135 protein-coding genes, 2 tRNA genes and 1 pseudogene (1 of these 138 cut by a window edge) are annotated in these 183,943 nt (G+C 71.0%); 61 read left to right on the top strand and 77 right to left on the bottom strand.

What is annotated here, in order from left to right:
* Positions 1-798 precede the first annotated feature (798 nt).
* From NDW01_RS11885 to NDW01_RS11860, 6 genes are all read left to right on the top strand, one after another.
* On the top strand, positions 799-37,029 hold the full coding sequence (locus tag NDW01_RS11885; protein ID WP_252819829.1) for a winged helix-turn-helix domain-containing protein: 36,231 nt from the start codon (positions 799-801) through the stop codon (positions 37,027-37,029).
* A 23-nt stretch (positions 37,030-37,052) separates the two neighbouring features.
* Positions 37,053-37,970, top strand: a complete 918-nt coding sequence (locus NDW01_RS11880; RefSeq protein ID WP_252819828.1) for an RICIN domain-containing protein — start codon at positions 37,053-37,055, stop codon at positions 37,968-37,970.
* A gap of 65 nt (positions 37,971-38,035) precedes the next feature.
* Positions 38,036-39,178 carry a carbohydrate-binding protein gene (locus NDW01_RS11875; RefSeq protein WP_252819826.1) on the top strand — a complete coding sequence of 381 codons (1,143 nt, stop codon included), beginning with the start codon at positions 38,036-38,038 and terminating at the stop codon, positions 39,176-39,178.
* 367 nt (positions 39,179-39,545) lie between these two features.
* Positions 39,546-39,749 (top strand): cold-shock protein, encoded by a 204-nt coding sequence (locus NDW01_RS11870; protein WP_252819824.1) that lies wholly within the window; start codon positions 39,546-39,548, stop codon positions 39,747-39,749.
* 340 nt (positions 39,750-40,089) lie between these two features.
* Entirely contained in the window at positions 40,090-41,502 is a 1,413-nt protein-coding gene (locus NDW01_RS11865) for a DEAD/DEAH box helicase (protein WP_252819822.1), read from the top strand.
* 86 nt (positions 41,503-41,588) lie between these two features.
* Positions 41,589-41,822 (top strand): hypothetical protein, encoded by a 234-nt coding sequence (locus NDW01_RS11860; protein WP_252819820.1) that lies wholly within the window; start codon positions 41,589-41,591, stop codon positions 41,820-41,822.
* A 160-nt stretch (positions 41,823-41,982) separates the two neighbouring features.
* Here NDW01_RS11860 and NDW01_RS11855 read toward each other — a convergent pair whose 3' ends face one another.
* The 10 genes from NDW01_RS11855 to NDW01_RS11810 all read right to left on the bottom strand — a co-directional run bounded on the left by NDW01_RS11855 (position 41,983) and on the right by NDW01_RS11810 (position 52,334).
* Positions 41,983-42,930, bottom strand: coding sequence for a sugar kinase (locus tag NDW01_RS11855; RefSeq protein ID WP_252819818.1), 948 nt, complete (start codon positions 42,928-42,930; stop codon positions 41,983-41,985).
* Positions 42,927-43,565, bottom strand: coding sequence for a bifunctional 4-hydroxy-2-oxoglutarate aldolase/2-dehydro-3-deoxy-phosphogluconate aldolase (locus NDW01_RS11850; protein WP_252819815.1), 639 nt, complete (start codon positions 43,563-43,565; stop codon positions 42,927-42,929). The genes NDW01_RS11855 and NDW01_RS11850 overlap by 4 nt, the downstream gene beginning before the upstream one ends.
* Positions 43,559-44,704 (bottom strand): galactonate dehydratase, encoded by a 1,146-nt coding sequence (gene dgoD / locus NDW01_RS11845; protein ID WP_252819813.1) that lies wholly within the window; start codon positions 44,702-44,704, stop codon positions 43,559-43,561. The genes NDW01_RS11850 and dgoD overlap by 7 nt, the downstream gene beginning before the upstream one ends.
* The gene (locus tag NDW01_RS11840) at positions 44,694-45,473 is read right to left on the bottom strand and encodes a FadR/GntR family transcriptional regulator (protein ID WP_252819812.1); all 780 of its coding nucleotides are present in this window, start codon (positions 45,471-45,473) and stop codon (positions 44,694-44,696) included. The genes dgoD and NDW01_RS11840 overlap by 11 nt, the downstream gene beginning before the upstream one ends.
* A 64-nt stretch (positions 45,474-45,537) precedes the next feature.
* On the bottom strand, positions 45,538-46,293 hold the full coding sequence (locus NDW01_RS11835) for an SDR family NAD(P)-dependent oxidoreductase (RefSeq protein ID WP_252819810.1): 756 nt from the start codon (positions 46,291-46,293) through the stop codon (positions 45,538-45,540).
* The gene (locus NDW01_RS11830; protein ID WP_252819806.1) at positions 46,290-47,588 is read right to left on the bottom strand and encodes a DUF4380 domain-containing protein; all 1,299 of its coding nucleotides are present in this window, start codon (positions 47,586-47,588) and stop codon (positions 46,290-46,292) included. Before NDW01_RS11830 ends, NDW01_RS11835 begins: the two co-directional genes overlap by 4 nt.
* A complete protein-coding gene (locus NDW01_RS11825) occupies positions 47,581-48,660 on the bottom strand; it encodes a zinc-dependent alcohol dehydrogenase family protein (RefSeq protein WP_252819805.1) in 1,080 nt (359 codons plus the stop codon). The genes NDW01_RS11830 and NDW01_RS11825 overlap by 8 nt, the downstream gene beginning before the upstream one ends.
* 37 nt (positions 48,661-48,697) lie before the next feature.
* Positions 48,698-49,705, bottom strand: coding sequence for an ABC transporter permease (locus tag NDW01_RS11820; protein WP_252819804.1), 1,008 nt, complete (start codon positions 49,703-49,705; stop codon positions 48,698-48,700).
* Positions 49,702-51,297 carry a sugar ABC transporter ATP-binding protein gene (locus tag NDW01_RS11815; RefSeq protein ID WP_252819801.1) on the bottom strand — a complete coding sequence of 532 codons (1,596 nt, stop codon included), beginning with the start codon at positions 51,295-51,297 and terminating at the stop codon, positions 49,702-49,704. The genes NDW01_RS11820 and NDW01_RS11815 overlap by 4 nt, the downstream gene beginning before the upstream one ends.
* Before the next feature lie 2 nt (positions 51,298-51,299).
* Positions 51,300-52,334, bottom strand: a complete 1,035-nt coding sequence (locus NDW01_RS11810; RefSeq protein ID WP_252819798.1) for a substrate-binding domain-containing protein — start codon at positions 52,332-52,334, stop codon at positions 51,300-51,302.
* A gap of 118 nt (positions 52,335-52,452) precedes the next feature.
* Here NDW01_RS11810 and NDW01_RS11805 point away from each other — a divergent pair, with 118 nt between their 5' ends.
* On the top strand, positions 52,453-53,307 hold the full coding sequence (locus tag NDW01_RS11805) for an SMP-30/gluconolactonase/LRE family protein (RefSeq protein WP_252819795.1): 855 nt from the start codon (positions 52,453-52,455) through the stop codon (positions 53,305-53,307).
* Positions 53,308-53,387: 80 nt separating this feature from the next.
* On the opposite strand, the gene NDW01_RS11800 is transcribed toward NDW01_RS11805, so the two are convergent.
* Positions 53,388-54,257: a COG4705 family protein gene (locus tag NDW01_RS11800; RefSeq protein WP_252819793.1), complete on the bottom strand. Its 870-nt coding sequence runs from the start codon at positions 54,255-54,257 to the stop codon at positions 53,388-53,390.
* A gap of 393 nt (positions 54,258-54,650) precedes the next feature.
* On the opposite strand from NDW01_RS11800, the gene NDW01_RS11795 reads away from it, so the two are divergent.
* Together NDW01_RS11795 and NDW01_RS43760 are read left to right on the top strand one after the other, a co-directional pair.
* The gene (locus NDW01_RS11795; RefSeq protein WP_252819791.1) at positions 54,651-56,090 is read left to right on the top strand and encodes a non-reducing end alpha-L-arabinofuranosidase family hydrolase; all 1,440 of its coding nucleotides are present in this window, start codon (positions 54,651-54,653) and stop codon (positions 56,088-56,090) included.
* A gap of 2 nt (positions 56,091-56,092) precedes the next feature.
* Complete coding sequence (locus NDW01_RS43760; protein WP_252819789.1) at positions 56,093-58,228, top strand: cellulose binding domain-containing protein; 2,136 nt, start codon at positions 56,093-56,095, stop codon at positions 58,226-58,228.
* Between the two features lie 57 nt (positions 58,229-58,285).
* On the opposite strand, the gene sigJ is transcribed toward NDW01_RS43760, so the two are convergent.
* Entirely contained in the window at positions 58,286-59,230 is a 945-nt protein-coding gene (sigJ, locus tag NDW01_RS11785; protein ID WP_252819786.1) for an RNA polymerase sigma factor SigJ, read from the bottom strand.
* A gap of 219 nt (positions 59,231-59,449) precedes the next feature.
* On the opposite strand from sigJ, the gene NDW01_RS11780 reads away from it, so the two are divergent.
* From NDW01_RS11780 to queD, 4 genes are all read left to right on the top strand, one after another.
* A complete protein-coding gene (locus NDW01_RS11780; RefSeq protein WP_252819779.1) occupies positions 59,450-61,009 on the top strand; it encodes an MFS transporter in 1,560 nt (519 codons plus the stop codon).
* A 236-nt stretch (positions 61,010-61,245) separates the two neighbouring features.
* Positions 61,246-61,986: a 7-cyano-7-deazaguanine synthase QueC gene (gene queC / locus NDW01_RS11775; RefSeq protein ID WP_252819778.1), complete on the top strand. Its 741-nt coding sequence runs from the start codon at positions 61,246-61,248 to the stop codon at positions 61,984-61,986.
* 6 nt (positions 61,987-61,992) lie between these two features.
* The gene (gene queE / locus NDW01_RS11770) at positions 61,993-62,631 is read left to right on the top strand and encodes a 7-carboxy-7-deazaguanine synthase (RefSeq protein ID WP_252786310.1); all 639 of its coding nucleotides are present in this window, start codon (positions 61,993-61,995) and stop codon (positions 62,629-62,631) included.
* A gap of 1 nt (position 62,632) precedes the next feature.
* Positions 62,633-62,986, top strand: a complete 354-nt coding sequence (queD, locus tag NDW01_RS11765; RefSeq protein WP_252819776.1) for a 6-carboxytetrahydropterin synthase QueD — start codon at positions 62,633-62,635, stop codon at positions 62,984-62,986.
* A gap of 16 nt (positions 62,987-63,002) precedes the next feature.
* Here queD and rsmI read toward each other — a convergent pair whose 3' ends face one another.
* The 4 genes from rsmI to queF all read right to left on the bottom strand — a co-directional run bounded on the left by rsmI (position 63,003) and on the right by queF (position 67,217).
* Positions 63,003-64,847 carry a 16S rRNA (cytidine(1402)-2'-O)-methyltransferase gene (gene rsmI / locus NDW01_RS11760; RefSeq protein ID WP_252819773.1) on the bottom strand — a complete coding sequence of 615 codons (1,845 nt, stop codon included), beginning with the start codon at positions 64,845-64,847 and terminating at the stop codon, positions 63,003-63,005.
* Positions 64,834-65,628 carry a class I SAM-dependent methyltransferase gene (locus NDW01_RS11755; protein ID WP_252819771.1) on the bottom strand — a complete coding sequence of 265 codons (795 nt, stop codon included), beginning with the start codon at positions 65,626-65,628 and terminating at the stop codon, positions 64,834-64,836. Before NDW01_RS11755 ends, rsmI begins: the two co-directional genes overlap by 14 nt.
* A gap of 65 nt (positions 65,629-65,693) precedes the next feature.
* Positions 65,694-66,827: a tRNA-ribosyltransferase family protein gene (locus NDW01_RS11750; RefSeq protein ID WP_252819768.1), complete on the bottom strand. Its 1,134-nt coding sequence runs from the start codon at positions 66,825-66,827 to the stop codon at positions 65,694-65,696.
* Between the two features lie 9 nt (positions 66,828-66,836).
* Complete coding sequence (gene queF, locus NDW01_RS11745) at positions 66,837-67,217, bottom strand: preQ(1) synthase (protein WP_252786302.1); 381 nt, start codon at positions 67,215-67,217, stop codon at positions 66,837-66,839.
* A 67-nt stretch (positions 67,218-67,284) separates the two neighbouring features.
* On the opposite strand from queF, the pseudogene NDW01_RS44320 reads away from it, so the two are divergent.
* Positions 67,285-67,920: pseudogene (locus NDW01_RS44320) on the top strand (radical SAM protein); the annotation flags it as partial.
* Positions 67,921-68,045: 125 nt separating this feature from the next.
* On the opposite strand, the gene NDW01_RS11740 reads toward NDW01_RS44320, so the two are convergent.
* The 4 genes from NDW01_RS11740 to NDW01_RS11725 all read right to left on the bottom strand — a co-directional run bounded on the left by NDW01_RS11740 (position 68,046) and on the right by NDW01_RS11725 (position 71,234).
* Positions 68,046-68,222: a hypothetical protein gene (locus tag NDW01_RS11740; protein ID WP_252819766.1), complete on the bottom strand. Its 177-nt coding sequence runs from the start codon at positions 68,220-68,222 to the stop codon at positions 68,046-68,048.
* Positions 68,223-68,646: 424 nt separating this feature from the next.
* On the bottom strand, positions 68,647-69,645 hold the full coding sequence (locus NDW01_RS11735; protein ID WP_252819765.1) for a class I SAM-dependent methyltransferase: 999 nt from the start codon (positions 69,643-69,645) through the stop codon (positions 68,647-68,649).
* Positions 69,642-70,706 (bottom strand): Gfo/Idh/MocA family oxidoreductase, encoded by a 1,065-nt coding sequence (locus tag NDW01_RS11730; protein WP_252819861.1) that lies wholly within the window; start codon positions 70,704-70,706, stop codon positions 69,642-69,644. Before NDW01_RS11730 ends, NDW01_RS11735 begins: the two co-directional genes overlap by 4 nt.
* Positions 70,707-70,766: 60 nt before the next feature.
* A complete protein-coding gene (locus tag NDW01_RS11725) occupies positions 70,767-71,234 on the bottom strand; it encodes a carboxymuconolactone decarboxylase family protein (RefSeq protein ID WP_252819763.1) in 468 nt (155 codons plus the stop codon).
* Positions 71,235-72,320: 1,086 nt separating this feature from the next.
* Here NDW01_RS11725 and NDW01_RS11720 point away from each other — a divergent pair.
* The 12 genes from NDW01_RS11720 (at position 72,321) to NDW01_RS11665 (ending at position 87,326) form a co-directional block, all read left to right on the top strand.
* Entirely contained in the window at positions 72,321-73,769 is a 1,449-nt protein-coding gene (locus NDW01_RS11720) for an NAD(P)/FAD-dependent oxidoreductase (protein WP_252819761.1), read from the top strand.
* A gap of 26 nt (positions 73,770-73,795) precedes the next feature.
* Positions 73,796-75,652, top strand: coding sequence for a B12-binding domain-containing radical SAM protein (locus tag NDW01_RS11715; protein WP_252819758.1), 1,857 nt, complete (start codon positions 73,796-73,798; stop codon positions 75,650-75,652).
* Entirely contained in the window at positions 75,649-77,004 is a 1,356-nt protein-coding gene (locus NDW01_RS11710; protein WP_252819757.1) for an aminotransferase class III-fold pyridoxal phosphate-dependent enzyme, read from the top strand. The genes NDW01_RS11715 and NDW01_RS11710 overlap by 4 nt, the downstream gene beginning before the upstream one ends.
* A gap of 1 nt (position 77,005) precedes the next feature.
* Positions 77,006-77,818 (top strand): APH(3') family aminoglycoside O-phosphotransferase, encoded by an 813-nt coding sequence (locus NDW01_RS11705; protein ID WP_252819755.1) that lies wholly within the window; start codon positions 77,006-77,008, stop codon positions 77,816-77,818.
* Positions 77,818-78,657, top strand: a complete 840-nt coding sequence (locus NDW01_RS11700) for a PIG-L deacetylase family protein (protein WP_252819753.1) — start codon at positions 77,818-77,820, stop codon at positions 78,655-78,657. Before NDW01_RS11705 ends, NDW01_RS11700 begins: the two co-directional genes overlap by 1 nt.
* Positions 78,651-79,790 (top strand): radical SAM protein, encoded by a 1,140-nt coding sequence (locus NDW01_RS11695; RefSeq protein WP_252819751.1) that lies wholly within the window; start codon positions 78,651-78,653, stop codon positions 79,788-79,790. Before NDW01_RS11700 ends, NDW01_RS11695 begins: the two co-directional genes overlap by 7 nt.
* A gap of 7 nt (positions 79,791-79,797) precedes the next feature.
* Positions 79,798-80,580, top strand: coding sequence for a TylF/MycF/NovP-related O-methyltransferase (locus tag NDW01_RS11690; protein WP_308211680.1), 783 nt, complete (start codon positions 79,798-79,800; stop codon positions 80,578-80,580).
* Positions 80,577-81,590, top strand: a complete 1,014-nt coding sequence (locus tag NDW01_RS11685) for a zinc-dependent alcohol dehydrogenase (protein WP_252819749.1) — start codon at positions 80,577-80,579, stop codon at positions 81,588-81,590. The genes NDW01_RS11690 and NDW01_RS11685 overlap by 4 nt, the downstream gene beginning before the upstream one ends.
* Positions 81,587-82,858, top strand: coding sequence for a DegT/DnrJ/EryC1/StrS family aminotransferase (locus NDW01_RS11680; RefSeq protein WP_252819746.1), 1,272 nt, complete (start codon positions 81,587-81,589; stop codon positions 82,856-82,858). The genes NDW01_RS11685 and NDW01_RS11680 overlap by 4 nt, the downstream gene beginning before the upstream one ends.
* On the top strand, positions 82,845-84,284 hold the full coding sequence (locus NDW01_RS11675) for a glycosyltransferase family 4 protein (protein WP_252819744.1): 1,440 nt from the start codon (positions 82,845-82,847) through the stop codon (positions 84,282-84,284). The genes NDW01_RS11680 and NDW01_RS11675 overlap by 14 nt, the downstream gene beginning before the upstream one ends.
* A 304-nt stretch (positions 84,285-84,588) precedes the next feature.
* Positions 84,589-86,184 (top strand): hypothetical protein, encoded by a 1,596-nt coding sequence (locus NDW01_RS11670; RefSeq protein WP_252819742.1) that lies wholly within the window; start codon positions 84,589-84,591, stop codon positions 86,182-86,184.
* On the top strand, positions 86,181-87,326 hold the full coding sequence (locus NDW01_RS11665; protein ID WP_252819739.1) for a hypothetical protein: 1,146 nt from the start codon (positions 86,181-86,183) through the stop codon (positions 87,324-87,326). The genes NDW01_RS11670 and NDW01_RS11665 overlap by 4 nt, the downstream gene beginning before the upstream one ends.
* Here the strand turns inward: NDW01_RS11665 and NDW01_RS11660 are convergent.
* The 3 genes from NDW01_RS11660 to NDW01_RS11650 all read right to left on the bottom strand — a co-directional run bounded on the left by NDW01_RS11660 (position 87,244) and on the right by NDW01_RS11650 (position 94,380).
* Entirely contained in the window at positions 87,244-88,920 is a 1,677-nt protein-coding gene (locus NDW01_RS11660) for a GMC oxidoreductase (RefSeq protein ID WP_252819737.1), read from the bottom strand. The two genes, NDW01_RS11665 and NDW01_RS11660, sit on opposite strands and share 83 nt — an antisense overlap.
* A 91-nt stretch (positions 88,921-89,011) precedes the next feature.
* On the bottom strand, positions 89,012-92,368 hold the full coding sequence (locus NDW01_RS11655) for an MFS transporter (RefSeq protein WP_252819735.1): 3,357 nt from the start codon (positions 92,366-92,368) through the stop codon (positions 89,012-89,014).
* Positions 92,365-94,380 (bottom strand): hypothetical protein, encoded by a 2,016-nt coding sequence (locus NDW01_RS11650; protein ID WP_252819732.1) that lies wholly within the window; start codon positions 94,378-94,380, stop codon positions 92,365-92,367. The genes NDW01_RS11655 and NDW01_RS11650 overlap by 4 nt, the downstream gene beginning before the upstream one ends.
* Positions 94,381-94,779: 399 nt before the next feature.
* Here NDW01_RS11650 and NDW01_RS11645 point away from each other — a divergent pair, with 399 nt between their 5' ends.
* Entirely contained in the window at positions 94,780-95,241 is a 462-nt protein-coding gene (locus NDW01_RS11645; protein ID WP_252819730.1) for a nitroreductase family deazaflavin-dependent oxidoreductase, read from the top strand.
* A gap of 51 nt (positions 95,242-95,292) precedes the next feature.
* Here NDW01_RS11645 and NDW01_RS11640 read toward each other — a convergent pair whose 3' ends face one another.
* A complete protein-coding gene (locus NDW01_RS11640) occupies positions 95,293-95,904 on the bottom strand; it encodes a TetR/AcrR family transcriptional regulator (RefSeq protein ID WP_252819728.1) in 612 nt (203 codons plus the stop codon).
* Between the two features lie 83 nt (positions 95,905-95,987).
* On the opposite strand from NDW01_RS11640, the gene NDW01_RS11635 reads away from it, so the two are divergent.
* A complete protein-coding gene (locus NDW01_RS11635; RefSeq protein WP_252819726.1) occupies positions 95,988-96,446 on the top strand; it encodes a cupin domain-containing protein in 459 nt (152 codons plus the stop codon).
* 19 nt (positions 96,447-96,465) lie between these two features.
* Here the strand turns inward: NDW01_RS11635 and NDW01_RS11630 are convergent, their stop codons facing one another.
* The 3 genes from NDW01_RS11630 to NDW01_RS11620 form a co-directional block, all read right to left on the bottom strand.
* The gene (locus NDW01_RS11630; protein ID WP_252819724.1) at positions 96,466-97,287 is read right to left on the bottom strand and encodes an alpha/beta fold hydrolase; all 822 of its coding nucleotides are present in this window, start codon (positions 97,285-97,287) and stop codon (positions 96,466-96,468) included.
* Positions 97,288-97,383: 96 nt separating this feature from the next.
* Entirely contained in the window at positions 97,384-98,049 is a 666-nt protein-coding gene (locus NDW01_RS43755; RefSeq protein ID WP_308211679.1) for a DUF4189 domain-containing protein, read from the bottom strand.
* 143 nt (positions 98,050-98,192) lie between these two features.
* Positions 98,193-99,041 carry a LysR family transcriptional regulator gene (locus NDW01_RS11620; protein WP_252819722.1) on the bottom strand — a complete coding sequence of 283 codons (849 nt, stop codon included), beginning with the start codon at positions 99,039-99,041 and terminating at the stop codon, positions 98,193-98,195.
* Between the two features lie 179 nt (positions 99,042-99,220).
* Between NDW01_RS11620 and NDW01_RS11615 the strand changes: the two genes are divergently transcribed.
* Entirely contained in the window at positions 99,221-99,952 is a 732-nt protein-coding gene (locus NDW01_RS11615; RefSeq protein WP_252819720.1) for an SDR family oxidoreductase, read from the top strand.
* A 48-nt stretch (positions 99,953-100,000) separates the two neighbouring features.
* Here NDW01_RS11615 and NDW01_RS11610 read toward each other — a convergent pair whose 3' ends face one another.
* Positions 100,001-100,465 carry a MarR family winged helix-turn-helix transcriptional regulator gene (locus NDW01_RS11610; RefSeq protein WP_406567713.1) on the bottom strand — a complete coding sequence of 155 codons (465 nt, stop codon included), beginning with the start codon at positions 100,463-100,465 and terminating at the stop codon, positions 100,001-100,003.
* 187 nt (positions 100,466-100,652) lie between these two features.
* Between NDW01_RS11610 and NDW01_RS11605 the strand changes: the two genes are divergently transcribed.
* The 3 genes from NDW01_RS11605 to katG all read left to right on the top strand — a co-directional run bounded on the left by NDW01_RS11605 (position 100,653) and on the right by katG (position 104,415).
* Positions 100,653-101,618, top strand: coding sequence for an alpha/beta hydrolase (locus NDW01_RS11605; RefSeq protein ID WP_252819718.1), 966 nt, complete (start codon positions 100,653-100,655; stop codon positions 101,616-101,618).
* Positions 101,619-101,714: 96 nt separating this feature from the next.
* Positions 101,715-102,152 (top strand): Fur family transcriptional regulator, encoded by a 438-nt coding sequence (locus NDW01_RS11600; protein WP_252819716.1) that lies wholly within the window; start codon positions 101,715-101,717, stop codon positions 102,150-102,152.
* A 28-nt stretch (positions 102,153-102,180) separates the two neighbouring features.
* Positions 102,181-104,415 (top strand): catalase/peroxidase HPI, encoded by a 2,235-nt coding sequence (gene katG / locus NDW01_RS11595; RefSeq protein WP_252819715.1) that lies wholly within the window; start codon positions 102,181-102,183, stop codon positions 104,413-104,415.
* Between the two features lie 104 nt (positions 104,416-104,519).
* Here the strand turns inward: katG and NDW01_RS11590 are convergent, their stop codons facing one another.
* Both NDW01_RS11590 and NDW01_RS11585 read right to left on the bottom strand, forming a co-directional pair.
* The gene (locus tag NDW01_RS11590; RefSeq protein WP_252819713.1) at positions 104,520-104,777 is read right to left on the bottom strand and encodes a DUF4235 domain-containing protein; all 258 of its coding nucleotides are present in this window, start codon (positions 104,775-104,777) and stop codon (positions 104,520-104,522) included.
* Between the two features lie 49 nt (positions 104,778-104,826).
* Positions 104,827-105,600: a phosphotransferase gene (locus NDW01_RS11585; protein WP_252819711.1), complete on the bottom strand. Its 774-nt coding sequence runs from the start codon at positions 105,598-105,600 to the stop codon at positions 104,827-104,829.
* A gap of 244 nt (positions 105,601-105,844) precedes the next feature.
* Here NDW01_RS11585 and NDW01_RS11580 point away from each other — a divergent pair, with 244 nt between their 5' ends.
* The 4 genes from NDW01_RS11580 to NDW01_RS11565 all read left to right on the top strand — a co-directional run bounded on the left by NDW01_RS11580 (position 105,845) and on the right by NDW01_RS11565 (position 110,265).
* Positions 105,845-107,221, top strand: coding sequence for a ricin-type beta-trefoil lectin domain protein (locus NDW01_RS11580; protein ID WP_252819709.1), 1,377 nt, complete (start codon positions 105,845-105,847; stop codon positions 107,219-107,221).
* Between the two features lie 113 nt (positions 107,222-107,334).
* Entirely contained in the window at positions 107,335-108,738 is a 1,404-nt protein-coding gene (locus NDW01_RS11575; RefSeq protein WP_252819707.1) for a DHA2 family efflux MFS transporter permease subunit, read from the top strand.
* Between the two features lie 85 nt (positions 108,739-108,823).
* The gene (locus NDW01_RS11570; RefSeq protein WP_252819705.1) at positions 108,824-109,198 is read left to right on the top strand and encodes a VOC family protein; all 375 of its coding nucleotides are present in this window, start codon (positions 108,824-108,826) and stop codon (positions 109,196-109,198) included.
* A complete protein-coding gene (locus NDW01_RS11565) occupies positions 109,195-110,265 on the top strand; it encodes a sigma-70 family RNA polymerase sigma factor (RefSeq protein WP_252819702.1) in 1,071 nt (356 codons plus the stop codon). The genes NDW01_RS11570 and NDW01_RS11565 overlap by 4 nt, the downstream gene beginning before the upstream one ends.
* Positions 110,266-110,292: 27 nt before the next feature.
* Here the strand turns inward: NDW01_RS11565 and NDW01_RS11560 are convergent, their stop codons facing one another.
* On the bottom strand, positions 110,293-111,084 hold the full coding sequence (locus NDW01_RS11560; RefSeq protein WP_252819700.1) for an SAM-dependent methyltransferase: 792 nt from the start codon (positions 111,082-111,084) through the stop codon (positions 110,293-110,295).
* 269 nt (positions 111,085-111,353) lie between these two features.
* Here NDW01_RS11560 and NDW01_RS11555 point away from each other — a divergent pair, with 269 nt between their 5' ends.
* The 5 genes from NDW01_RS11555 to NDW01_RS11535 all read left to right on the top strand — a co-directional run bounded on the left by NDW01_RS11555 (position 111,354) and on the right by NDW01_RS11535 (position 118,432).
* Positions 111,354-112,283, top strand: a complete 930-nt coding sequence (locus tag NDW01_RS11555) for a helix-turn-helix domain-containing protein (RefSeq protein WP_252819698.1) — start codon at positions 111,354-111,356, stop codon at positions 112,281-112,283.
* A 9-nt stretch (positions 112,284-112,292) separates the two neighbouring features.
* A complete protein-coding gene (locus tag NDW01_RS11550) occupies positions 112,293-112,730 on the top strand; it encodes an SRPBCC family protein (protein ID WP_252819696.1) in 438 nt (145 codons plus the stop codon).
* A gap of 131 nt (positions 112,731-112,861) precedes the next feature.
* On the top strand, positions 112,862-113,110 hold the full coding sequence (locus tag NDW01_RS11545) for a hypothetical protein (RefSeq protein ID WP_252819694.1): 249 nt from the start codon (positions 112,862-112,864) through the stop codon (positions 113,108-113,110).
* A 370-nt stretch (positions 113,111-113,480) separates the two neighbouring features.
* The gene (locus NDW01_RS11540) at positions 113,481-116,561 is read left to right on the top strand and encodes a discoidin domain-containing protein (RefSeq protein WP_252819692.1); all 3,081 of its coding nucleotides are present in this window, start codon (positions 113,481-113,483) and stop codon (positions 116,559-116,561) included.
* 128 nt (positions 116,562-116,689) lie between these two features.
* Complete coding sequence (locus tag NDW01_RS11535; RefSeq protein WP_252819690.1) at positions 116,690-118,432, top strand: pyruvate dehydrogenase; 1,743 nt, start codon at positions 116,690-116,692, stop codon at positions 118,430-118,432.
* A 4-nt stretch (positions 118,433-118,436) separates the two neighbouring features.
* Here NDW01_RS11535 and NDW01_RS11530 read toward each other — a convergent pair whose 3' ends face one another.
* The gene (locus NDW01_RS11530) at positions 118,437-119,078 is read right to left on the bottom strand and encodes an HAD family hydrolase (RefSeq protein WP_252819688.1); all 642 of its coding nucleotides are present in this window, start codon (positions 119,076-119,078) and stop codon (positions 118,437-118,439) included.
* A gap of 80 nt (positions 119,079-119,158) precedes the next feature.
* Between NDW01_RS11530 and NDW01_RS11525 the strand changes: the two genes are divergently transcribed.
* From NDW01_RS11525 to NDW01_RS11505, 5 genes are all read left to right on the top strand, one after another.
* On the top strand, positions 119,159-119,743 hold the full coding sequence (locus NDW01_RS11525; protein ID WP_252819686.1) for a nucleoside/nucleotide kinase family protein: 585 nt from the start codon (positions 119,159-119,161) through the stop codon (positions 119,741-119,743).
* 148 nt (positions 119,744-119,891) lie between these two features.
* Positions 119,892-120,860, top strand: a complete 969-nt coding sequence (locus NDW01_RS11520) for a DUF5954 family protein (protein WP_252819684.1) — start codon at positions 119,892-119,894, stop codon at positions 120,858-120,860.
* 81 nt (positions 120,861-120,941) lie between these two features.
* Positions 120,942-122,237: a VWA domain-containing protein gene (locus NDW01_RS11515; protein WP_252819683.1), complete on the top strand. Its 1,296-nt coding sequence runs from the start codon at positions 120,942-120,944 to the stop codon at positions 122,235-122,237.
* 2 nt (positions 122,238-122,239) lie between these two features.
* Positions 122,240-123,049, top strand: a complete 810-nt coding sequence (locus tag NDW01_RS11510) for a hypothetical protein (protein WP_252819681.1) — start codon at positions 122,240-122,242, stop codon at positions 123,047-123,049.
* 107 nt (positions 123,050-123,156) lie between these two features.
* Entirely contained in the window at positions 123,157-124,593 is a 1,437-nt protein-coding gene (locus tag NDW01_RS11505; RefSeq protein ID WP_252819678.1) for a serine hydrolase, read from the top strand.
* Between the two features lie 130 nt (positions 124,594-124,723).
* On the opposite strand, the gene NDW01_RS11500 is transcribed toward NDW01_RS11505, so the two are convergent.
* Positions 124,724-125,299 (bottom strand): DUF3618 domain-containing protein, encoded by a 576-nt coding sequence (locus tag NDW01_RS11500; RefSeq protein WP_252819675.1) that lies wholly within the window; start codon positions 125,297-125,299, stop codon positions 124,724-124,726.
* Complete coding sequence (locus NDW01_RS11495; protein WP_252819673.1) at positions 125,299-125,745, bottom strand: phage holin family protein; 447 nt, start codon at positions 125,743-125,745, stop codon at positions 125,299-125,301. Before NDW01_RS11495 ends, NDW01_RS11500 begins: the two co-directional genes overlap by 1 nt.
* A gap of 606 nt (positions 125,746-126,351) precedes the next feature.
* On the opposite strand from NDW01_RS11495, the gene NDW01_RS11490 reads away from it, so the two are divergent.
* Positions 126,352-126,882 carry a hypothetical protein gene (locus NDW01_RS11490; RefSeq protein WP_252819671.1) on the top strand — a complete coding sequence of 177 codons (531 nt, stop codon included), beginning with the start codon at positions 126,352-126,354 and terminating at the stop codon, positions 126,880-126,882.
* A gap of 73 nt (positions 126,883-126,955) precedes the next feature.
* Here the strand turns inward: NDW01_RS11490 and NDW01_RS11485 are convergent, their stop codons facing one another.
* The 3 genes from NDW01_RS11485 to NDW01_RS11475 form a co-directional block, all read right to left on the bottom strand.
* Positions 126,956-127,729, bottom strand: coding sequence for a L,D-transpeptidase (locus NDW01_RS11485; protein ID WP_252819668.1), 774 nt, complete (start codon positions 127,727-127,729; stop codon positions 126,956-126,958).
* 185 nt (positions 127,730-127,914) lie between these two features.
* Positions 127,915-128,451, bottom strand: coding sequence for a hypothetical protein (locus NDW01_RS11480; RefSeq protein ID WP_252819665.1), 537 nt, complete (start codon positions 128,449-128,451; stop codon positions 127,915-127,917).
* 328 nt (positions 128,452-128,779) lie between these two features.
* Positions 128,780-129,628, bottom strand: coding sequence for an oxidoreductase (locus tag NDW01_RS11475; RefSeq protein ID WP_252819663.1), 849 nt, complete (start codon positions 129,626-129,628; stop codon positions 128,780-128,782).
* Positions 129,629-129,708: 80 nt separating this feature from the next.
* Here NDW01_RS11475 and NDW01_RS11470 point away from each other — a divergent pair, with 80 nt between their 5' ends.
* Positions 129,709-130,323 carry a TetR/AcrR family transcriptional regulator gene (locus tag NDW01_RS11470; protein WP_252819660.1) on the top strand — a complete coding sequence of 205 codons (615 nt, stop codon included), beginning with the start codon at positions 129,709-129,711 and terminating at the stop codon, positions 130,321-130,323.
* A 57-nt stretch (positions 130,324-130,380) separates the two neighbouring features.
* Here NDW01_RS11470 and tgmC read toward each other — a convergent pair whose 3' ends face one another.
* The 4 genes from tgmC to NDW01_RS11450 all read right to left on the bottom strand — a co-directional run bounded on the left by tgmC (position 130,381) and on the right by NDW01_RS11450 (position 133,580).
* A complete protein-coding gene (tgmC, locus tag NDW01_RS11465) occupies positions 130,381-131,610 on the bottom strand; it encodes an ATP-grasp peptide maturase system methyltransferase (RefSeq protein WP_252819659.1) in 1,230 nt (409 codons plus the stop codon).
* Positions 131,585-132,583, bottom strand: coding sequence for an ATP-grasp ribosomal peptide maturase (gene tgmB, locus NDW01_RS11460; protein WP_308211677.1), 999 nt, complete (start codon positions 132,581-132,583; stop codon positions 131,585-131,587). The genes tgmC and tgmB overlap by 26 nt, the downstream gene beginning before the upstream one ends.
* A gap of 7 nt (positions 132,584-132,590) precedes the next feature.
* The gene (locus NDW01_RS11455) at positions 132,591-132,824 is read right to left on the bottom strand and encodes a putative ATP-grasp-modified RiPP (protein ID WP_252819655.1); all 234 of its coding nucleotides are present in this window, start codon (positions 132,822-132,824) and stop codon (positions 132,591-132,593) included.
* Positions 132,825-133,094: 270 nt separating this feature from the next.
* A complete protein-coding gene (locus NDW01_RS11450; protein WP_252819652.1) occupies positions 133,095-133,580 on the bottom strand; it encodes an ATP-binding protein in 486 nt (161 codons plus the stop codon).
* 103 nt (positions 133,581-133,683) lie between these two features.
* Between NDW01_RS11450 and NDW01_RS11445 the strand changes: the two genes are divergently transcribed.
* Positions 133,684-134,469: a helix-turn-helix domain-containing protein gene (locus NDW01_RS11445; protein WP_252819650.1), complete on the top strand. Its 786-nt coding sequence runs from the start codon at positions 133,684-133,686 to the stop codon at positions 134,467-134,469.
* A complete protein-coding gene (locus NDW01_RS11440) occupies positions 134,466-134,564 on the top strand; it encodes a DUF397 domain-containing protein (RefSeq protein WP_252819647.1) in 99 nt (32 codons plus the stop codon). The genes NDW01_RS11445 and NDW01_RS11440 overlap by 4 nt, the downstream gene beginning before the upstream one ends.
* A 22-nt stretch (positions 134,565-134,586) precedes the next feature.
* Here the strand turns inward: NDW01_RS11440 and NDW01_RS11435 are convergent, their stop codons facing one another.
* Entirely contained in the window at positions 134,587-135,966 is a 1,380-nt protein-coding gene (locus tag NDW01_RS11435) for an EsaB/YukD family protein (protein ID WP_252819645.1), read from the bottom strand.
* A 153-nt stretch (positions 135,967-136,119) separates the two neighbouring features.
* On the opposite strand from NDW01_RS11435, the gene eccCa reads away from it, so the two are divergent.
* Both eccCa and NDW01_RS11425 read left to right on the top strand, forming a co-directional pair.
* A complete protein-coding gene (gene eccCa, locus NDW01_RS43750) occupies positions 136,120-140,136 on the top strand; it encodes a type VII secretion protein EccCa (protein WP_252819643.1) in 4,017 nt (1,338 codons plus the stop codon).
* A 25-nt stretch (positions 140,137-140,161) separates the two neighbouring features.
* Positions 140,162-143,293 carry an NACHT domain-containing protein gene (locus tag NDW01_RS11425; RefSeq protein WP_252819642.1) on the top strand — a complete coding sequence of 1,044 codons (3,132 nt, stop codon included), beginning with the start codon at positions 140,162-140,164 and terminating at the stop codon, positions 143,291-143,293.
* A 69-nt stretch (positions 143,294-143,362) separates the two neighbouring features.
* Here NDW01_RS11425 and NDW01_RS11420 read toward each other — a convergent pair whose 3' ends face one another.
* From NDW01_RS11420 to NDW01_RS11380, 9 genes are all read right to left on the bottom strand, one after another.
* Entirely contained in the window at positions 143,363-143,806 is a 444-nt protein-coding gene (locus tag NDW01_RS11420; protein WP_252819639.1) for a MarR family winged helix-turn-helix transcriptional regulator, read from the bottom strand.
* Positions 143,803-144,222 (bottom strand): SRPBCC family protein, encoded by a 420-nt coding sequence (locus tag NDW01_RS11415; RefSeq protein ID WP_252819637.1) that lies wholly within the window; start codon positions 144,220-144,222, stop codon positions 143,803-143,805. The genes NDW01_RS11420 and NDW01_RS11415 overlap by 4 nt, the downstream gene beginning before the upstream one ends.
* A 66-nt stretch (positions 144,223-144,288) precedes the next feature.
* A complete protein-coding gene (locus tag NDW01_RS11410) occupies positions 144,289-146,508 on the bottom strand; it encodes a transcriptional regulator (protein ID WP_252819635.1) in 2,220 nt (739 codons plus the stop codon).
* Between the two features lies 1 nt (position 146,509).
* Positions 146,510-146,583: transfer RNA gene (locus NDW01_RS11405), tRNA-Pro, on the bottom strand.
* Positions 146,584-146,627: 44 nt separating this feature from the next.
* Positions 146,628-146,700 (bottom strand) — tRNA-Glu (locus tag NDW01_RS11400).
* Between the two features lie 45 nt (positions 146,701-146,745).
* Entirely contained in the window at positions 146,746-148,143 is a 1,398-nt protein-coding gene (locus NDW01_RS11395) for an aldehyde dehydrogenase (NADP(+)) (RefSeq protein WP_252819633.1), read from the bottom strand.
* The gene (locus NDW01_RS11390; RefSeq protein WP_252819630.1) at positions 148,140-149,099 is read right to left on the bottom strand and encodes a PH domain-containing protein; all 960 of its coding nucleotides are present in this window, start codon (positions 149,097-149,099) and stop codon (positions 148,140-148,142) included. Before NDW01_RS11390 ends, NDW01_RS11395 begins: the two co-directional genes overlap by 4 nt.
* A 12-nt stretch (positions 149,100-149,111) precedes the next feature.
* Complete coding sequence (locus NDW01_RS11385) at positions 149,112-150,116, bottom strand: zinc-dependent alcohol dehydrogenase (protein ID WP_252819628.1); 1,005 nt, start codon at positions 150,114-150,116, stop codon at positions 149,112-149,114.
* Complete coding sequence (locus NDW01_RS11380) at positions 150,113-151,270, bottom strand: mandelate racemase/muconate lactonizing enzyme family protein (protein WP_252782646.1); 1,158 nt, start codon at positions 151,268-151,270, stop codon at positions 150,113-150,115. Before NDW01_RS11380 ends, NDW01_RS11385 begins: the two co-directional genes overlap by 4 nt.
* 226 nt (positions 151,271-151,496) lie before the next feature.
* Between NDW01_RS11380 and chvE the strand changes: the two genes are divergently transcribed.
* From chvE to NDW01_RS11350, 6 genes are all read left to right on the top strand, one after another.
* Positions 151,497-152,630, top strand: coding sequence for a multiple monosaccharide ABC transporter substrate-binding protein (gene chvE / locus NDW01_RS11375; RefSeq protein ID WP_305883767.1), 1,134 nt, complete (start codon positions 151,497-151,499; stop codon positions 152,628-152,630).
* Positions 152,631-152,759: 129 nt separating this feature from the next.
* A complete protein-coding gene (gene mmsA, locus NDW01_RS11370) occupies positions 152,760-154,307 on the top strand; it encodes a multiple monosaccharide ABC transporter ATP-binding protein (protein ID WP_252819625.1) in 1,548 nt (515 codons plus the stop codon).
* Positions 154,304-155,548 carry a multiple monosaccharide ABC transporter permease gene (mmsB, locus tag NDW01_RS11365; RefSeq protein WP_252782644.1) on the top strand — a complete coding sequence of 415 codons (1,245 nt, stop codon included), beginning with the start codon at positions 154,304-154,306 and terminating at the stop codon, positions 155,546-155,548. The genes mmsA and mmsB overlap by 4 nt, the downstream gene beginning before the upstream one ends.
* 35 nt (positions 155,549-155,583) lie before the next feature.
* Positions 155,584-156,621, top strand: a complete 1,038-nt coding sequence (locus NDW01_RS11360; protein ID WP_252819623.1) for a LacI family DNA-binding transcriptional regulator — start codon at positions 155,584-155,586, stop codon at positions 156,619-156,621.
* A gap of 32 nt (positions 156,622-156,653) precedes the next feature.
* Positions 156,654-157,703 carry a galactose-1-phosphate uridylyltransferase gene (galT, locus tag NDW01_RS11355; RefSeq protein ID WP_252819621.1) on the top strand — a complete coding sequence of 350 codons (1,050 nt, stop codon included), beginning with the start codon at positions 156,654-156,656 and terminating at the stop codon, positions 157,701-157,703.
* Positions 157,704-157,737: 34 nt separating this feature from the next.
* Complete coding sequence (locus NDW01_RS11350; RefSeq protein ID WP_252819619.1) at positions 157,738-158,868, top strand: hypothetical protein; 1,131 nt, start codon at positions 157,738-157,740, stop codon at positions 158,866-158,868.
* On the opposite strand, the gene NDW01_RS11345 is transcribed toward NDW01_RS11350, so the two are convergent.
* The 15 genes from NDW01_RS11345 to NDW01_RS11280 all read right to left on the bottom strand — a co-directional run bounded on the left by NDW01_RS11345 (position 158,822) and on the right by NDW01_RS11280 (position 170,956).
* Positions 158,822-159,403: a hypothetical protein gene (locus tag NDW01_RS11345; protein WP_252819617.1), complete on the bottom strand. Its 582-nt coding sequence runs from the start codon at positions 159,401-159,403 to the stop codon at positions 158,822-158,824. The genes NDW01_RS11350 and NDW01_RS11345 overlap by 47 nt on opposite strands.
* Complete coding sequence (locus NDW01_RS11340) at positions 159,400-160,020, bottom strand: DUF4352 domain-containing protein (RefSeq protein WP_252819615.1); 621 nt, start codon at positions 160,018-160,020, stop codon at positions 159,400-159,402. Before NDW01_RS11340 ends, NDW01_RS11345 begins: the two co-directional genes overlap by 4 nt.
* Positions 160,017-160,592, bottom strand: coding sequence for a hypothetical protein (locus NDW01_RS11335; protein ID WP_252819613.1), 576 nt, complete (start codon positions 160,590-160,592; stop codon positions 160,017-160,019). Before NDW01_RS11335 ends, NDW01_RS11340 begins: the two co-directional genes overlap by 4 nt.
* Before the next feature lie 31 nt (positions 160,593-160,623).
* Positions 160,624-162,024, bottom strand: coding sequence for a S41 family peptidase (locus NDW01_RS11330; RefSeq protein ID WP_252819611.1), 1,401 nt, complete (start codon positions 162,022-162,024; stop codon positions 160,624-160,626).
* 268 nt (positions 162,025-162,292) lie between these two features.
* Positions 162,293-162,520: a hypothetical protein gene (locus NDW01_RS11325; protein WP_252819608.1), complete on the bottom strand. Its 228-nt coding sequence runs from the start codon at positions 162,518-162,520 to the stop codon at positions 162,293-162,295.
* 99 nt (positions 162,521-162,619) lie between these two features.
* Positions 162,620-163,114: a hypothetical protein gene (locus NDW01_RS11320; protein ID WP_252819606.1), complete on the bottom strand. Its 495-nt coding sequence runs from the start codon at positions 163,112-163,114 to the stop codon at positions 162,620-162,622.
* A 398-nt stretch (positions 163,115-163,512) separates the two neighbouring features.
* Positions 163,513-163,635, bottom strand: coding sequence for a hypothetical protein (locus tag NDW01_RS42820; protein WP_256511338.1), 123 nt, complete (start codon positions 163,633-163,635; stop codon positions 163,513-163,515).
* A 118-nt stretch (positions 163,636-163,753) separates the two neighbouring features.
* The gene (locus NDW01_RS11315; protein WP_252819604.1) at positions 163,754-164,542 is read right to left on the bottom strand and encodes an SDR family NAD(P)-dependent oxidoreductase; all 789 of its coding nucleotides are present in this window, start codon (positions 164,540-164,542) and stop codon (positions 163,754-163,756) included.
* Positions 164,543-164,556: 14 nt separating this feature from the next.
* Complete coding sequence (locus NDW01_RS11310; RefSeq protein WP_252819602.1) at positions 164,557-165,039, bottom strand: SRPBCC family protein; 483 nt, start codon at positions 165,037-165,039, stop codon at positions 164,557-164,559.
* Positions 165,014-165,409: an ArsR/SmtB family transcription factor gene (locus NDW01_RS11305; RefSeq protein ID WP_252819600.1), complete on the bottom strand. Its 396-nt coding sequence runs from the start codon at positions 165,407-165,409 to the stop codon at positions 165,014-165,016. Before NDW01_RS11305 ends, NDW01_RS11310 begins: the two co-directional genes overlap by 26 nt.
* Before the next feature lie 80 nt (positions 165,410-165,489).
* Complete coding sequence (locus NDW01_RS11300) at positions 165,490-166,425, bottom strand: J domain-containing protein (RefSeq protein WP_252819598.1); 936 nt, start codon at positions 166,423-166,425, stop codon at positions 165,490-165,492.
* Positions 166,425-167,171, bottom strand: a complete 747-nt coding sequence (locus NDW01_RS11295; protein ID WP_252819596.1) for a hypothetical protein — start codon at positions 167,169-167,171, stop codon at positions 166,425-166,427. Before NDW01_RS11295 ends, NDW01_RS11300 begins: the two co-directional genes overlap by 1 nt.
* Positions 167,172-167,258: 87 nt before the next feature.
* The gene (locus tag NDW01_RS11290; RefSeq protein ID WP_252819594.1) at positions 167,259-168,314 is read right to left on the bottom strand and encodes a hypothetical protein; all 1,056 of its coding nucleotides are present in this window, start codon (positions 168,312-168,314) and stop codon (positions 167,259-167,261) included.
* A 147-nt stretch (positions 168,315-168,461) separates the two neighbouring features.
* Positions 168,462-169,274 (bottom strand): SAM-dependent methyltransferase, encoded by an 813-nt coding sequence (locus tag NDW01_RS11285; protein WP_252819592.1) that lies wholly within the window; start codon positions 169,272-169,274, stop codon positions 168,462-168,464.
* A 215-nt stretch (positions 169,275-169,489) separates the two neighbouring features.
* Positions 169,490-170,956 (bottom strand): FG-GAP-like repeat-containing protein, encoded by a 1,467-nt coding sequence (locus tag NDW01_RS11280; protein ID WP_252819590.1) that lies wholly within the window; start codon positions 170,954-170,956, stop codon positions 169,490-169,492.
* 395 nt (positions 170,957-171,351) lie between these two features.
* On the opposite strand from NDW01_RS11280, the gene NDW01_RS11275 reads away from it, so the two are divergent.
* A complete protein-coding gene (locus tag NDW01_RS11275; protein WP_252819588.1) occupies positions 171,352-174,741 on the top strand; it encodes a phosphodiester glycosidase family protein in 3,390 nt (1,129 codons plus the stop codon).
* 25 nt (positions 174,742-174,766) lie between these two features.
* Here NDW01_RS11275 and NDW01_RS11270 read toward each other — a convergent pair whose 3' ends face one another.
* The 5 genes from NDW01_RS11270 to NDW01_RS11250 all read right to left on the bottom strand — a co-directional run bounded on the left by NDW01_RS11270 (position 174,767) and on the right by NDW01_RS11250 (position 178,374).
* The gene (locus tag NDW01_RS11270) at positions 174,767-175,729 is read right to left on the bottom strand and encodes a hypothetical protein (RefSeq protein ID WP_252819586.1); all 963 of its coding nucleotides are present in this window, start codon (positions 175,727-175,729) and stop codon (positions 174,767-174,769) included.
* Between the two features lie 38 nt (positions 175,730-175,767).
* Complete coding sequence (locus NDW01_RS11265) at positions 175,768-176,187, bottom strand: hypothetical protein (RefSeq protein ID WP_252819584.1); 420 nt, start codon at positions 176,185-176,187, stop codon at positions 175,768-175,770.
* Between the two features lie 60 nt (positions 176,188-176,247).
* Positions 176,248-177,150 carry a hypothetical protein gene (locus NDW01_RS11260; protein ID WP_252819583.1) on the bottom strand — a complete coding sequence of 301 codons (903 nt, stop codon included), beginning with the start codon at positions 177,148-177,150 and terminating at the stop codon, positions 176,248-176,250.
* 82 nt (positions 177,151-177,232) lie between these two features.
* Positions 177,233-177,742: a hypothetical protein gene (locus tag NDW01_RS11255; RefSeq protein WP_252819581.1), complete on the bottom strand. Its 510-nt coding sequence runs from the start codon at positions 177,740-177,742 to the stop codon at positions 177,233-177,235.
* 197 nt (positions 177,743-177,939) lie between these two features.
* Entirely contained in the window at positions 177,940-178,374 is a 435-nt protein-coding gene (locus NDW01_RS11250; protein ID WP_252819579.1) for a winged helix-turn-helix transcriptional regulator, read from the bottom strand.
* A gap of 97 nt (positions 178,375-178,471) precedes the next feature.
* Here NDW01_RS11250 and NDW01_RS11245 point away from each other — a divergent pair, with 97 nt between their 5' ends.
* Positions 178,472-179,350, top strand: a complete 879-nt coding sequence (locus tag NDW01_RS11245) for an alpha/beta fold hydrolase (RefSeq protein ID WP_252819577.1) — start codon at positions 178,472-178,474, stop codon at positions 179,348-179,350.
* Positions 179,351-179,406: 56 nt separating this feature from the next.
* On the opposite strand, the gene NDW01_RS11240 is transcribed toward NDW01_RS11245, so the two are convergent.
* From NDW01_RS11240 to NDW01_RS11220, 5 genes are all read right to left on the bottom strand, one after another.
* A complete protein-coding gene (locus NDW01_RS11240; protein WP_252819574.1) occupies positions 179,407-179,862 on the bottom strand; it encodes a phosphatase domain-containing protein in 456 nt (151 codons plus the stop codon).
* Positions 179,859-180,431, bottom strand: coding sequence for a CGNR zinc finger domain-containing protein (locus tag NDW01_RS11235; RefSeq protein WP_252819572.1), 573 nt, complete (start codon positions 180,429-180,431; stop codon positions 179,859-179,861). Before NDW01_RS11235 ends, NDW01_RS11240 begins: the two co-directional genes overlap by 4 nt.
* Before the next feature lie 394 nt (positions 180,432-180,825).
* Positions 180,826-181,185: a DUF6086 family protein gene (locus NDW01_RS11230; protein ID WP_252819570.1), complete on the bottom strand. Its 360-nt coding sequence runs from the start codon at positions 181,183-181,185 to the stop codon at positions 180,826-180,828.
* Positions 181,186-181,343: 158 nt separating this feature from the next.
* Positions 181,344-182,312, bottom strand: coding sequence for a hypothetical protein (locus NDW01_RS11225; protein ID WP_252819568.1), 969 nt, complete (start codon positions 182,310-182,312; stop codon positions 181,344-181,346).
* Positions 182,313-182,329: 17 nt separating this feature from the next.
* A complete protein-coding gene (locus tag NDW01_RS11220; RefSeq protein WP_252819565.1) occupies positions 182,330-182,692 on the bottom strand; it encodes a DUF6317 family protein in 363 nt (120 codons plus the stop codon).
* A gap of 281 nt (positions 182,693-182,973) precedes the next feature.
* Here NDW01_RS11220 and NDW01_RS11215 point away from each other — a divergent pair, with 281 nt between their 5' ends.
* Positions 182,974-183,675 carry a hypothetical protein gene (locus NDW01_RS11215; protein WP_252819563.1) on the top strand — a complete coding sequence of 234 codons (702 nt, stop codon included), beginning with the start codon at positions 182,974-182,976 and terminating at the stop codon, positions 183,673-183,675.
* A gap of 54 nt (positions 183,676-183,729) precedes the next feature.
* Here the strand turns inward: NDW01_RS11215 and NDW01_RS11210 are convergent, their stop codons facing one another.
* On the bottom strand, positions 183,730-183,943 hold the 3' portion of the coding sequence (locus NDW01_RS11210) for an SAV_915 family protein (protein WP_252819561.1). Its footprint extends 143 nt past the window's final position; 214 of the gene's 357 nt are visible here — the last part of the coding sequence; the start codon falls outside the window, past its right edge — the gene reads right to left on this strand; the stop codon is at positions 183,730-183,732.

Genomic DNA, 183,943 nt, shown 5'->3' with positions numbered 1-183,943 from the left:
ACCGGCACCGGCGGCAAGGCACCGGTCGGCTCGCCGGACGAGCACTCCGCGCCGGCGTCGTCTGATCCTGCCGCGACGGGGGCACACGGCGACAACCCACAGGTCACCGTCCCCGGCGGAGACCACCAGACGTCTTTGGGTGGGGAGGGTGTTGCTCCGCCGGTGGCGTCACGTGCGGGTGGCCCGCAGAGTGGTGCCGGGAATGGCAGGGGCGACTCCTTCTCGTCCGATCCGGCCGCGTCCCCCGGTCCCAGGGTGCCGGGAAAGGCCGAGCCGGGGACCGGCACCGGCGGCAAGGCACCGGTCGGCTCGCCGGACGAGCACTCCGCGCCGGCGTCGTCTGATCCTGCCGCGACGGGGGCACACGGCGACAACCCACAGGTCACCGTCCCCGGCGGAGACCACCCCACTCCGTCGCAGTCGGATGGCGAGTCCGCGAACACACCCGTTACAAGGGGACCGTCGAGCGGCCGGGAGGAGTCCGGTCCGGCGCCGAACACCGGTGGCGACACGAACTCGGCACCGCGGGCAGGGAACCAGACCTCTTCGGATCCGAGGTCTGCAGCGACGAATGCCGGGCGGGCGGCGATCCAGAGGTATGCGGCTTCCAAGCCTGGGCGGGACGCTGGTCAGGAGGCTTCGTCTTCGGGTGGTTCGCAGGGTGAGGGCGGTGTCGGTGGTGGCGGGCGCGGCGGTCCGGTGCCGGATCAGGCGGCTCAGGGAGCCGGGCCCTCTCGTACGGGGCAGCCGACGCCTGTCGCGCGGCGGGGGCCGGGTACCGGCGAGCCGTCTGTTCCTGTGGACCGGCAGCTGTTCCGCGAGGACTCGTGGACGGGCCGTACAGAGCTGGTCGACATCGCGTCTGGTCATCGGCTGGGTGGTCCGCCTGCGGGTGAGAAGCCGCTTTCGGCGCGGCCCGCCGAACCTACGGGTGGTCGTCGGCTGGGTGATCCCCCTGCGGGTAGTGGCACTGATGGGGCCGGTCGTTATCGCTATTACGAGGTCGATCCGGCGACCGGCGCCGCCAAGGAAACACACCTGGGTCCGAACGACCAGGTCGTGAACGTCAAGCCCGTGGGCGGCAAGTTCACTCCGGGTAGCGGCTTCGCTGTGGAGAAGGGCATCGGTTTCAAACCTGCCGGCAATTCGTACGAACGTATGGTCGCCCACGACGCAGCCGGCAAGAAGTGGGACGTCGTCGATGTTCCCTCCAAGCCGGCCGACTTCACGACGGGGCACGTCACCGCTCATTCCAAGCCGGCGACCGCATCGCCCCGGGACAGGTCGTACCAAGTCCTTCGCCGGGACGGCGACGACAACATCGACCTGTTGACCTATCCGCGTCGTCCGAAGGACGTACCGCCGCCAGATGGGGCGAAGGGCGACGGCACCCAGTACCACGAGCTGGGCGACGGCGGCCAGGACGGTTGGCATCAGGCGCATCCGTTCGGGGCCGGTGCTCCGAAGGTCGAGCGCATCATCACCGGACCGGGGAAACGGCTGGACGGCAAGCCGGTGGAGAGTTCGGCTCCGGATGCCGTGCTGGTCCGTGACCCGAGAACCGGTTTGTACGAGAGGATCAGGCCATTCGCCTCCGGAGGCGAAGCCGGGGGCCCGGAGGGACGGAGCTACTACCGCATCGGTCCCGATGGCAGACCACAGCCGGTGAAGGTCGACGGGAAGACCGACGTCGTCAGGATCTCCCCGAATGACGGCAAGGTCACGCGTACGGGGCTCTCAGTCTCCGGCGGCGACCGCACGGACACGCCCTACGTCGACGAGGACGGTACGCTCACCTCGTCCGGGTCGAGCAATATTTCCCCCGGTGAACTGCGCTTCGACACGGACACCGGCCGGATTACCCATGGGGAGCAAGGTTCGTCCAAATCCGATGGCGGCGGCTCCGGCAGCGGTTCCGACGCCCCGGGCGGTGGGGGTAAAGGCACCGCCACACGGCCGAAGACGGATGGTTCCCGGACGCAGACCCAGAGCGGCGCCCGGACGTTCACCGACGATGGTGCGACGCGCCACGGTGCCACATCCTCCAAGTCGCCCGAAGGCTCCGGTGCGGGCAAGCCCGCGGTGAAGAAGGATCCGTTCTCGGGTGAGGGCCGGAGGGTCGGTTCTTCGTCGGATGGCCCGGGCGGCAAGGGAGGCGCCGAGGCGTTCGACCGGAGTAACCCGGAGTCTGCGGACGGGAGCGGGGCTGGGGAACAGGGCTCCGTCACTCGGCCGGGGACCGACGGCTCCCGGACGCAGACCCGAAGCGGTGTCTCGTCGCCCGAGTCGTCCGAAGACCCTGGTGGGGCCAGGCCCGCGGTGAAGAAGGATCCGTTCTCGGGTGAGGGCCGGGCGGTCGGTTCTTCGTCGGATGGCCCGGGCGGCAAGGGAGGCGCCGACGCGTTCGACCGGAGTAACCCGGAGCCTGCAGATGGGAGCGGGGCTGGGGAACAGGGCTCCGTCACTCGGCCGGGGACCGACGGCTCCCGGACGCAGACCCGAAGCGGTGTCTCGTCGCCCAAATCGTCCGAAGACCCTGGTGCGGGCAAACCCACGGTCGGGCAGGATCAGCCGGCCGGACAGCCGAAGGTCGGGGAGCCGACGCGGCCGGAAACCGATGCCGGGCGGGAGCCCGCACCACGAACGGGAGGGAACTCGCCGTCCTCGACCAGCGAGGCGCCTTCGCTCCCGCCATCTGGTCAGCACGCATTGGTGGTCGGCGGGCGGGTCAGGCCGACCGACAACGTGATCGTTGTCGAGGGTGATTCCCGGCCCATGAACCCGGCCGAATTCGCGGATTGGCTTCGGGCCCAGCAGGGCTATGAGCCGGGCATGCATGTCGTCCTGCTGGCCGGGGACGCTCGGAACTTCGCTCCGGAGGTCGCATCCATCCTCGGCGCGCCCGTGACCGCGCCGTGGGGCGACTTCGTGGTCGCGCCGTCCGGTGCCTTGACCGCCGGCCGGATCGTACGTGCTCCGGACGGCACACGACAGCTGATCAGGGAAAATTACGACGGCTGGCACAGCTACGGGCCGGACGGTCAGCGGGTCGAGTTCGGGCGGGTCCTGCCGAACTCCAGATCGGTCTGGGATCGTGTCGTGACGGCACTGGCGGACACCGGTCGCCCGGTCGTCACCTGGGGCTCGCCGGTCAAGGTCGAGGCCGGGAGCCCGGTGGCGCGGCAGGTGTTCCGCACGGACTCGGTGACCGGCAATACGGATCTGGTCGACATCGCGCCCGGCCGTCGGCTGGGTGGTCCGCCTACGGGTAAGCCGCCGCGTCACCTACGGGCCTCTGCTGACGCGAGCACCGGTGCGGGTGGCGGTGGCGTCGATGCGATCGACCGTTATCGCTACTACGAGGTCGATCCGGCGACCGGCGCCGCCAAGGAAACATACCTGCATCCGAACGACCAGGTCGTAAAGGTCAGGTCCGTGGGCGGGAAGGTCACTCCGGGTAGCGGGTCTCGCTCGGGGAAGGGCAGCGTTTCCAGACCTACCGGTGAATCGTCTGAACGTGTGGCCGTGCATGATTCGGCCAAGGGGACGTGGGATGTCGTCGATGTTCCGCTGAAGGCGGCCAAGTCCAAGACGGGGCAGGTAACTGCTCATTCCAAGCCGGCGGCCACATCGCCTCGGGACGGGTCGTACCAGGTTCTTCGTCGGGACGGCAACGGCAACATCGATCTGTTGACCTATCCGCGCCGTCCGGCAGATGTGCCGCCGCCGGATGGGGCGAAGGGTGATGGGAATCAGTATCACGAGCTGGACCGCGACGGCGCCCAGATCGGTTGGCATCTGGCGAATCCGTTCGGGGCCGGTGCTCCGAAGGTCGAGCGCATCCTCACCGCGCCGGGGAAGCGGCTGGACGGGAGGCCGACGGGCAGTTCGGATCCGGATGCCGTGCTGGTCCGCGATCAGAAAACCGGCTTGTACGAGAAGATCAAGTCGTTCGCCTCCGGAGGTGTAGCCGGTCATCCGGGGGGACGGACCCACTACCGCATCGGCCCCGACGGCACACCGAAGCCGATCGAGGTCAGTGGCGGAAAGGTCGACGTCGTCAGGGTCTCCCCGAATGACGGCAAGGTCACGCGTACGACGTTCTCAGTTTCCGGCGGCGACGGTAAGGCCAAGCCGTACGTCGCCAGGGACGGTTCGCTCACCTGGTCCGGGCCGAGCGAGTTCTCCGCGGGCGAGCTGCGCTTCGACACCGACACCGGTCGGATCACCCAAGGGGAACAGGGGGCGGCCGGCTTTCGCGACGGCGGCTTCGGTGGTGGTTCCGACGGTCCGGGTGGTAAGGGCAAAGGCACCGCCACCCGGCCGAAGACGGATGGTTCCCGGACGCAGACCCTGGGTGGCGTCCGGACGTTCACCGACGATGGTGCGACACGCCACGGTGCCACATCGTCCAAGTCGCCCGAAGGCTCCGGTGCGGGCAAGCCTGCGGTCAAGAAGGATCCGTTGTCGGGCAAGGGCCGGGCGGTCGGTTCTTCGTCGGATCATCCGGACGGCAAGGAAGGCGCCGACGCGTTCGACCGGAGTAACCCGGAGCCTGCGGACGGGAGCGGGGCCGGGGAACAGAGCTCCGTCACTCGGCCGGGGACCGACGGCTCCCGGACACAGACCCGGAGCGGTACCGGGACGTCCATCGACGACGGGGCGACGCGCCACGGTGCCATATCGCCCACGTCATCCAAAGGCTCCGCTGCGGTCAAGAAGGGTCCGTTCTCGGGCGAAGGCCAGGCGGTCGGTTCTTCGTCGGCGCGCCCGGACAGCGCGGAACGCGCCAAGGCGTTCGAGCGGCTGCTCGGCTTGGGGAATTCGAAATCCTCCTCCGCGAGCGGAGCCAAGGGACTAGGCGCCGTACGTCCGAAGGCCGGGGAGCCGGCGGCTGGGGAGTCGAAGGTCGGGGAGCCGGCGGCCGGTAACGGTACGACAGAGCCACCGGCGGTTTCGAAGCGGCGTCCGGCTGATCGGATGGATCCTTCGCGTCGTGAGCCTGGCCGTCGTGCCGGTGGCCAGGAGATCGAGGACGCGTATAACGCTGCGGACCGAATGATCGCCAGGTTGACGCGTGGGTGGCAGTCGCACGAGCGGCCGACGGTCGGTCATGTTCGTGCGCAGATCGCCGATGAGATTCGGGTGAATGGTGAGGCGGCGGGAGCCGCCCTCGCCGCGCGGATCATTCCTCCTCTACGCCTACCGCGCATGTCGGATTCGGATGCGTCGCAGCGGGTTTCAGGGGAGCCGGCCCAGTCTCGCCCGGCCGAGCCCTCGCCAGGGGACGGGCGGGAGCCCGCACCACGAACGGGAGTAAATCCGCCGTCCTCGACGGGCGAGGCACCAACGCTCCTGTCACCTGGTCAGGACGCGCTGGTGGTAGCCGGACGGGTTCTGTCCATCGACAACGTGATCGTTGTCAGGGGTGTACCCCGGCCCATGAACCCGGCCGAATTCGCGGATTGGGTTCGGGCCCAGCAGGGCTATGAGCCGGGCATGCATGTCGTCCTGCTGGCCGGGGACGCTCGGAACTTCGCTCCGGAGGTCGTATCCATCCTCGGCGCGCCCGTGACCGCGCCGTGGGGCGACTTCGTGGTCGCGCCGTCCGGTGACCTGATCGCCGGCAGGGTCGAACTCGGGCCAGGCGGCGCACCGCAACTGATCGACGAAAACTACGACGGCTGGCACACCTACAGGCCGGACGGCCAGGACACCGAGTACGGGCGGATCCTGCCGAGCTCCGAGTCCGTGATGGACCGCCTCCTGACGGCCATGGAGGAGACCGGGCGCTTGGTCGCCGTCTGGCGATCCAGCGAACCCGCCACGTCCCAGCCCACTCACCGAACCGACGGTTTCCGCGGCATCGTGTCGGGCGCGGTGCGGATCGACGGTGAAAACAGTTCCCGTGATGTGTCGGGCGGGGTGTGGATCGATGGTGAGTTCGACCCGAGTTCGTCCACGGTCTCCATGGGCGGTCACGCCCGGGATCTGGACCAGTTCGTACGGTGGATCGGTAAGAACACGCCGTACGAGCCGAGCGGCATGCTGCTGCTGAACGTGCCGGGCGCTGGGGCTCGTGGGCCCGACGGCGCGCCGTCGTTGGCCGAACGCCTCGTCGGGCGTCTCGGCGGCCGTGTCCTGACTCCTTCTGAAGGTCCGTCCGGTACCCGCAGCTGGGTGGAGCACCGGCCACCGGCACCTGCGGAGGACGGCAGGCCACGCACCTGGCAACCGCCGGCCGACTCGACCAGCGTGAGCGACGGCTCCGCCGTCGAGCAGATCGGGGTTGTGGCGGATCACGGCGATGGTTCGGCCGTCGATCCGTCCGGAACGGACGGCGGTGACATCCCGCGTACTGACGCCGTGCTGCCGATGCATCCTTCGGTGCCGACCGCCCCCGCCGACACTCCACCGGCTGCCGGAACGACGAGCGTCGACGACGGCTCCGCCGCAGAGGAAACCGGCGCCGCGGTGTCCGCGGACGGTACCGAGGCGATCGACCCCTCCGTGTCCGACGTGCGCTCCGCGCCCGGGACGGACGAGAACGGCATCGAGGCCCCCGGCACGACCGGCGCTGCTCCGGCCGAAGCCGAAGCAGCGCACCCGGTGACGCCGTCCGTCCGACCCGACCCCGTGGCCTTCGACGGGCCGGCGGCGGTATGGGACGCCATTCCGATTCAGGCGGCCGGGGCGGCAGATGAGGCACCCCCCGGGACCGGCGGCACTGCGGCTCCCCCCAGCGCCCACTCGGCCCACGCGCCGGATGTGTCCTTGCGCGGTGGAGGACTCGATCGCGGTCTCTCGATGCCCTCGCCGCTGCGCGACGGGTGGAGGCGCGTGAGGACGAGACTCCAAGGTTTCGGCTCGGCGTCTCGTGTTCAGGTGCCGCCGGAAGGCCCTGTGGTGCCGCCGGAAGGGCCGAGGGATCTCACGCCCGAGCAGCCGAAGCCGAAACGGGTGCGCTGGGCCGACCTGCAAGCGGACGGCCTCGGAGAGGCTTCCGCGGCACGATCCGGTGACCGGGGACAGGCCTCCACGGCGCGACCCGGCGATCAGGGTGAGGCTCCCGCGGCACGAGTCGGTGACCAGGGAGAAACCTCTACGGCGCAGGTCGGCGACCAGGCGAGCTCCGGCCCGCTGTTCGAGGACGTACTCGACCAGGCACAGTGGGACTTCGCGGCGGACGGCCGTCTGGTGCTGCTCTCGCTGCCCGGGTCCGCCGACGACGGACTCGTGCTCGACGAGCGGGCCGTCGAGCTGCTCGAGAGGCTGGTGCCGCCGCAGACGGTGTTCGTCACGGGACGGGTGCCCGATCCGGCAACGCTCAGCGCGCTGATCGACGCCCGGGTGCCCCGGGCACCCCAGGAGCCCCGCCTCCAGCCGTTCCTGCTCATGCCGGGGTCGGCGAAGATCGCCGGTGCGATCGCGGACGCGACCGACGGCCCCGTGCTCGCCGCTCCGTACGGCGTGATCTTCGACTTCCGCGAGGGCAAGCTGAAGGCGGCCGAGAGCGGCAACGCTCCGGTGCGCACGGACGGGCAGCCGGGCCTCGGCCGATTCCAGCTGTATCTGCCACGAGAGCAGGGGCAGCCGGTCGAAGAGCGGGTGGTGCAGCCGGTCGGCTCGGTGCTGTCCGTGCCCGCCGATGAGGCGGTGGCGACGAAGCTGTCCGCGCCCGCCGATGGCGCGGTGGCGACGGACACGGTGAGCGCCGGCGGGCCGTCGGCGTCGTCCGGCCAGGGCGGCATGATGCCGCTGACGGTCGACCCGATGGCGCGGTCGATCGGGGTGCCGCGGGCCGGATTGCCCTACATCCCGCAACTGATCAGGATGGTTCGGCGAGAGCTGGCCGCGCAGGGTGTCACGGTGCCTGAGGACCGGATCACCGCGCTGACGCAGCGGTTGGTCAGCAACTACCCGTACCTGCTCGAGGACGGCGAGGACGACGCGGAGACCAGCGGCCTGCTGATTCCGCTGGGCAAGGCCGAGCTGCTGGTGGCGTTCGACCCGACGGACCCGCACACCGTCGGCAACGGCGGCAAGGAGACGATCAACGGCGCGTACGCCACCGGCGCGCACGCCCAGACGCACTCCGGCCAGATGGGGGCGACACGGGTCGCCTTCTCGGCGTCGTTCAACGTGATGAACATCGTCCGGATCGGCGGTTCCTTCTCCGCCGTCAGGAACCAGATGAACCGCAGCTCCACCTACATCACGGACGCTGAGACCGGGCACGTCGAGGACAACCGGAACGACCACACGCTGGTGGCGTACCGTCCCAACATCTCCTTCAGACTGCGTACCGAGCAGAAGGACGGACGGACGCCGCGCTGGGCAGAGATCGAGCCGATCCGGGTCCCGGACCCGGGCACGGAGAAGCTCCTGCTGTGGCTGCCCGAGCCGTACATGAAGGAGCCGTCGGCCGACCGGGTCACGGCGACCGGGGACGGTGTCGAAGGCGACAAGCTCCCGCCGCACTTCTACGCGTCGGGACTGACCAACCTGCCCGTGCTGTTCGACGAGGTCATCGACACACTGGCGTCGCAGGGCCTGAAACTGAATCCGGGTGACGTCGAGCGCGACACGTTGCTGCAGAAGCTGTGGAACCTGAACACGCACTTGGACAAGGCGGCCGACAACCAGAACGACCAGGACGACCAGGAGAAGGGCTACCGGTTCACCCTGTACGACAAGGACGGTGATCCGATCGCGGTGGTGCAGGTGCACTCCGAGCAGCTGCGGCAGGGCGTTCGGCCGGTCGGAGCGACCAGCGACAAGGCGCACCTGGAGAACGTTTCCACCAGGATCGAAGGCAGCAGCGGCGGCCACTCCGTCACCGACTCCATGACGGTCACCGCGAACATCGATTCGACTATCGAGGTGCCTGCCATCCCGGGCCTGAAGGTCGGGCCCAGCTTCTCTCTCGGCTACACCTCCACCGACACCGAAACGCTGTCGGCGGGCCGGGTCGGTCTCTGGGTGATGGTTCCCCGCTACTCAGGACACACCGTCGCGTACAAGATGGAGTTCGTCCACCGGGCGAAGGCGTGGGCACGGCATCCGAAGAAGAAGGCCGGCTTCCGGACGGAGACGGCGCCGGTGCGTGGCCGTGCGCTGGTACGGGTGACCGAGCCACAGGCGTTCAAATACGGGCTTCCGATCGACCGCGACGCGCTGAAGAAGGAGGAACGTCCCGCCACCGGTAGCACCGTCACGTACAAGCCCGACGCACTCACCACCGGTCCCCGAGGGAAGGATTCGGACACCGGCCAGGCGGCACCGAAGGACGCGAAGGCCGAGCAGGGGACCGAGTCGAAGGATGCGAAGGCCGGGAAACTGCCGGAGTACCTGTACGAGGGCAAGGGCATCGGGTTCGGCTTGGTGGAGGTCGAGCAGTCGACCGTCGACCGGATTCACACGATGCTGACCTCGGTGCTGCGGCCGATGGGCTTCCTACCGGAGGCAGGCGACCCGTTCGCCGGCGAGCACTGGTACACCCACGGCCGCAAGGTCATCAGCAGGCTGGACAACGAAGAGCTGCTGGACAAGATGGTCTCCCAGCGGGGCTTCGACAGCGGCTACGACCAGATGCTCCAGGACGGCATGACCTTTACGCTCCGCAAGAGCCGGGGCACCCTGCGCGTCGACCTGGACGTCGATTCCGTCGAGGTGGAGATCAAGGCGCGGCAGCGCAACGCGAAGTACCTGGGGACCACGGAGGACCATGGCATCGTCAACCTGCTGATGGGCATGGACACCGCCGGGACGTCCACGGCCCATTCCCGCAGCCTCGCCTTCGCCGTCAAGTTCAAGGCGCTGTTCGCCTACATCAAGACCGCCCTCGGGGGTGTCGAGGTACAGCGGACCGTCGGCGCGAGCGATGCGGTGACCTTCATCAACAACCAGCCCGACCTGCTCGAATACCCCAGTAAGGCGATCGAGGCCGAGCTGACGAACGACTACCAGGTCACCCTGCGCTTCCAGCACTCCGGGCCGACCGGTGAGATCGCCGCGGGACGCCGCGACCAGGTGCTGCCCACGCTCGAAGGGCAGAAGGCGATCGCGCGGGTGCTGCCGATCGACGAGGCCGAAGAGCCGTCGCCGCGCGAGATGTCGATTCGCGAGCTGCGGAAGTCCGAGGTGTGGACACCGGCACAGGTGCTGGACCAGGGTGCCGTCTTCCACGTCGACACCACCGGGCTGACGAAGGCCGCCGCCTCGATGCTCAAGGATCTGGTAGGCCCGGCCGGCGCCGCGAACCAGGACCTGAAGGCGTTCGCCGGGCTGGCCGAGGTGAAGGCGCACCTGAAGGAGATCCTGAACAAGGAGTACACGACCGATCAACCGTTCGATGCGGGCTTCTTCCTCAACTCGTTCGGGCTGCTGGACGTCTCCGCCGACCTGGGACCGTCCCAGCTCGTCGGCACGACCTCCGACCCGTTCGTGCTGGGCATCATCAAGCTGTTGCTCATGGAGAGCAGGCTGACCGCCTCCTCGTCGAAGGGCGTCACCGTGGGGCTGGACCTCGCGGCCGGTGACGTCGCCGGCGAGGCGTCCCTGACGGGTGAGGCCGCCGCGAACAAGCACTGGGGATGGAACAGTTCGCGGACCGCCTCACGCACCGGTGGCAAGGAGTACATCCAGATTGACGTCAAGCGGGCGTTCATCTACCGCGCTCCGGCGTCGTTCAGGGTCAAGGGCCGGCAGGAGAAGCACGCCAAACTGCTCCCCTCTTCGGTGACGACGCACAAGCCGCAGGGGCTGGACGACCGCACGGTCATGTACGTGCTGACCGAGCCCGAGGCGCTCAAGTGGTACGCGAACGGAACGCTGCCGGTGTCCGACGCCGAGCTCACCAAGTCGCTGACCGAGTGGCGCGACGGTGACCTGCGGCTGACCGGCGACGTCGTCGCCGGCATCCTCACCCGCTGGCACGAGGACCTGACCGAGCGGCCGAACCCCAAGCGGGAGGACGTGGAGTTCGTCACCGGGTTGGCGCGCGACCTGGCGAAGATGCACGGCAGGGGCGCCCTGCGGGTGATCGACCCCGCCGTCCGGACGCGGTTCGGCGCGGCGTTCGGCCGGCCGCTGGCCGAGCCGCCCGGCACCGACCGGCTCGTCGACCTGCCACAGGACCTGGTCGAGTACGCCCGCGGTGAGCAGAACCTGCCGGACCCGCGGCTGGCGGAGGCGATGACCGCCTGGCAGGCCGGGGAGCTGGCGCTGACCGGCGACATCGCGGCCGGCGTCCTGCGCCGGTGGGTCACCGAGGTGCCGACCCTTCCGGCCGACGCGCCGCCGGTCGACCGCGCGGCGCTGGCCACGACCCTAGCCGGGTGGCACACCCAGGAGGTCTCCCCGATCCGGGACGAGGCGGTCCGGGAGGCGTTCAACACGACGTTCGGCAAGAAACTGCCTGAACCGCCGCTTCCGTTCGATGAGCTCCGCCTGCCGGAGTACCTGACGCGCAAGGACCCGGGCGGGCGGTTCCTCGGTCTCAGCGGCATCCGTACGTTCACACACGAGAACGGCGAGTCCACCTACCAGATCCTCAAGGGACTGATCGACAAGGTCGCGCCGGGGCTGCTCTCGGCGGGCGCGGAGATCTGGGACCGCGAGGGCCGGGTTCTCGGCCGCATGCAGGGCGGCGTAAACGCCTTGCAGGGCATGTTCGCCAAACGCCGCGACCAGCCCTGGATCGACGAGTTCCTCGCAGAGAACGGCTACTCCTTCTACCTGGCCAACCCGCTGGGATGGCTGCTGTCGGACGTCGTCGAGGTGAACGTGGCCCTGGCCCTGGGCGACCCGGAGGTACGCGACTTCGCGCCGGGCACCGCCAACGAGGTCTACGTGCACGGGTACCAGGGCACGGCCAAGGCGAACTCGCGTGACGGATCGCAGGACGTGACCTTCGCCAAGTTCTCGCCCGGCGGAGGACAGGGTGTGAGCGGCAGCGGTTCCGGCGACCTGAAGGCCTCCGTGGGGCACCATCGGGGGACCACTCGCGCCGAGAGCGGAGTCGTCGAGCAGACGGCCTTCACCTCCGACCAGTACATCGTCGGCTTCGGCACCACGCTGACAGCGACGGTACGGCACCTGCGCAGGGCCCACGCCCCGCTGAACAACTGGCTGACCGAGAAGTTCGACCGGTGGACGCACCACAGTGCCACGAGCACCGTGACACAGGACGGCGAGCTGGAGATCCAGCTGCCGCGTGCGCTCGCCGAGTCGGGCTCGGCGGACACGGCGCACCCGCGGCCGGACTTCACCCCGCTCCCCAAGGTGCCGGGCAACTCCTTCATCGGCGGCGTGGTCTTCGGCGACACCCTCCAGATCGGCCGGGCACTGCTGGCCCGGATGTTCTCCCCGGGCGTGGTCGACCGGCTGTTCGGCGTCACGGCCGGAGACCCGGACACCACGTCCAGCCTGTCCCTGCCGACTCTGCTGAGCCGGATGCACCTGGCGGGCCACCTGCGGGACGCGACCGGCGGTGACGTCTACACACTGCCCAAGAACATCTTCGACCCCGGTGATGACAGCGAGCGGGCCGCCCTGTCGCTCACGGGCGACTTCACCGGGCTGGAGGTGCTCGCGCCGCTGGAGAAGGGCGCCGGCGTCGGCCGTTACAACAAGCACCAGAGCGGCACCACGGTCAGCGCGAGCACCGATCACATGCGGATCGCGGGGGATGTCTCGGCCGGCATGAGCAACCCGATCCACCATCCCATCGACTCCTGGAGCCCCGGGACCAACAGCGGTCGCAGCACCGCCGCGAACGACGCCTCCGCCGGCACCGAGAATTACCGCCGCGAACAGCACGGCAAGGAGATGGGCCCGCTCTACCTGGTCCGGGTGCGCTTCCAGGGCCGTCTGGTCGGCGAGCTGTTCAGCCAGGGCCTGTTCGGCGCGGAGAAGACGAAGGGCCGGTTCTCCAGTGAGCCGATCACGGGTGAGGCGCAGCTGAAGCTGTACCAGTCCGACATCGACGATATGCGCGCCGTGATGGCCGAGAAGAACGCGAAGATCCGGCCGACGCTGGAGTCCTGGCCCGCGATGGACACGGCACCGCGTTTCGACCTGGGATCGCTGCTGGCCCAGGCGGCGCGGGACGGGCGCGAGGGGGGCCGCGCGTACTTGGGCGTCGTCCGGCACATCCGCCGGCAGACCGGCGGCGACCGGCCGGTGGTGCTGACCGTCGACGACAGGGCGCTCGCCGCGCAGACCTACAAGGCCGTGCTCGCATGGGGCCTGCGCACGATGCGGGCCGACCTGACGGCGGCGCGTGAGCTCGACCCCGACCTGGGCACGCCGGCCGCGCTGCGGCGGTACGAACTGGCGCCCCAGGTTCCCGGCGGCTCGGCCGAGGCCGTGGACGACGCCACGACCGAGATCATCAATGCCGTCAACGAGGTGCACGCTCTACGGCCGGACAACCCGACCGGCGCTCCCGCGGCGCTGCCGCCGGAGGCGACCATCTGGGGGCTGAGCCCCGCCGACGTAGGCCGCGAGGTCGCGCACGCGCTCAGCGCGCACGTGCGGGTGGACGTCACCCGATCCGATGGCACCTTGCGGCAGACCTGGATCTCGCCTGACGGCAAGACGTACTTCTTCGACCCGGCCACGGCGCGGTGGGAGCCGGGAACGCGCGGTGGTGCGCTGCGGGTCGTCGACGCGATCACCTCCCGTAAGCGGTACTTCGACTCGGCCATGGCCGAAGAGCACGGACTCGTGCCGCCGGAGCTGCGCACGCGGCTGGACCTCTACGGCCTCGACCACCAGGAGATGGGACGGCTCTACCTGGACGCACAGGTCCGGCAGCAGACGTTCGAACAGGCCGTACGCGCCGAACTCGGCGACCGCGAGCTACGGCTGCTCGAACAGCACCCCCTGCTGCCGGACCTGCTGCCCCGCGTCGCGGCTCTGCAAGCCCACTGGCGGGATGAGACGGAAGGGCTGCAGCGGCGGCAGATCGACGCGGCGGACCCCTTCGCCGTGGACGGGGACCTTGACGCGCGGCTTCACGAGACGCGGTGGAACGCCGAGGCCCTGGGCCGGCTGCTGGACCTCCTGTGGGCCACGGCGCGCGGCGGCCCCGACGCCCGGACCTGGAGCGCGCAGGACGTACGGACGGTCGCGGTCCGCATCGACCGGCTCGACGGCCTCGGCGTGCCCGATCGGCTCGACGAGGCGGACCCGGAGACATCGGCCGGCCGGGAGGCGCCGTCTCTCGCCGAAGAACCCGGAATGGCGTGGTGGACGATCCCGGACCAGAGCACCCCGACCGCAGGTGTCGCGGCGCACACCGGCGATGCCGGATCCACCGCCATCTCCGAAGATGCCGAGTCCGTCGCCGAGCCACCACCGGCCTACGGCGGTCTGTGGGTCTTCGACAAGGCCGCCTCCGAGCACCGGGTGTTCACCTCGGCCATGGCCGAAGAGCGGGGGCTGTTGTCGCCGGAGCTGCGCGCCGAGGCGGACCGCCACGGTCTCGGCTACCAGGACATGGGCCGCCTCTACCTGAACGCGCAGGCCCGGCACCAGACGTTCGAGCAGGCCGTACGCGCCGAACTCGGCGACCGCGCGCGACGGCTGTCCGAACAGCAGTCCGCACTGCCGGCGTCGCCGTCCGCGCAGGTGGCCGAGGATGAGCAGCGGCAGACCGGGACGTCATCGGACGCGCACGTCCAAGCGGCGGACGCGGGAGCCTCCGGGACGCAGCCGACGCCCGGCGGCGCGGGCAACACGACAGCGTCCGCACCGGCCGCACTGTCGGTCACCATGCCGAGCGTGCACACCGCTCCTCCGGTGTCCGGGGACGTCCGCTACCAGCCGAGCGGCGAGGGCGCGGCCGCCACGTCCGCCACCGGATCGACCGGGCGCGCCGGCGATGCGAACGTCGCACGGCCGCCGGCCGGACCTGTGCCCACGTCCGGCCGTCCCGTCACGGACGGTACTGGAACGGCCGACCGCTCCATGGTCGATCCGCGCTTCGCGGCCATGGTGGCGCAACGGATCATCGAGGTGCCGCCCGGCGTCGAGCGACCCGCGCCGAGCCGGCAGGTCCTTCAGCAGGTCGGGACGCGGATGCTCACCTACAACCGGCCTCTCGCGGCGCGGGTCGACGCGGACGTTAGCGTGGTGATCATTCCACGCGGCACCGCTTTCACGTCTCTGCCCCGCTTCCGCCACTACGAGGGGCGGACCACCGCGGACGGCAGACCGTGGGCCGAGGTCCGCGGGTACCACGGTGACGGTGTCGTCGCGATCGCGGAGGAGAACCTCCTCGGCGAGCCAGGCCCGGGGGGTGCCACCTACAGCGACGGATACTCGGCCGCAGTGCATGAGTACGCGCACGTCGTTTACGAATACCTCGAAGCCGCGGACCGCGACATCATCGAGCGGCGCTTCACGGAGAAGACCCAGGCCGGAACGGCCGCGCAGTGGCCGGACGGTCCGCTCACCAATCCGGAGCGGCCCGGCAGCAGGAACTTCTCCGCGTTCAACGTACCGGAGTACTGGGCCCAGCTGACCAACGTCTACCTGGGAACGAACGCCGGCCTGGACCATTCCACGGGTCTTCCGCGCAACAACACGTATCAGTACCTCAGCGACCACGAAGGGCCGATGCTCGAGCTCCTCGAGCGGATCTACGGCCCGCCCGGAGGCATCGAGAACGCCAACCCCGTCCGTCAGACCCACGCGGAGGAGTCGCTCTACCAGGGCTACCGGATGTTCATGACGAACGTCCGAGCCCTCGAACCGGACGCCCTCACCGGGCGGACCGGGGACGACCGGCAGCCCGTCGAGACCGACCCGTCGGCCGGCGAGGAGGCCGGGCGGACGCCTCCGCACACCGATGTCCCGGTCCTGGCCGGCGAGTACGATCCCGCAACGCGAACGTTCTCCATCCCCAGGCGTCCTCATGATCGCGATTCGGACGCGTATCCGCACGACGTGGAGCAGGTCGAGAAGTGGCTCACCCGTCACTACACCCTGACGGGGGACGTTCCGGTCAGGGTGGTGCTGACGCGGAAGGATCCGGGTCCGCTGTCCGCCGGGCCGGGAACACCCGGCCCGGCGGACGGGGCCCCCTTCTTCGGCGAGCTCGCGGCGCGCCTCGGCGTCACCTTCCTGGTGAGCGACCCGTTCACCGGAGCGCAGACCGAGTACGGGCCTCCCGCCAAAGCCGCCACGGCGGGCGGCGATGGGACGAGCCGGAGCGGCATCGAGGCCCCCGGCGCGGCTCCGGCCGAGACGACCGCGGCCGATGCCACGCCGACCGTCGGAGGAGCACCCCCGGAACGCCATGCGAACGGGGGGCTTTCAGGGCTGTATCCGGTGGTCGGTGACCGGGACGAGGAGCCGTTGTTCGCCGCGCCGTCCGCGCCGCCGTTCAGGCGTTCGACTGCCGCACAGGGCTCGGGCGGTTCCGCCGCCGAGGCGGTTTCAGCGGTGTCTTCGGCGGCTACGGCGTCCTCTTCGGCAACCTCGGATCTCTTTAAACGGGTTGGTCGGCGGGGTGTTGTGTTCGGTGGGGTGGAGTTCTTCTTGCAGCCGGTGGCGGGGGCTGTAGGTGACGGATTCGACGAGGCGTTGGCGGAGTCGTTGAGTGCTGTTGCCTTGCGTGCTCCCCACACGGTCGATGGATTGCGGGAGTTGGTGAGAAATCGCATCACGGCAGCGGAGTTGCCGACCGGGGTGTCGTCGGTGGAGGAGTTCCGTGCGCACGTGGCGGGTGGTGTTCGTGGTGGTGACTTCAATGATGCGATGGCGAAGGTGGTGGGGCGCCTGGGTGTTCCGGTGACGGTTGTGCGCGCGGATGGGGCGGTCCGCCGGCACGGGCCTGACTCGCCGGTGGGTGTGCTGGTGGTGGAGGGAGAGGAGGGGAGGTTCCTCGCCGCGGTCCGGTTGCTGCGGGTCGGGGATCTCGAGATCGATCTGGCCGCCGGTGGCGTCGTCCGCAGGAACGGGAAACAGATCAAGCTGTCCCCTCTCGACCGCGAACTGTTGATGTTCTTCGCCAATAATCACGGTCATCCCGTGTCGCGATCCGAGATGAACCAGGCAATCCGGGGCGATCAGCCTGACGTCAATGATCGCAATACCCGCCGCGCTACTAGCGATGGGCTCCGGAAGCTTCGAAAGAAGCTCGGAGATGTACCGGGTGAATCTCAGCTGATCATTCCAGTTAACACGGATGTGGGCCCGGTATTGCGTTTTGGACCGCGTGAACTGCGTGCGTCGGAGGTCGCGGTCGAGTGGGTGCGGGTCGAAGATCTCGCGATCGATGTGATCGGTGGCGAGGTCCGTAAGGACAAAAAGGCGATCGAGCTGTCCGACCTCCAGTGGAAGCTGTTGAAGTACTTCGCCGGCAGTCGCGGGAACTTGGTGACGAAGGACGACCTGATCCGAGATGTTTGGGGTAGGGACGTTACTCAAGCCGCGATCTCGGATCTCATTCATAATCTCCGTAGGAACATTGGGGACGATCCGGGCAATCCTCGGCTGATCGTTACAGAGCGGGATTCTGGCTATCGTTTCGGGTCGGCCGAGCCGGACGCCATGCGAACCCGCAACCCCATTCTCGGCTCGGCCGAGCCGGACGCCATGCGAACCCGCAACCCGGGAACCCGCAACTTGGGAACCCGCAACGCCATTGCAGAAGCCCGTGCGATGATTAAGGAAAATCTGCCGGCGCTTGGGCAAGGCGCAATGCGGGTGGAAGACCTGTTCCAGGAAGCTCGTGAAAAGGGCTACAACGGTTCGTTGAGAAGTTTTCAGGAATGGGTCACAGCCGAGAAGTGGAAGGTGAAGTACGCGAACGGTGATGCGTGGGCTCTTTGGCGTGATAGGTGGTCGTCGAACGGAGTAAGTGACGCGCTTCTGACACTGCTACAGAGGAGAGCCAAAGACCTGGCGGATGGGAAGGTCGTCGTTACGGGTCTGTACAAGACGGCGCAGGAGAAGCACGGTTACGGCAACTCACTGCCGAGGTTCCAGCTCCTGGTCAAGGATTTGATCGAGGTTTGGAAGGTCGCCCCGTATCCGGCCGCGGGTGGTGTGTCGGCGTCGGGTTGGCCTGAGACCGAAGATCTCGAGGCGGGCCCGGGGCGTTCGGAATCGGTGGCCGGTTCGGAGGCGGCACCGGTTGAATCTTCATCGGTGGCTACGAAGGTTCTTGAGCGGGTTGGTCGGCGGGGTGTTGTGTTCTGGGGAGCGGAGTCTTTCTTGCAGCCGGTGGTGGGGGCTGCGGGTGATGGATTCGACGAGGCGTTGGTGGAGTCGTTGCGCGCTGCTGGGGTGGAGCGTGCGCCTGGCATTGTGCGTGATTTGAATCAGTTCGTGATCGAGAAGGTGACGCCGAAAGATGTGCCGGCTGAGCTGTCGTCGGTGGCGGACTTCCAGGAGCTGTTGGAGAACGGTGTTCGTGGCGGCTGGGTCAATCATGGAAAGGCGATGGTGGTCGGGTGGCATCTGACGCCGGTCACCGTGGTGGGTGCGGATGGTGTGGTCCGCCGGTACGGGCCTGACTCGCCGGTGGGCGTGCTGGTGGTGGAGGGAGAGGAGGGGAGGTTCCTCGCCGCGGTGCGGTTGCTGCGGGTCGGGGATCTCGAGATCGATCTGGCCGCCGGTGGCGTCGTCCGCAAGAACGGGGAACAGATTACGCCGCTCGCTTACCAGCGCAAGATGTTGATGCTCTACGCCAACAATCACGGTCATCCCGTGCCGCGAACCGAGATCATCAAGGTAATTCGCGGCGATCAGTCTCACATCGGGAGTTTCGAGGCACACCGAGGGTTCCGTAGAAGAATCAAGGATGTTCCGGGTGAATCTCAGCTGATCATCCCGGTTAACACGGATGTGGGTCCGGGCTTGCGTTTTGGACCGCGTGAACTGCGTGCGTCAGAGGTCGCAGTCGAGTGGGTGCGGGTTGAAGATCTCGCGATCGATCTGGTCGGTGGCGAGGTCCGTAAGGACAAAAAGCCGATCGTGCTGTCCGGCGTCGAATGGAGGATGTTGAAGTTCTTCGTCGACAAACGCGGGGACTTCGTGGCGAAGACCGACCTGATTCAAGAGGTCTGGGGTAAGGACATCGCTAGTGAGCCGTTCTGGCGGACTCTCCTCCAACTCCAGAAAAAGATCGGGAAAGACCTGATCGCTATAGTTCGCAATGGTCGCCAGGATCCGACCTTTCGTTTTGGGTCCGCCGGATCGGCTGAGGGGCTCATACCGGAGGGGCTGGACGGCCGGGCCGGCGTAGGAGTCGGGTCCGGTAGTGCCGTGGATGGTGGGCCTGCGGAAGAGTCTGATGATGCTCGGTCTTCCGCCGCTGTGCGACAGGATTCATCGGGCGCTGGATCCGTTGTTCCGGACTTTGATGGCGTTGATTTCGTGGGAGCGGAGGAATGGCTGGAGCTCGGAGATCCTTGGTGGGACAACTTCTATGACGACGTGAACCTCTCTACTCCGAATCCGGATGCTGTGTGGCCGGCGATGGATTGGGAGCCTGCGGAGGGTTCGGGGTCTCCGGGCTCGGGCGCGGAGATCGGCGAGCGGGCCGGTGAGTCGTCGGGCGGTCTCCGCGAAGGGGCACCGGATTCCGGTAGCGGATTCGCGGATGGGTTCGGGGGCGAAGATGTGGCGGCGGGCCGAGGGCGTTCGGAACCGGGGGCCGGTTCGGGCGCCGAGGAACCGCTGAGGATCGGAAATCTTGAAATCTACCGGCAGGAGGTCTTCAAGGGCGGGGAGCGGATCAATCTGGTCGGACCCGTACGGCGGATGTTCGAGTACTTCGTCGAGCATCGCGGGGAAGTCCTGCAGCGAGACAAGGTGGAGCGGGCGGTCTGGGGGGGAAGGAAAGTCAGTGATTGGACGTACGAGAAGACCGTTAATCGCCTTCGTGAAAAGATTGGGAAAAACCTGATCGTTGCGGATCGCGATGGCAAAATCAAGGGCTTGCGCTTCGGGCCTGCCACATTGGCGGAAGGGCCCAGGCCTGAGGTATCCGAGGTGGCCACGGCGTCTTCTTCGGTGGCTTCGGGTGTCTTTTTGCGGGTGGGCCGGCGGGGTGTTGTGTTTGGCGGTGTGGAGTTCTTGTTGCAGCCAGTGGGGGCTGTGGGTGATGGATTCGCTGAGGCGTTGGTGATGTCGTTGGGCGCTGTCGCGCAAGGTGCCCCTGGCACGGTGGACGCATTGCGTGAGTGGGTGGGGAATCGCATAACGGCGGCGGAGTTGCCGACCGAGGTGTCGTCGGTGGAGGAGTTCCGTGCGCGTGTGGCCGAGGGGGTTCGTGGTGGTGAGTTCAACGATGCGATGGCGAAGGTCCTGGGACGCGAGCGTGGTGTGCCGGTCACTGTGGTGGATGCGGGGGGTGTGGTTCACCGGTATGGGCCTAACTTGCCGGGGGGCGCGCTGCTCGTGGAGGAGGAGGGGAGGTTCCTCGCCGGGGTGCGGTTGCTGCGGGTCGGGGATCTGGAGATCGATCTGGCCGCCGGTGGCGAAGTCCGCAAGAGCGGGGAACAGATCACGCTGCTTGGTTACCAGCGCAAGATGTTGATGTACTTCGCCAACAATCACGGTCATCCCGTGCCGCGAACCGAGATGATCCAGGCAGTCTGGAGGGGCGAGCCGCCTCACAGTAACTCTTACTACAAGACTCGCAAAGGCCTCCGTGCGAATATCAAGGATGTTCCGGGGGAAACTCAGCTGATCATCCCGGTTAACACGGATGAAGGTCCGGTCTGGCGTTTTGGGCCGCGTGAACTGGGTGCGTCGGAGCTCGCGGTCGAGTGGGTGCGGGTCGAAGATCTCGCGATCGATGTGGTCGGTGGTGAGGTCCGTAAGGACAAAATGCCGATTGAATTGTCCGGCAATCAGTGGAAGATGTTGCGGCATCTCGCCATCAATCACGGGAATATCGTGACGAGGGCCGACCTAATGCAAAAGGTCTGGGATAGGGAGGTCCATTACACTACGTTCGCGAGCGCTCTCCGCGATCTCCTCCAGAGGATTGGGGATGACCCGCGTAACCCTCGGCTGATCGTTGCAAGACCGGTAGACGGGGATCCGGCCTTTCGTTTGGGGCCGGCCAGGTCGGCTGAAGGGCCTAGGCCGGAGGAGCCGGAAGGCCTGGCTGACGAAGGGGCCCGGTCTGGTAATGCCGTGGACGGTGGGCCGGCGGGGGAGTCTGGCGATGATCGGTCTTCCGCCGTTGTGCGACAGGATTCGCCAGGTGCTGGGTCGACCGTTCCGGATTTTGGTGGCGCTGCTTTCCTGGAGGCGGAGGGAACGCTGGAGTTCGATCCTGGGTGGGACCCCTATGCCGGCTATGAGGCGGACCCTTCTGCTCCCGATTTGATGGATTGGGTGCCGGGTTCGGGTGAGGTGAACTCGGCCATCGACGTGGACCCGGTCGGTGGTCTGGTGGCCCAGCCGTGGGAGGAACCGGACTGGACGTTCCCGGCGCCGAGTGCGCCGCCGCGCCGGCGGTCGGCCGACGCCTCACCTGCGTACGCGTTCGATTCGGTGACGCTGCGGACGTGGGCTCATCGGCGGGTCGGGCCGGTGAAGCCGGTGAAGGAGCCCGCGAAGAAGGTGGCCAGGCAAGCGCGCCCGGCCGACTGGCGGAAGGAATTGCCCAAGGCGCCGGTGGTGCCGGTTGAGACGGAACGCCTGGATCCGAAGTTCAGCTTCGCCACCTCTGGCGTGAACTCGCGCGAGGAGTTCGAGGAGCAGGGGGTGGCCGTTCAGGTCCGGGCGAATGTGCAGCGGATCCAGGCGGCGAACGGCACGTGGGTGCGGCACCACGTCATCACCCTCGCGGTCGCTCCGAAGCCCGGTGTCAGCGAGAGCGACGTGAAGAAGCTCGAGAAGGTACTGAACGACCTCCTCGATGAGCACGTCAACGACCGGGGGTATGAGCTTCCGAAGTCGAAGGATCAGCTCAGCATCCAGGCGATTCTGCGAATCGACCCGGGGCATCGGCAGGCCGTTCAGATCGGGACCGGTAAGACGGTCCGGAAGCGGACCGCCGAGGCGAAGGAGGAGGAGTGGAGACCCGACGCCCGTCAATGGGGGCTGGGGGATTCGCTGCGCGCCCTGCTGCATGAGGTGCTGCACTACCTCGGCCTGCCGGACGAGTACGAGGACGAGAGGTTCGTCTTCCGCAAGAGAAGCGGCTCGTCCGTCTCCGACGAGGCGGTGAGCACGGTCCGGTCGGACGGGATCATGTCGGCGGCGGCCTGGGACCCCTCCCAGGAGATGCCGGCGCGCTATGCGCGGATCATCGAGAACGTCGTCGACGCCACTGCCGTCCTGCGCGACCACCCGCTGAGCACATCGAGCGGCGCGGCTTCCGGCCCGGAAGCGGGGAGCACGTCCAGGACCTCTTCACCGGACTATCCGGTGGTGGGATCGCCGAACGACACACCGCTGTTCCCCGCACCGTCGGCGGGAACGACCGCTCAGAACACGTACGCCCCGGACCATACAGTCCTCGTACCGCCCGCAGTGGGTCACTTGTTCCTGCGGCGGTTCCTCGAGCACCTTCCGCCTGGTGAAGGCTATAGAGACCTGCTCAGAACCCATCTCGCCGAAGCCGTGCGATTCGGCGACAGGATCGCCGCGTCCTTCCTCAGTCATGAACAGACCGAGGTCGTCGCCGACGACATCGGGTTCCACCTGCTACTCGACCTGCCCGATCGCGCGGTGCAGGAGGTCCGGTTCCACGCGGCGATGCTCTACCTGCGCGGCGCCATGTCCTACAGTGCGCACTTCGGTGCCGAGGTCGGGATGGACAACTCCGCGGCCGCCTGGTCGTACGACGAGGTCAAGGGCCTGTGGAGCCTTACGGGACGGGCACGAGACTTCTTGGAGGAGTTCCGCGAGGAGTTCTGGATCGAGACCAGGCGGGCGCTCGTGTTCGGGAGCTTCAGCGAGCGGAGACGTCAGGTCTTCGAGCTGGGTGACCGGCTGCCCGTCGGGAATGATCTGCTCCTTCGCAACTACCTGCTCAACGGGCTCGTCGAGGACGCCCTTCCCGATCTGAGCAGGGCATCCCGCCCGTCCGCCCGTGAAAGGCTCCTCGGTGGCGATGACGGCATGCCGAAGGTCGAGCTGAGGATCCCCTACCTCGGAAACGGGGGGACGCCGACAGCGGAGGAGCGGCAGGAATACCACGCGACCCTCGCGGCCATGATGGAGGAGCTCCATTCCCAGGCCGAGCGGCTGTATGAGCCCTCCGACGAGGATCTCGCGCAGATCGCGGCGGAGCGGGACCGGCTGCAGGAGATGAAGGTGATCGGGGAACCGATCCCGTTCAGCCCGCCCGTACGTCTCGGTCCCCTGTACGCCGACGAGAGCTGGCCCGCCGCGCGGGATCGGTTCGAGACGAACGTCGCCGCGTCGCTGGCTCCGTACGCGCTGGACGCCGCGAATGCCGCCGTGGACCTGCTGGGCCTGGAGCCCTCGCCGAATCTGAGCGACGCCATGCACGCCTTCGACGCCGGAGTCCGGGAGCGGTATCCCCTCGACGGCTTCAGGAGCCTGATCGGATCGCGCAGCGCGGTCTGGATCCAGCGGATGGGAGAGCGCGGCCATCGGGTCGCCGACGAGCCGCTCGATCACGTCGAGGCGTTGTTCTCCGCCTACCGCGATCTGGCCCCGGACACCGATGACGGCAGGGGCATCCTCGCGGCGACGATCGCCTGGCGGGTGCCTCAGGGCGACCCGTTGTTCGACATCGTGCTGGCGTGGCGGCGGGCCGGGTACACCTCGGAGGCGGTGCGCTCCGCTCTGCGCGGCGAGGCCGCAGACCTGCACGAGTGGCTCGAGCAGACCTACCCGGAGACGGCGCTCACCCTGCCGCATCTCGGTCTCTACGAAGAGCTTTTCGGCCCCTATGTCTCCTCGGATGTCGCGGAGGCAGCCGGCGAGATGGGCCTGACAGCGGTGGAGGCCGCGGCCTTGCAGGACATCGGGGAGCTGACGGATCAGGAGACCGGCGACCCGATCGACGTGCTCCGGGCGGACATCGCCCGGCAGGCGGCCCTGAAGCTGGAGCAGGGCCGACACGAGGTGTGGGCCGCGACCTGGCGATCGGGCGATCCGGCGACCTTCCCTGACCGTGAACGGAGCCGGTCGGACTGGCAGCGGGTTCGGATCTGGAAGGTCTTCGGCTCGGCCGAGAAGGCATTGGCCTCTGTCACGCGGGGTGCCGAGCCCGGCTGGGTCGAGTTGCGGCACTTCGTGGGCAACGTGCGGCTCGCGGGCCCGCTCGGCGAGGTGTCCGACGACGGCGAGCTGGGCTACACCCTGGACGCCGGGTCCGTCAGACTCGTCGAGACCCGTTGGGGCTTCGACCGATCGACGCGCCGAACCATCGCTCACTGGGAGCTGGAGGATCCGTCCGCGCGGGAATCCGGCGAGCCCGTGCGCATGGGTGCGATCTATCGCAACGCGCTCTGGCCCGCCGCGCGGCGTGACTATGAGCGGACCGTGGCCACGGTCCTGGGGCGGCGGCCGCAGACGCTCCGGACGGCGGAGGAGGCCCTCGACCTGCTGCCACGCATCCCCGGCCCGGGGGCGAGGGTGGCCGACAAGCTGCGCGCATTCGCCAGCGAGGTGATCGGACAGCTGCCCGCCCAGGACAGGGAGATCATGCGGCGACGGACGCGTGACAGGGGCTGGCGGGCGCGGATGGAACAGCGCGGTTATGACCCGGCCTCCCTGCCGACCGGGATGAACCCGATGTTCTCCGCCTACCGCGCCCTCGCGCCGAAATCCGATGACGGCAAGGGGATCCTCGCGGCGGTGATCGCCTGGCGCGTACCCGACGGGGAGTCGTTGTTCGAGATCGTCCTGGCCTGGTGGCGCGCGGGGTACGGCGGCGAGACGGTGCGCCGGGTGCTGGACGGCGAGGCCGGGGAGTTCTACGAGTGGCTCGACCGGGAGCTCGCCCTCCGGACGGCGCTGAACGACCCACGTACGGTGCAGGCGCTGACACCGCCCCATCTGCAGGTCTACGACCGATTGATCCCCAGGAGCATCAGCCCGGGCGTCGAGGCCGCGGCCCGCGAGGCCGGTCTGGAGCCGCGGGACGCCGTCGCGCTGTTGCGATTCGGCGGCCTGCCCAAGAAGGGGACCAACGAGCTGGCCGACCTGGTCCGGGAGACGGCTCGGCGGGCCGTGGTGCGTCTTCCGCAGGAGCGGCGGCCGGTCTGGGCGGCGTGGCGGTGGACGCACGAACCGCAGCCGGGCCTGCGGGTGCCCGTGCCCGCGATCTGGAAGGTGTGGGGCTCGCCGGAGGCGGCCTTGGAGGCCCTCGCGCGGCAGAACCCGCAGGAGCCCGGCCGGCTGGTCTTGGCCCGGGTGAACGAAACCGTGCACGCCGCCGGTGCGTTCGGTGTGGGGACGGGTCAGCGGGACCTCTACTACGTGCTGGACAACGATGAGTTCGACGTCACCGATGTCCGGGCGGGCACTCACCCGGTGACGGGTGAGCCGATCGTCGAGCTCAGGCTCACATCTCCGCACGCGGAGGCCGAGGTCTCTGGTGACGAACCGGCCGGGGACGCGATGTCGGTCGACGGGCCCGCTCCGGCGGGTGGCGAAGTGGGGCTCGGTCCCCAGAGCGCGAACTCCGGCCCGTTCGGTGCGGTGGTGGGTATCCGCGGGGGAGCGCACCCCTTCGGGGCGGATCGCTGGTTCCACGTGCCGGGCATCCGCGCCTTGACACATTGGCGGATCCCTCAGGCGCGGAGTACTTCGCCTGCTCCGGCGACGTCTGGTGGGGACAGGCCGTGGACCCGTGGCCTCCTCCGCCGGGCTTCGGAGCTGTTCAGGTCTCGTCCCGGCACTGAAGCGGTTGAGCTGTCCGATCGCCGGTGGGAGATGGCGTCGTCGGCGGAGGCGTCGACGACGATCCAGGCCGGGAAGTCGGCCCTGACGGCCCTGACGGCCCCGACGGCCCCGACGGCCATGACGCAGCCGACCGTCCGACGGCCGTTGTCACCGATACCCGAGGAGCCGGAGGAGGTCCCGGGTCCGTCCACCCGCGCACCGGAACCGCTCGTGCCGTGGTACGTGGCGAATGGCGGGCTCGGTGACGGTTCCGTGTCGTCGGTCGCCGACGTGGTGGACGGGTCGCTGCCAGGCGGCAAGCTCGACGCGTCGGTCGCCCGCTGGATCGACGCCGTCACCGCCGGCCTGTCATCGTCCGCGGCGCGTGCGGTCCGAAAGAAGATTCTCGCGTTGCTGGCCGAGAAGGACCCGGCCAAGTGGGAGCGGCTGCTGCTCCACGGCAAGTTGATCGTCGAGGGGAGCACACGGGTCAGGCTGTCCTTCTCGGTGGAGCAGACGGAGTTCGCGCCGCCGGAGGACACCGGGGCCGATCCGGGCCACCAGACGTACTTCAGCAAGTACGGCGACACCACGTACGCCGAGCAGGTCTCGCGCGCACGCCGAAGCGGGAAGAACGTGTCGGTCGAGCCGCTCCTGTTCCTCGGGGTGGCGGGGCAGGCGGTTCTGTCGCACGTGTCGCCGGTCTTCAAGGTGGGGGCGGAGCGCGGCTACGGCTCCTGGCAGACCGTCCTGATGGAGATCCAGTCCGGGAACCGGGTCATCGCCAACGCCGCGCACGGTCACGCGGCGCGGATCCGGGTGCGGGCCACCGTGAACCGCGTCGAGCGGCCGGAACTCCTTCTCCCCGGGGAGGCGCGGCTGGCGTTCCCCAAGGTCTACTCGTCCGCCGCCGAGGCCGCCGTCCTCGCGGCGCCGCCCGGAAACGGCGGGCACCCGGTCGTGCCGGTCGTGAACCCGGCCGTGCTGCACGGTCTCGACCATGCGGTCACCGCGATCGTGCCCGAATCGTTGCTGGCGGGGCTGCGTAGCGTCCTCGATTTCCTCGGCTTCCCGGCGAAGGGCGTCGATGAGATCGTGCAGGAGATCGCCGAGGAGTACGTCAACGAGAAGACGTTCAAGGACCGCAGCCAGTGGTGGCTGACCGACAGCTGGGTCACGGGCCTGATCGACAAGAAGGTGTCCGCCTTCTCTACGTTCGAGGGGCATCTGGAGTTCGGCGGGCAGCCGCGCACCGTGCGGTACGTGGCGACCACCGACGAGGAGGTCCTGCTCCGTAACGACATCGCGGACACGGTGCGGATCGGCGACGGCCAGAAGCACAGCACCGGGGCGAGCGGCACCCCGGGCGTCGCCTTCGGGGTCGAGCTCGGCTCCCATCTGGCCACGCCCAGTGTCGATCTGCCGAAGCTGGGGTCCTCGCGCGAGTACGGGCGCTCCCTGACCTCCGGAGGCCAGCTCAAGAACGCCACGATGCGCAAGGACCGTCTGGTCCGCTACCAGACCGAGTTCGTGATGACGGTCTCGGTCAAGTCCGACCACGGCGACGTCCGATTCACCCTTCCGGTCACCGGCGAGCTGGGGATCGGCCTCGCGCATGCCAAGGAGTTCGAGCGCAGCGCTCTCGGTGGAGCGCTCACCGGCTCAGGGCTCATCCCCGCGGAACCGAAGGTGCCAGGAGCGCCGGAGGATTCCGAAGCGCCGACCGGGTCCACGGCGTCCGAGAAGGGGCTGCCGGCGGGGCCGGAGGTGATCGGGGAGAGTGCGCCGGTCCCGGGCGAGACGAACGGTGATGCGGCGGCGGCCCGGCCGGAGGCGCCTGCCGGTCCGGAACCTCAGGAGCCGACGGCGGCCGCCGCCGGGACGTCCACCGCGCCGGAGCCCGTGGCGACGCGTTCGGAGCCGTTCTGGGCCGACTTCGCGCGGCGGCTGAGGGCGCGGTTCACGGATGGACGCCCGCCCGAGCCCTTCCTCGATGGCGGCGTACGGGACACCGGCGACCTCATCGCGCTGGCCGACCGAGGGCCGATCGAGATCGTTCTTCCGCCCGCGCTGCACGACGCGTACGTCCCCCACTGGCTCGACGCGCAGGGCGGCTGGCAGGCGCTGTACGCGCATCCCGGCGTCAGCTGGGTCCTGCCGACGGACGAGCACGCGATCCTGGTCTCGCGTGAGGACTCCGGTGGCCCCGGCCCGGTGTGGCGGTACGTGCTGGACGAGGACACCCGGGTGGTCGGCGCGCTGCTCATGGACGACCTGGAGGGCGAGCGGCAGCCGCGCTGGTACGCCCCCAATCCGGCGGCCGACAGGCCCATGACGGCCGAGGCGCCGCGCCGGTGGCATGAGGATCTGCTGCCGCCCCTGCGCGCGGCGGGACTGACGGCCGTCACCGATTTCCTGGCCTCAGGGAGGACACCGCAGGTCCAGTTGACCGATGCGCTGCGGAGACGGCTGCAGGAGCCGGGCGAGGATCGCACTCTGAACGAGGCCGTCGACGCGCTGCTGGCGGAGCCGCGGATCCAGGTGCTGGCCGCCGACGGCAGGCGTGTGCAGGAGCAAGAGGGCGGAGAGCGGGCCGGCGTACGACGATTCGTTCTCGACGAGCGCGGCCAGGTCCACGGTCCGCTACAGGCCTGGCACCATGTGGTGCACCCCCGCGAGCCGCTCGCGCTGGCCGCCCGTGCCGGCCTGGGCGGGGGCATCGTGCGGGAGATGCCGGGCCGGGAGAAGGCCTACCAGGAGATCGTCGACGAGCTCGCCCGGCAGATGCGTGCGGTCGGCGTCGAGGGCACGATGTCCGCCGGAATGCGTCAGCACGTGGCGCGGGCGCTGGCCATGAAGTTCGGAGTGCCCGGCGGCCGCGGCACGTTCCAGGACGGCATCGATGGCGGCATCAGCCACGAGGTGACGATCGGCGGATACACGTTCAGGGCGGTGCTCTACCCCGAACTGCGGGCACTGCGCCGGGACCCGGTGGCCGAGGTCAACGTCAGCCTGGACACCCAGCGCAAGAACGTCGCGGGGTGGGACACCGAGGACAAGAAGGGCCGAACCGTCGGCGCAGGTTTCAAGCTGAGCGGCCGGCTCAGACTCAAGTACCTGTTCAGCCTGGACGTGCACCTGCTCGATGGGAAGGCTCAGCGTGCCCGGCACCACAAGGTCGGTACCGGTACCGGGGCCAAGGAGTACCGCCGCAAACGGACGAACGGAGACGTCACCCGCTTCGAGTACGAGACCGTGTACAGGTCAGCGGTCACAACGATCGGTAAGTCCGGAGACCTGGTCGCGGCCCGGGTATGGGAGCAGTCCGGCGACGAGTACTGGACCGCCGTCACCGTCTCCGACGCCTACCTGCCCGCCGAGCCGCTCCCCGCCGACGAGATCCTGACCTACGGCGAGGTCACGGTGAAGACCGGGCCGATGGACGAGGAGGGCTTCCGGCGGCTGGCCGCCCCGCTCGGGGAGGACCAGGGCGAGGAGTTCGACCTCACCAAGGAGGGCCTGACCGGCATCCACGTCGATCTGATCGGCGTCGGCGAGATCTCTGCGCACATGGCCGAGCTGGTGGCCGCGCACAACAGGGTGCCCAGGGCCACGCCGCAGGCCGACGCGTTCAAGCAGGTGCTGGCCGCGCTCGTGCCGGCCGGCCGCCGGTACGGCACCGCGGAGGGCATTGCGCGCACCGGGACGCACACGTTCCTGGAGTCCAATGCCCGGCGCCTGGAGAGCGGCCGTGGTCTGCGGATTCCGCTGCCCCCGACCGCCGATGGCTGGCGGCAGGAGATCAGGATCCGGAAGCGGACCTTCAACGTCCGCTATGAGCAGACGGTCAAGGGCGCCACCCTGGAGCAGTACACCGAGGCCGATCTGCGATTCGGTGAAGAGAACGCCGCCGATCACGCTCTCGGCGCCTCCACTGGCCCGGCTGCCGTGTTCCAGTTGGTTCCCCGTGGGGAAGGCGAAGCCGAAGCCCAGCAGAGTCAGAAGGCGGCCAGCCAGATCTCAGGCGGCGTCATCGGCGGCGGTGAGGTGGCGCGTGGCCGCAGCGTGAGCGACATGGGCGGTGCGCTGGCCCTGAACCTGGGCACTTACTCGGGCGACAGCGAACGGGTCAGCGCCGATGCCGTCTACACCATCGAGTACCGGCGCTGGCGCAACGTGAAGGGGACGGGCAGGTTCCGTCGCGCCATCGCTCAGGGGGCGGAGAAGCGCGCTCGCGCCGCTCTCGGGAAGGCGGGGAAGCGGGTCTCCTACCGCGTCGAACGGCACATCAAGATCGCCCGGGGCGTCGAGCTCCTCGTCCCGTACGTCCTCGCCGCCGACCACGGCCTGCCCGTGCCGCCCCGCGCGGATCTGCCGTCCGCGAAGGGCGAACGTCACTACCTCCACGACGACCTGGCCGTGGCCGCCGCGCACGTCGAGGACGTCGACGCGGCCGGCGTCGTCGACACGATCGAGGCCCTGCTCGGCGGCAACGTGGATCCGGACGTGCTCGCTGCGATCGAGACGGCCTATGACGAGGAGGCGATCCGCGACGAGTACAGCAACGGCACCGCACGCCGACGCGGAATCCACCGCATCCTCACCACCCCCGCCGAGACGTGGGGGGAGGGCCGTGTCTGGGACTACCTGAAGATGCCCGCCCGCAAGGACGGCACGCTGCACACCGGAATCCGCGTGACCGCCATCGATGACTCGGTCACCTACCGGCGGCCAAGGCCCGACGTGAAGGTGACGACCGGCGGACAGGCGTTCGTCCAGACCGGCGAGGACCGGAGCAGCGATCATGCCTGGCACGCCGGAGGCTTCCTCCACGGCCGGTGGGCGACCGCGCCGTTCGGTCTGCGGCCGGCCGGCGGTGGGAGCGCGAAGTACGAGCGCAGACACGGGCTGAAGGCCGGCCTCGGATCGACCGCGCGCGATGTCCGACGCGCCACGGCCAAGGACACCTCGCAGGAGTTCCGGCACGGCGTCCGGTTCCGCGTCGAGGTGTTCCACCGGTACTCGCCGAGCGAGTTCGCCCGGCGGACCGCGCAGGTGGCGGGGCTCGTGCCCGCGCTCGTGGACGTCCTCTCCGGAGGCGAGGCCCACCGGGTGTGGCGGCGCCTGTTCCCCGCCTCCACTCCGGCGGCCGCCACCGCGGAGGTACGCGGCCGGGCCAAGGTCCTCGTGCCCACTCACCTGACCGCCGCCGGTCCGAGACCGGGCTCGATGGCGGCCGGTGAGGCATCGGCTGTGGCGGCGGCGCCGGTCGAGGTGTCGCCGACGGTGACGCGCACACCGCCGCCGGCTCCCACGGCACTGGCCACCGCGCTCGCCGAGCACGTGCACGCCATGACGATGCCCGGGATCGAGCACCTGGCGGATTGGGCACCGGCCGCCGCGATGCCCCGGCGCCGGATCGACGATACGGCGGTGGCGCGCGGTGACGCACCGACGGCCGGAAGGTTCGACCCGACGCAGCAGGACGGCCTGACCGCTGACATCGCCCTCGCCGACCGCGACGCCACCGCCAACATCGACAAGCTGCTGCGCGGCACGTACCGCATCCCCTTGGTCGGCGGCGACCACCTCACCGTACAGATGGTGCCCACCCGAGGACGCTGGATGACCCGGGGCGGTTTCACTGCTCTCAACTTCCCCGAGCACTCCCAGGAACCGGCGCGGGAACACGAGACCGAACGGGGATGGACCTTCGATGGCGAGTTCGACCTCGGCCACAAGTTCGCCCAGCCGGTTGAGGAGGGTGCGGACCAGCCCCTGATCGACGGCGGGTGGTCCTCCGGCAGGGACAACCGGACCGCTCGTCTGCACAAGAACTCGGCCGGCGACTACGTCGAGTCCAACCGGCAGCGCGACGGCGACTACGACTACTACGTCTTCGACGCCCGGTTCCACGTCAGCGGCCCGCATAGGCACCACGTCGTCCTGGACGTCCCCGACGGCTTCGTCGGCATGGTCCCGGCCACGGTGGTCCGGCGGCTGATCAACGACCTCGGCCTGGACCTGGAACGGCCGCCCCTGGACGACGCCGAGCTACCGGCGTCGTGGGCCGAGAGCGGCACCCTGCCTCCCGAGGCCACCGCCGAGGTCATCGACCGGGCGGGCGGCATGGCGGCGCTCCGCGGCCGGCCTCTGCGGCTGTGGACCCACGCCGACCACCTGACGTCGGCCGCCGCGGCGGCGAAGCGGCTTACCGCCCAGACCGGCGTACCGGTCGAACTGCTCACCCGCGACGCCGACGGAACGATCAGCCGGTACCCGCAGAGCGCGCCGGCGACCACCTCGCCCGACGACTCGGCCGAGCCCGTCAAGCAGGCCGAGCCCGTCAAGCCGGAGAGCCGGCCGGACGGGGCGGCGACCGGCTCGACGTCAGGTCCCCCGGTTCTGCCGGAGCTGCCGGAGGGGCTGGGCGACTTCGAGGTCGAGTGGCCGTACGAGCAGGCGGCCGCCTTCGGCGGCACGCCGGCCGGTGACTCGGCCGGAGCCGAGGCGCCGGTCGAGTCGTCGGCCGGGAGGTCGGGCGGCTCGGGGGCCGCAGCGGATACCGGCGGCGTCGACGGCAACGGGCTCACGCGGCCGCAGGCGGCGGCGCTCGAGCGGATGGGGCTACGCCCGGTGCAGGTCCTCGCGGCCGGCGACGATGTCGTGCACGCCCTGCACGCGGTGGCGCCCGCCGAGGCGGCCGTGGCCGCCGGCGGACGGCCGGCGTCCCCGGTGGAGCTGCGGCGTTACTTGGCGGACACGCTCATCGCCGACCTGGACAGCGGCGCGCAGCGGTTCTGGCCCGCCGTGCGCATGCCCGACGGTGCCACGAACTACCAGGGGCGTGCCCTCATCGTCGCGCTGACCTCGCCGCATGGCCGGGCCGACGCGGACGAGGCGTTCCTGGCCGCGGCCGCCGCCATCCTGGGGCTGCGCATCGCCGTCCTGCGACCCGACGGCAGCACCGTCGAGTTCGGATCGCCGGCCGGCCGGCCGGTCGTGCTGGTGCGGCTGCTGGCGCCGGGCCCGTACACCGGCGTCTGGGCCGGCACCGAGCCGATCGCGGACGGCGGATCGCCGGCGACCCCGCCCGCGTCTCCAGCGCCGCGACCCCCGGTACGGCCCGCGCCGCCCACCGGCGGCGGCATCGGCGCCGTACCACCGCCGGCGCGGAACGCCGCTGCCACGGAGGCCGCGGCCCGCACGCCGGTCGCGAATCTCGACGCCGACCCGTTCCAGGAGAACGCGGGCGACGGCGGCGTACGGCGGCCAGCGCGGGCCGTTCAGACCGGTGACGACCCGGCGCGCACGACAAGCGGCACGACCGCCCCCCGGGCCGCCCTGGACGGGCCATCGTCCAGCCCCGGCCGATCACCGGGCGCCCCGCGTCGGGCGGACTCCCCGGCCGAGAGGCTGGAGCGTCGGCTCACCGCGATGCTGCCGGAATGGGACGGGTCGGCCCGGGACTGCGTGCCGCGGCTGGCGTCGGTCTGGCAGGGACTGTACGGCCGGCCGGTGGTGGCCGGGGATGCCGCGACGGTCGGTTCGGTGCGGCCGGAGGCGCGTTTGGCGGCGGCGCTGGGCGGTGACTGGCGTCCGCTGGGCGCACGGCCGGAGGACCTCGTGCCCGTGGTGGAGTCACTGGGAGACGGCGCCATGGCGTTCATCCTCGTCTCAGCACCGGACGGGCCGGGCCGTGCGTTCGCGTTGCGCAATGAGGGCGGGTCCCTGTTCTGGCTGGAGACGCAGGCGAGGGCAGGGGAACGGGTCCGTGTCATCGGTGTGCGCACGCCGGTGCCGGAGGGCGACGTTCGGGTGATCGTCACGGGTCCGACCGGCCGCGCGGTGCCGCTGGACTCCCGGCCGGAGACGCGCAACCTCGTGGACGCCCTGACCTTGGCGCGGACCGACGGCACGTATGGCATGAAGAGACATGAGCCGACCGTCGGCCACGCCGGGAAGCAGGGCACGAGCGAGGCGGCGGCCGAGCAGGCCGCCCGACCGGGCGGCGAGCCGTCGGCGATCGCCGAGGAGTTCGGAATCGAGATGGACTCCGGTACCGCGGTGACCGCGGTCAAAGAGAGCAACCCCCGAGCCCGTGCGGAGGTGCTCGCGAAGGTCCGGGAACGCCGGTGGACACCGGACGAGATGAGTGCCCTCCATGCCGCCCTCAAGCACTACGCGCCGATTCTCGGCAAGCGGCGAGAACGGTCGAGCCGTGCCGCGATCGCCCAGGAGGTCACCCACATCGGTGCCGTGGCCTTCGGCATCACCGATCGCGAGATCGACATGGGAATGGCCGGGCAGTACATCGACTCTCACAAGACGGTGAGCCTTTACGCCCCCGTTCTCTTCAAGAAGGACCTCGGCGGCGGTCGCAGGGAGATCGAGGGCACCATCACCCACGAACTGGCGCACGGGCTCCTCAAATACGCCCTGCCCGAATTCACCGAGGCGTTCGGAAGCTGGGGGCCGGATGGACGGCCGAAGCTGCGCGACGGCGTCGAACCGCCCTACAACGGGGCCAAGACCGTGGCGGAGGACCTCGAGACCTCGATCAGGGCGTCGTTCCTGGTGCCGGACACGCTCGCCGCCGAAGCGCCGAAACATGCCGCGGCCATTGCGGCATTGAGGCAGCGTGATCCGGAGTTGTTCGAGCGCGAGCCCGATGAGCGCGCGTGGCGGGCCGCCAAGCGCATCGCCGGAGAGCTGAAAGATCGGTTGCCGGAGTTCGCCAGGATGGTGGGCAGCTGGACCGAGGACGGTTGGCCTGATTTCGCCGGTGAACGGCCCATCACCCGCTATGGCGCGACCAACGCCAGCGAAGATCTGTCCGAAACGGCGAAATACTATTTCCTGGAGCCCGACACCTTGCGGGCGAAGGCGCCGCAGCGCGCAGCCTTCTTCGACCGGCTGATCGCCGAATGGGCCGTCCCGACGCCCGAGGCCCCTCGACCGGGTGAGCCGACGACCGCCGATCGGTCCGTCCGCCTGTACACACTGCTGGCCGGGTTCCTGGAGCGACGCCTCCAGCACGCGGAGGCCGACTACCGCACCCTGCGGGAGCGCCTCGATCCGGACGCCAGGGCCGCGATCGACGCGCAGACGCGCGCGATGACCGACCGCTTCTGGAGCGCCCACATGGCGGGCGGCCTCGCCGACGTGCCGGCAGATCGTCGCGCGCCGGCCCGGCTCGACGCCATGCGGCGCGCGACGGCCGACCTCGAAGGCCTGATCCGGGACCTCCACGAGCAGCTCGGCGTCCGGCCGGAACCGCCGGGCCAGGGCGTACGGGCACGCACCCACGTGTCGGACTACCTCGTAAGCGAGGTCAACTCCCGGCTGACCAGTTTCGGCGTCACAGAACTCTACGGCCGGGTCGGCCGCGGAGAGGTCGAACAGGCGCTGCGCGAGATCCCGCAGGGCGGACCCGCCGATCCCCGGGGACTGGCCACCGACCTCGCATATCAGATCGCCTTGGATGTGGTACCCCGGATGCTCGGGGGCGGACAGGGCACCGAGCATGAGTGGCCCTTCATCGTCCACGTTCACGAGGGTGATCCGTTCAAGAGCGAGAGGGAGGTCCTCGTCTTCAACCGCAGGACCGGCGTCAAGGTCGAGACCGACACGGGCCATATCGTCATGGCCGGTGGGCGCTACTTCGCTTCGCGGCAGTCGGCGCGGGCGTCGAAGCGGGGACGGGTCAAGGACAAGTCGGTCACGATCACCGAGGCGGTCACCCTCGTCGAGCGGGTGCTGCCGTTCGGCGAGGAGAACCGTTACGACCCCGGGGTCGTGGACGACGGCCTTAGCGACGTGAGGCGGCGGCTGAACAACGCGAAGCGCCTCCGGGACGGCGCGAGCGGGAAGGATGCGCGCGGCAGCACCCTGAGGGAGCTGTTCGGCGACGACCCCGACTACGAGTACGGGCCCCGGGCGGACGACGTGACCATCCTGCGGCCACCCGGGTCCGTGAGCACGGCCCGCATGCACCTCACCGAGGGAATACCGGTCGCGTTCATCCCCGCCTTCCTGGCCGAGGCCCAGGCGTTCATCACCAAGAATGACCTGCGGCAGGCGTTCCGCGCCGGGTCACGGTTCGGTGCGGACGTGACCCGGGATTACCTCAGCAGACGGCTGGGGCCGCGCGTGGGCCGGTTCGCCGTTCCGGCGATGGAGTACGTGCCGGGTGTCGCCGAGGTGCGGATGGCGGCGACGCTGCTGAACACCCACACCTTCGCCGCGGCCGATTCGTTCGTACGCGAGCTCGCCCTACCGAAGAACCACGTGCACGGGCCGTTGCGCACCTCCTTCGCCGGCATCCGTGAAACCCTCCCGGGCGACGTCCGGGAGTTCCTCGAGAACGGCCGTGACCGGCTGCGGAACAAGCTGGAGACGGACCTCCGGGAACGGCTCGGCCCGGCCATCCGCCGCTACGAGCAGCGCACGCGAAAGAAGAAGCAGCAGCCGCTCCCCCTGTTCGCCTACAAGATGAACCACGAGACGATCACCCTCGGCGACTACGCCGACAACATGCTGCTGCCGCTGAGCGAAGACCTCGACTTCGTCGAGCAGTACGACGCGTTGAACATCCGCACGGACCTCGAGGATACGGACGACAACGACGGCGCCCTCGCGATCGACCTGGCCGTGATGGAGATGCGCGATGTCGGTCCGCCCGGGCAGAGCCTCGAGGAGGACAGGCGCATCGCCCGCACGTTCGCCGTTATGGCACGGCGCTACTACGCGTGGGCGGAGCGGGTGCGGGCCAACCGCCAGACCGCCGAGGGCCGGGCCTTCGACGAGGGCCTGGCCGAGGCGGTGCGGGTGATCAGCGCTTACGCTCCCTCCGGCGGGGATCTGATCACCGCCGTTCGCGACTTCCTCGACTCGGTCGCGCGGCGGGCACCCGATGTCGTCCGTGCTCCGATCTTCCGCGACAACGTGACCAGCAACCCGCAGGCCGACGCGGTCATGGCGCTGCACTACCTCCTCCAGTACGGCAACGCCGCGGGCGCCCGCACCGTACGGCTCGCGGTCACCTTGATCCGAACCGCTCTCGTCGACGAGCGGAACGCGGGCTCGGTGCGCGCCCCCCGCCGCGACCTCGACCACTTGATCCGGATCGCCGACGAGGTCATCGCCCGTCTGCGCGCGTACGAACGCCAGCACCGCCCGACCTGAATTAACAAGTCAAGGAAGCACACATGGACGACCAGAACACGCCCGAACGGCAGCGCCGGCAACGCGCCGACCTTGTCAAGGCCTTCAGCCGCCGCGCCTGGCAGCCCAGCGAACGGCCCAATGCAGTCCCGCGGATCCTGGCGGGCGGGGTCGCGCTGATCGCCGTCGCCGGCGGGGCGTTCGCCATCGGAGCGGTGACCTCGCACCACTCCAAGACGGCGGCCGAGCAGCGGACGCGGATGGCGGCGATGACCGGTCCCGGCGCGACGCAGTCCCCCGTGGTCACGCAGGTCCCGACGCTGACCCCGACCCCGTTGCCGACCCCGGCCGCGCACAAGCCGCCGACGGCCGAACAGCCCGGCTCGGCACCTGTCGGCACCACCGCGGCCCGGCACAAGAGCTCTCGCGGAAGGGTCTCGGCCGCGGGCCGGTCGTCGCGGTCCGGGCTGCCGCAGGGCCCCCGGTTCTCGTCGGTCGCCCACGTGCTGATCCACAACGTCATGACCGGGATGTGCGCCGACCTGCCCGGGTCCGGTTACGGGTCGCTGAACGGCTCGGTGAATCAGTTCCCCTGCGTCGAGCCCGACGTCGACAACCAGCGCTGGGATCTGGTGGTGGGTCAGAAGGGCCTCGGACCGAACGGCGCCGACCTGTTCACCATTCGCAACTCCAAGGACGGCCTTTGCATGGACCTGCCCGGTGAGGGCTCCGTGTCCGTGGCCGGCGTCGTGGAGTACTACTGCAAGCCGGGCGGCGTCGACAACCAGATGTGGTACCTCGACAAGAAGGCGCCCGGGAAGTTCTGGATCCGTTCCTTCTCCTCTCCGGGCCACCGATGCCTCGACGTCTCCGGCCTGCACGGATCCGGAGGCCCGAACGCCAATCTCACGATCTACCCGTGCAGCCTCCAGGACGACCACCTCTGGACCTTCATGAGGTGACGCCACGCCCGCTGCGGCGATGCGCCGGAAACGAATCCGCTCCAGCACATTGAGGAGTACAGCAGTTGAGCGACCTGAACGAGAACGAACGTCGGCGCCAGGAGCGCGCGGACCTCGTCAACGCCTTCACCCGGACCGCGTGGCAGCCGAAGTCGCAGCCGCAGGTCGGTTCGCGAGTCCTGGCGGGCGGGGCCGCGTTGGTCCTGGTCGCCGGGGCGGCCTTCGGCATCGGCGCGATGGTCTCGTACCGTCACAAGCAGGCTGCCTCCGAGCACACGCGTCAGCTGGCCCTGGCCGCACAGAACGGCCGTGCGAACCCGGCTGTGCAACCGTCGGGGTCGACCGTCGGCGTGACGATGAACCCGGTGGCGCCCGGCCCGGGACCGTCGGCTCCGGGCAACGCCGGCCGGCAGCCCGTCGCCCCGGGCACGAAGGGATCGAAGAACAAGACGACACCGCCCGCGTCCACCCAGCCCCTGGTGACCGGCCGGCAGCCCCCGGCCTCGCCGCGCGCCGACGCCGGCATCAACGCGGCCGACGTCGGCGGCAGGGTCCATGCCGCCAAGAGGACGGGCGCGACGCGATCGTCGTCTCCGAAACGGATGACTCTCGCCGAGGTGGCCGCGCAGCAGGGCGGCGAGACGGCGCCCTACATCGTCCTGCCGCCGACGCCGGAGGCATCGCCGACCGCGTCACTACCGCCGGCGGCGACACCCTCGCCGACCCGTCGCTTCGTCCGGAGCGTGCGTCCGGCCAAGAGCCCCAGGTCCGGTGGGAATGCGCCCGCGCGGAGCGGACGCGACGCCTACCGCACGATCCAGGCCGAGTCGTTCGCCCGGAAGTCGAAGCACCTGAGCACCGAGACCTCGACCGACGTCGGCGGCGGCAAGGACACCGCTTCAGCCGCCAGCGGTGACTGGGCGCTGTACAAGAACATCGATTTCGGATCCACGCCCGCGACGCAGCTCTACGCCCGCGTCGCGAGCGCTCAGGACGACGGATACGGCCGGGTCGAGGTGCGGCTGGACGATCCGGGGAACGCGCCCGTCGCCACCCTCTACAACGTCAAGACCGGGTGGTGGCAGAACTGGTCGACGATCTCGGTCGGTGTGAGCGGGGTCACGGGAGTGCACGACGTGTACTTCTCGTACGTGAGCAACCAGCTCTGGGACTTCATCAACATCAACTGGTTCCGCTTCGGCCACTGACGTCGGGCCGGTGGTGAGGAAACGAGTCGTTGAGGGGCGGGCACGTCGCCTTTTGTCCTGAACGCATGGTGGTCCCCGGATCGTCGTCCGGGGACCACCGACCGTGCCCAGGACCACGATGCCGTGCACGTCCTCGATAGGACAGGAGGACGGCCGGAGGCACGGAGGTGGCCGGCCAGGTTGCTCGCTTCATCTATCGGTGGTACGGTAGCGGTGTTGCAGTTGTGGTTCCCATAAACTTATGTGCGCCTGCTGGTTCTAACCTCAGGCGCATTTTTGTTTCACCGGAGTCATCCGGGTGGGGTCATTACGGCGACGCGAGGCTCGCAAGGTGCGGGCTCCGTCAAGACCCCGGAAGGAAACGGCTATGGCTACCGGCACCGTGAAGTGGTTCAACGCAGAAAAGGGCTTCGGCTTCATCGAGCAGGACGGCGGCGGCGCCGACGTCTTCGCCCACTACTCCAACATCGCGGCTCAGGGCTTCCGTGAGCTGCAGGAGGGCCAGAAGGTCCAGTTCGACATCACGCAGGGCCAGAAGGGCCTCCAGGCGGAGAACATCGTTCCCGCCTGAGGTAACGCGGTGTGTCGCAGGGCCCGTACGTGAAGTTCGGGCCCTGCTCACCGGTCTTGATTTCTTCGTTTCCCACGGTAACGACGGTTGCCGTTCCAGGGTGCGGCCCTTGGCGGAGATCCGCCGCACGGCCCCCTGTCCCCGGCCGCCGGCCGGTGTGCAGCTCGATCTGAGTTCGGCCCTCAGCCGCCCTTCCGCGAGGGGCATCGGCCGTCTTGACGCCCGCGCCTCTTCGGCTTCGGCGCTGCATCGCGGCTCACTTTGGTTCGTTCTTGCGATTGCTTCAGGCCAGGGGCTGAGGAGCCTTCCTCGAAACGTGCCGCTTTCAGGAAGGTTCAGCATGACCCATTACACCCGCCCGTCCCACAGTCGCTCCCCGCACTCCCGTACCGGGGCTCCGCGTCGACCGGCCGCCCGGCAGAGCGACTTCGCGCGCACCGTGAGCTCGACGCCGCCCCTCCCTCCGGCCGCGTCGTTCGCCGAGCTGGAGATGCCGGCGGCCCTGCTGTCCACATTGACCCGGCAAGGCGTGACGGAACCGTTCCCCATCCAGGCCGCGACCCTTCCGGACGCCCTGAACGGCCGCGATGTCCTCGGCCGCGGCCGTACCGGCTCCGGAAAGACCCTCGCGTTCGGGCTGGCGATGCTCGCTCGAAGCGCCGGTCGGCGCGCTGAGCCGCGTAGGCCGCTGGCCTTGGTGCTCGTCCCCACCCGGGAACTGGCCCAGCAGGTCACCGAAGCCCTCACCCCCTACGCCAGGTCCGTCGACCTTCGATCGGCCACCGTCGTCGGGGGCGTATCGATCTCACGGCAGGCCGCCGCTCTCAACCGGGGAGCGGAGATCCTGGTCGCCACTCCGGGTCGGCTCGCGGATCTGATCAACCGAGGCGCCTGCCGCCTGGACCACGTACGCATCACCGTCTTGGACGAGGCGGATCAAATGGCCGACATGGGTTTCCTGCCGCAGGTCACCGCGCTGCTGGAACAGGTGGCCCCGGGAGGTCAGCGGATGTTGTTCTCCGCGACCCTTGACCGCAACGTCGACCGTCTGGTCCGCCGCTTCCTCACCGATCCGGTGACCCACTCGGTCGACCCGTCGGCGGGGGCGGTGACCACCATGGAGCACCACCTGCTGCACGTCACGGAGGCGGACAAGCACGACACGACCGCACACATCGCCGCCCGCGATGGCCGCGTCATCATGTTCGTCGACATGAAGCACGCCGCGGACCGGCTGACCCGCAAGCTCCTCAGCGGAGGTGTACGCGCCGCGGCGCTGCACGGCGGTAAGTCCCAGCCGCAGCGTAATCGCACGCTGGAGCAGTTCCGCACCGGAGACGTCACCGTACTCGTCGCCACCAACGTCGCCGCGCGCGGCATCCACATCGACGGACTGGATCTGGTCGTCAACGTCGATCCGCCCAACGACCACAAGGACTACCTGCACCGGGGCGGCCGCACCGCCCGCGCCGGCGAATCCGGCACCGTGGTCACGTTGGTCCTGCCCGGCCAGCGCCGCGACATGGACCGGCTGATGGCCACCGCGGGCATCACGCCGCAATCGACGCGCGTGCGGTCCGGCGATGCCGAACTCAGTCGCATCACCGGTGCCCGCACGCCCTCCGGCATCCCCGTGACCCTGCCCTCTCCGGCCACCGCAGGCTCCCGAGACGGCGGCTCGGTGCCGGGGCGTCGCCGCCCGCGGAACCGCCGCTCCCCGCGCCCCGCGGTGACTCGCACCGCCGGCGCCTAAGACGTTCACGGGACAGGCCGCCGCGCCCCAGGTCATAGACTGTTCTCAGCGGCGACTGCGGGGTTGAGATGCCTGTTTCCAAGCCCATGACCGAGCTCCATCTGCGGGTGGTGGGACAGACCACGGATTGGAAGCTGCTCCTCCACGACGAGCCCCCTACGGAAGATCAGCTGGTGGGCTGGATGCAGGATGGGGCGGTGGCGCGGCTGTTGGTCGCCGAGCAGGGGAGCAATCAGCCGCACGTGCTGCTCGTCAACTTCTCCCTCGTCGTCTCCGCCCGCGTCGTCGCCACGGTCCGAGGAAGAGGCGTCACTTTCTGACTCGAGGTCGTGGTCGCTCTCAACCGCTGCCGTGGCCATGACACGGTGCAGGGGGAAGGCGGCCTCGGGGCGGGTCTTCGAGTTGGAAGGTCTGGACGCCGACGGCGACACGTCACGCCGGGAACCGCCGGAGTTCCGGGAACGGCTGACGATGTGCTCGTCATCGCTGGGCGGTGCCGGCCTCGAGGTCGAGCAGGGCCAGGTCGGCGCGGGTCGGCAGGCCCTCCCAGTCGCCGGTGGATGCCACGGCGAACGCCCCGCAGGCGACCGCCCGCTCGAGCCGGGCGGGCACGTCGAGGTCGTCGAGCGTCCCGGACAGCAGCCCCGCGACGAACGCGTCACCCGCGCCGATCGTGTCGGCCACCCGCACCGTACGAGCCGGGCGGTCGACCCGGCCGTCGGCGCCGTACAGTGACGCGCCGCGCGCTCCGCGCTTGATGACGACCTCGTCGACGCCGGCGTCGAGCAATGCGGCGACCCGGTCCTCCTCGGTACGGGCGGCCGCCGGCGCGGCCAGGTGCAGCTCGTCCTCGGAGGCGATCAGCAGGCGCGTCCGGGGCGCCAGCCGGCGCAGGCACTCCGCGGCCGCGCTCTCCGTCCACAGCCGGCGCCGGAAGTTCACATCGAGACTGACCGGTACGCCGGTGTCGCGCGCCCGGGCGACGGCGGCGTCGACGGCTCCCCGTGCCCGCTCGCCGAGCGCCGGCGTGATCCCGGTCAGGTGCACCCAGGACGGCGGTACGCGGAAGCCGGCCGCGACGTCCTCGGCGGACACGGTCGAGCCGGCGGACCCGGAGCGGTGGTAGATGACGCTGCTGAGGTCGCCGATGCGGCGTTCGACCACCATCACCCCCGTAGGGCGGTCCGGATCGACCCGGGCCGCCTCCAGCGTGACGCCCTCGGCGCGCAGCGTCCGGAGTACCAGCGTGCCGAGCTCGTCGGCGCCGACGACGCCCACCCAGCCGACGCCGTGGCCGAGCCGGGCGAGGCCGATGGCGACGTTGCTCTCCGCGCCCGCGACCGACAGCGACATCGGCCCGCCGAGCCGCAGGGGCGCGCCCGCGCGCATCGAGGCCATGGTCTCGCCGACGGTGAGGACGTCGGTCATGGCCGGCGCGCCTTGTCGACCGCGGTGCGGAAGCGCGCCGCCCGCGCGGCGAGCGCCGTCAGGTCTCCGCCGTGCGGCGCGTCGCCGAGCAGGGGTGACGCGGCGCCCACGGCGATCGCCCCGCAGGACAGGTACTCCCGTGCGGTGTCCACATCGACCCCGCCGACCGGTACGACGTCGGTGTGCGGCAGCGGGTCGCGCAGCGCGCGCAGGTACGACGGGCCGTACGTCGACGCGGGGAACAGCTTGACGATGTGGCCGGCCTGGTCCGCCGCGATCACCTCGCTCGGGGTGAGGCATCCCGCGAGGACCGGCAGGCCGAGCCGGGCCGCCTCGGCGACGCCGGGGGAGGCGCCGGGCGTGACGACGAACGCGGCGCCGGCGTCCTGGACCCGGCGGGCGTCGGCCGCGGTGAGCACGGTTCCGGCGCCGAGGGTGATCCCGAGCCCGGCGGCCGCCAGCCGCTCGATGACCTTCACGGCGTCGGTGCCGGTGAGGGACACCTCGACCAGCCGGACGCCCGCATCGGCAAGGACCTGGACCGAGGCGACGCACGCCTCGGGGTCGGTGCCGCGGACGATCGCCAGCAGCCCGTCGCGCCGGAGCAGCGATCGGAATTCGTCGGTGGCTACCATGCGGTGAACGCTCCGTCCTTGTCGCGCCAGATCGGGTTGCGCCAGGCGTGGCCGTTCTCGTCGGCACGCCGGACGCTGGCCTCGTCGATCTCGACGCCGAGGCCGGGACCGGTGGGCAGCGACGCGTAACCGCCCGTGAAGTCGAACGGACGGCGGTCGGTGATGTAGTCGAGCAGGTCTGCGCCCTGGTTGTAGTGGATGCCGGCGCTCTGCTCCTGGATCAGGAAGTTCGGCGTCGTGAACGCCACCTGCAGGCTCGCCGCCAGCGCGATCGGCCCGAGCGGGCAGTGCGGGGCGAGCAGCACGTCGAACGTCTCGGCCAGCGCCGCGATCCGGCGGACCTCGGTGATGCCGCCGGCGTGCGACAGGTCCGGCTGCGCCACCGCGATGCCCGCCTGGAGCGGCCCCAGGAACTCCGACCGCGAGTAGAGCCGCTCCCCGCACGCGACCGGCACACTGCTGCTCGCGACGACCTCGGCGAGCCGCCCGCCGTGCTCGGGCAGCACGGGCTCCTCGACGAACAGCGGATGCAGCGGCTCCAGCGCGACGAGCAGTCGCTTGGCGTCGGCGACGCTGACCCGGCCGTGGAAGTCCAGGGCCATGTCGCGCTCCGGCCCGAGGACCGAGCGGACCGTCTCCGCGCGCTCGATCACCGCCCGGGTGTCGGCCGGCGAGGCCGCGGAGGGGAACCGGCCGGAGGCGTTCATCTTCACCGCGGTGAAGCCGTGCTCGATCTGTTCCTGGACCGCGTCACGGAGCTCCGCGGGCTCGTCGCCGCCGACCCAGGAGTACATCCGGACCCGGTCGCGGACATGGCCGCCGAGCAGGGCGTGCACCGGCAGGCCGAGCGACTTCCCGGCGATGTCCCACAGGGCCTGGTCCAGCCCGGCCACGGCGCTGGAGAGCTCCGGGCCGCCGTGGTAGAAGCCGCCCTTGGTCATCACCTGCCAGTGGTCCTGGATGCGCATGGGATCGCGGCCGACCAGGTACTCGGCGAAGAGTTCCACCGTGGTGCGGACGACCTCCGCGCGCCCCTCGACGACGGGCTCGCCCCAGCCGACGAGGCCGTCGTCGGTCTCGACGCGGCAGAACAGCCATCGTGGTGGGACGAGGAAGGTCTCGATCCGGTCAATCTTCACGCGGCACCCTCCCGTGCTGTCGCGATGCCGCGGCCCGTTGCGAGTCGACCTGCGCCTTGGTCAGCAGGTCCCGTACGGCCCGCTCGGCCGCGCCGGGGTCACCGTCGCGAACCGCCTCCAGCACCGCCGAGTGGCTGGGGATCGCGTCGTCGATGTGACCGGCCGCATGCACGATCTGGTCACGTCGGGCGAGGCCGACCTCCAGCACGATCTCCATCTGTTCCAGTAGTTCGTTCTGCGCCGCGACCAGCAGTGCCCGGTGGAAGGCCAGGTCCGCGGAGACCGCCTGCTCGGGGCCGTCGGCGGCCACCATCGCGTTCAGCGCGCGCTCCAGCCGTTCGAGGTCGGCGTCGGTGCGGCGTTGGGCCGCGAGCCGCGCCGCCGCCGGCTCGATGATCTCGCGCACCTCGTCGAGCTGGGCCAGGAACCGGTGGTCGACGCCGTCGGCGAACCGCCACCGGATGACGTCCGCGTCCAGCAGGTGCCAGTTGGCGCGCGGCTGGACGAACGTGCCCCGCTTCTGCCGTGCGTACACCAGTCCCTTCGCGCCCAGCACTTTCAACGCCTCCCGCACCGCCGTCAGGCTGATGTCGAGCTCTTCCTCGAGCGCGTTGACGTTGATGGTGGCGCCTTCGGGCAGCTCGCCGCTCACGATGCGATGGCCGATGATCTCGACGACCTCGGCGTGCACCCCGCGACGACGGCTCATCGAGGCGCGGGTCGATGACCCGTCGTCCGGCTCGGATGCCGGCTCGACCCGGGCGGTCATGCGCCCTCCTTCGTCGGAGGAGTGACCAGAGGCGCCGTGCTCACGATTCGCTCGCTCCGCTCACTCATGCCGAGTCCTTCACGATGCTCCACCCGCCGTCGACGGTCAGGGTGGTGCCGGTGACGAAGGCGGCCCGGGTGGACGCCAGGAACCCGATCGCCTCGGCGACCTCCTCGGGCCGCCCGAACCGGCGCAGGACGGTGGCCTCGATGCTCGCCTGACGGTCCGGTTCGGAGACCCGGTCCCACGCCTGGGTCAGGATCGGGCCGGGCAGTACGCAGTTGACCCGCACCTCGGGTCCGTACTCGACCGCGAGCTGCCGGGTGAGCGCGGTGAGCCCGCCCTTGGCCGCCGCGTAGGCGGGGTGGCCGGGCAGGCCGACGACGGCGTGCACCGACGAGACGACGACGGCGTTGCCGCGCCTCTCCCGCAGGTACGGCAGGCAGGCCCGGACGCCGAGGAAGGTGCCGGTCAGGTTCACGGCGAGCTGCCGGTCCCACGACGCCAGGCTCATCCGGTCGGCGGGCGCCACCTCGACGGTGGCCGCGTTGCTGACCAGGACGTCGAGACCGCCGAACCGGTCGGCCGCGAGGTCGGCGACCCGCTGCCAGTCGGTCTCCGAGGCGGCGTCGGCGGCGATGTGGGCGGCGGTGCCGCCGGCGGCGGCGATCTCGGCGACGACCTGTTCACCGCGCGGATCGATGTCGCACACCAGCACGGCCGCGCCCTGCGCGGCGACGTGCCGGGCGGTCGCCGCTCCGATGCCGGCGGCCGCGCCGGTCACGGCGACGACGCGCCGGTCGAAATCCGAAGCTGTCACGATGAGGTACTCCCAGAGTCTCGCAGCGTCGGCTTGATCATCGCAGTATCGAGTGCCGACGCGGGGCCGTCCGGACGCGCCACCCGGAGCTCGACGGCGTGCGCTCCGGCCGCGCCCGCGAGGCGCACGTCGAGCGACAGCTCCGCACCGGCACGGGCGGTCGCGACGGGACGCTCGGCGAGCGGCCGGCCGTCGGCGCCGAGGATCCGGCAGACCACGTCGCCGTCGGCGAACGCGGCGAAGTCACCGGTGAGCCGCAGGCCGCCGGCGGTGTGCTCCGCGGTGAGCTCGCGCAGCACGACGCCGGCCGGGCGGACGCGGCGCGGCGTACCGGTGCCGCGGCACACCGACAGCCGTACGGTCAGCTCGGTGTGCTCGCCGGGCGCGAGGTCCGCGAGCCGGCCCACCACCTCGCTCTCCAGGATCCGGGCGGTGGGCCGCAGGCCGCCGAGCGACTCGATGCCCCGCTCCTGCGGGCACTCCAGCCACACCTCGGCGCGCGCCCCCTCGTCGGGGTACCGCCCCGCCGGGTCGACGGCGAAGTGCTGGGTGACGGTGTGCCCGCCACGGACCGTGGCGAGCCAGCCGGACGCCCCGGGCAGCGCCAGCTTCCCGACGACGTCCTGACCGGCGACGCGGGCGACGCCCGCGTCGACCGTCCACGCCGGCAGGCCGGTGCCGGCGAGCAGCCCGCGCACCGGTACCGCGCCGTCGTCCACCCCGGCGAACCAGCCGTCGCCGGTACCGGCCTCCGGCCCCGGGAGCTGGAGCACGTTCCACGGCGCCCAGCGCACCGGGCGGTCACCGGTGTTGACCAGCCGGTGGGTGACCGTGACCGTGCTGGTGCCGGTCTCGACGTCGACCTCCCGTACGACGGTCAGCCCGCTGCGCGGATCGGCGCCGCTGGTCATGGTCAGCCGTGCGCGCTCGCCGTACTCGGCGACCGTCCAGGCGTAGGGGCCCGAGTCCAGTACGGGGTCGGGCGGGCCGGCCCACTGCCCGGGACCGTCCCAGCCCTGCGGGGCCGGCCAGGTCTTGTCGCCTCCGTAGTTCCGCCAGGTCGCCATCGTGCCGTCGGGCTCCGGGCCGTGGTCGGCGCGGCGGTGGAGCCGTTCGTCGAGCAGCGCGTCGTTGCGGTACAGCGTCTCGTGGCCGGCGAGGCGGAGCGCGAGGATGCGCCCGCCCAGCGCGGGCACCGCGCCGACCTCGATCGCGCCGGCGCGCAGCCAGACGACCTCGTCGGGCCCGGACCTGTCGACGGTGACCTCGACGGACCCGGATGGGACGTCAGTCATGAGCCCGGTACCCCGGGATCAGCACGACCTTGCCCCGGCTCTCCCCGGCCGCGAGCCGGTACGCGTCGTCGGCCCGGTCGAGGTCGAAGCGGTCGCTGACGACCGCCTCCGGGCGCAGGCCCCAGCGCACCAGGTCGGCGGTGATCCGCTCCATCCCCTGCACCGAGGTGACCCACGACGCGTACAGCGTGAGCTGCTTGTGCAGCAGGGCGTCGGACACCTCGGTCTCCAGGGTCCCGCCCTCACCGACCAGCGACACCCGGCCCCACTCGGCCGCCGACTCGATCGCGGTGCTGCGACCGGCCCGGCTGCCCGAACAGTCGATGACGGCCTGGGCGCCGACTCCGGAGGTCGCCTGGGCGACCGCCTCGGTGGCGTCGTCCGGATGGGCGGTCGCGTCGAACAGGTCCAGGCCGTCGGCCCAGCCGCGCCGTACGGCGCTGGGCTCGATGCCGATGACGCGGCGCGCGCCCATGCCCCGGGCGATCATCGCCGCCGCCAGGCCGACCGGGCCGAGACCCACCACGACCACGTCGTCGGCACCGGTGACGCCCAGCCGGTGCAGCCCCTCGTACGCGGTGCCGAAGCCACAGGCGATCAGCGCGCCGTCGACGAACGACAGCTCGTCCGGAAGCGCGATCGCGGTGCGCTCGTCCACCAGGATGTAGTCGGCGTGGCCGCCGTCGCGCTGCCAGCCGTAGGCCGCGCGGGTCGCCCCGGTGCAGCTGATCATCCAGCCGCCCCGGCAGTTGTGGCACACCCCGCACCCGACGATGTGGTACGCCAGGACCCGGTCGCCGGCGCCGAAGCGCCGCGTCTGCGGGCCGGCGGCGACGACGGTCCCCGCCGGCTCGTGCCCGGCCACCACGCCGCGGTACGCCGCGCCCTCTTCACCGCGATGGCCCTTGTAGCCGCGGTAGATGTAGCCGATGTCGCTGCCGCAGATGCCGGACGCGCCGACACGGACCAGCAGCTCGCCCGGGCCCGGCTCGGGGACCTCGACGTCGCGGACGACCGCGGTGGAGTCGCCGGGCAGGTACACGCCGCGCATGCGCTGCGGAATATCGGACACGATCACACCTTCATGTCAGTGTCGATGGTGGTTGTCATCAGGAGGTCAATCGGTTGCGGCGGCCGAGCAGGACGTTGACGAGCACGGCGAGCACGATGATCACGCCGCGTACGACGTCCTGGAGGAACTGGTTGACGCCCAGCAGGACCAGGCCGTTGCCGATCAGCGTGATGAAGATGACGCCCAGAGCGGTGGCCAGGATCGATCCCGAACCACCGGCCAGCGCCGTGCCGCCGATGACGACCGCCGCGATGACGTCGAACTCCAGGCCCATCGCCGACCCGCCGTTGCCCGAGCCGAGGCGCGCGGCGAGCAGCACACCGGTGATGGCGGCGAGCAGACCGTTCACGGCGAACAGCGAGATCCGGATCCGTTTGACCGGGATGCCGGCCAGTTCCGCGGCGCGGGGGTTGCCTCCCAGCGCGTAGACCGCCCGGCCGTACGGCGTCTTCAACGCGATGACGAGGAAGACGACCAGAAGCAGGATCATCACCACGGCCGGAGTCGGCACGCCGGCGATCGATCCGGCCAGGAAGTCGAAGAACCCCGAGTTCGGCAGCGGGACCGGTAGCGCGTTGCTGATGAACTGGGCGAGGCCGCGCAGGGCGCTGTACACGCCCAGCGTGGCGATGAAGGACGGCACGTTGAACCGCGCCCGCAGGAAGCCGGCGAACGCGCCGATCGCGGTGCCGATCAGCAGCGTCACCACGACGGCCAGCGGCACCCCGAGCCCCCAGCTCGTGGCGCCCTTGGCGACCATGACCGACCCGAACGCCACCGCCGGGCCGATCGAGATGTCGATGTCACCGGCGATGATGACCAGGGTCATGCCCCAGGCGGCGATCCCGATCTGTGCGGCGTCGCGCAGGATGCCCAGCTGGTTGCCGCTGGTGAGGAAGCCACCCGCCTTCGCGCCCAGCACGATGTACAGCAGGATGATGGCGGCGAGCAGGCCGAGCTCATTGACGCCTCGGCTGAGGCTCAGCCGGCGTACCTGCCGCTCCGCCTCGGCGGGCGCCGTCTGCGTCTGCGCGGTCGAACTCACATTGACTCCCCGGTGGTGGACGCGGCCGCGCTCCCGGTTCCGTCGGCCAGGGTGGCGGCGAAGATTGCCGATTCGGTGATGTCGGCGCCGGTCAGCTCCGCGGCGATCGCACCGTCGCGCAGCACGACGACGCGGCTGCAGACCAGCGGCAGTTCCTCGAGCTCGTTCGAGACGAACACGATGCTGACGCCGTCGTCGGCCAGTTCGCGCACCAGGTCGTAGATCTGGGCCTTGGCCTGCACGTCGACGCCGCGGGTCGGCTCGTCGAGCAGCAGGACGCGACTGCCGCGGTGCAGCCACCGGGCGATCACGGCCTTCTGCTGGTTGCCGCCCGACAGCGCGCCGATCGGCACGCCGACGTCCGGGGTGCGGACCGACAGCGCGGAGACCAGCTTCGCGGCGGCCGCCCGCTGACGCCTGCCGGACAGCAGCGGCCCCCGGCGCACCGAGCGGCGATCGGCGAGGACGATGTTCTCGTCGACGCCGAGCAGCGGGACGATGCCGTCGGTCTTGCGCTCCTCCGGGGTGAACCCGACTCCGCGACGGATCATGTCCCGGACCGACCAGCGGCGAAGCTCCTCACCGAAGACCGTGAGGGTGCCGGACGCGGGCGGCTGGAGACCGGCGATCGACCGGAGCAGCTCGCTGCGGCCCGCGCCCAGCACGCCGGCGATGCCGAGGATCTCGCCCTCATGCAGGTCGAAGGTGGCCGCGCGCACCTTGGGCGGCACCGCGAGGTCGCGCACCGACAGCACGACGGGCCGGTCCGTCGCCGGCGCGGAGGTGTGGCGGGCCGGCGCCTCGGTGGCACTCGCGGCGTCGCCGAGCATCAGCGACACGATGTCGTCGCTGCTGGCGCCCTTCGTGCCGACGGTCTCGACGAGACGGCCGTCGCGCATGACCGAGGCGGAGTCCGCGATCTGCCTGATCTCGTTCAGCCGGTGGCTGACGTAGATGATGGCCACGCCCGACGCGGCGATCCGGGTCACCGCCTGCAGCACCACGTCGACCGCGGCGGCGGCCAGCGAGCTGGTCGGCTCGTCGAGGATCAGCAGCTTCGGCGATCCGCGCAGAGCGCGGGCGATCTCCACCATCTGCTGCTCGGCCACCGGGAGCGCGCCCACGGGCATGCCCGGGTCGACCCGCACACCGAGTTCGGCCAGCGCGGCGTCCGCGGCGTCCTTCATGTGCGCGGTCCGCACGAGGCCGCCCCGGCCGGTCGGCAGCGCGCCGAGGTGGTAGTTCTCGGCCACGCTGAGCTGCGGGATGAGGCTGAGCTCCTGGTACACGGTGGCGACGCCGAGCTGGCTCGCCTCGCGGCTGCCGCCGCCGGTGAGGACCGTGCCGGCGATCTCGACCGTGCCCTCGTCGGCCTTCTCGACCCCGGACAGCAGCCGGATCAGCGTCGACTTGCCGGCGCCGTTCTTGCCGAGCAGCGCGCGCACCTCTCCGGGGCGCACCTCGAAGTCGACGTGGTCGAGCGCGAGGACGCCGGGGTACCGGCGGACCGCCCCCCGGGTCCGGGCCACCGGGCCGGAGCCGCGCTCCGACCCGGCGCCCCGGGCCTCAGGTCGATCGTTGATGGGCGCCATGGTTACGGCAGCCCGTCCGCGTGCGCCGTCAGCCACTGCTGCACGGCCGGCTTGTCGTCCGCGGTGTACCCGGTGATCGGGTCGTCCACGGTCTTGCCCAGCGATTTGTCGCCCTGGAGGACCCGCTGGACCTGCTCCCAGGCCAGCTTGCCGGTGACCTTGCCGGAGATGTCGGTGATGCTCTTGATCACCTTGCCGTCCGCGAGCGCCTTGGCGATGTCGGTGGTCATGTCGCTGCCGAACACGACGACCTTCCCGGCCTTGTTCGCCGACTGGATCGCCTTGTAGGCGCCGTAGGTGGCCCCGCCGGACTCGCCGTAGAACGCGTCGAGGTCCGGGTGGGCCTGCATCTGGTTGGTCGCCACGCTGACGGACTTGTCCTCGGTGGTACCGGCCTGGTTCGACACGAGCTGGTAGCCGGGCACCTTGGCCTTCAGCGCCTCTTCGAAGCCCTGCCGGCGCTGCGTGCACACCTGGACGAACTCGCAGTTGACGACCGCGATCTTGGGGTGCGTGATGCCGGCCTTAAGGAAGTACCGGGCCGCCGCTTCGCCGGTGTTCCTGCCGAACGCGACCGGGTCGCCCTGGACGTAGGCCGACACGTACTTGCCGAGGTCGGCCTGGTCGATGCAGGTGTTGTAGCAGATGACCGGGATGCCGGCCTTGGCCGCGGACCGGATGGCCGGCACCGAGCCGGTCTGGGAACTGGCCGAGATGATCAGGGCGTCCACGCGGGAGCTGACCAGCGTGGAGACGAACGACGCCTCCTTGGACGCGTCGTCGCCGGGGTTGCTCTCGATCAGCTTGAGCTTGGCGCCGGAGGCCGAGGCGGCGGACTTGAAACCGGCCTTGACCCCGCCGTAGAAGCCCTGCGAGTCGAGGAACACCGCGCCGACGCGCAGCGACTTGCCCTTCACCGACCCGCCGGAACCGGAGGAACCGCCGCCCGGCGTGCCACTGCTGCACGCCGAGACGCCGAGTACAAGTGCGGCGGCGGCCGCGACAAGCGCGGCCCAGCGCCGGGGACGTCTATCCAACCCAACCTCCAACACACACCGGAGCCCATCGGCCTGCCGACCACCTCGATCGAGGTGGTCATCAGTGTTAACCTGCGCGATACGGCTCGTCAACATAAATTATGAAAATATCCGGGAGGTGCTGCTGGTGGAGGCCCTGACCGTGACCGCACCCGTCGCTCGGCACGGCGAGGGACCGGTCTGGTGGCCCGACGGCCGCCTGCGGTGGGTGGACATGCTGGCCGGCGACGTGCTGAGCCTGGAGCCGGACGGACGGGTCGATCGCCACCACGTCGGCGACGTCGCCGCCGCGCTGCGGCCGCGGATCGGCGGCGGCGCGGTCATCGGGGTCGAGCGCGGCTTCGCGCTGTGCGACCCGGACGGGTCGGTACGGCCGCTCGAACCGGTCTGGGCCGACCCGGGCGTCCGCATGAACGAGGGCGGGTGCGCCCCGGACGGCAGCTTCTGGTGCGGGTCGATGGCCTACGACGCCGGTCCCGGGCGGGGCGCGCTGTACCGGCTGGCCCCCGACCTGTCGGTGACCCGTGAGCTGACCGAGGTGACGATCTCCAACGGACTGGACTGGCACCCCGACGGCACCACCGCCTACCACGTGGACACCCCGACGGGACGCGTCGACCTGTTCGACTGGTCGCCCGAGGAGGGGCTGACCGGCCGGCGGACCTTCGCGGAGATCGCGCCGGCCGATGGCACCCCGGACGGGCTGACCGTCGACGGTGAGGGCGGCGTCTGGGTCGCGCTGTGGGGTGGCTCGGCCGTACGCCGCTACGCCCCCGACGGCCGGCTCGACGAGGTCGTCACCGTCGCGGCACGGCAGGTCACCGCCTGCGCCCTGGGCGGCCCGTACGGTGACGAGCTGTTCATCACCACCTCCCGCGAGGGACTGGCGCCCGGTGACGACCCGCTCGCCGGCTGCGTCTTCCACGCGACGGTCGGCGTCCGCGGGCAGGCCGTACGGCGGTTCGCCGGGTGACGCGCGCGCCGATATGAGACAGCCCTGGCCGCTCGGCATCGAGCGGCCAGACGCCTTGGCCGTCGGCTGTGACCGGCGGGTCAGGAGATGCGGGTGGTCGCCGTGAGCGGTCGCCGGTTGTTCCGGATGTGGGCCCAGCCGATGAGCGCGAACAGGACGGCGAGCAGGACGGTGGACGAGCCTGCGGTGCCGAGGGCGAGGCCGCCTTTCGCGGTCGGCTTGGTGAGGAGGTCGCCGGCGGTGGCGCCGAACGGGCGGGTCAGGACGAAGGCGATCCAGAACAGCAGCACGTTCGGCACCGCGGGCACGTATCTGAGCGCGAGGAGTGCGGCGAGCAGCCCGGTGATGAGCAGGACACCGCCGCCGTAGCCGAGGCCTGAACTGTCCGACAGGAAGTCGCCCATCGAGGTGCCGAGCGTGTTGGAGACGAGGATCGCCGACCAGAACAGCGTTTCGCCGCGGAAGGTGTCGATGTCGCGGATCGCGAAGGTCAGCCCCGTGAACTTCCAGATGATGAAGACGGCGATCAGGATCGAGACCAGGATCGCGGCGCCGGTCGGGTAGTCCAGGCCGAGACCCTGTGGCCCCCAGCCGAGCGATTTCGCCCCTTCGGGGAGGTACTTGGTGCTCGCATCGCGGTTGATGAAGTCCGACGTCGTGGTGCCGACCGTGCTCGTGGACAGGATGACCGTCCAGTAGAACACCGGGTTGTACCGCTTCGAGGAGAGCTGGATCACCAGCGTGACGAGGAAGATGAGGAACAGGGCGATCGTCGTGAGGAAGTAGCCCAGCTTCAGCGTCTGGGCGAACAGGTCGCCCGCGGTCTCGCCGAGCGTCGTCGCGGCGATCTTCATTATCCAGAAGGCCAGAGTGACCTCTGGCAGCTTCTTCACCGTGTAGCGGCCGGCGCCGGCGATGTCGGCTTCGGTGAAGGCTTCCGGCTTCGTCATCCATTCTCCAGGTTTCGGCTGGTCGGCATGGAGGCGATCGCGCCTCTCCGCAGTCGATCGCCTACTCTCGGATAAACTACTACGCGGATAGTAGTGGATACGGGAGAACCGCCGACCACTACGTCGTGACGCAGGCGGCCGGTGAAAGCCGGTGAAAGGCCGCAGGATGCCCGGTTGCCGCGAATGGCCCTCCGACCAGGGCGAACTCGGCCTGCGCGGCGCGGCCGTCGGTGGCATGCGGGCGGACGTTGACCCCCTCGAACCCCGGTCATAGCATCCCGGCGAACCCTTTCGAAGCGGTTCGACATTCGCTTGCACCGTCCGCACCGTCCGCACCGGACGGCTGGCGGTGCCGCCATCGGCGACGAGCGAGACGACGAAGTGGGAGAGGCGATGCGACGATCGCGGATCCGTTCGTTCCTTTCGGCGGCCGTACCGCTGGCCGTCGCCGTGTCCGCCGGCGCCGTGGCGCTCACGCCCGCGCGGGCGGCCTCCGGTTGTGCGGTGACGTACTCGGTCAGCAGTCAGTGGGCGGGCGGCTTCGGGGCGAACGTGGCGCTGACCAACCTGGGAGATCCGGTCTCGAACTGGACGGTGACGTGGTCGTTCGCCGCCGGCCAGCAGGTCACGCAGGCGTGGAACGCCGCCGTGACCCAGAGCGGGCCGAACGTCACCGCCGAGAACGTCTCCTACAACGGCTCGCTGGCCACCGGGAGCAGCACGAGCTTCGGCTTCAACGGGTCGTGGACCGGCGGCAACCCGGTGCCGGCGAGTTTCGCCATGAACGGCGTCACCTGCACCGGCGGCACGACGACCTCGCCGACGCCGACGCCGACGCCGACTCCCACGCCGACGCCGACGCCTCGGCCCGGCGGGGGACTGCCGTCGAGCCTGCACTGGACGGACCAGGGCCCGCTGATGAGCGCGAAGCCCGTGTCGGGGCACGACATCGTGTCGGTGAAGGACCCGAGCATCGTGCGCTACAACGGGCAGTGGCTGGTGTACGCGACGACCGCCGACACCTCCGGCGCCTGGAGCGTGGAGTACACGCACTTCTCCGACTTCTCCCAGGCGGCGTCGGCACCCCAGTACCACCTGAGCGACAACTCCAGCATCGGCACCCGCTACATGGCCGCACCCCAGCTGTTCTACTTCGCGCCGAAGAACACGTGGTTCCTGGTGTTCCAGCAGGGCCCGCCCGCGTACTCGACCACGAACGATCCGACCCGGCCACAGACGTGGAGCACGCCGACGAACTTCTTCGCCGGTGACCCGCCGGTGGTGACCCAGCGCGGGAAGGGCTGGCTGGACTTCTTCGTCATCTGCGACACGGCGAACTGCTACCTGTTCGGCGCCGACGACGCGGGCGACATCTTCCGGTCCCAGACCACGCTCGCGAACTTCCCCAACGGGTTCGGCAACACGACGGTGGTGCTGCACGACGACAACGCGGGCAACGTGTTCGAGGGCACCGCGGTGTACAAGGTCAAGGGATCGAACACCTACCTGATGCTGGTGGAGGGGTTCGACTCCGGCGGCCACCGGGTCTACCGGGCCTGGACGTCGGACAGTCTGGCCGGCTCGTGGACGCCGTACCCGGCATCGAGCACGAGCCCGTTCGCCGGCGCCGTCAACACCACCTTCCCCGGCGGCCAGTGGACCGATGACATCAGCCACGGGGAGCTGATCCGCACCGGATACGACCAGAACCTCCAGATCGACCCCTGCCACCTGCAGTTCTTCTACCAGGGCGTCGACCCGGGGAGCACCAACGTGCCCTACTCGCAGATCCCGTGGAGGCTCGGCCTGCTCACCCAGACCGACCCCTGCTGACCGTGGACGTAGAAAGCGAGACCCCCGTGAACCTGCCCATTCCGCGTGGCGGCGTACGGCCGCGGCGGCTCGCCGCGAGCATGGCCCTGACCGTGGCCGCGGCCCTCACCTGCGGCGCGACGGCCGGTACGACGGCGCGGGCCGCGACCCCGGCCGTGAACGTCACGGTCAACGCCCGCGAGGGCCTGGGCACCGTGCCCGACACGGCCTACGGCGCGAACCAGGCGGTCTGGGACGGGCAGATGAACTCCCCGGCGACGGCGAAGCTCCTCGGACAGGCCGGCGTGCGGATGATGCGTTATCCCGGCGGCTCGTACGGCGACGGCTACCACTGGCAGACCAACACCGTCTCCGGCGGCGGATACGTGGCGCCGGGAACGGACTTCGACTCCTTCATGGGCACGGTCAAGGCGATGGACGCGCAGGCCATCCTCATCGCCAACTACGGCACCGGAACGCCGCAGGAGGCGGCCGGGTGGGTCAGGTACGCCAACGTCACCAAGGGCTACGGCGTGAAGTACTGGGAGATCGGCAACGAGCTCTACGGCAACGGCCACTACGGTGCCGACTGGGAACTGGACGACCACGCCGACAAGAGCCCGGCCGCGTACGCGCACAACCTCGTGGAGTACGCCAAGGCGATGAAGGCGGTCGACCCCACGATCAAGATCGGTGCGGTGCTCACGCTGCCGGGCGGCTGGCCGGACGGCAGCGTGGCCTCCGGAGACGGCGGCGACTGGAACCAGACGGTCCTGCCGATCGTCGGCTCGTACGCCGACTTCGTGATCGTGCACTACTACCCGAACGGCCCCACCTCGGCCGCCGACTCCCTGCGGCAGACGCAGCTGCTGCCCGCCCAGCTCGCGCAGGTACGGCAGGAGATCGACCAGTACGCCGGGCCGAACGGGCGGCACCTCGGCATCGCGGTGACCGAGACGGAGAACACCTATCAGGCCGACACCCAGCCCGGCGCGCTCTACAACGCCGACGTCTACTTCACCGCGCTCGAGAACGGCGCCTTCACCGTGGACTACTGGGACACCCGGAACGGCATGGGCAACGTCACCACCGCACCCGACGGGGCCACGGACTACGGAGACGGGGGCCTGCTGTCCAGCGGCCAGTGCAACGGCGACGGAGTCTGCGAACCCCCGCTGAACACGCCGTTCCCCGCGTACTACGGCATCCAGATGCTGAGCAGGGTCGCCCGACCCGGCGACACGCTGATCAGGGCCGGTACGGACGACCCGCTGGTCTCCGCGCACGCGGCCCGCAACGCCGACGGCGGCCTCAGCGTCGAACTCGTCAACAAGGACCCCGACCACGCCCGCACCGTCGACCTCGACTACGCCGGCTGGACCCCCGGCGGCGACACCCCGACCGTCTACACCTACGGCGCCGAGGCCACCTCCATCACCACCGCGCGCGAGGGCACCGCGACCACGCAGGTGATCCCGCCGTACTCGATCGTGACGCTCAAGCTGACCCCCTCACCGGACAACCCGATCGGCACCACGTCGGCCGCGCCCGGCGACCCGGTGGCGACCGACGTCACGGCGGACGGCGCGACGATCTCCTGGCAGCCGGTCGCCGGCGGTGACGTCACCCGCTATGAGGTCTACCGGCAGTTCGGCACCGACAGTGAGCTGCTCGGGGAGTCGACCTCCACCTCGTTCACCGTGCGGAACCTGCGACCCGGCACCTCGTACACGCTCAACGTGCTGGCCGTGGACCAGAAGGGCCACCTGTCGATGCCCTCACCGCCGGTCAGGTTCATCACCGGCACGCCCGGCACGAGCACCTGTGCCGTGACCTACGACGTCGCCACGAGCTGGGGCAGCGGCTTCGTGGCGAACATCAGCATCACGAACACCGGGCCCGACCCCATCACCGGGTGGACGCTGGCGTTCACCTTCCCCACCGACACCGAGTCGGTCTCGGGCAGCACCTGGAACGGTGACTATTCGCAAGACGGCCGGCACGTCATCGTCACCCCGGCCGGCTCCGACGCCTACCTCGCGGCGGGCGCCGGCAACACCGTGACCACCGGATTCGTGGGAGACCAGTCCGGTCCGGACCCGTCACCGGCCTCCTTCACGCTCAACGGCACCGTCTGCACGACCACCTACTCCTCCTGACGCGTGATCCACGGGACCGTCTGACGCGAAGAGCCCTGAGCGCAGCGTCGGCGCGCGTCAGTCCGTGATCCAGGGCCGGAGTTTGTCGGGGTTGCGCACCGCCCAGATGTGCTTGATCCGCCCCTCCGCGACCTCGAACGCGTACACCGTGACGATGACGCCGTTCTGCTGGGCGACCAGGCCGGGCTGGCCGTTGACGGTGCGTTCCACGAGCGTCAGGCCGGTCGCCCGGCTCGCGATGGTGGCGCAGGCGTGCGCGATCTGCTCGCCGCCCTCGATCGGCTCGAGCACGGTCAGGACCTGGCCGCCGCCGTCCGCGGTGAAGGTGGCACTGGGGTCGAGGAGGCCGACGAGGGCGTCGATGTCCCGGGCCTCCCACGCCTGCTTGAAGTCCCTGACCAGGCCGGCCTGGTGGGTGGCCGGAGCCGCGGGCCGCCCGGAGGCACGGACGCGGCGGCGGGCCGAGGAGGCCAGTTCACGGCAGGCCGCCGGGGTGCGGCCGGTGATGTCGGCGATCTCGGCGAAGGAGTAGCCGAAGACGTCGTGCAGGATGAGCGCGACGCGCTGGGCCGGGGTCATCGCCTCGAGCGCGACGAGGAAGGCCATGCTGACCGACTCGTCCAGGGTGACCCGGTCGGCAGGGTCGGCCGGGTCGGCGGTCGCGGTGCCCGGCCGTACGCTGATCCATTCGGTTCGGCCGGGCAGCGGCTCGGGGATCCACTCACCCACGTAGCGCTCGCGCCGGGCCCGCGCCGAGCCGAGCAGGTCCAGGCAGATGCGGCTGGCGACCCTCGTCAGCCAGGCGCCGGGCGAGGCGATGGCGTCCTGCTGCTGCCGGGACATGGCGTACCAGCGGGCGTAGGTCTCCTGGACGGCGTCCTCCGCCTCGGCCAGGGAGCCGAGGAGCCGGTAGGCGAGATTGATCAGTTGACGCCGCTCGCTGATGATCCCGCTCAGGCCCGCGTCGGACCGGTCGTGCCCGGTCTCTGAGTGGTCGGTCATGGTTCCGGATGCTCCTTGGGTCGATCTGCCCTCACCGGTCCGACGAGATAGCGCGTCGAATCGTCAGGCCGCCGCGCCTCCTGACATTCCGGCGGGCCGTGTCGTCGGACTTGCAGAGACGCACCGCCATCCCGCGAGCGAGGAGGCCCGGCGAGGTCATCACCGGCGTGGTGACCGCACCGGGCACCTCGATGCGCTCGACGTGACAAGGAGATGATCGTGGCAGCACGCAGTGCGGTCCCGGCACCCGGGCCGGGTCCCGAGGCGGCCGGGACGACGGCCGCAGATCCGAGACGGTGGCTGATCCTGGCCGTCATCGCCGCCGCTCAGCTCATGGTCGTCCTCGACCTGACCGTGATGAACCTCGCGCTGCCGTCGGCGCAGCGCGCGCTGAAGTTCACGGCCGCCGACCGGCAGTGGGTCGTGACCGCGTACGCATTGTCGTTCGGCGGCCTGCTGCTGTTCTGCGGGCGGCTGGCCGACCTGATCGGCCGCAAGGTGACCTTCCTGACCGGACTCGTCGGCTTCGCGGCCGCCTCCGCCGTCGGCGGTGCCTCGGTCGACTTCTCGATGCTGGTGACGGCGCGCGCCTGCCAGGGGGTCTTCGGCGCCCTGCTGGCGCCGTCCGCCCTGTCGCTGCTGGCCACGACCTTCAAGGACCCGAAGGAGCGGGCCAAGGCGTTCGGCGTGTACGGCGCGGTCGCGGCCGCCGGCGGGGGCCTGGGACTGCTGCTCGGCGGCGCGCTGACCTCCTACCTGTCCTGGCGGTGGTGCATGTACGTCAACCTGGTCTTCGCGGCGATCGCGATCACCGGAGGCGTGCTGCTGGTGGGCCGGCAGCAGCGGACGCCGGGCGGCCGGCTGGACGTCCCGGGCGTGGTGGCGGTGTCCGGCGGGATGTTCTGCCTGGTCTACGGCTTCTCCAACGCCGCCTCGCACGGCTGGCACACGCCCTCGGCCTGGGGCTTCCTCGTGGCCGGCATCGCGCTGCTGATCGTCTTCGCCGCCTGGCAGTCGCGCGCCGCGCAGCCGCTGCTGCCACCCCGCGTCGTGCTCGACCGCAACCGCGCCGGCGCGTACCTCACCGTCCTGATCAGCGGGGCCGGTACGTTCGGCGTCTTCCTGTTCCTCGTGTACTACATGCAGGTGACCCTCGGGTACTCGGCGGTCACCTCGGGCCTTGCCATGCTGCCGATGGTGGCGCTCAGCGGCCTCATGGCCAACCTGGGCAACACCCGGCTGATGCCGCGGATCGGGCCCAAGCCGATGGTCATCGCCGGCATGCTGCTCAACGCGGCCGGCATGGTCTGGCTCACGAGGATCGGCGCGCACTCGGGCTACGCGTCCGCGCTGCTCGGGCCGCTCATGGTCACCGGTGCCGGCATGGGTCTCATCTTCGGCATGGTGGCCGCCACGGGCACCTTCGGCGTGGCACCGCGCGACGCCGGGGTGGCCTCGGCGAGCATCAACACCGGGCAGCAGCTCGGCGGCTCGATCGGCACCGCGCTGCTCAACACCATCGCGGCCGGCGCCACCACCGGCTACCTGGCCGACCACCTGCACGGGCGGCCGACCCCGCAGGTGCTCCGGCTCGCGGCGATCCACGGCTACACCACGGTGTTCTGGTGGTGCGCCGGCATCTTCGCCGCCGGCGCCGTCATCTGCGGCGCGCTGCTGCGCTCCGGCCCGCTGACCCGCCCCGCGGACACCCCCGCCCGGGAGCCCCGGCAGGCCACTCCCGGCCGGGAGCCGTCCCCGCAGATCACGCCGGCCCGGTAGCGGCCCATCGTCGAACCCTGGGAATCCCGGCGCCGCACCGGCGCCGGGACCCCACCACGTCGGCTGCCGATGATCGCGCTCACCGGTCGAGACCGGCGCGGGCCCGTGTACCGGCAGGCGGCTTCTCCCCCCGGATGGTCACGGCGGCCCCGGGGGCCGGTGTGTCCGGTCACCCCGGGTTTCGGTGGGGCCGCAAACCGGCCGGGTGGTAAAAGGGGCGGTGTAAGATTGGAATAGTGAATTCGCCAAGGACCCTGGACACAACGACGGGCGACGGGGCTGCGAAGCCGAAGGCCGTCATCCTGCTCAGCGGGGGCTTGGACTCCGCGACAGTGCTCGCGATCGCGGTCGCCGAGGGCTACGAGCCCTACGCTCTGAGCTTCCGCTACGGACAGCGGCACAGCGTCGAACTCGAGGCGGCACGGGCGGTCGCCGAGTCCCTGGGCGCCCGCCGGCACGTCATCGCCGACATCGATCTGCGGACGTTCGGCGGCTCGGCGCTCACCGACGACACGATCGGCGTGCCGCACCACGACAGCACCGAGGATCTGAGCGAGGAGATCCCGGTCACGTACGTGCCGGCCCGCAACACCATCTTCCTGTCCTTCGCGCTCGCCTGGGCCGAGACGCTCGGCGCGCAGGACGTCTTCCTCGGCGTCAGCGCCGTGGACTACAGCGGCTACCCCGACTGCCGGCCCGAGTACATCGAGGCGTTCGAGCGGATGGCCAACCTCGCCACCAAGGCCGGCGTGGAGGGCCGCCAGCGGCTGCGCATCCACACCCCGCTGATCGACCTCAGCAAGGCCCAGACGATCGCGCGGGGCCTGGAGCTCGGCGTCGACTACTCCCTCAGCCACAGCTGCTACGACCCGGTCGACGGCCGGCCGTGCGGCACGTGCGACTCCTGCCTGCTGCGCAACCGCGGGTTCGCGGAGCTGGGCATGACCGATCCGTCACTCACCGCGAAAGTCGGCTAGACGACGGTGTACCGGATCAAGGAGATCTTCTACACCCTGCAGGGCGAAGGGATGCAGGCCGGGCGGGCGGCGGTGTTCTGCCGGTTCACCAGCTGCAACCTGTGGACGGGCCGAGAGAAGGACCGGCACCGCGCGATCTGCCAGTTCTGCGACACCGACTTCGTCGGCACCGACGGGCCCGGGGGCGGGCGGTTCCGTACCGCCGCCGAGCTGGCCGCCGCCGTCGCCAAGATGTGGCGCGGGGCGGCGCACCCGCTCAGCCGGCCGTACGTCGTGTGCACCGGCGGTGAGCCGCTGCTGCAACTGGACCGGGAGGCCGTCGACGCCCTGCACGCCGAGGGGTTCGAGGTCGCGGTCGAGACCAACGGCACCCGGCCGGCGCCCGAGGGGCTCGACTGGATCTGCGTGAGCCCGAAGGCGAACACCGAGCTGGTCCTCACCAGCGGCAACGAGCTCAAGCTGGTGTACCCCCAGGAGACCGCGCCGCCGGAGCGCTTCGAGCGGCTGGCCTTCGACCACTTCCTCATCCAGCCGATGGACGGCCCGGACCGCGACGCCAACACCAGCGCGGCCGTCGAGTACTGCCTGCGGCATCCGCAGTGGCGGTTGAGCCTGCAGACGCACAAGTACATTGGGATCGCCTGACATGGAAATCTTCCGCGAGTTCACGTTCGAGGCTGCCCACCGGCTGCCGAACGTGCCGCCCGGCCACAAGTGCAGCCGCCTGCACGGCCACTCCTACCGCGTCACCGTTCACGTGCGCGGCGACGTCGATCCCGTCACCGGGTGGGTGATGGACTTCGGCGACGTGAAGAAGGCGTTCCAGCCGCTGCTCGATCGGCTCGACCACTACTACCTCAACGAGGTGCCGGGGCTGGAGAACCCGACCAGCGAGGTGCTGGCCCGCTGGATCTGGGACCGGCTCGGCGACACCCTGCCGCTGTCGGCGGTCGCGGTGCACGAGACGTGCACGTCCGGCTGCGTCTACCGGGGCGAGTGAGCCACCCCGCCGCCGGCTATCCCGCCGCCGTCACCGCGGACCGCTCCGGCGCGCCGCCGAGAACGATGACGAACTCGCCGCGCGGCTCCTGCTCGGCGACCGCGTCGCGGACCTGACCCAGGCTGCCGCGCCAGGCCCGCTCGTACAGCTTGGTGAGGTCGTTCAGCACCGCGGCGGGACGCTCCCCGCCGGCGGCGGAGACGAGGTCGCCGAGCGTGCGCAGCAGCCGGTGCGGCGCCTCGAACAGCACCGTCGTACGCCGCTCGGCGGCCACCGCCGCGAGCCGCCGGGTCCGCTCGCCGCCCTTGGCGGGCAGGAATCCCTCGAAGCACCACCGCGCGGCGGGCAGCCCGGACAGCATCAGCGCGGTGGTCGCCGCGTCCGGGCCCGGCGCCACGCGCAGCTCACCCCCGGCGTCGAGAACGTGCCGGGCCAGCCGCTCGCCCGGGTCGGACAGCATCGGCATGCCCGCGTCGCTGACCATCGCCACCTGCCGGCCCTCGCGCAGCCGGGCCATCACCCAGGCGCCGGAGCGCTCCTCGTTGTGCTTGCGCACCGAGACCAGCTGCGCCGGGTGCAGGTCATAGGCGCTCAGCAGCTTGCGCGTACGGCGGGTGTCCTCGGCGCAGACCACGTCGGCGCGGCGCAGCGCCGCCAGCGCCCCGTCGGTCAGGTCCCCGAGGTTTCCGATGGGTGTCCCCACGAGGGTGAGCACACCACCCGCGGGATCCGTCTCGCCCGCCGTCCGGGCCGAGCCCGTCTCGCCCGCCGGTTGCGTCCGGTCCGTCTCGCCGGTCGGCCCCGCCGGGGCCGTTTCGGCGGCCGGTCCCGCCCGGCGGATCTCGTCCGCCGGCCGGGCGGGGTCCGTCCGGTCCGCCGCCTGCGCCGTGTTCGTCGCGTCCGCCGATCGGGCCGGGGCCGTACGGTTCGGCGGCTGCGTCGCGTCGGTTCCGTCCGCCGGCGGTGTCGGCGGCCCGCCCGGCGAGGTCTCCTCACCCGCCGTGTTCGCGGCGCCCTCGGCCGCGCCTGCGGGCGCGGCGCCGCCGGCCACCGGCACGAGGTGGTACAGCGCCTCGTCGCCGAACGCGGCCTCGTCCACGACCTCGTATCCGGTGCCCTCGACCGCCCGGCGGACGATCGCGTCGGCGTCGTCGGCGTAGTTGCGCTTCCCGGACAGGCTGCGCCGGGGCAGGCTCACCACGATGTGACGGCAGTCGAGCGCGGCGATGAGCCGCTGCGCGGCACCGGTGCGCTGCTGCTCGACGGTGGTGAGGGTCTTCAGGACGAGCGCGACGTCGGCCTGGGCCGACAGCGGGGCCCCCACCAGGTCGGCGGCACCGGCGCTGACCCGGACCGGGAACACGGTGCCGAGCCCGGGCAGCGCCTCGGCCAGCGTACGGTCGACGTCGTAGCAGGCGTAGCCGGCGTCGGGGGCGAGCGCCATCCACGGCATGGCCAGCGGGTTGAGCCCGCAGGCGAGGTCGATCACGGAGGAGGGCGTACCGCACCACTCGGCGACCCGCTCGTAGAACGGCTCCAGCCAGTCGACCCGCTCGGCCGAGGAGGCGTGCGCGCGCATCGCCTCCCGGCCCGCCTCCCGCGGATCGGCCCCAGCCGCGATCTTCGCGACGCAGTCGGCGACCGCCCGCGCCGGCGTGCCCGTCACGAACGCTCCGAACGCCTGGTGCAGCTTGCGCTTGGCGTACTTGACCGCCTGGTTGCGGTCGCGGAAGCGCTGCGCCGCCTCTTGCGCCAGGCGATCGACGAACGCCGGGTCCAGATTGCGGTACTTCGCCGCGGCGAGCACCTGCCGGGCGACCTCGGCGGCCAGGTCGGCCTGTGTTCCACTACTGCGCGCCATCGTGCTCCTTGTCGATGACCACGAGCTCCTCGGTGCTCAGCCGGGCCCGGCGCACCGCCCAGCCCCGCTCGTCGGCGAGGCGTGACAACGCGTCGATGTGCGGGCGGGTGAACACCGCGGCCCGGCCGTTCATCGCGCGCAACGGGAAGGAGACGACCACCTGATCGGCCGCGACCTCGGCCACGAGGCGCAGCCCCGCGCCGGACAGCCGGTCCTCCACGCAGTGGTACGTCTTGAGCAGCAGCGCCACGTCGGCCTTGATCGGCTCCGGCGAGAGCAGCACGTCGCAGTGGCGTACCTCGGCCGCCCGGTCGACCCGCTCGGCGAACGCGCCGGTCGCCGCGACGAGTGCCCGGTTGAAGTCGTAGCCGACGTACGGCGCGTCGGTGACGTCGCGCAGCCACGGCAACGTGAAGGGGTTCAGCGCGCAGGCCAGGTCGGCCACGCTCGCCGGCGGGCCGGTCAGCGAGACGATCGCCGGATAGAACTCGTCGAGGTCGGGCAGCCGCTCGGCCGTGGAGAAGTGCCGGGTCAGGACGTCGCGGCACCAGGCCCGTACGGCGTCCGGCCCGTCCGCGACGGCCTCGTCCAGCCCGCGCAGCAGCCGCGCCGGGCGGGCGCTGAGCAGGTAGTCGGCGACGACCTTGTGCAGGCGCAGCCTCGCCCGCCGTTCCAGGTCGGCGTCGTTCGCCGCGTGCTCCGCCTCGTGCCGCACGACGTCCGCGATCGTGTCCGGGTGGACGGCGGAGTACTTCGCGGCGGCGCTGAGCCGTCGCACCATGAGGTCGGCGTCAGGGCGGGACGGCCGGCCGCGCGAAGGCCGCCCGCCCACCCTGGTGCCGTCGCTCATGCCTCGGCGCCCAGCCGGTGCAGCGCCTCGGTCAGCCGCGTGTAGAAGCGCAGGTTGTGCAGTGACGCGAGGGTCCCGGCCAGCGCGTCCTCGATGCGGAACAGGTGCGCCACGGTGCCGCCCGGCAGCGTCGTGCACATCGGGCAGTCGCAGTCCGGGTCGATGGGGCCCTTCTCCCGCACCCAGCGCTCGTCGTTCAGCCGCGCGATGCGGTACGGCCGGCCACTGCCGATGGCGTCGACGTCGAGGCGGGTGTAGAGCACGCCGCGGCGGGCGTTGCGGGTCGGCAGCGTGCAGTCGAAGATGCCGTACCCCGACTGCCACGACTCGATGAGGTTCTCCGGGGTGCCGATGCCGAGCCCGTGCAGCGGCGTACCCGCCGGCAGCAGCTCGCCGACCAGGCGGACCTCGTCGACCAGGCGGCCGTCCGCGATCGGGTACCCGCCGAAGCCGTACCCGTCGAAGCCGATGTCGACCAGCGCCTCCGCGCACCGGGCGCGGAGCTCCTCGTCGGGCCCGCCCTGGACGACGGCGAAGAGCAGCGGGCGGTCCTCCACCGGGCGGTCGGCGACCAGCCGGTCGAACGCCTCGCGGCACTCGGCCGCCCACCGCAGCGTCAGCTCGACGCTGCGCCGCTGCTCCTCGGCCGGCGCGGACGGGCTGGTGCAGTAGTCCAGGCAGTAGACGATGTCCGCGCCGAGACGCAGCTGCGTCTGGATGCAGCTCTGCGGGGTGAGCTGGCGGTACTTCTGCTTCGTGGAGAACCGGTAGGTCAGGCCCGCGTCGGTCACCTCCGCCAGCCCCTGCTGGCTCGAGAGCAGCGAGAACGCCTGGAAGCCGCCGGAGTCGGAGATCATCGGGCCGGACCAGCCCATGAACCGGTGCACCCCGCCGAGCGCGCCGACGACCGAGGCGCCCGGCTGCGTCGCCAGGTGCGCGGTGCTCACCAGCAGCGCGGAGACGTGCGCGTCGGACAGCCGGTCGGTGGGCACCCCGCGCACCACGGCGCGCGTCGCGTCGGGTACGAACACCGGCAGGGTCAGCTCACCCCGCCGGGTCCGCAGGCTCGTCGGGGCGTCGATCGGCACCCGCAGGGTGTTGGCCGCGGGCGCGCCGCGGGCACGTGCCACGGGCGCCGCCTACAGCTCGGCGGTGGCTTCGGTCACGATGCCGCCCCGCGCGTGCTGGGTGATCACGACACGAACGGACACCGGGTCGGTCGCCCGCTTCACCTCCGTGGCGATCTCCACGGCGAGCGCCTCGGCGAACACCGCCCGGTCCCGGAAGGACCACAGGTAGAGCTTGAGCGACTTGGACTCGATGCAGCGCTCACGCGGCACGTACTCGATCTCGACGCTGGAGAGGTCGGGCTGGCCGGTCACGGGGCACAGCGAGGCCACCTCGTCCGTGGTGAACCGCACCTTCGTGCAGTGCTGTGGCGCCGGGAAGGACTCCACGTGCTCGACGGGGCCCCGTACCTGCGAGCCGAGCAGCGTCAAACCGGACAGATTCTCAGACACACCGTCGAGCATAGCGCAGCGATAACGTGCCTCTGCCGGGCGGCAATCGCATACGCCCGCGCCATCGATGAGCGCTCCGGGAATCACTTTTCCCCGGCTCGGGCGGGCGGACACTCTGGACACCGACTCCTCCTCGCGAGACCATGCAATAAGCCGCCCCATTAATGGGGCGAGCCGGGGCCGTGGTCGGCAAAACTTCGCGCCGGACGGGGGACGCGGGTTTCCGGCCACCGGAGTACTGCCGGAGAACGGCCCGCCAGACCCGGTGAATCCCCGCGAAGGAGACGCTGTGACCGCCGAGGGCGTGCCAATCTGGGATCGTTTCCCGAGCCACCAACGTCTGTGCATCAACTTCACGCTGACCTGCAACATCGCCTGCGACCACTGCATCGTGGAGTCGAGCCCGCACCGGCGGGAACGACTCGATACGGAGGAGGTGCGGGCGGCTCTTTCCGAGGCATGGGAGAACGGTCGCCGGCACGTCACGTTCAGTGGCGGTGAAGTGTTCTTGTACCCCCGCGAAATGTGCGAGGTGATCACCTGGGCGCGGCAGCTGGGTTACGTCGTCGACGTCGAGTCGAACGCATTCTGGGCGCGGTCGGACCAATTGGCGAGAGAAAAGCTCGCGCCATTCGTGGAGGCCGGCATCTCGGGTCTCGCTTTGAGCGCCGACATCTACCACATGAAGTACTTCCCGGTGGAGCGGCCGATCACCGCGGCGCGCACCGCGCGCTCCTTCGGGCTGGCGACGGAGATCCAGTTCTGCCGCTCCCACTACCGGGAGCGGGACGACGAGATCATCGCCGCGCTCGCCGCGGCCGGTGAGCCCTACGTCGTGCTGGAGCTGCTGGACCGGGGGCGCGCGCGGGAGATGCTGCAGGTCTGGCGGGGCCACCGGGTCGAGGAGCTCTCCGAGTGCGACGACCTCACGACCACGCTCCACGCCACCGGCGACGTGTACGCCTGCTGCCAGCTCGACATCGGCGCCGACCAGATGAAGCGCACGCCGGTCTTCCTCGGCTCGATCCGCTCCGCCGCCTCCGACGCGGCGGAGCGCGACCGGCGGGAGCAGCTGGTCCGCGCGTTCTACGACCCGGAATCGCCGATCTACTTCCGCACGATGGTCCGGGAGCACCCGCTGTTCCAGCCGCTGAACGAGGAGAGGTTCTCCAACATCTGCACCTTCTGCATGCACGCCCTGGGCGATCCGGCCCGGGTCGCGGCGCTGGAGGAGCGGCTGCGCCCGGCCGTGTCCGGTCAGGACCACCGCCCGGCCGTGTCCGGTCAGGACTACCGCCCGGCCGTGTCCGGTCGGGACCACCGCCCGGCCGTGTCCGGTCGGGACCACCGCCCGGCCGCGGGCCGTCAGGATGAGCGCCTGACCGCGCACGGCCGGGAACGCGCGGCTTTCGTGGAGCGAGCGCACCGCTTATTCGGCGGGCCGGCGGAGCACCAGCAGGACGTCCCGGGCCCCGACCCGGGTGGGCCGGCCGCGCCGGGCGGTCCAGCCGGCCGCCAGCTCGGCCGGCGTCACGTGGCGCAGGTGTCCCGGGTCGAACGCGGGCAGCCGCAGCTCGTAGTCGAGATGGTGCGAGGCGCGCAGCTCCACCAGGTCGAGTCCGCTGTGGAGGGCGGCCTCGACGTAGTCCTCGAAGAACAGCCGGTTCACCGTGGGGCTGTCGTACACATGCCACACCAGCAGGTCGGCGAGGTCGTCCGGCAGCGCGGTGCCCAGCAGCCGCCGCAGCTGCGTCCGGTCGTAGGCCAGGTGCGCCCACGGCGGCAACAGCGTGTCCTTCCAGAAGACCAGGTCGCGGCCCTCGTACGAGACGTACTCGAGCTGGTGGCCGTCGACGGCGCTCCAGATCGGGCCGAAGTGCCCGTAGAGGATGCCGCCCGGCCGGAGCACCCGGCGCACCTGGGCCAACGTCGCGGTGACGTCGATGAACTGGAAGGCGTTGCTGGAGAACACGGCGTCGGCGCACGCGTCGGGCAGCGGCATGTCCTCCGCCCGTGCCCGTACCACCTCGGTGCGGCCGGACGGGCCGGTCCCGGCGGGGCGGTTCGGGTCCACCGACGTCCACCGCGCGACACCGTGCGACTCCGCGTGGGCCTCCGACAGCGAGCCCCCGATCTCCACGACGTGCGCGCCGGCGAGCCGTACCCGCGTGGCGAAGTCGGCGAAGACCGCGTCCTCGGACAGCGCCAGGCCACCGGCCGGGTCACCGCCCGCCGGCGTCGTGCCGGCAAGCGTGGTGTCGGCGGGCGCCGAGCCGGTGGACGTGGTGCCGCCGGGTGTCGCGCCGGTGGGTGTGGTCTCGGTGGACGCCGAGCCGGGGGACGCGGTCGCGGCGGGCGGCGTGCCGACGGGTGCCGTCTCGGCGGGTGTCGTGCCGGTGGGCTCGGCCGCCGGGTTCGCCGCGCTCATCGGGTCACCGTACCGGCCGGCACCGTGTCGGCGCCGACCTCCGCCAGGCGGACCGGGCGACGTTCGCGGCGGGACAGCGAGGCCGCCTCGGCGATGAGCAGCGCCTGCAACGCGTCGTCGACGGTGGCGTGTCCGGCGAGGCCACCGGACGTCCCCGAGGGACCGCCGGCGTCCGGCGCCGCGACCAGGCCGAGGAAGGCGGCCACCTCCGCCCGGTAGGCGGCGGCGAACCGGTCCAGGAATCCCGGCCAGGCCGCCTCGGCGAGCGGCGGCGCGTCCGGCTCGGCCGAGCGCAGCGGCACCCGGGTGTCGAGCCCGACCGCCACGGTCGCGCGGCTGCCGGCCAGCTCCATCCGTACGTCGTAGCCCGCCCCGTTGTAGCGCGACGCCTGCATCGTGGCCAGCGTGCCGTCGTCGAGGGTGAGCACGGCGGCGGCCTCGTCGACGTCCCCCGCGGCGGCGATGTAGTCGGCGCCGCGGTTGGCGCCGGTCGCGTAGACCTCGACGACCTCGCGACCGGTGACCCAGCGCAGCACGTCGAAGTCGTGGATCTGGCAGTCGCGGTGGATGCCGCCGGAGACGGCGACGTAGGCCGCCGGCGGCGGCTCCGGGTCGGCGGTCAGCAGATGCACGCGGCACAGCCGTCCGATGGCGCCGGAGCGCACGGCGTCGTGACCGCGCAGGTAGCCGGGGTCGAAGCGGCGCTGGAACCCGACACAGACCGGTGTGGTGGTCTCGCGGACCTGCGCGGCGACCCGGCGCGCGGTCGCCGGATCGGTGAAGACGGGCTTCTCGCACAGCACCGGGACGCCCCGGGCGGCGCAGTGCACGACCAGGTCGGCGTGCGTGCGCGTCGGGGTGGCGACGACGACCGCGTCCGGTGCCGTGTCCAGGAGTGTGTCGACGCCGTCGGCGACCTGGCCGCCGATCGACTCCGCCACCTGACGGGCGCGGTCCGGGTCGGTGTCGACCACGTGGATCCGGCCGACGCGCGGATCCTCGGCCAGCGACCGGGCGTGCACCGCGCCGATCCGGCCGGCGCCGATCAGACCGACCCGCATGTCAGGCGTACCCATCGGCCAGGTGCTCGCTGTCCGGGCTCATCGCGGTGCTCGCGCTGCTCATGCCACGGGCCACGGGTGCGCGGTGCCGGCGATGCGGTTCCACACGTTGATGACGGCGATCGACCACAGCAGCTCCGCCTGCTCCGTCTCGGTGAAGTGCGCGCCGACCTCGGCCCACACCTCGTCGGTGACGGCCGCCTGGCTCATGAGGGTGACCGCCTCGGTCAGCAGCAGCGCGGCGCGCTCGCGTTCGGAGAAGAACGGCGCCTCCCGCCACGTCGTGAGCGTCGCCAGCTGCTTGGGCGTCGCGCCCGCCTCGGCGGCGGCCTGGGTGTGCGCGTTGACGCAGAACGCGCACGCGTTGATCTGCGACGCGCGCGTACGGACCAGTTCGAGCAGTCGCTGGTCGAGGCTCACCTTGTCGGCGGCCGCGTCGAAGGCCTCCATCGCCTGCATGATGTGCGGGGCGAGACGGTCCACCGGCAACCGGAAGTTGGACATACCCGATGGATTGGCAGCGGTCATCGTCGCTCCTGTCTACACGCCCGCAGCGTGTCGAGTCTGCGATTACGTTCTGGGTCCACAGGGCAACGACGTGCGCACTGCTGCGCGCGCACGAGTGGTTGAGATTTCACGTCTGGATCCCCGTTCCCCCGATATGCCCCTTCCTACTCGAAGAACGGCGCCCGACGCAACGGGCACCGGCCACGGCGCAATCATCCGGACATTAACCGGTGCCCGTACGGAACGCATTCCTGTCGTTACATCCGTAGTGCGGAGCGACATCTGACGAGCCGTTCTGAGCTGCCAATACGCACGTGCCGAAGGCCTCCGGCCGCCGGCCGACGGAGGACCGATTCCGGTGTCCGCTCAGCGGCCGATCGGATGCCGAATCAACTGCGGACAACGGCCGTACATCGCTCATTCGGTCGATTCGACAGGATTGACCTGCCCAGATCGCGGTCGATCCGCGGACGGTCGCGTCGATCTCGCTTCGAGGGCGGCCGGTGGCGTGGAGCGGAGCGGGGCCGGCCGATCGGGGGCCTGACCTCTGCGTCATCTGACGCAGACGGCGTGCCGGAGCGGGCGGCGGGGTCGGACGCATGCGTGCGCGAAACCGCCTCCGGGCACGGCCGGAACCCCTCGGTCCCGCCCCGGCCTCCGGACCGCAGCCGGACATCGATGTCCGCTTTTTGCCAGGTAATTGGGTATTCCCTTCAAAAACTTCCGGCGCTATGGTGATCATCATTCGGCCCCCCGCCCACGGGAAAGGGGACCCCGGCGGCGGCATCGCAGAGTAGGGTCGAACAGGTCGAGACATCATGGGGGAGCGCCATGGGGGAGAAGATCGGCCGGGGAGCACTCCGCGATCTCATTCCGCTTATTCCAGACTGATTCCGGAAGAGCATTTCTCTTGACGCTCGGCACCTGCGGGTGCTGATCGAGTCAGAGTTTCAACGACTTCATCACGAAGTATTCGAGCCCATCCCTGAGGACAGGTTCACCATGCCCACGCGCGCCATCGCGCTGTGGGTTGGCCTCGGCAAGGCCTGACTCCCACTGCCACCGGAGCCGGGCCACACGGAATCGTGCGATCGAGATGGTGTTTACGTGGTTGATGCTGCCCTGAATTACGACGTCGTCGTCGCCGGCAACGGCGCACTCGGATTGTCTCTCGGGCTCGTCCTGGCCCGACGAGGCCTGCGGGTGGCGGTGGTCGGCCGGGCCGACCGGCCGTACGCCGCGTCCGCCGCCGCCGGCGCGATGAACGGATGCTTCGGCGAGGTGACCCCGCACCTGCTGCGCAGCCCGCACGGCCGGCTGAAGCTGGCCATGGACGTCCAGGCCACCGGTCTCTGGGACGCCTGGCAGGAGGGTCTGCTGGAGGAGTCCGACGAGACCGCGATCCGTACCGCCGACGGCACCGTGGTCATCCTGAACACCGTCGGCATCCACGAGATCGACACCGAGGGCTTCCGGGCCATCCGCTCGGCGCTCGACGAGTACAAGGAGCCCTACGAGGACCTCGACCCGGCCGAGGTGCCGTGGCTGCACCCGGCGCCGACCGCCCGGCCGCTGCAGGCCATGTTCATCCCGGGCGAGCACGCGGTCGACGCGCCGGCGCTGCTGCGGGCGCTGTCCACGGCGTTCACCCGCAACGGCGGCACGCTCGTCGACGACCTCGTCGCGGAGGTGCGGCTGACCGACGGCCGGGCCGACGGAGTACGGTTCGAATCCGGGACGACCCTGTCGGCCGGGCACGTCGCGCTCGCCACCGGCGCGGCCACCACGAAGCTGCTGGAGTGCCTGCCGGAGGAGATCCGCCACCGGATCCCGGCGATCGTCGCGGGCCGGGGCGTGGCCCTCATGGTCCGCACGATGGACGGCACCATCCCCCGCACCGTGATCCGTACCCCCAACCGGGCGTTCGCCTGCGGCCTGCACGTGGTGCCGCGCCAGGACGGGGTGCTCTATCTGGGCGCCACCAACGAGGTGGAGTCCCAGGTCGGGACGACCGCCGCCATCGGCGAGCTGAACCTGCTGCTCAGCGGGGCCAGCCAGATGCACGACGACCTGGTCAACGGCTGGGTCGAGCGGATCATGGTCGGCAACCGGCCGGTACCGCTGGACGGCTTCCCGCTGCTGGGCGAGGTCGGGGTCGACGGCCTGTGGCTCATGACGGGGACGTACCGCGACGGCCTGCACCAGTCGCCGCTGCTGGCCGCCGAGATGGCCGCGCGGATCCTCGGCGAGCCGCACGACAAGGAGCTGGACGTCTTCGCGCCGGTGCGCCCGCCGATCCAGTCGATGACGCGCGAGGAGTGCCTGGAGATGGCGGTACGGCACACCCTCGGCAGCGGATACGAGCACGAGTGGCGGTTGCCGGACGACTGGCCGCCGATGATCGAGCAGCACTTCCGGAGCGCGTTCGGCCGGTCGCTGGAGGAGGTCGACCCCGAGTTCGTTCCGCCGCCGGAGATGTTCATCTTCGCCGACGACCACATCCACGCCGCGCTGCGCACGTACTACGCGGCGCACCGCGGCGCGTCCGGACGGTAGAGCCGATGTCGGAAGGGGCCGCAGGTGTGTCGACCAGGACGGACACCGGCGTGACGCGGGTACTGCTGATCAAACCGCCGATCCGCGCGTGCATGATCGAGATCGGCCGGCACATGCCGATCGGGCTCGCCTACCTCGCCTCCCAGCTGCGGGAGAGCGGTATGGAGGTCGACATCTTCGACTCTCTGGCGTTCAGCGACGACAACCACGTCGTACCGCCGGAGCAGTACACGGACGCCGACCGGGCGAAGGTGGCGGCGCACCCGCGCTGGGACCACCTGGTGCACTGGGGCGCCGACTGGGAGCGCATCGAGCGGCAGCTGCGGCGCGGCTACGACGTGGTCGGGGTGTCGTGCATGTTCACCCCCTACTACGAGCCCGCGTACGAGCTGGGCCGGCTCGCCAAGCGGCTCCTGCCGGAGGCGAAGGTGATCCTCGGCGGGCAGCATCCGACGGTCGCGCACCCGCACGCGCTGGCCGAGGAGGCGTTCGACGCGCTGGTCCTCGGCGAGGCGGAGGCCAACGTGGTGGAGGTCGTCGAGGCGCTCGCCGCCGGACGGAGCCTGGAGGGCGTCCCCGGCCTCGCGTTCCGCTGCGGCACGGGGCTGTGCGACTGCGAGCGTCCCAAGGGCGTGCACCTGCAGCCGCGCGCCGAGTTCCTCCAGGACCTCGACGGCCTGGCACTGCCGGCCGTCGACCTGCTCGACATGACGAGCTACGACGCGACGGCGACGCTCATCACCAGCCGCGGCTGCCCGTTCTCCTGTTCGTTCTGCACCGTGCACGCCACGGTCGGCAAGAAGTTCCGCGCCCGCACGCCGGAGAACGTGGTCGACGAGATCGAGCACTACGTGACCCGGCACGGCATCCGCCGGTTCTTCATCGAGGACGACAACTTCACCTTCGACATCCCGCGGGTCCACGAGATCTGCCAGGCCATCACGCGCCGGGGCCTCGACGTGGAGTTGCACCTGCCCAACGGCATGACGGTGGTGAAGCTGGACAAGCCGCTCGTCGACGACATGGCCGCCGCCGGCTTCTCCAGTCTCTTCCTGGGGCTGGAGACCACGGACGTCAAGCGGCTGCGGCAGATCCGCAAGGGCTTCACCTCGCTGGAGAAGGTGAACGCCGGCGCCGGGCTGTTCACCGACCACGGCATCGACGTCGGCGCGTCGCTCATCGTGGGGCTGCTCGGGCAGACCACGGCCGAGGTCGCGCGGGACTCGATCAACCTGATGCTCGCCGGCATCAGCTTCTGGACCAACCCGTTCTATCCGATCCCGGGCTCGCCGGACTTCCAGCAGTGCCTCGCGAGCGGGCTCATCACGCCGCAGACCGAGCTGGCCCTGTACGACCAGTTCAACTTCGCGATCGGCTCCGACAACCTGTCTCCCGCCGAGCTGTACTGGTCGGTCGTCATCACGCAGGCCATGGCGCACTGGCCGGACTACGTGGTGGAGGGCGCGCGCGTGCGCCGCGAACGCGGAGCGGCCGGCCTCGACGAGGCGTTGCGGCGGCTGGTCGCCCACAGCGGCGACCTGTTCGGGCCGAACGGCGAGCTGGAGGTCCCCGCCGTGCCGGCGGCGATCGACGGCAACGTCGTGCACGCGCACCCGGACGGCTGCTTCCACGCGGCGCAGCGCATCGACCCGCGGCGGCTCCCCGGCGAGGTGTGCACCTTCACCGGCGACGTCTTCGCCGCCGCGGTGAGCCTCTACACCGGCGTGGCGTACCGCTCCGACCAGCTGCCGCGCGGCCTCGGTGACGGCTGTGCCTTCGCCCTCGACAACACCCACGTGGACGGCGTCTTCGACGACGTCCGCAAGACCGTGCTCGACGAGCTTGACGACGCCATGACCGCGACCGAGAGGGAGGCCGTATGAACAGCCGGGCCACGCAGACCATGGTGAACAACCTGGAGACCATCGACCGGGCGCGGCGGGTCACCGCCGCCGAGCAGTACGACATCGGCACCCGGTTCCCCTCGGTCATCGTGAAGGCCCAGGGATCCTGGATGGAGGACGTCGAGGGGCGGCGCATCCTGGACGTCACCGCCGCCAGCGGCGCCCTGCTCCTGGGCAACCGGCACCCGGCCGTGGTGGAGGCGATCACCCGCTGCATCGCCGAGCACGGCACGGTGTTCGCCAGCACGATCTCGCTGCCGCGCATCGAGCTGGCCGAGCGGCTGTGCGAGCGCTACCCGGCCGGCGAGAAGGCGGTGTTCAACAAGAGCGGTTCCGAGGCGACCACGGCCGCCATCCGGATGGCGCGCGCCGCCAGCGGCCGGGACATCATCGTGACCTCCGGCTACCACGGCTGGTACGACTGGCACCTCAACTACCTCAGCATCGGGTTCGACCCGGGCACGCGCATCGCCTGCTACGGCTACAACGAGACGGCGCTGCGGCGGCTGCTGCACGAGTTCGCCGGCGAGATCGCCGCGGTGATCGTGACGCCCGAGCCGGCGTGGTTCGACGAGGAGTACTACCGCCGCGTCTCGCAGCTGTGCGCCGAGTACGGCGTGTACTTCATCATCGACGAGGTGATCACCGGGTTCCGGTGGGGCCACCGTGGCCTCAACGGCACCGGTCAGGTGCCGGCCGACGCGATCACGCTGAGCAAGGGCCTGGGGAACGGCCACTCCATCTCCTCCGTTGTCGGGCGCCGCGAGATCCTCGACGCCTACGACAAGGCCGGGGTCGCCGGCACCTACACCCGCGAGGTGCCGCCGATGGCGGCCGCCCTGGCGGTGCTCGACGTCACCGAGGACGGCTCGGTGCACGAGCACACCCAGCGGATGGGTACGGCGCTGCGCGACGGGATGCGCGGCATCCTCGCGGACGTGGGCATCCCGGCCTTCGTCAGCGGGCCGCCGATGATGTTCGACGTCGTCGTGCCGTCCGAGCAGCTGTCGTGGGACATCTACCGGGCCGCCTTCGACCACGGCGCCTACTTCGAGGACAGCGGCACGCACATGGTGACCGCGGCGTACGGGCAGGCCGAGGTCGACCACGCGCTGGAGGCGTTCGAGAAGGGCGCCCGCGAGGTGGCCAAGACCACGTCGTTCGACTTCGACGCGCTGCCGGAGTGGCGGATGCGCCAGTTCGCCGCCGAGGCGTTCGGCGGGGCGCTGGAGGACGACGAGGCGGCGCTGCGCCGCATCGACGAGACCGTCCACGCGATCGCGAACCGCGACCGGTCGCTGGCGCGCGCCCTCGACCCGTCCTGCGGCTGAGATGCCCCGGTCATCCCCGGAGCCGGCCGCGCTCGCCGGCCGGCTCGGGCTCCAGGGTGCGTGGACGCACGTGGCGAGCCGCTCGTACGGCACGGTGATCCATCGGGTCGACGGCCGGCGCCACGCGCTCTACGTCAAGACGACGCCGCCCCGGCGCGACGACGACCTGCGGTTCCACCCCGGCGGCGAGGCCGAGCGCCTGCAGTGGCTCGCCGCCCGGGGGTTCCCGGTGGCCGAGGTGGTCGACGTCGGTGGTGACGACGACCTGATGTGGCTGGTCACCACGGCCGTCGAGGGCCGCTCGGCGGCCGGGCGGTGGGAGGCGCACGAGCGGCAGGCGGTGCTCGACGTCGTCGCCGACGCCCTCCGCGCCCTGCACGAGCTGCCGGTCGCCGACTGCCCGTTCGACGGGACGCTGGCGGTGACCCTGCCGCTGGCCCGGCTGGCGACCGAGATGGGCTGGATCGACCTCGACGACCTCGACCCGCGGCACCACGGGTGGTCGGCGCGACGGCTGCTCGACGAGCTGACCGCCACGCCGCCGCCCGCGACCGAGGACCTGGTCGTGTGCCACGGGGACCCCTGCCTGGACAACTTCCTCGTCGCGCCGGACACGCTGACGCTCACCGGCATCCTCGACGTGGGACGGCTCGGCGTGGCCGACCGCTGGAAGGACCTGGCCATCGCCTCCCGCGACGTGGCCGAGCAGCCGCCCGGCGACGGGGCGGCCGTGGCGCGCCTCCTGGCGCGGTACGGCGCCCGCCACGACGCCGGCAAGGACCACTTCTACCGACTCCTGGACGAGTTCGTCTGATGAACGTACTCCTGCTGTCCCCCCACCCCGACGACATCGCCTGGTCACTGGGCGGCACCGTGGCGCGGCTCGCCGACGCCGGGGCGTCCCTGTCAGTGCTGACGGTCTTCGGCCGCACGACGTACGCGCCCGGCTCACCGGCGCACGGCACGAGCGCGGCCGGCCCGGTGCGCGCCGTCGAGGACGCCACGTGGGCGGCCTTCGCCGACGCACGCCTGTTCGGCGCCGACCTGCCCGACGCGAGCCTGCGCGGCTACGACGACGACACGGAGATGGGCGCGCCGCCCGAGCCGGACATCGTGTCCGATACGGCCGAGACGCTCGCCTCGGTGCTGCGCGCGGTCCGTCCCGACCTGCTGCTCGTGCCGCTGGCCGTCGGCGGGCACGTCGACCACCGGGCCGCCCGGTCGGCCGCGGAGCGCGTGGTCGCCGACGAGGCGCCCGGCCGCGCGCTGATCTACTACGAGGACCTGCCCTACGCCGCCGGCGTGCACCGCCCGCACACCGGGCATCCGGTGCTGGTCGACGTCGCCGGCTGCCACGCGCGGCGGGAGGCGGGAGCGCGCTGCTACCCGTCCCAGGAGCCGCACCTCATCCTGCCGGTCATCGCCGCGCACACGTCCGCGGCGGGCGGCGAACGGCTCTGGGCCGCCACCGCGGCCGCCGCTCAAGGGCTCGCCCTGTTCCTCGCCGGCGCCCAGGTCGACCAGAACGCTCCGGCGGGCCGGAACGCCCTGCCGGACCACGCTCCGGCGGGCCGGAACGCCCTGCCGGACCACGCTCCGGCGGGCCGGAACACGGACGCGCCGCTGCCCAGAATGGAGTTCCAACCATGGTGATGCAGCCACTGCCGGTCATCCCGACGACGATCCCGGTGGTGCCGCGCCACGTCACGGTGTTCGTGAACTGGTCGTGCAACCTGACCTGCCGGGAATGCTGGATGTACGGCGACTCGGCGGCGGAGAGCACATGGCTCGCCGACGTCAAGCGCGACCAGATGAGCGTCGAGATGTGGACGGCCCTGGTCGACGAGCTGGCCGAGGGCAACAGCGAGAAGGTCTACCTGACGATCATGGGCGGCGAGCCGCTCATGCACGACGACGTCGTCGAGCTCATCCGCATCGCCAAGACGCGGATGCCGGACTGCAACCTCGACATGAGCACCAACGCCACGCTGCTGCCGCGGTTCGCCGAGGACATCGTGGCCGCCGGCATCGACGACGTGTACATCTCCATCGACGGCCCCAACACGGAGGTCAACGATCCGATCCGCGGCCGCAAGGCCTTCGAGCGGGCCGTCGCCGGGCTCAAGGCGCTGCAGGACGCCAAGGCACGGGCCGGCCGCGGCCCGAACATCGCCCTGAACTTCGTCGTCACCGGCATGAACTACACGCACCTGGTCGACATGGTGCACCTGTGCGAGGAGCTCGGCGTCGAGGAGATCACCGTCGGGCTGTCGAGCTTCTTCACCCGCGAGGAGGGCAAGGGGTCGCGGGCCGCGTTCGAGGCGGTGACCGGCCGGCCGTTCATGTCCTGGGCGGGCTACTGCAACGAGCACCAGCACGCGGACATCGACCCGGCACGGCTGGAGGAGCTGCTCGACGAGGCCGACCGGCTCACCGACCGGGTCCGCGTGCTGGTCGCGCCGACCCGCTACAGCAACCGCGAGAAGAGCCGGTTCTTCGCCAAGGACTGGAGCCGGATCGTACGGGAGACGACCTGCGTGAAGCTCTGGGCGCAGACCACCGTGCTGCCCGACGGCCAGGTCGTCAGCTGCACCACGTTCGCCGACACCGTCATGGGCTCCATCCGGGACAGGTCACTGAGCGAGGTGTTCCACGGCGACACCTACACCCGCATGCGGCAGATGATCCGCGAAGGGCTGCAGCCCATCTGCTACCGCTGCTGCGAACTCAACATGGACATCGACGTCGATCCCGCCCTCTACGACGCCGCCACCGTGAAGGAGTGAATTCGCGATTCGTACCTCCGAGCAAGTCACCAATGCCACATATCTCGATCAGCAGCGGGCCGCCAAGATTTACGGCGACGCATTCCGCACCGTATTCGAATACGTCTACGGCTCCCACATTCCCGGCGCCGTCGCCGAATTCGGCTGCTTCGAAGGGTTCAGCTCGCTTCTGCTGGCGGACCTCATCGTCGAGTTCGACGCGCTGACCGAGTTCTACGCCACGCTGCACCCGCGGCACATGTACGTCTACGACTCCTTCGCCGGGTTCCCGAAGAGCACCAACAACGTCGACGCGATCTCGTACGAGGTGGTCGACACCGGCTACTGGCGGGAGAGTGAGGACGCGTCGCCGCCGGGCACCGAGGAGATGCTGCGGCGCGAGTTCACCCGCCGCTTCGGCGAGGCCGGCTGGACGATCGTGCGGGGCATGTTCGAGCAGTCGCTGGTGTCCGACCCGCTGCGGCGGGAGGTCGCCATCGCCAACCTGGACTGCGACCTGTACGCCTCCACGGTCCAGGTGCTCGACCACCTGCTGGGGAACCGCCTGTTCCCCGACGGCGCCGTCATCCTGCTCGACGACTACAACTGCAACCGGGCCAACCCGCGGTTCGGGATGCGCCGGGCGCTGCGGGAGTGCTTCGCCCGGACCGACGGGTTCTACGACTACAGCGAGTTCATCAACTACGGCTGGCACGGCCGCGCGTTCTTCGTGCACCGCCTCGGCGACAGCCCGAACCCCGACGCCGGAAACCTCGACGCCGGGTACCTCACGGAAGGCGGGGCGCGATGAGCGAAACGGACATGCTCGCGCTGGTGGTCCGCGGGCCCAAAGAGCACGCCGTCGAGCGCGTGCCCCGGCCGGTCCCCGCGCCGGGCGAGGCACTGGTCGCGGTCACGCACGTGGCGATGTGCGGCACCGACCTGCGGCTGCTGCGCGGCACCCTCCACGACGCGGAGTACCCGGTGATCCCGGGGCACGAGTGGGCGGGCCGGGTCGTGTCGGCGCCGACCCGCCCGGAGCTGGTCGGCCGGGCGGTCGTGGCGGACAACATCCTGCCGTGCCGGAACTGCCCGCAGTGCGCGGCGGGCCGGTTCAACCTCTGCGGCGACTGCGACGAGCTGGGCTTCACCCGGCCCGGCGCGTTCGCCGAACTGCTCACGATCCCGGCGCAGCAGCTCGAACCGCTGCCCGAGGAGCTGTCCGGCGCGCAGGCGTGCCTGCTGGAGCCGCTGGGCGTGGCGCTGCACGCCTGCGAGCGGGGCCCCGACGTACGGGACCGGCTCGTGGGCGTCATCGGCGGCGGCGCGATCGGGCTGCTCGTGGCGCAGCTGGCCGCGTCGGCCGGCGCGGCCCGCGTGAGCGTGGTCGACCCGATGCCGGCCCGCCGGCGGCTGGCCACGACACTCGGGCTGGACGCGCGGGCGTCCCTCGGTGACTGGGACGACGAGCAGCCCGAGGTGGTGTTCGACGCCACCGGCGTGGCCGACGTCTTCCCCGACGGGCTGCGCGCCACCCGTCCCGGCGGCGCCTACGTGCTCGTCGGCTACTCCGGCGAGGAGGCGACCCGCTTTGAACCCAGCACGGTGATGCTCCGCGAGCTGACGCTGTACGGCGTCCTGTCCGGCCAGGGCCAGCTGCGCAACGCGCTGGCGGCGGCCACGTCCGGCGCGGTGCGGCTGGCGCCCCTGGTGAGCGAGCCGCTGCCGCTGAGCCGGTACCGGGCGGTCCTCGAGGACAGCGGTGAGGCCGCACCGTTGCGCCGGTTCTTCGAGATCGAGCAGGAAGGTGGACAGTCATGAGCGCACTCGCCGTCTCCGGGGGCACCCCCGTACGCCAGGGCCGTCCCTGGCCGGCGTGGCCGCAGTACGACGGGGCCACCGAGCAGGAGCTGATCGCCGCGCTGCGGTCCCGCCGGTGGGCGATCAGCTGGCCCAGCGACGGCGAGCGCGCGCGGGAGCGCCGCTTCGCCGAGGAGTTCGCCCGCTACAACGGAGTGCCGTACTGCGTCAGCGTCGACCACGGATCGAGCGCCCTGCTCGTCGCCCTGGAGGCACTGAACATCGGCCCCGGCGACGAGGTCATCGTGCCCGCCATGACCTGGGTCGCGCCGGTCACCGCCGTGCTGCGCGTCGGCGCGCTGCCCGTGCTCGTCGACTCCGACCCGCGCACCGGCTGCATCACCTCCGACACCATCCGCGCCGGACTGAGCGACCGTACGCGCGCCGTCATCCTCGTCCACCTGGCCTGCACCGTCGCGGACCTCGACGGCATCACCGCGCTCACCCGCGAGGCGGGCGTCCCGCTGGTCGAGGACTGCGCGCAGGCGCACGGCGCCCGGTGGCGCGGCCGCGCCGTGGGCACGTACGGCGACGTCGGCGTGTTCAGCTTCCAGAACGGCAAGGTGCTCACCGGCGGCGAGGGCGGCGCGGTCATCACGAGCGACGAGGGCATCTACCGGCGGGTCCAGCAGCTGCGCGCCGACTCGCGCTGGTACCCGGAGGGGAGCTCGGCCGCCGGCGAGATGGAGCTGGTCGAGGCCGGCGAGATCATGGGCGCCAACTACTGCATGTCGGAGCTGTCCGCCGCCGTCCTGATCGACCAGCTGCCCCGGCTCGACGCGCAGCACCAGCACCGGGAGAAGATCGCCGGTGAGCTGGAGCGGCGCCTGGCCGAGCTGGGCGGCTTCGCGCCCGTGCCGCTGCCGGAGGAGGCCGACGCCCGGTCGATCTACGAGTACGGCGTCCAGGTGGAGCCGGGCACGTTCGGCGACGTGCCGCTGGGCCGGGTCGCCGAGGCGCTCATCGCCGAGCTGGGCATGACCTGGTACCCGGCCGACGCGCCGCTGCACCGCAGCATCATGCTGCGGCCGGAGACCAAGCGGCGCTTCGCGGCGCTGTGGGACGACCACGGCCGGGACCGCGCCCTGGGCCGGGACTACGGCGGCGCCGAAAGGTACTGCGACACCACGCTGCTGTTCCACCACTCGGCGCTGCTCGGCGACGCCTCCGACGTCGACGACATCGTCCGGGCGCTGGACAAGGTCCGCACGCACCATGCGGAGCTGTGACGAGGCCGATCTGCACGTCCTGCGGCTGACGCCGTACTACTACCTGGGCGGGCGCGAGCTGACCCACCGGGAGCTGCAGTACGAGCCGATCGGCGGCATGCAGGTGCAGATCATGCAGACGACCGAGCAGCTGTCCGAGCTGGGCACCCGCCAGACGGTGGTGTTCCCCCGGCGGCCGGGCATGCCGCGCGCGGTACGGCGGGACGAGCGCACCCGCTTCGAGCTGCTGTCCCCGCCGGTGGCACCGATCCCCACCCGCTCGAAGGGCTACGTGGGGCTCCTGGTGTCGTGGGGGCTCGCGCTCGTCGCCTGGTGCGCGGGACAGCGCCTGCGCGGACGGCACCGGCGGTACTCGCTGATCCACATGCACTGCAGCGAGCTGCCGTGGACGTTCCTGTTCGCGGTGCTCGCCCGGCGGCTGCTGCGCCGGCCGCTCGTGCTCACGGTGCACTGCAGCGCGCTGGTGACGTTCCACCCGGAGACGCTGGGCGGCCGGCTGCTCATCGAGCCGGCGCGGTACTTCGAGCGGATCGCGATACGCCGGGCGGAGGCGGTCGTGGTGCTGACGCAGCGGGTCCGCGACGCCTACCTCGGCCTCGGCCTCACCGACCCCGACCGCGTCCATGTGGTGCCGGACGGCGTACGACTGGCCGACTTCCGCCCGGACCCCGCCGCCCCCGCCGACATCACCGAGGCCGAGCCGACGGCCAGAGCCGAGCGGGCCACCAGGGCCGAGCCGGTCGTGGAAACCGAGCCGGTGGCGGAGGTTGAGCCGGTCGCCGGGGCGGCGCCGATCACGGCGGCGGAGCCGGTGGCCGGGGCGGGGCCGGCGGCCGAGGCGGAGCCGATGGTGCTCTACTGCGGACGGTTCGCGCCGGAGAAGGGCTGGGCCGACTACGTCGACGCCGCCGCCCTCCTGATCGCCGAGGGTGTACGCGCGCGGTTCGTGATGTGCGGAGACGGCAACGAGCTGGTCCGGTGCCGGGCCCAGCTGCGGCGGCTGGGCATCGAGGACCGGGTGGAGCTGCGCGGCCACCTGGACCGTCCGGACATCGCGCGAACGATGCGGCGCGCCGCCGTCGTGGTGATCCCGTCGCGGCACGAGGAGATGGGCGGCACCGTCCTGGAGGCGCTCACCGCGGGCCGTCCGGTGGTCGTCACCGACGTGGGCGGGCTGCCCACCGTCGTCGGGCACGGTGCCGCCGGGCTCATCGTGCCGCCCTGCGACCCGCCCGCCCTCGCCGAGGCGATCCAGCGGTGCCTGGACTCGCCGGAGCTGGCGGCGCGGCTGGGCGAGGCCGGCGCGCAGCGCGCCGCGGGCTACGACCTGGAGAGCGTCACCCGGCGCCTACTGGACGTCTACACCGCCGTCACCGACGTCGCCGCACGGCAACGGGTGCCGGCCGCCGGTGTGGGCACCGGCTGACCTGGCGCCGGGCGGTGCGGGGTGCCGGCCGTCGGAATAGGCCTGGCTGATCCGGCACCGCGCGGCGTGGGGGCCGGCCATCCGAGCGGGCCCGGTTGTCCCTGCGCCGGGCGGTGCCGGGCGCCGGCTGACCTGGCGCCGGGCGGTACGGGGCGCCGGCCGTCCGAGCGGGCCCGGTTGTCCCTGCGCCGGGCGGTGCCGGGTCACCGGCCGCCGGTGTGTGTGTCGGCGGCTGCGGCGATGCGGGGACGGATGCCGGTCGTCGGAGTGGGCGCCGGCCGATGAGGCGACCGGAAGGAGACGGGTGGAGACGTCGATGCGGCAGCGGCCGGACCTGGCAGTACTCGGCGGGGGCGGCGCGGGCGCGATGGCGATCCTGTGGACGCTCGCGGCGGGCCGGTCCGCGGTGTGGGTGCCCGGTGCCGGTCCGCCCGGCGACCCGCTGCTCGGTCCGGGCGCCATGTGGTGCCTGCCGGTCGGCGTGCACCGGCATCTGGCGCTGCTCGACCGGCTTCTGCTGCGCCGCTACGGTCCCGGCGGCCTGCCGACCCGCGCCGATGGGTCCCCCTGGCGGCTCGCGGACGCGCTGCGGTGGGATACCACTCGGGCCGGCCGCGCGATGGAACTGCACGAGAAGTGGACGGACGGCGGGCCACGCGTCACCGTCACCGCCACCTGGCCGGCGGTGCTGCGGGTGCCCGCCGCCCTGCTCGTCGCCGAGCTGTGGGCCTACCTCGCCGCGGTGGAGGCGATGGACCGGCGCTCCGGGCACCCACCGCGGGTGCGGTTGCGGCCCGCCGATTCCGCCGATCCGGGCGAGCCTGGTGGTCTCCGGGAGCCTGGTGATCGCGGCAAGCCTGGTGATACATGCGAACCGGGTGCTCCCGGCGAGGGGGCCGATCCCGGTGACACGGTCGGCCTCGGCCGGCCGGAACTGGTGCTGCTCGACGACGACCCGGCGGGTAGCACGGCGCGGGCCTGCGGCATCAGGACCGCGCCGCTCGTGGTCGATCACGGCGACGGGCGCGGCCCCACTGAGGCCCGCGCGCATCTCATCGTGGGCGCCCTGGACCTGAGGGTGGGCGCGCAGTGCCGCCGCCGGGTCGCGCCCGCGTTCGACGAGGACCACGACGAGTACCGGGTCCGGCAGGTGGTGGTGGGCCTCGGTCCGGCCGGCGCGCCCGCCTGGCTGGCGGTGCAGGTGCCCGAGCACCACGTCTTCGACCCGGTGGAGGCGGGGCTGGTTCCGCCCGGTGCCGCGCCCGGCTCGCCCGGCTACCTTGACGCGGTCCGGCTGCTGGTACGCCGGCTGTTCGTGACGGCAGCGGCCGAGCTGCTGCAACGGCCGGAAGCGGTGCTGGACGGCGCGGTTCGCGACGGCCCCGACCGGCCCCGCCTGGTGTCGGCGACCGCGTGGCGTCCGGCCGGTCCGCCCTCGGCCGACCCGCCACCGGCCGGCCTGTCCTCGGCTGACTTGTTCTCGGCCGGCGTGCCCGCCGACCCGCCCTCGGCCGGCCGGCCCTTGGGCGGTTCCGGCCAGGGAGCCGGGCGGATCATCGCGGTGGGTGACGCGGCGGGGGGCGGGCACCCGCTGCACCCGTTGCGCGCCGTAGCGCCGTTCCATCACGGCAACCGGGTGCGCCGCTACTGGAGACGGCGCGCGGCGGGCATCACGGCCGAGCGGGCCGCGGCGGCCCTGACCGCCGAGGTGGCGGCCGACACGACCGCGTGGATCGAGGCGAGCGTCGCCGACTTCGCCGAGCCGCCGCAGTTCCACTTCAACGCCGACTGCTTCGCCGAACTCGCCTACGCCCGGGCGCACCGAGAACATTTCGCCGCGCTGGAGGCCGGGCGGGCGGCGCCGGCGCATCCGACGCCGATGGACGGAGCACTGCGGTGACCGACACGATGCCGACACCGGCCGAGACCACGCCGAACGACACGATGCCGGCCGAGACCACGTCGGCCGAGACCACGTCGGCTAGGACGACGCCGAATGACGCGGTGCCGGCCGCGATGGTGACGGCGAACGGGACGCCGGCCGGCACCAGACCGGTCGAGACGATGTCGGCCGGCTCGACGCCGACCGGCGTGGGGTCGGTGCCGGTCGGTGCGCGGTGCGATGCGCGGCCGGACGTCGACGCGGGGGCGGCCGCGCCGGATGAGTTCTACCGGCGCTGGGTCGCCGAGAATCCGTTGCTGGGGGAGCGGCGGGCGTTGCTGGCGCGGTGGCTGGACGATCCGGCGCCGCGGGAGGAGATCGCCGAGGAGCTCGGGCTGCCGCTGGGGGCGCTGCTGCGCTCGTTCAACGACACGGCCCCGATCGGCGCGCCCGTGCCGTTCGGCTACCGGGGCGTCCGGTTCGCCGTCACCGCCATGACGGGGGTCTGCGACGACATCGTCGGCGACCGGTTCCCGCGCTTCGGCACGCCGGTGACGCTGCGCTGCCACCTCGACGAGCCCGACCTGCTGCCGCAGGGCATGTTCGAGGCGGCGGACTGGAACTTCATGGACGCCGGCCGCCCAGGGTTCCTCGGTTACGCGTACGGCGTGCGGGAGGGCGACACGGTGTACCTGGCCGGCCTGCAGAGCGATCTCGCGGTCCGGTACGGCTACCTGTTCCAGGGCCGCGGCGAGGGCACCGACGTGCGTACCGGGGACGAGGTGGTGTTCCGTACGACGGAGGACCTGGTCGCCCGGTTCGGTGACCACGTGCCGGTGCTGCGGCGTACGTTCCAGCGGTACTGGATCGACGTGCTGCTCGGCGCGGTGGCGGCGTGGGCCGCCACCGAGCCGGCGCTGCGCACCCTGGCCCTGCTTTGGTTCGACCTCGAGCCGCAGGAGGACGCGCGCGGGCACCTGGTCCACCGGGTGTACCGGCAGCTGCCGGAGCGGCTCGCCGCCGACGTGCGCCACGTGCACGTCGGCGGACGGTGTCACACGTATCGGACGGCGCCGTTCAGCCGCGTGGCGACACTGCTGGGTGAGCGCTGGAGCGCTGTTCCGGCACCCCGGTCGCCTGGGGACCGACCAGCTCGGTGATGGGCGTCGCCGGTGCGGCGAACCGGTCGACGAGCAGCCGGTGCGCCACCCGCAGCGCCACGGCCTGGATGGTCAGGGTCGGGTTGACCGCGCCGGGGAACGGCAGCAGCGCGCCGTCCGCGACGTAGACGTTGTCGGCGTCGTGGAGGCGCCCGTCCGGGTCGGTGACGCTGGTCGCCGGGTCGGTGCCCATGCGGCAGGTGCCGTGCAGGTGGCCGCTGCCGAGCTCCCAGCCGGACGGCTCGCGCACCACGACGCCGCACCCGGCGGCGCGCAGCAGCTCCTCGCCGCGGCCCAGCATGTACTCCAGCCGGGCCAGGTCCCGCGGGTGCGCCTGGTAGTCCATGACGATGTCGGTGACGCCGTGGCAGTCGGTGCCGGGCCCCAGGCGTACCCGGTTGGTCGGCTGCGGCTCGTCGGGCACCAGCGCCTCGATGCGCAGCAGCTGCTCGTTGGTGCGCACGCGGTACGTCCGCTCGGGCCGTACCTCGTACAGCACGCCGCCGAGCCCGCCGGGGGCGACCGGGTCCTCGTACAGGTCGGTGACGGCGGCCGTGGAGACCGGGCCGAGACCCATGATCTCGCTGCGCGGCGGCTCGTCGCCGCCGCGGTGGCCGTAGCCGACGAGGTACTCGCTGAGCTTGAAACAGAGGCCACGGCCGACGAGGTCGTGGGAGTTGCCCAGCCCCTGCGGGTGGCGCGGGGTGGTGGAGCGCAGCAGCAGCGCCGCGCTCTGCACCGCGTTCCCGGCGATGACGAAGTGCCGGGCGCGGAACTCATGCCGGCGGCCCGTGTCGACGCGCACGCAGCGCAGCGTGTGGGCGTCGCGGCGCTCGTCGCCGAGGAGCGCGACCGCCTTGAGGCCGGCGAACAGCCGTACGCCGGAGCGCAGCGCGGGGGTGAGGAAGCGGTTGACCGCGTCGCCCTTGGCGCCGACGGGGCAGGTGCGCGAGATGCACGGCGCGTCGGCGATGCAGGCGTGGTGGCCCTGATAGGCGTCGGTGAGCACGCCCAGCGGCGTCGGGAACGGGTTCCAGCCGAGCGTCTTGGCGGCCCCGGCGATCGTGGCGCCCTCCGGGGAGGTCGGCACCGGCACGAGGGGGTACGGCGCGGAGCGGGCCGGGATGCTGGGGTCGGCCCCGGCGAGCCCGGCCACGCCGACGAGGTCCTCGATGGCCGTGTAGTAGGGGTCGAGCTCGTCGAAGCCCCAGGGCCACCGCAGCGGCAGGTCGGCCTGGCCGAGCACCCGTTCGGCGTCGAAGTCGATCGGGCGGTGGCGGAACAGCACGCCGCCGTAGAAGACGGTGCCGCCGCCGACGTTGCAGGTGGTCCACGGGGAGCCGACCTTGCCCCACGTGCCGTTCGACTGCCGGACCCAGGCCGACTCGGCGGCGGCGAGGATGTCGTCGTAGCTGGTGTCGGCGGTGACGTGGCCGCCCTGCTCGATGACGGCGACGGACAGGCCGGCGCGACCGAGCAGCCACGCGACGGTCGCGCCGGCCGCTCCGCTGCCGACGACGCACACGTCGTACTCGGTGCGCACGTCGTCCTCGGTCGGTTCGGGGCCGTATCCCGCTTCGGTGCTCGTTGTCACGCCGTCCTCCCCTGGTCGCGCGGCCGCCCGCGGCCGGGCGGCCGCGGGCGGTGGGACCGGCGGCGGACGCAAGGCCCGCCGCCGGCCCGGGTCACATCGTGGTGGCGTCGGCCATGCGGTCCGCCTCCCTGCCGGGAGCCGTCATGGCGTCCGCCGTCATGGCATCCGCCCCGGTCTCGCGCAGCGCGGGCGGGACCGGGTCGATCGGCGGCAGGTTGAACGCGTAGATCCGGCCGGTGCGCAGCTGGATCCGGCTCCACTCGTCCGGGTAGTTCTGCGGCACGATGGAGCGGCGGTACCGGGTGGCCTCGGCGAGGGCCCGCTGACGCTCCATCTCCTGCGGCTGCGCGACCGTGGCCGTCGGCGCCGGCCGGGCGAACAGCGGGGCGCTGTGCGCCACCCAGTCGTCCGTGTCGGCCTTGATCTCGTCGGCCAGCCGCCGGATCGCCGTGCGCTCGTCGGTCCCGGCGTCGACGGCCTGCCAGTAGCGCAGGACCCGCCAGGCGTGCCCGACGAGCCCGGTGATGACCCCGCCGCTGTGCAGGAAGTGGCCGTTGCCGAACGAGTCGCCCGCCACCACGCCGTTGGGCGCGACGAGGGCGTCCTGCCCGACCCGCTCGGTGATGGTGAACAGCTTCGGCCCGTACGACAGCTGGTTCCGCTCCATCTCGTCGCGTGGGATCTCGGTGATGAGCGAGATCTGGTCGAGGAAGTACTTCCGGAGCAGGAACTGGTGCCCGGCGAAGAACCGCTTGGACCCCTTCGGCGTGCCCGGCGGGACGAGCCCGGCCAGGATCGGGTCGAAGGTCACGTACTCCGGCACCTCGGCGAGGACCCAGCCGATCTGCGCGTCGCCCTCGTGCCCGATGGCGACCTGGCGTACCCAGTACTCGTTGCCGTCGGCGTCGAAGTCGGACGCCACCCGGTGCCGGATGCGGTCACCGAGGTAGATGTCGACGTTGCCGGCCAGGTAGTCGCTCTCGGCCGGAACCGGGCCGCGCCCGTCGCCGTGGTCGATGCACACGGGCTGCTGCTGGAAACCCAGCCGGCGGGCGTCGCGGCTGTCCGCTCCCTGCGCGATCATGAACAGGCGCGGGGTGCCGAGGTCCACGATCTCGCTGTTGGGGACCCGGACCCGGCGGAAGCTGCCCTTGTAGTCCAGCTCCCGTACGGCCTCGACCCGGATGCGGACCCGGCCGTCGGGCCCGGCGACGAAGGGCTCCTCGTCGCGCACCCGCCGCCGCGGCAGCACGCGCCGCCAGCCCGACCGTTCGGCCCGGTCGGCCGGCGCGACCGCCCGGTGGTAGGCCAGGATGCGCACCCGCGGCGGCACACCGCGCGCCAGGTCCATCGCCTCGATGCCCTCGAGGTAGCGGCGCAGCACCACCAGGAGTTCCTCGGCGCCGACCTGGAAGCTCGACGGGCTGTCGAGCACCTCCCGCATCGGGCGTCCCTGCAGCGCCGGGTCGACCGCCGCGGGCGGGTTGATCTGCTCCGGCATCGACACCTCGCGGTGCGGCCGGCCGTCGCGCCACCGGTCGTCGATGTGCTCGTGGTGGCGGGCGACACCGCCGATGTGCGAGTCGGCGGCGAAGCCGGTGACGATCTCGTCGCCGCGCACCGAGCCCGGATCCGTGTACGGCGTGTAGAAGCAGTCGGCCAGCTTGAGCAGCACCCCATCGCCGCGGCGCGGGACGCCCTCCTCGCCGTACCGCTCCAGCATCATCTGGTCGATCAGGGCGAGGTGGTGGTAGACGTCCTCGGACACCGTCCAGCGCATGACCGAGACGTACGGCGAGCCGCGCAGCTCCACGCCGACGGCACGGCGGCCCATGGCCACCGACCACAGCATCGCCATCATGCCGGTGCCGCCCATCCCGAGGGTCAGGAAGTCGGGGTCGGTGACGCCCACGTACTCCAGCTCGTTGGCCTGCCGGGTGCGCGTGGCGTCGAGCACGTTCGGCGCGCTGCGCGGCACGGCGGGCTTGACCAGGAGCAGGGTCAAGGCGATGCCGGCCGCCGCGAAGCCGGCGCCGACGAGGAACGCCAGGTGGTACCCGGAGGTGAGCGCCTCGGCGGCGGTGTGCCCGTGGCCCGCCTGCGAGCCCGTGCGGTTCGCCGCCACGGTGGCCAGGATCGCCAGCCCGATCGCCGGGCCGATCTGCTGGGTGGTGTTGACCAGGCCGGAGCGCAGGCCACGGTCGCTGGTCGTCGCGTCGACGAGCACGATGGTGAGCGCCGACGGGTAGCCGATGCCGGCGCCGACGCCGAGCAGCAGCATGGCCGGCAGCACGTCGGTGAAGTAGTCGCCGTCGGCCGGAGCCAGGCTGAGCAGCAGCAGGCCCGCCGTGATGCACAGCAGGCCGGGCAGCAGCACGGTGCGCGCGTCGACCTTCTTCATGAGCTTCGGCGCGACCTTGATCGAGCAGACCGCCACCAGGGTCGCGGTCGGAACGAACGCGAAGCCGACCTCGAGCACGCTGAGGCGGAGCACCTGCTGGAGGTAGAGCGCCCCGAGGAAGAACATGCCGCTCATCCCGGCGACCATGAGCGCCTGGACCAGGTTGGCCGCCGACACGTTCCGCGCCCGGAAGATCCCCAGCGGGACCAGCGGGTTGCGGGCCGTGGCCTGCCGTACGACGAACGCCGCGAGCAGCAGCACCGACACGCCGGCCAGCGCCCAGGTGCGGGCGGCGCTGCCGTCCGGGCCGGAGCTCTGCACGATCGTGTACACGGCGAGCATGAGGCAGGCGGTGATGAGCACGGCGCCGATCGCGTCGATGCCGCGCTCGCCCGCCTCCCGCTCGTCGTCGAGCAGCCGCAGGCCGAGCACGATGGCCAGCACGCCGATCGGCAGGTTGATGAAGAACACCCAGTGCCAGTCGATCGCCTCGGTCATGGCGGCCCCGACGACGAGGCCGAGGGCGGCGCCGACCGAGGAGATCAGCGAGTACATCCCGATCGCCTTGGCCTGCTCGCCGGGCTTGGGGAACATCGCCACGACGATGCTCAGCACGACCGCCGCGGCGAGCGCCCCGCCGACGCCCTGCGCGAACCGGGCGGCGATCAGCATCTCGCGGGTCTGCGCCAGCCCGCAGGCCAGCGACGCGGCGGTGAACAGCGCGATGCCGCCGATGAACAGCCGTTTCGGCCCGATGAGGTCGCCGAGCCGTCCGGCGAACAGTTGCAGCCCGCCGAACGGGATGACGTAGGCGTTGACCACCCAGGACAGGTCCGAGGCGGAGAACCGCAGGTCCTTGCCGAGGAACGGCAGGGCGACGTTCACCACGGAGGTGTCGATGACGATGGCGAGCGCGCCCGCGCAGACGACGAGCAGCGCCAGTTGACGTTCCCGCAGGGTGCGGTAGCGGCCGACGATGAGCCGGCGGGGCTGGACGGTCTCGGCCAGGCTGCCGAACGAGTCGCCCTTCGGTTGCCCGAGCTTCATCGACCCATGACCTCCATGTCGGTCATCCCGGCCGGCATCGCGTCGGCCGGCATCGCGTCGGCCGGCATCGCGTCGCCGGGCATCGCGTCGCCGGGCATGGCGTCGGAGGCCATCCCGTCGGCGGGCATCATGTCGGCGGGCCTCATGTCCGGGCCGCGCAGGTCGGGGTGGGTCTCCGGGATCGGCGGCAGGGCCAGGGCGTGCATGCGGCCACTGCGCACGAGCAGCCTCCGCCAGTCGGACGGGTCCAGCGGCACCAGCGAGTGGCGGTGCCGGCGGGTGGCGTCGATGGTGGTCGCCCGCGCCATGGAGTCGCCGCCGCCGGCCGCGGCCTCGATCTTGGCGATGCGCTCGGCACCGAAGTTGATCGGCACGGCCTGGCTGAACTCCTGGGCGCTGACGTGGAACCACCAGTCGGTGTCCTGCTTGATGCCGTCGGCGAGCTGCCGCATCGCCACGTCGTGCTCGACGCCGGCGTCGATCGCCTCCCAGTACTTCAGCACCCGGTAGGCGTGCCCCACCATGCCGGTGATGGCCCCGCCGCTGGTGAGGAAGTGCCCGTTGCCGAAGGTGTCACCGCCGACGACGCCGTTGACCGCCACCCGGGCGTCGACGCCGGCCCTCTCCACGAGGCTGAACAGCTTCGGCCCGTACGGCATCTGGACCTTCTCCAGCTCCGCGACGGGCATCTCGATGATCAGCGAGACCTGCTCCAGGTAGAACTCGCGCATGAGCTGCTGGACGCCGGCGCGGTACTCCTTGGACTTCTTGTGCGTGCCCGGCGCCACGATCCCGGCCAGGATCGGGTCGAAGGTCTTGTAGTCGGGCACCTGCACCAGGATCCAGCCGACCTCGGCGTCGTCCTGGTGGCCGACGGCGATCTGGCGGACCCAGTACTCGTTGCCCTCCTTGTCGAACTCCGAGGCGATACGGCGGCGCAGCCGCCCGTCGACGAGGATCTCCAGCAGCCCGGCGAGGTAGTCGGCCTGGGCGACGACGGGGCCACGCCCGTCGTGGTGATCGACCTTGACGTCCTCCTGCTTGAACCCGAGCCGCTCCGCGTCGGTGCTGTTGAACCCCTGCGCGATCATGAACAGCTTCGGCACGCCGAGGTCGATGACCTTGCTGCCCGGCACCCGGACCCGGCGGAACTTGCCGTTGTAGTCCAGCTCGCGCACGGCCTCGATCCGGATGCGCTTGCGTCCGTCGGGGCAGTCGACGAAGCCCTCCTCGCGCCGCAGCCAGCTGAGGTAGCCGGCGTCCTCATCGGTGCCGGTCGACACGACCCGGTGCGAGGTGAACAGGCGCACCCGCGGCGTGACCCCGCGCTCGAGGTCCATCTGCTCGATCATTTCGAGGTAGCGGCGCATGAGCACCATGACCTCGGACGCCGCGCACTGGAACGTCGACGGGCCCTCCAGCGCCTCCAGGGCGGTACGGCCCACCTTGGACAGGTCGGGCTCGCTCGGCGGCTCCGGGGGCTGCAGGACGGTGACGACCCGGTTGGGCCTGCCGTCCTTGTAGCGGTCGTCGATGAACTCGGTGTGGAAGATACGGCCGCCGATGTGCGACGGCTCGCCGATGAGCGTGTCGAGGAAGCCCGTCACCACCTCGTCGGCGGTGACCGCGCCGGCGGCGGTGGTCGGGTCGTAGAAGCACTCCGCGAGGCTGAACAGGCGGCCGTCACCGCGGTGCGGGAGGTTCTCCTCGCCGTAGCGCTCCAGCATCAGCTTGTCGATGAGGCCCCAGTGGTGGAACAGGTCCTCGCGGATGTTCCAGTGGACGCCCAGCGAGGGGTCGCCGCGCATCTCCACGCCCACGACCCGCCGGCCGAGGGCCAGCGACCACAGCATCGCCATCATGTTCGTCGCGCCCATGCCGAGCGCGAGGAAGTCGGGGTCCTTGACCCCGTCGAGGTTCTCCTCCGGGGCGGCACCGTCGCGGGTGCCGTCGAGCGTCGCCCACTGCCGGCGCACGCGCCGGTTCCGGACACGCAGGAAGTCGAGGGTCATGCGCTCCTCCAGGAAACAACCGTGTGGTTGTGAAGAGAGCGCGGAGCGTGCATCCGCCACCAGGCCACCTAGCGGGAATGGTGCGGAGCGCGAAGCCGCCAAGCCGGTCCGCTCTTTCACCGTTGCGGATTAAGACTTTACCTACCGCGGCGCGGTAATGCCACTAATTAATTGGCTCGGGAGACGATTGGTTCGGTGGTCGCCGCGCGTACGGCCTGTCCTCTCTAATGGCCAATCACCATTAGACGACTGCGGGCGATGTTCGGTTCCTTCAATTTTTGTCTCGGCTTCGCAACGATTACTCGGTGGTCGCCTAGGGATACTGCTCCGGCGTCGATTACGACCCGTGCGTCCCTGACCGTAGGATCGCCTTTGCGTACTTCACGAGGGCGGGAGCGTATGGCCAAGACCTACCGTGTCGGAGCGGGCGCGAGGCTCGTCAATATCGTGTTCCGGGTGATGACCCGCCTCGGGCTGGGCAAGGACTACCGGCACGTCCTGACCGTGCGGGGCAGGAAGACCGGTCGGCCCTACTCGATCCCGGTCGACGTGATGCGGAACGGCGACCAACGGTGGCTGGTGGCCGCGTACGGCATCACCAACTGGGTGCACAACGCCCGTGCCGCGGGGGAGGTCCAGATCGCCCGCGGGCGTTACCGGGAGACTCTGCGCGTCGCCGAGGTGGCGCCCGAGGACGGCGTTCCGGTTCTTCGGCAGTACCTGCGGGAGGTCCCCGTCACCCGGGCGTACTTCGACGTCACGCCCGACTCTCCCGATGAGCGGTTCGTCGCCGAGGCCGAGCGCCATCCGGTGTTCGAGTTGATCCCCGGTGCCGCGCACGCGCAGGCCGCCGACGGATGACGGCCGGTTCGGCCGCCGATCGCGCCGGCGCCGTCGCCGCCGTGGGCCGAACTACCGGGAGGAGTTGGCGGGCACGGCGGCGCGGGTGAGGGTCGTCGCGGTGTGGACGATGCTGGCGATGGCCTCTTCGGGGTCGAGTCCCTGGAGGTCGGTGAGGCTGAACAGGGCCTCGGCGCTCACGACGACCGCCAGGTCGCGCTTGAGCTGCGCCAGGGTCGCGGGGTCGGTGGCGCCGAGGGTGTCGTCCAGCGGAGCGAGGGCGCCGTCGATCAGGCCGAACCGCAGGCCGGGGCGGGCGTGCGGCGTGCCGGGCCCGGTGATCGTCGCGGCGATCAGGGCCCGGACCGCGCCCTGCCGGCTCAGCACGTGCCGCAGCAGGAACTCGGTGACGGCGGCGACGCGCGCCACCGGGTCGTCGGAGTCGGCGACCGGTGCGAGCGCCTCGGCCGGGCCGGGCAGCTGGTCGGCGATGGCCTCGCTCAGCAGGCTGGCGAGGTCGGGGAAGTAACGGTAGGCCGTGGCCTCGGAGACCAGCGCCGCCTTGGCGATCTCGGGCATGGTCACCTCGCGGCCCGTGGTGCTCAGCTCGGCCGCGGCCCGGACGATCGCGTTGCGCGTACGGAGCTTCTGGTTGACGCGGCCCGCCGTCTTCTGCGCTGGCACCGGTTTCCGCCTTTCCTCGCCGAGACCTTTTTTGTGGGAGTCTACTATGCTCACGCGAACGAACTCTCATGAAGGAGCCGAGGATGAAAGACGTCTCCGTGGTCGGTCCGGAGGCCGGTGAGGTGATCGACCTGGGCCCCGCCCGGGTCCGCATCCTGGAGGACGGTCGTACGACCGGGCACCGGCTGGGGATCGGGGAGATCACGCTCGCCCCGCACAGCGCCGGTCCGCCGCAGCACCGCCACGCCCGGCACGACGAGGGGTTCTACGTGGTGTCGGGCACCGCGCGGTTCACGGTGGGGACGACCGAGCACGACGCGCCGGCGGGCACGCTGGTGATGGTGCCGCCCGGTGCGCCGCACACCTTCGCCAACCCGGGCGATGAGCCGCTCGTCATGGTCAACACGTTCACCCCGGACCTGTACGTTCAGTACTTCAGGGACCTGCGCGACGCCGCCGCGGGCGGGCAGGCGATGACGGAGCAGGCCACCGCCGAGGTGATGGAGCGTTACGACACCGTCGTGACCACCGAGTTCGCCTGACGCCGCCGGGCGGGACCCGTCAGTCGACGCCGGGCCCGGCCACGGCGGTGGCGAAGTCCCCGATGGCGTCCAGCACCACGTCCGGCCGCTCGATGTGGGGGAAGTGCCCGGCCTCCGCGATGGGCTGGTAGCGGCCGTTCGGGAAGGCGGCCGCGTAGGCGCGGCCGTACTCGGCGGTGAGGACGCCGTCCTCCTCGCCCCAGACGACCAGCGCCGGCACGGTGACGCGGTGCAGACGCCGGCGCAGCTTCGGCCCGAACAGGAAGTGCTCGCCCGAGTACAGCGCGAGGGCCTGCTGGTCGGCGGCCGACGCCGCCCGCTCGCCCTCGCTCAGCGCGGCGGGGTCGGGGCGGTAGGCCGGGTCGTGGAACGCCAGCCGGCCGATCTCCGCCGGCGCCAGGCCGCGGATGTCGGTGACCTGGGTCGCGTCGTCGGGGCGGATGCCGGTCGCGTTGAGCAGCACGAGCGCCTCGACCCTGCCGCCGATGTCGCGCAGGGCCATCTCGGACGCGACCCAGCCGCCCATGGAGTTCCCGATCACCGTCACCCTCTCCAGACCGAGTTCTTCGAGCAGGTCCAGGTAGGCGTCGGCGAGGTCGGCGGCCGAGTCGAGCCATGGCACCCGAGGGGTGCCGTCGAAGCCCGGATGGGTCGGGGTCACCACGTAGGCCCGCTCGGAGAGGGCGGCCGCCAGCCCGGCCACCGACCGCGGTCCGGCGCCGCCGTGCAGGAGCAGCACGCCGGTGCCGGGGGACCCGGCCGCGTCGCCGCGCTCGTCGATGGTGACCTTCAGCCCGTTCCCCAGGTCGAGGGTCCGGGTGGCGGTGATGGGCATAGTCATGAGAGTTACTTCCCTTCATGAGAGCTTGCTTGCACAAAGGTAGCCATCGAAGGCACCTTCATGCAAGTGCACTCTCATGAAGAGAGTGATCGCTCGTCAGGGTCGTGTGGTGCACACCCAGGTGATCCAGTGGCCGCCGCCCGCGTTCGAGATGGCGTCCTTCTCGGCCGCGGTCTTGGTGGCACCCTGCCCGCCCCAGTACCTGTTGGTGCGGGAGTTGTACGCGACGGCGCCGCAGCTGTTGACGAAGGTCGTGAGGACCTTGCAGCCGGAGCGGGGGCACTCGTTCAGCGCGCGCCGTTTGGCGGCGGACGCCGACGAGTAGTCCCAGGCCTTGCCGACGCTGCCGTCGGGCGCGACGGCGATGGCCCCGTAGTGCAGCGTCGGCGGGGTGTACGGGTCGGACGGGGTGTCCGGCGGGAAGCTGGGCAGCGGCGGCGGGCTGTAGCTCGGCATCGACGGCGGGCTGTAGGTGGGCGGCGTCGGGAGGTCGGGGAGCGTGGGCACCGCGGCCGCCCGCTTCGCCTTCTCGACGCCGACTCCGAAGCCCCACACCAGGACGGCACCACCGCCGACGAGCAGCACGAGGGCCGCGACGATGACGATGACGACCGCCGCGCCGTTGTTGTTCGGCCGCCTCGGGGGCGGCGGACCCCAGCCCGGCGGCCCGGGCGGCATCGGCGGCCCGGGTGGGCCGGGCGGCGGCCCGTACATCGGCGGCTGGCCACCGTAGGGCGGCTGCGGCGGCTGCGGGGGTTGCACAGTGACCCACTCCCCAGAGGCGTCAAGGTTCGGAAGATCGTAACGGCTGCCCCGTCACTCAAGGCAGACCTAAGACGTCATCTCCGGCGGATCGGTTCAGGCGGTCTCAGAGGCGGGCCGCGGCGCGGATCGGCGGGCCGACCTCAGAGGCGGACCGCGACGCGGATCAGCCCGGCGAGCGCCAGGGACCGGCTGTGCGGCGGCCACGCGATCACGGTCGTCACCGGCGGCGCGTCCAGGACCGGCACGGCGACGAGACCCTCGCCCAGGTGGGGACGGCACGACTCCGGCAGGACCGCCGTCGCCCGGCCGAGCGTGATCAGCTGCAACAGCTGCACATGGTCCCGAACCTCCGGACCGGGGCCGTCCGGGTACGTGCCGTCGAGGCGGGGCCAGCGCGGCAGCGGCAGGCCGGGCAGGGCGGTGACGTCGGCCATGCGCAGGTGGGCCCGCTCGGTGAGGGGGTGCCCGGCCGGCAGGACCGCGACCTGCGTCTCCGTGCGCAGTTCCTCGGTGTCGAAGCCGGCGATCGAGTCGAACGGCAGGTGCAGCAGCCCGACGTCGGCCCGCCCGTCCCGCAGCACCCGCTCCTGCTCGCCGGGCCCGCACAGGAGGACGTCGACGGCGACCGCGCCGGGTTCGGCGGCGTACGCGTCGAGCAGTTTGGACAGCAGTTCGGTGGTGGCTCCGGCCTTCGTGACGAGGACCAGGCCGGGGTGGCCGGGCGCGGCCAGGGCGGCGCGGCGGGTCCGGCGGTCGGCGGCGTCGACCGCGTCGAGGGCGGCCCGGCCCTCGCGCAGCAGGACCGATCCGGCCTCGGTGAGCGTGACGGCGCGGCTGGTGCGTTCGAGCAGCTTCGCCCCGAGCCGTCGTTCGAGCCGCTGGATCGCCCGGGACAGCGGCGGCTGCGCGATCCCGAGCCGCTCCGCGGCCCGCCCGAAGTGCAGCTCCTCGGCGACGGCGATGAAGTACCGCAGCTCCCGCGTCTCCATGCCGCCACGGTACCGGCGGCCCCCGGAGTACCGCGCCGCCCGAGTCCGGCACCCGGCGTACCGCGCCCCGCGAGTCCGGCCCCCCAGAAGCGCGTGCTCCTGGAACGATACCCGCGCGGTATCGCCGCGTACCTGAACGGTGTTGGAGGTGCCGCCGGGGACGCGCGCAGGATGAACGCATGAGCGAACACACGATCGCGCTGGTCACCGGCGCGAACAAGGGGATCGGGTACGAGATCGCGGCGGGTCTCGGCGCCCTCGGCTGGAGCGTCGGCGTCGGCGCGCGGGACGAGCAGCGCCGCGAGGCCGCCGTGGAGAAACTGCGCGCGGCGGGCGTCGACGCGTTCGGCGTACCGCTCGACGTGACCGACGACGCGAGCGTGGCCGCCGCCGCCAGGTTGATCGAGGAGCGCGCCGGCCGGCTCGACGTGCTCGTCAACAACGCCGGGATCACCGGCGGCATGCAGCAGGAGCCCACCAAGGTCGATCCCGCGACCGTGCGGACGGTCGTCGAGACCAACGTGATCGGCGTCATCCGCGTCACCAACGCGATGCTGCCGCTGCTGCGCCGCTCGGCGTCGCCGCGGATCGTGAACATGTCCAGCGGCGTCGGCTCCCTCACCCGGCAGTCCGACGAGGACGACCCGCTCAAGACGGGACCGATCGCCGTCGCTTACGCGCCGTCGAAGACGTTCCTCAACGCGGTCACCGTCCAGTACGCCAAGGAGCTGCGCGACACGAACATCCTGATCAACGCGGGCAACCCCGGCTACTGCGCGACCGACCTCAACGGCCACCGCGGCGTGCGTACCCCCGAGCAGGGCGCGGCGATCGCGATCCGGCTCGCGACCCTGCCCGACGACGGCCCGACCGGCGGCTTCTTCGAGGACGAGGGAGTGGTCCCCTGGTGACGTGCGGCCGCCGAGCGGTGCCCGCCGTACGGGTGGCGCTCCGGGCGGTCAGCCGGACCGGCGGGCGACGTTCGAGGTGATCAGGTGCAGCAGGTGCATCGCGGTGGCGCGCTGCTCGGGTGTCAGGTCGACCGCCTCGCCGAAGGCCACCGAGACGGCGCGGGCCCTCTTCCGCAGGCGGGCGCCGTCCCCGGTGAGGCCGACGGCGACGGACCGCTCGTCGTCGGTCCGGCGCTCGCGCCGGACCAGGCCGCGGGCCTCCAGGCGCTTCAAGAGAGGGGACAGGGTGCTGGACTCCAGCTGGAGGGCGGTCCCGAGCTCCCGTACGGAGACCGAGCCGCGCTCCCACAGGACGAGCATCACGATGTACTGCGGATAGGTCAGGCCGAGCTCGTCCAGCAGGGGGCGGTAGTAGGAGACGACCGCGCGGGAGGCCGCGTACAGCGCGAAGCAGAGCTGGTCCTCCAGCAGCAGCGAGCCCACCTCCGGGCTCCGCATCGTCGATGGCTCCACGCTCGTCCCCTCACCGGCCGGCCGGCCGGACGGCATCCATGCTACCCGTTTACCAAGCGTTCACGATTAACTGGTGCGCGCCCCAGTTGTGCGCGACTTAGTTGGGCACTACCGTTTTGGCATGGGTCGGACGGTATGACCGCCGTCGGATGCGCGGATCCCCGATTCCGAGCCTGAGGAGTCCGCGATGTTCGCGAACGACCCCATCCCCGTGCTGGAGCCGGAGGCCGCCACCTTCGCCAAGGCCATGTCCGAACCGCCGTACCTCTACGGCGTCGACCCGGCCGAGACCCGCCACGTCTTCGACGGAATGCAGTCGGGCCGCGTCGACCGGCCCGACGTCGCGGAGGAGTGGGCGGCCGTCCCGGGCGGGCCGACCGGCGCCGTCCGTACGCGGATCGTCAGGCCCCGGCGAGCCGACGGGCCGCTGCCGGTCGTGCTGTACCTCCACGGCGGCGGCTGGGTCTGCGGGAACGCGCGCACCCACGACCGGCTCGTACGGGAACTGGCCGTCGGTGCGGAGGCGGCCGTCGTCTTCCCCGAGTACGACCTGTCGCCGGAGGCGCGCTATCCGGTCGCGATCGAGCAGGCCTACTCGGTCGCCCGCTGGGTCGTGACCAAGGGCGCGGACGAGGGGCTGGACGCCGCACGGCTCGCGGTCGCCGGCGACTCCGTCGGCGGGAACATGGCGGCGGCGCTGACCCTGATGGCCAAGAACCGGTGCAACGTCCACTTCGTGCGGCAGGTGCTGCTCTACCCGGTCACCGACGCGAGCTTCGACACCGACTCCTACCATCGGTTCGCCGAGAACTACTCCCTGCGCCGCGACACCATGCGGTGGTTCTGGGGCCAGTACATCGCCGATCCCCGCCGATGCGCCGACATCACCGCCTCGCCGCTGCGCGCCACCACCGGGCAGCTCGCCGGCCTGCCTCCGGCCCTGGTCGTCACTGCCGAGGCCGACGTCGTACGGGACGAGGGCGAGGCGTACGCGAACAAGCTGCGGGCCGCCCGCGTTCCCGTCACCGCCGTCCGCTACCAGGGCGTCATCCACGGCTTCATGACGCTGAACGCGCTGCGGAGCACGTACGCCGCCGAAGACGCGATCACTCAGGCGATCACCGTGCTGCGCACCTCCCTCGAGACCGTCTGACCTCCTCCCTCGCGTCCGCAGGCGATCGGAGGCGGCACGAACCTTAATAATTTGCTCTCTTGAATCGTTCGTGTTTGTGGCTGTAGGTTGATCCCCATGACCGCATCCCAGACTCCGAGCGCCGCCGATGAGCTGCGCGGAGTCGGCCTGCGGGTGACGGCCGCTCGCGTCGCACTGCTCGAGACCGTACGGGCCGGTGACCACCTCGGCGTCGAAGCGATCGCGTCCGGAGTGCGCGACCGCGTCGGCCACGTCTCCCTCCAAGCCGTGTACGAGGGTCTCCACGCGCTCACCGCGGCGGGACTCGTACGCCGCATCGAGCCGGCCGGCAGCCCGGCCCGGTTCGAGGGACGCGTCGGGGACAACCACCACCACCTGGTGTGCCGGTCGTGCGGTGTCGTCGCCGACGTGGAGTGCGCGGTCGGCGAGGCGCCGTGCCTGGCCCCGTCCGAGGACCACGGCTTCTCGATCGACGAGGCCGAGGTCGTCTTCTGGGGCCTGTGCCCCGGCTGTTCCACCGCTCGCAGTTCCTGAACACCGTGATCTGTCCGGGAGGACTCCCATGCCTGACAACGAAGACGCGATCGCCGCGGACGCCAAGACGGAGGGTGAAGGCGGCTGCCCGGTCGCGCACGGCCGTACCCGCGCCCTGCACCCGACCCAGGGCGGCGGCAACCGCGGCTGGTGGCCGGACCGGCTGAACCTGAAGCTGCTGGTCAAGAACCCGCCGATGGCCAACCCCCTGGGCCAGGACTTCGACTACGCCGAGGCGTTCAAGAGCCTTGACCTCGCCGCCGTGAAGCAGGACATCGCGCGGGTGCTCACGGACTCGCAGGACTGGTGGCCGGCCGACTTCGGGAACTACGGACCGCTGATCATCCGTATGGCGTGGCACAGCGCGGGCACCTACCGTGTCAGTGACGGCCGGGGTGGCGCCGGGGCGGGCCAGCAGCGCTTCGCGCCCCTCAACAGCTGGCCGGACAACGCGAGCCTCGACAAGGCCCGCCGCGTGCTGTGGCCCGTCAAGCAGAAGTACGGCCAGAAGATCTCGTGGGCCGACCTGATGATCCTGGCCGGCAACGTCGCCCTGGAGACGATGGGCCTGAGGACCTTCGGCTTCGGCGGTGGCCGCGAGGACGCCTGGGAGGCCGACGAGGACGTCTTCTGGGGTCCCGAGACCGCCTGGCTGGACGACGAGCGCTACAGCGGTGAGCGGGACCTGGAGAAGCCCCTGGCCGCGGTGCAGATGGGCCTCATCTACGTCAACCCCGAGGGCCCGAACGGCAACCCGGACCCGGTCGCCGCGGCGCGCGACATCCGCGAGACCTTCGGCCGCATGGGGATGAACGACGAGGAGACCGTCGCCCTGATCGCCGGCGGCCACACCTTCGGCAAGACGCACGGCGCGGCCCCGGCCGACGCCATCGGGCCCGAGCCCGAGGGCGCCCCGCTGGAGGACCAGGGCCTGGGCTGGAAGAACTCCTACGGCACCGGCAAGGGCCGCGACTCCCACACGAGCGGTCTCGAGGTCACCTGGACGCCCACCCCGACCACGTGGGACAACACCTTCTTCGAGCTGCTCTTCGGCTACGAGTGGGAGCTGACCGAGAGCCCGTCCGGGGCGAACCAGTGGCGGCCGAAGGACGGCGCCGGGGCGAACACCGTGCCCGACCCCGAGGACGGCACGCTCAACCGCGCGCCGGGGATGCTCACGACCGACCTCTCGCTGCGCTTCGACCCGATCTACGAGCCGATCTCGCGGCGCTTCCTGGAGAACCCTGAGGAGTTCGCGGACGCGTTCGCCCGCGCCTGGTTCAAGCTGACCCACCGCGACATGGGCCCGAAGGCGCGCTACCTCGGCCCGGAGGTGCCGGCCGAGACGCTGATCTGGCAGGACCCGATCCCGCCGGTCGACCACGAGCTGGTCGACGCCGACGACATCGCCGCCCTCAAGGCCCGGCTCCTGGACTCCGGTCTGTCGGTCTCCCAGCTGGTCACCACCGCGTGGGCGTCCGCCGCGTCGTTCCGCGGCACCGACAAGCGCGGCGGCGCCAACGGCGCGCGCATCCGGCTGGAGCCGCAGAAGAACTGGGAGGTCAACAACCCGGGCGAGCTGACGACCGTGCTGCGCACCCTGGAGCAGGTTCAGGAGGCGTTCAACGCCGAGCAGACCGGGGGTAAGCGGATCTCCCTGGCCGACCTGATCGTGCTCGGCGGGTGCGCGGCCGTCGAGAAGGCCGCGAAGGACGCCGGCCACGACATCGTGGTGCCCTTCACTCCGGGACGTACCGACGCGTCGCAGGAGGAGACCGACGTCGAGTCGTTCGAGGTGATGGAGCCGTCGCACGACGGGTTCCGCAACTACCTCATGAAGGGCAACATGCTGCCCGGCGAGTTCCTTCTGATCGACCGGGCGAACCTGCTCACGCTGAGCACGCCCGAGATGACGGTCCTCGTCGGTGGCCTGCGCGTGCTGGGCGCCAACCACCAGCAGTCCTCCCTGGGCGTCTTCACCGACCGCCCCGGGACGCTGACCAACGACTTCTTCGTGAACCTGCTCGACATGGGCACGGTGTGGAAGCCGGTGTCGGAGGAGTCCGAGACCTACGAGGGACGCGACTCCTCGGGCGAGGTCAAGTGGACCGCCAGCCGCGTCGACCTGGTCTTCGGCGCCAACTCCGAGCTGCGCGCGGTCGCCGAGGTCTACGCGAGCGACGACGCGAAGGAGAAGTTCGTGACGGACTTCGTCGCGGCCTGGGACAAGGTCATGAACCTCGACCGGTTCGACCTGCGCTGATCACGACGTCCGGTCCGGCCCGTGCGGGCCGGGCCGGGCGTTCCCGCGATCCGGCCCTCTCGACGTCGTTCGCCTCCCGCGCGACGTCGAGAGGGCCGCGGTCGTCAGTCGCTCCGGCCGGCGTGACGGCGGACGAGGTAGCCGTGGTTGAGGGCGGCCTTGACGCCGCCGACGATCGCGCCCTGCAGCGCGGCGGCGGCCAGGACCTCGACCCAGCCGCGCTCCACGTCCCCGGCGTCGGGGGCGTCGTCCTGGCCGGAGACGAGCTTCCAGGTCTGCTTGAACAGCGCTCCGGCGATCAGGCCGCCGGCCAGGCCGAGGACCGCGGACACCGGACGGGAGATCGAGTCGGGTTTGCTCATGGTCGACTGCGGTACCCGGTGAGCACGCGGGCTAACGCCGTACCTGAGGTCAGGCGCCGAGATCCCACAGGAGGCGGTAGTAGCGGATCCGGTCGGGATCGGGGCGGACGCCGTACGCGTCGAGGAGGAGACCCTCCCATCCGGGGCCGTAGTTCCACTCGGTGCTCCAGGCGGCGACGGTGAGATCGGCCCACCGGTCGGCGAGGCCGAGCCGGCCGAGGTCGACGTGGGCCGTCCAGCGCCCGTCCTCGCCGATCAGGGTGTTCGGCGCGCAGGCGTCGCCGTGACAGACGACGAGCCGGTCGTGCGGCGGGATGTCCGCGGCCAGTGCGAGCGCCCCGTCGACGCCCAGCGAGCGGTGCGCCGGGTCCCACTTCGCCGGGTCGAGCAGGCCCTGCGCGGCGCGTCGGCGGGCGATGGCGAGCCGGTCCTCGGCCGCCCAGGAGAACGGGCAGTCGGCGACGGGAAGCGCCTCGTGCAGCGCCCGAAGCCCCTCGCCGATGGCCGTCACCGCCGTACGAGGCTCGGCCATCCACCGGTCGGAGACGGCGCTCTGGCCGGGCAGGGCGGCGGTGACGAGCCAGGACCCCTCATCGTCGGCGCCCTGGTCGAGCACGCGCGGCACCGGAGTGAACGGCACCGCCCAGGACAGCCGGACGGCCTCGTGGTCGAGGTCGAGCACGAGCCCGCTGCCCGGCGGGGCCCACTTGACGAAACACCGGTCCGAGTCGGCGCCGACCTCGAAGGTCAGCCCGCCCAGTTCGTTCTCCCAGACGGCGCGCACCGGCCGGCCCTTCGCGAGGGCCGTCACGTGTGCGGGCACCGCCACTTCCGATCGCGGGGGTCCGGCAACCATCGCTCAATCCTGCCAGGAGACGGTGCCGGACGGCACTCTTGACGGCGACGCTCTCCGCCGGGTTATATTCGGCCCGGAATCTTTTAGGAAACCTTCCTACTCTTTGAGGTCGTTCGGGCCTCTCGGAGGCGACGGCAGGGAGGAGGTCCGGCCCGCCCTCCTATTTCGAGTCTTGGTCGAAGCTCTGATCATTCCTGAGAGGACCCCCGCCATGAATCAGGAACGCTCCTCCCGTCTCCGGCTCCGCCTGCTGGCCGGCGCCGCGGTGCTCGCGCTGCCGCCGATCGTCGCCGCCGCCTCTCCCGCCTGGGCGGCCACCGGGCAGATCACCGGGTACGGCGGCAAGTGCGTCGACGTCGCCGCGGCCAACAGCGCCAACGGCACTCAGATCCAGCTCTACACCTGCAACGGCACGAACGCGCAGCAGTGGACGGTCGGGACCGACGGCACGATCCGCGCCCTCGGCAAGTGCCTCGACGTTGCCGCGGCCAACAGCGCCAACGGCACCAAGGTGCAGCTCTACGACTGCAACGGAACGGCGGCCCAGTCGTGGACCGCGGCCGCCGACGGCAGCCTGCGCGCGCTCGGCAAGTGCCTCGACGCCACCGGTCCCAGCTCGGCCGACGGCACTCCGCTGCAGATCTGGGACTGCGCCGGCAGCGCGAACCAGAAGTGGACGCTGCCCGGGTCGAGCACTCCGCCGCCCGCCTCCGGACGGATGCCCGGAGCCCCGTACCTCTACATGGGCTGGGGCAACCCGCCCGACCCCGCCACGGTCATGAGCGCGACCGGCGTCAAGTCCTTCACCATGGCGTTCGTGCTCTCCAGCGGCGGATGCACGCCCGCGTGGGACGGCTCCAGGCCGCTCACCGGCGGCGTCGACGCCCAGGCGATCTCGGCCATCAAGAACGCCGGCGGCAGCGTCGAGGTCTCCTTCGGCGGCTGGCAGGGCAACAAGCTCGGCCCGAACTGCTCGTCCTCCTCCGCGTACGCCGGAGCGGTCCAGCAGGTCATCAACGCGGTCGGCCCGGCCGTGGTCGACTTCGACATCGAGAACACCGACGAGTTCTCGGACTACACGGTGCAGGACCGCATCCTCGGCGGCCTGAAGATCGTCAAGCAGAACAACCCGAACGTCAAGATCGCCGTGACGTTCGGCACGACCACGTCCGGCCCCGGCGCCGACGGCGTCCGGCTCATCAACCAGTCGAAGGCGCTGAACGTGCCGATCGACAGCTACACGATCATGCCGTTCGACTTCGGCGGCGGGTCGAACATGTACCAGAGCACCGTCAACGCGGCCGAGGGGCTGAAGACCGACCTGAAGAACGCGTGGGGCTGGAGCGACGCCCAGGCCTACGCCCACATGGGCATCTCCGGCATGAACGGCCTGTCCGACCAGCAGGAGACCACCTCGACGGCGACCTGGACCCAGATCCGCGACTGGGCGGTGTCCAAGGGCCTGAACCGCCTCGCGTACTGGGCGGTCAACCGCGACCACTCCTGCCCCGGCGGGGGAGTGCAGTCCACCTGCAGCGGCATCTCCCAGAACGACTGGGACTTCACCCGGATCACGGCCGGCTTCTGACCGAGGCCGGTCCCACCGCTCAGGTCACCGCCGCCGTATCCCTGGCGGCGGTGACCTGAGCTCCTTCATGTCCACGGCCGATTCCTTTCGGCCGGACGCCGGTCCGTACTCCCATGGACAGACGATGGGTGCTGGGGCTCGCGTCCGCGGCCTCGGTGATGGTGGCGCTGGACGCCACCGTGGTGACGACGGCGCTGAGCCGGATCCGGCTGGATCTGGGCACCTCGATCGAACAACTCGAGTGGACGGTGAACGCCTACGGCCTGAGCTTCGCCGTTCTGCTGATGACCGGCGCGGTGCTGGGCGACCGGTTCGGGCGGCGGCGGGTCCTCACGCTCGGGCTGGCGCTGTTCACCGGGGCCTCGGTGGCCTGCGCACTGGCGCCGGGGGTGGGCTGGCTGATCGCGGCGCGTGCGGTGCAGGGCGCCGGCGCGGCCCTGGTGATGCCGCCGGCGATGGCGTTGCTCAGCGCGGCCTATCCACCGGTGGACCGCCCGAAGGCCCTGGGGCTGTTCGCCGGGCTGACCGGGCTCGCGGTGGTCGCCGGCCCGGTGGTGGGCGGCGCCGTCACGCAGGGACTCGCCTGGCAGTGGATCTTCTGGCTCAACCTGCCGATCGGGGCGGCCGTCATTCCCCTGGTGCTGCGGCGGGTCCCGGAGAGCCGCGGTGGCGGAGGAGGCGGTGTGGACGCCGGCGGCCTGGTGCTGGTGACCGGCGCCGCGCTGGGACTGGTCTGGGGGCTGGTCCGCTCGTCCGCCGCGGGATGGGGCAGCGCCGAGGTGGTCGGGACGCTGGTCGCGGGCGCGGTCTGCGGCCTCGCCTTCGTGGCCTGGGAGCGGTCCGCCGCGCGGCCGATGGTGCCGCTGGGGCTGTTCCGGCTTCGCGGGTTCGCGGCGGGGAACGCCGCCGGGTTGTTCCTGTACGCCTCGCTCTACGGATCCCTGTTCCTCGCGGCGCAGTACTTCCAGACGGGGCGCGGCGACAGGCCGCTGGCCGCCGGGCTGCACCTGCTGGCCTGGACGGCCTCGGTGACGGTCGTCGCGCCGTTGGCGGGCAGGCTGGTCAACCGGATCGGCGCACGGCCGCCGGCCGCGCTCGGGCTGGCCCTGCAGGCGGCCGGGATGGGGTGGCTAGGCCTCGTCGCGACCCCGTCCGTCCCGTACTGGCAGCTGATCGCGCCGATGCTCATCGCGGGGGCCGGCGTGAGCATGGCGATGCCCGCGGCGCAGGCCGCCGTCCTCAACGCGGTCGCGCCCGAGCAGATCGGCAAGGCCAGTGGCGTGTTCAACACCGGTCGGCAACTGGGCGGTGCGTTCGGAGTCGCGGTGCTGGCCCTGGTGTTCAGCGAGACCGGCGGCTACGCCGGACCGGCGGCCTTCAGCGACGGCTTCGCGCGGGCGATCGCCGTCAGCGGCGCGCTGTCGCTGGCCGGGGCGGTCGCGGCGCTGGCCGTCCCGGGCCGCCGGACCACCCCGGCCCCGGAGCCCACCGCACCGGTGCTCACGCCGAGCCGCTGACCGCCGGACCCGGCCGATTCCTTTCGGCGGGTGGCCGAGTCGATAGGTGTGAAGGAACATCGAGGATGAGGGAGAAGGAATGACCATGGCGGAGATGACAGAGGTGCGGCTGGGCGGCCTGGTCCTGGGCGGCGACGACCCGGACCGGCTCAGTGCCTGGTACCGCGCGGTGTTCGTGCCGTCGGCCGAGCCGGGGACCGTCCTGACGGTGGGCGGCAGTCGGCTGATCTTCGAGCGGCGTGACGATCTGGAGAAGAGCGCACGGGAGCCCGGCCGGATCCTGATCAACTTCTATGTCGAGGACATCGAGGCCGTCACCGCTCGCCTGAAGGCGATGGACGGCACGCGGTGGATCCGCCCGGTCGAGGAGTTCGGCCCGGGTCTGATCGCGACGGTGGAGGACCCGGACGGGAACTACGCGCAGATCGTCGAGTTCGCCCGGACCGGTGCCGGGCGGTGACGCAGACGACCGACGCCCGCGTCGACGTCGGCGGCCTGAGCGATGGCCCCGACGTCTTCGCGCGGCTGACCTCCCCGTACCGCCGGGAGCTCCTGGCCTACTGCTACCGGATGCTCGGCTCGATCCACGACGCCGAGGACCTGGTCCAGGAGATCTACCTGCGGGCGTGGCGTGCGCACGAGACGTTCGAAGGCCGGTCGTCGCCGCGGACCTGGCTGTACCGGATCGCGACCAACGCGTGCCTCACCGCGTTGGAGAACCGCAAGCGCCGGCCGCTGCCCTCGGGCCTGGGCGGTCCCGCCGAGGACCCTGAGGGCCCGATGGCGCCGCCACCGGAGGTGACGTGGCTCCAGCCCTTCCCCGACCGGATGGCCGACACCGGCGCCGAGGATCCCGCCGCCATCGTGGCGGCGCGGTCGAGCCTGCGGCTCGCCCTGATCGCCACCCTGCAGTACCTGCCCCCGCGCCAGCGCGCCGTCCTCATCCTGCGCGAGGTGCTGGCGCTGCGCGCGACGGAGGTCGCCGAGCTGCTCGGCGTCTCCGTCCCGGCGGTCAAGAGCCTCCTGCAGCGCGCCCGCGCCCAGCTGGACCAGGCGGCGCCGTACGAGGACCGGACGAGCGAGACCTCCGACGCCCGTCGGCGCGAACTGCTGGATCGCTATGCCACGGCGTTCGAGAACGCCGACGTCACCGCCCTGATCGGGCTGCTGACCGAGGACGCCGTCCTGGAGATGCCGCCCACGCCGACCTGGTTCGCCGGGCGCGAGCCCATCGGCCGGTTCTTCGCCTCCCGCGTCCTGACCGAGCCGGGCCTGTTCCGTACGGTGCCGACCGCGGCCAACGGCCAGCCCGCGGTCGCCCTGTACCGGCGCGGACCGGACGGCGTCCATCACGCGCACGCGGTGACGGTCCTCTCCGCCCACGAGATGGGGATCACGCGGGTCGTCGTGTTCCGCGACCCGGACCTGTTCGACCTCTTCGGCCTCCCCCCGGCGCTCGGCCCCGCCCCGGCCGGGACCGGCCGATCGGGCGGCGGCTCGCCCGCGCCGGACGAGCCCGCCCCATGACGACCCGCACCGGCGAAGCGGCGGCGGTCAGCGCGTGCGCGCGACCGCCGTCCAGCCGGCCGTCAGCGGCTTCTCGACGCGGGTGGGCCGCCACTCGCCCAGGTGGACCACGCCGGGTTCGACGACGTCCATCCCGTCGAGGAACGCCGCGACCTGGTCACGGGTCCGCGCGATGAAGGGGGCGTTCGCACCGCGGTACGCGGTCGAGACGTCCAGGTTGCGCTGTTCCTCGATGGCGGCGTGGGAGAGGATGACGTGGCTGCCGGGCGCGAGGGCGTCCCGGTACCGCCGTACGAGACCGGCGGGGTCCTCTTCGTCGGGGACGAAGTGCAGTACGGCCACGATCAGCAGCCCGACCGGACGGTCGAAGTCGATGAGCCGCCGGGTGCGGGGGTCGTTCAGGACGGCCTCCGGATCGCGCAGGTCGGCGCGTACGGTGGCGGTGCGCTCGTCGGACGACAGCAGCGCCTGCCCGTGGGCCACCACGACCGGGTCGTGGTCCACGTAGACGACACGGGCGTGCCGGTGGACGGCCCGCGCGATCTCGTGGACGTTGCCCTGGGTCGGCAGGCCGGATCCGAGGTCGAGGAACTGGTCGACGCCGGCGTCGGCGACGTATCGGACGGCCCGCTGGAGGAACTCCCGGTTCGTTCGCGCCACCGCGGCCACGTCCGGGAGGACCTCGGCGACCTTCGCGGCGGCCTGGCGGTCGGCGCGGAAGTTGTCCTTGCCGCCGAGGAAGTAGTCGTACATCCGTGCGACGTTCGGCGTCGTGGGATCGAGATCGGCCGGAACCCCGCACCGATCATGGTGAACCATGATCGAATAGTAACCGGGCGCCCGCCCCCGCCGCCGGCCGGGCGGATCGGTTGCGGCGAGAAGATGACGCCGGGGCAGGGGCATCGTTTCCAGCGCCGTCTACTCAGGGGAGAAATTGTCTCCCCTGAGTAGACGGCGCTGGAACAGCACAGGGCCCCCGCGCGTGCGATCTGGGATGGTTGTCCGCTCTAGTCCTTGGGGTGTCGCGCGGGCCCGTGCAGGACGTTCGGTGAAGGACACGCCGGAGCGGCCCTCGTAGACTCGCGGGGGTGTTCGACTCGCCTGACTTCGACGTGGCGCCGTACGCCGGTTTCGACATGGCGACGTTCGTGCGGCGCACCTATTGCAGCTGGCAGGACGGCGGCTGGCGGTCGTTGCTCGTCCAGTGCTTCACCCACGCGCCGGAGGCGGAGCACCTTCCGCTGCCCGGGGTGTCCGACCTGCACCTTGTGCTCTGTACGGGCGGGGACGCGGTGATGCGGACACGAGCAGGCGGGAGGGCGGTCCGGCGACGCTGGGTGCCCGGCCGCCTGGAACTCATGGTCCCCGGCCACGCGACCGAGCGCGGTTACCGTGCGATGTCGGTGATGCGCACCGTTCAGGTGCACATTCCGCGGGCGACCGTCGACCGGGTCGCGGCCGAGCTGGGAGGCCCGGGACCGGACTTCGAGGCGCTGGCCGCCGGCCTGGGCCCGGGCGACGCGGTCGTCGAACAGGTCGTACGCGCGCTGCCGGCCGCCGAGGGCGCGAACGACCTGTACGCCGAAGCGGCCGCGACCTTCCTCGCGACACACCTGCTGACCCAGGGCCGCGGTCATCCCACGCCGGGTCCCGAGCACATGGCCGTCCGGAAGAGCATCGCGGTCATGCGGGACCGCCTCGCCGATCCGCTGACGCTCGCCGACATCGCCGCCGAAGTGCATCTGAGCGTGTACCACTTCATCCGCGTGTTCCGCGAGGCCACCGGCGAGACGCCGCACCGGTTCCTGACCCGGCTGCGGATCGAGCAGGCGCGGCGGCTGCTCGCCGGCACCGACCTCACCATCGGGCGGATCGCCGAACGCTGCGGCTTCTCCAGCCCCGGCAGCCTGTCCTCGGCCTTTCTGGCGCACGTCGGCGTACGGCCGTCGGCGTACCGCAAGATCTCATCGACGGGTGGGCAATCGCGCGCATGGTCCGAGCCGACCGCGCCGTCCTAGCGTGGCGGCGTGCCGTACAGCTATCGCGTGACCTCCCATTCGCCGGCGAACCCCGACGTCGTCTTCACGGCGCTCGTCCGTGCGGCCACCTGGCCGTCGTGGTCGCCGATCGACGCCGCAGAGATCGAGGGCGGCGGTGATCCCGCAGGCCGGCAGCAGGTCGGCGACACACGGATCTTCCGCACCGGCCGGGCGGTCTCCCGGGAGCGCATCGTCGAGCTGGTCACCGACCGGCGGTTCGGCTATGAGAACGTGAGCGGCCCGTTCCGGTCCTACCGGGGCACCGTCGAGCTCGCCGCGGCGCCGCAGGGCGGCACCGACATCACCTGGTCGGCGACCTTCGAGCCGAAGCTGCGTCCGTCGGGGCCGTTCTGGCGGTGGTACCTGACCCGCTTCATGCAGCGGATGGCCGATGGCCTGGCCTCGTACGCCGGCGACCAATTCTGACAAAGTCGGTATCAACGAATACGAAAGTGTTGGCCAGTTGTCGTCCGGCCAGAGGCATTCTGCCCTATCCGGAAACGGTAAACGGTGGGAACCTTGTCGAAGCAGACTGGATGGTGAAAAGAGGTGGTCTCATGATCCAGAAGGTCCGACAGTCGGTCGCCGCGGCCGTTGCCATGGCCATGCTGGTTCTCGGAGTCGTCCTGCTCGTGGGCGGTTCCGCGTCCGCGGAGAGCCGCGTCGCCGTCTCGGCGTCGGCGCGCGTCGACGCCAAGCCCCCGCCGTGTACCCGGTGCTGTCTCAAGATGAACAGCAAGACCCACCGGTGCGCTAAATACGGTTACAAGAGGGGCAAGGGTAAGTGCGCCGCCAAGTGCAAGTAAGGCCGCGTCCGGGCACCAGGCGAAACGCTCCCTGAAAATGTAATCGAAGGCCCCGATCGAGGGCTTTCGGCCGTGGTGGCCGGCTGGCGTGGCGCCGAGAGCGCCCGGTCCAGCCGGTCATGGCGGCGGCGGCCCCATCGGCGGCGCCACCGCCCGCCCCTCTGAGCAGCAGCTTAATATAAGTCCCGAAAAAAGCCCGCCGCCGAGTATTGACACCGGTGGCGATCCCGATCAGTCTCTCGGGAGAGCGCGCTCCTCAGCTCCCGGTGCACGTCAGAGCCCCCACCCCGCCGGGAGTCCTTTTCGCCATCAGCTTCACGGCGGGCGGTCTCCTCGCCGCTCCGCCGTGCCCCGAAGAGGAGCTGCCCCCATGAAGCCCCGTGCCCGGGCGGTGGGCCATCGGCCCGCCGCGCCCCCGATCGTGATCACCATCCTGACCCTGCTCCTCGCCTGCGCGGGGGTCGCCCTGTCCACGTCGGCGAGCGCGGATTCCACGCTGCTCTCGCAGGGGAGACCGGCCACCGCCTCGTCGGTCGAGAGCGCCGGTACGCCCGCCTCGGCCGCCGTGGACGGTGACACCGGCACCCGGTGGTCGAGCGCCTTCAGCGATCCGCAGTGGCTGCAGGTCGACCTCGGCGCCGGCGCCACCGTCTCCCAGGTCGCCCTCACCTGGGAGACGGCGTACGCGACGGCCTTCCAGATCCAGGTATCCGACGACGCCGCCACCTGGCGGACCGTCTACAGCACCACCACCGGCACCGGCGGGAAGCAGACGCTGAACGTCACCGGCACCGGACGCTACGTCCGGATGTACGGGACGGCGCGGGCGACGGGTTACGGCTACTCGCTGTGGGAGTTCCAGGTGTACGGCTCGGCCGGATCGACGACGCCGCCGAGCACCACGCCGATCTCCGCGTTCAAACAGGTCAAGGCCTCCTCGACGGAGGGCGGCAACGCGCCGGCGGCGGCGCTGGACGGCCGTACGGACACCCGCTGGTCCAGCCTGTACACCGACGACGAGTGGCTGGAGGTCGACCTCGGCGGGGCCGCCACGATCAGCGGCGCCACGCTCGTCTGGGAGAACGCCTACGCCACCGGCTACCGGATCGAGGTGTCGGACAACGAGACGACGTGGACGAGCATCTACAGCACCACGACCGGCAAGGGCGGCACCGAGAACCTCACCATCTCCGGCAAGGGCCGCTACGTACGCTTCCACGGCACGGCCAGAGCCACGGGGTACGGCTACTCGCTCTGGGAGTTCCAGGTCTTCGGCACGGTCGACGCGTCGAGTGACAACCCACCGTTGCTGTCGCCGCCGACCAAGGCCCCGGCGACCACCGGCCAGTTCGCGCTGTCGGCGCCGGCCGACCACGCGATGGTCACCGACACCCGCCGCCCGGCTCTGTCCTGGGCCGCGGTCTCCGGCACCGCGCACTACGAGGTGTGGCTCAACGTCAGCCGCACCGACTACGACTTCACCGCCTCCGGCCGGCTGCTCGACCTCTACACGAAGGTCGCCGAGCCCACCGGCACGACTTACACGCCGACCTGGGACATCAGCGACCGGTGGACGTACAGGTGGTTCGTCGTCGCGGTGAGCGGGTCGGGGGCCAGGACCACGTCGAACATCCGGACGTTCAGCGTCTACCTGCCCACGATCAAGGCGGCGGGCGACGGCGTGAACATCGTGAACGGCGCCCGTGACCTCAACAAGGACGGCACGATCGAGCCGTACGAGGACTGGCGGCAGCCGGTCGAGACGCGGGTGGCCGACCTCCTCGGCCGGATGACGCCCGAGGAGAAGGCGTACCAGATGTTCTACAACGCCCAGACGTACCCGCAGTCGGGGTGGCACTTCGGCCCGGCGCAGCCCGCCGACCTGGACAAGGTGCTCCGCGCCGCCGCCGGCACCCGTCTCGGCATCCCGCCGGTCTCCGCGGGCGACACGATCTCCGGGTACGAGACGACGTACCCGCTGCAGAGCGCGCTCGCCGCGGGCAAGGACTACCCCCTCGACTACAAGCTGGGCGACATGCAGCGCCGCGAGGAGCTCGAGGTCGGCACGCGCGGCGTGCTCGGGCCGCTCGCCGAGGTCGGCACCAAGGTGCTGTACCCCCGCATCCAGGAGGGCAACGGCGAGAACGCCGACGTCGCGGCCGCCCAGGTGCGCGCCCTCGTGTCCGGCCTGCAGGGTGGGCCGGAGCTGAACCCGAACTCGGTCCTCGCGACGGTCAAGCACTGGCCGGGGGAGGGGGCCGGCGGTGAGGCGGGCATCGTCTACGACGCGGTGACGATCAAGTACCACATGATCCCGTGGCGGGCCGCGCTCGACGCGGGAGCGGTCAACATCATGCCCGGTTACGCCGGCAGCTCCTACCTCGACCCGGGCGGGCCGGGCGCCGGCAACAGCAAGCCCATCCTCGACTACCTGCGGAACAACCTCGGCTACACCGGCCTCATCACGACGGACTGGCTGCCCTCCGGGGCGTGGATCAGCGCGGCGAACGCCGGATCCGACGTCATGGGCGGCGCCGACCCGGGCGCGGCCGACTTCTCGATCGCGAGCTTCCTGTCCAGCGTGCCGATCTCCCGGATCAACGACGCGGTGACCCGGGTCCTCCGGCTGAAGTTCGAGCTAGGGATCTTCGACCGGCCGTACGGCGACCCGGTGAACGGCCCGTACCGCTTCCACCAGCCGTCGTACGCGGCGCTCGCCAACCAGGCGGCGCGCGAGTCCATCACCCTGCTGAAGAACGACGGCGTCCTGCCGATCAAGCTGAAGGCGGGTGACAACCTCGTGGTGGCGGGCCCGCGCGCCACCGACGGCGCCGCCTGCTGCGTGTGGACCAGCTACTTCCACCAGAACTACGGCTCGCTGGACATCCTGGACGCGATCAAGGCGCGGGCGGCGAAGGCCGGCGTGAACGTCTACCAGGACACCGGGCCGTCGCCCAAGCTGGCCGTCGTCGCGGTCGGCGAGCCCAGTTACACGCACGCCACGGCCTGGACGAAAGAACAGCCGTACCTGCCGGCGGACCAGCTCGCCATCATCCAGAACTTCCACGACCAGGGGATCCCGGTCGTCGTGGTCATGGACCTGCCCCGGCCGACCGTGATCTCCGAGTGGAACGGCATCGCCGACGCGATCGTGATGACCTACCGCGGCGGCGAGGAGGTCGGCCCGGCGACGGCCTCCCTGCTCTTCGGCGACTACACGCCGCACGGGTCGCTGCCGTGGCAGCTCCCGCGCAGCGTCGACCAGGTCCTCAAGCCGGGCGGCACGGACACCCCCGCCGACGCCGTCGAGGACTGGAGCCTGCCGTACGACCTGGGCGCGACCGCCGCGGAACGCGCCGACATCCGCGCCGAGATCGACGCCGGTCAGTCGCCGGCCACGACCTACGGCGATCCCCTCTATCCCTACGGCGCCGGCATCCACAGCTGGTAGGAGGGGGCTCGCGGGGCCGCACGCCGCCGGTGTGCGGCCCCGCCGGGCGGGGCAGGGGTGGTACGAGGGCCACGGCGACCCGGCCCGGGATCCCGGCGGGGCCGCCGCCCAGTCGGGGGGACCGAGCGATGGCCAAGCGGACGGTCGCGGAACAGCTCGTCGACCTGCTCGTACGCGCGGGCGTCCGGCGGCTCTACGGCGTGGTCGGGGACGCGCTCAACCCCGTCACCGACGCCGTACGCCGCAACGCCGCGATCGACTGGGTCAAGGTGCGGCACGAGGAGACCGGGGCGTTCGCCGCGGGCGCCGAGGCGCAGCTGTCCGGGCACCTGGCCGCGTGCGCCGGCAGCAGCGGGCCGGGCCACGTCCACCTGATCAACGGGCTGTACGACGCGCACCGCAGCATGGCGCCGGTGGTGGCGGTGGCCGCGCACATCCCCAGCGCCGAGATCGGCACCGCGTACTTCCAGGAGACCCATCCGGACCGGCTGTTCGCCGAGTGCAGCCACTACTCCGAGCTGATCTCGACGCCGGAGCAGACGCCGCGCGTCGTCACCACCGCCATCCAGCACGCCGTCGGGCGTTCCGGCGTCTCCGTCGTGAGCGTCGCGGGCGACGTCGCCGGACAGGACGCCCCGTCACGGGACGGCGACGTCGCCGTGGTCACCGAACGGCCCGCCGTACGGCCCGGCGACGCGGAGATCGCCGAGCTGGCGCGGCTCGTCGACGAGGCCGAGGCGATCACGCTGTTCTGCGGGCGCGGGACCGCGGGCGCCCACGACGAGGTGATGGAGTTCGCCGAGCGCGTCAAGGCGCCGGTCGGGCACGCGCTGCGCGGCAAGGACTGGATCCAGTACGACAACCCGTTCGACGTCGGCATGTCCGGGCTGCTCGGGTACGGCGCCGCGTACGAGGCGATGCACGAGGCGGACCTGCTGATCCTGCTGGGCACCGACTTCCCGTACACGGCCTTCCTGCCCGACGACGTGCGCACCGCCCAGGTCGACATCCTGGCCGAGCACCTGGGCCGCCGGTCCCGCCTCGACGTGGCGGTCTGGGGTGACGTCCGCGAGACGCTGTGCGCGCTCATCCCGCGGGTACGGGAGAAGACGGACCGCCGCTTCCTGGACCGGATGCTGAAGAAGCACGCCGACGCCCTCGAAGGCGTCGTCACCGCCTACACCCGCGACGTCGAGCACCACCGGCCGATCCATCCCGAGTACGTCGCCGCGATCCTGGACGAGGAGGCGGCCGACGACGCGGTCTTCACGGTCGACACCGGGATGTGCAACGTCTGGGCGGCCCGCTACCTGTCCCCGAACGGCCGCCGTCGCATGATCGGCAGTTTCACCCATGGCAGCATGGCGAACGCGATGCCCCAGGCCATCGGCGCGCAGCTGCTCCACCCGGGCCGGCAGGTGATCAGCATGTCCGGGGACGGCGGCTTCTCGATGCTGATGGGCGACCTTCTCACGCTGGTGGAGTACGACCTGCCGGTGACGGTCGTGCTGTTCGACAACTCCAGCCTCGGCATGGTCGACCTGGAGATGATGGTCGGCGGGTTCCCGCCGTATGCGACGACCTATCCGCACACCGACTACGCCGCGATCGCGCGGGCCGCCGGAGCGCACGCCGTCCGCGTCGAGGACCCGCGCGACGTACGCGACGCGCTCCGCGAGGGGCTCGCGCACTCCGGCCCGTCGCTGGTGGACGTGGTCACCGACCCCAACGCGCTGTCCATCCCGCCGCGCATCACCGGCCGCCAGCTGGCCGGCTTCGCCACGACCACCAGCAAGCTGGTGCTCAGCGGCGGCGTCGGCCGCATGGTCCAGCTCGCCCGCTCCAACCTCCGCAACATCCCCCGCCCGTGATGCGTCAGTTCCCGCCGAGGAGCGTACGGCCGAGGGCGTACGCCTCGTGCAGGTCGTCGCCGCGGTAGTCGAGGGCGGCGAGCTCGGCCAGATGATGGTCGGCGTTGACCGCGACGGTCCTGGTCAGCCGCCGGAACAGCGGGGCGTCGGACATCGAGTCGCCGTACGCGACGCACCGCGCGTGCGACAGGCCGTACCGCTCGCACAGCTCGTCCACGATCCGGACCTTGTCCTCCGGGGTGAGGACGTTCGCCGGATCGAGCGGTTCGCGGAGCGGCAGGGCGGGGAACCGCGAGGCGATCACCTCGTCGAAGCCCAGGTCGAGGAGGTGGCGGGCGAAGAAGTCGGGCGACATCGTGATCACCACCGACCGCTCCCCGCGCTCCCGGATGTCCGCGCAGACGTCCTCGATGCGGGCCAGCCAGGGGCTCGCGGCGAAGGCGTCCGCGACGACCGCCGGCGTCAGCTCCCGCCAGAGCCCGTGGATCGCGGTGGAGAACCCCCGGGTGTCGAGCTCGCCGGCCGCGAACCGCGCCTCCAGCTCGACCAGCTCCGCCACGGATCCGAGGCGTCGGGCGATCTGCAGGCTGGCGGTCGTCCCCCCGAGGAGGGTTCCGTCCATGTCGAACACGTGAAGGAAGGACACGGAACGCGAGTCTGGCCGATGCCCTGCTCCCGGCACGAGCGAATAAACGGGCGGCGGGGCCCCGGTTAGCATCGCTGCTCATGACCGTTCCGGATCTGCACGGAGGGCCGGTGAGCGAGATCTCCGATCGGCGGGTGCGGGACCTCGGTGCGCGGCTGCGCGCCGCCCCGGCGCGCGCCGGTCGTACCCGCGTCCTCGCGATCGACGGGCGGTCCGGCGCCGGCAAGTCGACGCTCGCCGCCCTGCTGCACCGGGAGTGGGACGCGCCGGTGGTGAGCCTGGAGGACCTCTACGGCGGCTGGGACGGCCTCCAGCGCGGGGTCGACCTGCTGGTCTCGGAGGTCCTCGTCCCGCTGGCGGCCGGGCGCACCGCGTACGTCCCGCGCTACGACTGGACGAGCGGGCGCTGGCGGGCCCCTGCCGAGCTCCCGCCGCCCGCACTGCTCATCGTCGAAGGCGTCGGAGCGGGAGCGCGCCGCGCCGCCGGCTACGCGAGCGCGCTGGTCTGGCTGGAGGCGGACGAGCGGACGCGCCGTCGGCGGGCGCTCGACCGCGACGGCGACACCTACGCGCCGCACTGGGACCGCTGGGCGGCGCAGGAGGCCGAACTGCTCGCCCGCGAGAGGACCTGGGACCGCGCCGACGTCGTTTTTTGCGATCATTAACGGCATAACTCGTGAATTCGTTGAATATCGGAATTCCGGCGTCGCTCTCGGCATGCTGACCAGGGAGATCTTCGCGGCCGGCCGCCTTTTCTCGTGGATCCACACGAAAGCGATGCGCGCCCGGGACGTCCCGGGTAAGGATGGGGTCATGTCCTTTCCTTTAATGCCGGGATACGACTACATCAACGTGGTCGCCGACCTCGAGCCGGTCGCCGCGATGCGGGACCGGGACCTCGGGGATCGCATCCGGACCTTCACCAAGCTCCTCCCGGCGGGAGCGCCCGACTTCGGGTACGCCGTGCAGAAGGGCACCGAATGGCGCATCGGCTGTCTCGGCGCGTCCGACCCGGAGACCGCCCGCTACTCCCTGGCCGCGAGCCTGCGCAGGGGAGCGCGGGACGAGGAGGACGCGGAGACGGCCCGCGCGATGCGCGCGGCGGCCGACCGGCTCGACCCCGAGGACGGCCGGCAGCTCCCCAAGGACGAGTGGGAGATCGGCGACCGCCGCTACCGGGTGATCAGGGTCGAGAAGTTCACGCTGATCGGACAGCGGCTGATGGAGCCGCCGCGTCCCACCGACACCGATCCTCCGGACGACGTCCGGCTGCTGGAGGACCACCTCATCGAGCCGCGGACGCCGGTGGGGCAGTGGGAGGCGCAGCTGCGGCTGAACCTCGTCGGCCACCTGCCCATCCCCGGGACCGTTCCTGAGACGGTGGAGCTCGAGGCCCGGCACGCGATCCGTACGCATCCCGGCGTGGTCCTGCTCCCGCCGACCTTCACCGTGGTGGAGATCAAGGGAGACTCCTGGGACCCGCTCACCGGCGCGGACGGCCCCGACCAGGCCCGTACGCACCTGGCGAAGTACTTCAGCGAGCTGCTGCCGCGGCTGCTGGAGTTCCAGGGCGAGCCGGCCGAGCCGGAGGAGATCGCCGAGTGGAACGCGGCCGCCGAGCAGATCGAGGCGATGAGAGGGCCGGAGTTCGTGGTGCTGGGGCGTAAGTTCCGCATCGTGCGCGTCTCGCGGATGATCCGCGTCGGCCGGGACGGCCCCGAGGGGCCCCGCCCGTCGGACCAGGAGCGGTACGGCATGCAGGGCACGGAGTCGCGCTCCTGACCACTCGGCCTCCGACCGGTCGGCCTCCCGTCCGGATCGCGCCGATTTAGCGCGCCGTTTGGTGATCATTAGGATCCTCGGGTGATCATCAGACGACGGTCCGCGGCCGGCCTGCTGTGCATGCTGGCCGCTCTGGCGATGTTCGGCGCGCCCCCGGCCCGCGCCGCCAAGGCCAAAGCCACGGAGCCGCCCAAGGTCGAGCTCGTCCTGGACGTCAGCGGCTCGATGCGAGCCCGGGACATCGATGGGCGAAGCCGCATATCCGTGGCCCAGCAGTCCTTCGACGACGTGGTCGACGCCCTGCCGGGCGAGACCCAGCTCGGCATCCGGGTCCTCGGCTCGCGCTACCGCTTCCCCGGCAGCCCCAAGACCGTCGGCTGCCGGGACACCGAGCAGATCAGCCCGGTCGCCCAGGTGAACAAGGTCGAGGCGAAGGCCGCGATCGCCACCCTGCGTCCCACCGGCTGGACCCCGATCGGCCTGGCCCTGCGCGCCGCGGCCAAGGACCTGGGCACCGGCGAGACGACCCGGCGGATCGTCCTCATCACCGACGGCGAGGACACCTGCGCGCCGCCCGACCCGTGCGACGTCGCCCGTGAGCTCGCCGCGCAGGGCACCCACCTCGTCATCGACACCCTGGGCCTCACCCTGGACGACAAGGTGCGGCGGCAGCTCACCTGCATCGCCGACGCCACCGGCGGCACGTACACCGCCGTCCAGCACCAGCAGCAGCTCACGAGCCGGCTGAACCAGCTCGTGCACCGGGCCGGCAGCACGTACCAGCGGACCCCGCAGCAGGTCGCGGGCGGCGCGCAGTGCACCAACGCGCCGGTGCTGTCGCCGGGTGTGTACACCGACCGCGAGCGGTTCGGCGAGCACCGCTACTACCGCGTTCCCGTCACCTCAGGGCAGGAGCTGCGCGCCTCCGTGAGCGTCGCGCTCGACCGTACGCTGAACCCTGACTACGGGGTGCTGCTGCGGGCGACGTCCCAGGACGGCCAGGAACTCGTCCGTGGCACGGACGCGGGCAGCGGGCGCACCGACGTCCTGTCCACCGGGCTGCGCTGGTCCGCCCAGGGCCCGGACGGCTCGCCGGAGCCGAGCGCGTCCGCATCGGCGGGCACGACCGGGTCCGCCTCGGGCACCGTCTGCCTGATCGTGAGCAACTCCTTCGCCGCGCCGCCCGGCGTACGGACCACCCCCGGCATGCCGCTGGAGCTGACCGTCGACGTCGTGCCGTCCTCGCCGGCGCCGAGCGGCCCGGACCTCGGCCGCGGCTGGCTGCTGCTCGTCGTGCTCACCGTCGCCGGCCTGGTCGCCGGTCTCATCGTCGGCTGGCTCGCCCGCTGGCGGATCGCCATCTGGAAGGAGAACTGACCGTGCGCGTCACCAGGCTCCTGTCCCTCCCGATCGCGATCGCCGCCCTCGCGCTGACCACCGCCGGACCGGCCTTCGCCGGCGGAAAGTCCTCGCCCAAGCCCCGGACGACGATCGGCACCGCCGGGACGTCGTTCCTCACCGCCACGACCGTGAAGCCCGGCCAGTCCGTACGGCTGTCCGCGTCGACCGGCGACTACCTGTACTGGTCGTTCGCCGCGGCGGCGGGGCAGACCGACCGGATCGCGGTGACGGTCGCGCTGCCCACCGACTCGGCCCGGCTCGGCACCGCGACCTGGAACGTCGACGTCTTCGACGGGCTGCGCCGGCGTCAGGCGTGCACGGCGGGCCCGCAGACCGTGACCGCGCAGTCCGGCGCGGCCAACGTCGCGCTGCAGTGCACGCTGCGGCAGATCCGTTCCTGGGCCGAGCCCTGGTCCAGCGATCCGCTGCCGGGCACCTACTACGTACGGCTGTCGGCGACCGACCTGCCGGAACAGGGCCTCGGCCTGCCGATCGACGTCCGGCTGCGGATCAGCGCGAAGCACGGGAACGCTGAGCCGCAGGGCGCCCACCTGAAGGCCCCGCTGTCTCCCGCGGTCAACCCGGGCGCCACGCTGGCCCCGGACGCCGCGCCGTCGGTGGAGCCCTCGGCGGTCAGCTCCGCTCCGAAGCCGCTGCAGCGCGCCAGGAGCTGGTTCTCCTGGCCGTCGACCCGCTGGTGGTGGACGATCGGCGGCGGGGTGCTGGCCGCCGTCGCGGGCGTCGCCGGCTACAGCCTGACCCGGCATCCCCACCGCTGGTTCTCCTGATCCCGGTCCCGGCGCGGTCGCAGGCCGCGCCGGGACCGGCGTAACAAGATTGTCGAAATCCGCGATTCGGGCCGCACCGAAACGATCTTGAAGCTACGTTCGTGATCATGTTGAAATCTCGGATGTGGGGGCGGAGCGTCGTATGCCTCGCCGCCGCCGGCGCGTTGCTCGGGGCGACCTTCGCGCCGGCCCAGGCGGCGGTCAGGCACAAGGACGACTCCGTAAGCGAGATCGCGAACAAGCTCCAGCAGACGATGGACGGCCTGCGCTTCCAGGACGTCCTCGACACCGATCCGGTCACGACGGCCGCCGCGGCCCGCGCGCTGCGGGCGAACTCCGTCGACAAGGACGCGCAGACCCCGCAGCAGCAGGCACGGCTGCTCGCCGCCGCCACGGACGCGCAGCCGATCTCCCAGCAGCCGCAGTTCGACGCGACCGTCATCGAGCTGGACCGGCACAACCGGCCGGTGTCGTCGGGCACGGTGCTGATGAGCCCGCAGTACCCGCACGGCAAGGTCATCCCGGTCGACAAGAACTTCCACACCAGCGACGTGCGCTGGCGGCAGTGGGACGACTCGGGCTGGTACACCAACCACGGTCAGGGCACGATCGACGTGGTCCCGGGCCGGGAGAACGCCTCGACCGACTTCATGCTGCCCTACCCGGCCTCGGTCCTGAAGCTGATGATCAACTTCGGCGTGCTCCGGCTCGTCGACAAGGGCGTCGTCAACCTGGACGACACCTACGACTACAACCCGACCAGCATCAGCTCGCTGTGCGGCGGCGCGAGCAGCGACACGATCCGCAACTACATCGACGCGTCGATCACCTGGTCGTCGAACGCGGCCTCGTGCGCGCTGATGAAGATGCTGTGGGACCACGACGCGGTGGGCGACCTGAACCAGACGTTCCAGGACCTGGGCCTGGAGACGCTCCAGGTCAAGGAGACCAACCCGGCCAACGGCGGGCACTGGAGCAACCCGGTCACGATGAGCTCCCTGGACACCGCCAAGCTGCTCGCGCTCATCAACGGCGCGCCCGGCACGGTGTGGACCGCGCCCAACGGCAAGGCCGTCACCCGGGACGTGCTGAGCAGGTCCTCGCGGGAGCTCTTCAAGAAGGAGCTCTCCGAGCAGGGCATGAACGACGTCCTGTCGACGGTGAACTGGTGCGGCGCGGACTACCCGGCGCCCGGCATCCCGCAGCTCGTCCCGTCCCGATGGATCGCCGCGGACGGCACCGTGACGGTCGACGGAGACGCCTACCAGCACGACGTACGGCCGTGCAACGCCCAGGCCGAGGTGACGTTCGCCCACAAGACCGGCCTGGTCTCCAACTCGGGCAGCGACGCCGGCATCGTACGGTCGCTTCCGGGTAAGCAGGGACGCAACTACATCATCGTGGTGTTCTCGAACCTGGGGAACCAGTACATCGACCCGAACCGCCCGCCGACCGCTCCGGGCGCCCACCCGGTCGCCTACAGCGAGAAGTACGCGCAGCTCGGGCTGGCCATCGACAAGTACGAGGCCGCCAAGCACGGATAGGCGGCACCACCGCCATCTCCGCCGAGGGTCTTCGTCACCGGCGCCACGGAGACCCTCGGCGGTTCCGCTGAGACTGGACCGCCCGGCGACCGGGTCTCATGACATCCGATCGCCGGGCGGAGTCGTGTCGTCAGCGGCGCTTGCGCCCCCGGCGCCACAGCCACACGCCGGCCGCCACGCACACCGCGGCCGCGGCGTAGAGGGCCTCGGGCCGCTCACCCGCGGCCCGCGTCGCCTGCCGCCCGGTGCGCGCCACCGTTCGCCGCGCGGGCTCGGGCACGGCCTGACCCACCTTGGCCACCGGCCCCGCCACCTGCTCCCGCACCTGCGGGGCCTTCTCGCGCACCGTCTGCGTCAGCGTCCCGATGGTCCCGGTCGCCTGTTCGCGCAGCTGCGGAGCCTTCTCGCGCACCGTCTGCGTCAGCGTCCCGATCGTGCCGGTCGCCTGTTCGCGCAGCTGCGGAGCCTTCTCGCGCACCGTCTGCGTCAGCGTCCCGAACGTGTCGGTGGCCTGCTCGCGCAGCTGGGTCGCCTTGCCGCGAACCCGCGCGGGCACGTTGGCCTTCTCCGCCAGCGCCTCGACCGTCTCGCCCAGCTCCTCCCGGGTCCGCTCGATGTCGGCCTTCAGCTCCTCCTGGTCACCGGCCTGTGTCTTCTTCTTCTTCGCGTTCTCTTCGGCGCCGCCCGCCGTCGGGGAGTCACTCATCACGCGTGCCTTTCCTTGAGGTGGTCCTTGATCTCGTGCACATCGGTCTTCACGGATTCGGCGGTCTGCTCGGGTACGGGTGGCGTCGCCCGGCGCATCCGTGACCGCCCCGCGGCGGCCAGGAGCCCGGCGATCGCCAGCAGCACCACGCCGACGATCAGTGCGGCCGCCCAGACCGGCAGCGCGACCGCGAGGGCCGCGACCGCCGCGCCGACGAGCGTGGCGCCGCCGTAGAAGGCCACGGTGCCGGCGCCGCCGAACAGCCCGGCGCCGCGTCCCGCCTCCTTGCCCTTCTCGGTCAGCTCGGCCTTCGCCAGCGCCAGCTCCTGGTGGACCAGCTCGCTGAGCTGCCGCGTCGCCTTGCCGACGAGCTCGCCGGTCGACTCGTCGTGCTCCGTAGACGTATCAGACGGGCTCTTCGTGGGAGGACGGACGCCGCTCGCCATGCCTGCACCTTTTCTTCCGCGTTGAACCGTTCTTCGTCGGGGTTGGTGCGCAGGGGTACCCGGAGAGCAGCGGACCTAACACGAAGCGGAGGGCAATGTGGCCGGCCGGGTGCCGGCGGCCGAGTGCGACGGCGTCCACTTGATCGACCGGGACCGGCTCACTCGCTGGACCGCGCGCAGGAGGACGACTCGACAGAATGCCAGGATGCACCACCGGCGGGAGGACACGCACTGTAGCAGGCATATTTCAGAGCGTGAATAATGCGAGGATGCCCTGGGTAACACCCGCCGTGATCTTGGGCGCTCCGATCACTGCAGGAGGAACCCCATGCGCCACCTCGCCGCCGCAGTCGGATCCGCTGTGGCCATTGCGATCACAGCAGTCGTCCCGGCCACCGGAAACGCCGTCACCTCGCCTGAAGGCGTCGGATCCGCAGCCACCATCAGGGCGCTTGTCACCGTGGATCCCCTGGGTCGGCATCGTCCGGAGCGATGGCTCGCCATTCATGGAGAACATCGGCTAGTGCCGGCCGACGACCACGAGTCAAACCCGCACGTCGTCTCTACTCGCCTGCTATCCGTGCAAGTTCGCCACCTCAGGAAGGCATGCAGATGAAAGCTGTTCGCCGTACCGTCACCGCCTGTGCCACCGTGCTCATCACTGGTGGATCGCTCATCGCCTCCCCGCGCGCCGACGCCGCCGCGCCAATATTCCCGACCTACGCCGAATCCGGACCCAAGGTCAGAGCAAATGTCACCGACATCAGGCAAGTGGTGAATACACTCCCGGTTCAGGTGCAGCTCTCCAACTTTGAGAGCGGCGCCAGGGTCACGGTCCAGCCCAACAGCACCTGGAACGGCTCCCTATGGATTCCCTGGGCCAGCAACGACAGTGAGGTGAACAACAAGGCCATCCGCGTCTTCTGGACCAGCAACCAGCAAGACCATCTCTACTACCTCTACCAGGACTACTTGCACCCCCGCGACGAGATCAGGTGGGGTTTCAATCCCACCTACTCTCACCTGTCCGGTTACCTCGCAGTAGGCGGCTCCAGTACCGGCGGCGGCCGAAAGAGCCTCATCGTCCAAGACGCTTCCCACGGTGGCCGCCCGTTCTGGATGGAGAACGTCGGCTAGCCCGAGTGCGGACAAGGGGTCGCCGAGGACCCGCTGGACCGCGCGGTGGTGGTGGTCGTCCTTGTGAACGTTCCTAGGACGCGATCTGCACCGGGGTGCCGAGCGGCAGCATCTTCGCCATCTTGGTGATCACATCGTTGCCGACCCGTACGCAGCCGTGGCTGACGGAGGTGCCGAGCGACTTTGGCTCGTTCGTGCCGTGGATGCCGATGATGGGGTCCTGGCCGTTGAACTGGGTGAGCGTCGTGGAGTAGCCGTTCAGGCCGTAGGCGTACGGGCCGTACGCGCCCTTGGGGTTCGGCGCCTGCAGCAGTTCGGTGAGGTAGTACCGGCCGCCGGGTGTCGGGGTGTCGGCCTTGCCGATCGCGGCCGGGGTGTCGATCAGCACCTTCTTGCCCTGGTAGACCTTCACTCGGTGCTTGGACTGCAGGACCTGCACCCAGTAGCTGGTCTTGGCCGTGGTGACGTCCTTCGCGGCGATCCAGCCCTGGCTGCCGTTCGGCGGCGCCGGCAGCAGGACGTGCAGCCAGCCGGGCTGGGTGCCGATCACGAGGAAGACCCGTGTGACGCCGTCCGGGTTGGGGTTTTTCAGCCGCATGCTCGGCTCGGCGTCCCCGGGGTTCTGGTAGATCTGCACCGTCTTCGTACGCGCGGTGGCGATCGTGCTCGGGCCGTCGCCGAAGTTCACCGCGTTCGTGGCGGCCGCCGTCGAGTTCGTTCCCGCCGCCGGGGTCTTCTTGCTCGAGTGGGCGGAGCCGCCGCCGCAGCCGGTCAGCGTGACAACGAGGGCGACGCCGATCGTCGCGGCCGCCCAGCGGGGCCGGGACACGGCCGTGCTGATGGACATCGGTCTCGCTCCTTAGCGAATCGCGGGTTGGAGGACGCGCGGACGGCCCGGGAACGCGCCTTCCCGGGCCGCCTGTGAGCGTTCGTTCGCCGGCCGGTCCTGGGACATGCCTTCCCGGACCGTCTGCGAGCGTCCGTCGTCCTCGGGATCGCGCCCTCCCGTGGCCGACGGTCAGCCGTCGTACGTCAGCCGGTGAACTTCGGCTGCGCCTTGACCGGCGTCGCCGGACGGGCCTCGCCGGTGGGCGCGGCCGGGGCCGGCGTCGCCTTCTGCGGCTTGGCGCTGGTCTTGCTCGGCGTCGGGCTGGGCTTGGGGGCGCCCGGCTTCGACGGCTTGTGGGACTTCTTCGGCGGGGTCGGGGCCGCCGCGCAGTGCTTCACACCGAACGCACCGTGGCCCTTCCAGACCGCCCGGGTTTCGGGGTTGTAGGCCACCACGATCACCACTGAGGGGTGACCCTTCAGCGTGACCTCGCTGCGGCCGGGTGCGAGGATCCTGGGGCTCATGGGAGCGTGCTTGCCCTCGCTCCAGGTGAACGGCACGAACCAGGGGTTCGGGTTGCTGACCGTCCAGGTCGGCTGGCCGTTCCCGCTGCACTTGACCGAGAGCTTCAGCCCGGGGTCACGGTCGTTGCAGGCCCACGCGGGGGACGCGGCCAGGGTGGTGACGGCGAGAGCGGCCGCCGCGCCGGCGAAAGTGAGAGTCGCCCTTTTCAGGCGCATGCAGTACCTCCAGCGAAGGGAAGTAGGTCTGAGAGCGCCGCGAGACTGCTCATCAGCGGCGCATGCGGCACACTATCGGGCAGATAACGCTCATGTCTCACTGTTCGCCCACTTCTTTGCCATTCGTCACATTACACGCCGCATTCGCCACCTGTCAGTATGTGATGCATGTGGGGTGGGTGCGTCGTTGACCAGCCCAAATGAAGTTGAAAAGGTCGTCGGGTCCCTGACTACGGATTTTCTCCTGTCCGTACGCTCAGTTGATGTGGGTCCTGGAAAGACTCACCGGCGTCACGGAATGGAAGCGGTGGGGCCGCCGTCCGAGGCGCTAGGCGATCTGGTGGCCGTCGGAAAAGTCGGTCGAGCGGGACAGCTCCTCCCATGTGTCCAGGTCCTTGTCCAGGTCCGCTCGTGCGGCGCGTACGAGACCCAGCGCGTCGGAGCCGAGCACCAGGTGGGCGGGCGGGTCGGGCTCGTCGAGGATGCGCAGGACGGCCGTCGCCGCCTTGTCGGGGTCGCCGAGCTGGTTGCCGCTGGCCGCCTGCCGGGCCGCGCGGATCGGCTCGAAGATCTCGTCGTAGTCGGGAACGCTGCGCGGCACGCGGACCATCGAGCGTCCGGCCCAGTCGGTGCGGAAGGATCCGGGTTCGACGGCGGTGACGCGGATGCCGAACCCGCCGACCTCCTTCCGGACCGCATCGAGGATGCCTTCGAGCGCGTACTTGCTGCCGCAGTACGCCGAGACGCCGGGGAAACCGGCCAGGCCGCCCATCGAGGTCACGGCGAGGATGTGCCCGCCTCGGCGCTCGCGCATGTACGGAAGGACCGCCCGTACGGTCGCGGCGGCGCCGAACACGTTGACCTCGAACTGCGCGCGGAGCTCGCGCAGCGGCGTCTCCTCGAAGGTCCCCTCCACGCCGTAACCGGCGTTGGCGATCAGCACGTCGATGGGGCCGACGGATGCCTCCACCTCCTCCACGACGGAGTGGACCGCGGTCTCGTCGGTGACGTCGAGGAGGCGTGCGTGGGCGCGGTCGGGGCTCAGGGCCGCGAACTCCTCCGCGTCGGCCTGCCTGCGCACCGTCCCGACGACGGTGTGACCGGCCTGGAGGGCGCCGGAGGCGAGGGCCCGGCCCAGACCGCTGCTGACCCCGGTGATCAGAAATGTCCTGTTCATGTCTCTCACTGTACACAGCGCAGACTTTTATCTGCACTCCGTCGATTACGGTAGTCTCATCGAGGGGCAGGGAGGGGACGATGAGCAGGCGAGCTGGCGCTCCGAGCAAGGGGGACCGGCGGGAGCAGGCGCTCCTCGACGCGGCTGAGGTCCTCCTCGGACAGACCGGCCTGGAGCGGATGACGGTCGATGCGATCGCCCGCGGGGCCGGCATCTCCCGCGGATCGATGTACTTCTACTTCGGTTCCAAGCACGAGGTGCTCGCGGCGCTGGTCCGCCGCACGATGGCCGAGATCCGCCAGGAGGCATCGATCACCGCCGACGATCTGGCGTCATCGCCGATCGACGCCATGGAGCGGGCGGTCGAGAGCGTGGAGAAGATGTGGCGCGACCACGGCACGGTCATGCGCGCCGCCGTCGAGTACGGCACCGCGCACGCTGACATCGGCGCCGCGTGGGACGAGACCGTGGAGTCGTTCGCCGCGACGATGCGCGGCGTGCTCGCGCGTGCGGGCGTGCCCGACGGGGACGGGCCGCAGGACGCCACGGCCCTGGCGCGCGCCCTGTGCTGGATGACCGAGCGGACCTTCTACCAGGCCTCCCGATCTCCCGACGATCAGTTGGCGCGGGCCGCCGAGACGACCATCGAGGTCTGGCGCCGCGTCATGACGACGCCCGCACCTCCAGAGGGCTGAACCGCAGGCCGTCGGCACCTGCGAAAGCACGGGGGCGGTGGCAGCCCGGCGGATCGGCTACCCGACCCCCGGGAACGACTGCTCGAAGAGGTCACCGGGGGACAACGTCAGGCCCGGCATCAGCGGATGTCGCAGGCGCTGCTCTCCCCTGGTGACCTGGAGAGAGAAGGTTTCCGGCGTCGGCTCGCCCGCCACGTCATAGGCGTCCAGGATCCTTTCGATTCGTTCCCACAGCTTGACCCGGCCGACCTCGCGCACCTGCCAGTCATCTCCGGCAGGAGTGAGGGTGGCCGCCGAACCGCTGACGACGTCGACAAGGTGCAGGACGTCTCCCACGACGGTCAGCTGGGCGTACGGCACGGCGGCCTGCGCGAGGAAGCGGAGGTGGAACGCCTGCTCGGTAGGGCTGGTGATCCGGTCAGGGTGGTGCCGGGCGACTCGGGGGCGCTCAGGCAGGTCGGCGACCCAGTGGGCGGGGTTCCCGAACGCGGGAGCGGCATGCGTACGCGCCGCCATGAACGAGACGGTCCCGGGCAGTAGGGATCCCCGCGCGGTGTGCCGGTCGATGACGGTGAGCAGGACACGGGCGTACCCGTACAGCCAGCCGCTGAGGGTGATGAGGATCTTCCCGCCCGGCCGGGTCTGAGCTATCAAGGCAGGCGGGACGGTACGGAACGAGCAGGCCGCAACGATCCGGTCGACAGGTGCTTCAGGCCAGTACCCGTACACTCCGTCGGCGACGGCGAGGGTCGGGCTGTAACCGCAGCCGTACAGGGCGGCGGCGGCCTGATCGAGGCGCCGGCCGTCGACGTCGATGGAGGTGACGGCGTCCGAGCCGAGCCGTTCGCAGGCGAGCGCCGTGGAATAGCCGGTGCCGGTGCCGATCTCCAGGACCCGGTGCCCATCCCGCAGATCCGCATCGGCCCACATCCGCATGACCAGAGACGGAAGCGTGGAGGAGGAGGTCGGGCTACCGCCGTAGCGCGGGGCGGGCTCCTTCCAGTCGGGTTCGTCTCCGTCGAACTGTGTGACCAGCGTGGTGTCTGAGTAGGCGGCGTGCAGCCAGCGGTCCCGGTCGAGCTCGGCGGTGACCGGCTCCCACACCGTCAGGCCGTCGGCGTCCCGCTGCTCGGCGGGCAGGTAGAAGCCGGGCACGAACGTGTGCCGAGGAACCTTCTCCACTGCGGCTCGCCATCCCGGATCGGGGAGCACGCCTTCGCGGGCGAGTGATTCGGCAAGGGCCGCACGCAGGCGACCCGCCTCAGCCTGGTCGATCGGCGTCGTCATGGAACACCGCCTCCTTCCCGCTCAGGATGAGCGCGAACGCCTCAGCGATCGCAGACGAGTCGGGCAGCCAACCCCATTGGCCGTTCGGATTGCATTCGATGGCGACCCAGTGGGCGGGGTCGTCCGCAGGCCCGGTGAGGGCGAAGTCGAAGCAGCCGAACACCAGACCGAACGAGGCCAGGTAATCCTGCAAGGCGCTCACGACGGAGCCGGGAACGGCCACCGGCGTGTGGTCCAGGTCGGCCCAGTTCCCGCGCCGCCAGTCCAGTGCGCCATCCGGCGTGGTGATCTGCTGGGAGAACACCCGGTGGCCGACCACGGTCACGCGCACGTCACCGGTCTTGGGCACCTCGGCCTGGAAAAGGTGCGCGGTGACCGTCAGCGAATCATCGAAGGTCTCCGGGTCGACGCGCTGAGTCCAGATGGCGCCCGCGCGCCCATCCTCTGCAGGCGGCAGCCCGCGGAAGGTCTTGTAGATGACAGCGCCGTGCTCGGCGGCGAACGCGCGGGACTGAGCGACGTCGTTGGTGACCAGCGTCGGCGGAATCCGCAACCCGAGTTCGGTGAAGCGCTGCAGCTGGGCCGGCTTGAAATCCGCCCGGGTCACCATCGCCGGGTGGTTGACGTAGAGGGCGTTCAGATTGTTGAGGATCCCGCCCAGCCCGTGCCGTGCCTCGGCGGACGCGAAGTCCCGCTGCTGCGCAGGGAGGCCGGCGAACCGGGAGACATAGGGGGTGGGGCGGCGGTAATACACCGCCGCCACCTCCTCCAACTCCACCTGTCGGCTGGGAGTCCGCACCCGTCCCCGCCACACCGGGGTTCCGGTATCGAGCAGGGCGCCGAATGTCAGACCGTTCCCGATGTCGCCTGGGTCGACCCGGGCCACAGGGACGCCATGCTCATTGAGGGCGCTGATCACCATGTCCGCGGTGACGTCCTCCAGGGCCGTCAGGACCAGGACGAGGTCGCTCACCGGCGCCTCAGTCCGACTCGTAGTCGGTCGTGTTGTCGTCCTGCCGCTGGGGCTGGGGATCCCTGCCATCGCCGCCGCCGGACACCGACGCCGTGCCCTTTGTCCGCGATGTGCCGTGCCTGCCCATCTCGATCGGCTGCCCGGTGAAGTCGAAGTAGCGGGCGGTCTGCGTCGTCGGGTCCAAATGCACCGACGCGTACGACGGCGGCCCGGCGGGCAGTCGATCGGTGACCAGTCGCATGGCCCATGGCTCACGTGGCTGAATTGCCGTCATTCGTATGCCTCCCTTTTTCGGGGGACGCCGGGAGGGCCGATCGCTCCCCGGAGGTAGAATCCGTTCTCGTCCCTGACTCTGGCAAGTACCGTGGCGGCGAGAGGTCCCCTGCTCCGCCACGCGATGACCGGATTGCTCTGGTCCGGACAACCTGAATCGCCATTTTTCGGATTTGGGGCCCCGCCTGGACGTTGATTCGAAGGTGTGAGCGACGAAAGCCCATCCAGACGGGGGAGTTCAAGGTCCAAAACGAGCCCAGACGACCTTCCCCGTGTGAGGGGATGGCTGCCATCCGAGTCGCCCGTTCGTGAGTTGATGGATCAGGAACAGCCCCCGGCCGGTCTCGTCGGCGGCCTCGGGACTGATGATTCGCGGCATCGTCATGCTGTCGTGGTCCCAGACCCCGACCTCGATCAGCGGACGCCCCGGGCGGGCGACCCAGACGTTGACGAGAGTTCCCGGATACCGGCGGACCGCGTTCGTGGTGAGCTCGGTCAGTACTAGTCGGCCGAGGTCGCGCAGCTCCGTAAGTCCCCATGAATCGACGGCTTGGTCCATCAAGTGACGCACCAAATAGACGTTTTCGGGACAGGCATGCATTTCCAGGGTGAACCGGTCCGGGGGTGTCCACATCTCGGTCTGTAGAGCCGTCATCGCCGTGCCTCGTCTTTCGCTGTAGGCCTCACCGTCTGTGGTGAATCCGGGACTGGCTACATCGTGCATGAATGTGGATACTTACAGTGACAACTGTCGATCCCGGTGCAGGGCCATTCATGAGCATGCGCGGTCAGGTTGTCGCGGGTGGCGAGGCGAAGGAGGAGTGGTGATGACCGTCGGAAGGGCTCCGATGCTGAAAGTGTTCGGTGGCGAGGTGCGGCGATTCCGTACCGTGGCCGGCCTCTCTCAGGATCGTCTAGCCGAAAAAGTCCCGATTTCCGGGTCTCACATCGGGAAGATCGAGCGCGGGGAGACCCGCTGCGACAGAGGCATCTCCGTCAGGCTCGACGAGCTCCTCGACACGCGGGGCACCCTGCCCTCTCTCTGGGACGAGCTGGTCAAGAACGCGGCCTTCCCCGTCTGGTTCGACTGGCCGCCCGTCGAAGAACAGGCGACCCTCCTCCGGTCGTACGAGAACCAGGTCGTCTACGGCCTGCTCCAGACCGATGAGTACGCCTCGGCCCTCCTGTACGGAGACGCGGAGGCGGTGGCGGCTCGCATCGGTCGGCAGCGCATCCTCACCCGAGAGGCCCCGCCACCGCCACGGCTGGTCGTCGTGATGACCGAGTACGTCCTCTACCACGAGGTCGGGGATCGAGAGGTCATGCGGGGCCAGCTCGAACACCTGCTCAACCTGCCGTCGGACCGCATCTCCGTCCACATCGTCCCCGGTCCGGTCCATCCAGCGGGCACCGCTGGCGCGTTCGCCATCGCTACCCTTCCGGACAGAAGCGAGTTGGCGTACATGGAGACGGCGGCTCGTGGACTTACCATCGACGATGTCGAGGACATTCAGGCACTGTCCGACATATACGAGGCGATACGGTCGAGGGCCCTGCCCGTCGACGCGTCGAGGGACTTCATCCGCAGGGTGTTGGAGGAGCGATGGTCGTGAACAGCGGCACCTGGCGCAAGAGCAGCCACAGCGCCGGCAATGGCGGTAACTGCGTCGAACTGGCCGTCATCGAGAAGGAAGCCGCGCAGAAGTAGGGGAAGCGCCGGCCCGCGGTGGTCAACCGGTGAAGACCCCCGCGACCGTCAGGGCCAGCGGGATGACCGCCGCGGTCAGCATGACCTCGGCGATGCCGACCGTTCGGGACAGCGGGGACGGTCCCGGCGGCAGGCCGACGGCCACCGGGACCCGGCCGCGTTCGGCGCGTCGGCGGTCGCGCGACCACAGGCAGGCGGGAAGGATCGCCCCCGCTCCGGCGACGAGGACGGCGACGGAGAGGAAGGCGGGCAGATTCCCGTGACCATCGGAGAAACCGACGCCGAGCCAGATCAAGCCGGACGTTCCGGCGAGGGCGAACGCGAGGCGCTGAACGTCATCGTGGGCGGAGCGCACCCGCGCGAGGGCCGTCGCCGCGATGACCGCGCACGTCACCCTCGCGGGCCAGCGGGCCGTGAACGACATGACGCCGTCGCCGGCGAAGACGGCGGCGGTCACCGCGACGGCCGCTCCGGTGACCAGTTCCTCCGTGAGCCGCTCGGCGCGCGCACGGGCCGGCTTCCCCGGTGTGTCCTCCAAGCCGGCCGGGATCTGGGGCATGGGCGTGTGGACTCGCCCGATCACGGCCTGGAACAGCCGGTGGCCGGGCAGCACGACGGCGAGAGTGAGCGCCGCGACCTCCGCCCCGGAGAATCGGGGAACGGCGAGGGCGAGACCGGCCGCCGCCGCGCCCACGACCGCGGTTCCCACGACGGCGGCGAACACCGTGATGAGGCGAGCGGTCACCGCCGCGGCGAGCACCGCGATCAGGCCGGTCGCGGACAGGCCGAGCAACAGCTGCTCAGGGCCCGCCCGGACGATCGACGGAGTGTGGAGGGTGGCCAGGAAGCCGGCGAGGAATGCCGGGGGGACGGCACCCAGCCCGCACACCGCTCCGACGCCGGCCGTCCACTCGAACCGGCATGCGACGGCGGCCACGGAGATCAGCACGAGGGAGAGCACGGCCGCCACGACCGCCGGCGCGCCCCACGGCGGGCCACCGAGGAGCAGCAGGATGACCGCGGCGGAGGGCACCGACGCGGCGACGGTCAGGACGTAGCCGTACGACCAGTCCGGCGAAGGCCCCTCGACGTCCTCCCCCCGTCGGCCGGTCTCATCGACGGACAGTTCGGGGAACTGCCGCATCGCCGGCCGCAGGAACAGCACCTCACCGTGAGTGAGCCCGATCTGGGCGGGTGTCATCGCCTCCTGGATCGGCGCCTCGTCCAGGCGCTGCAGCACCCAGCCGTCGTGTTCGAGGCCCGCCTCGGCGAGGTCCCGGCCCGAATAATCGAGGATCAAGGGAAGCAGATCGGCGAACGGCACATCGACGGGAAGAGCGAGGTCCAGCCGACGTTGCGGGCCATCGATCGTCACCCGGCAGAGGTCTTCACCCTCTGTCATGCTGATCGGTCCTCACCACGTCGTTCCGATGGACTCGGAAATGACGACCGTGGAAGCCGGTGCGTCGCGGGTCGTCCTTTTCTAGAATGGCAGAATCCGTAGCCGTTCGTCAGTGGTTCGCGCCTATGCTCGAGCGCGTCCGGGAGTGATCGCGTGACGAGCACCATCCTCGTACGCCGCAAGGCGCGACGGCCTCGACCTGAGTGGCCGAGCGGCGAATTCTTCCTTGAAGTCCCGCCTGAGCTGCCGAAACGCCTCGGAGCCCCATTCCAGAACGCACTGGTCTACGTGGCGCTGGCGGGAGGGCTCACCACCGTGACCCTGCTGCTCATCGACGCCCGCGTCGACCTGCTCCTGAGAATCGCCAACGTCAGCCTCGCCCTGGCCGTGGTGAGCATGGTGGCCTATCAGATCGGTCGCGGCGGTACCGGTGGGACCACGGCGCAGGTGCGGCCGCGGGTCGCCCGCCGTGACTATCTGCGGTATCTCCGAGTGCACCACGAACAGCTCGGCCGGGCGGCGCGCCTGCAGCGAGCGGCGGCGACGTGGCAGAGCCCCGATCCGGCCCGTCTGTGGTCGGTCGTGGCCGGCTCACGGCTGTGGGAGAGACGGCACGGCGACGCCGATTTCGGCGTGGTACGCGTGGGAACCGGACGCCAGCCGCTCGCCGTGCGGCTCGTGCCGCCGGAGGTCGCCCCGCTCCAGGCACTGGACCCGGTCAGCGAGGACGCGTTGCGGCGTTTCCTGGCTACCCATTCCCACCTGCCGGACCTGCCGATGAACATATCGACGTCGATGTTCGCCCGGGTGGTCCTCACCGGCGAGCGGGACGCGATATGCGGCATGGTCCGTGCGCTGGTGATGCAGCTCGCGGCGTTCCACTCGCCGACCGATCTGCGGATCTCAGTGTGCGCGTCGAAGGACCGCGTGCCGTACTGGGAGTGGATGAAATGGCTGCCGCACGTCCTCCATCCGACCCTGCGTGACGCGATCGGGCCTACTCGGCTCTTCGCGGACGGCCTGACGACGCTGGAACGCCTCCTCGGCGCCGAGCTCACGCAGCGCCCGCCGTTCTCCACGCGTCGAGAACCCACCGAGATACCCCAGCACGTCGTCATTCTGGACGGCGGCGGTGTCGAGCCGACGGCCGTCCTCGCCACCGAAGGCGTCGCCGGGGTCTGCGTCATCGACCTCAGTGGCGCGACGAACTGGCCGGACGACGAAACGACGCTTCGGGTGGAGGCCACGTACGAGCGGGCGCGGATCCTGGACCTGAACGGACCCGACGACGTCCGGTGGAAGCCGGATCACGTGGGATTTCCGCAGGCGGAGGCGCTCGCCCGGCAACTTGCCCCGCTTCGGCCGAGTACGACGGGCGTCCTCGGCGAGGGGCCTCTGTCGACTGCGGGAACGACGCTGCCGGCCCTCCTCGGCATCAGCGGCGTGGAGGCCATCGACCCGGCCGTGCTCTGGCGGCCGCGATCACCCCGGCAGCGACTGCGCGTCCCGATCGGTGTGGGCGAGGACGGCAGGCCGGTCGAACTGGACCTCAAGGAATCCGCACAGGGCGGTTTCGGCCCGCACGGCCTGTGCATCGGCACGCCCGGTTCCGGAAAGTCGGAGTTGCTGCGCACGCTCGTCGTGAGCCTGGCGATGACGCACGCGCCCGAGGCGCTCAACTTCCTGCTCGTCGATTTCAACGGTGGTGCGACGTTCCTCGGCATGGACGGCCTGCCGCACGTCTCGGGCGTCATCACCGGCCTCAAGGACGATCTCCCGCTGGTGGACCGCACGTACGAAGCGCTGCAGGGCGAGATGGTGCGGCGCCAGGAGTCGCTGCGGGCCGCCGGGAACTACGCCTCACTGCGCGACTACGAGAACGCGCGCGAGCAGGGCGCGCTGCTCGAACCGATGCCGACCCTGGTGATCGTCTTCGATGAGTTCTCAGAGCTGCTGACCGCCAAGCCGGACTTCATCGAGCTGTTCGTGATGATCGGCCGGCTCGGCCGGTCGCTGGGGGTGCACCTGCTGCTGGCCTCCCAGCGCCTGGAGGAGGGCAAGCTGCGCGGTCTGGACACCCACCTGTCCTACCGCATCGGCCTGCGCACGTTCTCGGCGATGGAGTCGCGGGTCGTGCTCGGCGTTCCCGATGCGTACGAACTGCCACAGGCACCCGGTAACGGATACCTGAAGGCCGGCACCGAGGAGATGATCCGGTTCAGGGCGGCGTACGTCTCCGGGGCCTACCCGCGGGACGGCGCAGGCGGCCGCGCGCCGGCCGGGCCGCGCGCGGTCGAGCAGATCATGCCGTTCGTCGCGGAAGAGGTCCGCCCGCAGGTCGTCGCGGATCCTCCGCAGGCGGATCCGGGGGATGGCGAGGAGAGCGCGGAGACCTTCCTCGACGTCGCGGTCCGCCGTCTGGCCGGCCAGGGCTCCCCGGCGCGCGCGATCTGGCTGCCCCCGCTGGCCGAATCCGTCACGCTGGACGAGCTGCTGCCCGACCTGCGGGCCACTCCCGAACACGGCTTCACCACGGTGGGATGGGAGCGTCGCGGGCGGCTGCACGCGGCGGTCGGCATCGTCGACCGCCCGTTCGAGCAGCGCCGTGACCCGTTGGTGCTGGACCTGTCCGGGACGGCGGGTCATGTCGCCGTGGTCGGCGCGCCGCGCAGCGGCTGGGCGACCATGCTGCGCACTCTCATCGCCTCGCTCGCGTTGACGCATACGCCGCAGGAGGTGCAGTTCTACTGCCTCGCGTTCGGCGGCGGGACACTCCGCTCGCTCGAACGCCTCCCGCACGTCGGCGGTGTCGCGGGGCGTCTCGAGGGCGAGCGCGTACGCCGGACGGTGGCCGACGTCGCCAGGCTGCTGCAGGACCGCGAGCGGTACTTCGCCGAACACGGCGTCGATGGGATGGCGACCTATCGGAGGATGCGCGCCTCGGGCCAGATCCCCGGTGACGGGTTCGGTGACGTGTTCCTCGTCGTCGAAGACTGGGTCACCGTCCGCAATGAGTTCGAGAACATCGAATCGACCATCATCGACCTGGCCGCCCGCGGCCTGGGCTACGGCATCCACGTCATCGCGGCGGCGAACAAGTGGTCGGAGTTCCGGGTGAGCATCCGCGACCTGTTCGGGTCACGGCTGGAGTTCCGGCTCGGCGATCCGTACGAATCGGAGGTCGACCGGAAACTGGCCGCGAACGTCCCCGAGGGGCGGCCGGGACGTGGCCTGACGCACGAGGGGCTGCACTTCCTCGCCGCGCTGCCGCGCGTCGACGGCCGGTCCAGCGTCGAGGACCTGCCCGACGGGGTGCGGCATCTGGTCGAGACGGTGGCGGGAGCATGGCAGGGCCCGACCGCTCCGAAGGTCCGGATGCTGCCCGCGTCGCTGCGGCCGGCGTCCCTGCCGCAGGTGCGGGAGACCGGCCACCGCGTGCCGATCGGCCTCGACGAGGATGCCCTGGCGCCCGTCCTGCTCGACTTCGCGGCGGATCCGCATTTCGTGATCTTCGGGGATGCCGAGTGCGGCAAGTCGAACCTGCTGCGGCTCATCGCCGACTCGATCGTCCAGCGCTACACGCCCGAGGAGGCGCGGTTCGTCTTCATCGACTACCGCCGGTCCCTGCTGATGGACGCGGCGGACACCGAGCACCGCATCGGCTATGCGGTGTCGTCGGCGGCCACGGCACAGCTGATCGAAGATGTCCGGGCCGCGCTGACGAATCGGCTGCCGCCGACGAGCCTGACCCCGCAACAGCTGCGGGACCGGTCATGGGGGAACTGGCCGGACCTGTTCGTGGTCGTCGACGACTACGAGTTCGTCGCGACACCATCCGGCAACCCGCTGCTGCCGCTCGCCGAACTCATCCGGCAGGCCGGTGACGTCGGGCTGCATCTCATCATCGCCCGGTCGATCAACGGTGCGTCTCGTGCGCTGTACGACCCCGTCGTCCAGGCGCTGCGCGAGATGGCCACCCCCGCATTGATCATGTCCGGCCCCCGGGACGAGGGCATGCTGTTCGGCGACGTGCGCCCGCGGGCGTTGCCGCCGGGTCGCGGCACGCTGGTCGATCGGAGGGCCGGTAATCGCCTGGTCCAGACGGCCCTCGCCCCCGGAACCGATGCCGACGAGCCCGCGGTCGAGCGGACGCGGCCGTCGAACACCTGACCCACCCCCAGGAGAGAACGCGACGATGCCCCCCAAGGAAAACGGCGACCTGTGGACCGGGCTGCCGAAGGTGGCCTGGCTCGCGACGTTCTTGGTCCCGCCGACGGCGGTGGCGGGGATCTGGCGGGACTTCGTCCGGCGGCACTGGGCCACCGCCGCACTCCTGCTCGTCGCCTATTGGCTCGTGCTGACCGTCGGCCGGTTCGTCGCCGGGTTCGTTCGCGATCTGGTCCAGCGCAGGCGGGCATCCTGGCTCGACGGTGCGGACCGCGCCCTGGGCATTCGATTCACCCGGTTCAAGCGCCGCTACCTCGAGCATCTGGCCGGCAGCCTCCGGAAGATCGACCAGAAGGGCCTGACGCGGGCCGGCTTCTACACGCCGGAACTCGATGAGGTCTTCGTCGACGTAAGCCTCGCGCTCCGCGCCCCGAACCAGATTCCCGAAGACCTGCTCGCCGACCCCGTTCCGGAGTCGGCGAAGCGGCGGTCCATCTCCGAGTTCATCGACGCGCCCGACCCCGTGGTCGTCGCGATCGTCGGCGCCCCCGGAAGCGGGAAGACCACCCTCCTGCGCTACACGGCGCGGCGGATCTGCCGCGAGCAGAAGGGCCGGCGCCGTACGGTGCCGATCCTGCTCTTCCTCCGTGACCACGCCGCCTCGCTCGTCGGCGAGGCGCGGATCGGGCTGCCCGAGGTGCTGTCCACCACGCTCGGGCGGCTCGCCGGGAGCGAGCCGCCCGGCTGGTTCGATCGGCAGCTGCGGGACGGCAACTGCGTCGTTCTCCTGGACGGGCTCGACGAGATCGCCTCTCCGGAGGGCCGTCGCGCCGTGGCCGACTGGATCGAGCGGCAGACGCGCGAGTACCCGAACAACGACTACGTCATCACGTCACGCCCGCGCGGCTATCAGGCCACGCCCGTCGACGGGGCCACGGTTCTGCAGACCCGGAGGTTCACGGACGACCAGATCTCCCGGTTCGTTCATGGCTGGTACGTCGCGATCGAACGACACGCCTCCGCCGAAGTGGCCGACGATTTCCTCGCCCGTTCCCGAGAGGGCGCGGAGACGCTCCTCACCCGGCTGCGCGAGTCGCCCAGCATCTATGAGCTGACCGCCAATCCGCTGCTGCTGACGATGGTCGCCAACGTGCACCGGTTCCACGGGGTGCTGCCGGGCAGCCGTTCCGACCTGTACGGAGAGATCTGCCAGGTGATGCTCTGGCGGCGGCAGGAGGCGAAGAAGCTGCTGGTCGAGCCGCGTGGCCGGCAGAAGGAGATGCTGCTGCGGCTGCTGGCGTACACGATGATGCGCCGCAGGGTGCGCGATCTGACCCGGGACGACTGCCTGGTCATTCTCCGGAGCGCCGTCCGCCGGGTGTCGCGTGAGCTGTCCGCGGAGTCGTTCCTGGACGACGTCAGTACGAACGGTCTGCTGATCGAGCGGGAGAACGGCGTCTATGCGTTCACCCACTTCACGTTCCAGGAGTACCTCGCCGCGGCGCACATCGCGGAGAAGGGAATGATCTCGGTTCTCGTCGAGGCGGTGGACGACGAATGGTGGCAGGAGTGCACTCTGCTCTACGCCGCTCGGGCGGATGTCAGCCCCATCGTGCGGGCGTGCCTGCGGTCGGGCACCACCACCGCGCTGGCTCTGGCGTTCGAATGCGCCGACGAGGGGAACGAGCTGGTCCCCGAGCTGCGTGACGAGCTCAACGCCGTCCTGGACGACACGGGCAGCACCGATCCCCAGCGACGCCGGCTGATCGCGGGGGTCGCGGTGGCACGGCACCTGCGGCGCATCGTCGTCACCTCTGGCGGTCGCCGCGTCTGTGCGCTGCCCATCAGCAAGCACATCTACGGGCTCTTCATGCTCGACACCGAGGAGAACCGCGCCCCGGACGGCGAGGGGCCCGGTGACGTGGTGACCGGTGTCCGCGCGAGCGACACGGCGGCGTTCCTCAACTGGGTCAATCGTCTGTCGGGCAACGAGTCCTTCTACCGGCTGCCGACTCCGGACGAACTGGCCGACAACAAGGTTCAGCGGATCGTCCGCTCGCCGGACGACGCCCGCTGCTACTGGACCCGAACAGGAGAGGGGACGCTCGAACTCTGGGTGCCCGACGGATCGGCGCACCCGGGAAGCGTGGACGGCGCGGTGGTCCACGACGACGTCACCACTGACATATCCGGCAATATCTCCGTCCTGGTCGCGTTGGCCCTCGTACGGGCGAAGTCCACCGCCACCGCGATCCTGCTGCTCTTGGACGCCGCAGCGGACCTCGGTCTCGACAAGGCGCTCGCACGGGCGGTCGACCTCGCGGCGGCGCTGGGCGGCGCGCTGGAAACCGGGCTGATCGGCGCACTCGACATCGGCCTGAACCTCGAAGCCGGACTGCGCCTGGAGACGCCACGGATCAAGGAGACCGTCGCACACCTGACCGCCGAAATGCCCCCTGCGGAACTACGGGACTTCACCCGCGAACTGGCCCGTGACCTCGTGACGGGCCTGTCGGCCGTCCTCGAACGTGCCGGCAAGGACATGGCGCGGCATCAGGAGGACTTCGCCCGAATCGGCAGTGCCCTTCGCGCCGTCGCGTACGACCTGGGCAGGGACGGCCGCCGCTCCGCACCGGGACGGCAGCGCGGCACGCGCCGGCACGCCGGTCACGGCCCCGTCCACGACCTGTCGGTCGGTCACGCGCTGTCCCGGAGCATCGCCGGGGTGATCGCGTCACCGTCCGAGGACATCGCCGCCGGCTTCGCGGCCCTGTTCACGGACGTGACCGACGTGGCGGCAGCCGACCACATCGTCTCCCCGGACGAGATGCGGCCGCTCCTCACCCAGAGCGTCGCGGACGTCAAACGGCTGCTGCTGGAGCCGGTGAACCTGCTGCCGTCCACCATGTGGGCCGCCGAGACGGCGGACGCCCTGGAGAAGGCAGCAGACCCCGTCTTCGCGCGCGAGCATGAGCTCACCCCGCCGACGGCCACCCGGCTGCGTCTCAGCGCGCTCTGCCTCGCCGTCGAAGCCGACATCAGGAGACAACGGGAGCTGGGCGACCGGTTCAGGTCTCTCGCGGCCGGCGTGACCTGGCTGGAGCGCCGCCGTGACGGTCGTCTGCGGGCGACCGAGGCCATGATCATGGCGAGCGACTGAGCAGCCCTTGCCTGGCGGGGCAGGACCACTGTGACGACCAGTGGTCCGGCCGCCCGCCCGCCTGACCGGTCAGGGACTCGGCTCGTCCGGCGGTGCGGCCAGCGGCCTGAGGGCGCGCAGCAGCGCGGCCGGGTCGGGCGCCTGGCCGAAGAACTCCGCGTCGGCGGCCTCCACCGCCTCGATCGCCGCCCGCGCCACCTCCGCGCCCCGTTCGGTCACCCGCAGCCGCCGGGCGCGGGTGTCGGCGGGGTCGACCCGGCGTTCGACGAGGCCCTTCTCCTCGAGCCTGCGCACCACCTGCGAGGTCATCTTGATGTCCGTGGCGGCGCGCCGCGCCACGGTGAGCTGGTTCGGCTCCTCGCCCTGGGAGTTGAGCCACCAGGTGGTGGCCAGCAGGACGAACTGCACGTGGGTCAGGTCGAGCGGGGCGAGAGTAGCGGTCATCTCCCGCTGCCAGCGCAGCGTGACCTGCCAGAGCAGGAATCCCGGGCTCTCGTCGGGATGCGACGTCATCGGCCCTCGGCCAGCCGGACGAGCGCCGCGACGGTGTCGGGGAAGTCCCCGGTGATCGCCGGGCCGAGCTCCGGACCGACCTGGTCGGCGGCGGGCCCGTCGATCTCCGTGCGGTAGACGATGCGGGTCCGCCCGTCTCCGAGCGGCTCGATGCGGTGCACCGTGGTGACGGTGAAGTCGCCGGCGTCCATCCGGTCCACGAACAGCGCGTTCTCCTCCATCTCGACGATCTCCAGTACGACCGGCTCGTCGCCGGGCGGTGTCATGGTGATCCGCGACCCGGCCGCGAACGGCCCGTCGATCTCGACCTTCTCGATCTCGGCGTTCCATGCGCCCCAGCCGGGCACGTCGGCCCACAGCCGCCACACCGCCTCGGGGGAGGCGACCGTCGCGGCGGTGTGCTCGTACTCCCACATGACCATGCTCCGTTCGTCAGGGTGATGATCGGAGCTTAGTCTGCGCGAAGATTATCTGTCCACCCATCAACTCCGCATCCAATGGCCGTTCGCGCTCCAGCCCGTGAGGCGGCGGGCGCTCGGGGCGCCCCCGTCGTCCAGGGCGCCGCCCACCAGCACGTGCCGCAGCCCGGCGAGCACCGGCGCCAGCCGGCGTACGACGTGCTCCGGGTGGCGCCGGGTCTCCTCCTGAATCCCGGCGATGACGGTGATCTGGTCCTCCAGGCCGCACAGCGACAGGAAGAAGACCACCTGCCGCCACGCGTACGCGGCGTCCTTGATCGTGCCGAGCGGGCGCCGGTTCCCCTCCACCTGGGCGACGCGGCGGCACACGGTCGTGAACGCGCGGCGCGCGAGGTCCGCCCAGCCCCCGGCCGGGTCCACGCCGATCGGGTGGACGAGCGCGGCGAGGTTGTGCGTCGTCAGGATCTGCGCCTGTTCGACGACCATGCCGTTGGCCGCGACCCACGAGCCCTCCGCCGGGTTCCCGGCCCGCCCACGGCACACCGCCGCGAACCGGTCCGGCTCGGTGAGGCCGCGGACCGCCGCGTAGTCGATCCCGTAGTACCGCTCGTACAGCGTGCCCTCCAGCACGTCCGCGGCCAGCCGGGCGGCCCGCCCGAACTTCGGGGAGAACGTCCCCATGAAGATGTCGGCGGCCAGCTCTTCGGTGAACGGCACGTCGAGACCCGCGTCCCGGGCCAGCGCGGACAGTTCCTGGATCAGCGGGTTCGGCAGGATCGTCCCCGGAAAGCCCTGCAGCGCGAGCTCCCCGAGCCGTACGAGGGCGGTCCGCGCAGGCCCGCCGCCCGCAGTCGTCGAGCGGTACCCCGCCACCGCGCCGACCCAGGGCAGCTCCTCCAGCCGCACCTGGCTCCGCAGGTTCAGCAGGAGCAGGGACCGTCGGTTCCGGAAGGCACGGTAGACGGCCGTCATCAGCGTGCGCAGCGCGGCGTCCTCGTACGCCTCGGCGGTCGTCACCGCGACCAGCTGGGGGACGAGCTCGGCCAGTACTTCGGCGGACGGGACGAGGCCGCGTTCGACCAGGGTGGCGATCGGGGCGCTGAGCGCCCGCTCGACGATCCGCCGCAGCGCGTCCGGGACCTCGGCGCCCGCGGGCGCACCCTTGCGGGACTCCTCCTCGGTCACCGGCCGGAGCACCTCGTCGACCGAGGGCAGGCCGGCGTCCGGCGGCAGGTCCGCCAGGCGCGCGACGAGGACCTGGGCCAGGGCGTGCAGGGCGGGACGGGAGGCGTTGCGGGCCTGGGCCGTACGGAGCGCGACGTGCTCCGCCGATCCAGGGACGCCGCGACGGCGGATCATGGAGTCGACCGCGTGCTGCAGCAGCCCGCGCCGCCGCGGGTCGAGGCCGCGCCCGGCGACCCTCTCCTCCAGCGCGGCGCGCAGGATCGCGAGGTTCTCCTTGGGGCGGCGGTGCTTCGTGCACAGGGTGTGGACGGCCGCGAGGTCCCGGTACCGCGCGAGCAGAGCCGCCCCGCGCTCCCGCCAGCCGTCGGGCTCGGCGCTCCCGACCCGGCCGGCCTCGACCGTCTCCAGCCAGTGCGTCAGGAGCTCGTCGGCGAAGGGGTTCCAGACGGTGAGCGCCTCGTTCATCGTCGCGACGGCGTGGTTCGGGCGGCGGCCGTCGAGGGTGTCGCGGACCTCGCCGACCGTCTCGCGGTGCACGACCGCACCGCCCGGCGGCCGCGCGGCGGCCGGGCGCGGGGCGAACCGCAGCCGGCCGGCGAACGGGTGGATCGTCTCCAGCAGCGTGAGCGCGGCGAGCCGGTCGCCCGCCCGCAGCAGCCACGCCACCGTGAGCAGCGCCGCCTCCTCCGGCAGGGTGACGTCGTACGCGCCGCCGTCCAGCAGCGCGTACAGCTCGGTCAGGCCCGCGTCGGTGAGGTGGTGGCGGAACAGCGCGTACCGGTCGGCGGGCACGCCGGCCCGGCGCGCGGTCTCGGCCTCGTGCGGCAGCAGCGGCCCGCCGGCGGCGGCCGCACCGGTGGCGAAGCCGCCGCGGACGACCTCTGGCGTGACCCAGGCCGGGAACCCGGCGACGGGCGTGCGCGAACCGACCGTCACGGTGCCGTCCGCCATCCCGGTCAGCATCCGCTCCCAGCGGCGCACGCGCTCCTCCGCGCGCCGCCGGGTCTCGGGGTCCTCGTGACTCGACGCGGTCGTGAACGCCTTGGCCAGCTGCCGTGAGGGGTACCCGGCGCCGACGCGAACCTCGGGAGGAACCATGCCGGCGTGGCGGGTACCGCCCCCGCGCCCTCCGGGTCCCGAGCCCGGTGCTCTGCCTGACTGAGCTACACGCCGATCGCCGCCTCAGCGTAGGAGCCGCACGCGACAACGGAACATCGCCGGCGTGGCGGGTGCCGCCCCCGCGCCCTCCGGGATGAGAGCCCGGTGCTCCGGCTGCTGAGCTACACGCCGATTTCCCGGAGGGTACGGGCGGGGGATCACGTCGGCAACGGAATATCAGCGCACGGTCGGCGGGAGCAGCTCCTCGGGCAGGCCCTGGAAGCAGACCGGGACCTGGAAGCGGCGGATCGCGGCCGTGCCGACCGAGGTGTGCAGCGGCGACGTCGTCGCGGGCCAGGGGCCGCCGTGGTGCATCGCGTGGTTGACCGCGACACCGGTGGGCCAGCCGTTGTAGACGATCCGGCCGACGTGCCGGGCCAGTTCGGCGACGAGGCCGCGCGCCAGGTCGGCGTCGGACGGCTCGGCGTGCAGGCTGGCGGTGAGCGAGCCGGGCACGGCGGCCGCGGCCGCCCGCAGCTCCTCCTCCGAGGAGTACTCGATGATGATCGAGGTCGGGCCGAAGCACTCCTCGGTCAGCTCGGGCCGCGCCGCGAACTCCTCGGCGGTCACCGCGAACAGGCGCGCGCCCGCGCTCTCCGCCACGGTCCGGGTCTCGCCCGCGATGCGCTCGACCCCGGCGCGGAACCCGTCGGTGATCTGCGGCGTCAGCAGGGACGGCGCCGCGACGGCCGCGACCGCCTCGGACAGCACGGGCTCCAGGCCGTGCCCGGCGGGCAGGAACAGCAGGCCCGGCTTCGTGCAGAACTGCCCGGACCCGAGCGTGAACGACCCGACGTAGCCGCGCGCGATCTCCTCGCCGCGGGCGGCGACGGCCGCCTCGGTGACGAAGACCGGGTTGATGCTGCCCAGCTCCCCGTAGAACGGGATCGGGTCCGGGCGGCTCGCGGCGGCGTCGAACAGCGCACGCCCGCCGCGTACCGAGCCGGTGAAGCCGGCGGCCTTGATGTTCGGGTCGTTGATCAGGGCCATGCCCGCCTCGAACCCGTGCACGAGCGCGAACATCCCCTCGGGCGCGCCCGCCTTGGCGAGGGCCTCGGTGATGATCTCGGCGGTACGGGTGGAGGTGCGCGGGTGGCCGGGGTGGGCCTTGACGACGACCGGGCAGCCGGCCGCCCAGGCCGACGCAGTGTCGCCGCCCGCGACCGAGAAGGCGAACGGGAAGTTGCTCGCGGCGTACACCGCGACCGGGCCGATCGGCAGCAGCCCCCGGACGAATCCGGGCTCGGCGGTGTCGCGCTGGAAGCCCTCGCCGCGCGCCTCGCCCGCCAGCAGGCGCAGCTGTCCGGTGGTACGTTCCACCTCGCCGCTCAGGCGGGTGGTGCCGAGAGCGGTCTCGGCGTCGGCGAGCGGCACGAGCTCGCCGGCGGCGGCCTCCAGGGCGTCGGCGACGGCCTCCAGCAGCGCGGCCCGGTCGGGCAGCGGCAGCTCCGCGAGGGGGCGCGCGGCCTTCGCGGCGGCGGCGCCCAGCTCGGCGACCGTCTCGGGGGAGGTCTCCGGCACGCCCGGCTCCAGGCGTTCGCCGGTCCGGGGATCGACTCCGTACAGCAGCGTCATCGCAGGTCTCCGTCGGTGGGGAAGCGGTTCAGGGTGCCGGGCAGGCGGGAGCCGAGCGGGGACATGCCGCCGTCGGCGCCGAGACGCTCCAGGATGTCCAGCGTCAGGCGGCCCCGGTGGACGCGCTCCCGCATGGCGTTGACGGCCAGGTCGCGCAGGTGGCGGCCGACCGGGTAGATGCCGGGCATGTTGCGCAGCCCGAACTTCAGGTAGATCGGCGCGCCGCAGCGGATCAGCTCGGCCGCGTCGTAGAGCCGGACGAACCCGCCGAGGTCGTCGGGCGCCTCGACGTAGAAGTCCATCGGCGCGGCGCTCTGCGCGCGCAGCTCGGCGATCTGCCCGATGGTCAGGTCGCTGGGCACGTTGATGGAGTCGCCGCCGAGCTTCTCCCAGATCGCGTACGCGGCCGGGTTGACCGGCCCGACCAGCGCCGACACCTTGAAGGTGACGTCGGCGGGGAGCACACCGGCCGCGCGCAGCCGGTGCAGCGTCCACAGCACGCCCTCGTCGGCGACGAGCAGGCAGCGGACGCCGAGGGCGACGGCGCGCTCGGCCTCCTCGACGCACTGGGCGAGCTGGTCGCGGCCGCGGGCGCGCGGCCCGGAGCCGCCGGAGGACGCCTTCACGCCGGCGCCGACGTCCCACGTGCCGCGCGGGCCGACGAACAGGCACAGCTCGATGTGGCGCTCCTCGCACGCCTTGACCATCTCGGTGATCTCGGCGTCGGTGAGCATCCAGATGCCGCTGCCCTGGCTGATGCGGTGGACCGGCACCTCCAGACGCTCGCTCTCCTCCAGCGCGGCGGCCAGCACCTCCGGCCCCTCGCAGGAGGGCAGTTCGGTGCGCCAGCTCCCGCCGTCGGGGAACCGGGCCTCCGAGGCGGCGGGGGCGCCGCCGCGGGCGGGCATGCCGAGCCGGTCGAGCAGGTGCTCACCGGGATACCGGGAAACGCTCATTCTGGGGTACTCCTAGGGCTTCAGGATGATCTTGCCGACGTCGTCGCCGCCCCGGCCGAGCAGCGCCACCGCTTCGGGGTAATCCTCCAGCGGCAACTCGTGTGTGACCAGGGGGCCGAGGTCGAGCAACCCGGCGTTGAACGCCCGTACGGCGTGCGCCCAGGCCGCCGACGAGGCGCCGAACACGCTGGTGATGGTCAGCTGACGACCGACGATCATGGATGGGGACAGCATCTCCGGTTTCACGCCGGGGATCCCGGTCAGCACCAGCCGGCCGCCCTTGCGCACCTGCCGGGCGGCGGCCGCCGCCGAGTCGCGGGCGCCCGCGGTCTCCACGACGACGTCGAGGTCGAGCTCGCCGAGCTCGTCCGGGTGGAAGTAGGCCGTCGCGCCGCCCGCCCGCGCGACCGGTTCGCGGCCGGCGCGCGGGTCGCTGACGACGAGCTCGGCGGGGGACGAGGCGGCCAGCAGCTGGATCGTGAGCAGCCCGAGGGTGCCCGCGCCGACCACGCCGACCCGTTCGCCGGGCAGCGGCGCGGCGCGGAGCACGGCGGCGGCCGCGACCGCCGCCGGTTCGAGCAGCACGGCGGCCCGCAGGTCGGTGCCCGGCGGCAGCGGATGCAGCAGCCGCGCGGGCACGATCAGGTGGTCGGCGAACGCGCCGGGCCGGGTGAACCCGATCTCGTCGTAGCCGGCGTGGCACAGGTTCGTGTCGCCCTCGCGGCAGCGGACGCAGGTCTGGCAGCTCACGAAGCCCTCACCGACCGTCGGCAGGCCGATGAGCGCCGGGTCGACGCCGGGGCCGACGTCCGCGACCGTCCCCGACCACTCGTGGCCGGGGACGATGGGGAACGTGCGGTACGCCTCGGGGCGGCCGCCCTCGTACAGCTCGCGGTCGCTGCCACAGATGCCGGCGGCGGCGACGCGGACGAGGACCTCGCCCGCACCGGGCGTGGGCACTTCTCCCTTGACCAGCCGGTGCCGGCCCGGCTGCTCCAGGAGAACGGACCTGCTCACTTGGTCCGAGCCGGGTCGCGGAAGTGCCAGTCCTCTTTGAACAGGTTGAAGTTGGCCTGCTGGCGGGGGAACTCGGCCAGCGCGTCCAGGTCGAGCTCGACGCCGAGGCCGGGGGCCTCGGGCAGCGAGAAGTACCCGTCGACGACCTCGGGCAGGCCGGGGGCCACGCCCTTGATCGCCGAGTCGGCGAAGTCGTTGAAGTGCTCCTGGATCTTGAAGTTCGGCGTGCAGGCCGCCAGGTGCAGGTTCGCCGCGGTGAGCACCGGGCCGCCGACGTTGTGCGGGGCGATGAGGGTGTAGTGCGTCTCGGCGGTGGCCGCGAGCTTGCGGGTCTCCAGGATGCCGCCGATGTGGCCGACGTCCGGCTGGATGATGTCCACGGCCTGAGACTCGAACAGCTCGCGGAACTCGATCCGGTCGTGGATCCGCTCGCCGGTGGCGATCGGCAGGTCGGTGTGCGCGGAGACCTTGGCGAGGGCCTTGAGGTTCTCCGGCGGGCAGGGCTCCTCGAGCCAGCTCGGGTTGAACGGCGCGAGCAGGCCGGCCAGCCGGATCGCGGTCGCCGGGGAGAACCGGCCGTGCATCTCGACGAGCAGCTCGGCCTCGGGGCCGATGGCGTCGCGGACGGCCTCGACGAGGCTCACCGCGCGCATCGTGTCGGCGTAGTCGAGCTCCATCGTGCCGGTGCCGAACGGGTCGAACTTCAGCGCCTTGTAACCGCGCTCGATGACCTTCTTGGCCGCGTCGTGGAAGGCCTCGGGCGTGAGGTCGACGGTGTACCAGCCGTTGGCGTACGCCTTGATCTTGTCGCGGACCTTGCCGCCCAGCAGGCGCCAGACCGGCTGGCCGAGGGCCTTGCCGACGATGTCCCAGCAGGCCATCTCGACGCAGGCGATGCCCGACATCACGATCTCGCCGGCCCGGCCGTAGTCGCCGTACTTCATCCGGTGGACGAGGTCCTCGATGTCGAACGGGTCGGAGCCCTTGATGTGGTTGATCTCCGCCTCGGCGAGGTAGCCGATGAGCGCGTCGGTGTGGCTCAGCATCCGTGCCTCACCGACACCGGTGAGCCCCTCATCGGTATGGACCTGAACGAACGTCAGGTTGCGCCAGGGCGTGCCGGCGACGTGTGTCGAGATTCCGGTGATGCGCATGTGAAGCAACGCTCCTCGTGGTACGGGCCGGAGGCAGGGCCGCGATGACCTCCCGGGAGCCGGATGTTACCGGTCACATGGACAAAGTCAATGGGTGAGCTGCGGTCTGGGCGTTGCCGAATCGTGTCTTGACAGGGGATTTGTGACCGGTAACACTCCCGTCACAGCAGTGGGAAACCAGGCCGTAATACCGGCGTAACCGCCCAGCCCCCACCCAAGGTGAGACATGAAGATCACAAGAATGGCCACGATGGCCACGGGCCTGTTCATGGCCCTCAGCGTGACCGCGGCGTGCGGTTCCAGCACCAAGACCGTCGACAAGAAGGGCACCGACGCCGGCTCGGTCAAGGGCGCGCTGATCGGCGTGACCATGCCGACCAAGTCCTCCGAGCGGTGGATCCACGACGGGGACAACCTCAAGTCCTCGCTGGAGAAGCTGGGCTACAAGGTCGACCTGCAGTACGCCGAGAACGACATCCCCACCCAGGTCAACCAGGTCGAGAACCAGATCACCCGGGGCGCCAAGCTCCTGATCATCGCCTCGATCGACAACAAGTCCCTCAGCACGCAGCTGCAGGAGGCGGCCGACAAGCACATCCCGGTCATCGCCTACGACCGGCTGCTCCTCAAGTCGCCGAACGTCGACTACTACGCGACCTTCGACAACTACAAGGTCGGCGTCCTGCAGGCGACGGCCCTCCTCACCGGCCTCGGCCTGAAGAAGGAGGACGGCTCCGACGGCACCGCCAAGGGCCCGTTCAACATCGAGCTCTTCGCCGGCTCCCCCGACGACAACAACTCGTCGTACTTCTGGAACGGCGCGATGGACACCCTGAAGCCCTACATCCAGAAGGGCACGCTGGTCGTCAAGAGCAAGGAGACGGACTTCAAGACCGCCGCGATCCTTCGCTGGGACCCCGCCACCGCGCAGAAGCGCATGGAGGACCTGATCACCAAGGCCTACGGCGGTGGCACGAAGGTCAACGGCGTGCTCTCCCCGTACGACGGCCTGTCGATCGGCATCCTGTCCGCCCTCAAGAGCGCCGGCTACGGCACCTCCGGCCAGCCGTACCCGGTCGTGACCGGCCAGGACGCCGAGCTCGCCTCGGTCAAGTCGATCCTCAAGGGTGAGCAGTACTCCACCGTCTACAAGGACACCCGCCAGCTCGCCGCGGTGACCGTCAAGATGGCCGACACCGTCCTCAAGGGCGGCAAGCCCGAGGTGAACAACACCAAGGACTACAACAACGGCGTCAAGGTCGTCCCGTCGATGCTGCTCCAGCCGGTTCTGATCTTCAAGGACAACGTCCAGAAGAACCTCGTCGACACCGGCTACTACACCCAGCAGCAGCTGCAGTAGCGGATCGAGGGCGGGCGGCACCGCGGTGCCGCCCGCCTGGCGTCACATGAAGGGCCATGCCATGACCGAGCGGAGCGAGGGAATCATCAGACGCAGCACCTTGGTCATGGGGCCGACGAAGGAGGTTCCATGACCGACGACGCGATTCTGCGGATGAGCGGCATCACCAAGACGTTCCCCGGCGTCAAGGCGCTGCAGGACGTGAACCTGGTGGTGCGGCGCGGCGAGATCCACGCGATCTGCGGTGAGAACGGCGCGGGCAAGTCCACCTTGATGAAGGTGCTGTCCGGCGTCTACCCGCACGGCTCGTACGAGGGCGAGATCCACTTCGACGGCGAGCTCTGCCGCTTCTCCGGCATCCGCGACAGCGAGAAGCACGGCATCGTCATCATCCACCAGGAGCTCGCGCTCAGCCCGTACCTGTCGATCGCCGAGAACATCTTCCTCGGCAACGAGCGGGTCCACCGGGGCCTCATCGACTGGAACAAGACGAACGCCGACGCCGCCGAGCTGCTCGCCCGCGTCGGCCTGGACGAGAACCCCGTCACCCCGGCGATGGACCTCGGCGTCGGCAAGCAGCAGCTCGTGGAGATCGCCAAGGCGCTGTCCAAGGACGTGAGGCTGCTGATCCTGGACGAGCCGACGGCCGCCCTGAACGACTCCGACTCCGAGCACCTGCTCGACCTGCTGCGCGGCCTGCGCGACCAGGGCATCACCTGCGTGATCATCAGTCACAAGCTCAACGAGATCAAGGCGATCGCGGACTCGACGACCATCCTGCGCGACGGCCGCACGATCGAGACCCTCGACATGGAGAAGGACCTCGTCACCGAGGACCGCATCATCTCCGGCATGGTGGGCCGCGACCTGTCGCACCGCTACCCCGAGCACGAGCCGAACATCGGCGAGGAGCTGCTGCGGATCGAGGACTGGACCGTGCGCAGCCCGACCCAGCACGAGCGTCTCGTCGTGTCCGGCGCGAACCTCATGGTGCGGCGCGGTGAGATCGTCGGCCTGGCCGGCCTGATGGGCGCCGGCCGTACGGAGCTGGCGATGAGCGTGTTCGGCCGCAGCTACGGCGTCGGCATCACCGGCCGCATCTACAAGGACGGCAAGGAGATCCGCGTCAAGTCGGTCCGTGACGCCATCCGGCACGGCATCGCGTACGCCACCGAGGATCGCAAGCGGTACGGCCTCAACCTCATCGAGGACATCAAGCGGAACATCTCGACGGCGGGGCTGCGCAAGCTCGCCAAGCGCGGCTGGGTCAACGAGAACGAGGAGGCCCACGTCGCCGAGCGCTACCGCAAGAACATGAACATCAAGGCGCCGACCGTCGCGGCGGTCACCGGCAAGCTGTCCGGGGGCAACCAGCAGAAGGTCGTGCTGTCCAAGTGGATGTTCACCGACCCGGACGTGCTGATCCTCGACGAGCCGACCCGCGGCATCGACGTCGGCGCGAAGTACGAGATCTACTCGATCATCAACGAGATGGCCGACCAGGGCAAGGCCGTGCTGGTCATCTCCTCGGAGCTGCCCGAGCTGCTCGGCATCTGCGACCGCATCTACGCGATGTCGGCCGGGCGCATCACCGGGGAGGTCTCCCGCGCGGAGGCCACCCCCGAGCGGCTGATGCAGTACATGACCCGTTACGACGAGGAGCAGGTAGTTTCATGAGCAGCGTGGCACCGGCCCGCTCGGACAAGAGCGAGGCGTCGCCCCCGTCGCGCGGCGTCGCCGACCGGATCTTCTCCGTCAACCTGCGGCAGAACGGCATCTATGTCGCGTTCGCGCTGATCGTCGCGCTGTTCGCGATCCTCACGCACGGGGACCTGCTCTCGCCGGAGAACATGTCCAACGTCCTCGTGCAGAACTCCTACATCCTGATCCTCGCGATCGGGATGATCCTCATCATCATCGCCGGGCACATCGACCTGTCCGTCGGCTCGGTCGTCGCGGTCACCGGCGCGATCTCCGCGGTGCTGATGGTGAACCACCACATGGCCTGGCCGCTCGCCGTCGTGCTCACCCTCATCGCGGGCGCGATCATCGGCGCGTGGCAGGGCTACTGGATCGCCTACTTCGAGATCCCCGCGTTCATCGTGACGCTGGCCGGCATGCTCGTCTTCCGCGCCCTCACCCTCACCGTCCTGGGCAACCAGGGCATCGGGCCGTTCCCCGACCAGGTGCGGACGCTCGCCAACGGCTTCCTGCCGGGCTACTTCGGCAACGTCGGCCTGGGCGCGCTCGGCGGCGCCGACCTGTTCACGCTGATCCTCGGCGTGATCGCCGTGGTCGGCATCGTGGGCACCCAGTGGCGGGCCCGGCAGGGCCGCGCCGGCTACGGCCAGAAGGTCGAGGCGCTGCCGCTGTTCGTCGTGAAGATGGCGCTCGCGGCGCTGGTCGTGATGTTCATCGTCGTGCAGCTCGCGCGGTTCAAGAACCTGCCGGTCGTGCTCATCATCCTGACCGTCCTCGTCCTCGGGTACACCCTCGTCACCACCCGCGCGGTGTTCGGCCGGCACGTGTACGCCATCGGCGGCAACCTCCAGGCCGCCCGGCTGTCCGGCATCAAGACCAAGTCCGTGGTGTTCTGGCTGTTCGTCAACATGGGCGTGCTGGCCGCGCTGGCCGGCGTCATCTTCGCCGGTCGCCTCAACCAGGCCGGCCCGACCGCCGGCACCAACTTCGAGCTGGACTCGATCGCGGCGGCGTTCATCGGCGGCGCGGCGGTGCAGGGCGGCGTCGGCAAGGTGGTCGGCGCGATCACCGGTGGTCTCATCATGGCCGTGATCAACAACGGCATGTCGCTGCTCGGCGCGCCGAGCGAGCGGGTCATGCTGATCAAGGGCCTGGTGCTGCTGGCCGCCGTCGCGTTCGACATCTGGACCAAGCGCCGCGCCGGCGCCTCCCGGTAAGAGCCGGGACGCCACCGAAAAATAGGATCGGTTCCATGACCGCAGACCCCGAGGAGCGGGGCGACGCGCGGGTCACCACCCGCCCCGGCCTCCGGGATGTGGCCAGGCTCGCCGGGGTGTCGCACCAGACCGTGTCCCGGGTCTTCCAAGGTCACCCACGAGTGACCGCGGAGACCCGGGCCAAGGTCCTGGCCGCCGCCGCCCAGCTGGACTTCCGGCCCAACGCGTTCGCCCGCGCGCTGGCCACCGGCCGGTCGCGCACGCTCGGCGTGGTCAGCTTCGACGCGACCCTGTTCGGGCCGGCGTCGATGATCAGCGAGATCGAGCGCTGCGCACGGGAGGCCGACTACTTCACCAGCGTCATCGCGCTGCAGTCGGCCAGCCAGCGGTCCATCTCGGCGGCGGCCGAGCGGCTGCGCGGGCAGGGCGTGGACGGGCTCATCGTGATCCCCGGCCATGTCCCGCTGACGCAGACGACGCAGCACCTGCCGGCCGACCTCCCCGTCGTCGTGATGGAGAGCGAGACGGTCGTCCCGTCGGTCGGGGTCGACCAGTACACCGGGCCGAAGGCGGCGACGCGCTACCTCCTCGACCTCGGCCACCGGACCGTGCACCACCTGCCCGGACCGATGTCGTGGCTGGAGGCGCGCGAGCGCGCCCGTGGCTGGCGCGACGCGCTCACCGAGGCCGGCGCGCCGGTGCCGCCGACCATCCCGGGCGACTGGAGCGCCGGATCCGGGTACGACCGGGGCCTGCTGCTCGCCGCCGACCCGGACATCACGGCGATATTCGCCGCCAACGACCAGAACGCCCTCGGCGTGCTGCGCGCCCTGCACGAGGCGGGCCGCCGGGTGCCGGACGACGTCAGCGTCATCGGTTTCGACAACATCCCCGAGGCCGCGTACTTCATCCCGCCGCTCACCACGATCCGGCAGGACTTCGCCGCCGTGGGCCGCTCCAGCGTCAGCCTGCTGCTGGAGCAGATCGAGAGCGGCCGACGCAGTGACAAGAAGATAATCATCTCGACCGAGCTGGTCAGCCGCAGCAGTGCCGGGCGGCCTCCCACCCGGTGAACTCCCCACCCGGTCTCCCTGAGAGGAAGACGATGTCCGCCCATGCCGTCACCGCGTCCGCCGCTCGCACGTCCGTGCGGCTCGCGGACGGACGAGAGATCATCTACTTCGACGACGTGCCCGGGTTGGACCGTTCCGCGCCCGACCGGCGGGACCTGCCGCCGTACGAGCCCGCCGCCGAGCTCCGCTACGACGTGCTGCAGGGCGAGGAGGTCCTCGTCGCCGCGCACCGGCAGAACCGCACGTACCAGCCCGCGCCCGGCGAGTGCCCGCTCTGTCCCTCCCATGGCGACCGCCTCAGCGAGATCCCGGCCGACGACTACCACGTCGTGTCGTTCGAGAACCGCTTCCCCTCGCTCGGCGGCCCGGCCGGCGGCCGCTGCGAGGTGCTCTGCTTCACCAGCGACCACGACGGGTCCTTCGCCACGCTCCCGCCCGAACGCCTCGCCACCGTCGGCCGCGCCTGGGCCGACCGCACGGCGGACCTCGGCGCCCGTACGGACGTGGAGTACGTCTTCGTCTTCGAGAACCGCGGCGCGGCGATCGGCGCGACCCTGCCGCACCCTCACGGCCAGATCTACGCCTTCCCGTACGTCCCGCCGGTCCCGCGCCGCATGCTGGCCGCCGCCGAGCGGTTCCGCGCGGAGCAGGGCCGGTGCCTGATGTGCGACGTCGTCGCCCGCGAGGCCGCCGGGCCGCGCGTCGTCGCCGAGACCGACGGCTTCCTCGCGTACGTCCCGGAGGCCGCCCGCTGGCCGTACGAGGTGTACGTCGCCCCGCGCGCCTGCGTGCCCGACCTGCCCGCCCTGGAGGCGGCCCGGAGGGACGAGCTGATGGGCCTGTACGCCGACGTGCTGCGCCGCTTCGACGCCCTGTACGAGCACACGACGCCGTACATGGCCTGCTGGTACCAGGCGCCGGCGCGCGCCTCGCGCGACGCGGCCCACCTGTGCGCCCGGATCTACACGCCGCAGCGCACCGCCGACAAGCTCAAGTTCCTGGCGACGAGCGAGACCGGCGGCGGCGCGTACATCAACGACGTCCTCCCGGAGACCGCCGCCGCCCGCCTCCGCGAACTGTGAGGCTGCGAAGGCGATTCGTCTAGGCTGTGCCGACATGTACGGACGGGTGGCCTTACTGCCGGTCACGACGCTGCGGCTCGCCGGCCGGCACCTGGTGCCGCTGACGCTGTGGTTCAGCGTCGGCTACCTCGCCCGGTACGTCCTCACCTGGGCCGGAGTGACGGTCGGCCACGGTGACCATGAGGGGCTCCGCCGCGTCGCGGCGACCCTCGTCTTCACCGCGCTGGTCACCGTCACGCTCGCCACCGTCATCGGGATGCTGAGCGTGCTCCGCCGCCCGCAGGACGAGTCCCTCACCGGCGCGATCTGCCGGGCGCTGTTCCCCTTCGTCGTCATCTACCTGGCCTGGGGGATGTACAAGGACGACGTCCGCGCGTTCCTGCGCGCCGACATCGAGCGGAACCTCTACAGCGCCGCCCACGGATCGGTGGCCGGCCGCGCGCTCTTCAACAACCTGTGGATGGCGCTGATCGCGGTGGCGGTCGCCTGGGTGCTCAAGCTCCTGCTCGAACCGCGCCGGGAGCGCCGCGTGGTCGGCCCGGTGCTGGCCTACTGCGAGACGGCGTTCACCCTGTTCGCGGTGACCTCGGTGTTCGTGCTCGCGGGGAAGGCGACCGACTGGGTGACGACCCGGCGGATCTGGCCGGCGTCGATCGACCTGAGCGGCCCGACGCCCGACTTCGGGCTCGGCGTGGTCACGCTCCCGCTCGTGTGGCTGGCGATGGCGGCGGTGGCCTGCGGCGTCGGATTCGAGGTCGACGACCACAAGGCGGCGCTCGAAGGCACCCGCCTGCAGCGGGTCGCCGAGAAGGGCGACCGCAGCAAGGTCCTCGTCGCGGTGACGGCCGACTCGCGGGAACGCTGGGTGCCGCTCATCCAGGCGATCCGCCTCATCCTCCGGGCCGGAGCGCCCGCCCTCGGCCTGTTCTGCCTCTGCTACGTCGCCGTCGACGCCGCGGCCGCGTACGGCTTCCGCGGCGCGCTGCACCTCATCGGCCCGGACCACGACCCGGCGGCGTGGAGGCCGATCCTCGTGCCGCTGGAGTTCGCCCGCGAACTGGTGCGGACGGTGCTGCACGTCGCGTTGCTCGCGGCGGCCATCGGGCTCGCGTCCGAGGTCAGCGACGAAACCGCAGCACCGGAACCGGACCCGGTGCCTGCTTGAGCGGGGCGTAGCGCACGACGGGGAAGACCCGGTCCGCGACGTCCGCCGGCACCGGGCCGCCCACGGACACCGTCACGGGACGTCCGACCTCGACCATGTCCAGGAGCGGGTCCCTGTCGAACTGCCAGCGCCGCCCGCGCTCGTCGCGCACCTCGAACAGGTCCTCGAGGGTGGAGGTGCCGTCCTTGTCGAGGGGCGTCATCCGAAATCGCATGCGAACGCCGGTGCTCGTACGCCGCAGGTCCAGCAGCCGCCAGGAGGCGTGGTTCAGCACCGCGCCGCCGCCGGCCGGCACCGTCGTCACCGCCTCGTGGTAGCGGTGCCGGTCGTAGTAGCGGAGCTGCTGCCACAGCGGCAGGCCCACCGCCACCGGCAGGACGACCGCGAGCGCGGCGGCGGTCCAGGCGTTCCGGCGCCCGCCGCCCGGCCGTCCGGCCTCGGGTTCCTCGGGGCTCGGCCGTCCGGCCCCGGGCTCCTCGGATGGCTCGGCGCTCGGCCGTCCGACCTCGGGGGCCTCGGATGGCTCGGCGCTCACGTGCCCGCCCCCCGAATCGTCGCGCGTTCCGGCGCGTTCGCGACCAGCCGCCGCGCCCCGGCCTCCGTGAGGCCCAGCGGGACGTCGGCCTCCGCGGTCAGCTCGAAGCCGAACGCGGGGAAGTCCTTCGGCGGGTCCTTCTCGTTGGCCGCGCGGTCGGAGACGACGAACGTGGCACCGGCCAGCTTCGACGGCGGCACCTCGAAGACGAACGAGCCGTGCGTCCACACGCCCGGAACCAGCGTCGCCATCTCGACCGGGTCGCCGTCGTTCGCGATGACGTTCTTGACGGTGTCCCGGTAGACGTAGCCGTCGCGGGTGCGCAGCAGCGCGGTGGTGAGGAGCAGCGGCGCACGCCGGCTCTGCGCGGAGACGGCGACGATGACGAAGACCCCGTCGGGCCGGACGACCTGGTCCCCGTCGGGCGTGGCCGATCGGGCCGCCGTGACCCGGTCCACGCGCACGACGAACCCGCCCGCGCGGACCGGCGCGCCGATGCGCCCCTCCGTGGCCAGCGGGGCGTACCGGTGGTCGTAGTCGTCGGGCGTCCTGCCCTTCACCCACCACGCGGCGACCAGCAGCGCGAGCCCGGTCAGCGCGGCGACGACCCGTCTCACTCCTCCTCCCGGCGCAGCGTCAGCGGAACGGCGAACTCGCCCGGATCCTTCGCGTTCGAGCCGACGGGCTTGCGCGACACCCAGACCACGTGACCGTAGAAGAAGTCCTCCCGGTGGTCGTAGCGCCACATCTCGAGGCGGGCGTGGAAACCCGGCGGTACGACGCTGCCGCGCGGCATGACGTACGTCAGCGCGACCGTGAACGGCACGTGCGGTGGAAGCATGTTCGTGTCCGCCCCCTGGCTCGACCCCTGCGCCATGGCCGCCCTGGGCGAAGGACCGCCGGCGGTCGCCAGGGAGATCGCGTTGACCGTGAAGTCGCTCAGGAGGACGGACGTACGGTCCTCGCTGGTCACCTGCAGCGTCACGGTGAGCAGCAGGACGCCGTTCTGCCGCCGGTGGACCAGCGCCGCGTCGGTCACGCGGACGGTGTACCGGCCGAGGTCGACGAGCGCGCCCGGCGGTCGCGTACGCGGCCGGGTCGCGGCCCGCAGGCCGCCGGTCGCCCAGACGGCGGCGAGGAGCGCCAGGACCACCGCCACGGAGACGCCCAGCAGCAGTCGGCGCGCCATGCCCTCTCCCGGATCGATGGACCCCGGCAGGTTAGCGCACGGCGCGCCCGGACAGCAGCGCCACGGCGCGGTCGAACGCGGAGTCGCGGCCCTCGGCCAGTTCGGCGTCGGTGAAGACCGGGGTGCGGATGTCCGGCGGGATTCCGGGGCCGTCGAAGGTCCGGCCGGTCCGCGTCAGGAACTCCTCGTCGGGCAGCCCGAAGGCCCAGCCGTTGGGCAGTTTCCGGTCGAGGATGTCGGAGAAGACGCCCTGGGTGTTCGCGCCGATCCGGACGGGCCGGGGCGAGCGGTCCATGAGCGCCTGGGTGAACGTCTCCCCGGCGCTGACGGTCGAGCCGCCGGTGAGCAGTGCCACGGGGCCCCGGTAGACGGGCGCGTCGGCGGGGCGCACGCGGATCGGCTGCGGCCGGGTGAATCCCGCCGGGTTCTCCGGGTCGTTGCGGACCCGCTTGGCGTACGCCGTGTAGGGGCGGCCGGTGAGGCGGGAGGCGATCCGCAGGCCGAGCTCGTCGGAGCCGCCGCCGTTGACGCGCAGGTCGATGATGAGCCCGCGCAGGGCGGTGGGCCCGCTCGTCCGGGCGGGGGTGAGCACGGCGTCGAGCGTGCGGTCCAGCTCGGCCGCGTTCGCCGCGTACGTGTCCTCGTCGGTGTAGCCGCCGAAGCCGGAGATCCGCAGGTAGCCGAGGCCGCCGGGCAGGTCGGCGTAGGAGATCCGGCCCTGCGCGAAGTCCCGCAGCGGCGTGTCCCGCTTCGCGATGAACGCCTTGATGCGCGCGTCGTAGTCCGGCGAGGGCAGGGTCGTGCCGGGCCGGATGTGGAAGTAGCGCCTGCCGTCGGCGATCAGCATGGTGTGCGCGTCGTGCAGCGGCGCGATCATCTCGTCCAGGATGGCGGCCAGGCGGTCGCCGGTGGTGTCCGCGGTCACCTGCGGGCGGTAGCGCCGCCGTACGGCGTCCCAGTCGACGCCCTTGGCGGCGAAGAACGGGTAGTTCTCGGCGAAGGCCTGCCAGAAGACGTCGAACGTCGCCCGTGGGTCCTTCGGCGTGGGCCGGGTGCAGCGGGCCGGCAGGGCGGCGGTCCGGCGCAGTCCGCGTACGCCGACCGACCCGTCGATGGTGAGATGACCGCGTGGGCCGTCGCGCCACACCCGGATCACGTCCCCGTCGTCATCGGTGAACGCGACCCTGCCCTCGGAACCCACTGGGCCGGTCGCGCCGGCGGTGAAGGCGGGAAGGCAGCTCACCGCGGTCGTCTCGTATCCGGTCATCCGGCCGTGGTCGATGGACAGCACGGTGGCGTACCCGTCGGTCGTCCACACTCCGTCGACCGGCGTCGCCGTGTCCGCGGCCCGGGCCTGCGGTGCGGCGGTCGCCGCCGCGAGTGTCGCGGCGGCGGCCGTGGCCGTGGCCCGGAGAACGATCTTCCTGCGCACGATGGCGCTCCTTCGCGTCGGCGATGAGGGCGCGGTCAGGTTATGGAGGCGCCTCCCGCCGCCGCGTCACCCTGCGGAGCCGGTTCGGGCGTCACCCTGCGGTACGACGGGGGGTCCGCTCAGTCGGGGATCCCGCCGGTCCGCAGGGTGACCACGCGCACGCCGTACGGGCCGAGCTCGCAGGCCGGCGCCCCCCGCAGCGACTCCAGCGCACCGAACGCGTGAGGAGTTCGTGGCGCTGCTGTGGACGTTCTGGCCGCCTGGGGGATCAGCCGATCCGGTGACCCCAAGCGGCGATGTGCGGCTCGGTGTCCTTACAGTCCCACCACTCCTCGATGTTCGCTCGCAGGACCAGCACCAAAGCGGCCGGGTCGAGGTCGAGGTCCACGGGATCGAGAGAGAGGCGGAGCTCCCACAACTCACCCGCGGGCCGGGCGGCGATCTGCAGCCTGAGCACGAGGCGATCGGCCTCCTCGACCAGCACAGGCTCGCTCACTGACAGCACCATGCCGTCAGGACGCGGCGCCAGTTCCCGGCTGAGCCGACGCGCGAATTCCTTGGATGAAAAGGGTAGCTCAGGCATAGGAGTCAATACCTAAATCCCCTGATGTACGGGGCAGTCGGTGCGATAGCGGGGGGCGTGTAGGGTGTTCGGTGCGACAGCTGAACCGCTTCGATAATAGGCGGTGATGATACCTTGCGGGCGGAGACTCTTCCCGTGAAGAGCACCGCCATTGTATATGATTCGGAACAGTTCGACGCACTTGTTGTTGAACAGTGCGTAGATCGCCGTGCCGCCATCACCCTGGAGATCGGTGACCACCTCGCCCCGTGCGATCGTGAGAGCGATCGTCTTGTCGAACGTCGCGTTCCAGCGGTGTGTGATGTGCTTGAAGCCCCAGGTGCTGGTGCCACATCGCAGCGGTAGATGCTTCGAGCCGCGGGTGTACGTGCGGACCACCGTCTTATAACTGCGCTGGTTGCAGTAACTCTTCGACACACTTGCGTCTGCGGATGTCGCTGTGGCAACGCTAACGGCTGCTGCCGAAACGATGAGTCCGGTAGCGATGCAGCCATGCAGGAATCGCATTAGTGACCTTTCGTCGGTCGGATCTCCAGCTCGGGCGGACCGTCGGCTGCGCCTGCGCGGATGTCGTCGCCCGAGCGGGTGGCTCGTGCGGCGTCCGCCTCCCCGCTTACCGCCCTAGCTGATTACGCAACTGACGATATTCGCAGGAACATCCAACGTAAATAGCAAGACATGGGCCGTTATCGGCCGGTGTGCAATTCAATTGTCGGGGTTTTCCACGATGTCATTCTGCCTGGAGCCTGATCACCCTTTGGGCAGGCCGAGGAGCTCCGTAAGGCGCTCGTCGGGCTCGCGGATGCCGTACTCCGCGCCGGACGCGACCATCCCGTCGCGGTCCTCGACCGACCGTAAGCCGGAGACCGACCGCAGGGAGGCCCCGTCAGGGGCCCTCCGAGGATTCAGCGCGGGGTCAGCACGCCCGTCGCCGTGTCCGCGGCCCGGGCCTGCGGTGCGGCGGTCGCCGCCGCGAGTGTCGCGGCGGCGGCCGTGGCCGTGGCCCGGAGAACGATCTTCCTGCGCACGATGGCGCTCCTTCGCGTCGGCGATGAGGGCGCGGTCAGGTTATGGAGGCGCCTCCCGCCGCCGCGTCACCCTGCGGAGCCGGTTCGGGCGTCACCCTGCGGTACGACGGGGGGCCGCTCAGTCGGGGATCGCGCCGCAGCTGATGTTGATCGCCGAGCCGGTGATCGTACGGGCCAGGTCGGAGGCGGCGAAGGCGGCGGCGTTCCCGACGTCTTCCAGGGTGGCCGCGCGGCCGAGCATCGTGCGGCCCTCGATGGCGCCGGTGATCGTCTCGCGGCCCTCGAAGCCCTCCGGCAGGGTCTCGGGGATCCCGCCGGTCCGCAGGGTGACGACGCGCACGCCGTCCGGGCCGAGCTCGCAGGCCAGCGCCCCCCGCAGCGACTCCAGCGCGCCGAACGCGACCTGCAGCCCGCCGAGGCGGGGCGTCGGCGGGCCGTACCCGCCGAACAGCAGGATCACGCCCGAGCGCTGCCGCGTCATGTGCCGCGCCGCCGCCCGGGCGGTCAGGAACGTCGTGCGAACCGCGGTCACGACGGGCCGTTCGAAGTCCTCCAGGGACATCTCGGCGAGCGGGGTGCCCTGGACGTCCCCGTGCGCGATGACGTTGAACGAGACGTCCAGGCTCCCGAAGGCCGCGGCGACCGCGTCGGCGTGCTCGTCGACGGCCCGCGCGTCGAGCGCGTCGAACACCGCCGTCTCGGCCGCGCCGCCCGCCGCCCGGATCCGCTCGGCCGCCGCCTCCAGTGTCGCGGCGGTCCGCCCGACGAGGTGGACGCGCGCCCCTTCGCGGGCGAAGGCCCGCGCGACCGCGCCCCCGATCATCCCGCCGCCCCCGTAGACGATGGCGTTCCTTCCCGTCAACATCCCGCCGTCCGTATGGATGACGGTGTTCGTCTCCGCCGGCATTCCGCCCCTCCCGTTCAGCGGCCCTGGAGCTCGGCGAGGAGCTCGGTGAGGCGCTCGTCGCCCTCCCGGATGCCGTACTCCGCACCGGACGCGATCATGTCGTCGCGATACTCGACCGACGGGAAGCAGGAGACCGACCGCACCAGGGTCCGGCCGCCGGTCTCCTCGAACGTCACCGTCTCCAGCGCGACGTGGCCGGGCATGCCCTCGTACTCGAAGGTCTGCACGATGCCGCCGTCCACCGACGGCGTGCCGTGGAAGACGCCGTGGAAGCCGTGCTCGTCCCCAGCGGGGCTGGTGCTGACGTAGCGCCAGCGGCCGCCGTCGCGCGGCTCGTGGTACTCGAAGCGCGTGGTCAGGCGGCGCGGGCCCAGCCAGCGCACGATGAGCTCCGGGTCGATGTACGCGCGGAACACCAGGTCACGTGGCGCCTCGAACTCGCGGGTAATGACGATCTGCGGGATGCCGGGCTCAGCGGTGATCTCGGTCTTGGCCATCGTCGGCTCCGTTCGTCGGGGCCGCGTCGGCGCGGCCCTCCGGGTCTCGTCCCTGCAGCGCCGCGAGCAGCTCGTCCAGCCGCTCGTGGCTCTCGTCCCAGAACCGCTGGTAGCGGGCCAGCCAGGCGGTCACCTCGCGGAGCGGCTCGGCCTCCAGGTGGCTGAGCCGGGCCGTCGCGCGGCGGGTACGGGAGATCAGCCCGGCGTTCTCCAGCACCTTCAGGTGCCGGGAGATCGCGGGCTGGGACACGTCGAACGGCGCGGCCAGCTCGGCCACGGTCGCGTCGCCCTGGGTCAGCCGCGTCAGGATCGCGCGCCGGGTGGGGTCCGCCAGCGCCGCGAAGACGAGGCTGATCCGATCGTCGGGCACTTCATAACCACCTTGTTCTAAAACGAGTAGGTTAATAATCGACGCGTACGAAGGCCCCGTCAAGGGACCTTCCGAGGGGTTCAGCGCCGGGTCAGCACGCCCGACGCCGTCACTTTGCCGTTCTTGTCGAGGTAGGACAGGTCGAGCCGGCCGTTCTTGCGCACGGCGAGGTGCATGTCGCCGACGTCGCATCCGGTCTGCGACGACCCGAACACGGTGTTCACCGTCAGCCGGTCATGGCCGAAGGCGAGCGGCACCGCGGTTCCCGAGCACTTGCCGTCGAGATAGCGGACCTTGCCGTTGTGCCGGCCGTTCTTCAGCGTGACCTCGGCCTTCCAGCGGACCGGCTCGCCGTCGTCGTGCCGCTTCGCCACGTCCTGCACCGTCCCCGCCCACGTGCCCGCGAACCGGGCCGGGACGGCCACCGACGGCTGCGGGCCGTGATCGGGGAGGACGGCCGCGAGCAGGACGATCAGGATTGCGCCGAGCCACACGATCCCCCACGTCACCGAACACCCGATCCCGATTCTCGCCAGCGGCGAGGATCGCCGCCGTACGGACCGGTTGAAGATCGGGCGGGGAGGCGGCGGGGGCGGGAAGGGCGGTGGGGGAGGAGGACGGCGGGGTTCGGTCGTCTCCCACGGATCCGGGGGAGCCACCGGGCCGACGCCGGCGTTCGCCCAGGGATCCGGCGGAGGCGGGGCGCCCGGAGCCGCGTCGGCCCAGGGATCATCGACGATCTCGGTGTCCTCGAACTCGTCGTCGAGGTCGTACGGCGCGGAGCGGAAGGCGTCGTAGTCGGCCCGGCGGTGCTGCAGGACGTCGCGGGCGGCGTTCAGCAGCCGGATCCTGACCTCCGCCGCGGCCTTGGCCCGCGGCTCGGGGAACAGGTCCGGATGGTTCTCCTTGGCCAGCGCGCGGAACGCCTGGCGGATCTCCGCCGGAGTGGCGTCCGCGTCCACACCGAGCAGGTCGTACGCGTCGTGCCCCGCGAGTTCGGCGAAGTCCGCCGACATCACTTGCCGATCCGGCGTGCCACCGAGGCCCGGTAGCACGTCAGCGACCAGTGCGCGGTCGCGTCGGAGTGTCCCGCCGGGATCACCTTGGTGCCGGACGCGACGGTGACGTCGCGCGCCCCGGCCAGGCAGACCATGAACATGTTCAGGTGGTGCTCGAACCCTTCGTACGCCCAGTGGCAGCGCAGCACGCGCTGCCCGGACGTGAACGGCGTCTGCAGCAGCTCCTGGGCGCGGGGCGGCAGGTTGCCGAGCAGGCCGCGGTCGGCCGAGTCGAGGCCGGCGACGGGCGCGGTCGGCGGGCGCGGCCCGGACGCGAGGGCAGGACCGGCCATGGGAGTGTGCGGCGGCGGCCGGTGGTCCACGGGCACGTGCCGGAGCGAGCCGGGCTCGAACAGGAACGCCGAGATGGCGTAGACCGGGCGGTGCTCGGTGTTGATCCGCGGCTCGGCGATCGTCAGCCCCCGGTCGCCGAACACCACGGCGTACGGCCGGCCGTCCAGGCTGGAACGGTCACGCCGGGCGAACCAGTCGATGACGCCGCCAGCCAGCTCCATCAGCCGTTCTCGGGTGCGCCCGCCGATCATCTCCCAGCACTCCTGGCGGAGCTTCTCGCCGGAGTCCAGGCCCATGTCCGCGGCCTGGTGCAGGGGAGCGGCGCCGCCGGGGGAGGAGGGCTCCAGCCCGCCACCGCGCCGCGGTGCCGGACGCCTGGGATCAGCGGGGACGGGAAACGACGAGTTCACGCGCCGAGCCTCCTGACCACTTCCTGCCGAGGGTTGACCTCATTATGTCGAGCATCCGCCGCGCGGGGCAGCCGCTCGACCTCGGCCTCAGTGCTCGATCCTGATCGGGAAGCGGTGCTCGGCGGTGACCCAGTTCCCGGCGTTGGTCCGCAGGCCCGGCAGCCAGGTCCCCGGGGTGTCGCGGGCGGCGGTGAGCTGGTCCATCGCCTTGTCGCGCGCCGACTTGAAGACGTGGTCGACCGGGATGCCGCACACGCCGAATCCGGGCAGGCCCACGTGGAGATCGGACGCCTCCTTGCAGGCGGCGTCGAGTTCGACGTCCGCGGTCGCGTCCAGCCGCTTGGCGAGCGCCACGATCGACTCGGGGCGGATCTGCTTCAGGGCGTTGCGCTGGTCGGCGGTGGCGGCCTCGTACCCCGAGGGGACGGCGGCGCCGGCGGGGAGCTCCTTCGGCCACTGCACGTCGTCGACGACGCGGTTCATCGCCCACGGCGAGCCGGCGAAGTCGACGCCGACCGAGCCCGCCGCGCCGAGCGCGAGGATGCCGCGCGCACTGAGCTCCTGGCGTTGGAGGACCGTCACGATCGCCTTCGTCGCCTTGGCGTTGTACCGGGCGATCGTGCGCAGCGCGTTCAGGACGACCTTCATGATCTGCGCGATCCTGGCGTTGGTGATCAGAGCGGTCTCCGGCGCGGCCACGCCGGCGAGCGCGCCCGCGGTGACGGTGGTGAGGAGCGCCGATCCGACCGTCGCGGAGAGCAGGCCGAGGCCGGTGTACCCGGCCGCGGTCACCGCGAGCGTTACACCGAGGGCGTCGAAATTGCCGGCGGCGTCCCGCAGCGCCGACTGGTAGGGCATCACGCGGGTCGCCATGAAGGCGTCCTTGCCCTTCTCGTTCCAGTGGAACTCATCCGCGCAGCTCTTCACGGCCGACGTCATCTCGTCCGACGCCGAGCGGACGTGGCCGGCGATCTTCCAGCACCGGGCACCGAGGTGCCAGATCTGAGCCGGATCGGAGACGGCCGCGCCGAAGACGGGGATGAGCAGCGCCGCCGGCCACCACAGGCTCGCGGCGTTCACCGCGCACAACGCGCCGTACGAACTCGGTGCCGACGTGATGACGTCCTCGGCTGTGACACCCATGCTGATCCCCCGGACGAGCGGCCGGCCACGTAACGATCATCGGCAGGCTACGCATCGCGGCATGGCCGTGTCCACGGGAACGGGCGTACAGGCGGGTCAGCGCCTCGGGCTTCCGGCCCCCGGCGTCCGCCCGCCTGCCCGCGGTTGTCAGCGCTTGCGGGCGGCGGCTCCGAGCATCCAGACCGAGTCGCCGCTGCGGGCGGCCTCCGGGTCGTCGGGCCGCCACTTCGGCACGTTGACGAGACCGGGCTCGACCAGGTCGTACCCGTCGAACAGGGCCTCGATCTCCTTGGGGGAGCGGAGGATCGCGGGCGAGGTGGCGCGTTTCTTGTACACGTCGGCGGCCGACTCCGCGCCGTCGGCGTTGCCCTCCGGCGTCGTGATGTGCGACAGCGCCAGGTGGCTGCCCGGCGCGGACACGTCACGGAACGCCGCGACCAGGCCGTAGGGATCCTCCTCGTCGGTGATGAAGTGCAGCACCGACATGAACAGCACCGCCACCGGCTCGTCGAACCGGATCAGGCGGCGCGTGTGGGGATGGTCGAGGATCGGGCCCGGGTCGCGCATGTCCGCCTCGACGATGGCCGTGGTGCCGTCGGCGGGCAGCAGCGCCTTGGCGTGCGCGCGGACGATCGGGTCGTTGTCGACGTAGACGACACGGGTGCCGGGCGCGACGGCCTGTGCGACCTCGTGGACGTTGCCCTGCGTGGGCAGGCCGGTCCCGACGTCGATGAACTGGCGGATGCCGGCCTCGGCCGCGAGGTAGCGCACGACCCGGCCGAGGAACGCGCGGTTCTCCCGCGCCAGCACGCGCACCTCCGGGGCCGCCGACAGGACCTGTTCGGCCGCGTCCCGGTCGACGGCGAAGTTGTCCTTGCCGCCGAGGTAGTAGTCGTACATCCGGGCGGGTGTGGGCCGGTCCGTACGAAGGTCGTGAACCGGGACCTCCTCGTCGGCCATTGCGGTTCCCCCTCTTTCCGTACACGCGTGTGTTCCGGATTAGTTTGTCGCCTGGGGCAACGAATGTGAAGATCATTCTGTTCCCGGTTCCGCACTGTTACACATTGATTCGCCCGGAACGCGAAAGGTGCGGCGCCTCGCCCCACGGCCTGGGAACGCCGACGGGCGCGGCGCCTCGCGGCACCGCGCCCGCAGGAGGACGTTGGGAGCCCGGATCAGCCGGCCGAGCCGTTCCAGCCGGTCGTCAGCTGCGCCCGCGCGGCGTACCCGGAGGTCCGGCCCGCGTAGACGTACATGATCCCGGTGCTCGCCTCGACGCCGACGAGGTCCGAGGCGCCGTCTCCGGTGATGTCACCGGTGAGCGTCAGCGAGCGGACGCCGCCCCAGCCCGAGCCGAGCTGCTTGGACTTCCCGAGGGCCTTGTTGCCGCCCGGGTAGACCCAGAGGGTGCCGTCCGACTTGCGCACCGCGATGAGGTCCGGCTTGCCGTCCCCGGTGATGTCGGTGACGCCGGCCAGCTTCTCCATGCCGTTCCAGCCGCCGGTGCCGATTTTGATCCGGCTGCCCAGCTTCTTGACGCCGCCGGGGTAGAGCCACAGGGTGCCGTCGCTCTTCTGGATCGCGATCAGGTCGGCGCGGCCGTCGCCGGTCAGGTCGCCGACGGCGGTCAGCTCGGCCATGCCGTTCCAGCCGCTGTTGCCGATCTTGACGCGGGTGCCGAGGGCGTTGGTCGCGCCGGGGTAGAGCCACAGGGTGGCGTCGCTCTTCTGGACGGCGATCAGGTCGGCCTTCTTGTCGCCGGTGAGGTCGCCGATGCCGGTCAGCTCGCTCATGCCGTTCCAGCCGCCGCTGCCGATGAGCTTCCGGCTCGTCGCGGCGAACTTCGGGCCGGGGTACAGCCACAGCTTGCCGGTGGCCCGGTCGGTCGCCACGACGTCGGCCGTGCCGTCCCCCGTCTGGTCACCGAGGGTGGTCAGCCCCACGTCGGTACGGCCGGTGACCAGGAACATCCCGGTCGGCTGCATGTCCGCGGCGAGCTTGGAGGCCGCGATGGTGTGCGTGCCGCCGGTGGCCTTCCACGGGTCGAAGACGGTGATCGTGCCCTTGCCGCGGTCGTACCCGTACGCCACGATCGCGTGCCCGACCTTGCTGCCGGTCATCGTGGAGTTCCACGGCAGCTTCTCCATCCACACGCCGAGCACCGGCGCCCGCTTGAGCACGCCGACGTCGTAGGACACCTTCGCCATCAGGCTGGAGGACGTGGAGGCGTCCGCGAAGCCGTACGAGTAGCCGAGCGGGTCGACGTAGGAGTTGAGCACGGGACGCGCCTGGGTGCCGGTCGTGCCCTTGGTGGCGCTGGTGCCCATCTTCTTGGCCAGCGTGTCCTGGCTCACCGAGACGCCGAACGTCGACAGGCTCATCGACGACGACGTCGGGACGCAGTTCATGTTCGTGTCCTGGTACTGCCCCTTCAGGGACAGCTTCGCCGACGCCGGGGCCGTGGAGGCCGCCGCCGTGGTCACCTTCGGCGCCATGGCGGCCGCGCTGGGCCGGGCGACGAGGTTCGCGCCCGGCTTCGGCGGCGTCGGCGCGGCGTTCGCGGTGCCCGTCAAACCTCCGCCGGCCAGCATCAGCGCCGCCGCGGAGCCCACCGGCAGCACCCGCCTGCCGAACGACCTCATCCGATCTCCTCACGTTCACGAGCCGGACCGCCGTGCCGGGCGCCGGCCCACGGAGGGCGGCGGCACCGGTCGGGGTCGGCCGGTCGGATACCGGCCAGGATCTTCGACGGCGCCAGATCACTAACGGATCCGGAGAAAAGGGGAAAGTGGCACGTCGAGGACAGGCCGGACGTCGATGTGCCGGTCCATGGGATGGAGGAACTCGGATTGTTCGCCCCAAGGCCGACATCGGGATCGTAGCGGAAGATGATCTTCTATGGGGGTCCTCGCCGGAGTGTGAGGAAGATCGCCGGTGCCCTGATTGTTCATCCGCGCGACCGCGGCACGTCAAGATCGGTCATAGTGATCACCGCCACGGAGCGCTAGCCTCCTGCGGCACCACTACGGAGGCCTCCATGCGCGTACGATCCCTGCTGACCGCGGGCGCCCTTGCCCTCGGCGTTCTCGGCGCCCCTGCCTGGAACGTTCCGGCCTGGGCGGAGCGGCCGCCGCGCGTGCAGGCCCCCGCCTACCAGACCGCCGTGCCCGGCGAGTCGGTCGAGGCCGACCGGGTGGACCAGCCGGTGGCCCCGGGCATCGTCCGCACCACCTTCGACACGTTCGGCCGCACCGGCTGGACGCGCGTCCACGTCCTCAGCGCCGACCTGAGCGACCACTCCGTGAGCGTGGACCTGGTCGGCCGCAAGGTCAGCGAGGCCAGGCCCCTCGCCCAGGCCGCCGACGAGCAGCGCGCGGTCGCCGCCGTGAACGGCGACTACTTCGACATCACCGAGACCAACGCCGCAATCGGCCCCGAGATCCGCAGCGGCACCCTCCGCAAGGGCACCGCCCAGCCGTCGACCGTCGCGGCCATCGGCACGGACGGGCTCGCCCGGCTCGCCGACCTCGCGATCCAGGGCACGGCCACCGTCGCCGGCGCCGAGCACCCCCTCGCCGCGCTCAACTCCGCGAGCGTGCCCGCCGACGGCATCGACGCCTTCACTCCGCAGTGGGGACCGGGCCTGCGCACCCTCATCCGCGACGCCGGCCCGTACACCGAGGTCGTCGTCGCGGGCGGCAAGGTCACCGCGGTGAACGACCACCTCACCACCACGCCCGTCCCGGACGACGGCCTCATCCTCGTCGGCCGCGGCGCCGCCGCGCAGCAACTCGCCACCGCCCGGCCCGGCGACGCCGCCGCGATCTCGTTCGCGCCGAAGACCGACGCGAAGCTCACGATGGCGCTCGGCAGCGGCGCGGTGCTCGTCCACGGCGGCCAGGCGGTCGACTTCCCGCCGAGCACCGGCAACGACGCGCTCAAGCCCCGTACCGCCATCGGCTGGAGCGACGGTGGCCGTCGCCTGCTCCTCGTCGCCGTCGACGGGTCGTCGAGCTTCTCGGCGGGGCTGTCCTTCGACGACACGGCCCGGCTGATGGCCCGCCTCGGCGCCGGCGACGCGTACATGCTCGACGGCGGCGGCTCCACCGAGGCCGTCGCGCGCCGCCCCGGCGACCCCGGTGTCAGCGTCGTCAACACCCCCTCCGACGGCAACGAGCGGCCCGTGCCGAACGGCGTCGGCCTGTTCAGCCGCAAGGGCTCGGGCACGCTGCAAGGCCTGGACGTACGGCCGCGCGCCGACCGCGTCTTCCCCGGCCTCACCCGCGACGTCACGGCCGCCGGCTACGACGAGACGTACGCGGCCGTGTCCGTGAGCGGGCGGCAGGTGTCCTGGAACGCCGTCCCCGGCCGGCTCGGTCACGTCAGCGGCGGCGTCTTCCACGCCTCATCGCCGGGCACGGGCCGGCTGCGCGCCCGCGCCGGGTCCGCGACCGGCGAGCACGACCTGCGCGTCCTCGGCCCGCTGCACCGGCTCGCCTTCACGAGCCGTGCCGTCACCCTGCAACCCGGCACCGCGACGGGCATCGGTCTGACCGGGTACGACGCCGACGGCTTCAGCGCGCCCGTCGCCCCGCGCGACGTCACCCTCTCCTACGACCACGACGCCATCACCGTCACCGCCGAACCCGACGGCGACCTGAAGGTCACCGGCAAGCCGGACGCGACCGGCACCGGCACCACCATCACCGCCACCGTGCGCGGCGTGACGGCGAAGCTCCCCGTGTCGGTCGGCCTCATCGACAAGTCCCTCGCCGAGTTCGAGCCGGACGAGAAGTGGACCGCGTCGGCCGCGCGCGGCACCGCCACGGTCGACACGGTGGAGGCCCCGGACCGTCCCGGCGCGCCCGCCGGCAACCACGCGCTGCGCCTGACGTACGACTTCACCGGCCAGCCCAGCACCTCCGCCGGGTACGCCGTCGTCCAGCCCAGCCCGATCACCCTGCCCGGCGGCGCGAGCGGCCTCGCCCTGTGGGTCAAGGGCGACGGCCGGGAGCACTGGCTGCGCGCGACCCTCCGCTCGCAGGGCACGACGAACGTGCCGTTCACCTTCGCGCTCAGCGTCGACTGGACCGGCTGGCGCCGCGTCACCGGCGCCCTGCCCGCCGGCTTCGCCGCCCCGATCACCCTGCTGAACGTCTACGTCGTCGAGACCGCGCAGGACAAGAAGGACGCCGGGGAGCTGGAGTTCGACGCGCTCGCCGCCCAGGTCGGCCAGCAGCCCGACGCCCAGGAGGCACCCGCCCCCGACCCGTACGTCCTGGAACAACGCGGCGTCGGCGCCGGCCGCTGGACGTACGCCCTGATGTCGGACCTGCACGTCAGCGCCGCCGCGGGCGCCGACTCGTTCGCCGCGAAGCAGGCGGCCGCCGCCCTCGACCAGGCCGTCGCCGCCAAGCCCGACTTCATCCTCGTCAACGGCGACTTCGTCGACAGCGACAGCCCCGCCGACTTCGCGTTCGCCCAGCAGCTGCTGAAGGACCACGTCCCGGCGAGCCTGCCCGTCTACTGGGTGCCCGGCAACCACGAGGCGGGCCTGGGATCGAGCGGCGGACTCGACAACTTCGTCAGCGCCACCGGACGCAAGACCCGGCAGGTGTTCGACCACAAGGGCACGCGGTTCATCCTGCTCGACTCCCACAGCGGCAGCCTGCGCACCTCCGACTGGGACCAGATCCCCGCGCTGCAGGACGAGCTGAACAAGGCCGCCACCGACCGCTCGGTCACGGGCGTCGCCGTGGTGTTCCACCACCCGCCGCACGACCCGTCCGGCGCCGGCGACTCCCAGCTGACCGACCAACTGGAGGCGGGGCTCGTCGAGCGGTGGCTGGCGACGTTCAGGGAGGAGTCCGGCAAGCCGGTCGCGCTCTTCAGCGGCCACGCCCACACCGCCGCCGTCACCCGTACCGACGGCGTGCTCGAGGTCAACACCCCGGCGGTCGGCAAGACCCCGTACAGCTCGCCGGACCAGGGCGGCTTCTTCGGCTGGATGCGCGTCGGCGTCGACCCGCACCCCGGAAAGGTGCCCGCCGGACGGCCCGACCCGGGGACGCGCGACTGGCTGGAGGCGGAGAGCCGGCCGCTGATCGACGGCATCGACCTGCCCGCGCCCGCGCCGCTGGCCGCAGGCGGATCCGAGCAGGTCACCGCGACCGGCCTGACCAGCGGATTCGGCCTGAAGTTTCCGCTCCGCTACCCGGCCAGCGTGACGTGGAGCGGCGGCCCGGGCCTGCTGGTGACCTCCTCACCGGAGGAGGCCAAGGCCGCCCGCCACCGCCACGACGTCCTCGCCGTCCTGAACCCGGAGAACGGCACCCTCACCGCCCTCCGCCCGGGAACCGTCACGGTGACGGTCGCCTCCGGCCCCCAGACCAAGTCCGTGCCCGTCACCATCACCCCGTCCACCTGACCGGCGGGCGGCCGCGGCTCGAACGTCACAGCGACGAGGGGCGGAAACCGCGCGGGCTGTCGGGGTTCTGGATCGCGGTCCTGAACCCTGGAGCGTCGTTCGGCGAGGGGATCTCCATGCGCTCCCCGACGCTGGAGACGTTGTCCGCCAGCGTGTTCGTCAACGAGGCCAGAGCGCGCTCCTGATCGGTTATCGCCTGCTTGACCTTGCCGATCGCGGTACGCATGTTGGCGAGAATCGCCAACGGGGTCGCGCCCGAAACCTTCGCCTTGTCCTCGCGTGACCCCGCTATCGCGGCATTGGTCACCGCATTGGCGAAGGAGAAAGCGGCCATCGCCGCCGCGAGCGCACCACCGGCGGTCAGCACCGAGGCCGCGGCCGTGCCGACGGTGATGGTCGCCGTGACGGCGGACGGGGAGCAGTTGCACATCGCCAGTTCCGCGTGGAGCGCCTTGATGGTCTTCTGACCGATCTCCCAGACGTCGGCGTTCGCACGGGCCCGGACCTCTTGATGCGCTTGCAGGATGAGCGCCAGCGACCTGGCCAGCGCGGCCTGTAGCGGAACCGCGGTGCCGATGTGGTTCACGAAGAACGTGTCGAACTGGATCCGCGCGTCACCGTGCCATTCCCGGAGGTGGGCGCCGATGTCGCTGGTACGCTCCGCGATCGATAGGCGGTCGGTCCAGCCTCCGGTGTGCTTGGGCAGCGGACTCAGGAGCTGTTTACCGGAGTCCCCGCTCTGCGGGTCCACTTTCACGGCGTTCGCAGGGTCGAGGTTGTCGGCCACGCTGAACAGGTCATCGACCGCCGACTGGGAGTTGGCCGGGTCGGTCATGCCGTACGAGGCGAACAGTTGAGGGACGTCCGCGTACTCGGTGTTCACCTGGTTCATCTCGGCCTGCCCCCTGTACGAGTCGAGGGTGGCGCTGTAATTGTGGTGGATCGCCTTGAGCGCGGCCGCCAGCACCTGCCGGCCGCACGCGCTCATCTCGTCAGCATGGTGATATGACACGCCGGACCTCTCCGTTACTTCTGAGTCATGATGACGCGGGGTGGCGGTGGGGGCAGCGTTTTGTCGGCAGGGATACTGAGGGCATCGTCGGGCGCTCCACTGCGCCACGCCTTCCGGACCTGCGCGGCGGCGTCGGCTTCCGCGGCCTCGTAATGGGCGGCGATGTGGATGATGGCGGTGCCCGCCTCCTCGAAGCTCTTGGCCGACCGGCCGAGGACATCCTGAAGTCGGTTGCGCAGCGCGGTCCACGGCGCGCGAAGCTCGTCCTGCCCTCCTCCGGTTGTGGGGCAGGGAGTGAACGCCGCGTTGTCGAAGCCGGCGGTGTCGGCCACGCGATTGTTCAACGTGGCATACGTCCAGGCCAGGTGTGGGAGGGTGACCCTTCCGGCCGCCAGCAACTGGTTGAGCTCAACTACGAAAAAGGGGTCTGTCATTGCGCCCTCGATTCCTGTCGGTGCGCTTGTTCGGGTGATGGGATCGCCGGATGCCGCCTGTCATGAAGTCGGCAGGCATGACGACGACGGGCTGTAGAACGGCAGGTCGGGCGTTACCGGGTCGGGCTCCAGGAGGACGTCGGTCCGCGACGGGTCGGTGTTCTCCGGAACCCATGCGTCGAAATGCACCCGCTGGCCGGGCTTTAGGTGAGCACTGATGCTCTGGCCGTTCGCGTCGAGCAGCCGCCCGGACGAGTCTCGGAGGATCACGGAGGCGCTGCGTCTTCCAGGCGAAGACTCGGTGGGACTCCACGTCACCTTGAAGGACACGTCGGCCATGCCGTTCGCCGCTGTTCGACTGCTATCGCGCTTCCCGATCGTGACGTCGGTGGCACTGGCGGCCGTCTGGTAGCCCGAGGTGGAAGGGTCGATCCAGCAGACTTCGCCCCCGAACGGCGCGGTGTCCAGTTGGACTTTCACGCTCGCGACCCCATCAGGTGCCTTCTGACGGTCGAAGTAGGTCCAGCCGGCGGCCCGCTGACCCGGCATTATCAGCGAAATGGTGAAGTGGGCCTGGACCGGTCGACCCCAGGACATCAGCTCGTGTCCCTGGCCATCCAATGCCGACACGACGAACCTGACATTGGTCGCGGTCCGTCGGCACGGATTCTCGAGGATCGCGCTGGCGAGGAACTGGTCGTTCAACTGGTCCCGCTCGCCGGCCGCGTAGTGGTCCTTGCGCGTGACCGCCGACTCGGCGACCCGCACCTCGCACGATGATTTGTGCGTCGACGGCTGCGCGCGCGGCGTGCGGTGATCCCCGGGATGGTGCGAGGACGTGCAGGCGGTCGCCATCATGATCAGTGCGCCGACCGCGACGATGCGAGGTGCCGGCCGAGCGCTTCGGCCGCCCATCGCACGGTCGGGCACAGCGGTGCGAAGCGGATCCCTGTGGTCGGCCACGATCGCCGCCTTCCCATCGTGTTTACCGTGGTGTGCATCGCTCCGGAGAGGCGGTCCGGCGGCGTGCGGTGTCGTCGATGCCCTAGCCGTAGTGCTCGTCCTTGAGCTTCCGGACCTCGGCTTGATGACGGGTCAGAACCTCACGGAACGCGGTGAGCAGGTCGGCCGTGAATGCCTCCTCGGGCACTCCCTGGATCGTGCCGTCCGCGATGCGTACACGCCAGCGCGCGAGCGCTTGACTGGCCACCGCGATCCGCCCGTCCGGCGATCTGGCGGCCGTCTTGATGCCGGCGAGACTCCGGCGGAACTCCCGGTCCTCGAGTCCATACTCGATGGCGTCGTCGTGCAGAACATCCGGGATCGCCGCGTCGATGAGCCTCGTCTGCGCGCGCACATATCCGGCCGTGACACGCATCGCCAGCCGGGAGAGCTCTTGCGCCAACGCGGTCTCGGAGTAATGCCGGTACCCACCCGGACGAAATGCGATTTCCATTTTCTCGCCTTGATCGCCGAAAGTGGCGCTTATCCGTCCGTCGGGCGACGTGGCGGTGACGGTCAGGGAGAGAAGTCCGCTCGCAAGGTCATCATTCATTACGCGTAGCCTCTCGGATCTGACCGCATGCCCGGACCTCGGCTCGCGCTCCCCGTCGCCGACCCAGGTAACCCCGTAGTTGACCGGCGGTAAGCCTAGGCCACCGGCAAGATGCAGATCAAGCTCTCGGGTGGGACCGGGTGATCGCGCAGTCGGGTGATTCGGACCCGCTAAAAGTCAATCGAATTCTGCGGGAACTACCCGTCGGTGCCGGCGGCCGTGGCTCCGCCGTCCATGTTGGCGCGGTCGATCTCCGCCATGTGCTCCTCGGCCCAGTTCCTGACCGCGGCCAGCACGGCCTCCAGCGACAGGCCCAGGTCTGTGAGCCGGTAGTGGACGCGCGGCGGCACGGTCGGCTCCACCCGGCGGACGACCAGGCCGTCGCGGGCCAGGCTCTGCAGGGTCGTGGACAGCATCTTCTGGGAGACGCCGGGCATCCGCCGCTGGAGTTCGGCGAAGCGCACCTCCTGCGGGGATGCTTCCGCCAGAACCTTGACGGCCATGGACGTCCACTTGGTGCCGATGCGGTCCAGCAGCCGACGGGTCGGACACCCGGGGTCGAAGAGGTCGCCGCGCGCTCCCTTCGGCGTACGGCCCGGAGGGTTCGGCGTACGGGCCGGGGAGGAGGTCACCCGGAGCTCACCACCTGTCGAGAAAGTGCCGTCTTGGAGTGAGATCACAGGTTACCTAATCTCCCTTTGTAACCATTGGTGACCACCTGGAGAGACCATGCCCGGCACAGCCCCCTCGCACCACTCCGCACCCGACCTCGTCCTGCGCCGGGTGCCGGTCAACGGCATTGAAGTGAACGTGGCGATCGCCGGGGACGGGCCCGCCGTCCTGCTGCTGCACGGCTTCCCGCACACCTGGCGGCTGTGGACCGACATCATCGCCGGCCTCTCCGGGCGGTACCGCGTCATCGCCCCGGACCTGCGGGGATTCGGCGCCAGCACGAGGGCGCCGGACGGCTACGACGCGGGCACCCTCGCCACCGACGCCGAACAACTCCTCGACGCCCTGGGCGAACCCACGGCGGCGGTCGTCGGCATCGACGCGGGCACCCCGCCGGCGTTCCTGCTCGGGATGCGGCGGCCCGACCGCGTACGACGGCTCGTCCTCATGGAGTCACTGCTGGGCCGGTTGCCCGGCGCCGAGGACTTCCTCGCCGGCGGGGCGCCGTGGTGGTTCGGCTTCCACGCGGTTCCGGGCCTCGCGGAGACGGTCCTGGCCGGACACGAAGCCGAGTACATCGACTGGTTCCTCGGCTCCAGCACCCGCGGACGCGGCGTGCCTCCTGCGATCCGGGACGCGTTCGTCAGCGCGTACACCGGGACCGACGCCCTGCGCTGCGCCTTCTCCTACTATCGAGCCCTGCCCACCAGCGCCCGGCAGATCCAGGACGCCGTCGACTCCCACCGGCTGACGGTGCCCACCATGGCCATCGGCGCCCATCCCGTCGGGGACGCACTCGAACGCCAGCTGCGGCCGGTCAGCGACGACCTCGTCGGCCACCTCATCGACGACTGCGGCCACATCATCCCGTTGGACCGCCCCGACGCCCTGCTCCCGCTGCTGACATCGTTCCTCGCCGCCGACCGGCACGCGTGACGTCCTCCGCGCACGTCGGTGGGGATCCGCGGCCGGGGCCGTGCCAGTGGGCTCCGTCAGCGGTCGGGGATGACGCGTGGGAAACGGGTCACCCAGCGGCGTTGCCAGGGGGTCTCCACGGCTTTGGGGTGGTGGTGTTCGCGGGTCCAGGTGACCGCGTCGGCCGGGTCCACTCCGGACAGGATGGCCAGGCAGGCGATGACCGTGCCGGTGCGGCCGACGCCGCCGCCGCACGCGACCTCGGCCAGCGCGCCGGCCCTCGCCTGTCCGTGCAGGTGGTGAATCTGCCGGACGGCCTCCTCGGAGTCGCGGGGCAGCAGGAAGTCGGGCCAGTCGATCCAGGTGTGGGACCAGGGCAACGCGGCCTCGTGGCGGCGGCGAAGCCGGTCGGATCCGAGGTAGAGGCCGACGTCGGGCGTGGGCCCTTCGGGCAGTGGGCGGCGCAGGCCACGGCCGCGGACGTAGGAGCCGTCGGGCAGGCGGACGCTACCGTGCAGCGGCGAGGTGCTCATCGGATCGGGGTCCCTTCGCGTTGGCGCGCGCGGTGGTTGGCGACGTTGACGCGGTTACCGCACAGGTCGGGCATGCAGTAGCGGCGGCGTCCGGCCCGGCTGATGTCGGCGAACACCCCTCGGCAGCCGGGAGCCGCGCAGGGACGGAAGCGCTCGTGCCCCAGCGTTCGTACGACCCCCAGGATGCCGATGGCGACGAGCGCGGCCAGTTCGTCCGCGAGGGAGGCCTCCGGCGTGGTGGGCACCCGCCATTCCCACCGCCCCTCGTCATCCAGCTCCAGGGTCGGAGGCAGCCCGGCACGCCGGATCAGCACGGTCGCACCGGCGACGGCCTGGTCGGCGGTCTCGGTCTCGATGATCCCCCGTACCTCGCGGCGCAGGAAGTGCACCTGGCGGACGTCCTCGTCGGTGGGAGGGTCGTCGCGTCGCAGCCGGTGCGCGGCGAGGAAGTCCGCCAGCGCACTCGGGCCGGGCAGCCCGTCTCCGTCGGCCCGCACGGTGGGTGAGGTGGCGACCAGGTCGTTCGCGACCGCCACGCCCCACGCGTAGTCGTCTATGGGGATCTTCACGCTGCCTCCCGAGTAATAGGTATAGCAGCTTTATAAGCCTTACATCTCTTTGGCGCGACCACCGCCACCTCGCCGTCGGGGATTTGCCGTGCCGGTGGGGACTGCCCCTAATGACGGGCAAGCCAACGGATCGCGCCGAGTATGTGAGGCTTGTCCGCAGGGTTGAGCCGTGCGGGGCGTCCGGCTGGTCGCACGGCAGTTGGTCCGAGAGAGGCGGACTCCGACAGGTGCGGGTCGACGGGTACGACCATTCGCATCGTCGTACGCCCGGTCCGCGGCGCCGGGTCGTTGTCCTTCGTCCTGTACGTCCACACCGGCCGGCCCGGCGCGCTGAGCGACACCGACATGGACAAGGTGGTGCGCAGCGTCCGGCTCGTCGAGTGAGCCCGCAGGTCTAGGAGGGCATCGCCTTGGCGTGCTCGGAGATGTCCTCGACGAACTCGCGCTCCTCGTCGTTGGACGGCGTCACCGGCCTGCCCGCCCGTGCCAGCAGGACGAGGGACGTGAGCAGCCAGCCGTGAAGCTGGCTGCGGTACACCCGGTTCGTGGAGTTGAAGTACTCCTTGTAGGCCACCTCGACCAGCGCGCCGAACGACTCGGGGTCGATCTCGAAGACGTCCTCGGCGATCGTCCTGACGCCGGTCGCCCGACCTCCGCCCGCCGCCAGGCACTTCGTCATCCCGACGTACAACCGGCCGGCCTCCGCGGACGGGGTCCAGACGCTCTCTTCCCCGACCCTGAACAGGCAGTTCACCGTGACCCCTCCGGAGACAGCGCGATCGAACTCTGATCGTTGACGGCCCCGTTGATGCCCGATCGAGCGCCGAGCATGCGTGACGTTCGAGGAACGTCGGTCGGTGGGTGCAAGCAGCGGCGAGCCGGGCGGCTACCGGGAGGTCTCGGCGTCCCGGCTCACTTCGGGGCCACGGCGAGCAGCAGGAGGATGTCGGTGATGACGGACCCGACCTTGCTGACGTTGTCGCCCGCCGTCCCGATCCCCTTCGCGAGGTCCGCGCCCTTCAGGCCCTTGATGCCGCCCACGATGTCGCTGATCGTCTTGACGTCGCTCCCGATCTTCTTGGCGTCGTCCACCGCACTGCTGAAGTCGCTCGCGCTGAGGTGCTTCACGCTGTTCGCGTAGGCCTTCTGAAGCTTGTCGACCTCTGCGGAGTCCTTCTCGATCTGGCTGGGCGCCAGAAGGCCGCCTGAGTCGTACTCGTCCTTCTTCAGATACCAGGTGAGGGCTTTGGACAGCGGCGCGCAGAGCGTCGCGAGCTCGGTCGTGGCATTCTTGCGGATGCGCTCTGCCTGGTCGAGTGACTTGGTGTAGAGCTGGCGCAGTCCTGCGGCGTACTTCGGCGCCGCTGCGTTGTCGCCTGGTTTCGCGATGACGAAACCCCCGGCGGGGTTGCTCAGGGCGATCAGACCGCTGTTCGCCTCCGTGGTGGACTGGGTCCACTGCAGGTAACCCTTGCTCAGTCCCCGCTGCAGGGCCTGCTCGATGACGAACTCCAACTTCGCCAGGCGAAGCCCGAGCTGATCGATGACCTTCGCGATCTCGCAGATCTCGCGAGCGAAGCCGTTCGTGAGGATCGCGTCCTGACCGAACGTGTTCCGAAAGACGATCGCCGTATCGCTGTCCCAGGATCCGCCATCGCCGATGAGCTTCTCGACGTGATCGGCGAGCGCCTTCACCTCATGGTCGCACTGCCATGCGAACCAGTAGAGGTCGTCGGACAGGTGGCGGAGCCCGACGAAGTCTCCGGCGATGAACTTGTAAGAGCAGGGTGGAAGCTGCTCGCGGTATTTGGGAACGCTGTCCTTGACGTCCGAGAGGCGTTGAAGGTTCTTGTGTGGATCTTTGAGCGGGTTCTGAGACACCGGGCACGCAACCTCTCTCAGTCAGGGATCGGCGACTTGAAGTCCTTGGGCGGCAGGTATTTCGCCGTGGTCAGGTCCTGCAAGACGCCGTTGACCGTCTCCACCTTCGTAAGGGTGTCCGCCTCCATGCGCTGATAGCGGTCGGCCGCGATCCCCAGCTTTCCGCCGTGCTGTGCCATCGCCTGGGCAAGGATGTGGTGGAATTCGCCGATCGTCCGAACGGTGACGTCAATCATTCGATCGACCTCTTCGTTTCCGCCAGATGGTCGAGCGAACCCGCCGGTCGGCATGTGGTTCTCGAGCTCTTCCGCGGTATTGCTGAACGCTTTTTTCGCGCTGAGGAGATCCTCGACGAACACTCGAAGGCTTGCCTGGTCCATTTAATCTCCCGTGTTCGCGATGCTGAAGAACTCACCGCTCAACTGTCATTCTGAAACACAGGTGTGCCAGCGTAGACGAACTGTCAGAGTAACCCGAGCTGGTGACTGACTGCAACTGAGCTTCTAACAATCGGGTATACGTCGGCGGCGGCTGTACGGGGACGGTCTGAGCAGGCTTTCATAGAGCCATGGCGGATGACGACACCCCATCGCAGACATCGACTCAGCCTGGTGAGGGAACAGCGGACGCGGATGGCTCGGCTCGTCGCCCGCGGTCGAGGATGGCGATCGTCCTCGCGCTCGTGGCGGTCGTGCTGCTTTTGGTGGCCGTCGCCTCGATCTGGGTCTTCGGAGGAGGCGGCACAGGATCGAAGGCCGAGCCGTCGCCGCACGCCACCGAGAGTGGCCGGCTGCCTCCGGCCGAGGCGGTGGCCGATCGGGACGGTGTGATCCGCGAGTTGCCGTACATCTGTGGCGCTTTCCGTGGGGGCCTTCCACCCCTGGCGCGTTCGATGGAGTTCACCTACTCGTACGGCAAGTACAGCCCGGCTGAGCTCCCCGGGACGCAAGGTGGCACTTACCAGACCTGCACGGGCAACCCTCCACTCGGCCAGGCGTACGACCGTGGTCTCGATGCCAACGCCACGCAGTTCGCGACGGTCGAAGAGGCCAAGAAAATATTCGAGCGCCGTCTCATCTCGGATGCCAAAGGCGGTAAGTCCACGGTGAACGCGGGAGCGGTGGGGCCTCCCGAGAAGGTGTCCGGCCTTGGCGACCAGGCCTATACGATGCGCTTCGAGTCGAATGGCGCTCAGATCAACCTGCGGGTACGCAATGTGATCATCTGGCTGGAATGGACGGGCTCCAGTGGCCCGCGCGCGGTGAGTCCGCCGCCCAATCAGAAAGGCCTGTCCTACGAGCAGGCACGGCAGGAGGCGTTCCCTCTCACGCGGGCTCTCCTCGCGCGTTTTCCCAGTCGATAAAACGTGTTCGTCGCCCGATCCGGTCACGTGCGGCGGGTGGACGTCACGGAGCGCTCACTCGTCTGAGCTCTCCCACCCGGCGACGTCCGTCTCGGTCCAGCGCTCGGCGCCGTCCGCCAGCACCGGGTTCACTACGACCGGGACCTTCTGCTCGACCTGGGACAGCTGCACCAGAAGGTCGAGCACTGCGATCCGTGCCCAGGGTTGGTGCTCCCCGAGTTGAGCGATGAGCTGCTGCAGATCGGTGTAGACGGCCAGTCCCGCCGAA

This window comes from Actinoallomurus soli (assembly GCF_024055715.1).
Classification (GTDB): domain Bacteria; phylum Actinomycetota; class Actinomycetes; order Streptosporangiales; family Streptosporangiaceae; genus Actinoallomurus; species Actinoallomurus soli.
This window is presented reverse-complemented; position numbering and strand designations above follow the sequence as displayed.

Excerpts from the sequence above, each read along its gene's own strand:
- NDW01_RS11880 (WP_252819828.1), top strand. The coding sequence starts at position 37,053 with ATGGACGACCAGAACACGCCCGAACGGCAGCGCCGGCAACGCGCCGAC.
- NDW01_RS11870 (WP_252819824.1), top strand. The coding sequence starts at position 39,546 with ATGGCTACCGGCACCGTGAAGTGGTTCAACGCAGAAAAGGGCTTCGGC.
- NDW01_RS11865 (WP_252819822.1), top strand. The coding sequence starts at position 40,090 with ATGACCCATTACACCCGCCCGTCCCACAGTCGCTCCCCGCACTCCCGT.
- NDW01_RS11860 (WP_252819820.1), top strand. The coding sequence starts at position 41,589 with ATGACCGAGCTCCATCTGCGGGTGGTGGGACAGACCACGGATTGGAAG.
- NDW01_RS11855 (WP_252819818.1), bottom strand. The coding sequence starts at position 42,930 with ATGACCGACGTCCTCACCGTCGGCGAGACCATGGCCTCGATGCGCGCG.
- NDW01_RS11850 (WP_252819815.1), bottom strand. The coding sequence starts at position 43,565 with ATGGTAGCCACCGACGAATTCCGATCGCTGCTCCGGCGCGACGGGCTG.
- NDW01_RS11840 (WP_252819812.1), bottom strand. The coding sequence starts at position 45,473 with ATGACCGCCCGGGTCGAGCCGGCATCCGAGCCGGACGACGGGTCATCG.
- NDW01_RS11830 (WP_252819806.1), bottom strand. The coding sequence starts at position 47,588 with ATGACTGACGTCCCATCCGGGTCCGTCGAGGTCACCGTCGACAGGTCC.
- NDW01_RS11815 (WP_252819801.1), bottom strand. The coding sequence starts at position 51,297 with ATGGCGCCCATCAACGATCGACCTGAGGCCCGGGGCGCCGGGTCGGAG.
- NDW01_RS11800 (WP_252819793.1), bottom strand. The coding sequence starts at position 54,257 with ATGACGAAGCCGGAAGCCTTCACCGAAGCCGACATCGCCGGCGCCGGC.
- NDW01_RS11795 (WP_252819791.1), top strand. The coding sequence starts at position 54,651 with ATGCGACGATCGCGGATCCGTTCGTTCCTTTCGGCGGCCGTACCGCTG.
- sigJ (WP_252819786.1), bottom strand. The coding sequence starts at position 59,230 with ATGACCGACCACTCAGAGACCGGGCACGACCGGTCCGACGCGGGCCTG.
- queD (WP_252819776.1), top strand. The coding sequence starts at position 62,633 with ATGGAAATCTTCCGCGAGTTCACGTTCGAGGCTGCCCACCGGCTGCCG.
- rsmI (WP_252819773.1), bottom strand. The coding sequence starts at position 64,847 with ATGGCGCGCAGTAGTGGAACACAGGCCGACCTGGCCGCCGAGGTCGCC.
- NDW01_RS11755 (WP_252819771.1), bottom strand. The coding sequence starts at position 65,628 with ATGGTGCGACGGCTCAGCGCCGCCGCGAAGTACTCCGCCGTCCACCCG.
- NDW01_RS11735 (WP_252819765.1), bottom strand. The coding sequence starts at position 69,645 with ATGAGCGCGGCGAACCCGGCGGCCGAGCCCACCGGCACGACACCCGCC.
- NDW01_RS11730 (WP_252819861.1), bottom strand. The coding sequence starts at position 70,706 with ATGCGGGTCGGTCTGATCGGCGCCGGCCGGATCGGCGCGGTGCACGCC.
- NDW01_RS11725 (WP_252819763.1), bottom strand. The coding sequence starts at position 71,234 with ATGACCGCTGCCAATCCATCGGGTATGTCCAACTTCCGGTTGCCGGTG.
- NDW01_RS11710 (WP_252819757.1), top strand. The coding sequence starts at position 75,649 with ATGAACAGCCGGGCCACGCAGACCATGGTGAACAACCTGGAGACCATC.
- NDW01_RS11705 (WP_252819755.1), top strand. The coding sequence starts at position 77,006 with ATGCCCCGGTCATCCCCGGAGCCGGCCGCGCTCGCCGGCCGGCTCGGG.
- NDW01_RS11700 (WP_252819753.1), top strand. The coding sequence starts at position 77,818 with ATGAACGTACTCCTGCTGTCCCCCCACCCCGACGACATCGCCTGGTCA.
- NDW01_RS11695 (WP_252819751.1), top strand. The coding sequence starts at position 78,651 with ATGGTGATGCAGCCACTGCCGGTCATCCCGACGACGATCCCGGTGGTG.
- NDW01_RS11685 (WP_252819749.1), top strand. The coding sequence starts at position 80,577 with ATGAGCGAAACGGACATGCTCGCGCTGGTGGTCCGCGGGCCCAAAGAG.
- NDW01_RS11680 (WP_252819746.1), top strand. The coding sequence starts at position 81,587 with ATGAGCGCACTCGCCGTCTCCGGGGGCACCCCCGTACGCCAGGGCCGT.
- NDW01_RS11675 (WP_252819744.1), top strand. The coding sequence starts at position 82,845 with ATGCGGAGCTGTGACGAGGCCGATCTGCACGTCCTGCGGCTGACGCCG.
- NDW01_RS11655 (WP_252819735.1), bottom strand. The coding sequence starts at position 92,368 with ATGAAGCTCGGGCAACCGAAGGGCGACTCGTTCGGCAGCCTGGCCGAG.
- NDW01_RS11650 (WP_252819732.1), bottom strand. The coding sequence starts at position 94,380 with ATGACCCTCGACTTCCTGCGTGTCCGGAACCGGCGCGTGCGCCGGCAG.
- NDW01_RS11645 (WP_252819730.1), top strand. The coding sequence starts at position 94,780 with ATGGCCAAGACCTACCGTGTCGGAGCGGGCGCGAGGCTCGTCAATATC.
- NDW01_RS11635 (WP_252819726.1), top strand. The coding sequence starts at position 95,988 with ATGAAAGACGTCTCCGTGGTCGGTCCGGAGGCCGGTGAGGTGATCGAC.
- NDW01_RS11630 (WP_252819724.1), bottom strand. The coding sequence starts at position 97,287 with ATGACTATGCCCATCACCGCCACCCGGACCCTCGACCTGGGGAACGGG.
- NDW01_RS11620 (WP_252819722.1), bottom strand. The coding sequence starts at position 99,041 with ATGGAGACGCGGGAGCTGCGGTACTTCATCGCCGTCGCCGAGGAGCTG.
- NDW01_RS11615 (WP_252819720.1), top strand. The coding sequence starts at position 99,221 with ATGAGCGAACACACGATCGCGCTGGTCACCGGCGCGAACAAGGGGATC.
- NDW01_RS11605 (WP_252819718.1), top strand. The coding sequence starts at position 100,653 with ATGTTCGCGAACGACCCCATCCCCGTGCTGGAGCCGGAGGCCGCCACC.
- NDW01_RS11600 (WP_252819716.1), top strand. The coding sequence starts at position 101,715 with ATGACCGCATCCCAGACTCCGAGCGCCGCCGATGAGCTGCGCGGAGTC.
- katG (WP_252819715.1), top strand. The coding sequence starts at position 102,181 with ATGCCTGACAACGAAGACGCGATCGCCGCGGACGCCAAGACGGAGGGT.
- NDW01_RS11590 (WP_252819713.1), bottom strand. The coding sequence starts at position 104,777 with ATGAGCAAACCCGACTCGATCTCCCGTCCGGTGTCCGCGGTCCTCGGC.
- NDW01_RS11580 (WP_252819709.1), top strand. The coding sequence starts at position 105,845 with ATGAATCAGGAACGCTCCTCCCGTCTCCGGCTCCGCCTGCTGGCCGGC.
- NDW01_RS11575 (WP_252819707.1), top strand. The coding sequence starts at position 107,335 with ATGGACAGACGATGGGTGCTGGGGCTCGCGTCCGCGGCCTCGGTGATG.
- NDW01_RS11570 (WP_252819705.1), top strand. The coding sequence starts at position 108,824 with ATGGCGGAGATGACAGAGGTGCGGCTGGGCGGCCTGGTCCTGGGCGGC.
- NDW01_RS11560 (WP_252819700.1), bottom strand. The coding sequence starts at position 111,084 with ATGGTTCACCATGATCGGTGCGGGGTTCCGGCCGATCTCGATCCCACG.
- NDW01_RS11545 (WP_252819694.1), top strand. The coding sequence starts at position 112,862 with ATGATCCAGAAGGTCCGACAGTCGGTCGCCGCGGCCGTTGCCATGGCC.
- NDW01_RS11540 (WP_252819692.1), top strand. The coding sequence starts at position 113,481 with ATGAAGCCCCGTGCCCGGGCGGTGGGCCATCGGCCCGCCGCGCCCCCG.
- NDW01_RS11535 (WP_252819690.1), top strand. The coding sequence starts at position 116,690 with ATGGCCAAGCGGACGGTCGCGGAACAGCTCGTCGACCTGCTCGTACGC.
- NDW01_RS11525 (WP_252819686.1), top strand. The coding sequence starts at position 119,159 with ATGACCGTTCCGGATCTGCACGGAGGGCCGGTGAGCGAGATCTCCGAT.
- NDW01_RS11520 (WP_252819684.1), top strand. The coding sequence starts at position 119,892 with ATGTCCTTTCCTTTAATGCCGGGATACGACTACATCAACGTGGTCGCC.
- NDW01_RS11505 (WP_252819678.1), top strand. The coding sequence starts at position 123,157 with ATGTTGAAATCTCGGATGTGGGGGCGGAGCGTCGTATGCCTCGCCGCC.
- NDW01_RS11500 (WP_252819675.1), bottom strand. The coding sequence starts at position 125,299 with ATGAGTGACTCCCCGACGGCGGGCGGCGCCGAAGAGAACGCGAAGAAG.
- NDW01_RS11495 (WP_252819673.1), bottom strand. The coding sequence starts at position 125,745 with ATGGCGAGCGGCGTCCGTCCTCCCACGAAGAGCCCGTCTGATACGTCT.
- NDW01_RS11490 (WP_252819671.1), top strand. The coding sequence starts at position 126,352 with ATGCAGATGAAAGCTGTTCGCCGTACCGTCACCGCCTGTGCCACCGTG.
- NDW01_RS11485 (WP_252819668.1), bottom strand. The coding sequence starts at position 127,729 with ATGTCCATCAGCACGGCCGTGTCCCGGCCCCGCTGGGCGGCCGCGACG.
- NDW01_RS11480 (WP_252819665.1), bottom strand. The coding sequence starts at position 128,451 with ATGCGCCTGAAAAGGGCGACTCTCACTTTCGCCGGCGCGGCGGCCGCT.
- NDW01_RS11475 (WP_252819663.1), bottom strand. The coding sequence starts at position 129,628 with ATGAACAGGACATTTCTGATCACCGGGGTCAGCAGCGGTCTGGGCCGG.
- NDW01_RS11470 (WP_252819660.1), top strand. The coding sequence starts at position 129,709 with ATGAGCAGGCGAGCTGGCGCTCCGAGCAAGGGGGACCGGCGGGAGCAG.
- tgmC (WP_252819659.1), bottom strand. The coding sequence starts at position 131,610 with ATGACGACGCCGATCGACCAGGCTGAGGCGGGTCGCCTGCGTGCGGCC.
- NDW01_RS11455 (WP_252819655.1), bottom strand. The coding sequence starts at position 132,824 with ATGCGACTGGTCACCGATCGACTGCCCGCCGGGCCGCCGTCGTACGCG.
- NDW01_RS11450 (WP_252819652.1), bottom strand. The coding sequence starts at position 133,580 with ATGCACGATGTAGCCAGTCCCGGATTCACCACAGACGGTGAGGCCTAC.
- NDW01_RS11445 (WP_252819650.1), top strand. The coding sequence starts at position 133,684 with ATGACCGTCGGAAGGGCTCCGATGCTGAAAGTGTTCGGTGGCGAGGTG.
- NDW01_RS11435 (WP_252819645.1), bottom strand. The coding sequence starts at position 135,966 with ATGACAGAGGGTGAAGACCTCTGCCGGGTGACGATCGATGGCCCGCAA.
- NDW01_RS11425 (WP_252819642.1), top strand. The coding sequence starts at position 140,162 with ATGCCCCCCAAGGAAAACGGCGACCTGTGGACCGGGCTGCCGAAGGTG.
- NDW01_RS11420 (WP_252819639.1), bottom strand. The coding sequence starts at position 143,806 with ATGACGTCGCATCCCGACGAGAGCCCGGGATTCCTGCTCTGGCAGGTC.
- NDW01_RS11415 (WP_252819637.1), bottom strand. The coding sequence starts at position 144,222 with ATGTGGGAGTACGAGCACACCGCCGCGACGGTCGCCTCCCCCGAGGCG.
- NDW01_RS11410 (WP_252819635.1), bottom strand. The coding sequence starts at position 146,508 with ATGGTTCCTCCCGAGGTTCGCGTCGGCGCCGGGTACCCCTCACGGCAG.
- NDW01_RS11395 (WP_252819633.1), bottom strand. The coding sequence starts at position 148,143 with ATGACGCTGCTGTACGGAGTCGATCCCCGGACCGGCGAACGCCTGGAG.
- NDW01_RS11390 (WP_252819630.1), bottom strand. The coding sequence starts at position 149,099 with ATGAGCGTTTCCCGGTATCCCGGTGAGCACCTGCTCGACCGGCTCGGC.
- NDW01_RS11380 (WP_252782646.1), bottom strand. The coding sequence starts at position 151,270 with ATGCGCATCACCGGAATCTCGACACACGTCGCCGGCACGCCCTGGCGC.
- chvE (WP_305883767.1), top strand. The coding sequence starts at position 151,497 with ATGAAGATCACAAGAATGGCCACGATGGCCACGGGCCTGTTCATGGCC.
- mmsA (WP_252819625.1), top strand. The coding sequence starts at position 152,760 with ATGACCGACGACGCGATTCTGCGGATGAGCGGCATCACCAAGACGTTC.
- mmsB (WP_252782644.1), top strand. The coding sequence starts at position 154,304 with ATGAGCAGCGTGGCACCGGCCCGCTCGGACAAGAGCGAGGCGTCGCCC.
- NDW01_RS11360 (WP_252819623.1), top strand. The coding sequence starts at position 155,584 with ATGACCGCAGACCCCGAGGAGCGGGGCGACGCGCGGGTCACCACCCGC.
- galT (WP_252819621.1), top strand. The coding sequence starts at position 156,654 with ATGTCCGCCCATGCCGTCACCGCGTCCGCCGCTCGCACGTCCGTGCGG.
- NDW01_RS11350 (WP_252819619.1), top strand. The coding sequence starts at position 157,738 with ATGTACGGACGGGTGGCCTTACTGCCGGTCACGACGCTGCGGCTCGCC.
- NDW01_RS11335 (WP_252819613.1), bottom strand. The coding sequence starts at position 160,592 with ATGGCGCGCCGACTGCTGCTGGGCGTCTCCGTGGCGGTGGTCCTGGCG.
- NDW01_RS11320 (WP_252819606.1), bottom strand. The coding sequence starts at position 163,114 with ATGCGATTCCTGCATGGCTGCATCGCTACCGGACTCATCGTTTCGGCA.
- NDW01_RS11315 (WP_252819604.1), bottom strand. The coding sequence starts at position 164,542 with ATGCCGGCGGAGACGAACACCGTCATCCATACGGACGGCGGGATGTTG.
- NDW01_RS11310 (WP_252819602.1), bottom strand. The coding sequence starts at position 165,039 with ATGGCCAAGACCGAGATCACCGCTGAGCCCGGCATCCCGCAGATCGTC.
- NDW01_RS11300 (WP_252819598.1), bottom strand. The coding sequence starts at position 166,425 with ATGTCGGCGGACTTCGCCGAACTCGCGGGGCACGACGCGTACGACCTG.
- NDW01_RS11290 (WP_252819594.1), bottom strand. The coding sequence starts at position 168,314 with ATGGGTGTCACAGCCGAGGACGTCATCACGTCGGCACCGAGTTCGTAC.
- NDW01_RS11285 (WP_252819592.1), bottom strand. The coding sequence starts at position 169,274 with ATGGCCGACGAGGAGGTCCCGGTTCACGACCTTCGTACGGACCGGCCC.
- NDW01_RS11280 (WP_252819590.1), bottom strand. The coding sequence starts at position 170,956 with ATGAGGTCGTTCGGCAGGCGGGTGCTGCCGGTGGGCTCCGCGGCGGCG.
- NDW01_RS11275 (WP_252819588.1), top strand. The coding sequence starts at position 171,352 with ATGCGCGTACGATCCCTGCTGACCGCGGGCGCCCTTGCCCTCGGCGTT.
- NDW01_RS11270 (WP_252819586.1), bottom strand. The coding sequence starts at position 175,729 with ATGAGCGCGTGCGGCCGGCAGGTGCTGGCGGCCGCGCTCAAGGCGATC.
- NDW01_RS11265 (WP_252819584.1), bottom strand. The coding sequence starts at position 176,187 with ATGACAGACCCCTTTTTCGTAGTTGAGCTCAACCAGTTGCTGGCGGCC.
- NDW01_RS11255 (WP_252819581.1), bottom strand. The coding sequence starts at position 177,742 with ATGAATGATGACCTTGCGAGCGGACTTCTCTCCCTGACCGTCACCGCC.
- NDW01_RS11245 (WP_252819577.1), top strand. The coding sequence starts at position 178,472 with ATGCCCGGCACAGCCCCCTCGCACCACTCCGCACCCGACCTCGTCCTG.
- NDW01_RS11240 (WP_252819574.1), bottom strand. The coding sequence starts at position 179,862 with ATGAGCACCTCGCCGCTGCACGGTAGCGTCCGCCTGCCCGACGGCTCC.
- NDW01_RS11220 (WP_252819565.1), bottom strand. The coding sequence starts at position 182,692 with ATGGACCAGGCAAGCCTTCGAGTGTTCGTCGAGGATCTCCTCAGCGCG.
- NDW01_RS11215 (WP_252819563.1), top strand. The coding sequence starts at position 182,974 with ATGGCGATCGTCCTCGCGCTCGTGGCGGTCGTGCTGCTTTTGGTGGCC.